This window comes from Microbacterium sp. MEC084 (genome assembly GCF_004514465.2).
GTDB lineage: Bacteria > Actinomycetota > Actinomycetes > Actinomycetales > Microbacteriaceae > Microbacterium.
In genome coordinates this window covers 56,818-230,166 of record NZ_MYFP02000004.1, presented here as the reverse complement: position 1 = coordinate 230,166, position 173,349 = coordinate 56,818, and the positions used below count along the sequence as shown (strand labels likewise).

Sequence of the window (173,349 nt, the reverse complement as noted above, 5' to 3'; positions counted from 1 at the left end):
CCGCGTCGCCGTGCTCGGCCTGGCCTTCAAGCCCGACAGCGACGACATCCGCGACTCCCCCGCCCTCGACGTCGCCGTCCGCCTCAAGGGCCTCGGCGCGGAGGTCATCTCCCACGACCCCGAGGCCATGCCCAACGCCCGCCGCCTGCACCCCCAGCTCGACTACGCCGACACCGTCGACCAGGCCCTCACCGGCGCCGAGGCCGTCGTGATCGTCACCGAGTGGAAGCAGTACCGCGCCCTCGACCCCGTCACCACCGCCGCCCAGGTCACCCGCCCCGTCGTCTTCGACGGCCGCAACATCCTCGACCCCACCGCCTGGCGCACCGCCGGCTGGACCTACACCGGCATGGGCCGCTGACCACAGCCCACCGCGACGAAGAACGCGCCCCCGGCTCAGCCGAGGGCGCGTTCTCCGTGATGCGGGCCGGTCACTCCCCCATCGCGCGGATGGCGTCGTCGACGTCGCCGTCGAAGACGAGCTCGCCCTTGCGGATCACGACCGCGCGGTTGCAGAGCTCGCGGACCATCTCCATGTCGTGGCTGACGATCACGAGGGTCTTCCCCGCGGCGATGAGCTCCTCGAACTTGGCGCGGCACTTCTCGCGGAACGGCGCGTCGCCGACCGACAGGATCTCGTCCACGAGCAGGACGTCAACGTCCACGTGGATCGCGACCGAGAACGCCAGACGCATGAACATGCCCGACGAGTAGTGCTTGACCTCCTGGTCGATGAACTGGCCGATCTCGGCGAACGCGACGATCTCGTCGTACCGCGCCTCGATCTCCTTCTGCTGCATGCCGAGGATCGCGGCGTTCAGGAACACGTTCTCGCGACCCGACAGCTCGGGGTGGAAGCCGGCGCCGACCTCGATCAGCCCGGCGACGCGGCCGCGCGTCAGGACGTGCCCGCCGTCCGGCTGCATGACGCCCGAGAGCAGCTTGAGCAGGGTCGACTTGCCCGAGCCGTTGTAGCCGAGGATCGCGATCGAGTCGCCCTCGTTCACGACGAGGTCGAGACCGTTGAGCGCGTGGAACTGCGTCGACAGCTTGCGGCCGCGGATCCAGCTGACGACCGTGTCCTTCAGCGAGTGCGCGTGATTGAGCATGAACGTCTTGCGGACGCCGTCGACGATGATGCTCGGCGTGTGCACGGGGGCGGTGGCTCTCATGATGCGTCGCTCAGAGGTCCTGAGCGAACCTCCCCTCGAGACGGCGGAACACGGCCTGGCCGATCAGGATGGTGGCCAAGGAGATGAGGGAGGCCCACAGCGTGAGCCAGCCCAGGTCGGGGTGCAGCGGGATGCCGAGCTCGGAGATCCGCCCGCGCGACACCGGCTCCCAGAACGCGTAGTGGAACAGCTCCACCGCCACGGTGATGGGGTTCAGCATGTACAGCTGCAGCAGCCAGCCGGGGAACGCGTCGCGCACCATCGTCCAGAAGTACAGGACCGGCGACGCCCACGTGACGAGCATCAGCAGCAGCTCGACGATCGGCTCGGCGTCGCGGAAGCGCACGTTCACTGCGCCGAAGAACAGCCCGGCGCCGAACGCGACCATCGCCAGGATCAGGATGCCCGCGAGGAACGCCAGCACGCTCATGACCGTGATGTTGACGATCCATCCCATGAACAGGCAGACGATCAGGAGGAGGCCCACCTGCGGGAGGAAGTGCACGAACGCGACGAAGACCGCGGAGACCGAGAACAGCTGGCGCGGCAGGTAGACCTTCCGCACGAGCGGCGCGTTGCCGACGATCGACCGCGTCGCGTTGCCGAACGCCTCGTTGAAGAAGTTGATGCCGATGATGCCGCTGAACAGGTACACCGGGTAGTTCGGGACGGTGTCGCCGAGCTTCATAAAGACGCCCATGATGAGCCAGAACACCAGGAACTGCGTGGCGGGCCGGACGTACGACCAGGTCCAGCCGAGCACCGAGTTGCGATAGCGCGTCGTGACGCCGGTGCGCACGAGGAGCTTCAGCAGGTAGTGCCACCGGAACACGTCGAGCAGCCCGCGGCTGGTGCCGGGGGTCTGGAACTCCGAGCGCGGCACGTGCGCGAACAGGTCGGGCGCGGAGACTTCGGGTTCACTCGGCACGAGCACTCATCCTAGGACAGGGCGACACGGGGAAAGCTGGATGCGTCGTCGCTTCAGAGGTCCGCGTGGACCTGCCACACGCGCTCGGCGGCCCCCGCCCAGGAGAACGCGCGCGACCTGTCCCGCCCGAGCACGCGCAGCCGGCCGGCGTCGCCCGTGAGCGAGCCGTCCGCCAGGGCGTCGACGAGCGCATCCTCGAGGCCGGCCTCGGGGACCACCAGGCCGCCGTCGAGCACGACCTCGCGATGCACGTCGGTGTCGACCGCGACGACCGGCGTGCCGAGCGCCATGGCCTCGACCACGCGCCAGGGCCACGCGGCGCGCAGTCCCGTCGCAAGGAGCACGGCCGCGGCGCCCAGGACGGCCGCCCGGTCGCCCTGATCGAGCCCGGACCGCGCGTGCACGCGGTCCGCCGCCACCCCCGACGAGGTGGCGAGCGCGGAGACGCCCTCCTCCTGCCCCTCGGGCACGTCGATCACGACGACGTCGAGTCCGGTGGGAGCCGCCGCGCGGAAGCCCGCCGCGAGCCCGTCGGAGGCGGCGGTGCCGCCCGCCATCACCAGGTACCCGGCGGGCAGCTTCAGCTCGCGGCGGCGGGCGTCCGCGTCCGTGGGCACGGCGAAGCCGTCGGGCTGGGCGCCGGCGATCACGCGGATTCGCTCGCCGAACCGCGCGTAGACCTCCAGCCTCTCGGCCATCGCGTGAGTCGGCACGATCACCGCGTCCGCGTGGCGCGCGGCGCGGCGCAGCAGGCCCCGCTCGGCCATCGCGACGGCGCGCGGCAGCTCGTCGGGCGCCTCCCAGGCGCGCAGGTCCCACAGGGTCACGACGGTCTGGTCGTGGTCGTGCACGCGGTCGTGCCGCACGAGCGGGGCCAGCAGGGTCGGCGAGTGGATCATCCCCCCGCCGACACCGGCCACCACGCCGAGCTGCCATGCGGCGGCGGTCTCGCGGCGGCCGAGCGGGAGGCGCCGGCCGGGGGCGACGCCCGCGATGGCGGGCAGCGTGCCCGCGGGAGCGATCGCCTCGACCGCGCAGCCCGACGGCGCCGTCTCGGCGAGCGCCGCCGCCAGGCCGCGCGACGCCATCGCGAGGTCGGGGTGGGTGGCGGAGACGAGCTGGTCGAGCACGACGCGAAGGGTGACCGTCATGCCTCGAACCTTAGTCAGCCCGCCCGGGAGGAAGCCTGGGCAGACCGACCTACGGCGCGGGGGTCTCGGTCTCCTCCACGGGGTGCAGCGTCGCCGCGATCAGCTCGCGGATCGCCGGGTAGTCGGGATTCTCGGGGTCGGGCACGGTCGGCGGCGCCAGCTCCACCGTGGTGACCGGCTGCTCCTTCGCCTTCAGCCCGAGGTCCACGAAGTACGACAGCATCGACTGCGGCAGGTCCGTCTCGACCAGGTTCTGGCCCGCCTGCGCGACCGCCTGGAAGCGCGTCAGCACGACCTCGGGGGTGAACTGCGCGAGGATCGCCTCCTGCAGCTGGCGCTGGCGCTTCATGCGGTCCCAGTCGCTGGTCGTGTAGCGCGAGCGGGCGTACCACTGCGCGGTGTCGCCGTCCATGCGCTGCACGCCCGGCTCGATCCAGCCGATCGCCCACTCCTCGGCCGGCTGGCCCTCGTAGGCGGGCCCGCCGCCCTTGGGCAGGCGCTGCGTGACCTCGATCTCGACGCCTCCGAGGGCGTCGACCAGATCCGCGAAGCCGTGCATGTCGATGAAGACGTAGTACGGGATCTCGATGCCGAGGATGCCCTCGGCCGCGTCCTTGGTGGCCTCGACCCCGGGCGACGAGCCATGCCCGGCCGCGTCGGGGTAGAGCTCGGCGCCGTCGCGGCAGAGCTCGACCTCGGTGCGCAGCTGGTTGATGCCCGAGCCCCAGCCGCACTCCGGGTCCGCATGCCCCTCGTGCCCGTACGGATACAGGTCCTGCATGGGACCGGGGCTGAACGGGAAGTGCGGGAGGTCGCGCGGGATGCCCGTGATGGTCGTGGCGCCGGTCTCGGCGTGGATGGAGACGACCGAGATGCTGTCGAATCGCATCGAGTCGCGGCCCTCGCCGCTGTCGGCTCCGAGCAGCAGGATGTTGTAGTACCCCTCGCTGGGCGGCACGGTGGGCCCGCCCAGGCCGAACACCGAGCCGATCGCGTCGCGCGCCGCGCCGACCGTCCCCGCCCCGTAGGCGGCCGTGCCGCCCGACACGACCATGAGCGCGACCGAGAGCAGGGCGATGCCGTACCGCGCGGGCGTGCGGGTCCGCACGAGGCGCACGAGCCGCAGCGTGTCGATGCCGAGCACGATCCAGAGCACGCCGTACGCGGCGATCAGCACCTGCGCGATCGTCAGGATGGCGCCGCTCACGTTCACGGGCCCGATGCGCCACGAGGTCAGCAGCCACACGACGCCGTCGCGCCACAGCAGCGTCCCGAGCAGGAAGAGGATGATGATCCCCCACGCCCAGAGCGTCGCGCCGAGGCCGAATCGGCCGAGTCTGCGACTGCCGGCCAGCGCCTGCGCGGACCCCGGGATCAGCCACCCGAGCACGACGAGCCACCAGCCGCGGCGGGTCATCATCCGCTCGTCCGCCGGGTCGGGGCGCCGCAGCGGGCGCTGCTCGATGAGAGCGCCCCCCATCGCGGGGCGCGCGTGATGCGCGACCCCGCGGGATCGCGTGGCGGCTGCCGTCACCGCACCGGTCCGCTCGTGGCCCGCGAGGTCACAGCGAGTCCTTCAGCCGGGCGTTCTTCTCCTCGACCTGACGCTCGAGGTCGCGTGCGAACTCCTCGATGCGGTCGGCGACGGCCGGGTCGGCGGCCCCCAGGATACGCGCAGCGAGCAGGCCCGCGTTGCGCGCGCCGTTGATCGACACGGTCGCGACGGGGATGCCCGCCGGCATCTGCACGATCGACAGCAGCGAGTCGAGGCCGTCGAGCGTCTTGAGCTGGACGGGCACGCCGATCACGGGCAGCGGCGTCATGGACGCCAGCATGCCCGGAAGGTGCGCCGCGCCGCCCGCGCCCGCGATGATCGCGCGCAGGCCGCGGCCGCGCGCCTCGCGGGCGTACCGCATCAGCTTGTCGGGCGTGCGGTGGGCCGAGACGACCTCGACCTCGTGCGGGATGCCGAACTCGGTGAGGGCGGCGGAGGCGTCGACCATCACGCGCCAATCGGAGTCGGATCCCATGACGACGCCGATCAGCGGGACGTCAGACGAATTCAGCACGCGCCCCAGGCTAGGCCGAGAGCCTGGACGTTCCCGGATGCGACCCGGGAAACGGGCGGGTTTCGGCCCGGAATGACGGCATACACGACCGTTTCGCTCGGGTCGCCGGGTGGGCGCGCCCGATCAGGCGAAGAAGTCCGCGGCGGCGCGGGCCTCGTACGCGACGTCGTCGAGGTCGTCGCCCAGCGTGTTGACGTGCCCGACCTTCCGGCCGGGACGCGGGTCCTTGCCGTACGTGTGGATCTTCGCCGTCGGGTGCTGGGACATCGCGGCCGCGAACCGGTCGGTGAGCCCGGCGTCCTTCGGGCCGCCGAGGATGTTCACCATCACCGCCCAGTCGGCGAGCGGATCCGTCGCGCCGAGCGGCAGGTCGAGGACGGCGCGCAGGTGCTGCTCGAACTGGCTCGTCACGGAGCCGTCCTGCGTCCAGTGGCCGCTGTTGTGCGGCCGCATCGCGAGCTCGTTGACGAGGATGCGCTCGTCCGGGGTCTCGAACAGCTCGACCGCGAGCATGCCGGTCACGCCGAGGCCCTCGGCGATGGTCACGCCGATGCGGGCGGCCACCTCCATCAGCTTCTCGCTCGCGCGGGGCGCGGGCGCGATGACCTCGGCGCACACGCCGTCGCGCTGCACGGTCTCGACCACGGGGTACGCGACGACCTCGCCGCCGGGGCGCCGGGCGACCTGCTGCGCGAGCTCGCGTGTGAACGGCACCAGCTCCTCGACCAGCAGCGGCCCCTCGACGGCCTCGAACCAGTCCGCGGCGGCCGCGGCGTCGGACACCACGCGCACGCCCTTGCCGTCGTAGCCGCCGCGCGGAGTCTTCACGACCGCGCGACCGCCGTGGTCGTCGAGGAACGCCTTCAGGTCCTCCTGGCTCTCGACGGCGGCCCAGTCGGGCTGGGGCGCGCCGAGCTCGGCCAGCCGACGGCGCATCACGAGCTTGTCCTGCGCGAACTGCAGCGCATCCGGACCGGGGTGCACCGCGACGCCCGCGTCGACGAGCGCGCGCAGCACGGGCTGCGGGACGTGCTCGTGGTCGAACGTGATGACGTCGACGTCCTTCGCGAACTCCAGCACGGTGTCGACGTCGCGGTAGTCGCCGACGGAGGTCGCCGCGAGCGATGCGGCCATCCCGTCGCCCTCCGCGAGGACCCGCAGCTCGACGCCCAGCTCGACCGCGGGCGCGATCATCATCCGCGCCAGCTGTCCCCCGCCGATCACGCCGACTCGCATACCCATAGATCCTCCAAGTTGGTCAGGCTCCATCTTCGCGCATCCCGCACAACCCCGTTCGTCGCCCCGTCGGCCCCGCGTCCACAGCGTTCACTTCTGAAAAGAAAGCGCCCGATCTAAAGAAGGCTGTCCCGGTGCGCGAGGATCTGGTTCATCTCGACCTGGTCGGCGAGGACCTCTCCGATGAGAACAGCGCCAGGCACGTCCTTCATGACCAGCTGCCCCTCGACGCCGTCCGACAGCGTGAGGGTGCCGGTTCCGCGCATCCGCTGCAGCACGCTCCGCCGTGTCCCGACCGTGTACCCCCGCGCGTGCGACATCTCCACGCGGGACCGCGAGAGCATGCCGTTCCGGCTGATCACCCGCCGAGTGGTGATCGTGTAGGTGCGCGACAGCCAGACCGCGAACGGCAGGACGACGCCGAGCAGCACGAGCGCGCCCGCCGCCGCCAGAAGCATCCAGTCCTCGAAGGGCGCAGGCAGGTTGCCGTACAGGAAGCCGACGGCTCCCGCGACCGCGATGAGGAGCGCGGCCGACCACGCCAGGCTGCCGGCGTGACCGCGAAGCGTGGCGATGACCAGCTCGGGCGCGGGCGCGCCGGGGGGCGGCGTCACGGGACGCGAACCCGGGGTCGGCTGGCTCACCCCTCCATTGTGCCCACGGGGACCGACACGGCCCGCCGGGCGCGCCGGGGGGGCTCAGCCGACGGCGCGGGCGTGCACGACGTCGCCCGCCGACACGGCACGGTCGCCGACCAGGAGGCGGCCCTCCGCGTCGAGCGCGCGGGCTCGGCCCCGCAGCGTCGAGCCGTCCGGCAGGGACACCGCGACCTCGCGTCCGATCGTCACGCAGCGCTCCGCGACCACGCCGTGCACGCCGGGGGCGCCCGACGCGGCGAGCGCGCCGAGCAGCCGGTCGAGCTCCGCGAGGTAGTCGGCCACGAGCGCGTCCTCGTCGCAGGACTCCCCGAGCGCGGCGAAGGACGTCGCGGTCGGCACCGGCAGGTCCTCCGCGGCCATCGCCGTGTTCACGCCGGACCCGATCACGACCGCATCCGGATCGCCGGTGCCCTCCGCGAGGATGCCGCAGATCTTGCGTCCGTCGACCAGCACGTCGTTGGGCCACTTCACCCCGACTCCGCGGCCCGGCAGCTGCGCCGCGACCGCGTGGGCCATCGCGGCGCCCGCGGCGAGCGGAATCCATCCGCGCGCGGCGGGCGGCACCTCGGGCACGCGCACCAGCACGGACACGGCGAGCGCGGAGTCCGCCGGCGCCTGCCACACGCGGTCCAGGCGGCCGCGCCCGGCGCGCTGGTCGCGCGTGAGCAGCACCGACAGGTGCGGCAGCGACGCATCGGCGGCCGCGGCCACCAGATCCGCGTTGGTCGACCCGGTCGACTCCACCTGCCGCCATGCCCCGGCGACGCCCCGCGCCCGCTCGAACTCCATGCCGGAAGCCTAAGGTCACGCCGGACAAGGACTCCTCCGCCGCACAAGGATGATCGGGCGGCCGGCTTCCTGGTCTCACGCATTCCTCCTTGTCCCGTGCGACGGCCGACCGCTCGTCCACCGTCCGCCCTCACGGGCCGCCTTCTCCCGATCGACGCGGTGGCCGCCCCGACGGCGCCTCGCCCACGCCAGGCTCGGCCCATGGACCTGGTGCGGGAGCTCGCGGCGCGCGGCGGCTGGGCGAGCCGGCGGGCGCTCATCGCCGCGGGATGGCATCCCCGGAAGCTGCGCCAGGCGGCGCTCGAGGCAGGGCTTCCCCTCGTGCGCCGGCAGTGGCTGCTCCTGCCTTCCGCACCACCTGGAGTGCGCGAGGCGGCACGTGTCGGCGGCCGCCTGACGTGCGTCGCCGAGGCGGAGCGCATCGGCCTCTGGATCCCCCGGCGGGATCCGCGACCCCACATCGCGGTCCCGCGGAACGCGGATCTCACCCCGCGCGGCATCGCCCACTGGTCGACCGGCCCCGCTCCGGCGGCGGGCCTGCTGGTGGACCCGATCGAGAACGTGCTGCATCACACCGCGTCCTGCCTCACCGAGCTCGAGACCTTCGCGATCTGGGAGTCCGCCATCCGCAAGGGGCTGATCACCGTCGACGCGATTCGACGCATCCGCTGGACGACCACCGCGGCTCGCCGTGTCGCCGCCGACGTCGGGGCCCACTCGGATGCGGGCACCGAGTCGTACCTGGTCCGGCAGTGCCGAGCGGCCGGCATCCCCTGTCGCCAGCAGGTGCACCTGTACGGCCGCGATGTGGACGCGCTGATCGGCGACCATCTCGTGATCCAGGTCGACGGCTTCGCCTTCCACTCCGACGCCGCGACGCGCGCGGCCGACCTCGCCCACGACCGTCTGCTCCGGCTGCGGGGCTACACGGTCCTGCGGTTCACCTACGCCGACGTGATGCACCACTGGCCGGACGTCGAGGCCCAGATCCGGTCCGCGATGGCCCAGGGTCTGCACCTCTGACCCCGTCACCGCACAGGGAGAAGTCCACGAGACGAGGACGGATGGCGGCAGATCATCCTGGCGTCGCGCAGTCCTCCTTGTGCCGCGCCGGAGGCGGCGCCGTCGCCCCGGATGGCGACACACCACACAGGTTCCTCCGGGTCGTTGTGCGCGGCCGCCAAGGCCGGGCCGGGGTCCGCGGATAGGGTGGAACGCGTGACCGAACCCGACCTGTCGACCACCGCCGGCAAGATCGCCGACCTGCGCGCCCGCTACCACGAGGCCGTCGTGGCGGCCGAGGAGAAGGCCCGCGAGAAGCAGCACGCCAAGGGCAAGATGACGGCGCGCGAGCGCATCGAGCTCCTCGTCGACCCCGGCAGCTTCGTCGAGCTCGACGAGTACGTGCGCCACCGCACGACGGCGTTCGGCATGGACAGGTCGCGCCCGTACGGCGACTCGGTGATCACGGGCGTGGGCACGATCCACGGCCGCACCGTCGCCGTGTACGCGCAGGACTTCACGACCTTCGGCGGCTCGCTCGGCGAGGTGGCCGGCGAGAAGATCATCAAGATCATGGAGTTCGCGCTCCGCGGTGGGATGCCCATCATCGGCATCCTCGACTCGGGCGGCGCGCGCATCCAGGAGGGCGTCGTCGCGCTCGGCAAGTACGGCGAGATCTTCCGCCTGAACACCGCCGCCTCGGGCGTCATCCCCCAGATCTCGATCATCATGGGCCCGGCCGCGGGCGGCGCCGTGTACTCCCCCGCGCTGACCGACTTCGTGATCATGGTCGACAAGACCAGCCAGATGTTCGTCACCGGCCCCGACGTGATCAAGACCGTCACGGGCGAGGACGTCGGGATGGAGGAGCTCGGCGGCGCGTACACCCACAACACGCGCTCGGGCGTCGCGCACTACCTGGCCGAGGACGAGGACGACGCGCTCGACTACGCGCGCACGCTGCTCGGATTCCTTCCCGACAACAACATGGCCGAGCTGCCGGTCTACGAGACGCCGTTCGAGTGGGAGACCACGGATCCGGACCGCACGCTGGACACGGTCATCCCCGACTCCCCGAACCAGCCCTACGACATCCACGACGTGATCGGCCACCTGGTCGACAACGGCGACTTCCTCGAGGTGCAGCCGCTGTTCGCGCCCAACATCGTGATCGGATTCGGACGCGTGGAGGGCCGGACGGTCGGCATCATCGCGAACCAGCCGAAGCAGATGGCCGGCACGCTCAACATCGAGGCCGGCGAGAAGGCCTCGCGGTTCGTGCGCTTCTGCGACGCCTTCTCGGTGCCGATCGTCACGCTGGTCGACGTGCCGGGCTACCTGCCGGGAACCGATCAGGAGTGGACCGGCGTGATCCGCCGCGGCGCGAAGCTGCTCTACGCGTACGCCGAGGCCACCGTGCCGCTCGTGACCGTGATCCTGCGCAAGGCCTACGGCGGCGCGTACATCGTGATGGGCTCCAAGCAGCTCGGCGCCGACGTCAACCTCGCGTGGCCGACCGCGGAGATCGCCGTCATGGGCGGCCAGGGCGCGGTCAACATCCTGTACCGCGGCGAGCTGAAGCGGGCTGAGGAGGCGGGCGAGGACGTCGCCGCCGTGCGCACGCGCCTGGCGAACGAGTACACCTACAACGTGGCCTCGCCGTTCCTGGCGGCCGAGCGCGGCGAGCTGGACGGCATCATCGAGCCGTCGGCGACCCGAGTGGCGATCGCGAAGGCGCTGCGCGCCCTGCGCGGCAAGCGCGCGGAGCTGCCGCCCAAGAAGCACGGGAACATCCCCCTCTGATGGACGCGACGAGCGCAGAGCCGGGCGCGCAGCACCCCGCGCCCCGCATCGAGGTCGTGCGCGGCGCGCCGACCGAGGAGGAGCTGGCGGCGCTGCTCGCCGTGGTCGGCGAGGAGTACACGCGCGAGGCCGAGGAGGCCGTCGCCGAGGAGCCGCGCGTCTCGGCCTGGGAGCGCACGCAGCGCCGCTTCCGCGAGCCCCTGCGCCGGGACATCCCGTGGGGTCGCTTCGCCCGCTGATCCCCATCGGGGACAAGGGGGACGGATGTCCCCCAAAGTACCTACATACAGGGCTCTCGCGTCCCACGGATACTGAGTGTGGAAACGCTTGAGCGTTAGCGTTAGGCCGACCGTCCGCTCCAGGGTAGGCGCACGGGAATCGGCCCCTGATGCGGACGGTTTTCGGGTAACCGATCCGCGACCCGGTGGGGGAGGCATCGCCTCCCCCACCTTTCTTTGTACTGACTCGCGGAGCTCGAGCCTGGGGGCGTCAGCGCGTGGGGCGCGGGACCTCGCGCCAGAGCAGCACGTCGTCCTCGTCGCTGAGGCCGTCGCCGCCGGCCGAGCGGCCGACGATCGTCAGCGCCACCTGCGGGTCCGGCGCCGACCGGATGATGATGCGGGCGGCGTCGGTGCCCTCGAGCGTGCGGGCCAGCTCGCCGCGCACCTCCTCGAGCTCCGCGTCGGTCAGGTCGTCGAGGCCGCCCTCGTCGAAGACGGTCACCGTCGCGCCCCGCAGCCGCGCGGCGGCGATCGCCTCGCGCACGTCGTCGTCGAGCAGCCGCGCGCCGCGCAGCTCGTCGCGCAGCCGGCCCTCGGCGAGGCGGGCCTCCGTCCGCTCGTCGTCGGTGAGATCCCCACCCGTCTCGATCACGCGCGACAGGATGGGCCCTGCCACCGCCAGGGCGTACTGCACCCGGCGTCTGCGCTCCAGGCGCCGGACGGCCTGCGTCGCCTGCCAGGCCGACGTGGCCTGCTGCAGCGCCGCGAGGCGCGCTGTGTCGCGGTACGCGCGATCCGTGAAGATCATCAGCAGCTGCGCGAGCGTGACCCAGACGATGGACCCCACGAGTCCCAGCGACATCGCGGCCGGGAGCCCGATCGCCGCCGAGGACTCGATCGTCAGGATCGCGATGCCGATCCAGGCGGAGATCGGACGATGGCGGACGCACACGATCGTCATGACGGCCCCGACGGCGCCCAGATACCAGGTCGCGTGCGACGCGGTGCGCTGCGCCTCGTCGGTGGCGGCCGTCACCAGGAGCGGGATGATGGCGGCGCCCGCGAGCGCGATCAGCGCCGCCCACCACGGCAGCGGCCGTCCGGCCCGCGGGGCGTCGTCGTCGGGGTCGACGGGCGGCTGGTGGTCGCGGTCGACGGCCAGGAGCACCAGCAGCGTGATCGCCACGTAGAGGCCGACCGCCGCGAGCGCCACCCCGAGATCGCCGCCCTCGGGGCGGACGAGGCCGCGCACGGCGAAGTACGCCGTGAAGGCGAGCGCGATGACCTCGAGCACGCGTCGGACGCTTCTCACAGCGCCTTCTCCCCGGTCCAGGTCAGCGCCACGGTGGTGCCGCGGGCGCCCGAGACGATCGTGGCGTCACCGCCGGCCGCGGCCATGCGGGCGAAGATCGACGCGCGGATGCCGAGGCGGTCTGCCGGGATCGAGGCGACATCCACGCCGGGGCCGGTGTCGGACACCTCGACCCGCACTCCCCGGCCGGCGGGCTCGACGCGCACGGCGAGGCCGACGCCGTCGGCGTGCTGGACGGCGTTGGCGACCGCCTGGGTCGCGGCCAGCACGACGGCGCGCGCCACCCGGCCGGGCACCACGGCGTCCTGGTCGTCGTCCTCGCGCTCGACCGCGAGCTGCACCCCCATGTCGGCGGCGGAGCGCTCGATGTCGGAGGCGATCGCCGAGCGTGAGACCGGCTCGTCGCTGCCCTCGGGGTCGTCGCTCTCGGCGTTCGCGAGGCGCGTCAGGGCTTCCCGCGCCATGGACACCGCGAGCTGCCGCTCGCGGTCGGTGCGGGCGCGCTCGGCCGCGATCAGCGCGGCGAGCACGCTGTCGTGCATCAGGGCCGCGACGGCGACCCGCTCCTGCTCGGCCGCGTCGGCGGAGGCCGCGCGCGCGTACGCCAGCACGGCCTGGGCGCGGGCGGCGTCGACTCCGCCCGCGAGGCTGCGCAGCACCCACGCGACGGTGACGAAGACCCCGCCCTGGATGAGCGCGACCGACACGTCGTACCCCGTGCTGACCCAGAACTCGGGCTCGGAGCCGCCGCGGATCAGCCGGATCACGGCGTACAGGAGCGACATCCCGACCGCCCAGGCGTACTGCCACGCGAGCGGGAAGGCGACGACCGCCCCGACGGTCGCAAGGTTGATGAGGAAGAACGTCCAGGGCTGCGCGCCGGGGTCGGGCGGGGTTCCCGTCGTGGCGATGGGCCAGAACACGAGGGCGATCGGGTAGACGATCGCGAACACGGCCGACGCGGTGCGCGCGCGATACCCGGCCACGCAGCACACGATCATGGCGGCGAGTGCGACGAAGACCACCATGTGGAGCACGTCGTGCGCCGGGCCGATCCCGTGCAGGTCGAGCGACACCACGAACGCCTGGCCGCCGACGCCGAGGCAGCCGACCGCGACCAGGATCTGGATGATCCGCTCCATGCGGGTCGCCGTGTAGCTTCCGGCGGAGGCGACGCTGAGGCCCGCTGCGGGCAACCGGCCCCAGGCCTCGCGGAGCAGCCCCTGGGCGGTCACGCGGTCAGTCCTCCGCGGACGCGTCGACGATGCCGTCCTCCATGGCGCGGCGCAGCAGGTCGACCTTGGTGGGCGCCGGGCGGCCGACCTCGATGTACTTCATCCGCACGCGGTTCACGTTCTCCTTGGCGGTCGAGTACGCGATCCCGAGCCGGCTGGCGACGATCTTGAGCGGCAGGCCCGCGGCGTACAGGCGCAGCACCTCGCGCTCGCGCGTGGACAGCTGCGCGTCGGCGAACTCCCGGTCGCCCTCGACCGCGCTGGCCCACTCGACGTTGTTGAGGGGTTCGCCGCGCGCGGCGGTGCGCACGGCCCCGAGCACGTCGTCCAGCGGCGATGCCTTGCTCACGACGCCCACGGCGCCCGCGGCGAGCGCCTCGCGCACGGCGGCGGGGCGATCGGCGACGGAGTGGATGATCACGGCGGACTCGCCGGCCAGCCGCGTCACGTTCTCGGTGACCGTGGTCCCGTCGCCGAGCGTGAGGTCCAGCAGCACGACGTCCGCCGGCCCCGCGCCGGTGGCGGCGCGCCACGTGCAGTACTCGTTCACGCCGGCGCCCGCGAAGACGACCTCCATGCCGTCCCGCTCGAGGGCCGCGACGAGCCCGAGGCGCACGGACTCGTGATCGTCGATGAGGGCCACGCGCGTCATGGGGAGAGCCTATCGGCGCGGACGGCGCTGTCCGCGGCGGGGCGCGGCGGGCGCGCGGCGCGGACGGGGCTCACGGACCGGTGAGCGCCGGCGCGGTCTCGCGGGGCGCGGCCGCGAGCCTCGCGACGGCCCGGTCGTAGCCGATGACCAGCGCGGCCAGCAGCGCGACCGCGACGATCATCGGCAGCAGCGAGACTGCGACCCCGAGCCAGCCGCCGATCCCGGGCTCCATGAACGGATACGGGATGCGGTCGTCCACGTGCGGGAAGACGACCGCCCGCAGGATCGTGAGCAGCCCGTACGCGAGGGGGTACAGCGGCCACCACGCCACGTCGGTCCATCGGGTGCGCCCCCTCGGCCCGAACGCGAGCCAGTCGAGCAGGAAGCCGATCGGCATGACGTAATGCGAGAACAGGATCGCCACGCCCTCGAGCGCCACGGCCGGATCCGGATCCAGCACCTGGTCGAACGGGTTCGCCCAGTGCGACAGCATGGCGTGCGCGATGATGCCGACGAACACCATCCAGGTCGTGATCGCGCCCCGCAGGCGCGGCGCGGGGAGGTCGGTCGTGCCGCGGTCCAGCATCGTCCACACGCCCACGACCAGGTAGCCGAGCAGGATCGCGTTGGTCACGGTCGTGAGGAACGCGGACCCGTGCGACCCGGTCATGAACCCGAAGACCGACAGCCCGAGGAGCAGGCACCGGTACCAGAGCTGCGGGGTCGCGAGAACGCGGGTCACGGCCCGATGATATTCCGGATCACGGGGATCCGCCCGGATCAGCGGGCGAGGATCGCCACGGCCTCGACGTGGTGCGAGTGCGGGAACAGGTCGAACGCCCGCAGCGACTGCAGCTCGTAGCCGGAGCCGCGGAAGTAGCCCACGTCGCGCGCGAGCGCCACCGGGTCGCACGCGACGTACGCCACGCGCGACGGGCCGAGGTCCGAGATCGCCTCGACGACCTCGCGTCCGGCGCCCGCACGCGGCGGGTCGAGGAGGGTCACGCCGCGCGTGAGCATCTCGCGGTCGAACAGGCTCGCCTGCCCGACCAGGCGGGCGAGGAAGCGGTCCACACGCGCCGTGACCGCCTCCGCACCGAGATCGGCCAGGTTCTGCTCGGCGTGCATCGTGGCCCGCGGCTCGGACTCGACCGTCGTGAGCCGCGCTCCCCCGGCCAGCTCGCCCAGCGCGGCGGCGAACAGGCCCACCCCGCCGTAGAGGTCGAGGTGCCAGGCGTCGCTCGTGACCTCGCCCAGCGCATCGCGCACCGCCCGGTCGAGCGTAGCCGCCGCCGCGCGGTGGACCTGCCAGAACCCGCCGGCGTCGACCTGGAACTCCCGATCGCCGACGCGCTCCGTGAGGATCTCGGGCGCCCGCGTCTCCCGCGGTGCGGCCGGGCGTCGCCCACGGCCGCGCGCCGCGCGGTCCTTCGCGGGGCGCCGGGTGGTGCGCACCCCGCCGTCGGCCGGCTGGACGAGGTCGATCCTGCCCTCGGGCGCCTTGCGCAGTGCGAGCGCCACGGCCTCGATCTCGGGCGTCGCGAGGGGGTGCGACTCGACGGGGATGACGGTGTGGCTGCGCGCCGCGTACGGACCGATGCGGCCGTCCGCGTCGACGTGCAGGCTCACGCGCGTGCGATAGCCCGTGCCGTCCACGGTGCCCGTCGCGTCCGGATGGTCGGAGCCCAGCACGGCCTCCGGGCCGACGACGTCCACGTCGACCGCGCCGCCCGCGAGGCGCTCGAACGCCTCGCGCAACACCTGCGCCTTGAGAGCCCGCTGCCGGGGCAGGGCGATGTGGCCGAAGTCGGCGCCGCCGGGCCGCGCCTCGGGGGCGACCGAGACGTCCGCCTGCGGCCAGATGTGCGGGCGGCGGTCGGGCGACGCGTCGAGCACCTCGAGCGTCTCCGCGCGCGCGAACGACTTCTTCACGTCGGTCACCCGCGCGCGCACCCGCTCGCCGGGGAGCGCGTCGGGGACGAACACCACCAGGCCCTCATGGCGCGCGACGAAGACTCCCCCGTGCGCGACTCCGGTCACCTCGAGGTCGATCGTGTCGCCGTTCTGCATCCGTCCATCCTCCCAGAGCGCACCTGCGCGGACGCCATACCCTGGTCCCCATGCAGGTGCTGCTCGCGTCGACGTCCCCCGCCCGCCTGATGCTGCTGCGGCAGGCCGGCATCGAGCCTCTGACGATGTCACCCGCGGTCGACGAGGAGGCGGTGATCGCCGAGACGGAGGCGCGGGAGGGCAGGATCCTGCCGCCGGATGAGCACGTCCTGCTGCTGGCGCGTCGCAAGGCGGCCGACGTGGCCGCGCGGGTCCCCGCGGAGCGCCCCGGGTTCGACGGGATCGTGATCGGCGGCGACTCGATGTTCGAGCTGGACGGGATCGTGCACGGCAAGCCGTACACGCCCGAGGCGGCGACGGCGCGCTGGCGGGACATGCGCGGACGCACCGGGGTGCTGCACTCCGGCCACAGCGTGTTCCGGGTCGCCCCGGGCGCCGAGCCGGTCGAGGCGCACGCGGTCGCCGAGGCCGCCGTGACGTTCGCGGCGGACGTGGACGACGCCGAGATCGCGGCCTACGTCGCCAGCGGCGAGCCGCTCCACGTGGCGGGCGCGTTCACGGTCGACAGCCTGGGCGGCGCGTTCATCGAGCGCGTCGAGGGCGATCCGTCCACCGTCGTCGGGATGTCGCTGTCGACCGTCCGCCGCCTGGTGCGCGAGCTCGGCGTGGCCTGGACGGACCTGTGGAACCTGACCGCGTAGGGCCCTCCTCGTAGACGACCCGACACGTTCTCGCCCTTTTCTTGTCGAGGGTGCTCAAAGGCGGATGCCCCGGCGTAGGTAGGCTGAAACCCATGCCTGCCATCGCCAAGGTGCTCATCGCGAACCGCGGCGAGATCGCCGTTCGCATCGTCCGCGCGGCCCGCGACTCGGGGATCTCGTCCGTTGCCGTCTACGCAGATCAGGACCGGGACGCGCTGCACGTGCGCCTGGCCGACGAGGCGTACGCGCTCGACGGACAGACCAGCGCCGACACGTACCTGCAGATCGACAAGATCCTGTCGGTCGCCCGACGCTCGGGCGCCGACGCGGTGCACCCCGGCTACGGATTCCTCGCCGAGAACGCCGACTTCGCCCGCGCGGTGCAGGCCGCCGGCCTGATCTGGATCGGCCCGTCGCCCGAGGCGATCGAGGCGCTCGGCGACAAGGTCACCGCGCGTCACGTCGCCGAGAAGGTGGGCGCTCCCCTCGCCCCCGGCACGCCGGGTCCCGTGGACACGGCCGACGAGGTCGTCGCGTTCGCGAAGGAGGTCGGCCTGCCGATCGCCATCAAGGCGGCGTACGGCGGCGGCGGCCGCGGCCTGAAGGTCGCCCGCACGCTCGAGGAGGTCCCCGAGCTGTTCGAGTCGGCCACGCGCGAGGCCATCGCGGCGTTCGGCCGCGGCGAGTGCTTCGTCGAGAAGTACCTCGACAAGCCGCGCCACGTCGAGACCCAGTGCCTCGCGGATGGCGAGGGCAACGTCGTCGTGATCTCCACGCGCGACTGCTCGCTGCAGCGCCGTCACCAGAAGCTCGTCGAGGAGGCGCCCGCGCCGTTCCTGACCGACGAGCAGAACGCCACGCTGTACGAGGCGTCCAAGGCCATCCTGCGCGAGGTCGGCTACACCGGCGCCGGCACGTGCGAGTTCCTGATCGGCGCCGACGGCACCATCTCGTTCCTCGAGGTCAACACGCGTCTGCAGGTCGAGCACCCCGTGTCCGAGGAGGTCACGGGCATCGACCTGGTGCGCGAGCAGTTCCGCATCGCCGCGGGCGGCACGATCGACTACGACGACCCGACCCCGGTCGGCCACTCGATCGAGTTCCGCATCAACGGCGAGGACCCCGGCCGCGGCTTCCTGCCGCAGCCCGGCCCCATCCACGTCTTCAAGACGTTCGGCGGCCCCGGCATCCGCCTCGACTCGGGCGTGACCGCCGGCGACTCGGTCAGCGGCGCGTTCGACTCGCTGCTCGCCAAGATCATCGTGACCGGCCGCGACCGCGCCGAGGCCCTCGAGCGCTCGCGCCGCGCGCTCGACGAGTTCGAGGTCGCCGGCCTGCCCACGGTGCTGCCGTTCCACCGCAAGGTCGTCCGCGACCCCGCCTTCACGGCCGAGAGCGGCGAGTTCGGCGTGTACACGCGCTGGATCGAGACCGAGTTCGAGAACGACATCCCCGCCTGGGACGGCGAGCTCGAGGCGCCCAAGCCCGCCGAGTCGCGCCACACCGTGGTCGTCGAGGTCGCCGGCAAGCGCCTCGAGGTCAGCCTGCCCGACCGCATCGCGCAGGCGCCCGGCACCGCCGGCCGCCCCGCGATCGTGCCGCCGTCGCGCCGCAGCCACGCGGCCGGCGCGGTGACCAGCGGAGCCTCGGGCGACGCGCTCAAGTCGCCCATGCAGGCCACGGTCGTCAAGGTCGCGGTCGAGGAGGGTCAGACGGTCGTCAAGGGCGACCTCGTGGTCGTGCTCGAGGCCATGAAGATGGAGCAGCCGCTGCAGGCCCACAAGGACGGCGTGATCGCCAAGATCGACGCCACCCCCGGCACCACGGTCCCGGCGGGCCACCAGCTCCTCCAGATCAGCTGACGCGCTTTCGGCTCGCTCCGCTCGCTCAAGCCGTTTCGTCTCCGCTTCGCTCCGCTCAACGACCGGTCCTGTGCCTCGGTCGTCGAGGCGAGGAACGAACCGGAGTCGAACGGCGCCGGATCCTCGTCGCTCAACGACCACGGGGATGAGCCCGGAGACCGGCCCCGTGCGAGCGAAGCGAGCGTGGAGCGAAGCGACCAATCGCAGCGCGAAGCGCTGCCGAACGGAGCGTCAGCGACGTTCCTCGCTCGCGAGTGTCCGGCGCGGAGCGTCGGCGCGAGCGTGCGAGACACTCCTCAAGAGAAAGCGTTCTCGAAGCCGAGGCTGCGGGCGATGATGCCGAGCTGGACCTCGGTCGAGCCCTCGCCGATCGTGAGGATGCGCGCGTCGCGGTAGTGCCGCGCGACCGGGCTCTCGTTCATGAAGCCGTAGCCGCCGAAGATCTGGGTGGCGTCGGCGGCGTTGTCCATGGCCGCCTCGGAGCCGATGAGCTTCGCGAGCGACGCCTGGGTCGTGAACGGCAGGCCGGCGTCGATCCGGCGGGCCGCGTCGTGCATGACGGCGCGGGCCGCGGCGACACGGGCCTGCATCCGGGCGATCGTGAACGCGATGTGCTGGTTGTCGCCGATCGGCTTGCCGAACACCACACGCTTCTTCGCGTACCGCACCGCCTCCTCGAGGCAGCCCTGCGCCGCGCCGACGCACAGCGCCGCGAACGCCACGCGCCCCTCGTCGAGGATGCTCAGGAAGTTCGAGAACCCGCGGCCGCGCTCGCCGAGCAGGTTCTCCTCGGGCACCCGCACGCCGTCGAACACAAGGGGATGCGTGTCGGACGTGTGCCAGCCGACCTTGTCGTACGCGGGCAGCGCCGTGAATCCCGGCGTCGGCACGGGCACGATGATCGACGAGAGCTCCGGCCGGCGCGTGCCGTCCTGGGCGCGGCGCTCCCCCGTCACGGCGGTCACCGTGACGACGCTCGTGATGGGCGTTCCGGAGTTCGTGATGAACTGCTTGGTCCCGTCGATCGTCCACCAGCCGTCCTGGAGCGTCGCCGTCGTCTGCGTCGCGCCCGCGTCCGATCCCGCCTCGGCCTCCGTGAGACCGAACGCCGCCAGGTTCTCGCCCCGCGCGAGCGGCGGCAGGTACGCCCGGCGCTGCTCCTCGGTGCCGAAGCGGTAGATCGGCATCGCCCCGAGGCCGAGACCGGCCTCGAGCGTCACCGCGATCGACTGGTCCACGCGCGCGAGCTGCTCGACCGCGATGCACAGGTGCAGGTAGGTCTTGCCTTGGCCGTCGTACTCCTCCGAGATCGGCAGGCCGAACAGGCCCATCCGCCCCATCTCGGCGATGATCTCGAGCGGCAGGCGCCGCTCGGTGTCGTACCGGTACGCCGCGGGGGCGACGACGTCATCCGCGAAGGCGCGCACGCGGTGCGCGAGCTCCTGCAGCTCGGGCTCGAGCATCTCGGTCCCGGGGACCGGCGTCCGGGTGGGCGTGACGATCGACATCGTCGTCTCCTTTCACGGGGCGGGGCTCGTGGCCCCGCGGGCTTCGCGCGCGAGGATGGCGCGCGCGTGTCTGAGGACCGGCTCGTCGACCATGCGCCCTCGGAAGCGGAAGACGCCGCGGCCCTCGGCGAGGCGGGCCTCGGCGAGCAGGTCGCGCGCCCATGCGATCTCGTCGTCCGATGGCGCGAAGGCCTCCCGGATGGGCGCGACGTGCGACGGATGGATCGCGGCCTTCGCGCCGAACCCGCTCGCCGCCGCGTCCTCGGCCTCGGCGCGGCAGCCGTCGACGTCGGCGATGTCGAGGTGGACCGCGTCGATCGCGGTCTTCCCCGCCGCTCCCGCGGCGAGGAGCACGGTCGACCGCGCGTGCAGCGCGACGGCGCGGTAGGCGCCCGCCCGGTCGCGGCTCGAGGTGCCGCCGAGCGACGCCACGAGGTCCTCGGCGCCCCACATGAGCGCGACGACGCGGGGATGCGCCGCGATCGCGGCCGCGTTCACCACGCCCGCCGCGGTCTCGCACAGCGCCACGACGTCGAGGTCACCCAGCGCGTCCACGTCGTCGGCGCCCTCGGTCTTGGCGAGCATCACGACGCGGTAGGGCGAGCGGCGCACGGCCGCAAGGTCGTCGGCGAGCAGACCCGAGCGCGCGTCGTTCACCCGCACGATCGTGCGCGCGGGGTCGAGTGCCGAGGCGACGACCGCGGCGCGCGCGGCCTGCTTCGCCTCCGGCGCGACGGCGTCCTCGAGGTCCAGCACGACCGCGTCGGCCCGTTCGGCCGCCTTCCCGAACCGGTCGGGGCGGTCCCCCGGGCAGAACAGGATGGCCGGGCCCATGTCGAAGCTCACACCGGCCTCCCCTGCATCAGCACGGCGCGCACGGCGCGGGCCACGATCACGCCGTCCTGATTGCGGCCGATGTGCTCGAGCGTGACGATCCCCTGCCCCGGGCGCGACCGGGACGCGCGGGTCTCGACCACGCGCGTCTCGCCGTAGAGCGTGTCGCCGTGGCGCATGGGCGCCGGGAACTCGACCAGCGAGAAGCCGAGGTTGGCGACGATCGTGCCGTTCGTGAGCTGCCCGGTGGACATCCCGACGATCGTCGCGAGTGTCATCATCGAGTTGACGAGCCGCTCGCCGAACTCCGTCTGCGCGGCCCAGTGCGCGTCGAGATGCAGAGCCTGCGAGTTCATCGTGAGCGTCGTGAACAGGACGTCGTCGGCCTCGGTGAGGGTGCGACCGGGGCGATGCTCGTAGACGACGCCGGTCTCGAACTCCTCGAACCACAGCCCCCGCTGGGTGATGCGGCGTTCCTCGGATCCAGACTCGCTCATGAGGCCTCCTCCCTCGCAGCGACGGTCGCGAGCTGCTGCCCGCGCGCCACCGCCTGTCCGAGCACGGCCGCGAGGCTGACGACGCCCGCGATGGGGGCCCGCAGCACGTGCTCCATCTTCATCGCCTCGACGCTCACGACCGCGGCTCCCTCCTCCACCAGCGCGCCGTCGTCGACGTGCACGGCCACGACGGTGCCCGGCATGGGCGAGGCGAGTCCCGGCGCGGTCTCGCGCCGGGCGCGGCGCCCGGGCGTCGGGCGCGCGACGCGATGATCCCCGTCCGGGCCCGTCACCCACAGGGCGCTCCCGTCAGGCTCGGCGAGGACCCGGATGCCCTCGAGCTCGGAGAGCCGCACCTCCCGTGACGTCCCCGCGCGCTCGACGGTGGCGGTGCGACCGTCGCCGGAGAGCGTCACGGTCACACGCTCGTCGCCGTCGACGTAGCGCAGCACCGCCCCGCGGGCGCCCGACACGCGCCACCCGTCGGCCCGCCACGGCCCCGTGACGGCGGGGACGTCGTGCAGGGCACACGCCGCGAACGCCGCGTCGGGCACGGGGTCGCCCGCGAGCGCCGGGGCCTCGCGGTCCACCAGCCCGGTGTCCAGATCGCCCGCCACGACCGCGGGCACCGCGAGCAGGCTGCGCAGGAACCGCACGTTCGTCACGACGCCCGGCAGGTGCGTGTCGGCCAGCGCGTCCGCGAGGGCGGCGACCGCCTGCCGGCGCGTGGCGGCGTGCGCGACGACCTTGGCGAGCATCGGGTCGTAGTGGGCGCCCACGACCGTGCCGGCCTCGACGCCCGCGTCCACGCGCACGCCGCGCGGCCACCTCACGTCGATCAGGCGCCCGCCGGTCGGCAGGAAGCCCGCCGCCGGGTCCTCGGCGTAGATCCGCGCCTCGATCGCGTGCCCGTCGGGACGGATGTCCTCCTGCGCGATCGCCAGCCGCTCCCCCGCGGCCACGCGCAGCTGCTGCTCGACGAGATCGACGCCCGTGACGAGCTCCGTGACCGGATGCTCCACCTGCAGGCGGGTGTTCATCTCCATGAAGAACGACTCGTCCGGGCGCGCACCCGACACGATGAACTCGACCGTGCCCGCGCCCGTGTACCCGACCGCGCGCGCCGTCTCGCACGCGGCCCGGCCGATCGCCTCGCGCTGGGACGCATCCAGCAGCGGGCTCGGCGCCTCCTCGATCACCTTCTGATGCCGGCGCTGCAACGAGCACTCGCGCTCCCCGAGGTGGATGACCGTGCCGTGCGCGTCGGCGAGCACCTGCACCTCGATGTGCCGCGGCTGCGCCACGAAGCGCTCGACGAACAGAGTGTCGTCCCCGAACGCGGCGGCGGCCTCGCGGCGCGCCTGCGCGAGCGCGGCGGGCAGCTCCTCGGGCCGGTCGACGCGGTGCATGCCCTTGCCGCCGCCGCCCGCCGACGGCTTGACCAGCACGGGATAGCCGACGTCCGCGGCGCCCGCGACGAGCGCGGCGTCGTCGAGGCCGGCGCGCGCGATGCCCGGCACCGTCGCGACGCCGCGGGACTCGACCGCGGCCCGCGCGCGGATCTTGTCGCCCATGGTCTCGATCGCGGACGGCGGCGGCCCGATGAACACCAGGCCCGCGTCGGCGCACGCGCGCGCGAACGCGGCGTTCTCGGAGAGGAAGCCGTACCCGGGATGCACCGCCTGGGCGCCCGCGGCGAGCGCCGCGGCGATGACGGCGTCGCCGTCGAGGTAGGAGCGGCGGGCGTCGGCGGGGCCGATCCGCAGCGCCGTGGTCGCGGCGCGCACGTGCGGCGCGTCCGCATCCGCGTCCGAGTAGACGGCGACGGACGCGATGCCCATCCGGTCGAGCGTGCGGATGATCCGGAGCGCGATCTCGCCCCGGTTGGCGATGAGGACGGTGTCGAACATCGCGGTCACATCCGGAACACGCCATAGCGGATGTCGGGCAGCGGCGCCTGTCCGACGACGTCGAGCGCGAGCCCGAGCACGCGGCGGGTGTCGGCGGGGTCGATGACGCCGTCGTCCCACAGCCGCGCCGTGGAGTAGTACGGCGATCCCTGCTCCTCATACCGGCCGCGGATGGGATCCTCGAACGCCTGCTGCTCGGCCTCGCTCCACTGCCCGCCGTCGGCCTCGATCTGCTCCCGCTTGACGGTGGACAGGACCCGCGCGGCCTGCGCGCCTCCCATCACCGACACGCGCGCGTTGGGCCACAGCCACAGGAAGCGCGGATCGTACGCGCGCCCGCACATCGAGTACGTGCCCGCCCCGAAGGATCCTCCGACCACGACCGTGAGCTTGGGGACCCGGGCGCACGAGACGGCCGTGACCATCTTGGCGCCGTGCTTCGCGATCCCCCCGCGCTCGTACTCGGCGCCGACCATGAAGCCCGCGATGTTCTGCAGGAACACGAGCGGCACGCCTCGCTGGTCGCACAGCTCGATGAAGTGCGCGCCCTTCTGCGCGCTCTCGGAGAACAGCACGCCGTTGTTGGCGACGATGCCCACCGGGTGGCCGTGGATGCGCGCGAACCCGGTGACGAGCGTGGTGCCGAAGCCGGCCTTGAACTCGTGGAACGCGCTGCCGTCGACCAGCCGGGCGATGATCTCGTGCACGTCGTACGGGGTCTGCAGGTCGACGGGGATCGCCGCGGCCAGCGTGCCGGGATCCACGAGCGGCTCCTCCGCGGGCAGCACGTCCCAGGGCGGCGCCGGGCTGGGCGGGAGCGTGGCGACGATGTCGCGCACGATGCCGAGGGCGTGCTCGTCCGACTCCGCCAGGTGGTCGGCGACGCCGGACACGGTCGCGTGCAGCTCGCCGCCGCCGAGCTCCTCGGCCGTCACGACCTCGCCGGTCGCGGCCTTCACGAGCGGCGGGCCGCCGAGGAAGATCGTGCCCTGCTCCGCGACGATGACGGTCTCGTCGCTCATGGCCGGGACGTACGCTCCGCCGGCCGTGGAGGATCCCATCACGCACGCGATCTGCGGGATCCCGTCGGCGCTCATGGTCGCCTGGTTGTAGAAGATGCGGCCGAAGTGCTCGCGATCGGGGAACACCTCGTCCTGCATCGGAAGGAACGCGCCGCCGGAGTCGACGAGGCTGATGCACGGCAGCCGGTTCTCGCGGGCGACCTGCTGCGCGCGCAGATGCTTCTTGACCGTGAGCGGATAGTAGGTGCCGCCCTTCACGGTCGCGTCGTTCGCGATGATCATGCAGCGGCGGTCCGACACGAGCCCGACGCCGGTGATGATGCCGGCGGCGGGCGCCTCGTCGCCGTACAGCCCGTTCGCCGCGAGCGGCGAGAGCTCGAGGAACGGGCTGCCGGGATCCAGCAGCAGGTCGACGCGCTCGCGCGGCAGCAGCTTGCCCCGTGCCGCGTGCCGCTCTCGCGCGCGGGCGGGTCCGCCGAGCGCGGTCGCGCGCAGCCGCTCGCGCAGCTCCTCGACGAGCCCGCGCATGGCCTCGGCACGGGCGGTCGCCTCCGCGCCGCCGGGGTCGACCTGCGTCGTCAGCCGCTCCATCGCCGCCCTCCCGTCGCCATCCGCGTTCGTCCCCCGTCAGCCCCGCGCGAGCGCGAGGGCCGGCCGCTCGAGCATCCGGCCCACGTCGCGCAGGAACACGCTCGCCTCGCGCCCGTCGATCACGCGGTGGTCGAACGACACCGTGAGGGTCATGACCTCGCGGAGCGCGATCCCGCCGTCGTGCTCCCACGGCAGCCGGCGGACGGCGCCGAGCGCCACGATCGCGGACTGTCCGGGCGTGAGGATCGGGATGCCGCCGTCGACGCCGAAGACGCCCACGTTCGAGACGGTCAGGGTCGACGAGGTGAGCGCCGCGACGCCGATCGATCCGTCGCGCGCCTCGCTCGCGCGCGCGGCGATCGCCTCGGCGAGCTCGGTCGCGTCGAGGCGGTCCGCGTCGTCCACGCTCGCCACGACCAGCCCCCGCTCGGTCGCGACCGCGATGCCGAGGTTGATCCGGCCGTGGTACTCGATCTCCTCCTCGTCGGCGTGGAACGTCGCGTTGACGCCGGGCGTTCGCTTCGCCGCCAGGAGGATCGCCCGGCACGCCAGCGAGAGGAGCGTCGGCGACGGCGCGCCGTCATCCGCCGGATCGCGGGCGAGCCGCAGGGTCTCGGTCACGTCCGCCTGGAGGAAGCACGCGGCGTGCGGCACCGCGAGCGCGGCGGTCATGGCCTTCGCCGTCTGCTTGCGCAGGCCGCTCACCCGCTCCCGCCGGGAGGCGGGTGCCGCCGGACCGGCTGCCGAGCGCTCGAGGTCCTCGCGGGTGATCAGGCCGCCCTCTCCCGTCGGGACGACCGCCGCGAGATCGATGCCGCGCTCCTTCGCGAGCCGCCGCACCGGCGGGAAGGCGCGCACACGGCGCCGCTCCTGACGCACGAACGGCGTCTGCTCGAACGTGCGCGCGGCGCGCTTCGGCCGTCGCCCGTCGGCGACCTGCACGGATCCCACGAGCATGGCCACGCGCTCCGCGGCCGGCTCGCCCTGCTCCTTCGGCGACGGGGACGACTCCGCCGGCCCGGGCTCGGCGGGCTCGGGCGATGCGGGCTCGGGCACGGCGGGCTCGGGCTCGGCGGCGGGCGCCGGTGCGCCGCCGGGCGCGAACGGGCCGCCCGCCCCCTCGACGTCGTATTCGACGAGCGGGGCGCCCACCTCCACGGTGTCGCCCTCGGCCGCATGGAGCCGGCGGATCACGCCCGCGTACGGGCTCGGCAGGTCCACGACCGCCTTGGCGGTCTCGACCTCGGCGATGACCTGGTTGAGGGCGACCTCGTCCCCCTCGGCGACCTTCCAGCTCACGATCTCGCTCTCCGTGAGCCCCTCGCCGAGGTCGGGCAGCCGGAACACGACGCTCATGGTGCGCTCCCTTCGAGCAGCTCGTGCGACGAACGCCGCCCGAGCGTCCGGTCGACCGCGTCGAGGATGCGGTCGAGGCCCGGCAGGTAGTGCGACTCGATCGCGGAGGGCGGGTACGGGGTGTCGTATCCCGTGACCCGCTCGGGCGGCGCCTCCAGCGCCGCGAAGGCGCGCTCGACCACGCTCGTGATGAGCTCGCTCGCGACGGACGCCTCGGCGGGCGCCTCGTGCGCCACCACGAGCCGCCCCGTGCGCTCGACGCTCGCGACGACCGCGTCGACGTCCAGCGGCGAGATCGAGCGCAGGTCGACCACCTCGATCTCGATCCCCTCGTCGAGCGCCGCGGTGGCGGCCTCGAGCGCCGTCTGCACGAGCGGGCCGTACACCGCCAGCGTGACGTCGCGCCCGCGGGTCAGCAGGCGCGCCGATTCCAGGTCGCGCGCGATCGCGACATCCACCTCGCCCTTGGTCCAGTACCGGGCCTTGGGCTCGAGGAACAGCACGGGGTCGTCGCTCGCGATCGCGGCCCGCAGCGTGGAGTACGCCTCCTGCGGATCGGCCGCCGTCACGACGCGCAGTCCGGGGGTGTGCGCGAAGTACGCCTCGGGAGACTCGCCGTGGTGCTCCACGGATCCGATGCCGCCGCCGTACGGGAGCCGGATGGTGAGCGGCATCCGCACCCGCCCGCGCGTGCGGAAGCGGATCCGCGCGACCTGCGCGATGAGCTGGTCGAGCGCCGGCAGCACGAAGCCGTCGAACTGGATCTCGACGACGGGCCGCGCACCGCGGTACGCCATCCCGACGGCCGCGCCGATGATGCCGGACTCCGCGAGCGGCGAGTCGATCACGCGATCCGCCCCGAATCGGGCCTGCAGGCCGTCGGTGACCCGGAAGACCCCGCCGAGTCGGCCGATGTCCTCGCCGATCAGCACCACGGCCGGGTCGGCGTCGAGCGCGTCGCTCAGCGCCCGGCCGACCGCGCGGCCGAGCGTGAGCGTCTCGGCGGTCATCGCAGCCCCTCCACGCTCGCCGTGAAGGCCCGGTGCTGCGCACGCTGACGCTCGAGGCGGCGGGTGGGCTCCACGTAGACGTGGTCGAACATCGACTCCGGGGCCGGCGCCGCGATCCGGTCGGCCGCGGCCCTCACCTGCGCCGCGATCGCGTCGCAGCGGATCGCCGCCTCCTCGCGGATGCGGTCGACCGGCGCGCCGATCCGCGCCAGGTGCCGCTCGAGGCGGTCGATCGGATCCTTGGCGTGCCACGCGGCGACCTCGGCGTCGTCCCGGTATCGGCCCGGATCGTCGGTCGTCGTGTGGGGTCCCATCCGGTAGGTCACGGCCTCGACGAACGTCGGGCCACCGCCGGTGCGCGCGCGCTCGGCGGCGATGCGCACGGCCGCGAGGACGGCGAGCACGTCGTTGCCGTCCACACGCAGCGCGGGGATGCCGAACCCGGTCGCCCGCAGCGCGAGCGGCGTCCGCGACTGCACGCCGACCGGCTCGGAGATCGCGTACTGGTTGTTCTGGCACAGGAACACGACCGGAGCGCGGAACGAGGCCGCGAACACCATCGCCTCGTTCACGTCCCCCTCGCTCGTGGCGCCGTCACCGAAGCAGGCCAGCGCGATGTCGTCGCCGCCGTCGCGGCGCGCGGCCATGGCGTAGCCGGTCGCGTGGAGCGTCTGGGCGCCGATGATGATCTGCGACGGCGCGAGGCGCTGGGCGAACGGATCCCAGCCCGACAGGGCAGCGCCCTTCCAGACCGCGAGCACGTCCGCGAGATCGGCTCCGCGCAGGACGGCCAGAGCGTGCTCGCGATACGAGGGGAAGACGAAGTCCTCGTCGCGCAGCGCGCGGAGCGCCCCGACCTGCGCCGCCTCCTGGCCGCGCAGCGGTGGCCACAGCACCAGCGCGCCCTGACGGGTCAGCGCGAAGGCCTCCTCGTCGACGCGGCGCACGACCGACATGTCGACGTACAGGTCGGTGAGGACCGACTCGTCGACGTCGCCGATGCTCTCGTCGAGGAGCGGGGACGCCCTCCGGGAGCCCTCGGGATCCAGCACGCCGAGCGGCGCGTCGAGTCCCTCGATGAGCTCGCTGCGGGGCACGGGCAGGGAGATCGACATCCGCGGAACCTCCTCGTTCGCGCGGCACCTTGTGGGCGCCATTGCCGTCCTGGTCCGGACACGGCACACGCTACGCCCGCGCCGCAGACCGAGCAATGGGATCAGTCAGAACGACGCAGATTGCTCACCAGATCGAGAGCATCCGGACGGATCGCACAGCACAACACCGCCTGGCGGCGTGATCTCGGGGCTTCCCGCACGCTGCCCGACGATCGGCGGGCGCGAATCCGATCAGGCCGAGGTGAAGCCGCTCGTGTCGACGTGGTGCATGGCGCGGGCGGCGTCCGTGATGGATCCCGTCAGCGACGGGTAGGCCGCGAACGCGCGCGCGAGCTGGTCGACCGTGAGGCGGCGCTCGACCGCGATCGACAGTGGGAAGATCAGCTCCGACGCCTTCGGCGCGACGATCACGCCGCCGATCACGGTGCCCGACCCGGTGCGCGCGAACAGCTTCACGAAGCCGTCCTTGACGCCCATCATCTTGGCGCGCGGGTTGGCGGCGAGCGGCAGCATGCACACCTCGCCGTCCGCGGTGCCGTCGTCGATCTGCCGCTCGGTCCAGCCGACCGTCGCGATCTCGGGGTTGGTGAAGATGTTGGAGGCGATCTTGCGCTCCTCGAGCGGGATCGCGGTGTCCCCCATCGCGTGGAAGACCGCCGTGCGGCCCTGCATCGACGCGACCGAGGCCAGCGGCATGAGGGTCGTGCAGTCGCCCGCGGCGTAGATGTTCGGCACGGACGTGCGGCTCACCTTGTTGACGCGGATGTGGCCCGACTCGGTCATCTGCACGCCGGCCTCCTCGAGGCCGATGCCCGCGGTGTTGGGGATCGCGCCGACCGCCATGAGGCAGTGCGATCCCTCGACCGTGCGGCCGTCCGACAGCGTCACCACGACGCCGTCGCCCGTGTTCTCGACCTTCTCGGCGCGCGACTTCGCGAGCAGCTTCATGCCGCCGCGCTTGAACACCTTCTCCAGCACCTTGGCGGCATCCGCGTCCTCGCCAGGGAGCACCTGGTCTCGGCTGGAGACCAGCGTCACCTTGGCGCCGAGGTTCATGTACGCCGAGGCGAACTCCGCACCGGTCACGCCCGAGCCGACCACCACGAGGTGCTCGGGCAGGGTGGTCAGGTTGTACAGCTGCTTCCACGTGAAGATGCGGTCGCCGTCGGGCCGCGCGGCGGGCAGCTCGCGCGGCGTCGCGCCGGTCGAGACGACGATCGTGTCGGCCTCGATGCGGTCGAAGTCGGTGCCGTCGGGACCGGTCGAGACGACGACGGCGTCCTCGCCCTCCAGGCGACCGTGGCCCGCGATGATCCGGACGCCGGCCTCCAGCAGGCGGCTGCGCATGTCCTCGGACTGCTGGCCCGCGAGCGCGAGCAGGCGCTTGTTGATCGCGAGCAGGTTGATGGCGATCTCGGGCTTGAGCGGCTTGCCTGTGTCGCCCTTCGCGTAGAACTGGACGCCGAGGTCGCCGGCCTCGGCGATCGCGAGCGCCGCGTCGGCCGTCGCGATCAGGGTCTTCGACGGCACGACGTCGCTGATGACGGCCGATCCGCCGATGCCCGCACGCTCGACGACGGTGACGTCGGCTCCGAGCTGGGCGCTGGCGAGGGCGGCCTCGTAGCCGCCCGGCCCTCCGCCGAGGATCGCGATGCGCTGCCTGCGTTCGAAGTCGAAGACCATGCCCCCATTGTTCCCCACGGGCGTCATCCGGGCGAACGACGTGCGGACGACGCGGGAGACCGCGCGCGAGCCGGAAAGCGGGAACCCCGAACTATCGTGGTGCCATGACGAACGCCCATCCGCTGGAGGCCGCGGCCTCCCCCTTCGAGGTCGCCCGGACCGCGGCCTCCGACATCGCGCGCCTGACCGGCGTGGAGCGCCACGACATCGCCGTCACGCTGGGCAGCGGATGGGGCCGGGCCGCCGAGCTGATCGGCGAGACCGTGGCCGAGATCCCCGCGACCGAGGTCACGGGCTTCTCCAAGCCTGCCCTCGAGGGCCACGTCGGCACCATCCGCTCGCTGCGCACGGCCGGCGGCCGCCACGTGCTCGTGATCGGCGCTCGCACCCACTACTACGAGGGCCACGGCGTGCGCCGGGTCGTGCACAGCGTCCGCACCGCGGCCGCGACCGGTGCGACGACGATGGTCCTCACGAACGGCGCGGGCGGCATCCGGGAAACGTGGCGGGCGGGTCAGCCGGTGCTGATCAGCGACCACATCAACCTCACGGCGGACTCGCCGCTCGAGGGCGCGACGTTCATCGACCTCACCGACCTCTACTCGGCGCGGCTGCGCGAGATCGCCCGCTCGGTGGACCCGTCGCTCGACGAGGGCGTGTACTGCCAGTTCCGCGGGCCGCACTACGAGACGCCGGCCGAGGTGCGCATGGCGCGGGCCATCGGCGGCGACATCGTCGGCATGTCGACGGCGCTCGAGGCGATCGCCGCGCGCGAGGCGGGCATGGAGGTGCTGGGCTTCTCGCTCATCACCAACCTCGCCGCCGGCATCTCGCCCGACCCGCTGAGCCACGAGGAGGTCATCGACGCGGGCCGCCAGGCCGAGCCGGTGATCTCCGGGCTCCTCGCGAAGGTCATCGAGCGCCTGTGAGCGCCGCGATGGACGGAGTGCTCGCGCAGGCGCGCGCCTGGCTCGCGCAGGACCCCGACGCCCAGACGCGCGACGAGCTGGACGGCCTGATCGAACGCGCGGAGGCCGGCGACGCCGACGCCGCGGACGAGCTCGCGGACCGCTTCGACGGCCGCCTGCAGTTCGGCACGGCGGGACTGCGCGGCGCGCTCGGCGCCGGCAGCAACCGGATGAACCGCGTGCTCGTGGCGCAGGCCGCGGCCGGATTCGCCGAGTTCCTCCGCGAGCGCGACACCGAGGGCGCCCCCACCGTGGTCATCGGCTACGACGGCCGGCGCAACTCCGACGTGTTCGCGCGCGACTCCGCCGAGATCTTCGCGGGCGCGGGGCTGCGGGCCATCCTGCTTCCGCGTCGCCTGCCCACGCCGGTCCTGGCGTTCGCGGTGCGCCACCTCGGTGCAGACGCGGGCGTCATGGTGACCGCGAGCCACAACCCGCCGAACGACAACGGCTACAAGGTGTACCTCGGCGGGCGCGACGAGGGCGCGCAGATCGTGGCGCCGTCCGACGCGTCGATCGCGGCCTGCATCCGCCGGGTCGCCGACGGCACGCCCGTCACGGAGCTGCCGCGCTCGACCGACTACGAGATCGCGGACGACGCCGTCGTCGAGGCGTACGTCGCCGCGACGGCCGCGGTCGGTCCCGCCCCCGAGGGCGCGGCCGGCACCCGCTGGGTGTACACGGCCATGCACGGGGTGGGCTGGGAGACGTTCGCGCGCGTGCTCGAGGCAGCCGGCTACCCGGCCCCGACGGTCGTGGCCGAGCAGATCGAGCCCGACGGCGCGTTCCCGACCGTGGCGTTCCCGAACCCCGAGGAGCCGGGAGCCATGGACCTGGCCTTCGCGACCGCGCGCGCGGCCGACGCGGAGTTCGTGATCGCCCACGACCCGGATGCCGACCGCCTGGCCGTGGCCATCCCCGTCCCGGCCGGCGAGGGCGAGGGCGGATGGCGCCGCCTCACCGGCAACGAGGTGGGGCTCCTCCTGGGGCGCCGCGCCGCGCGGGCGCACGCGGGCGAGCCCGGCGCATCCCTGGCGTGCTCGCTCGTCTCCTCGCCCGGGCTGGGCGCCCTGGCGGAGAAGCACGGGCTCGGCTTCCACGAGACGCTCACGGGGTTCAAGTGGATCTCGCGTGCGCCGGGCCTGGTCTTCGGCTACGAGGAGGCCCTGGGCTACCTCGTCAACCCCGGCACGGTGCGCGACAAGGACGGCATCTCGGCGTCCGTCGCGTTCCTCCAGCTCGCCGCGGAGGCGCGCGGGCAGGGGCGGACGATCGCCGATGCGCTCGACGACCTGACGGCCGAGATCGGCTTCTACGCGAGCGGGCAGGTGTCGGTGCGCGTCGACGACGTCTCGGTGATCGCGTCCATCATGGCCACGCTGCGCGCCGAGCCGCCGGCCGCGTTCGGCGAGCGCTCCGTGACCGAGGCGACGGACCTGCTGCAGGACCCCGCACGGCTGGGCGGGGACGTGCTGCGCTACGGCCTGGACGACGGCTCGCGCGTGATCGTGCGGCCGAGCGGCACCGAGCCGAAGCTCAAGGTCTACCTCGACGTGCGCGGCGAATCGGCGGCGGACTCGGCCGCGCGCCTCGCGGCCCTCGAGGCGTCCGTGCGCGAGCTTCTCGACCGCGTGTCCTGAGTCGCCGCCGGCGGCGGGGCGGCCCCCTTGGCGGCCCCGCCGCCGCGACGTACCATGCCCGCAGGAGGACCGGTCCGCGGGGCCGGCGCAGACCGAAGGGATCTGGACATGGGCATGATGATGGACATGATGCAGGCCATGCCGGAGGCGTCGACCTCGGGCATGGACATGGCGATGATGCAGGAGTGCATGGAGGCGTGTTCGGCCGTGAGCATGACCGCGACCATGTGCGCGGACGCGGACATGGGCGAGGACATGGCCACGTGCTCGGCGATGTGCGCCAACATGGCCGACGTCGCCACGGCGACCATGCGCATGATGATGCGCCCGATGGGCTACGACTCGGCCGTCATGCACGCCATGATGACCGCCTGCATGACGATGGGCGAGGCCTGCGCGGCGGAGTGCCGCATGCACGCCGAGATGCACGAGCACTGCCGCATCTGCGCCATGGCGTGCGAGGCGATGGTCGAGACCTGCCGCAAGGCGATGGCCTCGATGTCGATGGCCTGATCTCGTCAGGCCGCGCGCTCAGCGGCGGCGGGCGCGGATCAGCTCGCCGCCGACGGCCAGCACCTCGGCGACCGGGTGGAAGGCCACCGGCTCCCCCGCGCCGAGGCGCACGCGCGCGTCCAGGAGGATCCGCTCCCCCGCGAGCGTGACGAGCGCGACGCCGTCCGCATCCGCGCACATCGCGAGCGCGTCGATCCACGCGCTCGGCCATGCCGAGACCACGGCGCGCTGCATCGGCAGCACTTCCCGGATCACGTTGTCGCTCATGCCCCCACGGTAGGTTCGACGCCGCGCCGGTGTCACGCGACCCGTCACACGCCGTCACAGACTGGGGCGCCCCGCCAACCCGCGGTGCTTCGCCGAGCCCGCGGTTGATCGACCGCGGGCTCGCCGGATGAGCGCGGGTTCGGCGACATGTCGTCCACAGCCCCGCGAAAGGGCGGGTTGTGCGGGTCGGTGCGGCGCGGCCGAACGGCTCCGTGCGCGGAGGAGCAGGCTCGCGCGCATGAACGAGCCTCTCACCGTCTACACCCGCGCCGACCTCGAGGAACTCGGGATGACCGATCGCGCGATACGGAAGGCCGTGGCCGAGGGACGCGCGCATCGCATCCGACCCGGTGCGTTCGTGAAGGCCTCGGAGTGGCGAGCCGCGCACAGCGAGCAGCGGCAGCGGGCCGGCGCGCAGGCGGCACTCCAGGCCGCGCGGGGCCGTCCCGTCTTCGCGGGCGTCACGGCGGCCGCCGTCCAGGGGCTGCCGCTCTTCCGCGAGCGCGATGACCGCGTTCACGTGCTCGCCGGCGCGAGCCGGGCGGCTGCCGCGAACGCCTTCGTGGTGCGCCACGAGGCGCCGCTCGACGATCAGGATGTCGTCGACGTCGACGGCATGCTCGTCACCTCGCTCGACCGCACGGTGTTCGACCTGATCCGCGTGATGCGCCCGGAAGCGGGGGTCGCCCTCACCGACGCCGCGCTGCGGCTGGTCCCCGTCGAGCATGAGTTCCGCGATCGCCTGCGCGAACGCATCGCTCGCGCGCCGGGGGCACGGGGCATCCGACGGGCGCGGATCGTCGCGGATTTCGCGGATTCACGCGCCGACTCACCCGGAGAGAGCGCGAGCCGATGGTTCCTCCACGTGCTGGGCTTCCGCGTCATCCGGCTCCAGGTGCACTTCCTCGGCCCGGACGGCAGCGACCTGTGGGTCGACTTCGGATTCAAGAAGGGGCACGGCGAATTCGACGGCGCGAGCAAGTACACGGATCCGCACTTCCTTCGCGGGCGGACGCCCGAGCAGGCGCTGATCGACGAGAAGCGGCGCGAGGACTGGCTGCGCGGGATCACGCAGGAGCCCTTCGCCCGCTGGATGGATCGCGACATGCCGAACGCGCGCGCCCTCGGCGCCCGGCTCGCCTCGTTCGGCATCCATCCCGACGAGTGATCGCCGAACCCGCGCTGCTTCACCGAGCCCGCGGTTGATCGACCGCGGGCTCGCCGGATGAGCGCGGGTTCGGCGACGACGGGCGCGGGTAGGTTGAGGACATGGTGCAGCGGAGCGTGACGATCGGCCTGGCGCACGGGCTGCACGCGCGCCCGGCGGCCGAGCTGGCGCGGCTCGCGCAGGCCGTGGACGGCGGGCTGCGGATCCGCGTCCGGGATCGCGCGGTCGACGCAGCGAGCGTCCTGGCGGTGATGGACCTCGCACTGGGCGCGGGCGACTGGGTGGTGCTCGAGGCCGACGGATCCGGCGCCGAGGCGACGCTGGACGAGGCCGAGGCGCTGCTCTCGCCGCGCTAGCCGTCGATCACGGCGGCGAGCTCGTCGAGGAACGACGACAGATCCACACCTCGGCGTACGATGCGCTGCGCGCTGTCCGGCTCGCCGAACACCTCCACGAACTGCTCGAAGACCGTCTGGAACGCCTCTCGGTCGCCCTCGCTGAATGCGACCAGCGCGACGACGTGCACGCGCGCGTCGCCCCATGGCACGGGCTGCTCGCTGACCCCGATCGCGATGGCGGTGCGCGAAGCGGTCATCTTCAGCGCGTGCGGCACGGCGAGCGTCTCGGCGAACGCGGTGGACGACAGCCGCTCCCGCTCGATCGTGCTCTCGACGTAGTCCTCGCCGATCACGCCCTGCGCCACGAGCAGCGCGCCGAGATCCCGGATCATGCCCTCCTCGCCGCGCGAGGCGTCCAGGCCGCGGAGGAAGGCGCCCGGCGCGAAGTACCGCGCGAGCTCGGCCCGCAGCCGCCCCAGCCGGCGGGCGCGGCGGACCCGGCTCGCCGCCGCCGCGACGCGCTCCACGTCGGCGTCGGTGAGGAAGGGCTGGATGCGCACGATCCGGTCCGCCGGGGCGCGCCCCTCCGCGAGCGGCGGCTCGATCGTCGTGAGCACGAGGTCGGTGTCGATCGCATCCCAGTCGGGGTCGACGCGCGTCTCCACCCCCGTGACCTCGATCGAGCGGCCGAGCGAGCGGTCCACGCTCGAGCGCAGCAGCTCGTGCAGCTCGTAGTACCCGGGGCACACGATCGTGGCGGTGAGCGTCGTCTCGGCCCGGCGGCTGCGCTCCAGGCGGCCGCCGACGTGCATGGCGATGTACGCGATCTCGTCGTCCCGGATCGGCACGCCGAGAGCGTCCGACAGCTCGCTCGCGATCGACACGGCGACGTCGAAGATCATCGGGTACGCCGACTTGAGCGTGCGGGTCAGCGGGTTGCGCGACCACGCCTGCTCGCGTGCACGGTGCACGAGGTTCTGCACGTGGAGCGAGAGGCGCTCCACGAAGTCGTCGTGCGCGATGTCGACCAGGTAGCGGTCGGCCGCGTGCTCGACCGCCCGGCGCACGACCGCCGCGATCGCCGGGTCCGGCGCCACGGCCGGCTCGTCCCGCGAGCCCGGCACCACGATCCGGGTGAGCACCAGCGCCGCCAGGTGCAGCCGATCGCCCTCGCCGAGGTCGACGCCGAAGTGCTCGCGCGCGAGCGCGCCGATCGCGTCTGCGATGCGGACCCGCACCTCCTCCGGCTCCCCGTGGACGGCCTCGAGCGCACGGCCCTGCGCGACGCGATCGGCCGCGATCGCGACGTGCAGCACCACGTCGGCGGCCGAGAACTCGTTGACGAAGAAGCCCTGCTCCCCCAGCCGCGCCACGAGGTCGGACTTGAACGCGCCGAGCGCCTCCGACGGGATCGCCATGGTGTCGGCCGCGCGGCGCAGCGCGTCGAGGTCGAACGCGCCGGCCTCCATCTCGTCGTGCGCCAGTCTGCTCACGAAGCGGCGCTGCGCGAGCTCGGTGCCCGCGAGCCGCACGCGCGGGCCCGAGCGCTCGAGCGACAGGCCGCTCGCCTCGCCGCCGCCGAGCATCGCCCGGACGCGCCCCAGGTCGGCCTCGAGCGTCGCGGCGCTCACGTGCATCCGCTCGGCCGTCTCGTAGACGTCGATGCCGTCGCCCGCGTCGAGCAGGGCGCGCACCAGGGCGTGCAGGCGCTCGCGCGGCGTCCCGGCGTCCGGCTCCGAAGCCGCGCGCAGCGCGGCGGCCGCCGAGGCCGTGGCGCGGTACCCCGCGGGCCCCGACTCGATCGCATCCCCGCCCGGGACGCGCGCGTTCAGGGCCGTCACATACGTGCGCACGCTGCGCGGCGTGACGCCCAGCTGGTCCGCGAGCGTCGCCGCGGTCACCCAGTCGCCGCGGCGCATCAGGATGCCGAGCACCCGATCCTGCCGCCGTCTCGTCACACGGCAAGTCAATCAGACGACGTCGGGGCGGAGCCTTTCTTCCGCCCGGGCGGAAAGAACCCTCCTTGCCGCCCCCTCGGCGCCGGGCCAGGATCGATCGGAAGGGAAAGTGACAGATCGATGAGGATCCTCGTGGTGTGCGGTGCCGGTGCCTCCAGCACCTTCGTCGCCCTCCGGCTGCGCAAGGCCGCGGCCGATGCCGGGCTGCCCGTCACCGCCCTGGCGGGCGCAGAGCCCTCCCTCGCGATCGACCTGGACTCGGCCGACGTCGTGCTCGTCGGCCCGCACCTCGAGCGCTCCCTCGACGACATCCGCGCGCTGGCCGCGCCCCGGGGCGTGGCGGTCGCGCTGCTCCCCGACGACATCTTCTCCGACCTCGACGGCAGCCGCGCGCTCGCGCTGGCGCGTGCCGTCGCCGAACAGGACCCCGCGGCGCGGGGTCCCCGACACGACTCCGCATCCGCGGAGACCGCCTGACGAAGGGATCACCATGGCCACTCGCACCGTTCGCATCGGATCGTCGCACGGGCTTCACGCTCGCCCCGCGAAGCTGTTCGCGCAGGCGGCGAAGGACGCCGGGATCCCGGTCACGATCGCCAAGGGCGACGGCAAGCCGGTCAACGCCGCCAGCATCCTGGGCGTGATCGCGCTCGGCGTCGAGCAGGGCGACGAGGTCACCCTGACGGCCGAGGGCGAGGGCGACGAGGGCGTCCTGGACAGCCTGGCCGAGCTGCTCACCACCGACTACGACGCGCAGTGAGCGTCATGGCCGAGACGATCACCGGCGTCGGCATCGGGCTCGGCGTCGCGCAGGGCCCCGTGGCCCGCATGGCCGAGCGCGCCCCCGCGCCGAAGGACGCCGCGAGCGACCGCACTCCCGAGGAGGAGACCGCCCGCGTTCGCGAGGCCGTCGCCGCCGTCGCGGCCGAGCTGTCACGCCGCGCCGAGACGACGGAGGGCATCGCCCGCGACGTGCTCGAGGCGCAGGCGATGATGGCCGAGGACCCCACACTGGAGGAGGCCGTCGACGCCCGCATCGCGGCCGGCAAGACCGCGGAGTGGGCCGTGCACGACGCGTTCGCGGAGTTCCGCGCCACGCTCGAGGCGGTCGGCGGTTACCTCGGCGAGCGCGCGGCCGACCTCGACGACGTCGCGGCCCGCGCGATCGCCCACCTGCGCGGCGAGCCGGCCCCCGGCGTCCCCGCGCCCGGGCACCCGTTCGTGCTGGTGGCGCAGGACCTCGCCCCCGCCGACACCGCGCTGCTGGACCTCGACCCCGCTTCGCCGAACCGCGTGCTCGCGCTCGTGACGACCGAGGGCGGCCCCACCTCGCACACCGCGATCCTCGCGCGTGAGAAGGGCATCGTCGCGGTCGTGGGCGCCGCCGGCGCCGCGTCGCTCGCGGACGGCGACACCGTGATCGTCGACGCCGCCGCCGGCGCCGTCGTCACGTCGCCGACCGCGGAGCAGCTGGCCGACGCGCAGCGCCGGGTCGACGAGCGCGCCGCGGTGGAGGCCGCTCCGTGCACGCCCGGCGCGCTGGCCGACGGCACCGCGGTGCCGCTGCTCGCCAACCTCGGATCGCCCAAGGGCGCGGCCGAGGCGCTCGAGCTCGGCGCGGAGGGCGTGGGCCTGTTCCGCACGGAGTTCCTGTTCCTGAGCTCGAAGGAGGCGCCGAGCGTCGAGGCGCAGCGCGCCGAGTACGCCGCGCTGCTGACCGCGTTCGCGGGCAGGAAGGTCGTCGTGCGCGTTCTGGACGCCGGCGCGGACAAGCCGCTGCCGTTCCTCAACGACGCCGAGGAGGAGAACCCGGCCCTGGGCCTGCGCGGCATCCGCGCCCTGCGCGCGAACGAGCAGATCCTGCGCGATCAGCTCACCGCGCTCGCGCAGGCCGACGCCGAGACCGACGCCGACCTGTGGGTCATGGCCCCCATGGTGGGCACGGTCGAGGAGGCCGTGTACTTCACCGGGCTCGCGCGCGAGCTGGGGCTGAAGACCGCGGGTGTGATGGTCGAGGTGCCGTCGATCGCGCTCATGGCCGACCGCGCGCTCGCCCACACCGACTTCGCGTCGATCGGCACGAACGACCTGACGCAGTACACGATGGCGGCGGATCGCCTGCTCGGCTCGGTCGCGACGCTGCAGGATCCGTGGCACCCCGCGGTGCTGCGGCTCATCGCGCAGGTCGGCGAGGCCGGCGCGAAGCACGGCAAGCCGGTCGGCATCTGCGGCGAGGCCGCGGCCGATCCGCTGCTGGCGGTCGTGCTCGTGGGCCTCGGCGCCACGACGCTGTCGATGGCGCCGGCCGCCCTGGCCGACGTCCGCTACTCGCTCGGCAGGTACACGCTCGACGACGCGCGGCGCATCGCCGCGGCGGCGCTCGACGCCGACGACGCGGCCGGCGCACGCGCCGCGGCCCGTGCCGCGGCCGGCGCCTGACGTCGCCCCACCCGCATCACCCGAAACCCCCGAAGAAAGACGAGTCACCATGACCGACACAGCAGCCACGGCGGCGTCGCCGGGCGCACTCCGTGTGGGCGTGCAGAAGTTCGGCACGTTCCTCTCCGGCATGATCATGCCGAACATCGCCGCGTTCATCGCCTGGGGTCTCATCACGGCCCTGTTCATCCCGAGCGGATGGATGGGCAGCGAGGGACCCGTCGAGGCCTGGCGCTGGGCCGACTCCGCCATCCTCGGCGGCGGCACGGCGTCCGACGGCACCGAGTACCTCGGTCTCGTCGGCCCGATCATCACCTACCTGCTGCCGCTGCTGATCGCCTTCACGGGCGGCAACGTCGTGTACGGCCACCGCGGCGGCGTGGTCGGCGCCGTGGCGGCGATGGGCGTCATCATCGGGGCCCAGGGGACGATCATGTTCCTCGGCGCGATGATCGCGGGACCGCTCACGGCCGAGATCCTGAAGCAGATCGAGAAGCTGTGGGACGGCAAGATCCGGGCCGGCTTCGAGATGCTGGTCAACAACTTCTCTGCCGGCTTCGTCGGCTTCTTCGCCGCACTCGCCTCGTTCTTCTGGCTTGCGCCGGTCATGAAGTGGCTCACGGAGATCCTCGGAAACGCGGTCGGATGGCTCGTCGACACCGGGCTCATCCCCCTCGCGAGCATCATCGTCGAGCCCGCCAAGGTGCTGTTCCTCAACAACGCGATCAACCACGGTGTGTTCACTCCGATCGGCACCGAGCAGTCGCAGGAGTTCGGCCGCAGCCTGCTCTTCATGGTCGAGGCCAACCCCGGACCCGGTGCGGGCCTGCTGCTCGCGATCACGGTGTTCGGCGTGGGCGCCGCGCGCGCCACCGCGCCCGGCGCGTGGATCATCCAGTTCCTGGGCGGCATCCACGAGGTGTACTTCCCCTACGTGCTCGCCAAGCCGGTCCTGATCCTGGGCCTCATCGCGGGCGGCGCCACGGGCGTGCTGACGAACGTGCTGTTCGGCTCGGGTCTCGTCGCCCCGGCGTCCCCCGGCTCGATCTTCGCGATCCTGATCCAGACCGCGCCGGGCAGCCACCTCGGCGTCATCCTGGCCGTGGTGCTCTCGGCCGCCGTCACGTTCCTCGTGACCGCGGCGTTCCTGCTGGCCAGCCGCCGTCGCGACCTCGCGGCGGAGGCCGCGGGCGGCGACAAGTTCGCCGCGGCCGTGGCGCAGACGCAGGCCAACAAGGGCAAGTCGTCGGCCGCGCTCAGCGGGCTGGCGGGCGCCTCGACCGGTGCACTCAGCGCGCCGGCCCACGCGGTTCAGCGCGTCGTGTTCGCGTGCGACGCCGGCATGGGCTCGTCCGCCATGGGCGCCAGCGTGCTGCGCAGCAAGTTCAAGGCGGCCGGCCTGGACGACGTCACCGTCACCAACAAGGCGATCGCGGCGCTCGACGGCAACGCCGATCTCGTCGTCACGCAGGCGCAGCTGACCGACCGCGCGAAGCAGCGGGAGCCCGGCGCCGTGCACGTCTCGGTCGACAACTTCATGAACTCGCCGCGCTACGACGAGATCGTGGAGCTGCTGCTGACGCAGCGCGCCACCGCCGAGGTCAAGGCCGAGCACCCGGTGGCCGTGACCGTCCCGGCCGCGCCCGACGGGGTCGCCGGCACCGCGCCCGCCCCCGCCACGCGCGCCGAGGCCCGTGCGGCCGCGGCGGCCGCCGAGGAGGAGCCGCTCCCCGAGGACCCCGCCCGCCCCGACGAGGGCGTGCTGAGCCTCGGCAACGTGCGCATCCACGAGGGCTCCGTCTCGCGTGAGGAGGCGATCCGCGAGGCCGCCGACCTGCTGCAGCAGACGGGCGCCGTCACGAGCGCGTACCACGACGCGATGCTCGCCCGCGAGCAGACCGTGTCGACCTACATGGGCAACGAGCTCGCGATCCCGCACGGCACCAACGACGCGAAGGACGCGGTCCTGGCCTCGGCCCTGACGGTCATCCGCTACGACGGCGGCGTGGACTGGGACGGCGACGAGGTGCGCTTCGTGGTCGGCATCGCCGGCAAGGGCGACGAGCACCTGGGCCTCCTGCAGAACGTCGCGATGCTGTTCTCGGACGACGAGCAGGTCGCCCGGCTCAAGGCGGCGAAGACCCCCGAGGAGCTCTACGAGCTCTTCAAGACGGTGAACGAGGACTGATCGCATGGCGAAGGCCGTTCACTTCGGCGCGGGCAACATCGGACGCGGATTCGTGGGGCTCCTGCTCCACGAGGGCGGGTACGAGGTGGTGTTCTCGGACGTGGCGACCGCGCTGGTCGATGCGATCAACGCCGCCGACGAGTACACCGTGCACGAGGTCGGCGAGGGCGGCCGGGATCGCGTGGTCACCGGGTTCCGCGCGATCGACAGCGCCGCGGACCCCGACGGCGTGGCGGCGGAGGTGGCGACGGCGGACGTCGTCACCACCGCCGTCGGGCCGACCGTGCTGCGCTTCATCGCGCCGCACATCGTCGCTGGCCTCGCGCTGCGCGAGCCCGACGCCGCTCCCCTGCAGGTCATGGCGTGCGAGAACGCGATCGGCGCGACCGACACGCTGCGCGCGCACATGCAGGAGGCCGCGGGCGAGGCATGGGACGCGCTCGCCGGCCGCGCCGTGTTCGCGAACACGGCCGTCGACCGGATCGTCCCGGGCCAGCCCGAGGGACAGGGCATCGACGTGACCGTCGAGCCGTTCTACGAGTGGGCGATCGAGCGTCACCCGTTCGGCGACGCTCCCCCGTCCATCCCGGGCGCGCACTTCGTCGACGACCTGGCGCCCTACATCGAGCGCAAGCTGTTCACGGTCAACACGGGCCACGCGACCGCCGCCTACCTGGGAGCGCGCGCGGGGCTCGAGAAGATCTCGGACGCGCTCGCGGACGAGACCGTGGCGGCGGGCGTGGCCCGGGCGCTCGAGGAGACCTCGGGGATCCTGGTCGCCAAGCACGGCTTCGACCCCGCGGAGCTCGCCGAGTACCGCGCCACGATCCTCGACCGCTTCCGCAACCCGGCCCTGCCCGACACGGTGCGGCGTGTCGGCCGCCAGCCGCTGCGCAAGCTGTCGCGCCACGAGCGGTTCGTGGGCCCGGCGGCGGAGGCGGTCGAGCGGGGGCTCCCGGTGGACGGCCTGCTGGCCGCCATGGGCGCCGCCCTCGTCTTCGACGACCCCGAGGACGAGCAGTCGGTCGAGCTCCGCCGCCTCCTGACCGAGCTCGATCCGAACGCATTCACCGCGCACGTGACGGAGCTCGAGCCCGAGCACCCGCTGTTCGCACGGCTCGCGGCCGTGGTCGCGGAGGCGCAGTCGGCGCAGCGCTGATCAGGGGCGCAGGACCCCGCGGGACCTCGGTGGCGACACCGGATCCCGTGGGGTCCGTCCGTCTCCGCGGGTCCGAGAAAATAGTCGAATCTCCGGTTCGATAATCGAACGCGGCGGCTAGGATCGGTCGCGTGAGCGAGACATCCGAGACCGTCGCCGTCGACACAGCCCGTCCCGCTGCGCGCGCGGGCGCGCAGGCCGGCTCCCAGACCCTGAGCCGGGGCATCCGGCTGCTCGAGGTGCTCGCGGCCGCGGATCGGGCCATGTCGATCGACGAGCTCGCGGCGTCGCTCGGGGTCCATCGATCGGTCGCCTACCGGCTGCTGCGCACGCTCGAGGACCACGGCCTCGTGTCCCGCGGCGGCTCCGGGCTGGTGTCGCTGGGCGCCGGCCTCGCGGCGCTCGCCGCCAGCGTGTCGCGCGATCTGCAGCAGGCCGCGCTCCCCGAGCTCGCCGAGGCGGCCGACGACCTCGGCATGACCTGCCTGCTGGTGCTGCTCGAGTCGGACGAGGGCATCACGGTCGTGAGCACTCCCCCGCGCCGCACGGTGGCGGTGTCGTACCAGCCCGGCCACCGGCATCCGATCACGCGCGGGGCGCCAGGCAAGGCGCTGTTGATGGAGCTCGCGGACACCGCGTGGCCGCCGGACGCGCCGGCGCAGCTGCGCGCCGAGATCGAGCTCAGCCGCGAGCGCGGCTACGCCACCAGCCACGACGAGGTCGTGGCGTCGCTGTGGTCGGTCGCCGTGCCGCTCGTGCTGCCGGGCCAGCCGCTGGCGGCCGTCGCGGCGATCCACGTCTCGCTGCCCCGGCCCGAGCCGGAGATCGCCGAACGGCTGCACGCCGCCGCGGCAGGCATCGCGCGCGCCCTCGGCGCCTGAGCCCGGCGCCTCCCCTCGATGGAGCGGAGGCGCCGGGAGGCGCGATCAGACGGTCGCGCGCTGCGGCACGAACACGCCCGCGAAGAACGCCGCGAGCGCGTCGGTGGCGTCGAGGGGAAGCACGTCGGCCACGTAGTGGTCCGGGCGGACGACCACGATCGCGCCGTCGCGGCTGATGCCGCGCGCCTCGAAGATGTCGTCGGCCGGATCGGCCGCGTAGACCTTCTCGTAGTCGACGACCTGGAACGGCCCCACCTTCGGCAGGAAGATCGCGGGGACGCGGTCCATCTCGACCCGCGGGTGGTCCTGCTGGTAGATCACCTTGACGTCGAACCAGGCGTCGACGTCCGCGCCCTCCGGCGTGTAGGCGACGACGGGGGAATCCGGCGCCGAGGCCAGCCATTCCGCGAGCTCGGTCGTCTTCGAGGGCTCGCCGGCCGCGGCGGCGTCGGCGAACACGTAGATGCGCCAGCGGCCGTCCGCGCGGTGATGATGGCCGAGATGCTTGGGGTTGGCGTCGCAGACGCGCACGACAGGGTTCGACTTGAAGCGCTTGCCGACGGGGAACCCGGTCGCCAGCTCCTGGCGCGCCGCGCCGTCGATGATCATCGACGGCTCGTACTGGGTCATGAAGCCGGCCGGGAACTCGATGGTCTTCATGTAGAAGTCCTCGAGCGCCGACGGATCCTCCATCTCCTCGGGCTTGGCCGCCATGAGCGTCGACCACTTCTTGTCGAACTCGATCAGGTTCACGGCGACCTGCTGGCGCTCGGCCGAGTAGGTGTCCAGCAGCGACTCGGGCGCGCGGCCCTCGAGCACGTGCGCCAGCTTCCAGGCGATGTTCCACCCGTCCTGCATCGAGACGTTCATGCCCTGGCCGGCCTTGGCGGAGTGCGTGTGGCACGCGTCGCCGGCGATGAAGACGCGCGGCGTGCGGGCGCCGTCCTCGCCGACCGGCACGTCGTCGAACTTGTCGGTCACGCGGTGGCCGACCTCGTACACGCTGCGCCACGCGACGTTCTTCACGGTGAGCGTGTAGGGGTGCAGGATGCGGTTGGCGCGGGCCTCGACCTCCTCCTGGGAGGTCTGGCGGACCCGCCCGTTGTCGTCGTGGGGCACCTCGCCGAGGTCGACGTACATCCGGAACAGGTGGTTCCCCTCGCGCGGGATGTGCAGAATGCTGCCGCCGTCGTGCGACTGGATCGCGCACTTGGTGCGGATGTCGGGGAAGTCGGTCTCGGCGAGCACGTCCATGACGCCCCAGGCGTGGAACGCCTGGTCGCCGACCAGCTTGCGCCCGATCGACTCGCGCACGCGGCTGCGCGCGCTGTCGGCGCCGACCACGTACTTCGCACGCACCGTGCGCTCCTCGCCCTCGGCGACGCCGGCCGAAGAGCCGGCGCCCTCGGCGCGGCGGAGGGTCACCTCGACGGGGTGCTCGCCGTCCTCGTCGACGCGGAGCGCGACGAACTCCCAGCCCCAGTCCGGCTCGAGGCGCCCCGGCGCATTGCGCGCATACTCGGCGAAGTAGTCCAGGACCCGCGCCTGGTTGACGATCAGGTGCGGGAACTCGCTCATGCCGTGCGGGTCGTCGGGCGTGCGTGCCGCGCGCACGATGTTCTCCGGGTTCTCGGGATCCGGCTTCCAGAAGCACATCTCCGTGATCCGATAGGCCTCCTCCGTGATCCGGTCGGCGAAGCCGAACGCCTGGAAGGTCTCGACGCTGCGGGCCTGGATGCCGTCGGCCTGACCCACCGCGAGCCGCCCTGGACGGCGATCGATGAGGCGGGTCGAGATGCCGCCGAACTGGGCCAGCTGCGCGGCCGCGATCATGCCGGCCGGGCCGGCGCCGACGATCAGCACGTCCATCTCGTCGGGAAGCTCGGGAGCGCGATCCAGGCCGATGCCCTCGGCGGGCTGCACCCGCGGGTCTCCCGACACGTAGCCATGGTGGTGGAACTGCACGGACTCTCCTGCCTCTCGAGGCCCCGCGTCGTCGTGGAGCCGGACTCGCCGCCTTCGGCGTTCGATAATCGAACGGCGCGTTCGCTTATCGATCACGGTGATTCTACGGAGCACACGCGTGCCGCGCAACCGGTTAGGATCGTGACCGTCCGGACTGGCCGCACGCCAGGACCGGTGCTCGAAAAAGGGGCACGAAGCCGACGGCGAGACACATACGGGAATCCGCAGTCCACCCGTCTCTCTCAGACACCGTCGTCTCGAAAGGCCTTCGCCATGCCCACCGTCTCCGCACACGTCGCCGCCGCGCTCTCGCGCCACATCGATCAGGTCTTCGGCCTGATGGGCAACGGCAACGCCCACCTGCTGGACGCGCTGCTGCGCGACACCGGCGCCGCCTTCACCGCCGTGCGTCACGAGGTCGGCGCGGTCGTCGCCGCCGACGCGCACTTCCGCGTCTCGGGCCGGATCGCCGCCGCCACGACCACGTACGGCGCGGGATTCACCAACACGCTCACCGCGCTCGCCGAGTCGGCACAGGCGCGCATCCCGCTCGTGCTCGTGGTCGGAGACCAGCCGACGCACGGCCCTCGCCCGTGGGACGTCGACCAGATCGCGCTCGCGTCGGCCGTCGGCGTGCGCACGTATACCGTCGGCCGCCTCGACGCGGCCGCGACCACGGTGATCGCCATCGAGCACGCGCTGGCCAACCGCACCCCGGTCGTGATCGCCCTCCCCTACGACACCCCCACGCTCGACGCGGGCCCCATCCCGCCCCTGCCCGAGCCGCGCCTCCCCGGCCCCGTGATGCCGTCGGCGGACGCGCGCGCCGCGATCACCCGCGCCGCCGAGGCCCTCGCGGGCGCCGAGCGCCCCGTGCTGCTCGCCGGACGCGGCGCCTGGCTCGCGGGCGCCACCGACGCGCTCGGTCGGCTCGCGGCCGCCGCCGGGGCCGTGACCGCGACCACCGCCCTTGGCCGCGGCGTGTTCCCGGACGGCGAGCACGACCTCGGCGTCACCGGCGGCTTCGGCGCGCCTGGCGCGATGGATCTGATCCACGGCGCCGACGTGGTCGTGGCGATCGGGGCCAGCCTGAGCCCGTTCACGATGCGCTTCGGCGAGCTGCTCACGCCCGAGGCCCGGCTCATCCAGGTCGACATCGCGCCGACCGCGACGCACCCGCGCGTGGGCGAGTACATCCGGGGCGACGCCCGGGCCGTGGCAGAGCTCCTGGCGGACGACGTCGCCCGGCTCCGCACGGCCCGCGGATCGTGGCGCGATTCCGTCGACGCCGCTCCGCTGCGGCGCCAGGTCGTCGAGGGCGGGTTCGCACCCGACGGCCGGCTCGATCCCCGCGCGGCGGCGGCCCGCATCGGCGAGCTGCTCCCGGCCGACCGGATCGTGGTGAGCGACGGCGGTCACTTCATCGCGTGGGCGAACATGTTCTGGGACGTCGCCTCGCCGGGCCGGATGGTGATGGTCGGCACGGCGTTCCAGTCGATCGGCCTGGGCTGGCCCAGCGTGGCCGGCGCGGTGCAGGCCGACCCCGAGGCGACCGTGGTGCTCACCACGGGTGACGGCGGGGGCCTGATGGCGCTGGCCGACCTCGAGACCGCGGTGCGGGCCGCGCGCGGCCGCGGCATCGCCGTGGTCTGGAACGACGCGGCCTACAGCGCCGAGGTGAACCTCTATGGCCTGAAGGGCCTGCACGAGGGCCCGATGCGCATCCCTCAGGTCGACTTCGCGGCGCTCGGCCGCGCGGCCGGCGCCGAGGGGGTCGTGGTGGAGCGCCTCGCCGACCTCGAGCGTCTCGCGACCTGGGCCGCGGAGCCGGTCGCCACCCGCCCGTTCCTGCTGCTCGACCTGCGCATCTCGGGTGACGTGATCGCGCCGTACCAGCACGAGGTCATCCGCGTGAACTCCTGACAGCACAGAGACGGAGAGGCCGCCCCGGACGGATCCGGGGCGGCCTCTTCACGTCGACGCGGGGCTGCGTCAGCGCTTGTGCCAGACGTACATGCCGTGCGCCTGCTCGTCCTCGTGCTCGGGACCGAGCGGAAGACCGCGCCGGTCGCGCAGCAGCAGGGTCGCGGTCAGGCTCGCCGCCACCATGAGGAACAGGTACAGCGTCACGCCGTCGGTCGAGCCGGTGCCCGCCACGATCGCCTGCGCGATGGTCGGGGCGAACGCGCCGCCGATGATGGCGCCGATCGCGTACGAGATCGACACGCCCGAGAAGCGGACAGAGGCCGGGAACAGCTCTGAGTACCACGCCGACTGCGGGCCGTACGAGAAGCCGAGGCCGATCGTCAGCAGGATCAGGCCGAGCGCGAGCAGGGCCACGCTGCCCGAGTTCACGAGCGGGAACACCAGCAGCACCGCGACGCCGAGCCAGATCCAGCCCATCGTGTAGGTGACCTTGCGGCCGATCTTGTCGCTCAGCCAGCCGCCGATGAAGGTCGCGATAAGCCAGGTCACCGACGACAGCGTCACGGCGCCGAGCACCTCGCCCAGCGGCAGCCCGACGGGACCCTCGGGGTTCGACGCGTAGCGCTGGATGAAGCCGCCCGTCGTCATGTAGCCGACGGCGTTGTTCGCCGCGAACACGAACGCGCACAGGATCACCAGGGGTGCGAAGCGACGGAACAGCAGGCTGATCGGGGCGCGCGCCTGCTCCTTGCGCTCGGCGATCTCCTGGAACACCGGGCTCTCCTCGACGCGGCGACGCACGTAGTGGCCCACGAGGATCAGCACGAAGCTGAACAGGAACGGGATGCGCCAGCCCCAGTCGAAGAACGAGTCACCCGGGAAGAAGAGCGTCATCAGCTGGTTCATGCCGCTCGCGAGCAGGAGGCCGATGGGCACGCCGATCTGCGGCATCGCGCCCATCAGGCCGCGGCGGTGCTTGGGCGCGTGCTCGACGGCCATCAGGACAGCGCCGCCCCACTCGCCTCCCGCCGAGATGCCCTGCAGGATGCGGAGCAGGATGAGGATGATCGGCGCGATGACGCCCGCCATCGCATACGTCGGAAGCACGCCGATCAACGTCGTGGCGGCACCCATCAGCACGAGGGTCGCGATCAGGACCGGACGGCGTCCGAACTTGTCGCCGTAGTGCCCGGCGAGGAAGGCGCCCAGCGGGCGGAACAGGAAGCTGATGCCCACGGTGGCGAACGAGATGATCGCGGCGCTGCCGGGGAACAGCTCCTTCCACGGCGCGAAGAACAGCGTCTCGAACACGACACCGGCGGCGAACGCGTAGATGAAGAAGTCGTACCACTCGACGGTGGTGCCGACGACCGTGGCGAACGCCACGCGGCGGCGGTCGGTGGAGCTGGAGATGGTGCCGGTCGGCGTGAGCGGACCGGACGCGTCTGGGGCAGACATCAGGACCTCCTTCGGTCGAGATTCTCCGGCGCATCGTCGCGCCGGGGTCGGGGGGGGAACGCTTGTTCGGATATGGAACGCTACGTTCACATACGGAATCGGGCGATTCGGATGCGACGCTACACCACGACAGCCCTGGAGGGCCAGCATAATGTGACCGATCGATCGGTCAGTAAGTCCGCAGCGACAGCCGCCCCTTGACGCGATCCCGCGGGAGGTGCGTGAGGATCAGGACCCGAAGCCCTCGCCGATGAGCTCGATGAGCTCCTCGCGGTCCTCGACGGGTAGGAACGCGCCGGCCGCCGCGTTCAGCTGGAAGGTCTCGAGGTCGTCGAGCCCGTAGCCGAACACGGCGACGAGCTGGGCCAGCTCCCGGGTCAGCGAGGTGCGGCTCATCAGGCGGTTGTCGGTGTTGACCGTGACCGCGAACCCGAGCTGGTAGAGCAGGTCGAACGGGTGGTCCTCGAGCGTCTTGCCCCAGGCCGCGACCGCGCCCGTCTGGAGGTTCGACGAGGGCGACAGCTCGAGGGGGATCTCGCGGTCCCGCACCCACCGCGCGAGGTCGCCGAAGCGCACCCGCACCTCCTCGCCTTCGCGGCTGACGACCTCGAGATCCTCGGCCAGGCGCACGCCGTGACCGAGCCGCAACGCGCGCCCGTCGATCAGCGCGGAACGGATCGAGTCGAGCCCCGCCCCCTCGCCCGCATGGATCGTGGTGGGCAGGAACGCGTGGGCGACGATGTCGATCGCCTCGCGGTGCCCCGAGGCGGGGAACCCGTCCTCCGGTCCGGCCAGGTCGAAGCCGACCACGCCCTCGTCGCGGAAGTCCACCGCGAGCCGGGCGATGTCGGCCGAGCGGGCGTTCTGCCGCATGGCGGTGAGCAGCTGCCCGACCCGGATGCTGCGTCCGGCGTCGTCCGCGGCGTCCTCGCCCTGCTCGATCCCCTCCTGCACGGCCTCGACCGCCTCCTCGAGCGTGAGGCCGCCCGCGAGGTGCTGCTCGGGCGCCCAGCGCACCTCGCCGTAGATCACGCCGTCCGCGGCGAGGTCCTCGACGAACTCGCGGGCGACGCGCGTGAGGCCGTCGCGGGTCTGCATGACGGCCGTGGTGACCGCGAAGGTCTCGAGGTACTTCTCGAGCGACCCGGAATCGCTCTGCCGCGCGAACCACGATGCCAGGCGGGCCGGGTCGGTCTCGGGCAGGTCGACGCCGGCGGCGTCCGCGAGCTCCACGATCGTGTCGGGCCGCAGGCCGCCGTCGAGGTGGTCGTGCAGCGACACCTTGGGCAGACTGCGGATCGACACACCCTCCACGCGGGCGTCGCCGAACGGATCGATCATGGGGTGCTCCTCGAGGACGGTGATGCCGGTGGCGGACGGAGGGTCAGGACGCGGTGATGCGCTCGCGCACGAGCGGGGACCTGTCGGGCTCGGCGTCGCCGATCTCCCACGCCCCCTCGAGCACCTCGAGCGCGCGGGCGAAGCGGCTGTCGTCGGGTCCGCCGATCGTGAAGAGCGGCTGGCCCGCGGCGACGCGGTCGCCGGGCTTGGCGTGCAGGTCGATGCCCGCCTCGTGCAGCACGGGGTCCTCCGCGCGGGCGCGGCCGGCGCCGAGACGCCAGGCGGCCACGCCGAAGCCGTAGGCGTCCATGCGGGTGACATAGCCGTCGCGCGGGGCCGTGACGACGTGCGTCTCGGCCGGGACGGGAAGGGGCGCGTCCGGGTCGCCGCCCTGGGCCTCGATCATCCGGCGCCAGGCGTCCATGGCCCGGCCGTCGCGCAGCGCGGCCTCGACGTCCGCGTCGGGTTGCCCCGCGAGCGCGAGCATCTCCCGGGCGAGCGCGACCGTGAGCTCCACGACGTCCGCGGGACCGCCGCCGGCGAGCACCTCGACCGACTCGCGGACCTCGTTGGCGTTGCCGATCGCGAGGCCGAGCGGAGTGTCCATGTCCGTGAGCAGCGCGGTTGTGCGCACGCCGGAGTCCGTGCCCAGCTCGACCATCGTCCGCGCGAGCTCGCGCGCCCGGTCGAAGTCCTTCATGAAGGCGCCCGAGCCGAACTTGACGTCGAGCACGAGCGCATCCGTACCCTCGGCGATCTTCTTCGACATGATGCTCGAGGCGATGAGCGGGATGGCCTCGACCGTGCCGGTGACGTCGCGCAGCGCGTAGAGGCGCTTGTCGGCGGGCGCCAGCCCCGACCCGGCCGCGCAGATCACGGCGCCGACGTCGCGCAGCTGCGCGGTCATCTCGTCGTTCGACAGCGCCGCGCGCCAGCCGGGGATCGACTCGAGCTTGTCGAGCGTGCCGCCCGTGTGACCGAGGCCGCGTCCGGACAGCTGCGGCACCGCGACGCCGAACGCGGCGACCAGCGGTGCGAGCGGCAGCGTGATCTTGTCCCCGACGCCGCCGGTCGAGTGCTTGTCGGCCGTGGGCTTGCCGAGGCCCGCGAAGCTCATCCGCTCCCCCGACGCGATCATCGCGTCGGTCATCACGCGGATCTCGTCGCGGTCCATGCCGTTGAGCAGCACCGCCATCGCGAAGGCCGCCATCTGCGCGTCGGCGACGTAGTCGCGCGTGTAGGCGTCGATCATCCAGCGCAGCGCGTCCTCCGGGACCCGCCCGCCGTCGCGCTTCGCGCGGATGACGTCGACCGCGTCGAAGGGCTCGACGGCGCCGTTCTCGGTCGCGCTCATCGGCTCGCCTCCTCGAGGTCGCGGGGCCCGAACGCGTCGGGCAGCACCTCGTCGATCGTGCGGATGCCGGACACCGTCTCCAGAAGCATTCCGGTGACGGCATGCTCGGAGAGCAGCTGCCGGCAGCGGCCGCACGGCATGATCGTGGCGCCGTGGGCGTCCACGCACACGAACGCGATGAGCTTGCCGCCGCCGGTGCGGTGCAGGTCGGACACGAGACCGCACTCAGCGCACAGCACCACGCCGTAGGCGGCGTTCTCGACGTTGCATCCCGACACGATGCGCCCGTCCGACACGAGGGCCGCGGCCCCGACCTTGTAGCGCGAGTACGGCGCGTACGCGTGCTCCATGGCCTCGGTGGCGACGGCGCGCAGCTCGTCCCAGTCGATGTCCCCGGAGGGGAACTGATCGTCGCTCATCTCATCCCTTGATGTACGGCTTGCCCGCGGCGGCCGGCCCGCGCGACTGCCCGACGAAGCCCGCGACCGCGAGGATCGTGACGACGTAGGGCAGCATCTGCATGAACTGGCCGGGGATCGGCGATCCCAGCACGGTGAGCAGGTTCTGGAGGTTGGTCGCGAAGCCGAAGAGCAGCGCCGCGAGGGCCGCGCGGATCGGGTCCCAGCGACCGAAGATGACCGCCGCGAGCGCGATGAAGCCGAGGCCGGCCGTCATGCCCTCGCCGAACTGCGGCACCGACACGAGCGTGAAGTACGCGCCGCCCGCGCCCGCGATCACGCCCGCGAGGCACACGTTCCAGAAGCGCGTGGGGTTGACCTTGATGCCGACCGTGTCGGCGGCCTGCGGGTGCTCGCCGACCGCGCGCAGGCGCAGGCCCCAGCGGGTGCGGTAGAGACCCCAGGCGACGAGCGCGACCGTCGCGTACATCAGGTAGACGATGAACGGCTGGTTGAACAGCACGGGCCCGAGCACCGGGATCTCCACGAGGCCCGGGATCGGCAGGCGCGGGAAGGTCGCGGGGCGGTTGAGCACGAGCTCGTTGGGCACGAGGAGGATGCCGTAGAGGAAGCCCGTGAGGCCCGTGACCAGCACGTTGAGCACGACGCCGACGATCACCTGATCGACCAGGTACTTGATCGAGAACGCCGCCAGCACGAGCGCGACCAGCACGCCGCCGATCATGGCGCCGATCAGGCCGACGTACGGGCTGCCGGTGACGCTGCCCAGGATGGCCGCGGAGAACGCGCCGAGGAGCAGCTGTCCCTCGATCGCCACGTTGACCACGCCCACGCGTTCGCCGATGACGCCGCCCAGCGCGCCGAACACGATCGGCACCGAGATGGACAGCGCGCCGCCGAACAGGTTGACGACGGGCACGAGGCCGCCGGCGCCGGACCAGGTCAGGAACGCGAACAGCGCGATCAGCCCGAACGCGAGCGTGAGCCACAGGCGCGTGCGCCGGTAGGCCCAGACGTCCCACACCGCGACCGCGGTGAGGGCCGCGAGCAGCACGAGGCTCGTGAGCACGGCCGGCGCCGTGGGCACCGAGACCTCGCCGAGCGAGAGCGCCTCTCCCCCGCCCAGGCCGAAGCGCGTGACGCCGTCTCGGCCCGCCAGCAGGAACAGCGCGCCGAGCAGCACGGTCACCACCGCGAGCGTGATCGCCGGCTTGGGGTGACGCACCCGCACCGTGGGGTGGACGACCGGGGCCTCCGGGTCGAGGGTCGCCGTCGTGGTCATCAGGCCACCGCCTTCCGCGCCGCCTTGGCCCTGGCCCTGGCGCTCTTCTCGGCCTCGCTCTTGGGCAGGAAGAAGATCGTGCGCACGAGCGGCGGGGCCGCGACGAACAGCACGACGAGCGCCTGCACGACCAGCACGAAGTCGATCGGGATGCCCGCCGCCTGCATCTGGTACGCGCCGGCCTTCAGCGCGCCGAACAGCAGGCCCGCCGCGAACGTGCCCCACGCGCGGCTGCGCCCGAGCAGCGCCACCGTGATGGCGTCGAAGCCGAAGCCGGCGTCGATGTGGGAGTTGAAGCCGGTCGTGACCGCGCCCTGGATCTGGTTCATGCCGGCGAGGCCCGCGAGCGCGCCCGCGAACAGCATCGCGTAGACGTACACGCGCGGCACCGAGATGCCGGCGGTGCGGGCGGCGCTCGGATTCTCGCCCACGGCGCGCATCCGCAGCCCCAGCGCCGAGTGCTCGAGCAGCCACCAGACGAACACGGTGGCGAGCACCACGATCAGGAAGCCGAGGTCCAGGTTCGGGAAGCGCGGGCCGAGCAGGTCGGGGAAGACCGCGCCGGCCGGCGTCGCCTCGGTGATCGGCTGGGTCGTGCCGGCCTTCTGCAGGACGCCCTGCGTGCTGACCATCCACTCGACCAGGAGCACGCCGACGTAGTTGAGCATGATCGTGAGGATCACCTCGTGCGCGCCGGTGCGGGCCTTCAGCAGGCCCGCGATGCCGGCCCAGATGGCGCCTCCGATCAGGCCGCCCGCGAGCGTCACCGGCAGCTGGAGGGCGGCCGGCAGATCGAGCTGGAACGTCAGCAGCGCGGTGAAGGCGGCGCCGAAGACGATCTGGCCCTGCGCGCCGATGTTGAACAGCCCGACCCGGAACGCGACCGCGACGCCGAGGCCGGCCGCGATCAGCGGTGCGGCGGCGCCGAGCGTGTTGGTCAGGGAGCGGATGCCCGTGAGGAAGTCGTCCGCGCGCGTGTTGTAGATCGCGCCACGGAACAGCGCGTCGTAGCCGGCGACCACGGCGTTCCACGCCGCCGAGAGGGTGTCCGCCGGGCGCGCGAAGAAGTAGCCGGACGCGGCGGCCACGTCCTCGTCGGTGAACGCGATCAGCACGCCGCCGACCACGAACGCCGCGACGAGAGCGAGCACCGTGGTGACGATGCTCCCCCTCAGGATCTCGCGCAGGAGGACGCTCCCCCGCGGCGGGGGTGCCGCCGGGGCCGTGTGCGGCCGCGGCGCCTGGGGCGCGGGCGTGGTCTCGGTCATGCTGCGGTCTCCTGTGCGCCGGCCATCATGAGGCCCAGCACGTCGCGCGGGGTGTCGGCGGGGACGATGCCGACGATCCTGCCCCGGTACATCACGGCGATCCGGTCGGCGAGCGCGACGACCTCGTCGAGCTCGGTCGACACGACGATCACGGGCACGCCCGCGTCGCGCGCGGCGACGATCCGGGCGTGGATGAACTCGATCGACCCGACGTCCACGCCGCGCGTGGGCTGGGCCGCGAGCAGCAGGCTGAGCTCACGGCTCATCTCGCGCGCGACGACGACCTTCTGCTGGTTGCCGCCGGACAGGGTGCCGGCCGGCGTGAGGGGGCCCTGGGCGCGGATGTCGAACTCGTCGATCCGCTCGCGCGCGAAGCGATCCAGCGCTCCGCGCTGAAGCGTGCCGGCCTTGACGAACTCGGGAGCGCTCGACCGGTCGAGGATGAGGTTCTCGGCGATCGACATGCCGCCGACCAGGCCGTCGATCTTGCGGTCCTCGGGCACGAAGCCGACGCCCGCCTCGAGGATCGAGCGCACGCTCTGCCCCACGAGCTCGCGGCCGTCGAGCGTGATCGAGCCGGCGACCCGGTCCTGCAGCCCCACGAGCGCCTCGGTGAGCTCGGTCTGGCCGTTGCCCTGCACGCCCGCGATGGCGAGGATCTCGCCGGGCCGCACCTCGAAGTCGACGTCGTCCACGAGCACCGCGCCCGTGGGCGAGACGACGCGAAGGCCGCGGACCTCGAGCCCGCCGGTCGTGGCGGGGGCCGCCGGCTCCTTGTGCACGGTCAGCTCGACCGCGCGACCCACCATGAGCGAGGCGAGCTCGGCGTTCGTCGACTGCGGCGACGCCTCCCCCACGACCTTGCCGCGGCGGATGACGGTGATCTTGTCGGCGACCTCGCGCACCTCGCGCAGCTTGTGGGTGATGAAGACGATGCCCGTGCCCTCGTCGCGCAGCTGGCGCATCATGGCCATGAGCTCGTCGGTCTCCTGCGGCGTGAGCACGGCCGTCGGCTCGTCGAACACGAGCACCTTCGCGTCGCGCGAGAGCGCCTTGATGATCTCGACCCGCTGCTGGACGCCCACGGGCAGGTCCTCCACGAGCGCGTCCGGGTCGACGTGGAATCCGAACCGGTCGGCGACCGTGCGCACCTGCTCGCGCGCGGCGTCCAGGTCGAGGCGGCCGAGCGCGCCGGTGCGCTCGTGACCGAGCGCGACGTTCTCGGCGACGGTGAAGACCGGGACCAGCATGAAGTGCTGGTGCACCATGCCGATGCCGGCGGCCATCGCGTCGCCCGGCCCGCGGAATCGCTGCGGCACGTCGTCGAGCAGGATCTCGCCCTCGTCGGCCTGGTAGAGGCCGTAGAGCACGTTCATCAGCGTCGACTTGCCCGCGCCGTTCTCCCCGAGGAGGGCATGGATCTGGCCAGGCTCGACCGTGAGATCGATGTGGTCGTTGGCGACGAGACTGCCGAATCGTTTCGTGATCCCGCGGAGCTCGAGCTTCATGTGTGGCACCCTATCGCGCGCGTCTGTCGAGGTGGAGGAGCGGCCGCATGACGCGGGGCGACCGGACCGTCCAGGTCCGATCGCCCCGCGTGCGGCGTGCTGAGGCTTACGGCGAGTTCTCCGACTCGACCGTGATCTCGCCGGCGATGATCGCCTCCTGCAGGGCGGCGATCTCGTCGAGCGTGCCCTCGGGCAGCTCGGCCTCGAAGTCGTGGAAGCTCGACAGCGCGACGCCGCCGTTCTCCAGCGTGCCGATGTAGGGGGCCGGGTCGAACTCGCCCGCGGCGGCCGCCTTGGTGGCGTCGTACACGGCCTGGTCGATCGCCTTCATGATCGACACGAGCGTGATGTCCGCGAGGTCCGGGTCCTTGACCGCGAGGTCGCTGTCCACACCCATGAGCAGCACGTCCTGGCCGCCGTCGCGGATGGCGGCCGCGGCGCTGGTGTAGATGGGGCCGCCGACGGGCAGGATCACGTCGACGCCCTGGTCGAGGATGCCCTGCGCGGTCTGGCGCGCGACGTCGTTGGCCTCGAAGCCGCCCGTGAACGAGCCGCTCTGCGCCTCGGCGTCCCAGCCCACGACCTCGACCGCGGCGCCCTTGTCCTCGTTGTACTTCTCGACGCCGAGCTGGAAGCCGTCCATGAACACGGCGACCGACGGGATCTGCATGCCGCCGAAGGTGCCGACCTTGTTCACACCGCTCTCGGCCGACCACGCCGCCGCGGCGTAGCCGCCCAGGTACGCGGCCTCGGCCGTGTTGAAGACGAGCGGCTTGATGTTCGGCGCGTCGGTGGTGCCGTCGAAGTCGGTGTCCGCGTAGTCGTCGATGATCGCGTAGTCGACCTCGGGGTTGGCGTTCGCCGACTCCACGGTCGCGGCGGCCAGGTTGAAGCCGACGGAGATGATCAGCGAGCAGCCGTTCGAGACGAGCGTCTCGAGGTTCGGCGCGTAGTCGTTCGCGCTGGTCGACTCCATCTCCTGGGCCTCGACGCCGAGCTCCTCCGCGATGCGGTCCATGCCCTCCTTGGCCGACTGGTTGAAGGAGCGGTCGTTCCAGCCACCCTCGTCCGAGATGAGGCAGGGGATGAAGTCGTCGGCGGGCTCCGGAGCGGCCGAGCCGCCGGGGGTCTCCTCCTCGGGCGCCGCGCCGCAGCCGGCGAGCAGGATCGCCGTGCCGGCGATCGCGAGGCCGGCGAGCGCGGCCTTCCGGGTGGTCCTGATCACACTGTCCTCCATGAAGAACGTCGGCCCCGGACGTGCGGGGGCGCTATGCGGCCCCGCATGGGCGCGGGGCGATACGCTCACGCTACATAACGTCGACCGAGCATTCCGCCCAGAGCAGGGCCCCGAAACGCGATAGTTACAAAACCGCCTCGCGCGGCGCGCTCACGCCGGCGTCCGCGGGTCAGAGGACGCTGTCGCGTCCGTCCTCGTGCAGGCGGCCCACGACGCTCTTCACGCGCTGCGCGTGCTCGCTCGTCGTGACGAGGAGGGCGTCGTCCGTGTCCACCACGATCAGCCCCTCGACGCCGACGACCGCGATCACGCGGTTGGTCTGCGAGACGACCAGCCCCGTGGACTCGTCGACCAGCACCTTGTCGTTCTGACCGAGGATCGACATCGTGTCCGGCCGGCCGCCGGAGATGAGCTTCGCCAGGCTCGCGAAGTCCCCCACGTCGTCCCAGTCGAAGTGGCCGGGGATGACCGCCAGGCGACCCTTGGCCGCGGCCGGCTCGGCGACCGCGTAGTCGATCGCGATCTTCTTCAGCCCGGGCCAGACCCGGTCGCACACCTCGGCGCGGCGATCGGTGTCCCACGCCCGCGCGATCTCGAGCAGGCCGGCGTGCAGCTCGGGCTCGTTCGCGGCGAGCTCCTCCAGCAGGACGTCGGCCCGCGAGATGAACATGCCCGCGTTCCACAGGTAGTTGCGGTCCGCGTAGTAGCGGCGCGCGGTCTCGAGGTCGGGCTTCTCCACGAAGCTCTCCACGATGGCCGCCATCGGCGCGCCGTCGACGTCGATCTCGTCGCCCTTCTTGATGTAGCCGAAGCCGACCGACGCCTCGCTCGGCGCGATGCCGATCGTGCAGATGTAGCCCGCGCGCGCGGCCGCGACGGCCTGCTGCACCGAGAACTCGAACGCGCGCTGCCGCGTGATGTGGTGGTCGGCGGCGAAGGAGCCGATGATCACGCCGGGCTCGCGCTGCTCCAGGATGGCGGCGGCGAGGCCGATGGCCGCGGCCGACTCGCGCGGCGACGCCTCGATGAAGACGTTCGCCAGCGGGATCTCCGGGAGCTCCTCCTCCACGCGGGACTCGTGCGCGCTGCCCGTGACGACCGCGATGCGGTCCGGTCCGGTCAGCGGCAGCAGACGGTCCCACGTGTTCCGCAGCAGCGACACTCCCGAACCGGTGAGGTCGTGAAGGAACTTGGGCGCCTCGGCGCGGGACAGGGGCCACAGGCGCGAGCCGACTCCCCCTGCGGGGATGACGGCGTAGAAGTCCTCGATCTCAGCAGGCATGGCTTCCACGCTACCGGTTCCCATTTCTCTCGACGTCGAGAGAGTTAGGTTCGCCTTCATCGCGGAACCGCGCGCGCCGCAATAGAGTTGGGGTGCCTACGGCCCGCCCCGCGCGCCATCCGGGCGACGACCTCGCAACGATCAGGGAGGAACGACGTGTCCGCTCCTACGCGTCTGACATTGTCGGTGGCGGAGACCACCTCGAGGGTCCCCCGGGGCACCCTCTACCGCGGCCGTGAGGGCATGTGGTCCTGGGTGCTCCACCGCATCACCGGCGTGGCCATCTTCTTCTTCCTGCTCGTGCACGTGCTCGACACCGCGCTCATCCGGGTCTCCCCCGAGGCGTACGACGCGGTGATCGGCACCTACAAGCACCCGATCATGGGCCTCGGCGAGATTGCCCTCGTCGGCGCGATCGCGTTCCACGCCTTCAACGGCCTGCGCATCATCCTGGTCGACTTCTGGGCGCGCGGCGCGCAGTACCAGCGCCAGCTCTTCTGGGGCGTCATCGCCGTCTGGGTCGTCGTGATGGCCGGCTTCGTGCCCCGCCAGCTGATCAACACGTTCTCGCACATCGGAGGGGGCCACTGATGACCGCCGACACCCTGGCCGCGCCCCGCGCGCCGCACAGCGCCCCCCGCAACAAGGGCGTGAACCTCGAGAAGTGGGGCTGGATCTACATGCGCGTCTCGGGCGTGCTGCTGGTCGTGCTGATCTTCGGACACCTCTTCGTGAACCTCGTCGCCCCCGAGGGCGGCGTGCACGCGCTGAACTTCGCGTTCGTCGCCGGCAAGTTCGCCTCGCCGTTCTGGCAGTGGTGGGACGTCCTGATGCTGTGGCTGGCGTTCATCCACGGCGCGAACGGCATGCGCACGATCGTGAACGACTACGTGCACAACGCGAAGGTCCGCTCGGCGCTGGTGTGGGTCATCTGGATCGCCGCCGCCGTGATGATCGTGCTCGGCACGCTCGTGGTGTTCACGTTCGACCCGTGCCTGGGCGTCACGCCCGACAGCACGCTGTGGGACATGTGCCAGGCGCAGGCCTGACGGAAGAACGAATAAGGGATATGGCAACGCAGACCAGCGAGTCCGTCGTGCGCGACGGCGTCCACTACCACCAGTTCGACATCGTCATCGTGGGCGCCGGCGGCGCTGGCATGCGCGCGGCGATCGAGGCCGGCCCCGGCGCGAAGACCGCCGTGATCACGAAGCTCTACCCCACCCGCTCGCACACGGGCGCGGCGCAGGGCGGCATGGCCGCGGCGCTCGCGAACGTCGAGGAGGACTCGTGGGAGTGGCACACCTTCGACACGGTCAAGGGCGGCGACTACCTCGTCGACCAGGACGCCGCGGAGATCCTCGCCAAGGAGGCCATCGACGCGGTCATCGACCTCGAGAACATGGGTCTGCCGTTCAACCGGACGCCCGACGGCAAGATCGACCAGCGCCGCTTCGGCGGCCACACCGCCGAGCACGGCAAGAGCCCGGTGCGCCGCGCGTGCTACGCCGCCGACCGCACGGGGCACATGATCCTGCAGACGCTGTTCCAGAACTGCGTCAAGCTCGGCATCAACTTCTTCAACGAGTTCTACGCGCTCGACCTCATCACGGTGAAGGACGCCGACGGGAAGACGCAGATCGCGGGCGTCGTCGCGTACGAGCTGGCCACGGGCGACCTGCACGTCTTCCACTCGAAGGCCGTCATCTTCGCGACCGGCGGCTTCGGGAAGATCTTCAAGACCACGTCCAACGCGCACACCCTCACGGGCGACGGCGTCGGCATCGTGTGGCGCAAGGGCCTGCCGCTCGAGGACGTCGAGTTCTTCCAGTTCCACCCGACCGGCCTGGCGGGCCTGGGCATCCTGCTCACCGAGGGCGCCCGCGGCGAGGGCGCCATCCTGCGCAACGCCTCCGGTGAGCGCTTCATGGAGCGCTACGCCCCCACGATCAAGGACCTCGCGCCGCGCGACATCGTCGCGCGCTGCATGGTGCAGGAGGTCCGCGAGGGCCGCGGCGCAGGCCCCAACAAGGACTACGTGCTGCTCGACTGCACGCACCTGGGCGCCGAGGTGCTCGAGACCAAGCTCCCGGACATCACGGAGTTCGCGCGCACGTACCTCGGCATCGACCCGGTCGTCGAGCCGGTGCCCGTGATGCCGACCGCGCACTACGCGATGGGCGGCATCCCGACCAACAACGACGCCGAGGTGCTGGCCGACAACGAGACCGTCGTCCCCGGCCTGTACGCCGCCGGCGAGTGCGCCTGCGTGTCGGTGCACGGCGCCAACCGCCTCGGCACCAACTCGCTGCTCGACATCAACGTGTTCGGCAAGCGCGCCGGACGCAACGCAGTCGAGTACGTGAAGAGCGCCGACTTCGTGCCGCTGCCCGCGGACCCCGCCGCGGGCGTCCGCGACATGATCGAGGGCATCCGCTCCGCCAAGGGCACCGAGCGCATCTCCGACATCCGCAAGAAGCTGCAGGAGGAGATGGACGACAAGGCCCAGGTGTTCCGCACCGAGGAGAGCCTGACGGACGTCCTGGGCACGATCGCGGAGCTGCGCGACCGCTACCGCAACATCTACGTGGACGACAAGGGCAAGCGGTACAACACCGACCTGCTCGAGGCCGTGGAGCTGGGCTTCCTGCTCGACATCGCCGAGATCGTCGCCTACGCGGCCCGCAACCGCCGCGAGAGCCGCGGCGGCCACATGCGCGAGGACTACCAGGCGCGCGACGACGAGCAGTACATGAAGCACACGATGGCGTACCTCACGGGCGACCCGCACTCGTCGAACCCCGAGGACCACATCAAGCTGGACTGGAAGCCGGTCGTATTCACCAAGAACGAGAAGGGCGAGTTCGTCTACCCGCCCCTGGAGAGGAAGTACTGATGGCCGCCGCCGTCGTGACCGAGGACACCGCCGCTCCCGCGCCCGCCGAGTCGAACGACTCCGGCATCCAGTCGTATCTCGTCACGTTCATCATCCGCCGCTTCGACCCCGAGGTCGACAGCGAGCCGCGCTGGGTGGACTACGACGTCGAGATGTACTCGACCGACCGCGTGCTCGACGCCCTGCACCGCATCAAGTGGGACCAGGACGGATCGCTCGCGTTCCGCCGCTCGTGCGCCCACGGCATCTGCGGCTCGGACGCCATGCGCATCAACGGCCGCAACCGCCTCGCCTGCAAGACGCTGATCAAGGACCTCGACATCTCGAAGCCGATCTACGTCGAGGCGATCAAGGGCCTGCCGCTCGAGAAGGACCTCATCGTCGACATGGACCCGTTCTTCGCGGCCTACCGCGAGGTCCAGCCCTTCCTGCAGGCGAACTCGGTGCCCGAGAAGGGCAAGGAGCGCGTGCAGTCCGTGTCCGACCGCGCGATCTTCGACGACACCACCAAGTGCATCCTGTGCGCCGCGTGCACCTCGTCGTGCCCCGTGTTCTGGACGGACGGCCAGTACTTCGGCCCCGCAGCGATCGTCAACGCGCACCGCTTCATCTTCGACTCGCGCGACGACGCGGGCGACGTGCGCCTGGACATCCTGAACGACAAGGAGGGCGTGTGGCGCTGCCGCACGACCTTCAACTGCACCGAGGCGTGCCCGCGCGGCATCGAGATCACGAAGGCGATCGCCGACGTGAAGCAGGCGCTCGTCCGCGGCACCGACGCGCAGAAGAAGGCGCTGAAGATCCTGCACGCCTGACGCCTCCTCGCTCGTCAAGGGCCCGTGGCTGATGCCACGGGCCCTTTCGCATGCCCGGGCTGGTGTCTCTCCGGATCTCGCGGTACAGTTTCTGCAGAGCAGATTTCGTTTCTGCAGATGACCGTGAAGGATTGGCGATGACGACAAGCCCCACCATCTACGACGAGGTGCGCAACGGCATGCTGCCCGCGCACATCTACAACGATGCCGAGATCTTCGAACGCGAACGCAGGAACCTCTTCAGCCGCGCGTGGCTGTTCGTCGGCCACGAGTCGGAGATTCCCCAGCCGGGCGATTACGTCGTCCGCAAGGTGCTGGACGACTCGTTCATCGTGGTGCGAGACGAGAAGGGCGAGATCCGCGCCCACTTCAACATGTGTCTGCACCGCGGCATGCAGGTGTGCCGTGCGGAGATGGGCAACGCCTCGCACTTCCGCTGCCCTTATCACGGCTGGTCCTACCGCAACGACGGCCGGATCGTGGGACTGCCGTTCCATCAGGAGGCGTACGGCGGCGAAGAGGGCTTCAGCCGCAAGGGGGCCCGCCTCCTTCCGGCGCCGAACCTCGACACGTACAACGGGTTGATCTTCATCAGCATGGATCCGGACGCACCGAGTCTCCCCGACTACCTCGGCGACTTCGCGTTCTTCCTCGACTTCTACACGAAGCAGTCCGCCGCGGGCATCGAGCTGCGGGGCCCGCAACGCTGGCGCGTGAACGCCAACTGGAAGATCGGCGCCGAGAACTTCGCGGGCGACATGTACCACACGCCCCAGACGCACACGTCCGTCGTGGAGATCGGCCTGTTCCGCGAGCCGAAGGCCGAGAAGCGCAAGGACGGCAACACGTACTGGGCCGGAAACGGCGGCGGCACCACCTACAAACTGCCGCCGGGGACGCTCGAGGAGCGGCTGCGCTACGTCGGATATCCCGACGACATGATCGAGCGGATGAAGCAGACCTGGTCGCAGGAGCAGCTCGATGTGATCGGCGACAACGGATTCATGATCTCGGCCGCATCCGTCTTCCCGAACATGAGCCTGGTGCACAACTGGCCCAAGGTGGAGGACGGCGACGATGTGCTCCCCTTCATCTCGCTGCGCACCTGGGTGCCGATCAGCGAGTGCGAGACCGAGGTCTACTCGTGGTTCGCGGTCGCGGCCGATGCGCCCGAGGAGTTCAAGGAGCTCAGCTACAAGGCGTACCTCATGTGCTTCGGCTCGACCGGCATGTTCGAGCAGGACGACGTCGAGAACTGGGTGTCGCTGACGAACACCGCCAAGGGCGCGATGGCGAGGCGCCTGCTGCTGAACAGCCGCATGGGCATGCTGAAGGACGGCAGCCCCGTCGTGGAGCCGCTCGGCGACGACGAGTGGGCGGGGCCCGGCGTCGCGCACGTCGGATACGGCGAGTACAACCAGCGTCACCTGCTCGAGCGCTGGGCCGACTACGTGGAGGCGGATGCGCCGGAGCCGCAGCGGCCGATCGGACTGGGCGGGGTGCGACTGACGCCCTCGGCGGCGGCCGCCGCCGCGGCGGGCGACTGCGCGACCGGTGATTCCTGCGACGCGGGCACCGCGGCCGGCGACGGCTCGGTGGACACGGAAGGAGTGACGGCATGACGTTCGTCGGAGCGGAGCTGTCCGCGGAGTCCGTGCTGAATCGGGGCGCGACGCAGGCCCGCAAGGTCGGACCGTCGCTGTCCTTCGGGGACGCGCGGCACCTCGAGCTGTCGCGCTGGCTGGTCGAGGAGGCGTACACGCTCGACGACCAGCGGTACGAGGACTGGCTCGCCACCATCGCGGACGATGTGCACTACCTCATGCCCGTGCGGGTCACGACCGCCCTCGGCGCGGGCTACACGACCTCTCCGGGCATGGCGCACTGGGACGAGAACAAGTACTCCCTGAGTCGCCGCGTAGCGCGGTTTCTCACCGAGCACGCGTGGACCGAGGATCCCCCGTCCCGCCTGCGGCACTACGTCACCAACGTGCGCACGTTCGAGACCGACGTGGAGGGCGAGCTCATCGTCGACTCCGCCGTGCTGCTGTTCCGCAGCCGCAGCGACACGAATCCCGCGTCGATCCTGTCCGCGCAGCGCGAGGACGTCCTGCGGTGCACGGAGGACGGCTACGTGCTGGCGCGACGTGTGATCATGATCGACGAGTCGGTGCTGCGCACCCAGAACCTGGCGATCTTCCTATGACTCTCGAATGGGAAGGCGAGGACATCGATCGCGCCGCCGCGCACCGCGCGTACGAGGCGCATCAGCGGCTCGTCGAGCGCACGATCGGCGTGCCGCTGACGATCGCAAACGAATTCAGCGAGATCCGTGTATCGCACGTGGAGACCCGAAACGGTGCGCGCCTGCTGATCGAGTCGCCGAAGTCGGGCCAGTGGATCGCCCTCGACCCGCTCGAGCTCGAAGCGCTCACGTGGCAGACGACGCAGACCTTCTCGGCGATGATCGCGTCGCCGTACGAGCCCATGTTCCCGGAGCCGGCACAGTCGCCGGCGGAGTGAGAGGTGATGAGATGACCGCCATTGTGAAGGCCGACCTCGGCGCCTGCCAGGGCTACGCGAACTGCGTGGTCGGCGCCTCGGACTACTTCGACATCGACGACGACGGCGTGGTCGTGCTGCTGCAGACGGACGTCCCGGACGCGGAGCTGACGCGCGTCGAGGAGGCGGCCCGCAGCTGCCCGGTGTCGGCGCTGAAGGTGATCCGGGGATGACCAGGATCGTCATCGTCGGCGCCTCGGTCGGCGGTGTGAAGACGGCGCAGGGTCTGCGCTCCGGAGGATTCGACGGCGAGATCGTCGTGGTCGAGAAGGAGGACGTCGCGCACCCGTACGACAAGCCGCCCCTGTCGAAGGCCTACCTCACATCGCCGGACGACCTCGGCGCGATCCGGCTGATCGATCAGGAAGACCTCGCCGCGATCGACGCGTCCTGGCGCTTCGGCGTCGCCGCGACGGGGCTCGACCCTGCGGCGAAGGAGCTGCTGCTCGAGGACGGCGAGCGGCTGGCGTACGACGCACTGGTGATCGCAACCGGATCCCGCGCGCGCACGTCACCGTGGGGCGAGGGGCCGGGCATCCATGTGCTGCGCACGACCGCCGACGCACACGCGCTGCGTTCCGCGCTGCAGCCGGGCCGTCGTCTCGTGATCGTGGGCGGCGGGTTCATCGGCGCGGAGGTCGCGGCGACCGCACGCAAGGCCGGCGTCGACGTGACGATCGTCGATCCGCTGCCCGCGCCGATGTCCCGCGTGCTCAACGAGGACGTCGGGCGGATCTTCCTCGACAAGCACGCCGCCGAGGGGGTCCGGACGCGTTTTGGGACGGGCGTCGACGGTGTCGAGCGCGTCGGCCGGGAGCTCGAGGTCCGCCTCTCAGATGGCGAGCGGATCACCGCTGACGCGCTGCTCGTGGGCATCGGCGCCGTCGTCAACACCGAGTGGCTCGAGGGATCCGGGCTCGTTGTCGACAACGGCATCGTCACGGACGGCCGGCTCCGCGCGATCGGCGCCGCGGACGTGTTCGTCGTCGGCGATGTCTGCCGCTGGCAGCATGAGGACGGGTCGGGCTCGACCCGCCTGGAGCACTGGACGAGCGCCGCGGATCAGGCGCGTCTCGTCGCGCACAACCTGCTCTCCCCGGCGGAGGCGCGCGCGTATGTGCCGGTCGAGTACGTCTGGAGCGACCAGTACGACTGGAAGATTCAGGTGGTTGGCCGCACGGGCTCCGCCGAATCGCAGCTGATCGGCGACCCCGCGCACGATCGCTTCGCCGTCGTGTACTCCGACGGCGCGCGCGTGTCGGGCGCCGTCATCGTGAACTGGCCGCGCGCGCTCATCGCCGCCCGCCGCGCGGTGGCCGATCGAGGCGACGCGGATGCGCTCGTGACGATGCTGACGGAGATCACCGCCGGGGCGCCGGCGCCCGTCGTCTCCTGAACGGATCGGCTGCGCGTCGCGCACTCCTCAGAGCGCCGTGATGGCGCTCTCGTCGATCGCCGACGCGAGCCGCTCGCCGAGGCGGGCGCGCGTGGTGTCGTCCATGCGGCTTGCGGGGACGGAGACGTTGATCGCGAGCCGCATCGGCAGGGCACCGGCGGGGAACGCGGCCGCGACCGAGCACACGCCGTGCTCGCTCTCCTCGTCACCCACGGCGTACCCGCGGCGGCGGACCTCTTCCAAGGCGCGCTCCAGCTCGGGGAGCCGTCGGATCGACTTCTCCGTCAGCGTCTCGAGCTCCTCACCGGGGAACGTCCTGTGCAGCTCGTCGGCCGACAGCGACGCGAGCATCGACTTCCCGGACGACGTGCAGTTGGCGGGCATGGTCCGCCCGAGGCGCGACGCCACCCGCACGGCCTGGGGGCTCTCGATGGCGTCGATGAAACGCACCTGCGCGCCGTCGAGCGTCGCGAGGTGCACCGTCTCGCGGAACTCCTCGTTCAGCCGACGCAGCAGCGGGCGCACGGCCTCGCGCACGTCGAACCGCTGCAGGATCGCGAACGACACGCTCGAGAGCGCCCCGCCGGCCCGATAGGTCTTCGACGCCGCATCCTGGCGCACGAACCCGCGATACTGCAGCATCGCGAGCAGCCGGTGCGCGGTCGACGATGCGACACCGAGTGCCTCCGCCACCTCGGTCAGCCGCAGCTCGGGCCGCGCGCCGAGGAGATGGATGATCTTGAGTGCGTTGTCGACCGACTCGATCGGGTACTGCGGCGCGGGGCCGCTCGCCGGGAGGTCGACCGTACCGCTCTTCTTCATGACAGAAATCCTATGCGCGGCGCGGAGAGTCGCGGCCGGGCGTTCCGGACACTCGGCGCGGCGCGGTGGCTCATTCCGTGCGGACGACGCCCCGCAGCCGGGCGAGCTCATGCCGCCAGGCCGTGGCCGTGTTGAAACCGGTGCCGAGGTCCGGCAGCTCGGCCATGTCCGTCTCGGGAAGATCGACGATCTCTCCTCCCGCCGACGCGACAACGAGCGACAGACCCGCCAGGATGTCGACGCTGATCGCCTGCAGCACCGCCTGCTCGACGCCGGCGGCCGCGCTGGTGATGCCGTGCCCGCGCAGCACCACCAGCGGGCGCTCGCCCATCGCGTCCGCCATCTCGGCCGCCAACGTCCGGTTGCGGACGAGGACGCCGCGCGCGTACACGGGCACGCCGCCGGCCGCGAGCCGCGTGCCGGGGATGTCGAACGCGCCGATGAGAGGACGGATCCGGATCCCGGCGAGATCGGCCGCCACGACGCGAGGCGGGTGAGCGTGCACCACTGCCGCCACGGCCGGCCGGCGGCGCAGCACCTCCGCGTGCAGAGGCAGTTCGTTGGGGACCGACCAGCCGTCGAGCTCACCTGGTGCCGCGGCCTCGCCTTCGAAGTCCACGAGCCGGATGTCGTCGGGCGTGGTGTACCCGAGGCCGCGCTCGTGCGGGCCGCGGCACCGCACGAGCATGATGTGCTCGCCCACGCGCAGGCTGATGTGCCCCAGGATGCCATCTGCGAGACCGCGCCCCGCCAGCACACGGCAGGCGTCCGCGATGAGCCGCCGTTCCGCCGCGAAGTCCGCCCGCATCATGCCTTGATCCCCATTCCCCCGTCGGTGTGGATGACATCCCCCGTGATCCCCCGCGCACGGTCGGACGCGAGGAACACGTAGCTCCACGCGTGATCCGCGCCGGACAGCGCGACCTTCAGCGGGACTCGCGCGGCGATGTCGTCCGCGCGGTTCGGGACGTCGCCGAGACTGCGCGCGCCGAGGCCGAGGCTGCCGACGCCGCGCAGATCCGTGCCCACCGTGCCCCCGGGCGCGATGCCGTTCACCCGGATGTCCGGCGCCAGCTCGTGCCCGAGGGCCGTCACGAGCCCGCGCACCGCGAACTTGCTCGGCACGTACAGCACGCCGCCGCGCCCCGGGTAGTACGCGGATGTCGACTCCGTCAGCAGGATCGATCCGCGCGCCTCGCGCAGCGCCGACAGCGCGGCCTTGACGGCGTGGAGTTGGCTCTTCACGTTCACGCGGAACATCTCGTCGAACGAGGCGTCGATCTGATCCGCGTCGATGTCCGAGATCCCGCGATAGAAGTCGAAGATGCCGACGCAGCTGACGAGGACGTCCAGCCCGCCGTACGCGGCCACGGTCGCGGCGACCGCCGCCTCGTTCGCCTCGCGAGTCGTCGCATCCCCCTGCACGGCGGGCACCTCCGGCAGCTCGCTCCGGAGCGCGGCGACCTTCGCCGGGTCCCGCTCCAGGACCGCGACCCGCGCCCCCTCCGCGCGGTACGCGTCGACGACGGCCCTGCCGATCCCCGACCCTGCTCCGACGATCAGCGCGCGCTTCCCCTGGAGCCACCCGACCTCAGACAATGACGCGCTCCAGCGTCTCGGGGGCGAACAGGTCCTCGGCGCGATAGCGCTCGGGCGCGAGCCCCTGCTCATGTGAGTACCGCAGGAAGGTGTCCAGCACGTGGCGATTCGCCTCCAGCCCGTACGGCCACCAGTCGTCGCCGAGTGCCTCGCGCGTGCGCTCCACCTCCGCCCACAGCCAGGGCAGGGCGAACCTCAGCGCCGCGGTCTCGTCGATCCCCGCGAGCCCCACCCGCTTGGAGAGCTCCGCGGCTTTCATCAGCTCCCGCGGCAGCCACCGGTGCTGTTCATAGACGTCGCGGCGCACCACCAGGACGTGCATGATCGGGAAGATCCCGGTGCGCGCGAAGTAGTCCCGCTCCACCGCCTCGGTGTCCGGGAACAGTCGCCGTATGCCGCCATGGCCGGGTGCGTTGTACGGGCCAGGATTGCGCGCGCTGTGGATCGCGTCGATTTCGCCGTCGAGCAGCATCTGCGACAGCGTCCGGCCTTCGGAGATCGGGGTCACGGAGACATCGTCGGGCAGGTCGAGAGCGATCTTCTCGTAACGGCCCGGCTCGTCCAGGCCCCCTGTGCGGTACGACACGGACGAGACAGGCAGCCCGTGGTGCTCCGCGAGGATGCCCCGGATCCAGACGGCGGCCGTGATCTGGTACTCGGGGACTCCGACCGCGCGGCCTGCGAGCTGCGCGGCGTCGGTGATCTCGGAGTCCTCGCGCACGTAGATCGCGCTGTGCCGGAACGCACGCGAAGGGAACACGGGGATCGCGACGAACGGCGCTCCGCGGCTCAGACTCAGCGTGTAGGACGACAGCGACATCTCGGCGATGTCGAACTCGCGGAACCGCGCCATGCTGAAGAACGTCTCCTCCACCGGGAGATCGAGGAAGTTGACCTCCGCGTCCCCGAGCCGAACAGCGCCTCGGCGCAGCAGATCCATGCGGTCGTATGCCTGACAGGCCATCGTGAAGGTCAGGCTCATCCGCGCGCTCCTTCTCCCGGCAGCCGTCGCACGAGGTAGTCCCACACGCTCGCGAGCGCGGCCTCGTGATAGATGTGCCCGCGCTTGGCGAGCGACTCCTCGGCCGCGGACCAGCTGGGCCATCCACCGGCGGCGTGCGTGAGGATCTGCTGCTCGCACGCCCGCTCGAGCAGCACGGCCGTCACGGTGGCCTCTCGGATGTCCCGGCCGACAGCGACGATGCCGTGGTTCACGAGGAACAGCGCCTTCGCCTCGCCCAGCGCCGCCGCCACCGCCGCGCCGAGTTCGCGCGTCAGGATGAGGTCGGCCGTCTGCGTGAAGCGCGGCACGGCGGGCGGAACGAACATGTTCGCGGCGTGGCTCACCGGCCGCAGCTCCTGTCCCGTCGCGGCGAGCGCGACCGCGTGGGGCGGATGCGTGTGCACGACGGCCCCCACGTCCGGACGCGCCGCCATCACCTCGGAGTGGATCGCGCACTCGCTGTGCGGCTGCCCCTCGCCCTCGACGAGGCGGCCGTCGTCGTCCACGAGATGCACGCGCGACGGCGTGATCTCGTCCAGTCCCCACCCCGCGGCCTTGATCCAGATGCCGCGGCCCTCGGGATCCCGCGCCGACGCGTGCCCCCAGACGAGATCCCCGTGCCCGGCTGCGGCGAGCACACGGGAGGACAGCGAGACCTGCTCACGCACTTCGCCCATGGAGTCGTTCCCTCTCTTCGCGATCGTCATGTCGGTGGTCATGCCAGCGACGCCGGGAGGATGAAGGCGAGCCAGGTGAAGACCGGCGCCGTGACGATCATGATCCCGCCCCACAGGAGCATGAATCGGAACAGCTTCGGGCGCTCCTCCTCCGGCGCGGTCGACAGCGTCAGAGCGCCGACCGAGGAGAACGGCATCGCGTCCACCACCGTCGCGGAGATGACGAGCGCGACCAGCACCCACGTGGCATCGATCCCGCCCATGGCGATGAACGGCACCGCGAGAGGCACCAGTACGCCGATCAGCCCGGCACTCGAGCCGAACGCCGATGTCACGGCCCCGATGAGGCACAGCAGGAACGCCGTGAGCAGCGGCGCGCCGATGTCGGCGAGTCCGCCCCCGATCCACTCGACGGTGCCGAAGCGCTGCATGGCTCCCACGAGGGTGGTGATGCCGCAGATCAGGAGGACGACGGACCAGACGATCTTCTTGTCCGCGCCGTCGAAGTAGTTCGCGAAGATCGAGTGCAGCAGGGCCGCTGCCACCAGCGTGACGAAGCCCAGATCGAAGTCGAACACGAGCGCGGCGATCGCGACGCCGATGATGACGATCAGCGTGACCACCTGATCGAGGCGGATCGGGGTCTTCGGGTGCCCGAGCAGCTCCGTGAACCCGCCCTTGGCCGGGCCACCCGCGGACGTCCCACCGGTGACCGCCGCGCCCGTCGCGCCGATCGTCGCGCCGTCCGCAGCGACGAGCACGCGCTCGCTCACCGCGACGAGCACGCGCTCGCTCACCGCGACGCGGTGGGCACGCGCATCGCGCATCAGGGTGCGCCCGCCGAAGACGAAGTAGATGACGACCGCGAGAGCCACGTTGTACCCGAGGTTGCCCAGGAACAGCGCGGTCCCCGACACGTGCAGGCCGTTGTTCTCCGCCGCCTGCTGTGCGATGATCGCGAGCCCGTTGATCGGCGAGAAGTTGCCCGCGCAGGATCCGTGCATGGTCATGAGCGCGGACATCCGCCGGCTGAGCCCGTAGCGCTCGCCGAGCCGAAGGCACAGCGGCGCGAGCATCGCGACCCCGGCCGGGCCCAGGGCGCCCGCCATGGTGGGCAGCGACGAGAAGATGAAGATCAGCCACGGGACAAGTGTCGGACGATCTCCGAACGCACGGGCAGCGCGTTCGACGATCCACTCCAGCGTCCCATTGGTCGAGGCGAGGCCGAACAGGTATGTCACGCCGACGAGCAGCACGAAGATGTCCGCGGGGAAGCCGGCCAGCACCTCCTTCGGATCCTCGCCTGCCATCGTGACGCCGATCGCGAATGTCGCGATCAGAGCGAAGATGCCGATGTTCACGGGGCGCACGGTGCCGAGTACGAACACCAGGACCAGCGCGACGACTCCGACGACGTGAATGCTCACGTTACGTCCTCTCCGCGCACGCCACTGTGCGCGTCTGTGAAGGGAGCGACAACGCCGCCGTCATCGCTTTCTGTCTTGCAGAACATGATTCTGATTGAACGAGACCGTGTCAACCCCCGCCGCTATGCCCCGTCCGCGCTCGGCGGTGCTCACCGGCCGCGGCGCGGACGGATCAGGGCGGCGAGCACTCCCGGCGCGGCCGCGGCGATCCCGCCCGCAGCCATGGCAATGGCCATCGGCGCGACGAGCGTGACCGCCGTCACGAGAAGCGGCATGGCCAGGAGCGCGCCCGCACGGAAGACGCCCGCGAACACGACGGCACTACCGCGTTGAGAATCGGGGACGGCCGCCCCCACGACCGTCGGCCCGAGCGTCAGGACCACACCCGACGCGATCCCCGCCCCGACGACGCCGGCGATCGACAGGACGGGTGCCGCGTCCGCCGCCGCGAGCGCGACGACACCCAACCCGATGGCCGCGGTCATCGCCGTGAGTGCAGGCGTGTGGCGACGGCGTGGCAGCCACCCACCGAGCAGCGCGCCGACCACGAGCCCACCGTTCGCCGTGCCGACCAGCAGCCCCACATCCGCCTCCGACCATCCGACATCGTCGAACAGCACCGGGACGAACGTGACGAGGATCGCATTGAAGCCCCCTGCCGCGAGGCTTCCCAGGGATCCGACCCTCACGTCGCGGTACCGCCAGATGCGGTTGTCGGCGCTCTTCGGCACGCGCTCGAAGAGCGGCAGCGGCGCCAACAGCGCACACAGCCCCGCGCCCAGCACAGCGACGACAGCGATCGGGACGGCTGCGGATCGCGGGCCACCGTCCGCCAGCGCGCCCGCGAGCATCGGGCCGAGCGCGCCGAGCCCGTTGGCGATGAACTGGTTGCGAGCCATTCGCGGAGCGGGTCGGGCCGCGATCCGGATCACATGCACCTGCGAGCCACTCCAGAAGCACGCTCTCGAGACACCCTGCAGGACCTGGGCGAGCACGAGCCCTGTGACCCCAGGCGCCGCCAGCACAAGGACCATCGAAGCCGCAAGCATCCCGAGGGCGCCCGCCATGATCACACGATCGGTCGCCACGCGGTACAGCGCCCCGACCGCGACGCGCGAGACGAACTGCGCCGCCGCGGAAGTCGCCCCGAGAGCAGCGATGACCGCGAGGGAGAGCCCATCCGCAATGGCGACGAACGTGAGCATGACTCCCGACGCGGCGAGCGCGAGCGCGTAGAGCCCCGTCACGACATCGATCGCGACGGAGCCCGCCTTGCCACCCTGCCCTCGAAGACCGCGCACCCTGCGCATGCTATTCCACTGTGCAGAGACGGATTCCGCGGCAGGACGTGATGTCGGGGGTCCTTGTTACGTTTAGGGCATGCCTCGTTCGGTCCGCATCGCCTCTGTCAACGTCAACGGGATCCGGGCCGCCGCCCGCAACGGGATGGGCGCGTGGGTCGAGGCCGCGCAGCCCGACATCATCACGCTGCAGGAGGTGCGCGCCGAGCTCGAGCACCTCGAGGCGGCGCTGCCGGGGTGGCGTATCGTGGCCGACGCGTCGCTGCAGAAGGGCCGCGCGGGCGTCGCGATCGCGAGCCGCGAGGAGTGCTCGATCTCGCGCGTCGAGCTCGGCGACGACGCGCTCGAGTCCAACGGCCGCTGGATCGAGGCCGACTTCGAGTTCGGGGACGAGACACTGACCGTCGTCAGCGCATACGTGCCCACGGGTGAGGCAGAGACCCCGGCGAAGCAGGATCCCAAGTGGGCGTTCCTCGACGCGATGGAGCGCCGGCTGCCGGAGCTGTCCGCCGACGGCGGTCTCGCCCTCGTGACCGGCGACCTGAACGTCGGGCACCGGCCGTTCGACATCCGCAACTGGAAGGGCAACGTCACCAAGGCCGGCTTCCTGCCGCGCGAGCGGGCGTACTTCGACCGCTTCCTGACCGCCGCGGGCGAGCCCGTGACCGGCCAGGAGGGCATCGGGCGTGGTCTCGGCTACGAGCGCAGCGACACCCGTGCCTTCAGCGCGGGCGCCACGGGTCTCGGCTGGGTCGACGTGGGCCGGGCGGCCGCGGGCGAGGTCGACGGCCCGTACTCGTGGTGGTCCATGCGCGGCAAGGCGTTCGACAACGACTCGGGCTGGCGCATCGACTACCACCTGGCCTCCCCCGCGCTGGCGCCGCGCGCCTCGGGCTATCGGGTCGACCGCGCCCCGTCCTACGACACCCGCTGGAGCGACCATTCCCCCGTGGTGGCGGACTACACCGTCGGCTGACACACCGAGAACGCCTGCTCCGGATCCCGACGCTGCTGTTCCGACCACGTGCGAGCGAAGCGAGCGTGCCGCGAAGCGGCCCACCAGCGCGCCCCGGACGGAGCGGAGCGACGTGTCATCGATCGCGAGTCCCGGCGCGGAGCGTCGGGCGAGCGATCGATCAGCGCGCGGCGCGAGCGAAGCGAGCAAATAGACTCAACGGGTGACCAAGCAGCGCCTCTACTCCGGAATGCAGCCCTCGGCCGATTCGCTCCAGATCGGCAACTACATCGGGGCTCTCCTGCAGTGGCGCGGCATGCAGGAGGAGTACGACGCGTTCTTCTCGGTCGTCGACCTGCACGCCATCACGGTGGCGCAGGACCCGGAGCACCTGCGGGAGAAGACCCGTCGCACGGCGGCGCAGTACATCGCGGCGGGGATCGAGCCGTCGCGCTCGACCCTGTACGTGCAGTCGCACGTGCGCGCGCACGCCGAGCTGGCGTGGATCCTGTCGACCATCACGGGCTTCGGCGAGGCCGGCCGGATGACGCAGTTCAAGGACAAGTCGCAGAAGCAGGGCGCGGACGCGACCAGCGTGGGCCTGTTCACGTACCCCATCCTGATGGCGGCGGACATCCTGCTGTACCAGACGGATGTGGTGCCCGTCGGCGACGACCAGAAGCAGCACGTCGAGCTGACGCGCGACCTGGCCGAGCGCTTCAACTCGCGCTTCGGCGACACGTTCGTGGTGCCGAAGCCGGTGATCCAGGCCGAGACCGCGCGCATCTACGACCTGCAGGATCCGACGTCGAAGATGTCGAAGTCGGCCGAGTCGCACGCCGGCGTGCTGTGGCTGCTGGACGAGCCGAGCGTGACCGCGAAGAAGATCATGCGCGCGGTCACCGACAGCGAGGGGTCGGTGCGCTACGACCGCGCCGAGAAGCCCGGCGTCTCGAACCTGCTGACGATCTACTCGGCGCTCTCGGGACGTCCGATCGCCGAGATCGAGGACGAGTACGCGGGTCGCGGCTACGGCGACTTCAAGAAGGGCCTGCGGGACGTGGTGGTGTCCGAGTTCGAGCCCGTGCGCGCCCGCGCGCTCGAGCTGCTCGACGACCCTGCGGAGCTCGACCGCCTGCTCGCCGTGAACGCCGACCGCGCCGCGGAGATCGCCGATGCGACGCTCGCGACCGTGTACGAGCGCGTCGGCCTGCTGCGTCGTGGGTGAGCCGGTCGAGCTGCGCACCGGCCGCCTGAGGCTGTCCGCCCCCGTCGAGGCCGACGTCGACGCGATCCACCGCATCTGCCAGGACGAGCTGATCCAGCGCTACACGACCGTGCCGTCGCCGTACCGACGCGAGGACGCCGAATCGTTCGTGCGCCTCGTGGCGGAGTGGTGGGAGGCCGGGTCGGAGTGCGTCTGGGCGCTGCGCGACGCCGAGGGGCTCGTGGGCATGGTGGGCCTGCACCGCATCAAGGACGGCGCGGCCGAGCTGGGCTACTGGCTGGCGCCCGAGGCGCGCGGCCGCGGCTACATGGCCGAGGCGACCCGCGCGGTGGTCGATTTCGCGTTCGGGCCGATGCGCCTCGAGCGCCTCGAGTGGCACGCGGTGGTCGGCAACACGGGATCGGCGCGCGTGGCGCAGTCCCTGGGCTTCCAGCTCGAGGGCGTCCGCCGCAACGGCCTGGCGGGGCACGGCGCCCGCACGGACGGCTGGATCGCCGGCCTCCTCGCCACCGATCCCCGCATCCCGCAGGCCTGGTCCGTCTGACCGGCGTCCATCCGCCCCGGTCGCGGCCCGTCGCCGACACAACGCAGGACCTCCGCACGCGCGTCGGCGTGTCGGGGCGCGAAACCGACGGGACACGCCCGGGATCCCGCTGGGCTCCTGCGTTGTGTCGGGCAGCGGCCCAGTGCGGCGGGCGGGCGGCTCACGCCACGGGGCGGGTGGCGAGCAGGCCGCGGATGGCCTCGCGAAGCACGTGCGGTTCCGTGAACAGCTGGTGCGCCGTGACGCGGATCCGGGCGTAGCCCCGCGCGGCGAGTGCCATGTCGCGGCGATGGTCCTCCTGCTGCGCCTCCCACGTGCTGTGGAACTCACGACTGTCGCACTCGATGACCAGCCATCCGTCCACCACGAGGTCGACCCGACCGACGCCGTCGATCCGCTTCTGGAGCTCGATCGGCAGACCGAACTCGCGGGCGATCAGCCGAGCGTACGTCTCCGGGCCGGACTCGGCACGGCCGTCGATGAGACCGCGGATGACTCGATACCGCTCCGGCGCCAGCTGGAACAGCAGATCCAGATCGCGCTCAGACACCTTTCCCGTGTGCAGGGCGCTGTCGATCGATGCGATCGTCGCCCGCACCCCCTGACATCCGAACGCCTGCGCAAGCGCCTCCACCAAGGGAGTCACCGTGTCATCCGGCGCGGCACCGGTGCACCTCCAGTGCACGCGTCCACGGTGGGTGGAGGGTGCTCGGACGAGGGGCGTCCGCCGATCCGCTGAGCTCCGCAGGCGCGATGCGTTCGGCGCCACCTGAACATGGAGCTCGGTCTCGTCCAGGACGAAGATCCCGAGCTCGGCGAGCCGCGAGATGCAGTCGACCCGGCCGCCGATCCGTGCCGCGGAACGCTGCCGCGGCGTGGCACCGCGCCAGAGATACACGTCGCGGCGGGCGTGAAACAGGTGCCCGCTGTCGATGGCCGCCTTGAGCGTCTTCCTGCTGTAGCCCATCGCACGGAGCTGCTGATAGCCGACCGCCGCGGTGGGCGTCGGTGCGGCGAAGGCTGCCGATGACCTGAGCATGAACCTGATCCTCCGCAGGCGCACCGCAGCCGGCAGCCGGACTCCCTGCCGATGGGGACAGATGCCGCCAGGCACGGCTTGTGGACGAGGTGCGCATGCAGCCGCCCCGACACAACGCAGGACCTCCTGGCCACCATCGGCGTGTCGGGCACCCGCCCGGCGTGGACACGCCCGGGATCCCGCTGGAGTCCTGCGTTGTGTCGGGCGGCGGGGCCGGGGCAGGATGGGCGCATGCCGGAGATGCCCGAGGTCGAGGGACTGGTCGAGTTCCTGCGGGGCAGGGTGACCGGGCTGGCGGTGAGCTCGGCGCGGCTGACGCAGATCGCCGCGCTGAAGACGTTCGACCCGCGGCTGGACGAGCTCGTCGGGCGCGAGGTCACCGAGGTGGGCCGGCTCGGCAAGTTCGTGCGGATCGCCGCCGGCGACCTCCACCTCGTGTTCCACCTGGCGAAGGCCGGATGGCTGCGCTGGCACGAGACGCTGCCGACCACCGTGATCAAGCCGGGGCGCTCCCCCATCGCGCTGCGCGTCGGCTTCGGCGACGGCTCCGGCTTCGACCTGACCGAGGCGGGCACCAAGAAGTCGCTGGCGGTCTACGTCGTGCGGAATCCCCCGGAGGTGCCCGGCATCGCGAAGCTGGGGCCGGATCCGCTGGACGACGGCTTCACACGCGACACTCTCGCCGGGCTGCTGGCGGGGCGTCGCACGCAGATCAAGGGCGTCCTGCGCGACCAGCAGATCGTCGCCGGCATCGGCAACGCGTATTCCGACGAGATCCTGCACGCGGCCCGGATGTCTCCGTACGCGCTGGCGGCGAATCTGGGCGACGAGGACGTCGACCGGCTCTACACCGCGCTGCGCGAGACGCTCGCCGCGGCGGTCGATGCCGCCCGAGGCCGCCCGCCAGCCGAGCTCAAGGACGCGAAGCGCCGCGGCATGAGCGTCCACGCGCGCGGGGGCCAGCCGTGCCCCGTGTGCGGCGACACCGTGCGCAGCGTATTCCTGGCGGACCGCAGCTTCGAGTACTGCCCCACCTGCCAGACGGGCGGCAAGGTGCTCGCGGACCGGCGCCTGTCCCGACTGCTCAAGTGAGCTGACGCATCACCTCGTCATCCCGCGTCACGGGAATGAAACCCGCGCACAGGCGTTCGGCTAATCTGAGTGCAGCACACGTGCTCCGGGGTCGGTGGGAATCCGAACCGGCGGTGACAGTCCGCGAGCCGAAGCGCCAGACGCGCCAGGCTGATCCGGTGGAATTCCGGGACCGACGGTGATGTGCGACGAGAGTCGCACGAGTCCGGATGGGAGGCAGCACGACGCGCATCGCGGTGAGCCGCGGCGCCGTTCGCGACCCCGGTGTTCTGAAGGAGGGTCGCATGGCGCACAGCCCCGACGAGCCCCGCTCTGCCCTCGAGTCCCCGACCGCGCCGGTCTCGGACGCCGAGCAGAGCGCGATGGCCCGGGCGCTCGAGCTCGCCCTGCGCGGACCCCGCAGCCGCAACCCGCAGGTCGGCGCGGTCATCCTCTCGCCCACGGGCGAGGTGCTCGCCGAGGGCTGGCACCGCGGCGCCGGCACCCCGCACGCCGAGGTCGACGCCCTCTCGCGGCTGCCCGAGGGCGGCGCGCGCGGCGCGACCGCCGTGGTCACTCTGGAGCCCTGCAATCACACGGGCCGCACCGGCCCGTGCGCCGAGGCACTTCTGCGCGCCGGCGTCGCCCGCGTCGTCTACGCGCTGGACGACCCCGGCGAGGTCTCGGGCGGAGGCGCGGAGCGGCTGCGGGCCGCCGGCGTGGACGTGCAGGCCGGCGTACTGGCCGACGCGGCGCGCGCACTCATCGAGCCGTGGCTGACCGCGACCCGCCTGGGCCGCCCGCACGTCACCGTGAAGTGGGCGCAGAGCCTGGACGGCCGCGCCGCGGCCGCCGACGGGTCCAGCCAGTGGATCACCGGTCCCGAGGCTCGCGCCGACGTGCACGTGCGCCGGGCGCAGGCGGACGCGATCGTGGTCGGCACCGGCACCGTGCTGGCCGACGACCCCGCGCTGACCGCGCGCGACGGCGACCTGCTGCGTCCCGAGCAGCCCGTGCCGGTCGTGATCGGCGCCCGCGAGACTCCCCCGGACGCCGCGCTGCGGCGCCATCCGCACGAGCCGCTGTTCTACGACACCCACGACCTTGCCTTCGTGCTGGACGACCTGTGGGACCGGGGCCTGCACCGCGTGTTCATCGAGGGCGGCCCCACCCTGGCGAGCGCCTTCGTGGCGGCCGGGTTCGCGGACCGGGTGCTGGCGTACGTCGCGCCCGTGCTGCTGGGCGGGCCGCGCGTCGCGCTGACCGACGTCGGGGTGCCGTCGATCGACCGCGCCCACCGTCTGCGGGTGATCGAGCGGATCCCGCTGGGCCCCGACACGCTGTTCGTCGCCGAGGGCGAAGACCTCGCGGATCCGGATGACCCGGCCGCGACATCCGAAGGAGAGAGCTGATGTTCACCGGGATCGTCGAGGAGATCGGCCGGATCACGGCCGTCGAGCCGTCGGGCGACGGCGTGCGCCTCACGGTGCACGCGCCGGGCGCCGTGGTCGATGTGGCGCACGGCGACTCGATCGCCGTGAGCGGCGTGTGCCTGACCGTGGTCAGCTGGACCGAGGACGGCTTCACGGCCGACGTGATGCGGCAGACGCTCGACATGTCGACGCTCGACGCCGCCATCCCCGGCACGCCGGTCAACATCGAGCGCGCGACGGCGGCCGGCGGCCGCCTCGGCGGCCACATCGTGCAGGGCCACATCGACGGCACCGGCATCGTGCGCCAGGTGCGCGACGGCGCGCAGTGGCGCGTCGTGCGGATCGCGCTGCCCGGCCACCTGGCCCCGCTGGTCGTCGACAAGGGCTCGATCGCGGTCGACGGCGTCTCGCTCACCGTCAGCGCGGTGAGCGCGGCCGGCGTCGCCGACGCGTGGTTCGAGGTGTCGCTCATCCCCGAGACGCTCGCGGCCACCACCCTCGGCGACCGCGTCGCCGGCGAGCGCGTGAACCTCGAGACCGACATCCTGGCGCGCCACGTGCAGCGTCTGCTCGCATTCGGCGCCGCGGCCCCGACCCCCGAGCGGGCGCCCTGGTCCTTCGCGACCACCGAGGTGCCCGCCGCCGACTACTCCGTGCTCGACCCGTCCCTCGCCCCGGTTCCCGCCGCGGGCACCCGCCGTGAAGGAGGCGCCCAGTGACCGCCGAGACCGCCGAGGGCCTGGCGCCCGGAAGCCTCGCCACGATCGAGGAAGCGCTCGACGCGCTCCGCGCAGGCCGCCCCGTGATCGTGGCCGACGACGAGGACCGCGAGAACGAGGGCGACGTCGTCCTCTCCGCGCAGCTGGCCACGCCCGAGTGGATCGCGTGGGCCGTGCGCTGGTCGTCGGGCTTCCTGTGCGCGCCCATGCCGCACGAGGTCGCCGACCGCCTCGACCTGCCGCCCATGGTGGAGACGAACGAGGATGCGCGCGGCACCGCGTACACCGTGAGCGTGGACGCCGCCGAGGGCGTGACGACCGGCATCAGCGCCGCCGACCGCGCGCACACCCTGAACGTGCTCGCGGACCCGGCCTCGACCGCGCAGAGCCTGATCCGGCCCGGTCACATCCTGCCGCTGCGCGCGGTCCCCGGCGGCGTGCGCGACCGTGCCGGCCACACGGAGGCCTCTGTCGAGCTGATGCGCCTGGCCGGCCTGGAGCCGGTCGCCGTGATCGGCGAGCTGGTCGCGGAGGACGGCAGCATGATGCGGATGCCGGGGCTCATCGAGCTCGGCCGCAACGAGGGCATCCCGGTCATCACGATCGAGCAGCTGATCGCCCACCTCGACGATATCGACCCGCGCGGCGCCGAGCGCCCCGCGACCCGGCGCCAGGTGAGCCTGCGCGCCGATGCCACGGTGCCCACCGCGCACGGCACCTTCCGCTTCCTCGCCTACAAGGACCGCCAGACCGGCACCGACCACATCGCGGTCGTGTCGGGCGATCTCTCGGCCGATGCGCCGCTCGTGCGCGTGCACTCCGAGTGCCTGACGGGCGAGGCGTTCGGCTCGCTCAAGTGCGAGTGCGGTCCGCAGCTGGAGGCCGCGCTCGACGCGATCGAGCAGGACGGCGGCGTGGTGATCTACATGCGCGGCCATGAGGGCCGCGGCATCGGCCTCATCAACAAGCTGCGCGCCTACGCGCTGCAGGAGCGGGGCCTCGACACGGTCGACGCGAACACGGCGCTCGGCCTCCCCGCCGACGCGCGCGACTACGCGGCGGCCGCCGGCATCCTCGCGGACCTCGGCATCGAGAGGATCCGTCTGCTCACGAACAACACCGACAAGGTCGCCCAGCTGCGCGGCTTCGGGCTCGACGTCGTCGAGCAGGTGCCGCTGATCGTGGGCGTCGGCCCGAACAACCACCAGTACCTCGAGACCAAGCGGGACCGCATGGGTCATATCATCGGCGAGGACGAGCTGGCCGACGCGATCGCGCGCATGCACGAAGGGGGAGCACGATGAGCGGCAAGGGAGCACCGGAGCGCACCGGACTCGACGGATCCGGTCTGGAGGTCGTGATCGTCGCCGGCACGTGGCACGAGACCATCACGGAGGCGCTCATCGCGGGGGCGCAGCGCACGCTCGAGGCCGCGGGCGCCACGCACCGGCTGATCCGCGTGGCGGGGTCGTTCGAGCTCCCGGTCGTCGCCAAGGCGGCGCTCGAGGCCGGCGCCGACGCGGTGGTCGCGCTGGGCGTGATCATCCGAGGCGGCACGCCGCACTTCGAGTTCGTCTCCTCGGCCGCGACCGACGGGCTCACGCGCGTCGCGCTCGACACGGGCAAGCCGGTCGGCTTCGGCGTGCTCACGCTCGACGACGAGGAGCAGGGGATCGAGCGCTCGGGCCTGCCCGGCTCCAAGGAGGACAAGGGCGCGGAGGCGGCGGACGCGGCCCTGCGCACGGCGCTCACGCTGCGCGAGCTCCGCGCCTGACACCTCGAGACGCAAGTGAGGCCCTGCAGATCGCACAGATCTGCGGGGCCTTCACTCATCGTTGTGCGAAGTGCTCAGTGCGAGCGGATGACGATCCGCTGAACCGAGCGAAAGTGACATCCCTACGCGCATAGACTTTGGGTTTGCATTGCGGCCGAGAGGGCCGTGCGATACCCGTCCGTTCCGTCACCTCAGACAGGCATGTCCATGACCACCGCTGTTCAGACCCCCTCGGGTCCCGCCTCCCAGCCGGTGAACTCGCGCTCGCGCGTGATCACCGCGAGCCTGGTCGGCACCACGATCGAGTTCTACGACTTCTACGCGTACGCCACGGCCGCCGTGCTCGTGTTCCCCGCGCTCTTCTTCCCCACCGGGAACCCCACGACCGCGCTGCTCGCCTCGTTCGCGACGTTCGGCGCCGCCATGGTCGCCCGCCCGATCGGCGCGATCGTGTTCGGTCACTTCGGCGACCGCTTCGGCCGCAAGGCGACGCTCGTCGCGTCGCTGCTGACCATGGGGATCGCGACGTTCCTGATCGGCCTGCTGCCGACCTTCCAGACCATCGGCTGGTTCGCCGCGTTCCTGCTGCTGATCATGCGCCTCGCGCAGGGCTTCGCGCTCGGCGGCGAGTGGTCGGGCGCCGCGCTCGTCGCGACCGAGAACGCCCCGGCGGGCAAGCGCGCGCTGTACGGCACGTTCCCGCAGCTGGGCGCGCCCATCGGCTTCATCATCGCCAACGGCCTGTTCCTGATCATCAACTTCTCGATGCCCGGCGAGAACGGCGCCCCCTCGGAGGCGTTCCTCGCGTGGGGCTGGCGCATCCCGTTCCTGTTCTCGGCCGTCATGGTCATCGTGGGCCTCTGGGTCCGCCTGAAGCTCGTCGAGTCGGCCAGCTTCGAGAAGGCGCAGAAGCAGGGCGCGATCAAGCGCTTCCCGCTCGGCGAGACGTTCCGCCGCTACTGGAAGCAGCTCATCCTCGGCACGTTCATCATGCTGGCGACCTACGTGCTGTTCTACCTGCTGACGAGCTTCATGCTGTCGTACGGCACCAAGGCGCAGGCCGCCCCCGAGGGCTACGACGCCGCCGCGAGCGGCCCGTGGGTGCCCGGTCTCGGCTTCACCTACGTTGAGTTCGTCCTGATGCAGATCGTCGGCGTCGTGTTCTTCGGCATCTTCACGATCGTGGCCGGCCCGCTCGCCGACCGCCTCGGTCGCCGCAAGGTGCTCATCGCGGTCACGATCGGGATCATCGTGTTCGGTGCCCTCTTCCCGGTGTTCCTGCTGCCGCAGGGCGCCGCGACCGGCCCGCTGGTGATCTTCTTCCTGATCCTCGGCTTCGCGCTGATGGGCTCGACGTTCGGCCCCATGGGCGCGCTGCTGCCCGAGCTGTTCCCGACCCATGTCCGCTACACCGGCTCGGCCGTCGCGTACAACGTGTCCTCGATCCTGGGTGCCGCCCTGGCGCCGATGGTCGCGGTCGTGCTGTGGGCGGCCGGCGGCGGCAACCCGTGGCTCGTGGGCCTGTACCTCTCGGGCGCGGGCGTCCTCACGCTCGTGGCGCTGATCCTGTCGCGCGAGACCAAGGACGTCGACTACGACGCCGTCGAGATCCTTCCCTGATCTCCCGCGCATCGGCGAGGCCCCTCGGATCATCCGTGGGGCCTCGCCTCTTCTCCGGCGTCAGAGGCCGTAGCCCTCGAGCAGCCGCAGCCAGAACTCGCTGAGCGTGGGGTACGCCGGCACCGCGTGCCACAGCCGCGAGAGCGGCACCTCGCCCGCGATCGCGATCGTCGCGGCGTGGATGAGCTCCCCCACGCCCGGCCCCACGAGCGTGACGCCGACGAGCACGCCGCGATCCTCGTCGACCACCGCGCGCGCCCGGCCCGCGTAGTCGTCGGCGATCAGCCCCGCGCCCGCCACGTCGCCGAGCTCGTAGTCGACCACCCGGATGCGCAGGCCCCGTTCCTCGGCCTGGGCCGCGGTCAGACCGGCCGAGGCGACCTCCGGGTCGGTGAAGACCACCTGCGGCACGGCCGCGTGGTCGGCCGTCGCGACGTGCCGGCCCCACGGCGCGTCGTCGACCCGCTCGCCGCGGGCGCGGGCCGCGATCGCGTCCCCAGCCGCGCGCGCCTCGTACTTGCCCTGGTGGGTGAGGAGGACCCGCCCGGCCGCGTCGCCCACGGCGTAGAGCCAGTCGGATCCGCGCACCCGCATCGTGTCGTCGACGCCGAGGCGACCGCGGTCGTCGAGCAGCTCGTCGAGGCCGATGCCGTCCAGGCGCGGTCGCCGGCCGGTCGCGGCGACGACCTCGTCGGCGAGCAGGTCGCCGTCCTCGAGCCGGATGCGCACGGCGCCGTCGTCCGTGCGGGCGATCTCCGCCGGCTGTGCGTCCTCCCGCACCTGGACGCCGCGCTCGCGCAGGGCGTCGCGCACGGCCTCCCCCGCGAACGGCTCGAGCTCGTGGAGCAGGGGGCTGCGCGAGAGGAGCGTCACCTCGCTGCCGAGATCCGCGAACACGGTGGCCACCTCGACCGCGACGACCCCGCCGCCGATCACCGCCAGGCGCGCGGGCACGGCCCGGGCCGACGTCGCCTCGCGGCTGCCCCACGGGCGCGCGTCGCGCAGCCCCGGGATGTCGGGGATGTGCGGCTCGCTCCCGGTCGCGACCACGACGGCATGCCGCGCGACCAGCTCGACGTCGCCGCCGTCGCCCTCGACCACGACCCGCCGCTCCCCCGCGACGCGGCCCCGCCCGCGGATCAAGTCGATGCCTGCGCCCGTGAGCCAGCGCACCTGACCCGAGTCGTCCCACTCGGCCGCGAACGCGTCGCGCCGTCGCAGCACCTCGGCCGGGTCGAGCTCCCCGCCGCTGAGGCCCCGCACCGCTCGCGCCGCCCGCAGGGCTGCGCCAGGGCGCAGCAGCGCCTTGGAGGGCATGCACGCCCAGTACGAGCACTCGCCGCCGACCAGCTCCCGTTCGACGATCACCGCCTCGAGCCCGCCTCGCACGGCCCGGTCGGCCACGTTCTCGCCGACCGGCCCGGCCCCGATCACCACCACATCCGTCTCGCGCACCGTCATGCTCCGACGCTACGCCCGGGCGGGGGCGGATGGGCCGGTGACCGACCACGACGACCGCGATAGCGTGAGGGCATGGACTTCCTCGAGACTCTGCGCGACATCGTCGTTCTGGTGCACCTGGCCGGCTTCGCGATCCTGTTCGGGTCGTGGGCCGTGGAGGCCGCGGCGAAGCGGTACCAGGCGACGCCCCTCATGAACGCGGGCCTCGGCCTCGCATTCCTGGCCGGCCTCGTGCTGTCGGCGCCGTGGGGCCTGGGCGACGGCGAGCTGAACTACATGAAGATCGGCATCAAGCTGGTCGTTCTCGTGATCATCGGCGCGCTGATCGGCATCAGCACCAGCCGGGCCAAGAAGGGCAGCCCGGTGCCGCCGGCGTTCTTCTGGCTGATCGGCGCCCTCACGCTGCTGAACGCGGGGCTCGCCGTCATCTGGTGACGCTTCGTCGTCGGGCTTCGACTCGCTCCGCTCGCTCAGCCCGTTTCGACTCCGGCGCCGGCGCGCCTCCGCTCAACGACCAACGGAACCGGAGCGTCGGCTTCGACTCGCTCCGCTCGCTCAGCCCGTTTCGACTCCGGCGCTGGCGCGCCTCCGCTCAACGACCAATACACACCCTGCTCACTTACCGCCGTGCGAGCGAAGCGAGCGTGGAGCGAAGCGACCAATCGCAGCGCGAAGCGCTGCCGAACGGAGCGAAGCGACGTTCCTTGCTCGCGAAGGGCCCCCGAAGGGGCGCCCGCACGCGTGCGACCGCTTCTAAACAAGAGGCGTGCCGTGGGTGTGGAAGGTCTCGATGGTCTTCATGCCCCAGGCCTGGCCCTTGCGGCGCTCGGCCTCCGACCATTCCACGACCGGCTGGTCGGGGTCCAACAGCAGGCGCGCACCGGCGTTGGCGAACTCGATCCGGTTGCCGCCCGGCTCCCACACGTACAGGAAGAACGTCTGGTTGATGGCGTGCTTGTGCGGGCCCGACTCGATGTGGATGCCGTTCTCGAGGAAGATGTCGGCCGCCTTCAGGATGTCCTCGCGCGTGTCGGGCGCGAACGCGATGTGGTGCAGGCGGTTGCCGTGCTTGGTCCAGTCGTCGCTGTAGACGACGTCGTACGACTTGAGCGAGAAGTGGAACCACCACGCCGCGAAGCGGCCGTTGTCGAGCCGGATGCGCTCGGACTCCCGCATCCCGAGCGCCTTCGCGAGGAACTCGCCGTTGGCCTCGACGTCCTTGGCGAGGTAGTTGATGTGGTCGATGCGGCGGGCGTTGACGCCGCGCCCGGGGAACCGCGAGGCCTGGTTCTTGAGCGCGGGGCGGTCCTCGTCGCCTGCGACGTAGCGCTCGGTCTCGTAGTAGATCGCCATCTCGTGGCCGTCGGGGTCGTGGAACCGGTAGGTCGGGCCGGTACCCACCTCGCCGTCGACCCAACCGTCTCCGAGCCCCATCTCCTCGATCGCCGCGACGCGTCGCACGAGCGCCTCCTGGCTGATGGCGCGGAACGACGTGCGCCCGACCCCGGCCTGCTCCCGCGCGGTGAGCTTGATCGTGTAGAGCTCGTAGTCGTCCCACGTGCGCAGGTACACGGAGTCGCCGTGCTCGGCGACGACGCGCATCGCGAGCAGCTCCTCGAAGAACCATCGGCTCTTCTCGAACTCGGGCGTGAACAGCTCGACGTTGGCGAGGTGCGCGACGTCGAAGACGGTGGAGTCTGTCATGTGGTGTCCTCTCTGACAGCCGGGGCTCAGGTGCGGGGCCGGGGGTACACGGTTCCGTCGAAGATGCGGCGGGCCGTGCGCAGCGCCGCCGAGCGCATCACGTGGGCGGCGCCGTCGGGGCCGCGGGTCAGCGCCACGTCGACGTCGAAGTGCCCCGTGGGATGCTCCACGACGAAGGGGCGACCGGGGTCGGGGATCCGGCCGAGCGCATGGCCGATGGATCCCTCCGCCAGCACACCCGCCGCGACGGTGAGCGCGCCCAGCACGCCGATCGATGTGTGCACGCGGTGGGGCAGGAAGCTCCGCGTCGCGATCGCGCCGCCGCGGCGCGGTTCGCTCAGGAGCACCAGCTTCGGCACGGTCGCCTCAGACACGTCGCCGAGCCCCATCCGCTCGGCGGCCGCGCGACGCAGCCGCTCCAGCCGCTCCTTGAGCGCCGTGTCAGCCTCCAGGACCGCGGGAGCCTCCGTGCCGACGAGCCCCAGGTCGGCAGCGCGGATCAGCACCGTCGGCATCCCGTTGTCCACGCAGGTCACGGTGAGCGGGGAGTCGTCGAGGACGCCGTCGACATCGTCGGCGACGGCGCCGGTCGGGAAGAGCGCGCCCGTGGATGAGCCCTCGGTCCCCTCGAAGTCGAGGGTGATGGCGCCGGCCGTGCCGGGCACCCCGTCGATGGTCAGGTCGCCGTCGTAGTCGACGACCCCTCCCGGGGTGGCGAACGTCGCGGTCGCGACCCCGCCGGTGTTGACCATCCGGATGCGCACGCTCGTCCGCTCGCCGCCCGCCGGCACGAGTCCGCGCTCGACGGCGAACGGGCCGACGCCGGCCAGGATGTTGCCGCAGTTCTGCCGGTCGGTCACGAAGGCATCGTCGACCCCGACCTGGAGGAAGAGGTAGTCGACGTGGGCGTCCGGGCTCTCCGACGGCGAGACCACGGCGACCTTCGAGGTGAGCGGATGCGCGCCGCCCAGCCCGTCGATCTGCCGCGGGTCGGGCGTGCCCATGATCCGCATCAGCAGGTCGTCGCGCCCGGCGACGTCGGCCGGCAGATCGGACGCCAGGAAGTACGCGCCCTTCGAAGTGCCGCCGCGCATCAGCAGGCAGCGGATGCCGGGTTCAGCGGCCATCCGAGCCCTCGTACTCGGCCTGCGAGACGTACGTGACCCCGAGGTCGGCGAGCAGCGGCCGCAGCCCCTTGCGGTCGAGGCTGAGCTCGGCGCCGCTGCCGTAGGCCGCACGGTCCGCGTCCTCCTTCGCGACGCGGGCGTCGGCCGCGGCGAGCGCCGTCTCCGCGCCGGCACGCGGCACGCATACGACGCCGTCGTCGTCCGCGATCACCACGTCGCCAGGATGGACCAGCATCCCGTCGATCACGACGGGCACGTTCACCGACCCGGCCGTGGCCTTGACGGTCCCCTGGGAGTGCACGCCGTTCGACCACGCGGGGAAGCCCATGTCGCGCAGCTCCTGCGTGTCCCGCACCCCGGTCGCGGTGACGAGGCCTCGCACGCCGCGGGCCTTGAGCGCGGTGGCGAACAGGTCGCCGAACGCGCCATCGGTGGACGGCGAGGTGGTCGCGACGACGAGGAGGTCGCCGGCCCGGCACTGCTCGATCGCGGCGTGGATCATGAGGTTGTCCCCCGGCCAGCTGAGCACGGTCACGGCCGTGCCCGCCACCCGCGCCCCCTGCTGGATGGGCCGGATCGACGGGCCCGCCAGTCCCACGCGGCCGATCGCCTCGTGCACGGTCGCGACGCCGTGCGCGGCGAGCGCGTCGACGACCGCCGCGTCGGCGCGTGCGATGTCGGTGACGACCACTCCGAGGGCGCTCATGCGGATCCTCAGTCGAGGACCGAGGTGACCTGCGGGTAGTACCGCATGTACGCCTCGCCCATGGTGTCGTGGGGCAGACCCAGGTTCGGCCCGGCGTTGCGCCTGACCTGCACGCCGCGGCGCACGGCGAGCGCGGTGTAGTACTCCCACATGTGCTTCTGGGCGGGCAGGCACTCCATGGCCGCCTTCTTCCGGGGGAAGGCCTCGGTGATGTCGAGGAGCACGTTCGGCTTGAAGTCGGACTGCTCGGGCTGGTGCGGCTCGAAGAAGAAGACCGGCGGCGCCCCGATGATCTCGTCCTTCGCGGGGTACGTCCCGTCGGAGTTCGCCACGCCGATCGCCTGCGCCAGCACGCGGGCCTGCAGGGCCATCCGCGCGGCGGCGGGATGGTCGCCGTTGTACGGGTCCGACAGCGGGTGCGTGAGGACGACGGTGGGCTGCACGCGGCGCATGACGTCCACCAGCCGCTGCACGGCCTCGGGGCTCTCGATCAGCGGGTAGTCGCCCAGGTCGAGGAACTCGATGTCGGCGCCCAGCGCCGCGGCGGCCGCCTCGGCCTCCTCGCGGCGGACCGCCTTGATCTCGTCGAGGGCCCTGCCCGCGAGCCACTGGCTGGCGGACTCGCCGCGCTCGCCGTAGGACAGGCAGACGACCGTGGCGCGCTCGCCCCGCAGCGCGGCCGCGGCGATCGCCCCGCCCGCACGCCAGACGAAGTCTCCGGCGTGCGCACTCACGACGAGAAGCGACGGCTCTGTCTCTGCCATGCGGTGATCCGTTTCATCTCGGGGCCCGGGATTATGCATTCCGCGTGCCCAGTGAACCATCCCCTGGTGCGGTGGTCAAGATAATGTCTACAATCCTGGTGACATCAGACGCGACGGCGAAGGAGCCTCATGGCGCAGAACCTGCAGGAGCTGCTCGACGAGCACGGCGACACGGTCGAGATGCTGCGGAACTCCCGGCTCGGCACCTACATCTACCCGGTGGTGCCCAGCGAGTTCAGCAACTGGCGGCGCGAGCAGAAGGCCTGGCGCACGACCGCGGTCCTCTACGACCAGACGCACCACATGGTGAACTTCTTCCTGTCGGGCCCCGACGCTCTGAGGCTGCTCAGCGACACCGGCATCAACAGCTTCGCGAACTTCCCGGTCGACACGGCCAAGCAGTTCGTGCCGGTCGCCTCGAACGGCGGCGTCATCGGCGACGGCATCCTGTTCCACGAGGCCGAGCTGGACTACGTGTACGTCGGCCGCGCACCGGTCGCGAACTGGCTGCAGTTCCACGCCGAGACGGGCGGGTACGACGTCGAGTTCCGCTACGACGACCGCTCCCCCTCGCGCCCGTACGGCCAGGCCGTCCACCGGGAGTGCTACCGCTTCCAGATCCAGGGCCCGCGCGCGTGGGACATCATCGAGAAGCTGAACGGCGGCGCGCTCGAGCAGGTGAAGTTCTTCCACATGGGCCACCTCCCGATCGCGGGCAGCCAGGTCCGCACCCTGCGCCACGGCATGGCGGGCGCGCCCGGGCTCGAGCTGTGGGGCCCGTACGAGGACCACATGCTGATCCGCGACGCGATCCTCGAGGCGGGCGCCGAGTTCGGGATCGAGCCGTGCGGATCGCGCGCCTACTCGTCGAACACGCTCGAGTCCGGATGGATCCCCTCCCCGCTGCCGGCGATCTACTCGAGCGAGGCCGAGCGCCGCTACCGCGAGTGGCTGCCCGTCACGAGCTACGAGGCGATCAACGCGGTCGCCGGATCCTTCGTCTCGGACGACATCGAGGACTACTACCTCAATCCCTGGGAGCTGGGCTACGGCTCGTTCGTCAAGTTCGACCACGACTTCATCGGCCGCGACGCCCTCGAGAAGATCGAGCCCGAACGGCAGCGACGCAAGGTCACGCTCGCGTGGAACGACGAGGACCTCGCCAAGATCCTCACGACGGTCCTCGACCGGGACGGCGACGGCTACCAGTTCTTCGACCTGCCGAACGCCAACTACGGCTCCAGCAACTTCGACTCCGTGATCGACGCGGACGGCAAGGTCGTCGGGCTCTCCCTGTTCACCGGCGTCACGGCGAACGAGAAGCGGGGCCTGTCACTCGCCACCGTGGACCGCGACGTGCCGGAGGGCGCCGAGGTCCGCGTGATCTGGGGCGAGCCGGACGGCGGCTCCGGCAAGACCACGGTCGAGCCGCACCACCAGATCGAGGTGCGCGCGGTCGTCAGCCCGGTGCCCTACGCGGAGACCGCCCGCACGGAGTACCACGGCGGCTGGCGCTCGACCGGCGCACTCTGAGGCGGGTCAGGCGCGCTCGGCGAGGATGCGCTGGAGCCAGGCATGCGTCGAGCGCGTCATGTCCGCCGGCACGCCGGCCTCGTCGAGCAGCGCCAGGGCGTCGCGCATCTCGTGCTCGCGTCGCTCGGCGTGCGTGTAGGTGCCGGCGACCAGCCTGTCCACGACCGCGTCGCCGTCGGGCCCCAGCTCGGCGGCGATCTGCGCGCGCAGCCAGCCCTCGGCGCCGGCGGCCCTCGCGGCGCCGAGGCTCTCGAGCACGAGCGCGGCCAGCCCCTTCATGAAGGTCGCCCGCAGCAGCTTCAGGCGGGCGGCGGCGCCGATGCCGCCCGGCACGACGTCGACCGGCACGCCGAACGGGCGCATCCGCTCCGCGAACTCCTCCGCGGCGCCACCGCTGGCGAGCAGCGGCGTCCGGTGGTCCGCGCGCGGCACAGGCGCCAGCACGGCGACGTCGGTCACGCGCATGCCGGCCGCGGCGGCCACCTCGGCCACGGCGCGCTTGGTCTCGAGCGCCGCCGTGTTGAGATCGGCGAGCAGGGTCCCGGGCGCCATCCACGCGACCGCGTCGCGCGCGGCCTCGACGGAGGCCCGCGCTCCGACCAGGCTGAGCACGATCTCGGCGCCGTCGACGCACTCCGCCAGCCGATCGCGCTGCCCCACCCCCGGCACGACGACGTGGGGGTCGTACCCCGCGACCTCGGCGCCGGCGGCCGCGAGGCCCCGCGCGTATCGGCTTCCCGCCTCGCCCAGCCCCATCACCGCGATGCGCGTCATGGCGTCAATGTACGACCCGGTAACGATTCGCGCCACGATTGTTGACACCAGGTACCTATGTCCATAGCCTTCCGATACCGGAGCACCGACGCTCCCACCCGACGCGGCACAACCGCGGGATCGCTCCGGACGACCGACCCGACGCACAGGAGACAGGAGCGATGGCCGCTCGACTCACCCTGCAGGACGTGAACCTCCGCTTCGGCGGCGTGACGGTGCTGCACGACGTGGGCTTCACGGTCGAGCCCGGCGAGATCCTCGGTCTCGTGGGCCCGAACGGCGCCGGCAAGACCTCGCTGTTCAACTGCATCAGCGGTCACTACCGCCCCTCATCCGGGTCGATCGCGATCGACGGCGCCGAGGTCAGCGGATCGCACCCGTCACGCCTGGCCGGCCACGGCCTCGCGCGCACGTTCCAGCACCCGGCGCTGCAGCTGCACGCCACCGTGCTCGAGAACGTCCTGCTCGGCGGCCACACCCGCCTGCCGGCCGGCCCGCTGGCCTGGTCCCTGCGCGTGCCTCCGACCGGTCGGCGTGAGCGGGAGCTGCGCGAGGAGGCACTCGCGCTCCTCGAGAAGCACCGCCTCGGCTGGGCCGCGCATCTCACCGCGGACGAGCTCTCGCACGGCCTGCACAAGGGCGTCGAGCTGTGCCGGGCGCTGCTGATGCGGCCGAGTCTCCTGCTGCTGGACGAGCCGGCCGCCGGCCTGTCGCACGGCGAGGTGCAGCGCTTCATCGAGACGGTCCGGGACCTGCGCGCGAACGAGGACATCACGATCGTGATCGTCGAGCACCACATGGGCCTGATCTCCGCGCTCACCGACCGCGTGGTCGTGCTCGACCACGGCCGCAAGCTCATGGAGGGCACGGCGGCCGAGGCGCAGGCCGATCCCCGCGTGATCGAGGCCTACATCGGCAAGGAGGCGGCGGATGACGCTGCTTGAGCTGACCGACGTGACCGCCTCGTACGGGCCCGTGCAGGTGCTCGAGGGGGTGTCGCTGAGCGTGCCGGACGGCGGGGCCGTGGGCATCCTGGGCGCGAACGGCGCCGGGAAGACCACGACCCTGCGAGCGATCAGCGGCGTGGTGCGCACGGGCGGAGGCATCGTGTTCGACGGACAGAGCATCCGCGGCCTGCGCCCCGACCAGGTCGCCGCCCGGGGAATCGCGCACGTGCCCGAGGGCCGCGGCACGCTGCCCAACCTGACGGTCCGCGAGAACCTCCTGGTCGGCGCATACCTGCGCAAGGACCGCCGTGCGATCGCGGGCGACATCGACTACCTGCTCGACCTGTTCCCCAATCTTCACGAGCGCATCGGGTCGAACGCGTCGGCGCTGTCGGGCGGCGAGCAGCAGATGCTCGCGGTGGGCCGCGCCTTCATGGCGAGGCCGCGCCTGCTGCTGCTCGACGAGCCGTCGCTCGGACTGGCGCCCAGCACCGCCAAGAACGTGTACGACGCGATCCGGCGCCTGCGCCTCGAGTCGGGCATCGCGATGCTCGTGGTCGAGCAGAACGCGAACCTCGCCTTCGGGATCGTCGACACCGCCACGGTGCTCGAGACCGGCCGCAGTGTGCTCACCGGCACGTCGGCCGAGCTGAGGGGCCGTGACGAGATCCGCCGGGCGTACCTGGGAGGCTGACGTGGGCACCTTCATCCAACTCGTCGTCGACGGCCTCGCCATGGGGTCGATCTACGCGGCGCTGGCGCTCGCGATCGTCATCGTCAACCAGTCCACGGGCATGATCAACTTCGCGCAGGGCGGGATGGCCGTGCTGTCGGGCTACCTCGCGTACGCCTTCCTCGGCCTGGGCCTCCCCCTGCCACTGGCGATCCTCGCGGCGGTCGCGATCTCGTTCGCCCTCGGCGCCGTCGTCGAGCGCTTCCTGATCCGGCGGTTCGAGGGCGGCGACCCCGACACCGCCGTCGTGGCGACGATCGGCCTGCTCACCCTCATCACGGGCGTGTGCGGCTGGATCTGGTCGTACAACAACCTGCAGTTCCCGTCGCTGTTCCCGCCGGACTCGTTCCCGCTGCTGGGCGCTGCGATCAGCTGGCGCTCGCTGGGGACGTTCCTCACCATCGCCGCGATCATGGTGCTGCTCCAGCTGCTGTTCCAGCGCACCAAGGTCGGGCTGGCGCTGCGCGCGGTGGCGGACAACCCCCGGTCCTCGTCCTTCTCGGGCCTCCCGGTAGGGCGGCTTCTCATGGTCGGATGGGGCCTGGCGGCCGCGCTCGGCGCCGTGGCGGGCGCGCTCGTGGCGCCCCGCCTGTCCCTCACACCGGGCATGCTCGACGGCGCGCTCGTCTACGCGCTCGCGGCGGTGATCCTCGGCGGGGCCTCGAGCCCGATCGGCGTCGTGGTGGCGGCATGGCTGATCGGCGTGCTGGAGAACCTCGCCGCCGTGTACGTGCCCTTCATCGGCCACGATCTCAAGATCGCCGTGCCGTTCATCCTGCTCTTCGTCGTGCTGCTGATCAGGCCGCAGGGCCTGTTCGGGCGCAAGACCGTGGTGCGTGTCTGATGGGGGGCCTCAAGATGCTGTGGAGCAGGGGCTGGGTGCGGATCGCGGTCGGCGCGCTGATCGCGCTCGCGCTGATCCTCGCGCCGCTCAACTTCGACGTCGCCACCAACCAGGCCCTCGCACGGGTCGGGGTCTTCGCCGTCGCCGTCCTCGGCCTGAACGTCATCATGGGCTACACCGGCCAGGTGTCCCTGGGCCAGATCTTCTTCCTGGGCCTCGGCGCCTACGTCACCGCGTACGGCGTCAACCAGGACTGGAACATCCTCCTCGTGTTCGCGCTCGCGGTCCTCCTCCCCGGCCTCTCCGGCTACGTCGTCGCGCTGGCGGCGGCGCGGCTGGGCGGACTCGCGATCGCGATGGTCACGATCGCCCTGCCGATCATCGGCGTCCCGCTCGCCAAGCGCCTGGCCGAGTGGACCGGCGGATCGCAGGGCACGTCGGCGCGGTTCTCCTCCGCGCCCGACTGGTCGGGCCTCGCCAACGACCAGTGGCAGTACTACCTCGTGCTGCTCATCACGGCCGTCGTGTTCCTCCTGATCCGCAATCTCGTGCGCGGCAAGTTCGGGCGGGCGCTCGCGATCGTCAAGGAGAACGAGGCGGTCGCGTCGTCGATGGGCATCTCGCCGTACCGCTACAAGGTGATGGCGTTCACGATCGCCGCCATGATCGGCGGGGTCAGCGGATTCCTCTACATGGTGGTCGTGCAGTACACGTCCCCCGAGACGCTCGCGTTCCACCACTCGATCAGCCTGCTCGCGTCGATGGTGATCGGCGGCGCGGCCAGCATCGTCGGCTCGCTCATCGGCGGCGCCTACTACGTGCTCGTGCCCAACGTCACGAACGAGATCGACGCGACCCTCACCTCGCTGCTGCAGGGCGCGATCCTGCTGGTCGTGCTGTTCGTCCTGCCCGGGGGCGTGGTGAGCCTGCCCCGCGTGATCCGTCGGCTGCTGCGCCGGCGCGGCGGCGAGCACGGCGCGCATGCACCGGAGGAACCCGGCTCCCCCACGTAATCCCCACCCCCCACAAGAGAGAAGGTCAGCATGGACATGCGCAGCAGAGCCCTCGGCATCGTCGCCGGCGGAGCCATCCTCGCGCTCGCCCTCGGCGGCTGTGCGCGAGGCGCCGACGGCGGCGGCACCGGAGGCGGGGACGGCGGCTCGGCCGCCAGCCCCGGCATCACGGACGACACCATCACGCTGGGCGTCACGACGCCGCTCAGCGGCGCGACGGCCGGGCCGGGCAACTGCACGGTCGCGGGTCTCGTCGCCTACTTCGGCGAGACCGGGCCGGTCGAGTTCGGCGACGGCAAGACGCGCGAGGTCGTCATCGAGGCGTTCGACGACGCGTACGACCCCCAGAAGGCGCTGTCGAACTTCCAGCAGAACCAGGCGGACGTGTTCGCGTTCACGTCGGGCCTCGGCACTCCCACCAACCGCGCCTACCGCGAGGCCGCGATCGAGGAGGAGGTGCCGCAGGTGCTCGTCATGACGGGCGACCCGCTCTTCAGCGACCGCACCGAGAGCCCGTGGCAGCTCGGCTTCGTGCCGATCTACCAGAACGAGGGCGAGGCGTTCGGCGAGCTCCTGGCCTCGTCGGGAGAGGACCTCACGGTCGCCATCCTGTCGCAGAACGACGACTACGGCGCCGGCTACGTCGAGGGCTTCAAGACCGCCGTCGAAGGCGCCGACAACATCGAGATCGTGAAGGAGCTCACGTACGAGGCGACCGACACCTCGGTCGACGCGCAGCTGACCGAGCTGGCCGCGACCGACGCGGACGTGTTCTTCAACGCCATGTCGATCACCCCGCTGGTGATCTCGTCGATCGAGAAGGCGCGCGAGCTCGACTGGGAGCCGAGCTGGTTCCTGCCGTCGAACACGTCGAGCCCCGTGGCGATCCTCGGGCCGGCGGGTGCCGACCCCGAGCACGGCTACTACTCGGTGTCGTTCGCCAAGGCGCCCCAGAGCCCCGCGTTCGCCGAGGACGAGGACGTCAAGACGTTCCTCGCGGCGCTCGAGGAGCACTCGGGCGACTACACCACGACGCCCGACTTCCCGCACTGCATGTGGAGCTGGATGGTCGGCGCGACGCTGCAGGAGGCGTTCGCCGCGATGGAGGAGCCCACGCGCGAGAGCTTCATGGAGGCGCTGCAGGGCATCTCGGGCTTCACTGCGCCGCTGATGCTCGAGGGCACGTCGATCGACACGACGCAGGATGGGCAGCCGGCCGTGTCGACCGTGGTGGTCCAGCGCTACAACGGCCAGGGCTACGCGGAGGCCGAGACGTTCGAGGACTGATCGGATGACGAAGGGCGCCCGGCGGGAACCCCCCACCGGGCGCCCGGCGGGAATCAGCGCATGTCGGACAGCAGCGCGATGATGCCCTCGAGGTGCCGGCGGGTGGCCTCCGCCGCGGCGTCCGGATCGCGAGCCAGCACGGCGTCGATGATCGCGATGTGCTCCGGCGCGGACTGGTTGATCCGGCCGGGGTGATAGGCCAGCCGGAACTGGTGACGCGCGGACTGCGCGAGGAGCCGCTCGAGCAGCCGCGTCGCGGTGGCATGACCGCTGATCTCGCGGATGCGCCGGTCCATCTCCTGGTTCAGCGACGCGTAGCCGACCAGATCGCCCGCCGCGACGGCGGCCTGGATGCGCCCCCGCAGGTCGACGAGGCCCGACGCGTCCTCCTCGGTGAGGTTCTCGGCGGCCTTCCGCGCGCACAGCACCTCCAGCCCGATGCGCACCTCGACGATCTCGATGGCCTCATCGACCGTGATCGCGCGCACGCGGGCTCCGCGGTTGGGCAGCCGTTCGACCAGCCCCTCCCCCGCGAGGTTCATCAGGGCGGTCCGCACGGACGCGCGGCTGGCCTCGAAGCGGTCGCTGAGGTCGGCCTCGATCAGGCGCTGATGCGGCGCGAAGTCGCCGCTCAGCAGGGCCTCGCGGATGCGGTCGGTCAGTTCGGCGGCGGCGGGGCGGGCGGCGCCCTCGACGCCCGCGGTCTGCGGCTCGGTGGTGGTCGGCACGCTTCCTCCTCGCGCGGTCTCCGGGGCGCGACCATGCCCCTCCCGCTCATTCTCGCCGCAACCGCCAGGATCGTCCCACATATTGGCGACAACCCTTGTCGTACCGCGCGACCCCGATGAGACTGGGCGATACACGCCGCGGCGCTCGACGGCCGGCGTGACCCCCCCAGCGCGATCCCACAGAGAGGTGAGTGATCCCATGACGGACACCGAGAACGCCGTGGTCAGCACGGACGCGGCATCCGGCCCGGCGAACGACACGGACGTCGGCACGGCGACCGAGTCGGCCGTACGGACCGGGCTCTACATCGGCGGCGAGGAGCGGTTCACGGGAGAGACGCTCAAGATCGCCGACCCCGGCAAGCCGGGCGCGGTGGTCGGCGAGGCCGCGGCCGCGTCGCCGCAGGACGTCGCCGACGCGGTGGCGGCCGCGAAGGCCGCGTTCCCCGCGTGGTCCGCGCTCTCCGCGCAGGAGCGCGCCAAGGCCATGGCCGACGCGATCGCCGGCATCGCGGACGACCGCGACGAGGACGCCGCCATCCTGTCGCAGGAGAACGGCAAGATCCGCATGGAGGCGTGGATCGACGCGCTCGTATTCGAGATCCGCTGGAACCTCGCGCTGGCCCTGGCGGACGAGGTCGACCAGGGCAAGGTGCTCGAGCCTGCACCAGGCATCCCCGTGACGACGCAGGTCGGCTACCAGCCGCTGGGCGTGACGACGATCATCGTGCCGTTCAACTGGCCGATCGCGATCCTCGGCGCCTCGCTGCCGCACGCCCTCCTGGCGGGCAACACCGCGATCGTGAAGCCGCCGCCCTCCGCCCCGCTCGCCACGGCGCGCGTCGTGCAGCGCGTGGCCGAGAAGCTGCCGCCGGGCGTGCTCAACATCGTGACCGGCAAGGACGAGAACATGGCGGGGCTCATCCAGAACCCGGATGTCGCGAAGCTGTGCTTCACCGGCAGCGTCAACGGCGGCAAGCGGATGATGGAGATGGCGTCCAAGACGCTGACCCGCGTGACGCTCGAGCTGGGCGGCAACGACGCGGCGGTCGTGGCCGAGGACGCCATCCTGGACGACACGCACCTCGACCGGCTGTTCGCGGCCATCTACGACACGACCGGCCAGATCTGCATGAACGCCAAGCGCGTCTACGTGCACCGCTCGCGGCTGGACGAGCTCGTCGCCGGCCTCGAGGCGCGGCTGCAGAAGGTGCAGCTCGGCTACGGGCTCGACGAGGGCACCACGATGGGCCCGCTGCACCAGCCGGCGCAGAAGGCGTTCGTGGAGGAGATCATCCAGGAGGCGAAGGACGCGGGGGCCGAGGTGCGCGAGTACGGCGAGCTGCCCGGCGGCGAACTCGCGGGCGGCAACTTCCTGCGACCGGCGCTCGTGATCGATCCGGATCCGTCGCTGCGTGTGGTCACCATGGAGCAGTTCGGCCCCGTGATCCCTCTCATCCCGTTCGACACCGAGGACGAGGCGATCGCCGCCGCCAACGACACCTGGGGCGGCCTGTGCGGCTCGGTGTGGACGGCCGATCCGGGGACCGCGCAGCGGATCGGCGCGCAGCTGCAGTGCGGCTACGTCTGGGTCAACGACCACGGCGCCACCCGCCTGGACCTGCGCGCGCCGTTCGGAGGCATGAAGCAGTCGGGCTTCGGCCGCGAGCAGGGCATCGAGGGTGTCCGCGCCTTCCAGGACACCCGCTCGATCGCCGTGCTCGACGAGGAGGCGCTGAAGGCCATGGCGCACTGAGAGGCGGAACGGAGCGGGCTGCGGTCGCGAGAGAATAGGACACGATGTCCGATTCACCGCGCCGCAGCCCGTTCGCCCGTCCCGCGAGGGACGACGGCCCCCGCGCCACCGTGCGCCAGCTGCTGCCGTTCGTGTTCGAGCACAAGCGCGTGCTGGTGTGGGTGTCGATCCTGAGCGTGATCGCGGCGCTGACGACCCTCATCCAGCCGCTCCTCATCGGCGAGGTGATCGCGCGAGTGCAGGACAGCGAGCCCCTCGGGCTGCTGATCGTGGCGCTGATCGCCTTCGTGATCGTCTCGTCGGCGGTCAGCGCGTACCAGCACTACCTGCTGCAGCGCACCGGCACCGCGGTCGTCCTGTCGAGCCGGCGCCGATTGATCGCGCGCCTGCTCCACCTGCCGATCGGCGAGTTCGACGCGCGCCGCACGGGCGACCTGGTCTCGCGCGTCGGCACCGACACCACGATGCTCTACGCGGTGCTCACGCAGGGCCTCGCCGACAGCGTCGGCAGCATCCTGCTGTTCGCCGGCGCGCTCATCGCGATGCTCGTGATCGACCCGATCCTGCTGCTCAGCATCGTGGGCGTGCTCGCGCTGAGCGTGCTCGCGGTCGTGTCGCTGAGCGGCCGGATGCGGCGCGCGACGGCCGCGCAGCAGGCGCGCGTCGGCGAGCTCACCAGCGGCGTCGAGCGGGCGATCGGCGCCGTGCGGACGATCCGCGCGGCGGGCGCCTCCGACCGCGAAGAGCGCGCCGTCGCGGCCAAGGCGACGGAGGCGTTCGAGGCGGGCGTCGAGGTCGCGCGCGCGTCGGCGCTCGTGGTGCCGATCGCCGGGATCGCGCTGCAGGCGTCGATGCTCGTCGTGCTGGGCGTGGGCGGCATGCGCGTGGCGTCCGGTGCCGTGTCGGTGTCCAGCCTCGTGACGTTCGTGATGTTCCTGTTCCTGCTCGTGATGCCGCTCGCCTCCGCGTTCGGCGCGATCACGAGCGTGGGCCAGGCCCTCGGCGCTCTGGGCCGCATCCAGGAGATCCTCGACCTGCCCGACGAGACCGCGGCCGATCCCGAGCCGCGTCCGGCCGCACCGGTCGAGGGCGCGCCGGCGCTGGCGTTCCGCGACGTGCGCTTCCGCTACCCGGAGGCCGCTGTCGCGGCGCGTGAGCGCGCCGCGAAGGAGGCCCTCGAGGCGCACCTGCCGCTCGACGAGAGCGCGGTCGACGAGGCGGAGGCGGGCGCCGAGGCCGCGCACGGCGACGTGCTCCGGGGCGTGACCTTCGAGGTGCCGCGCGGGGCGCGCGTCGCGCTTGTCGGCCCGAGCGGCGCAGGCAAGTCCACGATCCTCGCCCTGATCGAGCGGTTCTACGACCCGATCTCGGGCCGCATCGAGCTGGACGGCCAGGACGTGCGCGAGCTGTCGCGCACCGAGCTGCGCTCCCGGTTCGGCTACGTCGAGCAGGACGCCCCGACGCTGGCCGGCACGCTCGCCGACAACCTGCGCCTCGCTTCCCCCGACGCGAGCGACGCGGACTGCGAGCGCGTGCTGCGGGCCGTGAACCTCGGCTCGGTGATCGACCGCGGCCCGCTGGGGATCGACACCCCCGTCGGCGAGGACGGCGTCATGCTGTCGGGCGGCGAGCGCCAGCGCCTCGCGATCGCGCGGGCTCTGCTCGCCGCCCCGCCCGTCCTGCTGCTCGACGAGTCGACCTCGTCGCTCGACGGCCTCAACGAGCAGCTCATGCGCGACGCGATCGACGCGGTGGCCGAGGGCCGCACGCTGCTCGTGATCGCCCACCGCCTGTCGACGGTCGTCGACAGCGACCGGATCATCGTGCTCGACCACGGCCGCGTGATCGGCCAGGGCACCCACAGCGAGCTGGTGGCGAGCGTGCCGCTGTATCGCGACCTCGCCCGCCACCAGCTGCTGGTCTGAGCCAGCCGTTCGCCGAACCCGCACTCCCTCACCGACCCCACGCGCGATCTGACGCGGACTCGGCGAACGGGTGCGGGTTCGCCGGACCGCTCAGCGCGCGAGCGACCACCCCGTGTAGGCCTCCGCGAGGTAGGCGCGGCCGTGCTCCGACTCGACCACGGAGCGCAGCTCCCCCACCTGCCGGCGGCGGTCGAAGTCGCTGGCATCCGGCGCCACGTGGAGCATGCTCGTCATCCACCAGGAGAAGTGCTGGGCCTTCCAGATGCGCTCGAGGGCGCGCTCGGGGAACGCCTCGAGCGGCCGGTCGTCGCCCTCGAGGAGGAGCGCTCGGAGCGCATCCGCGAGCAGGACGACGTCCGCGACGGCGAGGTTCATCCCCTTGGCCCCGGTGGGCGGCACCGTGTGGGCGGCGTCGCCGACCAGCACGACCCGTCCGCGCAGCAGGCGGTGCGCGACGAAGCTGCGGAAACGCAGCACGTCGCGCTGGAAGATCGGCCCCTCGTGCAGCGTCGTGCCGGGAACGCGCTCCTGCAGCATGTCCCACAGCTCGCGCTCCGAGAACCGCTCCGGATCCTCGTCCGGGTCGCACTGGAAGTACATCCGCTGCACGGTGGCGCTGCGCTGGCTGATGAGCGCGAAGCCCGCGGGTGAGTTGCTGTAGATCAGCTCGTCGGCCGAGGGCGGCGCCTCGCACAGGATGCCGAACCACGCGAACGGGTACTCGCGGAAGTAGCCGCCATGGGCGCCGGTGACCGCCTGCCGCGTCACGCCGCGCGACCCGTCGGCGCCCACGACCACGTCCGCCTCGATCTCGATCCGCTCGCCGTCCGGGCCCGTCGCGAGCACGCGCGGCCGGTCGGTCTCGACATCGTCGACGGCATCGGCGGTCACCCCGAAGCGGATGTCCTGGACGGCCGCGAGCCGCGCGGCGACGAGGTCCTTGAGCACCTCGTGCTGCGGATAGAGCCACACCGCGCGCCCCACGGTCGCGGCGAAGTCGATGCGGTGGCCCTCGCCCTCGAATCGCAGCTCGATGCCCTCGTGGCGATGACCGACGGACCGAACGCGGTCGGAGGCGCCGCTCTCGGACAGGACCTCGACGGTCCCCTGCTCGAGGATGCCGGCCCGGATGGTCGTCTCGATCTCCTCGCGCGTGCGGGCGTCGATCACGATGGACGCGATGCCCGCCCGATCCAGCAGGTGCGAGAGCAGCAGGCCCGCGGGCCCGGCCCCGACGATGGCAACCTGGGTGCGCTCGGTCATGGTGTGCCCTTCCTCCTCGAAGCGGCCGGCGTCCTCACTGGGTCCGTCTTCCGAGTGTCGGATGCCGCCGCACTCCGGCGCGATCACGTGCCCGTTCAACGGGAATCAGGCGGGCGGCTCCTCCAGCGCACGCGTGATGCCGGCGGACGCGCGTCGCAGCTCGTCCGCTGCACCGGCGGTCGGAGCGTCCCGCGGCAGCACGGCCGACAGGGCCGCGACCACTCGGCCGCGCTCTCGCACGGGCACGGCGACCGCGGTCGACACCGGCTCTACATACCCGTGCGCCACGACCACACCCTCGCGCCGCACCCGCGCGAGGATCGCCCGGAGGGCCTCAGGATCGGTGACAGTCTCGGGCGAGACCGCGGGCAGAGGCCCGGACAGCACCCGCCGTCTGAGTTCCTCATCCGCGAAGGCGAGCAACACCAGTCCGGCCGACGACGCATGCAAGGGCAGGCGCCCGGCCACCCGAGCGATGTTCGACACGGCATCCGGATGGGACAGCCGCTCGAGGAACAGGGTCTCACCCTGCTCGAGGACCGCGAGCTGCGTGTGCTCACGCAGGCGGGACTGCACCCGCTCCATGAACGGCAGCGCGGCCTGCCGCAGGCGGAGGGCCCGCGAGCCGCGCTGGGCCAGCTCCCACAGGTGCATCCCCAGCCGGACCTGGCCGCCCTCGTCTCGATCGAGGATGCCGTTGTCGACGAGCTCCGCGATCAGTCGGTGCGCCGTCGAGGAGGGCAGTCCGGCGCGCCGCCCGATCTGCGTGGGTGTCTGCGCCGTGCGGTCGACGTCGAACGTCTCGAGCACGCGCACGATCCGTTGCGCGACGGACTCCCCGGACCGCGAATTCGCCACGCACTCACTCTGTCAGACGCATGAACGGCCCGCCCCCGGATCGGAAGAGGGGCGGGCCGTTCCACGTCGCGGGCTCCGGTGTGTGCGGCACCGGGCGAGCCCGCGGCGAAGGACCGAGTGCGGTCAGTCCTTCGCAGCCTTGAGGCGGGTGCGGAGCGCGTCGAGCTGCGCACGCAGGGCCGCCGGGGTCTTGTCGCCGAAGAGCGAGTAGAACTCCTCGGTGAGGTCGGCCTCCTCGAGCCAGGCATCGGGGTCGATGGAGAACAGCTCGTCCAGGTCCTCCTGCGGCACCTCGATGCCGTCGAGGTTCAGTGAACCCGGAGCGGGGATGAGGCCGATCGGGGTCACGACCGCCTCCGCCTCGCCCTGCAGGCGGCGGATGACCCAGTCGATCACGCGCGAGTTGTCGCCGAATCCGGGCCACAGGAACCGGCCGTCCGCACCGCGGCGGAACCAGTTGACCTGGTAGATCCTCGGGAGCTTCTCGGCCTTGCCGCCCATCTCGAGCCAGTGCGCCATGTAGTCGCCCATGTTGTAGCCGCAGAACGGCATCATGGCGAACGGGTCGCGGCGCAGCTCGCCGACCTTGCCCTCGGCCGCTGCGGTGCGCTCCGACGAGATGGTCGATCCGAGGAACACACCGTGCTCCCAGTTGAACGACTCGACGACGAGCGGCACGTTGGTGGCGCGACGTCCGCCGAACAGGATGACATCGAGCGGCACCGCCTCCTCCCAGTCGTCCGCGATCGAGGGCGCCTGAGCGGCCGAGACCGTGAAGCGGGAGTTCGGGTGCGCGGCCGGGCGGCCCGAGTCGGGCGTCCAGTCGTCGCCGCGCCAGTCGATCAGGTGGTCGGGCGCCTCGTCGGTCAGGCCCTCCCACCAGACGTCGCCGTCGTCGGTGAGCGCGACGTTCGTGAAGAGGACGTTGCCCCACAGCGTCTCGACCGCGGTGACGTTGGTCGACTCGCCCGTGCCGGGCGCGACGCCGAAGAACCCGGCCTCGGGGTTGATCGCGTACAGGCGGCCGTCCTCACCCGGGCGGATCCAGGTGATGTCGTCGCCGAGCGTCTCGACCTTCCATCCCGGGATGGTCGGACGCAGCATCGCGAGGTTGGTCTTGCCGCAGGCCGACGGGAACGCGGCGGCCACGTGGTAGGCGCGGCCCTGCGGGTCGAGCACGCGGATGAGGAGCATGTGCTCGGCCATCCAGCCCTGGTCGCGGCCGAGCACCGAGGCGATGCGCAGCGCGTAGCACTTCTTGGCCAGGATCGCGTTGCCGCCGTAGCCCGAGCCGAACGACCACACCTCGAGCGTGTCCGGGAAGTGCACGATGTACTTCTCGTCGTTGCTGGGCCAGGCGACGTCCTCCTCGCCGTCGCGCAGCGGGGCGCCGACCGAGTGCACGGTGCGCACCCACGGCTTGCCCTCGGCGATCAGCTCCGTGACGGCGTCGCCCACGCGGGTCATGATCTCGATCGAGACGACCGCGTAGGGGCTGTCGGTCAGCTGCACGCCGAGCTGCGAGATCGGGCCGCCGATCTTGCCCATCGAGAACGGCACGACGAACATCGTGCGGCCCCGCATGGAGCCCTCGAACAGGGGGCGCAGCGTGGCGCGCATCTCGGCGGGCGCGACCCAGTTGTTGGTCGGGCCGGCGTCCTCCTCGCGCTCCGACGAGATGAAGGTGCGCGACTCGAGGCGGGCGACGTCGCCCTCGTCCGAGCGCGCCAGGTACGAGCCCGGGCGCTTCTCGTCGTTCAGCTTGATCAGCGTGCCGTCCGCCACCATCTGCTCGAGCAGCGCGGCGTTCTCCTCGGCCGAGCCGTCGACCCAGTGGATGCGGTCCGGCTGCGTGAGCGCGGCGACCTCGTCGACCCACGCAACGAGGGCGGCCATGCCCGGTCCGTCGATGTCGGGCTGGGCGCCGAACGATGCGAACTCCGTCGTCGCACGGGCGGTGGGGCTCTCGATGATGGCCATCCGTAGTTCCTAACCAAGAGGGTTGCGGGGGACTTCTCCAGGATGACCCCGCTCGGGCGCTCCTTTCCGACCAATCGGAGCAAAAGAATCCGAAATCTTTAGATATGATCAAGGAATGACCCCTCGTGACGATCACAAGAGCGGGATCGAGCTGAAGACGCTCGGCCACCGGATCCGGCACTACCGGCTGCAGCAGGGATTCACGCTCGACGAGCTCGGCGCCGCGGTCGGCGTGGCGGGCAGCCAGCTCAGCCTGATCGAGAACGGCAAGCGCGAGCCGAAGCTGTCGCTGCTGCAGGCGATCGCGGCCGCGACGCACACGGCGGTGACCGACCTGATCTCGGGCGAGCCGCCGAACCGCCGCGCGGCCCTGGAGATCGAACTCGAGAAGGCGCAGTCGAGCTCGGTGTTCCGCAGCCTCGGCATCCCCCCGGTGAAGGTCACCAAGACGCTGCCCGACGAGACGATCGAATCGATCCTCGGCCTGCACCGCGAGCTGCAGCGCCGCGAGAGCGAGGCGATCGCGACGCCCGAGGAGGCCCGGCGCGCCAACACCGAGCTGCGCCTGCGCATGCGCTCGCTCGACAACCACCTGCCCGAGCTGGAGCAGCTCGCCGAGCGCCAGCTCAAGGCCGCGGGCCATGTGCAGGGCGCCCTGACGCACCGCACGGTGAGCATCATGGCCGAGCAGCTGGGCTTCGAGCTCATCTACGCGAACGACCTGCCGCCGTCGACCCGGTCGATCACCGACCTCGAGAACGGCCGCATCTATCTGCCGCCCGCCTCCATCCCCGGCGGGCACGGCCTGCGTTCGATGGCACTGCAGGCCATGGCGCACCGGCTGCTCGGCCACAAGCCGCCCACGTCGTACGCCGACTTCCTGCAGCAGCGGCTCGAGATCAACTACTACGCCGCGTGCTGCCTGATGCCGGAGGGCAACTCGGTGGCGTTCCTGCAGCAGGCCAAGAAGGACCGCAACCTCGCCGTCGAGGACTTCCGCGACGCGTTCGGCGTCACGCACGAGGCGGCGGCGATGCGGATGACCAACCTGCTCACGACGCACCTGGACATGCCGCTGCACTTCCTGCGCGTGGGTGAGGCCGGGCAGATCGAGCGCGTCTACGAGAATGACGGCCTGCCCGTGCCCGAGGACGTCACGGGCTCGGTCGAGGGTCAGATCGTGTGCCGCAAGTTCGCCGCGCGCGACGCGTTCGACCAGCAGAACCGCACGACCGAGCACTACCAGTACACCGACACCCCGGGCGGCACCTTCTGGTGCTCGACGCAGACCGGCACGAGCGACCACGGCGGGTTCTCGATCACGGTCGGCGTGCGCTTCGACGACGCGAAGTGGTGGCGCGGCCGCGAGACCCAGAACCGCGAGGTCTCGACGTGCCCCGACGAGAGCTGCTGCCGCCGGGCCCCCGCGGAGCAGGCCGCCCGCTGGCGCGACCGCGCCTGGCCGAGCGCCCGCGTGCACACGCACATCTTCGCGCCGCTCCCCCGCGGCCGCTTCCCCGGCGTCGACGAGACCGCGGTGTTCGAGTTCCTGGACCGCCACCAGGAGGCCTGATCCGCCCCACACGCAAGCGCCCCGGGACCGAGGTCCCGGGGCGCTTGTGCGGTCTGCTCAGGCGATCGAGCGCTCGGCCGCCTCCACGACGTTGGTCATCAGGAGCGCGACCGTCATCGGGCCCACGCCGCCCGGGTTGGGCGACAGGAATCCGGCGACCTCGGCCACATCCGGGTGCACGTCGCCGAACACCTTCTGCTTGCCGGTCTCGGGGTCCTGCTCGCGGGTCACGCCCACGTCCAGCACGGCGGCGCCGGGCTTGACGTCCTCGGCCTTCACGAGGTGCTTCACGCCCGCGCCGGCGACGATCACGTCCGCCTGGCGCAGGTACGGGCCCATGTCGGGCGTTCCGGTGTGCACCTGGGTCACGGTCGCGTTCACGTCGCGGCGCGTGAGCAGCAGGCCCATCGGCCGGCCGATCGTGACGCCGCGGCCGACCACCACGACGTGCTTGCCCTTCAGGTCGTACCCGTTGCGGGTGAGCAGCTCGATCACGCCGCGCGGCGTGCACGGCAGCGGCGTCGTGATCGGCGAGTTGACGTTCAGCACGAGGCGCCCGAGGTTCGTCGGGTGCAGGCCGTCCGCGTCCTTGGCCGGGTCGATCCGCTCCAGGATCGCGTCGGTGTCCAGGTGCTTCGGCAGCGGCAGCTGCACGATGTACCCGTGGCACGACGGATCGGCGTTGAGCTCGTCGATCAGCGCCTCCACCTGCTCCTGCGACGCATCCGCCGGCAGCTCCCGCTGGATCGAGTTCATCCCGATCGCCTCGGACTGCTTGTGCTTCATCCCGACGTACAGCTGCGACGCCGGATCGGCGCCGACGAGCACGGTCGCGATACCGGGCGTGACGCCGCGCTCCTTGAGCACGGCGACCCGCTGGGCCAGCTCCTCCTTGATCGCCTTCGCGGTGGCGACACCGTCGAGCCTCTGCGCGACCACGCTTACTCGCCGAGACCGGGGTAGAGCGGGAAAGCGTCGGCGAGGCGCGCGACGCGCTCGCGCAGCGCGGGCAGGTCGGCGCCGGGCAGAAGCGCGAGGGCGATGACGTCGGCCACCTCGGTGAACTCGGCGTCGCCGAAGCCGCGGGTCGCGAGCGCGGGCGTGCCGATGCGCAGACCCGAGGTGGTCATCGGCGGGCGCGGGTCGTTCGGCACCGAGTTGCGGTTCACGGTGATGCGGATCTCGTGCAGCAGGTCCTCGGCCTGCTTGCCGTCGATCGCGGCGTTGCGCAGGTCGACGAGCACCAGGTGCACGTCTGTGCCGCCCGAGCGGATCGTGATGCCGGCGTCCGCGACGTCCTGCTGCGACAGGCGCTCGGCGAGGATCTTCGCGCCGCGCAGCGTGCGCTCCTGGCGGTCCTTGAACGCGTCCGTCGCCGCGAGCTTGAACGCGGTCGCCTTCGCGGCGATCACGTGCATGAGCGGGCCGCCCTGCTGGCCCGGGAAGACGGCGGAGTTGATCTTCTTCGCGATCTCGGGGTCGTTCGACAGGATGAAGCCCGAACGGGGGCCGCCGATGGTCTTGTGCACGGTCGACGAGACGACGTGCGCGTGCGGCACGGGGCTCGGGTGCAGACCCGCGGCGACGAGACCCGCGAAGTGGGCCATGTCGACCCACAGGAGGGCGCCGACCTCGTCGGCGACCGCGCGGAACGCGGCGAAGTCGAGCTGACGCGGGTACGCCGACCAGCCGGCGATGATCACCTTCGGCTTGTGCTCGACGGCGAGGCGACGGACCTCGTCCATGTCGATCATCGACGTCTCGGGGTCCACGCCGTACGCCACGATGTCGTACAGGCGGCCCGAGAAGTTGATCTTCATGCCGTGCGTGAGGTGACCGCCGTGGTCGAGAGACAGGCCCAGGATGGTGTCGCCGGGGCGGGCGATGGCGTGCAGCACGGCCGCGTTCGCGGAGGCGCCCGAGTGCGGCTGGACGTTGGCGAACTCGGCGCCGAACAGGTCCTTCGCGCGCTGGATGGCCAGCTCCTCGGCGACGTCGACCTCCTCGCAGCCGCCGTAGTAGCGGCGGCCGGGGTAGCCCTCGGCGTATTTGTTGGTGAGCACCGAGCCCTGCGACTCGAGCACCGAGACGGGCACGAAGTTCTCGGATGCGATCATCTCGAGGAATCCGCGCTGCCGGTCGAGCTCGCGCTGCAGCACCTGCGCGATCTCGGGGTCGACCTCGGCGAGGGGGGCGTTGAACAGCGGATCGGTCATGGCGATCTCCAGACGACGTGCGGGTAGGGATGCTCGCATCGGCCCAGGCGTGCGGTCGAATGCCGTCTCGGTCGCTTCCCGGTGGTGCACCACCTCAACGCCAGTCGCGACACGCCCAGTGTAGCGGCTGCGGGGCGGCCGGCCGCGACGACCTGATCCCGCCAGGGGACGGTCGGAAGAGTCGGGGCCCGGAGCTCCTCCCCCGAGCAGTCCGGGCCCCGCACGGCAGCCGAACCCGAATCGCTGCTGTGCAGCCGGACGCGAACCCCCCTCTCGCCCGCGTCCGGCGACGTCTTCATAGGAGAGACGCACGGATCCCGGATCGGTCACGCGGTTTCCCCACGAGATCTTCCGAGGGTGCCCGCGCGCTACCTGGGCACCGTTGGGCGAGGCCGGTCGACGCGCGACAATCGAGGGGTCCGTGCACCCCGGCGGCGCCGCCGCCGGGACTCCCCGAAGCAGGTCCGCCGTGCAACCCAGCCCCGCCGATCCGTCGCTCCCCGACGCGGAGCTCGTGCGCCGCTCGCGCGCGGGCGACGCCCACGCGTTCGCCGCCCTCTGGGACCGGCATCATCGTGCGGCGCTCGCGGTGGCTCGGTCGACGGGCGCGGCCGCCGACGCGGACGACCTTGTGCAGGAGTCGTTCGCCCGGGTGTTCGGGATCCTGCGCCGCGGCGGCGGCCCCACGGGACCGTTCCGCGCCTACCTGTTCACGGCCATCCGGAACACGGCCGTCTCGTGGGCGCGCGCGCGGCGCGAGACCTCCGCGATCGAGGAGCTCGAGGCCGTGCCGGATCCGACGACCACCGAGGACGCCCTGCTGGCCGCCGACGACCACTGGCGGGTCCTCCACGCGTTCCGCACCCTGCCGAGCCGCTGGCAGGAGGTGCTCTGGTACTGCGAGGTCGAGGGGCTGGGCCCCGGTGAGGCCGCGCCGCTGCTCGGGATGACGCCGGGTGCCGTGAAGCAGCTCGCCTTCCGTGCACGCGAGGGCCTGCGTGAGGCCTGGATCCAGGCCCACGTGGCCACGATGGGCGACGGCGAGGACTGCGCCGGACCATCGAGCGCCTGGGCGCCCACGCGCGCGGCACCCTCACGGCCTCGAGACGTGCGCGGGTCGACGCGCATCTGCAGGCGTGCCCACCGTGTGCAGAGGTGGCCGCGGAGGCTCGCCACGTGGGGACCCGCCTCGCACCCGCGCTTCTTCCTGCGCTGATCGGCTCCGCCGCCGCGGCAGCCTACCTGGCGCCGGCGGGGCGCGCGATGGCGGCCGCCTCCGCCCTCACGCCCCTTCCCGCCGCGCTGGCGCCCACGGGAGCGCTCACGATCGCCGCGTCGGGCACCCTCGCCGTCGGCACGCTCGTGTCGACCGGGTTCGCGACCCTGGCGCTGGCCGGCGCCCTGGTCGGCGGGGCCGTGGCCGCGGCTCCCGTGTCGCCCGCGCCGGTCTCGGACCTCGCGACGACGCAGGCGCCGATGCCCGGAACCGCCACCCCACCGGTGGCCGAGACGCGATCGGCCGCTCCCGAGACGACGCCGGCACCGGCGGTCACGGCCCCTTCGGCGCCCGTCGTGGTGCCCCCGGCTCCCGAGCCGTCGCTCCCCGTGCCGATCGCACCGGCACCCACGCCGCCCGGCGAGGTCACCGTCGCCGCGGAGGTCGCGGGGGTCGTCGATCTCGACGTGGCGGCCGGCGGCGACGGCGTCTCCGCCGGGGTGGACGCACTGGACTCGGTCCGGGGCGAGATCGCGATCACGGAGGACTCGGCGACGATCGACGGCTCGGCCGGGCTGACCGTGCCGGTCCCGGTCGACGCCGCAGTCGACGCCGCAGTCGACGCCGCAGTCGACGCCTCGATCGACGCCTCGATCGACGCCTCGATCGGCGCCGGCGTCTCGGCGGACCCGAGCCCGGAGGCGGCGCTCGGTGCGTCGGTCGACGGCGAATCGCCCGGCGCGGCGGTCGATGCGTCGCTGGGCGCGCGCGTGGAGATCGCGGACGGCGCGGCGACGGCCGGCGTGGACCTCGAGGTCGCGGACCCGATCGGCTGACCGTAGGCCGCCTCGGCTCGTGTTCCGGGGCGGGGCGCGGAGGTTCCTCCCCAGGTCCTCCGCGCCCGCACCGCCCCGGCCGGTGGGCGGCACCTCGGTCGTGCCGCACCGGCCCCATCGTGAGAAACGGGGCCGAGAGCCCTCCCCCGAGAACCTCTCGAGCCCCGTTGCGCTGGGAATGGGCATCCCCGGGCGCCTGCCGTCCGCGAGCCCCCCGGCAACGCGGAGCGGACATCGGTGCTCTCACCCCAAGAGATGCGGCGACGGGGGATCTATTACGCGGGTTCCGGAAGTTTTTTCAGAGCTCTCAGACAAGGGCCTCCGGAGCCCGGAATCGCCCGATAATCCGGCTCTCCGCTGGCGCGGACACCCGTGTCCGGGACACAATGGGAGCCGTGTGCGCGTGCCCGACGCGCCCGTGGCGGATGACCCGCCCTTCGCCTCGCCTGAGCAGGATCATGACCACGAACGAGACTCCCGACGCCCCGGAGACCGCGCCCGACGCGGATCTCGTGCTGCGTTCGCGCTCGGGCGACGGCGAGGCGTTCGGCGAGCTGTGGCGCCGCCACTACCGCTCCGGCATCGTCGTGGCTCGGTCGGTCACGTCCTCGATCGACCCCGACGACCTGGTGCAGGAGGCCTACGCCCGCATCTTCCAGGCCATCCAGCGCGGCGGCGGCCCGACGGGCTCGTTCCGCGCCTACCTGTTCACGTCGATCCGCAACACCGCCGCGGGGTGGGGACGCACGCAGAGCGAGCAGACGATCGACGAGCTCGAGACGCTGGAGGGTCCCGAGTCGACCGACGAGGCGACCCTCGCCGCGCTCGACCGCAGCCTGACCCACACGGCGTTCCGCAGCCTGCCCACGCGCTGGCAGGAGGTGCTCTGGTACACCGAGATCGAGCAGCTCAAGCCGGCCGAGATCGCTCCCCTGCTCGGGATGAAGCCGGTCGCGGTCGCGCAGCTCGCGTTCCGCGCCCGCGAGGGCCTGCGCGAGGCGTGGATCCAGGCCCATCTGGCCACGGTCGCCGACGGCTCGGAGTGCCGGTGGGCGATCGAGCGCCTCGGCGCGCACACGCTGGGCAACCTCACCGCGCAGCAGCGCGAGCGCCTCGACAGCCACCTCGGCTCGTGCGCCCGGTGCGCGATCGTGGCGAGCGAGGCCAAGGAGGTCGGCAGCCGGCTCGCGCTGGTGCTCCTGCCGCTCACGATCGGTGTGTCCGCCACGGCCACCTATCTCGCGTCGCTGCAGCGCGACGACGCCGCGATCGTCGCGCTGGCGGCGATGCCGTCGAGCGTCGTCGAGGGCGCGGTGGTCGCCGGCGGCGGCCTGCTCGCCGGCGTCGGCGGCGCGGGCTCCTCGAGCTCGTCCGGGTCGTCGGGATCGTCGGGCACGGCCTGGACCGTCGGCGGACTGGTCGCGGCAGCCGCGGCCGCCGTCGCCGTCGCGGGCGCGGTCGTCGCGTCGGTCCTCAACCCGGGCGGCCCGTCGCCGACCACGGCGCCGTCCGCCGCCGACGAGGCCGCGCCTCCCGCAGCGGCTGTCGAGGCCGACCCCGCGCTGATCGACGCCCTCGCGAACGCCATGGACGACGCCGCCGAGCCCGCGCCCCCGCGAGCCACGCCCGCGCCGACGCCCACGCTCGAACCCGTGCCCCCGCGCAGCACCGCGCCCGTTGTGCGCTCGGCGCCTCCTGCGGTGGAGAGCGCGCTGCCCGCTCCTGCAGAGGTGGTGGATGAGGTCGTCGACGAGGTCGAGGCTCTCGATCTGGTGCTCGACGGCGCGCGGGTGCGCGACGACGGCACGGTCGAGCTCGACGTTCGCGGCGACGCCGATCGCGAGGTCGCCGTGTACGCGCTGTCGGACGCGACCACGGCGGGCGGCGGGCTGTCGGTCGGGGTCCCGCTCGCGGTGGCGATGGCCGGCACCGAGCCCGCGGTCGTCGGCACGCTCGGCCCGGAAGGCGCGGCCACGCTCGTGTTCTCGCTCACGCACGAGCAGGCGCTCGCCGACGTGACCCTCGAGGTCGCGTACACGAGCGGCGAGGGTGCTCCCGCGTCGCTCTCGCTGAACGGCCTGGGGATCCGGGATGCGCTGCTCGCTGCGCTCGCGCCGGAGGAGCGCGAGACGCCCCCGACGACTGATGAGCCGGTCCCCCCGACGGAGCTCGCGCCGATCGACGTCGTGGGCGTCGAAGCCTCGAAGGAGTCCGGCGAGGTGAGGATCGCCCTGCGCGGAGCGGTCGACGCGGACGCCGCCGTGACCGCCGGCGGCGCGCCTGTCGCCGAGGTGCGCTTCGATCCCGCGGGACTCGCCGCTGTGACGCTCGCGCCCGAAGTCCACGGCTACGCGCTCGACCTGGCGGTCGCCGTGACGTACCGGGAGACGGGTGCCGTCACCCGCAGCCTCGGCGACCTGCTGGCGGGGCAGGACATCCTGATCGACTCGGCGCTCGCGTTCGGGCAGGCGAACCGGGGCGCGCAGCCGGGCCAGATCGTGGTTCCACTCAGCGGCGAGCCGGATGTCTCGGCGCAGCTCGTCTTCGACGGCGCCGCCCAGACCGTGCGCTTCGACTCCGCCGGCCTCGCGTCCGCCGCACTGACGCCCTCTCCGCAGCAGTGGGACGCCGACGCGACGTTGAGCATCCGGTACACGTCCCCCGTGGCACAGCAAGGCGAGGCCCGCACGACGCTGTCAGCGGTCGCCGGGCACCTGGCCGCCGCGCCGCCGGCGCCGAGCCTGTGCGATGACGTGCCGCCGGGCCGGCAGCACTTCGTCACGAGCCTCGGCGACGTCGCCGGAGCGACGCTCGTGATCCAGCGCAAGGGCGGCGAGATCGAGACGCGACCCCTCGAGCTCGGGCTGTGCGTCGACGCCCGCGACACATTCGCTGTGGTCGCGGCCGACGGCGCCGAACTGCTCGGCGACGACCTCGTTCGGCTGCTTCTGCTCAGCCGCTGACCTGCACCTCAGCGGCGCCGGCCGGTGCCGAAGATGCCGCGGATCACGCTGTTGATCAGCGTCTGCGTCGTCCGCGAGCCGAGCACCTTCTCTATCGTCGACCTCTCGGCGCGCGACGACGTGCGCCGCGAGCCGCCCGAGGTCTTCTTGAGCAGGCGCTCGTACTCCTGCTGCGCCTTCCGCTCGGCGGCGGCGTTCGCCTTCGCGAGCTCGGCCTGCTGCTTCGCCAGCTCGGCGTCGACCTCGGCCTGCCGAGCCGCGGCGTCGGCCGCGTTCATCTTGGCCGTCAGGATCTCGTACGCCGACTCGCGGTCGACCCGCTCCCCGTACTTGGGCGTGAGCGGCGACGCGGCCACGGCCGCGTCGATCTGCGCCTCGGGCGTCGGCTCCATGAGGCCCTGCGGCGCGCGCACGCGCGTCCACGCGACCGGTGTCGGCGCGCCCTTCTCGCTCATCACGGTCACGATCGCCTCGCCGGTGCCGAGTTCCTGGAGCACGCGCTCGAGGTCGTATCCCGACTTCGGGTACGTCCCCACGGTCGCCCGCAACGCCTTGGCATCGTCCGGTGTGAACGCCCGCAGCTGGTGCTGCACGCGCGACCCCAGCTGCGCGAGCACATCCGGATGCACGTCCTTGGGCGTCTGCGTCACGAAGAACACCCCGACGCCCTTCGAGCGGATCAGGCGCACGGTCTGGGTGATGGCCGCGAGGAAGTCCTTGGACGCGTCCTTGAAGAGCAGGTGCGCCTCGTCGAAGAAGAACACGAGCTTCGGCTTCTCGGGGTCGCCGACCTCGGGGAGGATCTCGAACAGCTCGGCCAGCAGATACATCAGGAAGGTCGAGAACAGTTCAGGCCGGTCCGCGACGCCCGGCACCTCGAGCAGCGACACGAATCCCCGCCCGTCGGGCGCCATCCGCAGGAAGTCGGCGACGTCGAACTCCGGCTCGCCGAAGAACACGTCGGCGCCGCCCTCGGCGAACGTGATGAGCTCGCGCAGAATGACGCCCGCGGTCGCGCTCGAGAGCCCGCCGAGCTCCTTCAGCTCGGTCTTGCCCTCGTCGCTGGTCAGGTACGTCAGCACCGACCGAAGGTCCTCGAGGTCGACGAGCGGCAGCCCCTTCTTGTCGGCGTAGTGGAAGACGAGCCCCAGGCTCGACTCCTGCGTGTCGTTGAGCCCGAGGACCTTCGACAGCAGCAGCGGGCCGAAGCCGGTCACGGTCGCGCGCACCGGCACGCCCTTGCCGATGCCGCCCAGCGCGAAGTACTCGACCGCGGCCGCCTCGGGCTTCCAGTCCTGCCCGATGCCCTTCGTGCGGGCCAGGAGCTTCTCGCTCGGCTGGCCCGGCGTGGCCATGCCCGACAGATCGCCCTTGATGTCGGCGGCGAACACCGGCACGCCCTTGGCCGCCAGCTGCTCGGCGAGCCCCTGGAGGGTCCGGGTCTTGCCCGTGCCGGTGGCGCCCGCCACCAGCCCGTGGCGGTTCAGCATGCCGAGCGGGATCCGGATCTGGGCCTCGGGCAGCGGCTCCCCGTTGACGAGCGCGCCGATGTCGAGCGTCGTGGTCTCGAACGTGTACCCGTCGACGATCGCCCGCACGGCGTCCGCATCGAGCGGGCCCTCGGTCTTCGCAGCGCGTTCCGCCGGCTCGGACGAGGCCGTGTCCGCCGGAGCCTGCTCCACGGCTTCGGGAGCGTCCCCCGCGGCGGTCTCCGCCCCGGGCACGGGATCGGCCGGAGCGGTCTCCGGATCCGCGGCCTCCCCTGCCTCCCCCTGCGCAGCGGCGGCCTGGGCGGCGGCGAGCCTAGCTTTCGCCTCGGCGGCGCGCAGGGCGGCTTCAGCGGCCTCGGCTTCGGCCTGCAGGCGGGCGAGCTCGGCCTCGGCGGCGAGGACGGCGGGATCCTTCTCGGCGGTCATGCCGCCAGCCTAGCGACGGCCGGCCGCGCGGTGAGAGGGCGCGTCAGCCCCGTCCGCGGCGAGCGCGCCGCTCCACGACCAGGCCCCGCGAGAACGCGACGGCGACCAGCAGCGCGGCTCCGGCGCCGATCAGCGCGCCGCCGACCGTGTCGGTGAGCCAGTGCGCCGACAGGTACGTGCGCGAGAACGCCATGACGGCTATCCAGACGCCCGCGATCGCCGCCATCCACGGCCGGGGCAGGATGACCCACAGCGCGATACCCAGCGTGGCGGCGTTGGCGACGTGGCCAGACGGGAACGACCCGACATCCACGGTCACCAGGATGTCCTCGGGCCGGGCGCGCCCCAGCACGTGCTTGAGCACCTGCACGAGCCCGGCGCTCACGAGGAGCGCGACGGCGAAGTACCCCGCGGCCCAGGGCCGCTTCAGCGCGAGCAGCAGTGCGAGGATCGCCAGCGGCACCCACAGGATGGCGTAGCGCCCGCCTCCCACGGTGTCCATGAGGAGCGAGAGCCGGAGCGCGGGTCCGTCCGGGGTGGCCGACAGGACGGCGTCCCACCAGATGTCGACCGGCGTCGGGTCCATGCCGGGGATCTGCAGGACGGCGCCGACCGCCAGACCGCCCGCGAGCAGACCCAGGCCCCACCACATCCACGTGCGTCGGGTGCGCGCTTGGCCGCCGCTCATGGCGCCCTCCTCCTCGATCGCGTCAGGGTTCAGGTCAGGGGTTCAGCATCTCGACCGTACGCGGCCGCACGACTGCCCAGAGCGTGATCACGGCGACGAGCGCGCATCCGATCATGACGACGGCCATGGACGTGCCCGTGATGCCCTCGGGCCCGGCGACCGCGCCGACGATCGGCGAGATGAGCCCCGCGACGCCCGCGTTGCTCGCGCCGAGCAGCGAGGCCGCCGTGCCCGCGGCCTTGCCGTGGCGGTCCAGCGCCAGCACCTGCACGCACGGGAACGTGAACCCGCACGCGGTCATGAAGAACCACAGCGGGATCGCGGTGCCCCACAGCCCCAGTCCCAGCTGGTCGAAGACCACGATCAGCGTCGCCGAGACGACGAGCACGACGGTCGAGAACGCCAGCACCCACTGCGGCCCGAAGCGCGCCGCGAGGCGGGCGGCGACCTGGTTGCCGACCACGAGGCCCAGGGAGTTGCTCGCGAACAGCAGCCCGTACTGCACCTCGTCGAAGCCGTAGCTCTCCTGGAACAGGAACGGCGAGGCCGACAGGTACGAGAACAGCCCCGCGAAGGTCAGGCCTCCGATGATCAGCAGGCCGACGTACACGCGGTCCGTCAGCACCGAGCGATAGCGCTGCCACACGGTGCTCGCGCCGCGCTCGTGCCGTCGCTCGCGCGGCAGGGTCTCCGGGATCACGAACAGGGCCGCGAGGAGCATGAGCGCGCCGTAGGCGGCCAGCACCCAGAAGATGCCCTCCCAGGGCATCACCCCGAGCAGCATCGAGCCGATGAGCGGGGCGACCACGGGCGCGACGCCGGTCACGAGCGCGAGCCGCGACAGCATGACGACCAGGCGCTTGCCGCCGAACAGGTCGCGCACGATCGCCATGGCCGCGACCGCGCCCGCGGCCGCGCCGAAGCCCATCGCGACTCGCGACGCCCCGAGCAGCGCCAGGTTCGGCGCGACCGCCGCGGTCATGCTCGCCACGACATGGAGCGCGGTGGCGAGCAGCAGCGGCAGCCGCCGCCCGACCGTGTCGCTGAGCGGCCCGACCAGCAGCTGCCCGAAGGCGAAGCCGATCATCGTGCCGGTCAGGGTGAGCTGGATGGCCGCCTCGTCCGTCGCGAACGCGTCCTGCAGCAGGGGGAACGCCGGCAGGTACAGGTCCACCGTGAAGGGCCCGAGGGCGGTCAGGGCGCCGAGCAGCAGCACGTACAGGAGACGGCGCGACGCCGGGATCGCATCGCCCGGGTGCAGGACGATCGGCGCGGTCGCCGGATCGGGTCCGAGCGTGCGGATCGCGCCGGTGGCGGACGGGATCGGGATGGGGCCGGTGAAGGGGAGGGAGATCGAATCGGTGCGCGGGTTCGAGGCGTCAGGCACGGCAGGCTTTCGTCGGCGGCGGAAACATACATGCTACGCCCGCGGGGGCGCCCCGGGGACCGGTCCCACTGAGCGGATCCCAAGCGGCACCGCATACGATTCTGTTATGCCCTCCACCCCGCGTTCCGGCAATCCGGCCAAGCAGGCTCAGCTCCAGCAGACCGCCAAGCAGCAGCGTGAGGCGAAGCGTCAGGAGAAGCTGGCCGAGTACCAGCGTCAGCTGAAGAAGCGCCAGCGCGGCAAGCTCGTGTGGTGGATCGTCGGCGGCGCCGCGATCCTCGCCGTGGCCGCGATCGTCGTGGCCTCTCTCGTGACCGCACCGCGCAGCTACACGGCCGGCAGCGAGGGCGTCGAGATCGAGGGCGTCGAGACCTTCGAGCTCGAGTCCGACCACGTCGACGGCGTCGTCGAGTACGAGCAGAACCCGCCCGCGGGCGGCCCGCACAACAGCGCGTGGCTGAGCTGCGGCGTGTACACGGAGCCGCAGCCGAACGAGAACGCGGTGCACTCGCTCGAGCACGGCGCGGTGTGGATCACCTACGACCCCGCGGTCGTGCAGGGCGCCGACCTCGACGCGCTGCGGGCCCTGGCGCCGCGCACCTACGCGATCGTCTCGCCCTACGAGGGGCTCGACACCCCCATCGCCGTCAGCGCCTGGGAGCACCAGCTCAAGGTCGACTCGGTCGACGACCCGCGCATCGCCCAGTTCATCGAGGAGTACTGGCAGGGCGGCACGGCCCCCGAGCTGGGCGCCTCGTGCACGGGCATCGAGGGCCCCGGCAAGATCTGACCCATGTCGGATGAGGAGACCGCGCCGTACCGGCCGCGTCCCTGGGCGCTGATCGCGCTCGGCATCCTGCTCGTCGGCGGCACCGCCTTCGCGATCGGCCGGTTCTCGACCTTCGGCGGCGCCGAGCCGGGCCCGAACGCGGCCGACGTCGGCTTCGCGCGCGACATGCAGGTGCACCACGCCCAGGCGGTCGAGATGGCGATGATCGAGTACCGCGCCACCTCGGACGAGGAGCTGCGCCTCATCTCGTACGACATCGCGACCGCGCAGGCGCAGCAGTCCGGCCAGATGTTCGGCTGGATCGTCAACTGGGGTCTCCCCCAGCGCGGCTCGGATCCGCTCATGGCGTGGATGGCCGAGGACGGCGGCCACGACCACGGCGGATCGACGGGCGAGCCGGCGAGCGAGGACGAGCTGCGAGCCGAGATGGGCATGGCGAGCGACGCCGAGCTCGACGAGCTGCGGGCCGCGACCGGCGCCGAGCAGGACTGCCTCTTCACGGAGCTGATGATCCGGCACCACACCGGCGCGATCGAGATGGTGGACGCCATCCAGCGCCTCGGCGGCGACCCGATCGTGCTGCGCACCGCCGAGGGCATGGCCGAGTCGCAGGAGCGCGAGATCCAGGCACTGGAGTCGGTCCGCGCCCGCCTCGCCTGCGACTGACGCGCTCCGGCGCATCCGGCGCATGAAGAAGGCCCCCGGGACCCGTGCGCTCCGCGCGGATCCCGGGGGCCTTCCGTCTCGTCAGCCCTTCGCGCTCACCCCTTGGCGGAGCCGGCCAGCAGGCCGCGCACGAAGTAGCGCTGCAGGAACAGGAACACCAGCAGCGGCACGATGATCGCGATGAACGCGCCGGCCGTGAGCAGGTGCCAGTCCTCGCCGCGCTGACCCACCATCTGCGCCAGCAGCTTCGTGATCGGCGCCACGTTGCCGTCGGCGAAGATCAAGGCCACCAGCAGGTCGTTCCAGACCCACAGGAACTGGAAGATCGCGAACGAGGCGATGGCCGGCATGCTCAGCGGGAGCACGATGCGGAAGAAGATCTGCCCGTGCCCGGCGCCGTCCACGCGGGCCGCCTCGATCACCTCCCCCGGGATCTGGGCGATGAAGTTGTGCAGCAGGAAGATCGCCAGCGGAAGGCCGAAGATCGTGTGCGCGATCCAGACCTGCGCGTAGCCGGCCTGCTCCGAGAACGCCTGGATGATCGGGAAGCCGAACAGCTCGCCCTGCGAGAACAGCTGCAGCAGCGGGATGAACGCCATCTGGATCGGGACGATCTGGAGGGCGAACACCAGCACGAACAGCAGGTTCTTGCCGCGGAACTCCATCCACGCGAAGCCGTACGCGGCCAACGTCGCCAGGATCAGCGGGATGATCGCCGACGGCAGCGTGATCGCGAACGAGTTCACGAACGCGCCCAGCAGGCTGAGCCCGCCCGTCGAGGTGTTGAGCGCCTCGACGTAGTTCTCCGTCGTCCAGCCCCAGTTCTGCAGGGCCGTCCACCATCCGGTGGTCTGGATCTCCACCCGCGGGCGGAACGAGGAGACCAGGATTCCGAAGGTCGGGATCGTCCAGATCGCCGCGATGATGATCGCCGCGAGCGTCGCCCACGGCGACGTCAGCCGCCGCTTGGCTTCCCCGAAGGCGGGCGCCTTCGCCTTGCGGCCGGTCGTGATCAGCTCGGTCGCGGTCATCAGCGCACCTCCCTCTGGGCCTTGAGCTGCCTGGCGTTGTAGATGACCAGCGGCAGCACGAGGATGAACAGGATCACGGCGTACGCCGCCGACCTGCCCGGCTCGAAGCTGCGGAACTGCTGGTACATCTCGTTCGCCAGCACGGACGTGTTGTTCGCGCCTGCGGTCATCGTTCGGACGATGTCGAAGATCTTCATCGACGCGATCGCGATGGTCGTCAGCACGACGATCAGCGACGGCCGGATCCCCGGCACCACGACGTTCATGAACCGCTCGTAGCCGTTGGCGCCATCGAGCTCGGCGGCCTCCAGCTGCTCCGTGGGCACGCCCTTGATCGCCGCCGAGAGCACCACCATGGCGAACCCGGTGTAGATCCAGACGAACACGACGATGAGCGCGAGCGTGTTCCAGGGCTGCACCTGCAGGAACGGCACCGGACTGCCTCCGAGCCAGACGATGATCTGATTCACGAAGCCGATCTGCTCCGCATCCACCGGACGCGCCGTGTACATGAAGCGCCAGATGATCGACGCGCCCACGAACGAGATCGCCATCGGCAGGAACACGAGGATCTTGTAGACCTTCTCACCCCGTGTCTTGTCGATGAAGTACGCGTACACGAGCCCGATCACGGTCGAGACCACGGGCGCGATCAGCACCCACACGATCGTGTTCACGATCGTCCGGATGCCCTGCGGCTGCGTGAGGATCCACACGAAGTTGTCGAGCCCCACGAACGCGGTTCCCCGGGAGTTCATGGTCGAGGCGACGAGGGTCTGGATCACCGGCAGGACGAGGCCTACCAGCAGCAGGGCGAGCGCAGGGGCGAGGAAGCCGAACAGCTGGAACAGCGAGCCGACGCCCCCGCGGGAGCGCTGGTCGAGCCAGAAGAACAGCAGACCCAGCACTCCCGCGGCGGCGATCGCCCACCACCACGACTGCAGCGCCCACATGATCCCGAGCGGGATCAGGACGCAGGCGGCGAGCCGGGCGATGGTGTACGCCCGGCCCGCGCGCGGCGCGATCTCGATGAAGAAGAGCAGCACACCCACCGCGAACACGAACACCCCGATGATGATCGGGATCTCGAGCCACGGCGAGAGCGTGCTCAGCCATCCGAAGAAGTCGGCCATGTCGGGCTATTCAGCCGGCCAGCCCGACTCGATCTGCTCGAGCACCTGATCCGTGGGCGTGCCGTTCACCCAGTCGCGCATGCCCTGCCAGAACGAGCCCGCACCCACGGCCGAAGGCATCAGGTCGGAGCCGTCGAAGCGGAACGTGGTCTCCTCGTTCTGCAGGATCTCGATCGCCGCCTGCAGGATGGCGCTCTGCGCGTTGGCGGGGTCGAGGCCCTTGTTGGCGCTGATCACGCCGCCGAGCGAGACGCGCGAGTTGGCCCACTCGGGGCTCGACAGGTACTCCTGCACCTTGACGGTCGCCTCGTCGTCGCTGAACGCGCCGACGATCTCGCCGCCACCGGTGACGACCTCGCCCTCGGCACCCGACTCGAACGGCGGCAGCATGAAGGCCCAGACGTCGCCGTCCTCGCCCACCTCGCCGCCGGCGTCCACGATGAAGCCGTCGAGGAACGACGCCTGGTGCGTCAGCTTGCAGTCACCCGACACGAGCGCGTTCGCCACGTCGCCGAACGGCGTGGAGCCGATCGAGGAGACGTCGCCGAAGCCCGCGTTGACGTACTCCGGGTTGAGCAGGATCTTCGCCGTCTCGTCGAACGCGGCCTGGATCTGCGGGTCGGTGAAGGGCACCTCGTGCGCGACCCACTGGTCGTACACGTCCGGTCCGGCCTGGCGCAGGACGAGGTCCTCGATCCAGTCGGTGCCGGGCCATCCGGTCGCGGCGTCCGAGCCGAAGCCGGCGCACCACGGCGGCTGACCGTGGTCGTCGACCATCTGCTGGGTCAGGTCGAGAAGACCCTGCCAGTCGGTCGGGACCTCGTAGCCGTTCTCCTCGAAGAACGCCGGCTGGTACCAGATCCAGCCCTTCACGTTGGCCATCAGCGGCGCGCCGTAGACCGTGCCGTCGAAGGACGCGTAGCCCTCCCAGTCCTCGGCCCAGTGCTCGCGGAGGTTGGAGACGACGCCCTCGGGCGCCTCGAGCAGGTAGCCGCGGCTGGCCATGTCGGCCAGGAGGCCCGGCTGCGGGAAGATCGCGAGGTCCGGCGGGTTGCCGCCCTGCGCGCGCACGGCGATCTGCGCCTCGAACTCCTGCGAGCCCTCGTAGACGATGTCGATGCCGTTCTCCTCCTCCCAGTCCGCCCAGGACTGCTCGAGGAGCTCCGCCTCGGCATCGACGATCGTGCCGTAGACGGTCACCTCGGCGCTCTCGCCGTCGCCCCCGCCACCGCCGCCGCCGTTGGAGACGCCCGGGCCGCTCGTGCAGGCGGCCAGCGTGAGCGCGGTGAACCCGATCCCCGCGGTGGAGAGGATCGCCCTCTTTCGAACTGCAGTCAACATCGTCTGCTCCCGTCGTGTTTGTCACGATCAAAACGGACCGTAGACCCCAAAACTAGGAGCACCGTCCGGGGAGCACAACGTCCGACGCGCGAACCGATACATAACCGTGGCGTATATACCGAAAGCGCCGTCACACCGGTGCCGGGGAACGACGAAGGCCCCGGGATGTCCCGGGGCCTTCGAAGAAGTGGATCCGAATCGGATTACTTGAGGGTGACCGTCGCGCCGGCCTCCTCGAGGGCGGCCTTCGCCTTCTCGGCGGTCTCCTTGTTCGCGCCCTCGATGACAGCCTTGGGGGCGCCGTCGACGACGGCCTTCGCCTCGCCGAGGCCGAGCGAGGTGAGCTCGCGGACGACCTTGATGACCTGGATCTTCTTGTCACCGGCGGCCTCGAGGACGACGTCGAACGAGTCCTTCTCCTCGGCCTCCTCGGCGGGGGCGCCACCGGCGGGGCCCGCGGCGGCAACCGCGACGGGCGCGGCGGCGGTGACGTCGAAGGTCTCCTCGAAGGCCTTCACGAACTCGCTGAGCTCGATGAGCGTGAGCTCCTTGAACGCGTCGAGCAGCTCCTCGGTGCTGAGCTTCGCCATGATGTATCTCCTAGTTATTCGGGGTTTCGGGGGTGCTTATCGCACGGCCTGTCAGGCCGCGGTCTCCTGCTTCTCACGCAGCGCCTCGACCGTGCGCACGGTCTTCGAGAGCGGTGCCTGGAAGAGGGCGGCAGCCTTCGCCATCGAGGCCTTGAGGAGGCCCGCCGTCTTGGCGAGCAGAACCTCACGGCTCTCGAGGTCGGCGAGCTTGCCGACCTCCTCGGCGGTCAGGGGCTTGCCATCGAAGTAGCCGCCCTTGATCACCAGAAGAGGGTGTGCCTTGGCGAAGGCGCGCAGACCCTTGGCGACGGCGACAGGGTCGCCGTGCACGAAGGCGATGGCGGACGGGCCCTTGAGCTCGTCGTCCAGCGCCGAGATCCCCACGTTGTTCGCGGCGATCTTGGTCAGCGTGTTCTTCACCACGGCGAACTCCGCGTCCTGACGGATGCTGTTGCGCAGCTCCTTGAGCTGGGCAACCGTCAGACCGCGGTACTCGGTCAGCAGGACGGCGCTCGAGTTCTCGAAAGACTTCGTGAGCTCGGCGACCGATGCTTCCTTCTGCGCCATGGCCACTCCTTGATGTGAACGAGGTGCCCCACGGTGGTGGGGAACCGACCGAGCCCGCCCCGAAACGCAGAAACGCTCCGGCGCAAGCGCACGGAGCGGGGATCCGGAATCCGGATGTATCGTTCGTGACACCTGCGCGGGCCCCTGCATAGCAGTGCTTCGATCGCTCCGCGCTTGCGCGCATCACGATGACCGGCGGTCTTCGGCTTCCCCAAGGCTACCACACCGCACGCACCGCTCCCGACGCCACCCGGCGCCTGCCACACTCGGGTCAGTCGGAGAGGGCGAGGGCGCGGAACATGTCGCGCTCGCGGAGCGCCTCGCGGTTCGACGGCGGCGCGGCCGGGCCGTCGAGCGGCGCCGGCGTGACCCGGCGTCCCGTGGTGCGCTGGTAGAGCTCGTCGATCAGGCGCGTGGCGAGGCGCACGAGCTGCGCGATCTCGCGGTCGTCACGGTCGATCCAGGTGCAGCGCGGCTCGTCGTGCAGCGGCTGGAAGTCGCGGTGCTCCTCCCAGACGAAGAGGGTCCGCTCCGCGCCCAGCACGTGCTGCTGCCACCAGACCTGGCGCAGATAGCTGCGCGGGATGGAGCGCCACGACTTGTTCGTGGTCTTGATCTCGGCGAGCGAGACGCGACCCTGCCCGTCGACGCCGATGCCGTCCGGGGTCGCCAGGTGCCGCTTCTCGACCACCGCATGGAACAGCGCGCTCGAGGGCTGGATGCCGTGGGTGGCCGCGATCCACGCGGCGATCTCGGGCTCGCGGCGCCGCCCGTGGTCGGTGTACGCATTGCCCGAGAAGCGCGAACCCATCAGCTTCTGGTCCGCCGCGCGCTTGATGGAGACCTCGCTCGCCGTGAGCATCGCGACATCCGTCGCCGTGATGCCACGCGAACGCGCGCGCAGCCACCCCACCCGGTCGCGGGAGTCCGCGAGGATCCGGGCCTGCAGTTCGGGTGTCACCCGACGACCCTAACCCCGCCCAGCGACACCCCTCGACCGCAACGCCGAGCGACCTGGAGCCCGCAGACCGAATGGTTGCGAAAAGTCAACGAACACGCCTATAGTTGACCTCTCGCAACTTTCTGCGCGCCGACGTCGCCGCGCCTCTCCGTTGGAATCGCAGGAAAGGGTCGCATGACCGACGCATCCACCCGCATGTCCCATCGCCAGGTCCTCGAGGCCATCTCCGGCCTCCTGCTGGCAATGTTCGCGTCGATGATGGCCAACACCATCGTCGGCACCTCGCTGCCGATCATCGTCCCCGACCTGGGCGGGACGCAGACCGACTACACGTGGGTGGTCACCGCATCGCTGCTCACGACCGCGATCTCGACGCCCATCTGGGGCAAGCTCGCGGATCTCACGAACCGCAAGGTCCTCGTCCTCGTCGCGCTCACACTGTTCCTCGCGGCGAGCGCCGTGGCGGGCTTCGCCCAGAGCCCCGGGATGCTCATCGCAGCGCGCGCCTTCCAGGGCGTCGGCGCCGGCGGCGTCGCCGCGCTGAGCCAGGTCATCATGGCCGACATCATCAGCCCGCGCGAGCGCGGCAAGTACATGGGACTGTTCGGCGTCGTGATGGGCGTCTCCACGGTCGGCGGCCCGATCATCGGCGGCGTGCTCACCGACACGGTCGGCTGGCACTGGAACTTCTTCGTCGGCATCCCGCTGGGCCTCATCGCCTTCGCGGTGATCGTGAAGACGCTCACGCTGGCGCCGCGCGCCAACCGCCGCGTCCGCATCGACTACCTCGGCATCGTGCTGCTCTCGGTCGCCTCCAGCCTGCTGCTCATCTGGGTGACGAACGTCAAGGACTACGGCTGGCTGAGCACCGAGACGTACGTCATGGTGGGCGGCGCGATCGTCGCGACGGCGCTGTTCATCTGGGTGGAGACCCGTGCCGCGGAGCCTCTCGTGCCCCTGAGCCTCTTCCGCAACCGCACGTTCACGCTGGCGGTGCTGGCATCCATCTCGATCGGCGTCGCGATGTTCGGCACGGCGGTGTACCTGGGCCAGTACTTCCAGATGGCGCGCGGCTTCGACCCGACCGGCGCGGGGCTGATGACCATCCCGATGGCCGCCGGCATGCTGATCTGCTCGACGGTCGTGGGCCAGCTCGTGACCCGCTTCGGCGCGTGGAAGCGCTACCTCGTGATCGGCGCCGTCGTCATGACGATCGGCAACGGCCTGCTGGCCACCCTGACGGCCGACACCCATCTGGCACTGGTCGGCCTCTACATGTTCCTGCTCGGCGCCGGGATGGGCATGACCATGCAGAACCTCGTGCTGGTCGTCCAGAACACCGCCCGCTCCCAGGAGATGGGCGTCGCGAGCTCGGGGGTCAACTTCTTCCGCACGATCGGCGGCACCGCCGGCGTCGCGGTGATCGGGTCGGTCCTGGCATCCACCATGACCGACCTGCTGGCCCAGCGCCGGGATGAGCTGATGACCGCGATCGCGGGGCTCGGCGCACGGGGCGCCGAGGTCGCCGAGCAGTTCCGGTCGGGCACCATGCCGGTCGCGCGCGACCTCCCCGAGCCGGTGCGCGTCATCGTCGAGCAGGTCGCGGCCACGTCGATCGCCCATGCGTTCCTGGTCGGCGTCCCCCTCGGCGTGCTCAGCATCCTCTGCATCGTGTTCCTGCCCAACATCCCGCTCGGTCGCAAGAACAACGCGGAGCGGATGCGCGAGCAGGCCGCAGCGGGGATCGGCGAGGAGATCGTCGACGATGCGCTCGCCCAGGCGGGAGTCCCGCTGGCGACCGGCGCCATCCCGGTGACGGATGATCAGAGCCGGGCCACTCAGGACGCGGACGCTCCCCGCGGCGGGCGGCGGTCATGAACGCCGGGAGGCACGACCGCGCGACGGAGGACCCGTCGGAGCGCGCGAGCGCGGTGCGCTCCGTCGAGCTCGAGTTCTCGGAGCTCATGGCCCACGTCCGGCGGCTGATCTCACGCCGCGCCGAGCGCGTGAGCCCGGGAATGCTCCCGGGTGCCTACAAGGTGTTCACGGCCATCGCCGACACCGGCCCCGTCACGGCGTCGGCCATCGCCGAGCGCCTGATGATCGACAAGGGTCAGCTCAGCCGAACGGTGCGCGAGCTGGAGGACCTCGGGCTCGTGGCGCGCACGCCGGATCCGGCTGACCGCCGCGCGCACCTGCTCGAGGCGACCGATCTCGGTCGCGGCCGTCTCGAGCAGGCGCGCGCGCCCGAGGAGCCCGGGCTGTCCCGTGCGCTCGAGCACTGGGACCTCGCCGACGTGCGGCGGCTCGCCGCCCTGCTGCACGCGCTGAGCCACGACGAGGTGCCGGACCGAGACGGAGCCGCAGACGCCTGACGGACCCCGTCGCATCCCGTAGCACCCAGGAAACACCGGCGTGACGAAGGCCGGATTGACTGTGGGCACGGGATCCGCGACGGCGCGCGATCCCCCCGACGCTCGGAAGAGGGGAAACGATGAGATTCCGGCCGCCGCGCTCCGCCGCACGCACCACCACCGCCCGCGCGCCGCGCGGCGCACTCGCCGAGACGGTAGAGGCGCCGCCCGAGCACATGCGCGCGGTCCTGTTCGACGGGCCCGGCGATGCCTCCGCGCTGCGGGTCGACACGATCCCCGTCCCCTCCCCCGTCATGGACGAGGTGCTCGTCCGCGTCGTCGCCGCCGGCGTGAACCCGATCGACGCGAAGACGCGCGCGGGCGGCGGGGTCACCCCCGGGATCGCCTCATACCCCGTCGTTCCCGGCTTCGACCTATCCGGCGTCGTCGTGGCGTCCCCGTTCGAGGCGCACCCGCTCCCGCCCGGCACACCCGTGTTCGGGATGGCCGCCGTGCCGCGCACCGCGGGAGCCTACGCGGAGTACGCGGTGGTGCCCTCGACCTCCCTCGCCCGCAAGCCCTCGTCCCTCTCGCACGTCGAGGCCGCCGGCGTGCCGCTGGCGGCGCTCACCGCCTGGCAGCTCATCGTCGAGACGGCGCACGCGCACGAGGGCCAGCGCATCCTGATCCACGCGGGCGCCGGCGGGGTCGGCCACTTCGCGGTGCAGTTCGCGTCGTACTTCGGCGCTCATGTGACCGCGACGGCGTCCGCGGCCAACGCCTCGTGGCTCCGCGAGCTCGGCGCTCACGTCGTGATCGACCACACCACGACCCGGTTCGAGGAGGTCGCCACCGACGTCGACGTGGTGATCGCGCTGCTGGGCGACGAGAGCACCGTGACGCGCTCGCTCCAGGTGCTCCGCCCGGGCGGCCTGCTCGTGGTCGTGCCGTCGAGCGGATGGCCCGGCTACGCGGAGGCGGCCGCGGACGCGGGCGTGCGCGCGACGCGGTTCAAGGTCGTGCCGGACGGGGTCGCGCTCAGCACGATCGGCCGGCTCCTCGACTCCGGCGCCATCCAGGTGTACATCGAGGACGTGTTCGACCTCGAGGACGCCGCCGACGCGCACCGCCACCTCGAGACGGGGCGCACGCGAGGCAAGCTCGTGCTGCAGGTCTCGGACGGCTGATCGCCGAGCTCAGGCGGGCGCGAGCGCGGCCCGCGCGCCGACGACCACCGCGTCCCGGATGTCCGACAGCAGCGGCGAGCGCAGGTTCCACTGCTGCCAGTACAGGGGCACGGTGATCGTCGGACCGTCGAGGCGCACGAGCCGGCCGTCCTCCAGCGCGGTCTGCGCCTGCAGCGGCGGCAGCAGCCCCCATCCGAACCCGAGCTTGATCGCCGTGGCGTAGTCGTCCGACGCGGGCACGTAGTGCCGCGGCGGACGCGACGGGTCGACCCCGCGCTCCTGCAGCCACCGTCGCTGCAGGTCGTCGCCGCGATCGAACTCGACCACGGGCGCGGACGCCAGGGCGTCGAGCGTCGAGCCCGCGGGCAGCCACCGCTCCACGTACGCGGGCGAGGCGACCGGGTCGTAGGTCATGACCCCGAGCGGCGTCACGACGCATCCGCCGATAGGCGCCCGCTGGGAGGTGACGGCGGCGGTCACGGTGCCGGCCTCGAGCAGCGCGGCCGTCCGGTCCTGATCGTCGCGATGCAGTTCGAAGCCGACCTCGTGCGTCCTCAGGACGCCCTGAAGGGCCGGGAGGAACCAGGTCGCCAGGGAGTCGGCGTTGACCGCGATCGGCACCCGCATCCGCCCGGGTCCCTCGAGCCCCAGCTCGACGCCGGCGTCGTGGCCGAGCAGGGCGTACTGCCGCGCCAGACGGACCACGACCGCGCCCGCCTCCGTGACCCGCGCGGGCTTCGACCGCACCACGAGGACGCGACCGAGCTGTCCTTCGAGCGTCCGCAGCCGCTGGCTCACGGCCGACGGCGTGATGCGCAGGGCGCGGGCGGCGCCCTCGAGGCTGCCCTCGTCGACGACGGCCGCGACCGTCTCGGCGAGATCCGGGGCGATCCACATGAAGCATTCCTTAGGTTGGTGCAGAATCGTGAACGTCGCTTTTGATTATGCCCGCGCGCTCCCTAGCGTGGAGGCGTGCTCGCCGCTTCGTCCTCCTCCGTGCTCGCCGCGCTCGCGGCCGGCCTGGGCCTCTGTCTGTCGCTCATCATCGCCCCGGGCGCGCAGAACGTGTTCCTGCTGCGCATGGGCGTGCAGCGGCGACACGCCGTGGCGCTGGCGATCACGTGCCTCGTCAGCGACGCCGTCCTCTTCACGGCCGGCGTGGCCGGGTTCGGCGTCGTCGTCGAGCACCTGCCCTGGCTGTTCGAGCTGGTCCGCTGGGCCGGCGTGGTGTTCCTCGCCGTCTACGGCCTGTCGGCGGCCTGGCGCGCGCTGCGCCCCAAGCACGCGTCCATCCGGATCGAGGAGGACGCCCCGGATGCGCCCTCCCCCACCGCGGATGACGCCGCGGACGCTCCGAGCGGCTCGGGCGGGACGGCGACGCTCACGCGTCCCGCGCGCACCACGCGCACGGGGACGGGCACGCTGCTCCCGGCGATCCTGTCGTGCCTGGCGATCACGTGGCTGAACCCGCACGCCTACCTGGACACGGTGTTCCTCGTCGGGTCGGTGTCCGCCAGCTACGGCGCCCTGCGCTGGGCGTTCGGGCTCGGCGCGATCCTCGGCAGCGCCATCTGGTTCTCGTTCCTCACGGTCGCCGCCCGCTTCGCCGCCCGCCGGCTCCGCTCGCCGCGCGCGTGGCGCATCCTGGACGGCCTCATCGCGGTGGCGATGCTCGCTCTCGCTGCCGGCCTGGCGTTCTCCTGACCCGCGCGCACGGCGCGAAGCAAGGGCCCTTCCGCGCGCGATCCGGTCGCGCCACCATGGATCCATGAGGCATGTGCACGTGATCGTCCATGGCCGGGTGCAGGGCATCGGCTACCGCTACGGATTGCGCGAGCAGGCCCAGCGGCTCGGACTCGCGGGGTGGGTGCGCAACCGCCACGGCGACGCCGTCGAGGCGGTGCTGGCGGGCGACGCCGGCGCCGTCGAGGCGGCGCTGGCGTGGATGGAGCACGGTCCCGAGGGCGCCGAGGTGCAGTCGCTCGAGACCTCCGGCGGGGCGGCCTTCGCGGTGCCGGAGGACGGCGGCTTCGAGATCCGCCGCAGCGCCTGACGCGGCCCCGGAAAGCGGAACGACCCCGCCCTTCCGGACGGGGTCGCTCAGCTAACTGACGCTCTGCGTCACGCGATGGCGTTGACGTCCAGCGGGATGCCGGGGCCGAACGTGGTCGACACGGCGCCCTTCTGGATGTAGCGGCCCTTCGAGCTCGACGGCTTCAGGCGCACGATCTCGTCGAGCGCGGCCTGCAGGTTCGCGTCCAGCTGCTCGGCCGAGAACGAGGCCTTGCCGACGATGAAGTGCACGTTGGCGTGCTTGTCGACGCGGAACTCGATCTTGCCGCCCTTGATCTCCTCGACCGCCTTGGCCGGGTTCGGGGTGACGGTGCCGGTCTTGGGGTTCGGCATCAGGCCGCGGGGGCCGAGGACCTTACCCAGACGACCGACCTGGCCCATGAGCTCCGGCACGGCGACGGCCGCGTCGAAGTCGGTCCAGCCGCCGGCGACCTTCTCGATGAGCTCGGCGCCGCCGACCTCATCCGCACCGGCCGCGATGGCGGCCTCGGCCGCGGGGCCGTTGGCGAAGACGATGACGCGGGCGGTCTTGCCCGTGCCGTGCGGGAGCATGACGGTGCCGCGCACCATCTGGTCCGCCTTGCGCGGGTCGACCGAGAGCTTCAGCGCGACCTCGACGGTCGAGTCGAAATTCTTCGAGCCCGTCTCCTTCGCGAGCGCGACGGCCTCGGTGGGCGTGTAGTACTTGCCGGCCTCGATCTTCTCGGCGGCGGCGGCGTAAGCCTTGGACTTGGTAGCCATTATCGTGATCCCCCTCAGTCCTCGACCGTGATGCCCATGGAGCGGGCGGTGCCGGCGATGATCTTCGAGGCGGCCTCGAGGTCGTTCGCGTTCAGGTCGGGCTGCTTCGTCTTGGCGATCTCGGTGACCTGCTCCTTGGTGAGCTTGCCGACCTTGACCGTGTGCGGCGTCGCCGAGCCCTTCTGCAGGCCGGCGGCCTTCTTGATGAGCTCCGCGGCCGGCGGGGTCTTCAGGACGAACGTGAAGCTGCGGTCCTCGTAGACGGTGATCTCCACGGGGATGACGTTGCCGCGCTGCGACTCGGTCGCGGCGTTGTACGCCTTGCAGAACTCCATGATGTTGACGCCGTGCTGACCCAGGGCCGGGCCGATCGGCGGCGCCGGGTTGGCTGCACCGGCGTTGATCTGAAGCTTGATCAGGCCGGTCACCTTCTTCTTCGGTGCCATTTCCTCTTCCTTTCATCGAGCGGATGCCGGTTGCGATCCGCTCTCCCGCACACAGCGCGATCCCGGAGGATCCTGCGAGCGGTGGGATGCCTGCGCAGACAGGGCGCAAACCAGTAGATCCTACCAGAAACAGAAGAGCCGGCCCCGTGAGGGACCGGCTCTTCAGAAACTCATCTCACACCATCTTGGTGACCTGGTCGAACGACAGCTCGACCGGGGTCTCGCGCTCGAAGAGCGACACCAGCACGGTGAGCTTGCCGCTCTCCGGCTTGATCTCGCTGATCGTGCCGGGAAGACCCGCGAACGAGCCCTCCTTGATCGTGATCGTCTCGCCGGCCTCGAAGTCGACCTCGGCGGGAAGCACGCGGGCCTGCGCGGCCTGACCCTTGGGCGCGCCGCTCTTGGCCTGAGCCTGCGCCTCCTTGATCTCGACGAGGGGCTTCAGCATGTTGAAGGCCTCCTCGAAGCGCAGCGGGGTCGGGTTGTGGGCGTTGCCCACGAAGCCGGTGACGCCCGGGGTGTGGCGCACGACCGACCAGGTGTCCTCGTTGAGCTCCATGCGCACCAGCACGTAGCCGGGGATGCGCACGCGCGTGACCATCTTGCGCTGGCCGTTCTTGATCTCGACGACGTCCTCCATCGGGACCTCGACCTGGTAGATGTCGTCCTCGACCTCGAGCGTCGACTTGCGCTGCTCGATGTTGGCCTTGACCTTGCGCTCGAAGCCCGCGTACGAGTGGATGACGTACCACTTGCCCTCCTGGGCACGCAGCTCCTGACGGAAGGCCTCATACGGGTCGTCCGACTCGGCAGTCTCGCCGTCCTCGTCCTCGTCGCCGTTCACGTCGGGGCCGTCGTAGGGGGTCACCTCGTCGGCGGCCAGCGCAGCGGCCTCCTGGGCCTCCTCCGCGGCGGAGTCGGAGAGAACCTCGGCCGCGGCCTCGACCTCGCTGGTCTCGTCGATGTTCAGTGCGTCGTTCACGATCGCGTCGGCCTCCGGGTCGTCGATGTCGATGTCTTCGTCGCTCGCGTCGTCCTCGTCCGCGGCTCCGTCGTCGATGTGCATGGCGAGATGCTCGGCGGCCTCGCTGGCGTGCGCCTCGGCGTAGAGCACGTTGCCCTCCTGGGCCTCGTCCTCTTCGCTCGACTGCTCGGCTGCCGGGGCCCAGTCGGCGTCATCGACATGCTTTTCAGACACTGACAGTCCTATCCATAACCAGAGTCTCTTCCATTACGCGGCGGATGTGCAGAGGGCACGTCCACCCGGCCCGACGGGCCGTGCGTCAGTCGATCAGGCCGGGACTCCGAAGACGACCGTCGCGACCCACGAGAAGAGGTAGTCGAGCCCGTAGACGAACCCCATCATGACGACCACGAAGCCGAGCACGACGGCCGTGAACTTCAGCAGCTCCGAGCGGGTCGGCGTGACGACCTTGCGGAGCTCGGCGATGACCTGGCGGAAGAAGATCACGATCCGCGCGAAGAAGCCGGGCTTCTTCTCGCCGTTCGCGCCTGCCGCGACGATCTCGCCGTTCGCTGCGTCCTGGACCATTCGCTGCCTTTCGTGAGTCAGCTGACGCTGACGCGCAGGGCGGACAGGAATCGAACCTGCAACCTGCGGTTTTGGAGACCGCTGCTCTGCCAATTGAGCTACCGCCCTAGAGGTCCGAAGACCCCGGGATCATCCGATCCTCCAGCCGCTTCCGGAACCCGGGCACAGCGAAAGAATGCAGACGACAACTGCGTACCAAGCATACGGCATGCCCGAATGGGCCGCGAACCGGGGCGGGATCCCGCGCGTGGCGCGGGGTGCCCGATGCCCGGCCACGAGCGGACCTCCGGGGCCGGATCAGCGGGCCGGCCCGGGAAGGGCGACGCCGTGCAGCGCCTCGACGAGCGGGGCCAGCTCGGGACGCCCCTCCGCCTCGCCCAGGGCGCGCTCGAGCGTCTCGTCGTGCACCGGCCGGGCGCTGAGGTACAGCTCGCGGCCGCGGGGCGTCAGCTCGGTGTAGATGCCTCGCCGGTCGTCCGCACACAGCACACGAGAGAGCAGCCCCCGATCCTCGAGACGGGTGACCAGCCGGGTGGTGGCGCTGGGGCTCAGCGCGGCCGCTCGCGCGAGCTGCTGCATGCGCATGTGCCAGCCGTCCTGCCTGTCGAGGGCGTCCAGCACCGTGTACTCCACCACCGACAGACCGGCGGCGGCCTGCAGCGACCGCTCCAGCTCCGCCTCGATCAGGGAGTGCAGTGCGGCCAGCGTGCGCCACCCCTCCATGCCCATCGGATTGATCGCCCTGGCCGTCGGCGCCTTCGGCATCGGCCTCACCGAGTTCGTGATCATGGGCCTGCTGCCCGAGGTCGCGCGCGACTTCGCCGTCGCGGAGGCGACCGCCGGCTGGCTCATCTCCGGATACGCGCTCGCGGTGGTCGTCGGGGCGCTCGTCCTGACGGCGGCCACCACCCACCTTCCCCGTAAGCGCGTGCTGCTCGGCCTGCTGATCCTGTTCGTCGCCGGGAACGTCCTGACGGCGCTCGCCGACGCGTACGCCCTCGCCATGATCGGAAGGATCCTGGCGGCGCTCAGCCACGGCGCGTTCTTCGGGATCGGATCCGTGGTCGCCGCCGGACTGGTGGCACCGGAGCGGAAGGGCGGCGCGATCGCCCTCATGTTCACCGGCCTGACCGCCGCGAACGTCCTCGGCGTGCCGTTCGGCACGTTCCTCGGCCAGCAGCTGGACTGGCGCGCCACGTTCTGGGCCATCTCCGCGATCGGCGTCATCGCCTTCGCGGGCATCGCCGCCCTGGTGCCGGCCGACCGCTCCGTGACCGAGCGCGTGAGCCTCCGCGGCGAGCTCTCGGCGTTCCGCTCCACGCAGGTGTGGCTGTCCCTCCTGGTCACCGTGCTCGCCTACGGCGGGATGTTCGGCGCCGTCACGTACATCGCCTACACGCTCACCGAGGTGAGCGGCTTCGCGACGGGCGACGTCCCGTGGCTGCTCGTGCTCTTCGGCGCCGGCCTCGTCGTCGGCAACTGGCTCGGCGGACGTCTCGCCGACCGGTCGATCGACGCCACGCTCATCGGATTCATCGCCGCGCTCGCCGTCATCCTGGCGCTGTTCGCCCTGCTCGCCGGATCGGGAGCCGCCACGATCGTCGCGCTGTTCCTGATGGGCGGCTTCGGGTTCGGCACGGTGCCCGGGCTGCAGAGCCGGATCATGGGCTACGCCGGGCAGGCGCCGACCCTGGCGTCGGGCGCCAACATCGGGGCGTTCAACATGGGCAACGCCCTGGGCGCCTGGGCCGGCGGCGTCGGGATCTCGGCCGGGCTCGGCTACACCTCCCCCATCTGGATCGGCGCCGCGATCACGGCGATCGCGCTGGTCGTGATGATCGCGGCCGCCGCGAGTGCGGCGCGCCGGATCCCCGCTGCGTCCGAGACCCCTGTGAGCGGAGCGACCGGCACGATCGCGGTCGCGCGCTGATCCCGGATCGGCGAGAGGGGGATCCGCGCACGCGGATCCCCCTCTCGCGTCTCCCGCGCGGGGCCTCAGGCGTTCGGCAGCAGCGTGTACTTCGTCGAGAGGTACTCGTGGATGCCCTCGAAGCCGCCCTCGCGGCCCACGCCGGACTGCTTGACGCCGCCGAACGGAGCGGCGGCGTTGGACACGACGCCCGCGTTGAGGCCCATCATGCCGGTCTCGAGGCGCTCGATCATCCGGTGCCCGCGCTGCAGGTCCTCCGTGTAGACGTACGAGACGAGGCCGTACTCGGTGTCGTTCGCCATGGCGACGGCCTCGTCCTCGGTCGAGAACGTGGCGATCGCGAGCACCGGACCGAAGATCTCCTCGCGCAGGATCGCGCTGCCCGCCTGCACGCCGGTGACAACGGTCGGCTGGTAGAACGTGCCGGGCCCGTCGAGCTTCTCGCCGCCGGTCAGGATGGTCGCACCGCGCCCGGTCGCGTCGGCGACCAGCTCGGCGGCCTTGTCGACCGCGTCCTCGTCGATCAGCGGGCCGATCTCGACGCCCTCCTCGGTGCCGCGGCCGATCTTCATCTCCGACACCCGCTCGGTGATCCGCCGGCCGAACTCCTCGGCGACCGACTCGTGCACGATGAAGCGGTTCGCGGCCGTGCATGCCTGCCCGATGTTGCGGAACTTGGCCTGCAGCGCACCGGTGACGGCCTTGTCGAGGTCGGCGTCCTCGAACACGACGAACGGGGCGTTGCCGCCGAGCTCCATCGAGACACGGAGCACGCCCTCCGCGGCCTGCGCGATGAGCTTGCGGCCCACCTCGGTCGACCCCGTGAAGGAGAGCTTGCGCAGGCGGGGGTCGGCGATGATCGGGGCCGACACGCGGCCGGACGACGCCGACGTGACGACGTTCACGACGCCCTTCGGCAGGCCGGCCTCGACGAGCAGGCTCACGAAGAACAGCGTGGTGAGCGGCGTCAGCTGCGGCGGCTTGATCACCACGGTGCAGCCCGCGGCGAGCGCGGGAGCGATCTTGCGGGTCGCCATCGCGAACGGGAAGTTCCACGGCGTGATGAAGAACGACGGGCCCACCGGGCGCTGCGACACGATCATCCGGCCCGTGCCCTCGGGGTTCGAGCCGTAGCGGCCCGTGATGCGCACGGCCTCCTCGCTGAACCAGCGGTTGAACTCGTTGCCGTACGCCACCTCGCCCTTGGCCTCGGCGAGCGGCTTGCCCATCTCGATCGTCATGAGCAGCGCGAGGTCGTCGGCGCGCTCGCGCACCAGCTCGAACGCGCGACGCAGGATGTCGCTGCGGGTTCGGGGCGGGGTGGCCGCCCACTCGTCCTGCACGGCGGCCGCGGCGTCGAGCGCCTTGACGCCGTCCTCGGCGGTGGCGTCGGCGACCGAGGCGACGACCTCGTTCGTGGCCGGGTCGCGCACGTCGAAGGTCTTCGCCGACGACGAGTCGACCCACTCGCCGCCGATGAACAGCTGGGTGGGGACGGACGCGAGCAGCGCCCTCTCACGATCGTTCATGGTTCTCCTGGAGTCTCGGGGGTCGTGGGGTGGGGGTGGTCTGTGCCGCCGGGCTCACGCCTCGGCGAGCGCCTGCGCGATGACGTCGAGCCCCTCGTGGAGCAGCTCGTCGCCGATGGCCAGCGGGGGCAGGAAGCGGATGACGTTGCCGTACGTGCCGCAGGTGAGCGTCACGACGCCCGCCGCGATCGCGGCGCGCGCGACCGCGCCGGCCAGCGCCGCGTCCGGCTCGCTCGTGGCGGGGTCGACGAACTCGACCGCCATCATCGCGCCCAGGCCGCGCACGTCGCCGACGCGGGCGTCGGAGACCTGCAGCGCGGTCAGTCGCTCGCGCAGGATCGCGCCGATCTCGTTCGCGCGCTCGATCAGGCCGTCGTTCTCGTACGCGTGGATCGCGGCCAGGGCCGCCGCGCAGGCCACGGGGTTGCCGCCGTAGGTGCCGCCGAGGCCGCCGGCGTGCGCGGCGTCCATGATCTCGGCGCGGCCCGTGACGGCCGCGAGCGGCATGCCGCCGGCGATCCCCTTCGCGGTGGTGATCAGGTCGGGGACGACGCCGAAGTGCTCGCTGGCGAACATCGCGCCGGTGCGGGCGAAGCCGGTCTGCACCTCGTCCGCGATGAACACCACGCCGTTGGCGCGGGCCCACTCGACGAGGGCCGGCAGGAAGCCGTCGGCCGGGACGATGAACCCGCCCTCGCCCTGGATCGGCTCGATGATGATCGCCGCCAGGTTGTCCGCGCCGATCTGCTTCTCGATCAGGGTGATGGCGCGCTTGGCGGCCTCGGGGCCCGAGAGCCCGTCGCGGAACGGGTAGGACAGCGGCGCGCGGTACACCTCGGGGGCGAACGGGCCGAACCCGCTCTTGTAGGGCATGCTCTTGGCGGTCAGCGCCATGGTCAGGTTGGTGCGGCCGTGGTAACCGTGCTCGAACGCGACGACGGCCTGGCGGCCCGTGTGCTTGCGCGCGATCTTGACGGCGTTCTCGACGGCCTCGGCGCCGGTGTTGAACAGGGCGCTGCGCTTCTCGTGGTCGCCCGGGGTGAGGCGGTTGAGCGCCTCGGCGACCGCGACGTACTCCTCGTACGGCGAGACCATGAAGCAGGTGTGGGTGAAGCGCGCGGTCTGCTCGGCGACCGCGGCGACGACCGCCGGGTGGGCGTTGCCCACGGTGGTCACGGCGATGCCCGAGCCGAGGTCGATGAGGGAGTTGCCGTCGATGTCGACGATGACTCCCCCGCCGGCCGCGACCGTGGCGATCGGCACGCTGTGCGCGACGCCGGGCGCCACCGCGGCGGCCTTGCGGGCGAGGATCTCGGCCGAGCGGGGCCCGGGGATGGACGTGACGAGGCGTCGTTCCTGCGGCAGCGAGGGGCCGCCGGTGATCGCGGGGGTGGTGAGCGTGGCGTCGGTCATGCCGCGAGCGTACGACCGCGCCATCCGCCGGTCACTGTCCCGCCCGTACAATACGAAAGGCGGGATTCGCCCGCGCGTACACCGGAGGCGCCCATGGCCGCGATCACCCCGCCTACGCTCGGCGCGCTCCTCGACCGCCCCGACCTCGCCCTGAGGCTCGTCACGCCGCTCGCGGACGGGGGTCGCCCCGTGCGCTGGGTGCACAGCTCCGACCTCGAGGATCCGACCCCGTTCCTCGCCGAGGACGTCGTCCTGCTGACGACGGGCACCCAGTTCCGCGGCGAGGACGCCGCACAGTACGGCGCGTACGTGGAGCGCCTCGCGCGCCGGGGAGTGACGGCCGTCGGGTTCGGCACCGAGGTCGTCCGCGCGGGCGTTCCGGCCGGACTGATCGCGGCGTGCGAGTCGGCGGGTCTGCCGCTGTTCGAGGTGCCCTTCCGGATCCCGTTCATCGCGATCGCTCGCGCGAACGCGGAGGCGATCGCCGCGGAGTCGTATGCGCGGCGCAGCTGGGCGCTCGCGGCCCAGCGGGCGATCTCGCTCGCCGCGCTGCGTCCGGACGCCCTGGATGCGGCGCTCGCGGAGCTCGCCCGCCAGCTGGGCAGCTGGGCCGGCCTGTACGACGCCGCGGGCACCCTGCTGCATGCCCGCCCCGCTCGGCTTCCGAACGAGGTCGGCGACGCTCTCCGCGCCGAGGCCGAGGCCCTGCTCGCCAAGGGCGTCCGTGCGGCCGACACTGCGCGGATCTCGGGGCGCACGTTCGCGCTCCAGACGCTCGGCCGCGGCGGAGAGCTGCGCGGCGTGCTCGCGGTCGAGGCGGAGGGACTCGACCAGGACGCCCGGGGCGTCGTGACCAGCGTCGTCGCGATGGCGGGGTTTGCGCTCGAGCAGAACCAGGCGCTCATCCGCGCCCGCGGCGCCCTGCGCGCCGGAGTGGTGCGCGCGCTGCTGGCGGGAGACGCCGCGCTCGCGCACGACGTCGCGGCCTCATCCTGGGGCGGCCTGCCGGACGAGCCCGCCGTCGCGGCCGTGACATCGGCCGCCCCCGAGCAGCTCGCCGCCTTCCTGGAGCTGCGCGCCGCGCAGCTCCGCGGCCGGTTCTTCTTCGGGGCGCTCCCGGATGGCGACGGCCTCCTGCTGCTCGCGGCGCGCGACGCGGACGCGCCGTTCGCCGAGGCCGCCGCACGCGGCGGCGGCGCGGTGGGGGTCTCGCGCCCCACGACGTACGCGCGCCTCGCGGCGGCGATCGAGGAGGCCCAGGTCGCGCTGGCGCGTTCGGCGGAGGGCGTCACCGGCATCGACGACGTGCCGGACGCGCTGCTGAGCTCGCTGGGCGAGGGCGCGCGCACGGCGGCGCGTGCCCTGCTCGCCCCGCTGGTCCGCTACGACGAGACGCACGGGACCGCGCTGCTCGGCTCGCTGCGGACGTGGCTGGAGCACGACGCCCGGTTCGAGGACACCGCGCGCGCCCTCGGCGTGCACCGCCACACGGTGCGCTCGCGCATCGGGCTCGCCGAGCAGCTCCTGGGCCGCGACCTGTCGTCCTTCGCGTCGCGCGCGGAGGTCTGGCTCGCGCTGGTCTCGGTGTCCTGATCCGGACGTCGTCATCCGGTGCGCGGGGCGTGTCATCGACCTCTCGGACCGCGGATCCGGCGGCTACGCTGATCGGTGTGACCGACCGCGCCCCGCTCTCCCGCAAGCTCTCCGCCATCGCCGAATCCGCCACCCTGAAGGTCGACGCCAAGGCCAAGGCCCTCAAGGCCGAGGGCAAGCCCGTCATCTCGTACGCCGCCGGCGAGCCCGACTTCTCGACGCCGCAGTTCGTCGTCGACGCCGCCGCCGAGGCCCTCCGCGACCCCGCGAACTTCCGTTACACGCCCGCCGCCGGTCTTCCCGTGCTGCGCGAGGCGGTCGCGGCGAAGACCCTTCGCGACTCGGGCCTCGAGGTGCCCGCCTCGCGCGTGGTCGTGACCAACGGCGGCAAGCAGGCCGTGTACCAGGCGTTCCAGGCCGTCGTGAACCCGGGCGACGAGGTGCTGCTGCCGGCGCCGTACTGGACCACCTACCCCGAGGCCATCCGCCTCGCCGACGGCGTGCCCGTCGAGGTGTTCGCCGGCGCCGACCAGGACTACAAGGTGACGGTCGAGCAGCTCGAGGCTGCCCGCACCGACCGCACCACCGTGCTCGTGTTCGTCTCGCCGTCCAACCCGACCGGATCCGTGTACACGCCCGAGGAGACGAAGGCGATCGGCGAGTGGGCGCTCGCGCACGGCATCTGGGTCATCAGCGACGAGATCTACCAGAACCTCGTCTACGAGGGTGCCCGCGCGGTGTCGATCGTCGAGGCCGTGCCCGAGCTCGCCGAGCAGACCATCCTGCTCAACGGCGTCGCCAAGACGTACGCCATGACCGGATGGCGCGTGGGCTGGATGGTCGGCCCCGCCGACGCGATCAAGCTGGCGGCCAACCTGCAGTCGCACCTGTCGAGCAACGTCAACAACGTCGCGCAGATCGCCGCCGCCGCGGCGCTGAACGGACCGCAGGATGAGGCGCTGAAGATGCGCGAGGCATTCGACCGCCGCCGCCGTCTGATCGTCGAGGAGCTGTCGAAGATCGACGGCGTCGAGGTCCCCAACCCGCTCGGCGCGTTCTACGCGTACCCCGACGTGCGCGGCCTGCTGGGCCGCGAGTGGGCCGGTCGCACGCCGACCACGTCGCTCGAGCTGGCAGATCTCATCCTGGACCTGGCCGAGGTCGCGGTCGTGCCGGGCGAGGCCTTCGGCCCCAGCGGCTACCTGCGCCTGTCGTACGCGCTCGGTGACGACGCGCTGCTCGAGGGCATCCAGCGTCTGCAGAAGCTGTTCTCCTGACGCGAGGCGCATCGAGCGCGAGACCTCATCGACGACACGAGACCGCAGCGATCCGCTGCGGTCTCGTGCGTGTGATGAGGTCTCGTGCTTCTCCGCGGCGGCTCAGCCGACGGGGACGGTGGGGCTCACTTCCTGAGTTCGGGTGCGACGACGCGGATCACGGCGGAGTCGTCGAGGGCCCCCAGGCCCTGCGCCTCGCCGAGCAGGAACAGCTGCTCCGCGGCAGCTGCCACGGGGGTGGACAGGTGCGCCTTGCGCGCGGCCTGCCCCACGATCCCGAGGTCTTTCACGAAGATGTCGAGGCGGCTGAGCACCTCGGCGCCACCCTCGTCGTACGCCTGCAGCGCGCGGGGGCCGCGGTTGCCGAGCATGAACGAGTCGGCCGCACCGGCCGTGAGCGCCTCGAGCGTTCGGGCGCGGTCGAGGCCGAGCGCGTCGGCGAGCGCGAGCGCCTCGGCGGCGGCGGCGATGTGGACGCCGCACAGCAGCTGGTTGACGGTCTTGAGCGCCTGGCCGTCGCCGGGCTTGTCGCCCACCACCGTCAGCGTGGACGCGAGCTGCTCGAGCACCGGGCGCGCCGTCTCGAGGGCCGCGGGCTCCGCGCCGACGACGATCAGCAGGTCGCCCTCGCCGGCGCGCACGGGTCCGCCCGAGAGCGGCGCGTCGACGAGGCCGGCGCCGCGCTCGGCGAGCCGTGCCGCGATGTCGGCGATGCCCTCGGTGCCGACCGTGCTGGTCAGGATGACGACGCTCCCCTCGCCGAGGTGGGCCGAGAGCCCCGCCTCGCCGAACAGGAGGTCGTTCAGCTGCTCGCCCGTGCGCACGGCGACGAGCACGGCATCCGCGCCCGTCACCGCGGCCGCGGCCGAGTCCGCGGGCGCGACGCCCTGGTCGGCGGCGAGGGCGAGGCGCTCGGCGGCGAGGTCGTAGCCGCGCACCTCGAAGCGCTGTGCGAGACGGGCGGCCATGGGAAGGCCCATGGCCCCCAGGCCGATGACGGCGACGGTGCTGGTCATGCGATGTCCTTTCGACGGGGAGGTCGGTGCTCGTCCGCGAGCGTCGCGACGACGCGGGAGAGCGAGTCGGGGCCGCCGACGTTTCCGGCGAAGACGACGTACGGGATGCCCACGGCGGGGCCGCTCTCGGGCCGCCACAGCGACACGATGCCGGGCAGCATGGGGCCCACCACCGTCGCGCGACGGATCTCGAGCGCCTCGCTCGCGACGTCGCTCGAGGTGATGCCGCCCTTGGCGATCACGAAGCGGGGCGGCGCGATGCGCAGCACGCGGCGCACGAGCTCGACCACGCCGCTGGACACCTGCCGGGCGATCTCGAGGCTCTGGTCGGGCGATCCGCCCGTCACGAGGTCGCGCGTGGTGTGGACGATCACGGTGCCGTGCGCGAGGGCCTCGGAGACTCGCGCGGCGCTCTCGTCGAGGTGGGCCTCGCGGCGCTCGTCGATCAGGCGGCGCACGTCCAGCTCGACCGTGGCGGTGTCCGGGCGCTCCGCGCGCAGGTGCTCCAGCTGCGCGGTGGTGAGGGGGACGTGGCTGCCCACGACGACGAGCCCGCCGCGCCCCTCGGCGAGGTCCAGCTGCGACGCCTGCACGGGCTCGGCGATCTCCTGGCCGATGTGCGCGCGCAGGTACGGCGGGCCCACGCGCAGCAGCACGTCGCGCTGCAGGCGGTGGAGCGCCAGGGCGACCGCGCGCATGTCTGCCTCGTCGACCACGTCGACCGCCACGACCGTGCCGTCGGGAAGGGCCGCCAGGAACTCCCCCACCGCGTCGGGGCCACGGCGGATCACGTCGATCGTGAGCGCCGCGACCGCCTCGGCGGGCACGCGCCCGTCCGTCTTCTCTTCTACCCAGTCGCGCAGGTCCGATGATGCGAAGCCGAAGGTGGCGTCCTGCGCGAAGGGCGTCCGCCCGACGGGCGTCGCGACATCGTCCACGACCCAGTAGTGCACCGAGCGCACCGTGAGGCGACCGGCATCGGGGAACGCGGGGACCAGCAGAGTCAGCGCGGGGGCGGTCTCGCCGTGCGCGGCGACCTCGGCCGCGAGGACGTCGGTCTCGAGCGGGAAGTGCCCGCGCAGCGTCGAGTCGCTGCGCGACACGAACGTGACGCGGCGGCCGGCGGCGCGCGCGGCGGCGAGCGATACGGCGACGATCTCGCGGTTGCGCTCCGCCGCCGTGTCCTCGTCGAGCGAGCGCGTGTTCGTGAGCACGTAGACCGCCGGCGCGCCGGTAGCGAGCGCGGCATCCAGGTCCTCGCGCTCCCAGCGCGTGAGCACCGGAAGATCCGCGACCGACTGTGTGCCGGTGGGGTCGTCGTCCAGCACGATGAAGACCGAGGCCGGGTCGAGCGCGGCGCGCACGTGGTCCGCGCGGATGTCGAGCGGGGCGGGCAGGTCCGCGAGCAGGGTCGCGACGGGCAGGCTGCCGGCGGGCAGGTTCTCGGGGGGCACGAGAACTCCTTCGTTCACGGATGGAATCCGCGCGGCGGTGCGGCGGAAACCGAGGTATCAGATATCAGATACCGACTGTACGCCCAGACCGCGCTCTCCGCCACACGAGCGACCGGCCGAGCGGCCCGGGCCGTGTCAGTGCTGGTGCACGAAACGCAGCAGATCGTCGCGCGTCTGGCGCATGTGGCTCGCCATCGCATCCCGGGCGGCCAGCGGGTCGCCGGTCTCGAGCGCGTCGAGCACGGCGGCGTGCTCGGCGATCGCGTGCTCGCGGATGTCGAGCACGGCGCTGGTCTCAGCGCGCGTGGCCTCGAGCATCGAGGTGAGCGGGCGCATGGTGGCCAGCAGGATGCGGTTGTCGGCGGCGCGCAGGATGACGTCGTGGAAGTCGAGATCAGCCGCCACGAACGGGTCGACGTCCCCGTCCGCGTGGGCCCGCCGCATCCGCTCGAGGTCGGCGCGCAGCGCCTCGAGATCGTCCGCCGAACGGCGCTCCGCGGCGAGCTGCGCCGCGCCCGTCTCGATCATGACGCGCACCTCGAGCAGCTCGAGCGAGGAGCGCTCGCGCGCGCCCTCCGTGCGGGCGTGCCGCACGACGGCCTCCAGTCCGGTCCACTCCGACGCCGGAGCGATCCGGTGCCTGCTGCCCGGCACCTGAACGATCACGCCCTGCGCCTGCAGCAGGCGCACGGCCTCCCGCACGGTGAGCCGCGACACCCCGAGCTGCGCCGCGATGTCGCCCTCCGGCGGCAGCTGCTCGCTGGCCCGCAGCTCGCCCGCGATGATCGCGTCGAGCAGCCGGTCGACCACCTCGCGCGTGCGGGACACCTTCGCCATGGCCGTCAGAGCTCGACGCCGACGAGCACCGGCTCCGGCTGCAGAACGATGCCGTACTCCGCTGCCACCCGGCTCTGCACGAAGCGCGCCAGCTCCGCTATCTCGCCGGCGGTCGCGCCGCCCCGGTTGGTGAGCGCGAGCGTGTGCTTGGTCGAGAGCGAGGCGCGCGAGCGCGGCAGGTGGAAGCCCTTGCCGAGCCCCGAGTGCTCGATCAGCCAGGCGGCGCTGACCTTGACGAGCGTCTCCTGCGGCGGACGAGGCGGCACGAAGCCCTCGTACGCGGACAGCGGGATGACCGCGACCGTGTCGAGCTGCGGCGTCATGGGCCACCGCGGGCACTCCGCGGGGAGCGTGCGCGCGACGTGCTCGTCCACGATCGGGTTGTTGAAGAACGACCCGGCGCTGTGCGTGTCGGGATCCGGGTCGTCGAGCACCATGCCCTTGCCGCGGCGGGTCGTGATCACGGTGTCGCGGATCCACTGCACGGACACCGCGTCGTCGGTCGACAGACCGAGCGCCGAGCGCAGGCGCGCGTCCTCGATCGGGCGCGGCCCGTGACCGACGTGCACCAGGTCGAGCGTGAGCGACAGGACGACGGCGGAGCGCTCGGCGGTGGAGCCGTAGTGCTGCTTCAGCACCGAGGTCCGCGGGCCGAGGCCCAGCTCGGACGCCGGCACGGTGGAGACCTCGCCGGTCTCCTCGTCGATCAGCTCCACCTCGACGAGCGTCTGGACGATCTCCTGGCCGTACGCGCCCACGTTCTGGATGGGCGCCGCGCCGGCCGTGCCGGGGATCCCCGACATCGCCTCGATGCCCGACAGCCCCTGCGCGACGGTCCAGGCGACGAGCTCGTCCCAGTTCTGGCCGGCCTGCACGCGCAGGCGCACGGAGCCGGCCGGTGCGCCGGGGACGACCTCGAAGCCCGAGGTGAGGATCCGGATCACCGTGCCGGGGAACGCCTCGTCGCCCGGCAGGAGGTTGGATCCGCCGCCGAGCACGAACCACGGGCCGCCGTCGGCCCACACGTCGCGGAGGGCCGCGACGAGCTCGTCCTGCGTGCGGGCGTCGATCATGCGCGCGGGCGTAGCGCCGACGCGCAGGGTGGTGAGGCTGCGCAGCGGGATCGGCTCGATCTCGGGCATCGACGTCACGCGGTGCGGACCCGCACCTGCGCCTTGCCGAGCACGGAGGTGCCGGCGTGGGTCACGGTGAGGTCGATGCGCGCGGTGCCCTCGGCGACCTCGCCGACCTTCGCCGTGACGGCGACGTCGGCGCCGTCCTCCGGGTCGACCACGACCGGGCGCGTGAAGCGCACGCCGTACTCGACGATCCGGCCGGCGTCGCCGAGCCACGGGACGATCGTCTCGACCGCGAGGCCCATGGTGAGCATGCCGTGCGCGAGCACGCCGGGCAGGCCCACGCGCTCGGCCACGTCGTCGCGGTAGTGGATCGGGTTGAAGTCGCCGGAAGCGCCCGCGTACCGCACGAGCGACTCGCGCGTGAGGTGCACCGTGCGCTCGGCGACGACGTCGCCGACCTGGATGGCGTCGAGCGCGCTCATTCCTCTCCCCCGATCAGCAGCACCGAGGTCGCGGTGACGACGTGCGCGCCGTCCGCGTCGGTGATCTCGGCCTCGCTCGTGACCATGGCGCCCTGCCCCATGGCCCGCAGGCCCGTGACGGTCAGCTGCCCCGTGAGCTCGTCGCCGGCGACGATCGGCCGCGTGTAGCGGAAGCTCTGCTGCGCGTGGATCGTGCGCTCCAGCGCGATGCCCGAGTCGGGCTCGGCGAGCAGCTGCTGCAGGGTCATGTCCTGGATCACCATCGCGAACGTCGGCGGGGCGACGACGTCGCCGTAGCCGAGCGCGCGGGCGGCCTCGGGGTCGTGGTGCTGGGCGTCCTCGGCGAACACGGCGCGCGCGAACTCGCGCACCTTCTCGCGTCCGACGAGGTACGGCGCGGTCGGCGGGAATGCGCGACCGAGCAGTTCGGGATTCACTGGCACCGGCTCATCCTATCGACCGCCCCTGACCGGGCCGTCGACCGGCCGGGCTCACTCCTTCGGCTTGCGGGACGCGCGGATCGCGCGCTGGGTCATCTGAGCCGTGATCACGACGAGGAAGATCACGAACAGGATGTTCGCGACCTGCGGGTCGATCACGTTGGCGACCAGGGTGCCGAGGGGCGCGGTGACGCATGCCGTGACGCCGATGCAGAGCCCGGCGACCAGATCGACGTTCTTGTGGCGGATGTTGCCGATGGTGCCCGACATGGTGGTCGGGATCATCATGAGCAGCGACGTGCCCTTGGCTACCAGGTCGCTGGCGCCGAACAGCAGGATCAGCACCGGCACCACGACGATGCCGCCGCCGACGCCGATCAGGCCCGACAGGACGCCCGTGACCAGGCCCGTCAGCACGAGCGCGGCACCGGCCCAGAACGTGAGAACCAGCTCGGCGTCGCGCGACGGGATGATGACGAACAGGCTGATCATCACGACGATCAGGAATCCGACGAAGAACCACCGCAGCACGGGCTCCGACAGGCGGTGGAGCAGCCGCGTGCCCACCTGCGCCCCCACGACGGCGCCCGCCGCGAGCAGCAGGGCGGCGATCCAGTCGACGTCCCCATTGGCGGCGTACGCGATGACGCCCACCGCCGCGGTCGGGATGATGGCCGCCGACGACGTCCCCGACGCAAGCTTCTGCCCGAACGCGGCCAGCATGACCAGCAGCGGGACGATCACCGTGCCGCCCCCGACGCCGAAGAGCCCCGAGAGGAATCCGGAGAGGAGGCCGATCGCCACGAACACGACGATGACCCGGGGACCACGGGCGCTCAGCGCGCCGATCATGCCTCGATCACTGTTCCACGGTATCGCGCGTCGCGGCCCCTCCCGTGTCCCGCAGGGGAACGGATGCCCGGACGTGTGGCACATCCCGGCCGCGAAGGCAAGCACTTGAGCCGTCCGGAACCGCGATGTGACCCTGGCGCGACACGCGATCCGCAGAGAGGAGCCCCCATGAAGGCGATGGTCTATCGCGGCCCGTACAAGGTCAGGGTCGAGGAGAAGGACATCCCGGCGGTCGAGCACCCGAACGACGCGATCGTGCGGGTCACGCGGGCGGCCATCTGCGGCTCGGACCTGCACCTCTACCACGGCATGATGCCCGACACCCGCGTCGGGACGACGTTCGGTCACGAGTTCATCGGGGTGGTCCACGAGGTCGGCCCGTCGGTCGAGAGCCTGAAGGCCGGCGACCGCGTGATGGTGCCGTTCAACGTGTACTGCGGCTCGTGCTGGTTCTGCTCGCGGGGCCTGTACTCGAACTGCCACAACGTCAATCCGAACGCCACCGCGATCGGCGGGATCTACGGCTACTCGCACACGTGCGGAGGCTACGACGGCGGGCAGGCCGAGTTCGTGCGCGTGCCCTTCGCGGATGTCGGGCCCAGCACGATCCCGGACTGGCTGGACGATGACGACGCGCTCCTGATGACGGATGCTCTCGCGACGGGGTACTTCGGAGCGCAGCTGGGCGAGATCGCGGAGGGCGACACGGTCGTGGTGTTCGGGGCGGGGCCGGTGGGCCTGTTCGCGGCGAGGTCGTCGTGGCTGATGGGCGCCGGTCGCGTGATCGTGGTCGACCACCTCGACTACCGCCTGGAGAAGGCGCGGGAGTTCGCGTTCGCCGAGACGCTGGACTTCGCCGAGCACGACGACGTGGTCGTGGCGCTGAAGAAGGCGACCGACCACCTCGGGGCCGACGTGGCCATCGACGCGGTCGGGGCCGAGGCCGACGGCTCCCTCGCGCAGCACATCACGGCCGCGAAGCTCAAGCTGCAGGGCGGATCGCCCGTCGCGCTGAACTGGGCCATCGACTCCGTCCGCAAGGGCGGCAACGTGTCCGTCATGGGCGCCTACGGTCCGATGTTCTCGGCGGTCAAGTTCGGCGACGCGTTCAACAAGGGGCTGACGCTGCGGATGAACCAGTGCCCCGTGAAGCGGCAGTGGCCGCGGCTGCTCGAGCACATCCGGCACGGCTACCTCAAGCCGAGCGAGATCATCACGCACCGCATCCCCCTCGACGACATCGCCGAGGCCTACCACCTGTTCTCGGCCAAGCTCGACGGCTGCATCAAGCCCGTCATCATCCCGAACGCGGCCTAGAGAGGAGCACCGCATGCCGTACACCGCGAAGGATCCGACGCACACGCGGTCGCCGGAGGAGCTGCGCGACCGCATCCCCGGATGGGGAGCCGACCTCGATCCGGCCGACCGCCCGGCGCACCCGAAGCTCCGATACGACCCGAACGCGACGGGCGCGCACTGGGAGGAGCCCGAGCAGCAGCCGGAGCTGGTCCCGCGCGAGCGCTCGATCGAGCACGCGCGCCTGACCCCGGTGTTCGGCACCGCGGCGCCCCTGCATGGGCTGTCGGGCGCCGTGCGACGATACGCCTATCGCTTCAGCGAGGCCCGGGCCGCGCACTGGCTGCTGCTCCTGCTCGGCGACCGGATCGACGCGGTCGAGAGCCACCTCGTCTCCCTCGTCAGGGGACGGCCCGACGACCCCGTGACAGAGTCGGGGATCGAGGCCGAGCGCACGCGGCACGGGCTCGCATCACGCCTCGGGCGAGGTCGCGTCGACGTGAAGCACCACTGGATGGACCCGCTCATCGTCGCCGGGCCCTGGGTGCTCGCCGCGTGGGGGGTCGTCTCGCTGGTCCGCCGGGTCGCCTCCCGACGCTGACCGCCGCGGTCAGCGCGGGCGGACGGTGAGGGTCTGCGCGAGCGTCCCGAAGGGGCCGCGGTCGTCGTGCAGGACGCTGTGGGTCAGGCCCGCGCCCCGCGGGCCGAACGACGCGGTGGTGTCGCACGCGACCCACTCCCCCTCGGGTTCCCGCAGCAGGTGCGCCGCGAAGTCCAGGCTGGGGAAGATCGCCACGTCGGGGCCCACCCGCGCCATGAGCCCGTTCGCCACGTCGATCATGGCCATGATCCGCGCGGTGGGGCTCACCTCCCGACCGTCGATCACGCCCACGACCGGACGCAGCCAGGTGACGCCGCGCCCCTGCCCCTCCTGCGCGCGCCGCGCCTCGAGGGAGCGGACGAAGCCGCCGGGCCACACCGCGCCGGGGTCCCACGCCGAGAGGGCGTCCCGCGCCGGCACGGGCGGGAACGCCGTGCCCGAGATCGCCGCCGTGTCGAAGACCGCCGCCAGCCAGGCCCGAGCGATGAGGGCGGGGCGCCCGTCCTGGGCGAGCCTCGCCTCGACGAGCTCGATCGTGCGTCCCGTGCGCAGCACGGTGACGGCGATCTCGACCGGCTCGAGCCGGAGGACCCCCAGGACGTCGACCGCGAGCCGGGTGATCCGGAGGTCGTCGGCGCGGCGCGCGTCGCGGTCCCGCTCGATCGCGTGGGTCAGCAGTCCGATGGCCGGCGCGACGTGCTGCTCGTCGGGGTTCCAAGCGCCGCTCACATGCGCCGTGGGCACGAAGCGCGTGTCGCTCTCGGGGATCCAGTATGCGGAGGTCTCGGCCATGACGCCGCTCAGTTCTCGGGTGCCGGCTTGCGTCCGCCGAACGCGGCCGTGAGCGCGTCTGCCGCGTTCACCACGGAGTCGACCATCTGCTTGCACACCTCGATCGGCATGCGCAGGGTCGGCCCCATGACGGTCAGTGCGCCGACGAGCGCCGAGTGCTGATCGAATACCGGAGCGGCGAGGCCGGACGCCGCCTCGAGGCGCTCCCCGACCGTGATGGCGTACCCGGCCGCACGGGTCTGGGCGACGGCGCGGCGCAGCTCGTGGGGGTCCGTGATGGTCGCGTCCGTCAGCGCGGGCAGCGGCGCCGACGTGATCTGGTCGAGCAGCCCCTCGGTCCACGCCAGCAGCACGCGTCCCGAGCTGCCGACGTGCAGGGGCTGGATGCGCCCCACATACATCTCCTGTTTCAGCCCGTGCCGTGTCTCGGCGAGGCCGATGCACACACGAGAGCCCTGCTCTGCCCGGAAGAAGCATGCCGTCTCGCCCGTCTCGTCGCGCAGCGCGCGCAGCTGGGGGGTGAGCAGCTCGACGAAGTCGCGGCTGCGCGCCGCCGGCCCGGCCCAATACGCCATGCGCACGCCGATCCGGTACTGCTCCCCAACCCTCTCGAGGAAGCCGTGGTCGACGAGATTTGCCAGCAGACGATGCGTGGTCGATGCCGGCAGCCCGGTGGCTGCGCGGATCTCGCCGGCCGTTCGCAGCGGCTGAGAGAGCGTGAAGGCGTCCAGGATCGCGGTGATCTTGGCGAGCACGAGGAGCGGCTGTTCGGCCATGCGCCGATCCTATGTCCGTTCGACGGGTTGCCCACATCGTGGGTTACGTCCTACAGTGTGGAATCACATGACCACCTCAGCTTCAAAGGAGAGGCTCGCCGTGAACGAGTGGTACACATTGGGAGTCGTCGGGCTCGTCATCGTCGCGGTCGTGTTCGCGATCGTGCGGTTCCGCATCAATCCGGTCATCGCCCTGGCCCTGGGCGCCGCCGCCATCGGCCTGCTCACCGGGCTCGGGCCGGCCGACACCGTCGCCACGATGACGCGCGGCTTCGGCGACGTGATGATGGAGGCGGGCCTGCTTATCGCGTGGGGCGTGCTGATCGGAGCGATGCTGAACGAGATGGGCGCCATCACCCGGCTCGTCGACGGACTCCTGCGGACATTCGGGAGGCGCGGCGTCCCGTATGCACTGGGCCTTTCGTTCGCGACCTACCTGCAGACGATCTTCATCGACGTGATGATCGTGATCGCCGCTCCCCTGGCCCGCCGCATCGCGCCCCGCCTGGGCCGCTATGGCACGGGGATCATGGGCGTCGCATTCGCGGTCGGCCTTGAGGCCGGGATCGTCCTGATGGTGCCCGGCTTCGCCGCCGTCGCACTCGCGGGTCTCCTGGGCGTGCCGCTCGGCGTCATGCTGATCGGCGGGTTCGCGGTCGTCGTGCCCACCGTGGCGCTCACCATCCTGCTCATGACGATCGGGTTCCGCCTCGGGTTCTGGACACCCGAGCGCGACGAGAAGGCCGTCGTCGAGGACGCAGTCCCGGACGCCTCGGCCGAACCCGCGCACGTGAAGGTCGACACCGCGTCCGCGCCACGCATCGACACGACCCCCACGGGCACGGTGCGGACCGCGATCGGCGGCGTGCCGCACGGCCACACGCTCACAGCCGAGCGCACCCAGCGCGAGCGCCCCCTCATCCTGCTGTTCGCCCCCATGCTCGCCGCGCTGCTGCTCATCGCCGTCCAGGCCGTCCTGACGGTCATGGAAGTCGAGCTGGCGGCCATGCAGTTCCTCGGCAACCCCGTGATCGCGCTGCTGCTCGCCGTGATCGCCACGGGCGTGATCGGCCGGTCGGCGATCGGCACCAAGCGCATCGAGAAGTCGCTCGTCAAGGGCTTCCAGGACGGCGGCCAGATCTTCGTCCTCACGGGTGTGGGCGGGTCACTCGCGGCGGTGATCGCCGAAGGCGACCTGGGCAGCATCCTGCAGGGCTACTTCCAGGCCACCACGTTCGCCCCCATCCTCGTCGTCTGGGTCATGGCCGCGCTGCTGCACATCGCCGTCGGCTCGGTGACGCTCTCTGCCATCACCGCGGCGGGAGTCATCGCACCGGTCGCCTCGACGCTGGGGCTCAACCCGCTGCTCATCGCGCTCGCGGCCGGCGCCGGCGCACTGTTCTGCATCCACGTCACGTCGAACACGTTCTGGTTGCTGCAGTCGTTCCTGGGCCAGTCCGTGCGAGGCGCGCTCAAGACGGTGACCGTGGGTGTCTCGCTCGCCTCGGTGATCGCGCTTGCGATGACCCTTCTGCTGGCGGTGTTCATCTGATGCGACCGTTCCGACCGCTCCAGGGCGTCCGAGTGCTCGAACTGGGCAACTACATCGCGGCCCCCACGGCCGGACGGCTGCTCGCCGACTTCGGCGCCGACGTGATCAAGGTCGAGCGCCCTCGTACGGGCGACGAGTTGCGCCGGTGGCGGTTGCAGAGCGGTGACACGTCGATGCTCTACCGGACGATCAACCGCGGCAAGAGGTCCGTCGTGCTCGATCTGCGCGATGACGAGGGCCGCTCGATCGCACTGGACCTGATCCGGAACTCCGATGTGCTGCTCGAGAACTTCCGCCCCGGGACACTCGACCGCTGGGGCCTGTCCAGCGAGGTGTTGGAGCAGACGAACCCGGACTTGGTCGTGGCGCGCATCTCTGCGTTCGGACAGACCGGACCGCTGTCCAACCGCCCGGGCTTCGCGGCAGTCGCTGAGGCGTACGGCGGCTTCCGCGAGCTGGTCGGCGAGCCGGGACGCCCGCCGAGCCGTACGGGCGTCTCGATCGGGGACACGATCGCCGGCATCTACGCGGCATTCGGCGTGGTGATGTCGCTGTACGCGCGACTCCGGGATGCCGGACAGCTCGCCGAGACGCCGTTCGACGAGCGCGTGGTCGACGTCGCGCTCAACGAGGCGATGCTCTCGGTGACCGAGTCGCTCGTGCCCGAGTGGGAGGCGTACGGTATCCGCCGCGAACGCACCGGGGGCCGGATGCAGGGCATCGCCCCGTCGAACGCATACCTCTGCGCGGACGGGAAGAGCATCGTCGTGGCAGGCAACGGCGACTCGATCTATCAGCGCTACATGACGGCGATCGGCCGCGACGATCTCGCGAAGGATCCGGCGCTGCAGTCGAACGAGGGGCGCTGGGAGGCTCGCGATCTGCTCGACGACGCGATCGGCGGGTGGGCCGCGACGCTGCCCAGCGCGGAGGCGCTGCGCATCCTGGATGCGGCGGGCGTGCCGTCGGGCCCGATCTACACGGCCGAGGACGTCTGCACGGACGAGCAGTACGCGGCGCGCGACATGATCCAGCGGTTCGACGTCGACGACGGCGCTGGCGTGCGACCGGCCGTCGGGTTCCCGGGCATCGTGCCGGTCTTCGGCGGCCGCTCGCTGCCGATCTCGCACGTCGGCCCCGACCTGGGCCAGCACACGCGTGAGATCCTTGCCGAGCTCGGCTGGGACGACGCCAGGATCGACGCCTACGAGGAGGCACTCCGATGACGCTGCAGTACCGCGACGTGACGCTCCGCGACGGCTTGCAGCTGGCAGGCAAGCCTCTCCCCACGGAGCGCAAGGTCCGGCTCGTGCGCGAGCTGTTCGCGCTGGGCCTGGAGCACATCGAGGTCGGCTCCATGGCGCGGCCAGATCTCGTGCCGACGCTCGCCGACACCCTGGACGTCATCGCGGCGCTCACGCCGGAGGAGCGCGACCGCGTGTGGGTGTGGGTCGCGACACCGCGTCACGTCGAGAAGGCCGCGGCCGCCGGCGCGCGGCGCTTCCAGTACTGCTTCTCGGCGTCGGACAGCCACAACCAGGCGAACATCGGCCGCGACACCGAGACGTCGCTCGCCGCCATGCCCGACGCCATCGCGGCCGCGGCCGAGGTCGGCGGCAGCGTGCAGCTGTGCATCGCGACGTCGTTCACGTGCCCGTTCGAAGGCGAGGTGCCGATCGAGCGGTTCGCGGGCGTCCTGAACGACCCGCGCACCGCGGGGGCCGTGGACGTGGTGGTGTGCGACACGCTCGGTCAGGCCCACCCCGCGGAGGTGCGCGAGCGCGTCGCTCTGGCGGCACGCGAGCGCGCCGGGCTCGGGATCGTGTACCACGGGCACGACACGTGGGGCCTCGGCGTCGCGAACGCCGCCGCGGCCGCCGACGGCGGCGCGACGGTCGTGGACGGCGCCCTGGGCGGGCTGGGCGGGTGCCCGTTCGCCCCCGGCGCATCCGGCAACACGGCCACCGAGGATCTCGTGTTCGCGTTCCGTCCCGACTGGCTGACGACCGAGTCCTTCGGGACGCTCGTGCACCTGGGCGAGGAGATCACCGGACAACTGGACGAGCCCAACCGGTCGCGCTCGCGCTCGGGCGCGCGAAGCAGGGCGAAGGCGTTCCCCTGGGTGGTCGCCTGACGCCGCTCAGTCCGTGACCGGCGACGGCGGCGTACCAGCGGCGGGGCGCCTCAGCCCTCGATGGCCTCCTCGGCCTTGATGGCCGAGATCTCGAACTCGAGCGTGATCTTCTCGGAGACAAGCACGCCGCCCGTGTCGAGCGCGGCGTTCCACTCGAGGCCGAAGTCGCGGCGGTCCAGGCGGCGCGTGCCCTCGAAGCCCGCGCGGAGGTTGCCGAACGGGTCGCGCTCGATCCCCGTGAACGACAGCGGGATCGTGACCTGGCGCGTGATGTCGCGGATCGTGAGGTCGCCGATCACGTTGAGGGCGTTCTCATCGACCTCGTCGACGGCGGTGCTGCGGAACACGATCTCGGGGTACGTCTCGGCGTCGAAGAAGTCGGCGCTGCGCAGGTGCTCGTCCCGCTGGGCGCTGCGGGTGTCGATGCTCGCGACCTTGACGCGCACCTCGACCCACGAGTTCTCGGGGTGGTCCACGTCGACGTGGATGCGCCCCTCGACGTCGTTGAACGCGCCGCGGACCTTGGTGACCATCGCATGCCGGGCCGAGAAGCCGACGCGGGTGTGGTCGGGATCGAACAGCCAGTCGCCGTTCATGGAGGCATCGACAGCAGTCATGGTTCTCCTCGGGTGAGAGTCCGTGCGGATCGTCAGCACGTCGCCCCAACGCCGCGAGGCCTCCCCGAGCGAGAACCCGCTCAAAACGAAAGAAGCGCCCCGCAGGGCGCTTCTTCTTCGCTGTAGCGGAGGCGGGACTCGAACCCGCGACCTCACGATTATGAGTCGTGCGCTCTCACCAACTGAGCTACTCCGCCGCGCAGACATCCGGCGGATGTCGAGAGCCCCGAGTCAGGATTGAACTGACGACCCCTTCCTTACCATGGAAGTGCTCTGCCACTGAGCTATCGGGGCGTGCTGCCCGCATCGGGGCAACCAGAAGAGGATATCACCCTCCGGGCCCGTCCTCGAAACCGAGTGCGCGCCCGCGCGAGTCTCACTCGCCGGCGACCCCCTCGACCGCATTCTCGGCGGCGTCCGCGGCCTCGCCGACGGTCTCCTCGACCTGGCCCTTCGGGTAGTGCGTGCCGGCGTGCTCCTTGAGCCACGGCATCGGGTCGATGGCCTGACCGCCCGGCAGACGCAGCTCGAAGTGCAGGTGCGCGCCGAACGAGCGGCCCGTGTTTCCGACGACGCCGAGGACGTCGCCGACCTCGACCTGCTGGCCGGGGACCACGTTGAGCGAGCCGTACTGCATGTGCGCGTAGTGGCTCGAGATGACCTGGCCGTCGATGACGTGGTCGATGTACACGTGCACGCCGTACGCGCCGCCCGCCTCGGTCGCGACGCGCACCGTGCCGTCGGCGATCGCCTGGATCGGCGCACCGTTGCCGGGCGTGAAGTCGATGCCCTCGTGCAGGCGGCCCCAGCGCTGGCCGAACGCCGACGACATGCTCGTGCCGAGCACGATGGGCCACTGGATGTCGGCGGTCGGGTCGTTGACGTACACCGCGTTGGCGGTGTTGATGCCCGTCACGGCCGCGAGCTCGGCGAAGGTCGCGGTCTCGTAGCCGCTGGCGCGCTCGATCTGCGCGTTCTGCACCTCGGCGGGCGCGACGAAGGCCTGGATCTCCTCCTCCGCCGCATCCTCGGCGCCCTCGGCGCTGATCGCGGTGGTGGCGGCGGAGAGGTCCACGTCGGAGGCGAGGGCCGTGATCGGGGTCGTCATGCCGACCGCGAGCAGGCCGACCACGCCGAACGCGCTGATCGACGCCGCGACCGTCACGACGCGACGGAAGGCGGAGGGGCGGCGGCGGGCGACGTGGTGGGCGCCCGTCTGCGGCTCGGCCTCGAGGGCCGGGCTCGGCTCGACCGAGGCGACCGGCGCCTCACCCGTGAAGTTCAGGGCGCGCGCGGCCTCGATGAACAGGTCGACCGGGTCCTCGGGCAGCGGCTTCTCGTCGGCGGGGGCCTCGGCCGCAGGCTCCTCGGCCCGGGTCACCGTCTCGGCGATCGTCACGGGCTCGGCCTGCGGCGCGGCGGCCGCGGGCTCGGCATCCGCCTCGAAACGGATGTGCCGCACCGGCGCCTCGGGCGCGGGCACGGCAGGCAGGTCGGACTCGGGAGTGCGGTGGGCGCCGTCGGCGCCGAGTGCGCGCAGCTGGCGGCGCGTCAGCGGCGCCTGGGATACGGGGCGCGTATCTGCGACGCGGCGAGAGCGGCGCGTGGGCGCGGGCTCAGCCGAGGGGACGTCGAAGGGCACAGAGGATCTTTCGGTAGGCGCCGCGAACGGGGAGGACGGCGCGCCTGCACGGGAGGGAGACCGCTGCCCTGTCTCGGGCGACAGAGTAACGATTGGATAAACACTATCGGGTTCCGGCTGAAAACGCCATGTGGCGGGATCCCGGCCTGCGGGCCTGTGGAGAACGGCCCGCGCGGATCAGCCCAGGATGCGGCTGCGGAGCTGCTCGTAGAGCTCCGGTCCGGCGACGATCGTCAGCGCCCGTCCGTGCTCGTCGGGCTCGAACCACCCGGTGCGTCCCCCGGCCTCGTCGACGAGCAGCCGGCCGGCGGCCAGGTCCCACGGCTGGAGCCCGCGCTCGAAGTACCCGTCAAGCCGACCGGCGGCCACGAAGGCGAGGTCGAGCGAGGCGGCGCCGATCCGACGGATGTCGCGCGCGAGCGGCATGACCCGCGATAGCACCTCGAGGTCGCCGGCGTGCGTGCTCTGGTCGTAGCCCAGGCCGGTCGCGATCAGCGCGCCCGCCGGGGTGTGCTCGGTCACGGCCAGGCGCTCCTCTCCCAGCCAGGCGCCCTCGCCCGCCGCCGCGCGGAAGGTCTCGCCGAGCGCGGGCGCGTGGACCACTCCGGCGAGGGCGCGCCACTCCCCCGGATGCACCGACCCCTCGACCGCCGCGATGCTCACGGCGTACGACGGCATGCCGAAGGCGTAGTTGACCGTGCCGTCGATCGGATCCACGATCCAGGTCACTCCGCTGGTCCCGCCCGCGTCGCCGGACTCCTCACCGAGGAACCCGTCCTCCGGGCGCGCCTGCGCGAGGCGGTCGCGGATGAGCGCCTCGACCTCGCGGTCCGCCTCGGTGACGATGTCGGCGATGGTCGACTTGCTCGCGGCGATCGACACCCCCTCGCCGCGCCGGCGCCGGGCGAGCTCGCCCGCCTCCGTCGCGATCTCGAGGGCGATGTCGTGCAGCTCGAGGGGCGTCGTCATGCCCCCACGCTATCGCCGCCGGTCAGCGCGGCGGCTGAACGGTCGGAGGCTGTTCGGGGTATCGGGGCGCCTGCGGCGGGAGCGGCGGCGCCGGCGGGGCCGCGTGCGAGCCGGGACCCGGCGCGGGCTGTCCCTGCGGGGCGGGAGCCGCCTGCGGCGGCGCGGCGTGCGGCGCCATGGGCGCCTGCGGCACCGACGGCACGCCCGTGTAGTACGCGTTCCAGTCCGGCGAGCCGTCGGGCAGCACGGGCAGCGGGGTGCGGCCGTCGGCGTAGGTCGGCCACTGAAGGACGGGCGCGGCCGGCGGGACGAATCCGGCGCCCGCGACGCCGTGCGGAGCGACGGGCCGGGGTCGCGGGGCGAACAGCGCATTCAGCAGCGGGATGAGCGTCGTTCCGACCGCGACCAGGATCGCCAGGGCGACGACGAACCGCCAGTACAGCTCCGGGTAGTCGAACGCATCGGGGAACGCCAGGTAGAACACGAGCAGCAGCACGAGGATCCCGAGCAGCGCCGAGGTCACGAGGGCGATCGCGCGCGTGAACGTGGTGACGTAGCGCGCGTGGGCGCGCCAGAACAGCCGCTGGTGCAGCAGCGCGAGCTGCAGGACGCCGATCGTGAGGATGAGGTGCCAGACCCGCTCGACCGGCTCGTACGAGGCGTACCCGTACTCGTCGACATGCTCGGGCGACCAGATCTTGACCGCGCCGACCAGCAGGGCGATCACCCACGTCGCCATGCTGGCGATCACGAGCCAGCTGGGGCGGCGTGCCGCGAGGTTGGCGTCCAGCAGCGCGACGCCGGCGAACGCGGCCAGCAGCAGGATCGTCAGGAACGCTTTGCCGATCAGCCCGTTCTGGTCGCCGATCAGGACCCACACGACGCAGACCAGGGCGGCCGCGATGAGCGCGCCGATCGCGACCCAGATGGCGCCGCGGAGCATCAGCGGCATCTTCTCCTGAGCCGGCGCCGTTCCCTCCGGCGCCGTTCCCGGCGTCGGCTGCGGTGCCGGCCGGTCCTGCGGTGCGCCCGCGTGCGGAGTCGACATGGAGATCCCCCTTCTCGCGCGCCCCCACGGCCCGCGCAGTCATCCTGGCACGCGGACCCTCTCCCGCACACCGGGCCTTTCGGAGGACACGTCGCGCGCGACCGCGGAAGCAGGCTCTCCCGGGAACGACGAAGGCCGACCCGTGCGGGTCGGCCTTCGTCCATCCGGTGGCAAGTGAGGGATTCGAACCCCCGAAGCATTACGCGGCTGATTTACAGTCAGCTCCCTTTGGCCGCTCGGGCAACTTGCCATGCGCACCCGACCGACTTTTCCAGACAACCGGAGGCGCAAACGTCCATATTACCCGCACACGGCGCAGGGTCGAAATCGTGCCGTGCGACCGGGCGCGGCGGCCACCGGGGCGCCGGTCAGGCCGCCGTCTCGAGCACGCGGGCCACGAACTCGCGCGTGCGGCGCTTCGTGCCGTCGATCTTCATGTCGACGCTGCCCCGGTACTCGTTCGGCGCGAGAGGCATGGCGAGGCGGACGTTCTCGTGGCACGACAGATCGGCGCACATGTAGGTGCCGACGCTGTCGCCGTGCGCGCCCGCCGTGCCGGCCTTGCGGGCCGTGAACAGCGAGACCTGGTTGCCGGGCTGCATCGTGCGGCAGATGTTGCAGAAAGCCGATCGGGCGCGCGACGATCCCTCGGCCGCGCGCAGCAGCACGCCGGTCGGGGCACCGTCGACCTCGGCGACGATGTAGCCGCGCCCGCGCGAGCGGGGATCGCGCCAGGCGAGGAAGTCGAGGTGATCCCATTCGGTCAGCACGAAGTCGTGCGGCAGGGTCATGAGGGCGACGTCCGCCGGATCGGCGTTGACGAACGAGCCGCGCAGCTCGGATTCGGTGAGCGGGCGCATACGACCTCCCGGATGTCGGATGGCTTTCGCCCAGCAGTCTACGAAGCGCGCGCAGTAGGCTGGCCCGCATGGCCGACAGCAGCTTCGACATCGTCAGCAAGGTTGACAAGCAGGAGGCGGACAACGCCCTCAACCAGGCCCGCAAGGAGGTCGAGCAGCGCTACGACTTCAAGGGGACCGGAGCCTCGATCGCGTGGAGCGGCGAGCAGATCCTGATCACCGCCAACAGCGAGGAGCGGGCCAAGGCCGTGCTCGACGTGTTCCAGTCCAAGCTCATCAAGCGGGGCATCTCGCTCAAGAGCCTCGACTCAGGCGAGCCGACCGCCAGCGGCAAGGAGTTCAAGCTCGTCTCCAGCCTCAAGGACGGCATCTCGCAGGAGAACGCCAAGAAGATCGGCAAGATCATCCGCGACGAGGGGCCCAAGGGCGTCAAGTCGCAGATCCAGGGCGACGAGCTGCGCGTCTCGAGCAAGAGCCGCGACGACCTGCAGGAGGTCATCCGCCTGCTGAAGGCGGCCGACCTCGACATCGACCTCCAGTTCATCAACTACCGCTGAGGATTCGGATGGACGGGTTCGCACCGATCGACTCGGGCAAGCGTCTGCTGGCGGACGCCGTCTTCCAGCATCTGAGCCGCGCGATCATCGAGGGCCAGCTCGACCCCGGCGAGCGCATCCGCGACGCCGAGCTCGCCGAGCAGCTGCAGGTCTCGCGCATGCCCGTGCGGGAGGCGCTGCAGCGCCTCGAGCGCATCGGGCTCGTCGAGATGATGCCGAGCCGCTACACGCGGGTGACCGAGGTGACCGAGGAGGTCATCCGCCACTCGATGGCGTACGCGGCCTACAAGCTCGGCAACGACATCCACATCGCCGCGACGCGGCTCACGGACGACGAGCGCACCCGTGCACTCGAGCTGCTCGACGGCATGGCCGACGCGCTCGGCGACACCGAGACGTCGATCGCGGCGCGGATCGCCTTCTCGCGGTACATCGCGTCGACCCTGCCGCAGAGCGTCTACAGCCAGCATCTCGACGACCTCGACGTGGCGCTCGAGCGCAACCTCAACCACATCGGGCCCGTGCTGGGCGACGACGAGCTGCGCGAGAACTACGCGGAGCTGCGCGAGGCGCTCGTCTCGCGCGACGCGGGCGCCGCCGAGCGCCTGGTGCGCGCCCAGTTCGGCCGCTGAGCCCGGACGGACTCAGGAGCCGGCGGTCGCCGCCGCGAACGCTCGGACCCAGCAGTCCAGGCGCGCGTACGCGTCGCGGCGCACCTCGGGCCGCGACAGGAACACGTCGTGCAGCGCGCCGTCGAGGCGCTCGACCGTGACGGACGACCCGAGCCGCAGCGCGGCGCGCGCGACGTCCTCGACGTAGAGCACGGTGTCGGAGCGGGTCAGGTCGTCGCTCCAGCGGACCGGCAGCGTGCTGCGCGCAGACAGCAGCACGCAGACGGGCGCGCGGACGCCGAGCCCGCGGGCCACCGCGTTATGGCCGCCGAGGATCGCGTCCATCCACCCGGCGTAGACCGGGAACCCGCCTGCGGGACGCCAGTCGGGGTCGATCGTGACCGGATCGTCAGGGTCCGCCGCCTCCTCCTGCGCGCGCGAGTAGAAGCCGTGATCCGTGATCCGGATCCTGTCGAGCGGGCGCAGTCGGGCACGCAGCTCGACCACCGGCGAGAGGGCGGTGCGCGCCACGGCGCTCAGCTGGAACTCCAGCCACGGGCTGTTGAGGATGAGCGCCGCCGCCGCGTCGGGATGGCGCCCGGCCCACAGGCTCAGCACGAGCCCGCCGGTCGAGTGGCCGAGCAGGATGAGCCGCCTGCCGACGCTGTCGCCGCGCGCGTCGAGCGCGGCCCGGATGTCCTCGTCGTACGTCGCGAGGTCCGTCACGTATCCGGGGGTCTGCCATTCGCGCAGGCTCCGCCCGTACTTGCGCAGATCGAGCGCGAAGAAGCGGGCGCCGCGGTCGGTCCAGAAGCGCGCGAGCCGACGCTGGAAGAAGTAGTCCGACCAGCCGTGCACGTACAGCACATCCACGTCCTCGAGCAGGCGCGGCCGGCTCCAGGGCCGGCGCCGCGCGGGCAGGTGCCGGACCAGGGTGGCGACGACCTCGCCCTCCTCGTCCGCGCCCAGCGGGAGGGTCCGCTGCTCGAACCCCTCGCCGAGGACGTCGGCGACCCACACATCGGACACGGGGTTCAGCCTACGAGCCCGCCGTCGTCACCAGCCCAGCCGGCGGGCGACGGCGTCGGCGGCCGCGCGGGGGAAACCGGGCCCGCCGTCGTCGAGCGCCTCGCGCGCGATTGCGAACAGCTCCCGCGCCGCGTCCTCAGCGGGAAGCGCGAGAGCGTCCGCGATGCGCGCCGCCCAGTCCGGGAAGTCCAGCTCGAACCGGCGCAGCGCGTCGATGCGGTCGCGCGCGTCGCTCGAGCGCTGCGGGAAACGCCCGCGGAGCGCGCGGGCCAGCGACTGCACCGCCCAGCCGCGGATGAACTGCCCGCCCACGAGCACCTCGCCCCGCCGCACGCGACCCACCCCGATCAACAGCTTCACGAGCACGAGGCGCGCCTCGTTGCCGACGTCGATGCGGTCGCCGGCCGCGGCATTCGCCCGGCCGCGCTCCACGAGCGCAGCCGTGGTGCCGTCCTCGTCGTCCACCGCGACGGTCGCCTCGTTCACGAGGGCGCCGGCGAGCTCATCCGGCTCGGCGACCGCGAACTCCATGACGTGCCCGTCGTCGTACACCGCGACGAAGCCGATCTCGCCCTCGCGCGCGGTCAGGACGAGCGCGTCCTGGTCGGGCAGCCACGACAGGTCGGGCCGCACGGAGCGTCCCGCGTCCGGCCGCACGAGCGCGAAGAAGTCGTGATCCGACCACTCGTCGCGGCGCGCGACCGCCTCGTCGGAGGCCGAGCCGAGCAGCACCAGCCCGATGAGGTCGGGATGCGCGCGCACCGCCTCGGCGAGATCCGCGCTGCGGCGCTCGTAGCGTTCGGGTGCCGCGCTCACGAGGCACCGCCTTCCGGGACCGCGACGCCCGGGAGCGCCCAGGCCGCGAACGCCGGCCCGCCGGCGCGCACGACGCCGCCCTCGAGCTCGAGGTCGCCGTACAGCCGCTCGGCGCGCGCGAGCCCGGGCACGAGGGCCTCGTCCAGGGCGGCCTCGAACGATCCCGACGCAGCCACGACGAGGACGGTCTCCTCGGCCGACTCGCGTACGAACGCGAAGCCCTCGTCGCCGACGGCCAGGATGCGCAGGCCGCCCGTCCCGAGAACCGGGTGCGCGCGGCGCAGCGCGATGAGGTCGCGGTACAGCGCCAGTCGCTCGGCGGTGCCGGGGGCATCCTCGGTGCCCCACGGGATCGGGGTGCGCGCGATCTCGCCGTCCTCCCCCACCAGGCCGAACTCGTCGCCGGCGAACAGCACAGGGACACCCGGCAGCGTCATCGACAGGCCCACCGCGACCGGCACGACGTCGTCCGGCGCGTTCGTCGCGAACCGCGCGGTGTCGTGCGTGTCGAGCGCCTGCATGTTGCCAAGCCGGACGCGCCACGGGATGCCGGCCGTGAACCGCGTCATGGCGTCGACGAAGTCGCGAGCGCTGTAGCGCGGGATGCCGCCGATCGGCTGGCCGAAGAACCACGGCTCGGTGCGCTCGACGCCCTGCGCGTCGAGGTACGGCGCCCCGGTCGGCCGGCACAGCCAGCCCCACAGCGGGCGGGTGAACGCCGGGTACGTCATCGCCCCGTGCCATCCGTCGCCCTGCAGGTCGCTCGCGGCGTCGTTCGTGGACTCGCCCAGGAGCACCGCGTCGGGGTTGATCTCGAGCATGGTCTCGCGCAGCAGCTGCCGCACCTCGGCGTTCAGGTCGACGTCGCCGAGGCGGCCGGTCATGTTGGCCACGTCGATGCGCCATCCGTCGATCCCGAACGGCGGCTTGAGCCAGCGCGCGACGACCGAGTCGCCGTCCGTGATGAAGCGCTGGCGCAGCTCGATCGACGACCAGTCGAACTTCGGCAGGGTCGGCGTGCCGAGCCACGACTCGTACTCGGTGTTGCCCTCGTCGCGGAAGTAGTAGAACCGCTCGGAGTGGGCGCCCGGGTTGCCCAGCGCGTCCTGGAACCACTCGTGCCGATCGCCCGAGTGATTGCTCGTGAGGTCGCCGATCACCCGCATGCCGCGCGCGTGCGCGGCCTCGATCAGGCGGACGTACGCCTCGTCCCCGCCGAGCAGCGGGTCGACGCGCTCGAAGCTCGCGGCGTCGTAGCGGTGGTTCGACGCGGCCGGGAAGACCGGGGTGAGGTAGATCAGATCGACGCCCAGCCGCTCGAGGTGGTCGAGGTGCTCGACGATGCCGTCGAGGTCGCCGCCGTAGAACTGCTGGCTGCGGCCCGGCATCACGGGGTCGACGGGCTCGTCCCACGCCGCCGCGATCGCCCACTCGGGCGTCTCGCGCTCGTCGGCCGCGGCCGAGCGGGCGAACCGGTCCGGGAAGATCTGGTACATCACGGCGTCGTTGAGCCACGCCGGCGGGGCGGGGTACGCGACCAGCGCGAAGTCCTCGGCGTCGAGCGTCTCGATCCGGTGCAGACCGGTCTGGTTCAGCCACTCGACCGTGCCGTCCTCGTGCACGAGCAGCCAGCGATACCCGTGACGGCGGTTGCCCACCGTGACGGGCGCCTCCCACCACGTCCACCCGTCGGCCTCGCCGATCACCTCGGCGTCGGTCCACTCGGGCTCGTGGTCGGGGTTCGAGCGCGTGCGCACCGCGCGCAGCGGCCCGTAGCCCTCGGGCACGCGCAGACGGACGCGCACCACCTCGCCCAGCTCCGGGGCGGAGTTCGACACGTAGAGCGGCGAGCCGTCGTGGTGCGGCAGGAGGAGCGACATGCGGGGCCTTTCCGGGCGCGCGGGACGCGCCGAAGTGAAGCGGGCGGAGTCTCGGGAGGGTCGGGCGGGCGCGGCGGTCACTTCACCGAGCCGGCCGTGAGGCCGCCCACGATGAAGCGCTGCAGCGCCAGGAACAGCGCCACGGGGATGATGGCCGCGAGCACGGCACCGGCGGCGAACACGCTCCAGTTCCGCGAGGTCTCCTGCGAGATGAACTGATACAGGCCCACCGCGAGCGTCTGCTTCTCGGGGTCGACGAGGATGACCGACGCGATCACGAACTCGCTCATGGTGCCGAGGAACGACAGCAGGCCGACGACCGCCAGGATCGGCGCGACCAGTCGCAGGATGATCGTGAAGAAGATGCGCGCGTGGCCGGCGCCGTCCAGCTTCGCGGCCTCGTCGATCGACGCCGGCACGGTGTTGAAGAAGCCGTACATGAGGTAGGTGTTCACGCCGAGCGCGCCGCCCAGGTAGATCATGATCAGACCGATCTGGCTGTTCAGGCCGAAGCCCGGGAAGATCTCGTCGATCGCCGACATGAGCAGGAAGATCGCGACCATCGCCAGCAGCTGCGGGAACATCTGCACCAGCAGCAGGGTGATCAGGCCGAACCGGCGCCCGGTGAAGCGCATGCGCGAGAACGCATACGCGGCGAGCGCGCCCAGGAGCACGGTGCCCGCGGCCGACACCAGCCCGATCACCAGCGTGTTGAGGAACCACGCGGCGTACGGCTGCTGCGGTCGGTTGAACAGCTCGACGTAGCTGCCGAGGCTGACATTCGAGAACAGCGAGTTCGCGGTGACGAGCGTGCCGCCCGGGTTGAGCGACGCCGACAGCACGTACAGCAGCGGGAACGCCGCGAACACGAGCATCGCGAGACCGATGATGTGGCGCCATCCGGTCTGCCTGAACCACACCTTGAAGGGGCGCTTGGGGTGCGGCGCGCCGCCCTCGTCGACCGTGGTCAGCAGGCGGGTGGCGTCGCCGCCGGCGGGAGCGCTCTGCGCGAGGTCGCGCGTGATCGAGATGTCGGCCATGTCAGTTCAGCTCCTCGAGCGTCTTGGTGCGGCGGAACGCGATGACCGAGATGGTCGCGACCAGGACGAAGATGATGATCGAGAACGCGCTCGCGAGCCCGTAGTCGCGGTTGGCGCCCACGAACGCGACCTTGTAGACCATCGAGATCAGGATGTCCGTGCTGCCCACGTTGATGCCGGCGGCCACGTCGCGCGGCCCGCCGCCAGTGAGCATGTAGATCAGGTTGAAGTTGTTGAAGTTGAACGCGAACGACGAGATCAGCAGCGGCGCGACCGAGACGAGCAGCAGCGGCAGCTTGATCATCCGGAACGCCTGGAACGGCGTCGCGCCGTCCATCTGCGCGGCCTCCGTCAGCTCGTCCGGGATCGACTGAAGCGCGCCGGTCGTCACGAGGAACATGTAGGGGAAGCCGAGCCACAGGTTCACGATGATGATGCTGAGCTTGGCCAGCCACTCGTTGGTGAGCCACGGCACGTCGGCGCCGCCGAGCAGCACCGTGTTCACGAAGCCGAACTCCTGGTTCAGCATGCCCGCCCACACCAGCGCGGACAGGAAGCCCGGGAAGGCGTACGGCAGGATCATGATCACGCGGTAGTACTTCTTGCTCTTCATGCGCGGATCGTTGAACACGATCGCCAGGAACAGGCCGAGCAGGAAGGTCGTCGCGACCGAGAGGAACGCGAAGACGAAGGTCCACACCGTCACGCCGAGGAACGGGCCGCGGATCGATTCGTCGCTGAACGCGCGCACGAAGTTGTCGACGCCGACGTTGATGCGCCATCCCGGCAGCAGCTCCGTGCCGTCCTCCGCCACGAACGCGCCCGTGCCGCGGTCGCTGTACACGGCCCCGGTCTGCGAGTCGGTCATGGTCTCGGCGGCGTCGTCGTAGACGTAGCGCGAGACGTAGGAGAACGCGGTCAGGCCGTCCTGCGTGCGCAGCGTGCCGTCGTTGGGGTCGTCGCTGAGCGGCACCGCGAGCGACGTGATGTCTCCCTGGCGGGCCAGCAGGCCCTGGAAGTCGAGGGACGTGTGCCCGGGGGCCGCGACGGCCTTGCCGCCGTCGAACTCGGCGTCGGGCACCTCCTCCAGCGGCCGCTCGGCGCCGCCGAGCATCGCCTCGCCGTCCGGCGTCGTGACGAGGAAGGACAGCTCGCCCGCGAAGCCCTCGACGACCGTGAGCGGGTAGGAGGGCGAGTCGGGCACCCGATCCTGGTTCTGCAGCAGGATCGCCTCGACCGCGTCCTCCTTGGTGCTGTTGTGCCCCGTGCCGTAGTTCGTGAAGGCGACGTAGCCCGAGTAGAGCACCACGAAGATCTGGAAGACCAGCAGGAAGATCAGGCCCGGGATGAGGTACTTCGCCGGAAGGCTGCCGCGCCGGAAGTAGACGACGTTGATGAGGATCGTCGCCAGCACGACGATCGTGCCGACCACGACGTCGCCGCTCGCGAACAGCACGAGGGCCGCGTACACGGCGATCGCGTCGATGATGCCGAGCGCGATGATCTTGAACAGCACGAGCTTCCAGCCGCCGCTCGCCGCTTCGGCGATGCGGGCGGCGCGGCGGGAATCGCGCTCGCGGGTGGCGAGAGGGGCCGAGGTCATGCGGGTCTCCTGAGCCGAGGGATGGGGTGTGGCGGACGGATGGCGGGGCCCGTGGAGGCCCCGCCATCCGGTCGATGCGCGCTGCGGCGGATCAGCCCGCGACGGCTGCGGCGATGTCGTCGGACATCTTCTTCCACAGCTCGGCCGGGTCGCCCTCGCCCTTGATGATGGCCGTCTCGGTGACGCCCCAGAACTCCCACACGGCACCCATCTCGGGGATGCTCGGCATGGGCACGGCCGCCGCACCCACCTGGCCGAAGCCGGCCACGATCGGGTCGTCGGCCACGGCGGCCTCGAACGCCGCCGTCAGCGCCGGAGCGCGTCCGCCGACCTCGTAGAGGGCCGTCTGGACCTCCTCGGAGCCCACGTAGTTCGTGAGGAAGTTGGTCGCGGCGACGACGTTCTCGCTCTTCGCGCTCAGGAAGAAGCCCTGCACGCCCACGAAGGGCTGCGCCGGGTCCGGGCCCGGAGCCGGGATCGGGTCGACCGCGACATCGATGCCGGCCTCCTGCGCCGACGGGACGTTCCACGGGCCCGTGACGTAGAACGGGGCCTTGCCCGCGTTGAACGCCTCGCGGGCCAGGTCGCCGTCGAGGTTCGGGTTGAACACGCCGGCGGCGCCCTGCTCGGCGAGCCACTGGGCGAACTGCGTGCCGCCCTCGTTGCCGATCTGCAGGTCGTCGGCGTTGTAGGTGCCATCGGCGTTGGTGCCGAAGACGGGGGCGCCGAACGAGGTCTGGAACGGGTACATGTGGTACGGGTCGCCCGCGGCCGGGTCGAGGCCCACGAGCACCTTGTACTCGGTGCCGGCGGCCTCGGCCATCTGCACCATCTCGTCGAACGAGCCGGGCGCCTCGGGCGCGAGCTCGGTGTTGCGGATCAGGGCGATGTTCTCGATCGAGTACGGCACGCCGTAGACCTTGCCGTCGTACGTCCACGCGTCGGTGGCGACCTTCTCGAACTCCTCGGCCTTGTCGCCGAGCTCGATCGGGGCGACCACGCCGTTGGTGACGAGCGTGCCGAGCCAGTCGTGCGCGCCCACGGCGATGTCCGGGCCCTTGCCGGTGGGGACCTGCGACACGAACTGGTCGCGGATCTCGCCGAAGTCCTTCTGCACGAGCTCGACCTTGACGCCGGTCTCGGCCTCGAAGTCGGCCGCGGGGTCCGCGAGGACGCCGGCGCGGTCGGCGTCGACCCAGACGGTCAGCGTCGAGGTGGCTCCCCCGCCGTCCGCGGGAGCCGAGGTCTCGCCGCCCTGCGGCGCCGCCGACGAGCAGCCGGCGAGACCGAGCGTCGTCGCGACCGCGAAAGCCGCGATGGCGCGGCCCCTGCTGTTCACCTTCATTGGTGTGTGCCCTTCCTTTTCGCCCCGGCAGCCCTGCCAGGTTTCTGCAAGCGGTTACAGGGTTGCATGCCGTGGGGCGATCCGCAAACCACCGGATCTGCGCAATCGGCCGTTCGATACGGATTCGTGATGCACACCTGGGCGAACCTGAACTGCAAGCGTTTCCATACACCGGGAGTTTCCCGTAGAGTCCGATTCCATGACTTCCGTGGAACTCAGCGTCGAGTCGGCGCCGGCCGCCCAGGCCTCCCCCCGCGAGTGGTGGCGCACCGCCGCGATCTACCAGATCTATCCCCGCTCCTTCGCCGACGCGAACGGCGACGGGATCGGCGACCTGCCGGGCATCACGTCGCGCCTGGACGCGCTGCGCGACCTCGGCGTCGACGCCATCTGGCTCTCGCCCTTCATGACCTCGCCGCAGAAGGACGCCGGCTACGACGTCGCCGACTACTGCGACGTCGACCCGCTGTTCGGCACGCTCGCCGACTTCGACGCGATGCTCGCAGCGGCGCACGAGCGCGGCATCCGTGTGATCGTGGACCTCGTCCCGAACCACTCGTCCGACCAGCACGCGTGGTTCCAGGCCGCGCTGGCGGCGGCGCCCGGCAGCCCCGAGCGCGCGCGGTACATGTTCCGCGACGGCCAGGGCGAGGACGGCGAGCTGCCCCCGAACAACTGGCAGTCCGTGTTCGGCGGGCCCGCGTGGACCCGCATCACGGAGGCCGACGGCCGGCCCGGGCAGTGGTACCTCCACCTGTTCGACTCGTCGCAGCCCGACTTCGACTGGGCGAACCCCGAGGTCCAGGAGGAGTTCCGTCGCATCCTGCGCTTCTGGCTCGACCGCGGCGTCGACGGGTTCCGCGTCGACGTGGCCCACGGCCTCGTCAAGCACGACGAGCTGCCCGACTACATGCCGCCGGAGGACTCGGACTCCATGGGCGGTCAGGAGCCCGTGCCCTACTGGGGCCAGGAGGGCGTGCACGAGATCTACCGCGACTGGCACCGCCTGCTCGAGGAGTACCCGGGCGACCGGGCGCTGTGCGCCGAGGCGTGGATGCCGACGGCCGAGGAGACGGCCCTCTGGGTCCGCCCCGACGAGATGCACCAGGCGTTCAACTTCCCCTACCTGATGGCGGAGTGGGACGCCGAGCAGCTGCACGAGGTGATCGACGTGTCGTTCGAGGCGTTCGGCGGCGTCGGCGCCCCCACCACCTGGGTGCTCTCGAACCACGACGTGATCCGCCACGCGTCGCGCCTCGCGCTCGGCGCCGAGCACCCGCAGGGCCACGGCATCGGCCCGCTCTCGAAGGGCAAGCCGGACCCCGTGGTGGGTCTGCGCCGCGCCCGCGCCGCGACCACGCTCATGCTGGCGCTGCCCGGATCCGCGTACCTGTACCAGGGCGAGGAGCTGGGCCTGCCCGAGGTCATCGACCTCCCCGACGACGCGCGCCAGGATCCGACCTGGTTCCGCACCGAGGGCGAGCGCTACGGGCGCGACGGCTGCCGCGTGCCGATCCCGTGGGAGGCTGACGCCCCCGCGTACGGCTTCAACGCGACGGGCGCGTCGTGGCTGCCGCAGCCGGCCGAGTGGCACGGCCTCGCGCGCGACGCCCAGGACGCGGACCCGGCGTCGACCCTCAACCTGTACCGCTCGCTGCTGCGCCTGCGCCGCGAGCACGGCGTCGCGGCGGCGGAGTTCTCCTGGATCGAGGACGCCCCGGCCGACACCGTCGCGTTCCGCAGCGGGCCCGTCACGGTGATCGCGAACCTCGGCGCCGAGCCGGTCGCCCTGCCCGCGGGAGCCCGCGTGCTGGTGTCGAGCGCGCCGCTCGAGGGCGAGGCCGTGCCGACGGACACCGCCGTCTGGCTCGCGAACGACTGATCAGGACGAGAGGGCGCAGGACATGAGCATCGCCGAGGTGGCACGGCTGGCCGGGGTCTCCACGGCGACCGTGTCCCGCGCCCTCTCGGGCCGCGGGCACGTGTCGGCCGCGGCGCGCGAGCGCGTCGTCGCGGCCGCGCGGGAGCTCGGGTACGTCGTGTCGCAGGCCGCCTCGAGCCTGGCCAGCGGCCGGACGCGCAACGTCGGGATCGTGCTGCCGTTCCTCAACCGCTGGTACTTCACGACCGTGCTCGAGGGCGCCCAGCAGCGCCTCATGCGCTCAGGCTACGACGTCACGCTCTACAACCTCGCGGGCGACGGCGACGAGCGGCGCACGGTGTTCGAGCACTTCCTGCTGCGCCAGCGGGTCGACGCCGTGATCGCGGTGTCGCTCGAGCTCACCGAGCCCGAGGTGACGCGCCTGCACACGCTGGGCAAGCCCCTCGTCGGCGTCGGCGGGCCCATCCCGGGCGTGCGCACGCTCGCGATCGACGACGTCGCCGTGGCGCGGCTCGCGACCGAGCACCTGATCGGCCTGGATCACCGCCGCATCGGGCTGATCGGCGGCGACCGCGCGTCCGATGCCGACTTCCACCTGCCCACCAAGCGCCGCCAGGGCTGGGAGTCCGCACTGCACGAGGCCGGGCTCGACGCCTCCCCGCGCCTGATCGCGAACGCGGACTTCACCGTGCAGGGCGGCTACCGTGCCGCCAAGCAGCTCCTGGGGGCTCCGCTCCGCGACCGTCCCACCGCGATCTTCGCGGCGTCGGACGAGATGGCGTTCGGAGCGATGCTCGCCGCGCGCGACCTGGGGCTCAGCGTGCCTCACGACGTGTCGATCGTCGGGGTCGACGACCACGACCAGTCCGAGTTCTTCGGCCTCACGACCATCGCGCAGTTCCCGCGGGAGCAGGGCGCGCTGGCGGTCGACATCCTGATGGCGCAGCTCGAGCCGGGCGAGGACGAGGCGGTCGCCTCGGACCTGCCCCTCCCCTTCGAGCTCCGCGTGCGCGACTCGACGGCCCGCCCGCGCGACTGACCGGGCGGCACGTCAGAGGCGAGGGGCTCAGCGCTCCACCGGCAGCCACTGCATCGGGTCGACGATCTGACCGTCCACGCGCACCTCGATGTGGAGGTGGTTCGCCGTGGAGTTTCCGGTCGAGCCCATGTAGCCGATGATCTGGCCCGCCACCACGCGCTGCCCGGCGAGCACCGGGGGCGTGTTGATCATGTGCGCCGAGCGTGTCTCGACGGGCTTGCCGTCGACGACGTGCCGGACGGTGACGAGGTTGCCGTAGCCGCCGGACCATCCGGTGAAGGACACCACCCCGTCCGCCACCGCGTGGATCGGCGACCACGCGGGCTGAAGCAGGTCGGCGCCGTTGTGCGTCTCGGTGATGGTGCGGCTGAGCCGGTACTCCCCCGCCAGGGGGAACACGACCGACGACTTGGGCACGGAGGTGGGCTGCGGGAGCGAGGAGGGGGCCGGCGGGGGCGCGGGCAGCGCGAGCCGCCACGTGCCGACGCCCACGTCCACGATCGACGGCCCGGCGGCGAGGGTGCCGGATCCGGATGCGGCGCGCACCCCCGTCACGACCGTGCGGCGCTCGTCCGGGTACAGCGGCGCGAGGGACCCGGCCGCCGGGCGCCGCGACACGTACTGGAGGACCTGCAGCGATCCGTCGGCCGAGTGCGTCGCGGTCAGCGCTCCGCCCGCGCCGCCGTAGAGCGCGAGCTCGCTGCCGTCGCCGGCGCTCTCGAGCGCTTCGAGAGAGCTCACCGGGTGGAGCGTGACGACCCACGCGCCGGTCGACGAGATCCGGATGGAGCGCGCGTCGCCCCCGGCCGGGTCGCCCCACAGCGCCGTGCGGGCTCCGGCCACGCCCCCGACGATCCGCTGGGCGGTGCCGTCGGCCGCCACGACGCCGACCGTCAGGCGCGTGTCCGCCGACGCGATCGTGACGAGTCCTCGGCGCGCCGACGACGGCAGCGCGATCGTGCGGTTCCCGGATCCGATCGTGGTGGTGGCGCCGAACGCGCCGTACGTGCCGTCGGCCCACGACACCACGTTGGCCGCGGGGCGCGATCCGCGCCGCACGCCGAGCGTGTCGGCGCCGTCGCCGTTCCAGTCGCCCACGAGCGTGGCGTCGCCCGGGCGGCCGTACGTGAGCACGCGGTCCGCCTCGCCGCCAGTGAAGTCGTCCTTCACGAAGTACCGCGCCTCGCGGCGCACCGCCAGGGTGTCGACGCGGTCGCCGTTCCAGTCGCCGACGTAGACGACGTCCTCGGCCTTGCCGTACGGCACGCGGATGTCGGCCTCGCCGCCCGCGAGAACGTTGCGCAGGTAGAACACGTTGCCGCGCCGCACGCCGAGCGTGTCCCGCCCGTCGCCGTCCCAGTCGCCGACCAGCACCTGGTCGTCGGCCCGGCCGTAGCGGATCACCGCGCTCGCGTCGCCGCCCGTCAGCTCGTCGTTGAAGTAGTAGGTGTTGCCGCGCCGGACCGCGAGCGTGTCACGGCCGTCGCCGTTCCAGTCGCCGACCAGCGTCACGTCCGCGGGGCGCCCGTAGATGAAGCTGTGCGCGGGGGCCTCCACGCCGTGGCGGTCGGCGAGCAGGTAGAAGCTGCCGCGCCGCACGCCGATCGTGTCGACCCGGTCCCCGTTCCAGTCGCCGACGACGGCGCCGTCGCCGGGCAGTCCGTAGTCGTAGACCTGGTTGGCGGTGCCGCTCCAGCCGTCGTTGAGGAAGTAGTCGTCGCCATAGCCGCCGATCTCGGGGCCGGCTGCGGAGGCCGGGGCGGGGGCGAGGAGGGCGGCGACGACCGCGATCGCGGCGGCCGTCGTCGGGAGCAGGACGCGCATGGTCGACAGCCTAGGGGTGCGGAGGGGCGCGGCCGGGACCGGCTGCTCACAGGGCGCCCGCATCCCCGCGTGCTAG

159 protein-coding genes, 4 tRNA genes and 2 pseudogenes are annotated in these 173,349 nt (G+C 71.9%); 69 read left to right on the top strand and 96 right to left on the bottom strand.

Features of this window, described 5'->3' with window-relative positions; genetic code table 11:
* The coding region (locus tag B5M43_RS06700) for a UDP binding domain-containing protein (protein ID WP_308068016.1) at positions 1–361 on the top strand (361 nt) is incomplete at its 5' end.
* Between the two features lie 70 nt (positions 362–431).
* On the opposite strand, the gene B5M43_RS06695 is transcribed toward B5M43_RS06700, so the two are convergent.
* The 8 genes from B5M43_RS06695 to B5M43_RS06660 all read right to left on the bottom strand — a co-directional run bounded on the left by B5M43_RS06695 (position 432) and on the right by B5M43_RS06660 (position 8,004).
* The gene (locus B5M43_RS06695) at positions 432–1,172 is read right to left on the bottom strand and encodes an ABC transporter ATP-binding protein (RefSeq protein ID WP_055990309.1); all 741 of its coding nucleotides are present in this window, start codon (positions 1,170–1,172) and stop codon (positions 432–434) included.
* Between the two features lie 10 nt (positions 1,173–1,182).
* Entirely contained in the window at positions 1,183–2,100 is a 918-nt protein-coding gene (locus tag B5M43_RS06690; RefSeq protein WP_230667732.1) for an ABC transporter permease, read from the bottom strand.
* A 53-nt stretch (positions 2,101–2,153) separates the two neighbouring features.
* On the bottom strand, positions 2,154–3,251 hold the full coding sequence (locus B5M43_RS06685) for a glycosyltransferase (RefSeq protein ID WP_134746744.1): 1,098 nt from the start codon (positions 3,249–3,251) through the stop codon (positions 2,154–2,156).
* A gap of 49 nt (positions 3,252–3,300) precedes the next feature.
* On the bottom strand, positions 3,301–4,731 hold the full coding sequence (locus B5M43_RS06680; protein ID WP_055990315.1) for an LCP family protein: 1,431 nt from the start codon (positions 4,729–4,731) through the stop codon (positions 3,301–3,303).
* Between the two features lie 82 nt (positions 4,732–4,813).
* The gene (purE, locus tag B5M43_RS06675) at positions 4,814–5,281 is read right to left on the bottom strand and encodes a 5-(carboxyamino)imidazole ribonucleotide mutase (protein WP_055990667.1); all 468 of its coding nucleotides are present in this window, start codon (positions 5,279–5,281) and stop codon (positions 4,814–4,816) included.
* Between the two features lie 162 nt (positions 5,282–5,443).
* On the bottom strand, positions 5,444–6,562 hold the full coding sequence (locus B5M43_RS06670; RefSeq protein WP_055990318.1) for a 5-(carboxyamino)imidazole ribonucleotide synthase: 1,119 nt from the start codon (positions 6,560–6,562) through the stop codon (positions 5,444–5,446).
* A gap of 110 nt (positions 6,563–6,672) precedes the next feature.
* Complete coding sequence (locus tag B5M43_RS06665) at positions 6,673–7,200, bottom strand: PH domain-containing protein (RefSeq protein WP_055990321.1); 528 nt, start codon at positions 7,198–7,200, stop codon at positions 6,673–6,675.
* A gap of 54 nt (positions 7,201–7,254) precedes the next feature.
* Complete coding sequence (locus B5M43_RS06660; RefSeq protein WP_055990324.1) at positions 7,255–8,004, bottom strand: biotin--[acetyl-CoA-carboxylase] ligase; 750 nt, start codon at positions 8,002–8,004, stop codon at positions 7,255–7,257.
* A gap of 201 nt (positions 8,005–8,205) precedes the next feature.
* On the opposite strand from B5M43_RS06660, the gene B5M43_RS06655 reads away from it, so the two are divergent.
* The 3 genes from B5M43_RS06655 (at position 8,206) to B5M43_RS06645 (ending at position 11,048) form a co-directional block, all read left to right on the top strand.
* Positions 8,206–9,027 carry an endonuclease domain-containing protein gene (locus B5M43_RS06655; protein WP_055990327.1) on the top strand — a complete coding sequence of 274 codons (822 nt, stop codon included), beginning with the start codon at positions 8,206–8,208 and terminating at the stop codon, positions 9,025–9,027.
* 186 nt (positions 9,028–9,213) lie between these two features.
* The gene (locus tag B5M43_RS06650) at positions 9,214–10,809 is read left to right on the top strand and encodes an acyl-CoA carboxylase subunit beta (RefSeq protein ID WP_055990330.1); all 1,596 of its coding nucleotides are present in this window, start codon (positions 9,214–9,216) and stop codon (positions 10,807–10,809) included.
* Complete coding sequence (locus B5M43_RS06645) at positions 10,809–11,048, top strand: acyl-CoA carboxylase subunit epsilon (RefSeq protein ID WP_134746742.1); 240 nt, start codon at positions 10,809–10,811, stop codon at positions 11,046–11,048. Before B5M43_RS06650 ends, B5M43_RS06645 begins: the two co-directional genes overlap by 1 nt.
* A 250-nt stretch (positions 11,049–11,298) precedes the next feature.
* On the opposite strand, the gene B5M43_RS06640 is transcribed toward B5M43_RS06645, so the two are convergent.
* The 5 genes from B5M43_RS06640 to B5M43_RS06620 form a co-directional block, all read right to left on the bottom strand.
* A complete protein-coding gene (locus tag B5M43_RS06640; protein WP_134746740.1) occupies positions 11,299–12,342 on the bottom strand; it encodes a hypothetical protein in 1,044 nt (347 codons plus the stop codon).
* Positions 12,339–13,577 carry a sensor histidine kinase gene (locus B5M43_RS06635; RefSeq protein ID WP_167626812.1) on the bottom strand — a complete coding sequence of 413 codons (1,239 nt, stop codon included), beginning with the start codon at positions 13,575–13,577 and terminating at the stop codon, positions 12,339–12,341. Before B5M43_RS06635 ends, B5M43_RS06640 begins: the two co-directional genes overlap by 4 nt.
* A gap of 4 nt (positions 13,578–13,581) precedes the next feature.
* Complete coding sequence (locus B5M43_RS06630; RefSeq protein WP_134746737.1) at positions 13,582–14,229, bottom strand: response regulator transcription factor; 648 nt, start codon at positions 14,227–14,229, stop codon at positions 13,582–13,584.
* 70 nt (positions 14,230–14,299) lie between these two features.
* A complete protein-coding gene (locus tag B5M43_RS06625; protein ID WP_055990338.1) occupies positions 14,300–14,971 on the bottom strand; it encodes a Pr6Pr family membrane protein in 672 nt (223 codons plus the stop codon).
* Between the two features lie 38 nt (positions 14,972–15,009).
* Complete coding sequence (locus tag B5M43_RS06620) at positions 15,010–16,299, bottom strand: class I SAM-dependent RNA methyltransferase (protein ID WP_134746735.1); 1,290 nt, start codon at positions 16,297–16,299, stop codon at positions 15,010–15,012.
* 50 nt (positions 16,300–16,349) lie between these two features.
* Between B5M43_RS06620 and B5M43_RS06615 the strand changes: the two genes are divergently transcribed.
* Positions 16,350–17,000, top strand: a complete 651-nt coding sequence (locus tag B5M43_RS06615; RefSeq protein WP_134746733.1) for a nucleoside triphosphate pyrophosphatase — start codon at positions 16,350–16,352, stop codon at positions 16,998–17,000.
* Between the two features lie 92 nt (positions 17,001–17,092).
* Complete coding sequence (locus tag B5M43_RS06610; RefSeq protein WP_134746731.1) at positions 17,093–18,862, top strand: biotin carboxylase N-terminal domain-containing protein; 1,770 nt, start codon at positions 17,093–17,095, stop codon at positions 18,860–18,862.
* Positions 18,863–19,158: 296 nt separating this feature from the next.
* Here B5M43_RS06610 and B5M43_RS06605 read toward each other — a convergent pair whose 3' ends face one another.
* The 9 genes from B5M43_RS06605 to B5M43_RS06565 all read right to left on the bottom strand — a co-directional run bounded on the left by B5M43_RS06605 (position 19,159) and on the right by B5M43_RS06565 (position 30,388).
* Positions 19,159–20,370, bottom strand: a complete 1,212-nt coding sequence (locus tag B5M43_RS06605) for an acyl-CoA dehydrogenase family protein (RefSeq protein WP_055990350.1) — start codon at positions 20,368–20,370, stop codon at positions 19,159–19,161.
* A gap of 12 nt (positions 20,371–20,382) precedes the next feature.
* Complete coding sequence (locus B5M43_RS06600) at positions 20,383–21,216, bottom strand: CoA ester lyase (protein ID WP_308068008.1); 834 nt, start codon at positions 21,214–21,216, stop codon at positions 20,383–20,385.
* Positions 21,213–21,701: a MaoC family dehydratase gene (locus tag B5M43_RS06595; RefSeq protein WP_134745411.1), complete on the bottom strand. Its 489-nt coding sequence runs from the start codon at positions 21,699–21,701 to the stop codon at positions 21,213–21,215. The genes B5M43_RS06600 and B5M43_RS06595 overlap by 4 nt, the downstream gene beginning before the upstream one ends.
* A complete protein-coding gene (locus tag B5M43_RS06590; RefSeq protein WP_134745412.1) occupies positions 21,698–23,611 on the bottom strand; it encodes a biotin carboxylase N-terminal domain-containing protein in 1,914 nt (637 codons plus the stop codon). The genes B5M43_RS06595 and B5M43_RS06590 overlap by 4 nt, the downstream gene beginning before the upstream one ends.
* Before the next feature lie 5 nt (positions 23,612–23,616).
* Positions 23,617–25,224: a carboxyl transferase domain-containing protein gene (locus tag B5M43_RS06585; RefSeq protein WP_134745413.1), complete on the bottom strand. Its 1,608-nt coding sequence runs from the start codon at positions 25,222–25,224 to the stop codon at positions 23,617–23,619.
* A 36-nt stretch (positions 25,225–25,260) separates the two neighbouring features.
* Positions 25,261–26,580: a dihydrolipoamide acetyltransferase family protein gene (locus B5M43_RS06580; RefSeq protein WP_134745414.1), complete on the bottom strand. Its 1,320-nt coding sequence runs from the start codon at positions 26,578–26,580 to the stop codon at positions 25,261–25,263.
* Positions 26,577–27,590, bottom strand: coding sequence for an alpha-ketoacid dehydrogenase subunit beta (locus B5M43_RS06575; RefSeq protein WP_134745415.1), 1,014 nt, complete (start codon positions 27,588–27,590; stop codon positions 26,577–26,579). Before B5M43_RS06575 ends, B5M43_RS06580 begins: the two co-directional genes overlap by 4 nt.
* The gene (locus B5M43_RS06570; RefSeq protein WP_134745416.1) at positions 27,587–28,705 is read right to left on the bottom strand and encodes a thiamine pyrophosphate-dependent enzyme; all 1,119 of its coding nucleotides are present in this window, start codon (positions 28,703–28,705) and stop codon (positions 27,587–27,589) included. Before B5M43_RS06570 ends, B5M43_RS06575 begins: the two co-directional genes overlap by 4 nt.
* A 231-nt stretch (positions 28,706–28,936) precedes the next feature.
* Positions 28,937–30,388 carry an NAD(P)H-quinone dehydrogenase gene (locus B5M43_RS06565; RefSeq protein WP_055990370.1) on the bottom strand — a complete coding sequence of 484 codons (1,452 nt, stop codon included), beginning with the start codon at positions 30,386–30,388 and terminating at the stop codon, positions 28,937–28,939.
* A gap of 104 nt (positions 30,389–30,492) precedes the next feature.
* Between B5M43_RS06565 and B5M43_RS06560 the strand changes: the two genes are divergently transcribed.
* The 3 genes from B5M43_RS06560 to B5M43_RS06550 all read left to right on the top strand — a co-directional run bounded on the left by B5M43_RS06560 (position 30,493) and on the right by B5M43_RS06550 (position 33,509).
* Positions 30,493–31,317, top strand: coding sequence for a purine-nucleoside phosphorylase (locus B5M43_RS06560; RefSeq protein WP_055990373.1), 825 nt, complete (start codon positions 30,493–30,495; stop codon positions 31,315–31,317).
* A gap of 8 nt (positions 31,318–31,325) precedes the next feature.
* Complete coding sequence (locus B5M43_RS06555; RefSeq protein ID WP_055990376.1) at positions 31,326–32,996, top strand: phospho-sugar mutase; 1,671 nt, start codon at positions 31,326–31,328, stop codon at positions 32,994–32,996.
* A gap of 108 nt (positions 32,997–33,104) precedes the next feature.
* Positions 33,105–33,509, top strand: coding sequence for an aldehyde dehydrogenase (locus B5M43_RS06550; RefSeq protein WP_268777925.1), 405 nt, complete (start codon positions 33,105–33,107; stop codon positions 33,507–33,509).
* An 18-nt stretch (positions 33,510–33,527) separates the two neighbouring features.
* Here the strand turns inward: B5M43_RS06550 and B5M43_RS06545 are convergent, their stop codons facing one another.
* A complete protein-coding gene (locus B5M43_RS06545) occupies positions 33,528–33,776 on the bottom strand; it encodes a hypothetical protein (RefSeq protein WP_055990379.1) in 249 nt (82 codons plus the stop codon).
* Positions 33,777–34,014: 238 nt separating this feature from the next.
* Between B5M43_RS06545 and B5M43_RS06540 the strand changes: the two genes are divergently transcribed.
* Positions 34,015–34,944: a type IV toxin-antitoxin system AbiEi family antitoxin domain-containing protein gene (locus B5M43_RS06540; RefSeq protein ID WP_134745417.1), complete on the top strand. Its 930-nt coding sequence runs from the start codon at positions 34,015–34,017 to the stop codon at positions 34,942–34,944.
* Positions 34,945–35,045: 101 nt separating this feature from the next.
* Positions 35,046–35,300: an HPr family phosphocarrier protein gene (locus tag B5M43_RS06535; protein WP_134745418.1), complete on the top strand. Its 255-nt coding sequence runs from the start codon at positions 35,046–35,048 to the stop codon at positions 35,298–35,300.
* On the opposite strand, the gene B5M43_RS06530 is transcribed toward B5M43_RS06535, so the two are convergent.
* A complete protein-coding gene (locus B5M43_RS06530) occupies positions 35,297–37,201 on the bottom strand; it encodes a PRD domain-containing protein (protein ID WP_230667738.1) in 1,905 nt (634 codons plus the stop codon). The two genes, B5M43_RS06535 and B5M43_RS06530, sit on opposite strands and share 4 nt — an antisense overlap.
* A gap of 159 nt (positions 37,202–37,360) precedes the next feature.
* Here B5M43_RS06530 and B5M43_RS06525 point away from each other — a divergent pair, with 159 nt between their 5' ends.
* The 6 genes from B5M43_RS06525 (at position 37,361) to B5M43_RS06500 (ending at position 43,907) form a co-directional block, all read left to right on the top strand.
* Positions 37,361–37,717 (top strand): PTS sugar transporter subunit IIB, encoded by a 357-nt coding sequence (locus B5M43_RS06525; RefSeq protein ID WP_055990388.1) that lies wholly within the window; start codon positions 37,361–37,363, stop codon positions 37,715–37,717.
* A gap of 13 nt (positions 37,718–37,730) precedes the next feature.
* Positions 37,731–38,000 carry an HPr family phosphocarrier protein gene (locus B5M43_RS06520; protein WP_134745420.1) on the top strand — a complete coding sequence of 90 codons (270 nt, stop codon included), beginning with the start codon at positions 37,731–37,733 and terminating at the stop codon, positions 37,998–38,000.
* Between the two features lie 68 nt (positions 38,001–38,068).
* Positions 38,069–39,679 carry a phosphoenolpyruvate--protein phosphotransferase gene (gene ptsP, locus B5M43_RS06515; protein ID WP_374198157.1) on the top strand — a complete coding sequence of 537 codons (1,611 nt, stop codon included), beginning with the start codon at positions 38,069–38,071 and terminating at the stop codon, positions 39,677–39,679.
* A 49-nt stretch (positions 39,680–39,728) separates the two neighbouring features.
* Positions 39,729–41,867 (top strand): PTS sugar transporter subunit IIA, encoded by a 2,139-nt coding sequence (locus B5M43_RS06510; RefSeq protein ID WP_167626758.1) that lies wholly within the window; start codon positions 39,729–39,731, stop codon positions 41,865–41,867.
* 4 nt (positions 41,868–41,871) lie between these two features.
* On the top strand, positions 41,872–43,026 hold the full coding sequence (locus B5M43_RS06505; RefSeq protein ID WP_134745422.1) for a mannitol-1-phosphate 5-dehydrogenase: 1,155 nt from the start codon (positions 41,872–41,874) through the stop codon (positions 43,024–43,026).
* 131 nt (positions 43,027–43,157) lie between these two features.
* Positions 43,158–43,907 carry an IclR family transcriptional regulator gene (locus tag B5M43_RS06500; protein ID WP_134745423.1) on the top strand — a complete coding sequence of 250 codons (750 nt, stop codon included), beginning with the start codon at positions 43,158–43,160 and terminating at the stop codon, positions 43,905–43,907.
* A gap of 45 nt (positions 43,908–43,952) precedes the next feature.
* Here B5M43_RS06500 and B5M43_RS06495 read toward each other — a convergent pair whose 3' ends face one another.
* Positions 43,953–45,872 (bottom strand): FAD-binding monooxygenase, encoded by a 1,920-nt coding sequence (locus B5M43_RS06495; protein WP_134745424.1) that lies wholly within the window; start codon positions 45,870–45,872, stop codon positions 43,953–43,955.
* A 273-nt stretch (positions 45,873–46,145) separates the two neighbouring features.
* Between B5M43_RS06495 and B5M43_RS06490 the strand changes: the two genes are divergently transcribed.
* Positions 46,146–47,795 (top strand): thiamine pyrophosphate-binding protein, encoded by a 1,650-nt coding sequence (locus tag B5M43_RS06490; RefSeq protein WP_134745425.1) that lies wholly within the window; start codon positions 46,146–46,148, stop codon positions 47,793–47,795.
* Between the two features lie 69 nt (positions 47,796–47,864).
* Here B5M43_RS06490 and B5M43_RS06485 read toward each other — a convergent pair whose 3' ends face one another.
* From B5M43_RS06485 to B5M43_RS06445, 9 genes are all read right to left on the bottom strand, one after another.
* Complete coding sequence (locus B5M43_RS06485; RefSeq protein WP_055990407.1) at positions 47,865–49,256, bottom strand: MFS transporter; 1,392 nt, start codon at positions 49,254–49,256, stop codon at positions 47,865–47,867.
* A 228-nt stretch (positions 49,257–49,484) separates the two neighbouring features.
* A complete protein-coding gene (locus B5M43_RS06480) occupies positions 49,485–50,597 on the bottom strand; it encodes an adenosine deaminase (RefSeq protein ID WP_134745426.1) in 1,113 nt (370 codons plus the stop codon).
* 43 nt (positions 50,598–50,640) lie between these two features.
* The gene (locus tag B5M43_RS06475) at positions 50,641–51,951 is read right to left on the bottom strand and encodes a thymidine phosphorylase (protein WP_055990413.1); all 1,311 of its coding nucleotides are present in this window, start codon (positions 51,949–51,951) and stop codon (positions 50,641–50,643) included.
* On the bottom strand, positions 51,948–52,370 hold the full coding sequence (locus B5M43_RS06470) for a cytidine deaminase (protein WP_134745427.1): 423 nt from the start codon (positions 52,368–52,370) through the stop codon (positions 51,948–51,950). The genes B5M43_RS06475 and B5M43_RS06470 overlap by 4 nt, the downstream gene beginning before the upstream one ends.
* A gap of 1 nt (position 52,371) precedes the next feature.
* A complete protein-coding gene (locus B5M43_RS06465; protein WP_055990419.1) occupies positions 52,372–53,652 on the bottom strand; it encodes an ABC transporter permease in 1,281 nt (426 codons plus the stop codon).
* Entirely contained in the window at positions 53,652–54,920 is a 1,269-nt protein-coding gene (locus tag B5M43_RS06460; protein ID WP_134745428.1) for an ABC transporter permease, read from the bottom strand. The genes B5M43_RS06465 and B5M43_RS06460 overlap by 1 nt, the downstream gene beginning before the upstream one ends.
* Positions 54,917–56,428 (bottom strand): ABC transporter ATP-binding protein, encoded by a 1,512-nt coding sequence (locus B5M43_RS06455; RefSeq protein ID WP_055990422.1) that lies wholly within the window; start codon positions 56,426–56,428, stop codon positions 54,917–54,919. The genes B5M43_RS06460 and B5M43_RS06455 overlap by 4 nt, the downstream gene beginning before the upstream one ends.
* A 106-nt stretch (positions 56,429–56,534) precedes the next feature.
* Entirely contained in the window at positions 56,535–57,650 is a 1,116-nt protein-coding gene (locus B5M43_RS06450) for a BMP family protein (protein WP_374198156.1), read from the bottom strand.
* Positions 57,651–57,834: 184 nt separating this feature from the next.
* Positions 57,835–58,947 (bottom strand): mannose-1-phosphate guanylyltransferase, encoded by a 1,113-nt coding sequence (locus B5M43_RS06445; RefSeq protein ID WP_134745430.1) that lies wholly within the window; start codon positions 58,945–58,947, stop codon positions 57,835–57,837.
* 156 nt (positions 58,948–59,103) lie between these two features.
* On the opposite strand from B5M43_RS06445, the gene sdhC reads away from it, so the two are divergent.
* The 9 genes from sdhC to B5M43_RS06400 all read left to right on the top strand — a co-directional run bounded on the left by sdhC (position 59,104) and on the right by B5M43_RS06400 (position 66,616).
* Positions 59,104–59,538, top strand: a complete 435-nt coding sequence (gene sdhC, locus B5M43_RS06440; RefSeq protein WP_082543041.1) for a succinate dehydrogenase, cytochrome b556 subunit — start codon at positions 59,104–59,106, stop codon at positions 59,536–59,538.
* Positions 59,538–59,996 carry a succinate dehydrogenase, hydrophobic membrane anchor protein gene (gene sdhD / locus B5M43_RS06435; RefSeq protein WP_055990428.1) on the top strand — a complete coding sequence of 153 codons (459 nt, stop codon included), beginning with the start codon at positions 59,538–59,540 and terminating at the stop codon, positions 59,994–59,996. The genes sdhC and sdhD overlap by 1 nt, the downstream gene beginning before the upstream one ends.
* 20 nt (positions 59,997–60,016) lie before the next feature.
* Complete coding sequence (gene sdhA, locus B5M43_RS06430; protein WP_055990431.1) at positions 60,017–61,843, top strand: succinate dehydrogenase flavoprotein subunit; 1,827 nt, start codon at positions 60,017–60,019, stop codon at positions 61,841–61,843.
* Positions 61,843–62,658 (top strand): succinate dehydrogenase iron-sulfur subunit, encoded by an 816-nt coding sequence (locus B5M43_RS06425; RefSeq protein ID WP_134745431.1) that lies wholly within the window; start codon positions 61,843–61,845, stop codon positions 62,656–62,658. Before sdhA ends, B5M43_RS06425 begins: the two co-directional genes overlap by 1 nt.
* A 137-nt stretch (positions 62,659–62,795) precedes the next feature.
* Positions 62,796–64,280, top strand: coding sequence for a Rieske 2Fe-2S domain-containing protein (locus B5M43_RS06420; protein WP_134745432.1), 1,485 nt, complete (start codon positions 62,796–62,798; stop codon positions 64,278–64,280).
* Positions 64,277–64,864 carry a 3-phenylpropionate/cinnamic acid dioxygenase subunit beta gene (locus B5M43_RS06415; protein WP_055990437.1) on the top strand — a complete coding sequence of 196 codons (588 nt, stop codon included), beginning with the start codon at positions 64,277–64,279 and terminating at the stop codon, positions 64,862–64,864. The genes B5M43_RS06420 and B5M43_RS06415 overlap by 4 nt, the downstream gene beginning before the upstream one ends.
* Positions 64,861–65,181 carry a hypothetical protein gene (locus B5M43_RS06410; RefSeq protein WP_055990440.1) on the top strand — a complete coding sequence of 107 codons (321 nt, stop codon included), beginning with the start codon at positions 64,861–64,863 and terminating at the stop codon, positions 65,179–65,181. Before B5M43_RS06415 ends, B5M43_RS06410 begins: the two co-directional genes overlap by 4 nt.
* Positions 65,182–65,192: 11 nt before the next feature.
* Complete coding sequence (locus tag B5M43_RS06405) at positions 65,193–65,393, top strand: ferredoxin (RefSeq protein ID WP_055990443.1); 201 nt, start codon at positions 65,193–65,195, stop codon at positions 65,391–65,393.
* Complete coding sequence (locus B5M43_RS06400; protein ID WP_134745433.1) at positions 65,390–66,616, top strand: NAD(P)/FAD-dependent oxidoreductase; 1,227 nt, start codon at positions 65,390–65,392, stop codon at positions 66,614–66,616. The genes B5M43_RS06405 and B5M43_RS06400 overlap by 4 nt, the downstream gene beginning before the upstream one ends.
* Positions 66,617–66,643: 27 nt before the next feature.
* Here B5M43_RS06400 and B5M43_RS06395 read toward each other — a convergent pair whose 3' ends face one another.
* From B5M43_RS06395 to B5M43_RS06365, 7 genes are all read right to left on the bottom strand, one after another.
* Positions 66,644–67,438, bottom strand: a complete 795-nt coding sequence (locus B5M43_RS06395; protein ID WP_055990449.1) for an IclR family transcriptional regulator — start codon at positions 67,436–67,438, stop codon at positions 66,644–66,646.
* Between the two features lie 70 nt (positions 67,439–67,508).
* Entirely contained in the window at positions 67,509–68,249 is a 741-nt protein-coding gene (locus B5M43_RS06390) for a class II aldolase/adducin family protein (protein WP_230667726.1), read from the bottom strand.
* Positions 68,246–69,037 carry a 3-(cis-5,6-dihydroxycyclohexa-1,3-dien-1-yl)propanoate dehydrogenase gene (gene hcaB, locus B5M43_RS06385; protein WP_055990451.1) on the bottom strand — a complete coding sequence of 264 codons (792 nt, stop codon included), beginning with the start codon at positions 69,035–69,037 and terminating at the stop codon, positions 68,246–68,248. The genes B5M43_RS06390 and hcaB overlap by 4 nt, the downstream gene beginning before the upstream one ends.
* Positions 69,030–70,019 carry an ABC transporter substrate-binding protein gene (locus tag B5M43_RS06380; RefSeq protein WP_134745434.1) on the bottom strand — a complete coding sequence of 330 codons (990 nt, stop codon included), beginning with the start codon at positions 70,017–70,019 and terminating at the stop codon, positions 69,030–69,032. The genes hcaB and B5M43_RS06380 overlap by 8 nt, the downstream gene beginning before the upstream one ends.
* Entirely contained in the window at positions 70,016–70,717 is a 702-nt protein-coding gene (locus B5M43_RS06375) for a class II aldolase/adducin family protein (RefSeq protein WP_055990697.1), read from the bottom strand. Before B5M43_RS06375 ends, B5M43_RS06380 begins: the two co-directional genes overlap by 4 nt.
* Before the next feature lie 38 nt (positions 70,718–70,755).
* Complete coding sequence (locus B5M43_RS06370; protein WP_134745435.1) at positions 70,756–72,144, bottom strand: SLC13 family permease; 1,389 nt, start codon at positions 72,142–72,144, stop codon at positions 70,756–70,758.
* Positions 72,145–72,293: 149 nt separating this feature from the next.
* The gene (locus B5M43_RS06365) at positions 72,294–73,454 is read right to left on the bottom strand and encodes an MFS transporter (RefSeq protein WP_134745436.1); all 1,161 of its coding nucleotides are present in this window, start codon (positions 73,452–73,454) and stop codon (positions 72,294–72,296) included.
* A gap of 70 nt (positions 73,455–73,524) precedes the next feature.
* Here B5M43_RS06365 and B5M43_RS06360 point away from each other — a divergent pair, with 70 nt between their 5' ends.
* The 3 genes from B5M43_RS06360 (at position 73,525) to B5M43_RS06350 (ending at position 76,172) form a co-directional block, all read left to right on the top strand.
* Entirely contained in the window at positions 73,525–74,421 is an 897-nt protein-coding gene (locus B5M43_RS06360) for an exodeoxyribonuclease III (protein WP_055990462.1), read from the top strand.
* A gap of 202 nt (positions 74,422–74,623) precedes the next feature.
* Entirely contained in the window at positions 74,624–75,628 is a 1,005-nt protein-coding gene (gene trpS / locus B5M43_RS06355; RefSeq protein ID WP_134745437.1) for a tryptophan--tRNA ligase, read from the top strand.
* Positions 75,621–76,172: a GNAT family N-acetyltransferase gene (locus tag B5M43_RS06350; RefSeq protein WP_374198155.1), complete on the top strand. Its 552-nt coding sequence runs from the start codon at positions 75,621–75,623 to the stop codon at positions 76,170–76,172. The genes trpS and B5M43_RS06350 overlap by 8 nt, the downstream gene beginning before the upstream one ends.
* Before the next feature lie 160 nt (positions 76,173–76,332).
* Here the strand turns inward: B5M43_RS06350 and B5M43_RS06345 are convergent, their stop codons facing one another.
* Entirely contained in the window at positions 76,333–77,211 is an 879-nt protein-coding gene (locus B5M43_RS06345; protein WP_134745439.1) for an endonuclease domain-containing protein, read from the bottom strand.
* A gap of 231 nt (positions 77,212–77,442) precedes the next feature.
* Between B5M43_RS06345 and B5M43_RS06340 the strand changes: the two genes are divergently transcribed.
* The 6 genes from B5M43_RS06340 (at position 77,443) to B5M43_RS06315 (ending at position 83,828) form a co-directional block, all read left to right on the top strand.
* A complete protein-coding gene (locus tag B5M43_RS06340; protein WP_134745440.1) occupies positions 77,443–78,303 on the top strand; it encodes an Fpg/Nei family DNA glycosylase in 861 nt (286 codons plus the stop codon).
* 284 nt (positions 78,304–78,587) lie between these two features.
* Entirely contained in the window at positions 78,588–79,694 is a 1,107-nt protein-coding gene (gene ribD / locus B5M43_RS06335; protein ID WP_055990703.1) for a bifunctional diaminohydroxyphosphoribosylaminopyrimidine deaminase/5-amino-6-(5-phosphoribosylamino)uracil reductase RibD, read from the top strand.
* Entirely contained in the window at positions 79,694–80,434 is a 741-nt protein-coding gene (locus B5M43_RS06330; RefSeq protein WP_134745441.1) for a riboflavin synthase, read from the top strand. The genes ribD and B5M43_RS06330 overlap by 1 nt, the downstream gene beginning before the upstream one ends.
* Positions 80,431–81,738, top strand: a complete 1,308-nt coding sequence (gene ribA, locus B5M43_RS06325) for a GTP cyclohydrolase II (RefSeq protein ID WP_230667724.1) — start codon at positions 80,431–80,433, stop codon at positions 81,736–81,738. Before B5M43_RS06330 ends, ribA begins: the two co-directional genes overlap by 4 nt.
* Positions 81,735–82,208: a 6,7-dimethyl-8-ribityllumazine synthase gene (ribH, locus tag B5M43_RS06320; protein WP_055990474.1), complete on the top strand. Its 474-nt coding sequence runs from the start codon at positions 81,735–81,737 to the stop codon at positions 82,206–82,208. Before ribA ends, ribH begins: the two co-directional genes overlap by 4 nt.
* A 207-nt stretch (positions 82,209–82,415) precedes the next feature.
* A complete protein-coding gene (locus tag B5M43_RS06315; RefSeq protein ID WP_055990477.1) occupies positions 82,416–83,828 on the top strand; it encodes an MFS transporter in 1,413 nt (470 codons plus the stop codon).
* 60 nt (positions 83,829–83,888) lie between these two features.
* Here the strand turns inward: B5M43_RS06315 and B5M43_RS06310 are convergent, their stop codons facing one another.
* Positions 83,889–85,289, bottom strand: a complete 1,401-nt coding sequence (locus B5M43_RS06310) for an NAD(P)/FAD-dependent oxidoreductase (RefSeq protein WP_134745442.1) — start codon at positions 85,287–85,289, stop codon at positions 83,889–83,891.
* A 72-nt stretch (positions 85,290–85,361) separates the two neighbouring features.
* Between B5M43_RS06310 and B5M43_RS06305 the strand changes: the two genes are divergently transcribed.
* Positions 85,362–85,724 carry a hypothetical protein gene (locus tag B5M43_RS06305; protein WP_055990483.1) on the top strand — a complete coding sequence of 121 codons (363 nt, stop codon included), beginning with the start codon at positions 85,362–85,364 and terminating at the stop codon, positions 85,722–85,724.
* A gap of 318 nt (positions 85,725–86,042) precedes the next feature.
* Here B5M43_RS06305 and B5M43_RS06300 read toward each other — a convergent pair whose 3' ends face one another.
* From B5M43_RS06300 to B5M43_RS06285, 4 genes are read right to left on the bottom strand one after another with little or no spacing between them, the layout of a single operon-like run.
* Positions 86,043–86,993, bottom strand: a complete 951-nt coding sequence (locus tag B5M43_RS06300) for a VOC family protein (RefSeq protein WP_055990485.1) — start codon at positions 86,991–86,993, stop codon at positions 86,043–86,045.
* A 26-nt stretch (positions 86,994–87,019) separates the two neighbouring features.
* Positions 87,020–88,120: a 4-oxalomesaconate tautomerase gene (locus tag B5M43_RS06295; RefSeq protein ID WP_055990488.1), complete on the bottom strand. Its 1,101-nt coding sequence runs from the start codon at positions 88,118–88,120 to the stop codon at positions 87,020–87,022.
* Positions 88,110–88,826, bottom strand: a complete 717-nt coding sequence (locus tag B5M43_RS06290; RefSeq protein ID WP_055990491.1) for a 4-carboxy-4-hydroxy-2-oxoadipate aldolase/oxaloacetate decarboxylase — start codon at positions 88,824–88,826, stop codon at positions 88,110–88,112. Before B5M43_RS06290 ends, B5M43_RS06295 begins: the two co-directional genes overlap by 11 nt.
* Before the next feature lie 8 nt (positions 88,827–88,834).
* Complete coding sequence (locus tag B5M43_RS06285; RefSeq protein ID WP_055990493.1) at positions 88,835–89,590, bottom strand: PIG-L deacetylase family protein; 756 nt, start codon at positions 89,588–89,590, stop codon at positions 88,835–88,837.
* A 129-nt stretch (positions 89,591–89,719) separates the two neighbouring features.
* Here B5M43_RS06285 and B5M43_RS06280 point away from each other — a divergent pair, with 129 nt between their 5' ends.
* Positions 89,720–91,123, top strand: coding sequence for an aminomethyl transferase family protein (locus B5M43_RS06280; protein ID WP_134745443.1), 1,404 nt, complete (start codon positions 89,720–89,722; stop codon positions 91,121–91,123).
* A gap of 6 nt (positions 91,124–91,129) precedes the next feature.
* On the opposite strand, the gene B5M43_RS06275 is transcribed toward B5M43_RS06280, so the two are convergent.
* Positions 91,130–91,897: a DUF1932 domain-containing protein gene (locus B5M43_RS06275; protein ID WP_055990497.1), complete on the bottom strand. Its 768-nt coding sequence runs from the start codon at positions 91,895–91,897 to the stop codon at positions 91,130–91,132.
* A gap of 161 nt (positions 91,898–92,058) precedes the next feature.
* Here B5M43_RS06275 and B5M43_RS06270 point away from each other — a divergent pair, with 161 nt between their 5' ends.
* From B5M43_RS06270 to B5M43_RS06250, 5 genes are read left to right on the top strand one after another with little or no spacing between them, the layout of a single operon-like run.
* Positions 92,059–92,841 (top strand): ABC transporter ATP-binding protein, encoded by a 783-nt coding sequence (locus tag B5M43_RS06270; protein WP_055990499.1) that lies wholly within the window; start codon positions 92,059–92,061, stop codon positions 92,839–92,841.
* Entirely contained in the window at positions 92,828–93,538 is a 711-nt protein-coding gene (locus tag B5M43_RS06265; RefSeq protein ID WP_134745444.1) for an ABC transporter ATP-binding protein, read from the top strand. Before B5M43_RS06270 ends, B5M43_RS06265 begins: the two co-directional genes overlap by 14 nt.
* A 1-nt stretch (position 93,539) precedes the next feature.
* Positions 93,540–94,421, top strand: a complete 882-nt coding sequence (locus B5M43_RS06260; protein ID WP_156377135.1) for a branched-chain amino acid ABC transporter permease — start codon at positions 93,540–93,542, stop codon at positions 94,419–94,421.
* A 14-nt stretch (positions 94,422–94,435) separates the two neighbouring features.
* Complete coding sequence (locus B5M43_RS06255) at positions 94,436–95,434, top strand: branched-chain amino acid ABC transporter permease (protein ID WP_167626827.1); 999 nt, start codon at positions 94,436–94,438, stop codon at positions 95,432–95,434.
* Between the two features lie 30 nt (positions 95,435–95,464).
* Positions 95,465–96,721, top strand: coding sequence for an ABC transporter substrate-binding protein (locus B5M43_RS06250; RefSeq protein WP_055990505.1), 1,257 nt, complete (start codon positions 95,465–95,467; stop codon positions 96,719–96,721).
* A 53-nt stretch (positions 96,722–96,774) separates the two neighbouring features.
* On the opposite strand, the gene B5M43_RS06245 is transcribed toward B5M43_RS06250, so the two are convergent.
* Positions 96,775–97,449, bottom strand: coding sequence for a GntR family transcriptional regulator (locus B5M43_RS06245; protein ID WP_230667722.1), 675 nt, complete (start codon positions 97,447–97,449; stop codon positions 96,775–96,777).
* Between the two features lie 199 nt (positions 97,450–97,648).
* Between B5M43_RS06245 and B5M43_RS06240 the strand changes: the two genes are divergently transcribed.
* On the top strand, positions 97,649–99,205 hold the full coding sequence (locus B5M43_RS06240; RefSeq protein WP_082543048.1) for an aldehyde dehydrogenase family protein: 1,557 nt from the start codon (positions 97,649–97,651) through the stop codon (positions 99,203–99,205).
* Positions 99,206–99,249: 44 nt separating this feature from the next.
* Positions 99,250–101,130 (top strand): ABC transporter ATP-binding protein, encoded by a 1,881-nt coding sequence (locus B5M43_RS06235; RefSeq protein WP_134746954.1) that lies wholly within the window; start codon positions 99,250–99,252, stop codon positions 101,128–101,130.
* A gap of 90 nt (positions 101,131–101,220) precedes the next feature.
* Here the strand turns inward: B5M43_RS06235 and B5M43_RS06230 are convergent, their stop codons facing one another.
* The 3 genes from B5M43_RS06230 to B5M43_RS06220 all read right to left on the bottom strand — a co-directional run bounded on the left by B5M43_RS06230 (position 101,221) and on the right by B5M43_RS06220 (position 105,231).
* Positions 101,221–102,393, bottom strand: coding sequence for a 4-hydroxybenzoate 3-monooxygenase (locus B5M43_RS06230; RefSeq protein ID WP_134746952.1), 1,173 nt, complete (start codon positions 102,391–102,393; stop codon positions 101,221–101,223).
* A gap of 105 nt (positions 102,394–102,498) precedes the next feature.
* Positions 102,499–103,251: an IclR family transcriptional regulator gene (locus B5M43_RS15300; protein ID WP_134746950.1), complete on the bottom strand. Its 753-nt coding sequence runs from the start codon at positions 103,249–103,251 to the stop codon at positions 102,499–102,501.
* Positions 103,252–103,374: 123 nt separating this feature from the next.
* Positions 103,375–105,231: a phosphoenolpyruvate carboxykinase (GTP) gene (locus tag B5M43_RS06220; protein ID WP_134746948.1), complete on the bottom strand. Its 1,857-nt coding sequence runs from the start codon at positions 105,229–105,231 to the stop codon at positions 103,375–103,377.
* Between the two features lie 115 nt (positions 105,232–105,346).
* Here B5M43_RS06220 and B5M43_RS06215 point away from each other — a divergent pair, with 115 nt between their 5' ends.
* Entirely contained in the window at positions 105,347–106,804 is a 1,458-nt protein-coding gene (locus tag B5M43_RS06215; RefSeq protein ID WP_055992800.1) for an XRE family transcriptional regulator, read from the top strand.
* 57 nt (positions 106,805–106,861) lie between these two features.
* Here B5M43_RS06215 and B5M43_RS06210 read toward each other — a convergent pair whose 3' ends face one another.
* Together B5M43_RS06210 and glyA are read right to left on the bottom strand one after the other, a co-directional pair.
* On the bottom strand, positions 106,862–107,743 hold the full coding sequence (locus tag B5M43_RS06210) for a bifunctional methylenetetrahydrofolate dehydrogenase/methenyltetrahydrofolate cyclohydrolase (protein WP_055992797.1): 882 nt from the start codon (positions 107,741–107,743) through the stop codon (positions 106,862–106,864).
* Between the two features lie 2 nt (positions 107,744–107,745).
* Positions 107,746–109,020: a serine hydroxymethyltransferase gene (gene glyA / locus B5M43_RS06205; protein WP_134746946.1), complete on the bottom strand. Its 1,275-nt coding sequence runs from the start codon at positions 109,018–109,020 to the stop codon at positions 107,746–107,748.
* Between the two features lie 421 nt (positions 109,021–109,441).
* Here glyA and B5M43_RS06200 point away from each other — a divergent pair.
* The 4 genes and pseudogenes from B5M43_RS06200 to B5M43_RS06190 all read left to right on the top strand — a co-directional run.
* Positions 109,442–110,014 (top strand): annotated as a pseudogene (locus tag B5M43_RS06200) (RNA polymerase sigma factor); the annotation flags it as partial.
* Positions 110,015–110,025: 11 nt separating this feature from the next.
* Positions 110,026–110,127, top strand: a pseudogene (locus B5M43_RS15430) (hypothetical protein); the annotation flags it as partial.
* 69 nt (positions 110,128–110,196) lie between these two features.
* Positions 110,197–111,072 carry a hypothetical protein gene (locus B5M43_RS06195; protein ID WP_167626809.1) on the top strand — a complete coding sequence of 292 codons (876 nt, stop codon included), beginning with the start codon at positions 110,197–110,199 and terminating at the stop codon, positions 111,070–111,072.
* A 458-nt stretch (positions 111,073–111,530) separates the two neighbouring features.
* Positions 111,531–114,035: a sigma-70 family RNA polymerase sigma factor gene (locus B5M43_RS06190; protein ID WP_167626810.1), complete on the top strand. Its 2,505-nt coding sequence runs from the start codon at positions 111,531–111,533 to the stop codon at positions 114,033–114,035.
* Between the two features lie 8 nt (positions 114,036–114,043).
* Here B5M43_RS06190 and B5M43_RS06185 read toward each other — a convergent pair whose 3' ends face one another.
* Genes B5M43_RS06185 through B5M43_RS06175 form a run of 3 tightly spaced genes read right to left on the bottom strand, consistent with a single transcriptional unit; the run spans position 114,044 to position 118,026 of the window.
* Entirely contained in the window at positions 114,044–115,951 is a 1,908-nt protein-coding gene (locus B5M43_RS06185; protein WP_134746711.1) for a helicase HerA-like domain-containing protein, read from the bottom strand.
* 43 nt (positions 115,952–115,994) lie between these two features.
* Positions 115,995–116,639, bottom strand: coding sequence for a phosphatase PAP2 family protein (locus B5M43_RS06180; RefSeq protein ID WP_230667718.1), 645 nt, complete (start codon positions 116,637–116,639; stop codon positions 115,995–115,997).
* 34 nt (positions 116,640–116,673) lie between these two features.
* The gene (locus B5M43_RS06175; RefSeq protein ID WP_134746713.1) at positions 116,674–118,026 is read right to left on the bottom strand and encodes a multidrug effflux MFS transporter; all 1,353 of its coding nucleotides are present in this window, start codon (positions 118,024–118,026) and stop codon (positions 116,674–116,676) included.
* Between the two features lie 106 nt (positions 118,027–118,132).
* Between B5M43_RS06175 and B5M43_RS06170 the strand changes: the two genes are divergently transcribed.
* Together B5M43_RS06170 and B5M43_RS06165 are read left to right on the top strand one after the other, a co-directional pair.
* The gene (locus B5M43_RS06170; RefSeq protein ID WP_134746715.1) at positions 118,133–118,816 is read left to right on the top strand and encodes a DUF3105 domain-containing protein; all 684 of its coding nucleotides are present in this window, start codon (positions 118,133–118,135) and stop codon (positions 118,814–118,816) included.
* 3 nt (positions 118,817–118,819) lie between these two features.
* Positions 118,820–119,482 carry a DUF305 domain-containing protein gene (locus tag B5M43_RS06165; RefSeq protein WP_134746717.1) on the top strand — a complete coding sequence of 221 codons (663 nt, stop codon included), beginning with the start codon at positions 118,820–118,822 and terminating at the stop codon, positions 119,480–119,482.
* A gap of 95 nt (positions 119,483–119,577) precedes the next feature.
* On the opposite strand, the gene B5M43_RS06160 is transcribed toward B5M43_RS06165, so the two are convergent.
* From B5M43_RS06160 to B5M43_RS06135, 6 genes are all read right to left on the bottom strand, one after another.
* Positions 119,578–120,513: a carbohydrate ABC transporter permease gene (locus tag B5M43_RS06160; RefSeq protein ID WP_134746719.1), complete on the bottom strand. Its 936-nt coding sequence runs from the start codon at positions 120,511–120,513 to the stop codon at positions 119,578–119,580.
* Positions 120,513–121,646: a carbohydrate ABC transporter permease gene (locus B5M43_RS06155; protein WP_055992769.1), complete on the bottom strand. Its 1,134-nt coding sequence runs from the start codon at positions 121,644–121,646 to the stop codon at positions 120,513–120,515. The genes B5M43_RS06160 and B5M43_RS06155 overlap by 1 nt, the downstream gene beginning before the upstream one ends.
* A 6-nt stretch (positions 121,647–121,652) precedes the next feature.
* Entirely contained in the window at positions 121,653–122,987 is a 1,335-nt protein-coding gene (locus B5M43_RS06150; protein ID WP_134746721.1) for an ABC transporter substrate-binding protein, read from the bottom strand.
* Positions 122,988–123,190: 203 nt separating this feature from the next.
* Positions 123,191–123,577: a 50S ribosomal protein L7/L12 gene (rplL, locus tag B5M43_RS06145; RefSeq protein WP_055992763.1), complete on the bottom strand. Its 387-nt coding sequence runs from the start codon at positions 123,575–123,577 to the stop codon at positions 123,191–123,193.
* Positions 123,578–123,628: 51 nt separating this feature from the next.
* Complete coding sequence (gene rplJ / locus B5M43_RS06140; protein WP_055992760.1) at positions 123,629–124,144, bottom strand: 50S ribosomal protein L10; 516 nt, start codon at positions 124,142–124,144, stop codon at positions 123,629–123,631.
* Positions 124,145–124,415: 271 nt separating this feature from the next.
* Positions 124,416–125,105 carry a YqaJ viral recombinase family protein gene (locus B5M43_RS06135; protein WP_055992757.1) on the bottom strand — a complete coding sequence of 230 codons (690 nt, stop codon included), beginning with the start codon at positions 125,103–125,105 and terminating at the stop codon, positions 124,416–124,418.
* Positions 125,106–125,279: 174 nt separating this feature from the next.
* Between B5M43_RS06135 and B5M43_RS06130 the strand changes: the two genes are divergently transcribed.
* The 3 genes from B5M43_RS06130 to B5M43_RS06120 all read left to right on the top strand — a co-directional run bounded on the left by B5M43_RS06130 (position 125,280) and on the right by B5M43_RS06120 (position 128,646).
* Complete coding sequence (locus B5M43_RS06130; protein WP_055992753.1) at positions 125,280–126,983, top strand: MDR family MFS transporter; 1,704 nt, start codon at positions 125,280–125,282, stop codon at positions 126,981–126,983.
* Positions 126,980–127,480 (top strand): MarR family winged helix-turn-helix transcriptional regulator, encoded by a 501-nt coding sequence (locus tag B5M43_RS06125; protein ID WP_134746723.1) that lies wholly within the window; start codon positions 126,980–126,982, stop codon positions 127,478–127,480. Before B5M43_RS06130 ends, B5M43_RS06125 begins: the two co-directional genes overlap by 4 nt.
* Before the next feature lie 119 nt (positions 127,481–127,599).
* Complete coding sequence (locus B5M43_RS06120; protein ID WP_134746725.1) at positions 127,600–128,646, top strand: NADP-dependent oxidoreductase; 1,047 nt, start codon at positions 127,600–127,602, stop codon at positions 128,644–128,646.
* 9 nt (positions 128,647–128,655) lie between these two features.
* Here the strand turns inward: B5M43_RS06120 and B5M43_RS06115 are convergent, their stop codons facing one another.
* Complete coding sequence (locus B5M43_RS06115) at positions 128,656–129,543, bottom strand: LysR family transcriptional regulator ArgP (RefSeq protein ID WP_055992744.1); 888 nt, start codon at positions 129,541–129,543, stop codon at positions 128,656–128,658.
* A gap of 75 nt (positions 129,544–129,618) precedes the next feature.
* Between B5M43_RS06115 and B5M43_RS06110 the strand changes: the two genes are divergently transcribed.
* The gene (locus B5M43_RS06110) at positions 129,619–130,350 is read left to right on the top strand and encodes a LysE family transporter (protein WP_230667716.1); all 732 of its coding nucleotides are present in this window, start codon (positions 129,619–129,621) and stop codon (positions 130,348–130,350) included.
* Between the two features lie 64 nt (positions 130,351–130,414).
* Positions 130,415–130,699 (top strand): acylphosphatase, encoded by a 285-nt coding sequence (locus B5M43_RS06105; RefSeq protein WP_055992738.1) that lies wholly within the window; start codon positions 130,415–130,417, stop codon positions 130,697–130,699.
* A gap of 68 nt (positions 130,700–130,767) precedes the next feature.
* On the opposite strand, the gene rplA is transcribed toward B5M43_RS06105, so the two are convergent.
* From rplA to B5M43_RS06075, 6 genes are all read right to left on the bottom strand, one after another.
* On the bottom strand, positions 130,768–131,460 hold the full coding sequence (gene rplA / locus B5M43_RS06100) for a 50S ribosomal protein L1 (protein ID WP_134745564.1): 693 nt from the start codon (positions 131,458–131,460) through the stop codon (positions 130,768–130,770).
* Between the two features lie 14 nt (positions 131,461–131,474).
* Complete coding sequence (gene rplK, locus B5M43_RS06095; protein ID WP_055992732.1) at positions 131,475–131,906, bottom strand: 50S ribosomal protein L11; 432 nt, start codon at positions 131,904–131,906, stop codon at positions 131,475–131,477.
* A 175-nt stretch (positions 131,907–132,081) separates the two neighbouring features.
* On the bottom strand, positions 132,082–133,104 hold the full coding sequence (gene nusG, locus B5M43_RS06090) for a transcription termination/antitermination protein NusG (protein ID WP_055992731.1): 1,023 nt from the start codon (positions 133,102–133,104) through the stop codon (positions 132,082–132,084).
* A 93-nt stretch (positions 133,105–133,197) separates the two neighbouring features.
* The gene (secE, locus tag B5M43_RS06085; RefSeq protein WP_134745565.1) at positions 133,198–133,458 is read right to left on the bottom strand and encodes a preprotein translocase subunit SecE; all 261 of its coding nucleotides are present in this window, start codon (positions 133,456–133,458) and stop codon (positions 133,198–133,200) included.
* A 35-nt stretch (positions 133,459–133,493) separates the two neighbouring features.
* Positions 133,494–133,566 (bottom strand) — tRNA-Trp (locus B5M43_RS06080).
* 189 nt (positions 133,567–133,755) lie between these two features.
* Positions 133,756–134,187: a MarR family winged helix-turn-helix transcriptional regulator gene (locus B5M43_RS06075; RefSeq protein WP_134745566.1), complete on the bottom strand. Its 432-nt coding sequence runs from the start codon at positions 134,185–134,187 to the stop codon at positions 133,756–133,758.
* Between B5M43_RS06075 and B5M43_RS06070 the strand changes: the two genes are divergently transcribed.
* Positions 134,180–135,388, top strand: coding sequence for an MFS transporter (locus B5M43_RS06070; protein ID WP_134745567.1), 1,209 nt, complete (start codon positions 134,180–134,182; stop codon positions 135,386–135,388). The two genes, B5M43_RS06075 and B5M43_RS06070, sit on opposite strands and share 8 nt — an antisense overlap.
* A 65-nt stretch (positions 135,389–135,453) precedes the next feature.
* On the opposite strand, the gene B5M43_RS06065 is transcribed toward B5M43_RS06070, so the two are convergent.
* Positions 135,454–136,917 carry an NAD-dependent succinate-semialdehyde dehydrogenase gene (locus B5M43_RS06065; RefSeq protein WP_055992719.1) on the bottom strand — a complete coding sequence of 488 codons (1,464 nt, stop codon included), beginning with the start codon at positions 136,915–136,917 and terminating at the stop codon, positions 135,454–135,456.
* Between the two features lie 54 nt (positions 136,918–136,971).
* Positions 136,972–138,330, bottom strand: a complete 1,359-nt coding sequence (gene gabT / locus B5M43_RS06060) for a 4-aminobutyrate--2-oxoglutarate transaminase (RefSeq protein ID WP_134745568.1) — start codon at positions 138,328–138,330, stop codon at positions 136,972–136,974.
* A 93-nt stretch (positions 138,331–138,423) separates the two neighbouring features.
* Between gabT and B5M43_RS06055 the strand changes: the two genes are divergently transcribed.
* Together B5M43_RS06055 and B5M43_RS06050 are read left to right on the top strand one after the other, a co-directional pair.
* Entirely contained in the window at positions 138,424–139,923 is a 1,500-nt protein-coding gene (locus B5M43_RS06055) for a PucR family transcriptional regulator (protein WP_134745569.1), read from the top strand.
* A gap of 77 nt (positions 139,924–140,000) precedes the next feature.
* Positions 140,001–141,200 carry a pyridoxal phosphate-dependent aminotransferase gene (locus tag B5M43_RS06050; protein ID WP_134745570.1) on the top strand — a complete coding sequence of 400 codons (1,200 nt, stop codon included), beginning with the start codon at positions 140,001–140,003 and terminating at the stop codon, positions 141,198–141,200.
* Positions 141,201–141,325: 125 nt separating this feature from the next.
* Here the strand turns inward: B5M43_RS06050 and B5M43_RS06045 are convergent, their stop codons facing one another.
* From B5M43_RS06045 to B5M43_RS06015, 7 genes are all read right to left on the bottom strand, one after another.
* Positions 141,326–142,216, bottom strand: coding sequence for an NAD(P)-dependent oxidoreductase (locus B5M43_RS06045; protein WP_055992707.1), 891 nt, complete (start codon positions 142,214–142,216; stop codon positions 141,326–141,328).
* On the bottom strand, positions 142,213–143,670 hold the full coding sequence (locus B5M43_RS06040) for a four-carbon acid sugar kinase family protein (protein WP_230667714.1): 1,458 nt from the start codon (positions 143,668–143,670) through the stop codon (positions 142,213–142,215). Before B5M43_RS06040 ends, B5M43_RS06045 begins: the two co-directional genes overlap by 4 nt.
* Before the next feature lie 135 nt (positions 143,671–143,805).
* Entirely contained in the window at positions 143,806–144,507 is a 702-nt protein-coding gene (locus tag B5M43_RS06035) for a FadR/GntR family transcriptional regulator (RefSeq protein WP_134745571.1), read from the bottom strand.
* A gap of 5 nt (positions 144,508–144,512) precedes the next feature.
* Entirely contained in the window at positions 144,513–145,649 is a 1,137-nt protein-coding gene (locus B5M43_RS06030; protein WP_134745572.1) for a UDP-N-acetylmuramate dehydrogenase, read from the bottom strand.
* A gap of 5 nt (positions 145,650–145,654) precedes the next feature.
* Entirely contained in the window at positions 145,655–146,068 is a 414-nt protein-coding gene (locus B5M43_RS06025; RefSeq protein ID WP_055992701.1) for a MaoC/PaaZ C-terminal domain-containing protein, read from the bottom strand.
* Complete coding sequence (locus tag B5M43_RS06020; RefSeq protein WP_134745573.1) at positions 146,065–146,511, bottom strand: MaoC family dehydratase N-terminal domain-containing protein; 447 nt, start codon at positions 146,509–146,511, stop codon at positions 146,065–146,067. The genes B5M43_RS06025 and B5M43_RS06020 overlap by 4 nt, the downstream gene beginning before the upstream one ends.
* 48 nt (positions 146,512–146,559) lie before the next feature.
* Positions 146,560–147,360 (bottom strand): sulfite exporter TauE/SafE family protein, encoded by an 801-nt coding sequence (locus B5M43_RS06015; protein ID WP_134745574.1) that lies wholly within the window; start codon positions 147,358–147,360, stop codon positions 146,560–146,562.
* A 168-nt stretch (positions 147,361–147,528) separates the two neighbouring features.
* Here B5M43_RS06015 and B5M43_RS06010 point away from each other — a divergent pair, with 168 nt between their 5' ends.
* Both B5M43_RS06010 and B5M43_RS06005 read left to right on the top strand, forming a co-directional pair.
* Complete coding sequence (locus B5M43_RS06010) at positions 147,529–148,677, top strand: zinc-dependent alcohol dehydrogenase (RefSeq protein ID WP_134745575.1); 1,149 nt, start codon at positions 147,529–147,531, stop codon at positions 148,675–148,677.
* A gap of 13 nt (positions 148,678–148,690) precedes the next feature.
* On the top strand, positions 148,691–149,257 hold the full coding sequence (locus B5M43_RS06005) for a hypothetical protein (protein ID WP_055992690.1): 567 nt from the start codon (positions 148,691–148,693) through the stop codon (positions 149,255–149,257).
* A 9-nt stretch (positions 149,258–149,266) separates the two neighbouring features.
* On the opposite strand, the gene B5M43_RS06000 is transcribed toward B5M43_RS06005, so the two are convergent.
* A complete protein-coding gene (locus B5M43_RS06000; RefSeq protein ID WP_134745576.1) occupies positions 149,267–150,049 on the bottom strand; it encodes a thioesterase family protein in 783 nt (260 codons plus the stop codon).
* Positions 150,050–150,057: 8 nt separating this feature from the next.
* Entirely contained in the window at positions 150,058–150,825 is a 768-nt protein-coding gene (locus B5M43_RS05995; RefSeq protein WP_055992684.1) for an IclR family transcriptional regulator, read from the bottom strand.
* Between the two features lie 67 nt (positions 150,826–150,892).
* On the opposite strand from B5M43_RS05995, the gene B5M43_RS05990 reads away from it, so the two are divergent.
* Genes B5M43_RS05990 through B5M43_RS05980 form a run of 3 tightly spaced genes read left to right on the top strand, consistent with a single transcriptional unit; the run spans position 150,893 to position 154,511 of the window.
* Complete coding sequence (locus B5M43_RS05990; RefSeq protein ID WP_134745577.1) at positions 150,893–152,377, top strand: GntP family permease; 1,485 nt, start codon at positions 150,893–150,895, stop codon at positions 152,375–152,377.
* Positions 152,377–153,603, top strand: coding sequence for a CaiB/BaiF CoA-transferase family protein (locus tag B5M43_RS05985; RefSeq protein ID WP_055992678.1), 1,227 nt, complete (start codon positions 152,377–152,379; stop codon positions 153,601–153,603). Before B5M43_RS05990 ends, B5M43_RS05985 begins: the two co-directional genes overlap by 1 nt.
* Complete coding sequence (locus tag B5M43_RS05980; protein ID WP_055992675.1) at positions 153,600–154,511, top strand: hydroxymethylglutaryl-CoA lyase; 912 nt, start codon at positions 153,600–153,602, stop codon at positions 154,509–154,511. Before B5M43_RS05985 ends, B5M43_RS05980 begins: the two co-directional genes overlap by 4 nt.
* A gap of 50 nt (positions 154,512–154,561) precedes the next feature.
* Here B5M43_RS05980 and B5M43_RS05975 read toward each other — a convergent pair whose 3' ends face one another.
* The 8 genes from B5M43_RS05975 to B5M43_RS05940 form a co-directional block, all read right to left on the bottom strand.
* Positions 154,562–155,128 carry a YceI family protein gene (locus tag B5M43_RS05975; RefSeq protein ID WP_134745578.1) on the bottom strand — a complete coding sequence of 189 codons (567 nt, stop codon included), beginning with the start codon at positions 155,126–155,128 and terminating at the stop codon, positions 154,562–154,564.
* Between the two features lie 123 nt (positions 155,129–155,251).
* Positions 155,252–155,325 (bottom strand) — tRNA-Met (locus tag B5M43_RS05970).
* 25 nt (positions 155,326–155,350) lie between these two features.
* Positions 155,351–155,422, bottom strand: a tRNA-Thr gene (locus tag B5M43_RS05965).
* 82 nt (positions 155,423–155,504) lie between these two features.
* On the bottom strand, positions 155,505–156,770 hold the full coding sequence (locus tag B5M43_RS15295; RefSeq protein ID WP_134745579.1) for a M23 family metallopeptidase: 1,266 nt from the start codon (positions 156,768–156,770) through the stop codon (positions 155,505–155,507).
* Between the two features lie 177 nt (positions 156,771–156,947).
* A complete protein-coding gene (locus B5M43_RS05955) occupies positions 156,948–157,739 on the bottom strand; it encodes an inositol monophosphatase family protein (RefSeq protein WP_134745580.1) in 792 nt (263 codons plus the stop codon).
* 22 nt (positions 157,740–157,761) lie between these two features.
* Positions 157,762–158,787 (bottom strand): hypothetical protein, encoded by a 1,026-nt coding sequence (locus tag B5M43_RS05950; protein WP_134745581.1) that lies wholly within the window; start codon positions 158,785–158,787, stop codon positions 157,762–157,764.
* A gap of 168 nt (positions 158,788–158,955) precedes the next feature.
* Positions 158,956–159,037: transfer RNA gene (locus B5M43_RS05945), tRNA-Tyr, on the bottom strand.
* A gap of 118 nt (positions 159,038–159,155) precedes the next feature.
* Positions 159,156–159,647, bottom strand: a complete 492-nt coding sequence (locus B5M43_RS05940) for an FBP domain-containing protein (RefSeq protein WP_134745582.1) — start codon at positions 159,645–159,647, stop codon at positions 159,156–159,158.
* 68 nt (positions 159,648–159,715) lie between these two features.
* On the opposite strand from B5M43_RS05940, the gene B5M43_RS05935 reads away from it, so the two are divergent.
* A complete protein-coding gene (locus tag B5M43_RS05935; protein ID WP_055992660.1) occupies positions 159,716–160,204 on the top strand; it encodes a YajQ family cyclic di-GMP-binding protein in 489 nt (162 codons plus the stop codon).
* Between the two features lie 8 nt (positions 160,205–160,212).
* Entirely contained in the window at positions 160,213–160,836 is a 624-nt protein-coding gene (locus tag B5M43_RS05930; RefSeq protein WP_134745583.1) for a GntR family transcriptional regulator, read from the top strand.
* A 12-nt stretch (positions 160,837–160,848) separates the two neighbouring features.
* On the opposite strand, the gene B5M43_RS05925 is transcribed toward B5M43_RS05930, so the two are convergent.
* The 6 genes from B5M43_RS05925 to B5M43_RS05900 form a co-directional block, all read right to left on the bottom strand.
* Positions 160,849–161,844, bottom strand: a complete 996-nt coding sequence (locus B5M43_RS05925; RefSeq protein ID WP_134745584.1) for an alpha/beta hydrolase — start codon at positions 161,842–161,844, stop codon at positions 160,849–160,851.
* Between the two features lie 27 nt (positions 161,845–161,871).
* Complete coding sequence (locus B5M43_RS05920; RefSeq protein ID WP_134745585.1) at positions 161,872–162,660, bottom strand: hypothetical protein; 789 nt, start codon at positions 162,658–162,660, stop codon at positions 161,872–161,874.
* Positions 162,657–164,540, bottom strand: a complete 1,884-nt coding sequence (locus B5M43_RS05915) for a glycoside hydrolase family 13 protein (RefSeq protein WP_134745586.1) — start codon at positions 164,538–164,540, stop codon at positions 162,657–162,659. Before B5M43_RS05915 ends, B5M43_RS05920 begins: the two co-directional genes overlap by 4 nt.
* A 77-nt stretch (positions 164,541–164,617) precedes the next feature.
* Positions 164,618–165,580, bottom strand: coding sequence for a sugar ABC transporter permease (locus tag B5M43_RS05910; RefSeq protein ID WP_134745587.1), 963 nt, complete (start codon positions 165,578–165,580; stop codon positions 164,618–164,620).
* Between the two features lies 1 nt (position 165,581).
* Positions 165,582–167,183: an ABC transporter permease subunit gene (locus B5M43_RS05905; protein ID WP_134745588.1), complete on the bottom strand. Its 1,602-nt coding sequence runs from the start codon at positions 167,181–167,183 to the stop codon at positions 165,582–165,584.
* 91 nt (positions 167,184–167,274) lie between these two features.
* Positions 167,275–168,528: a maltose ABC transporter substrate-binding protein gene (locus B5M43_RS05900; RefSeq protein WP_134745589.1), complete on the bottom strand. Its 1,254-nt coding sequence runs from the start codon at positions 168,526–168,528 to the stop codon at positions 167,275–167,277.
* Between the two features lie 199 nt (positions 168,529–168,727).
* On the opposite strand from B5M43_RS05900, the gene B5M43_RS05895 reads away from it, so the two are divergent.
* Together B5M43_RS05895 and B5M43_RS05890 are read left to right on the top strand one after the other, a co-directional pair.
* Positions 168,728–170,410, top strand: coding sequence for a glycoside hydrolase family 13 protein (locus tag B5M43_RS05895; protein ID WP_134745590.1), 1,683 nt, complete (start codon positions 168,728–168,730; stop codon positions 170,408–170,410).
* 22 nt (positions 170,411–170,432) lie between these two features.
* On the top strand, positions 170,433–171,449 hold the full coding sequence (locus tag B5M43_RS05890) for a LacI family DNA-binding transcriptional regulator (protein ID WP_134745591.1): 1,017 nt from the start codon (positions 170,433–170,435) through the stop codon (positions 171,447–171,449).
* Positions 171,450–171,476: 27 nt separating this feature from the next.
* Here B5M43_RS05890 and B5M43_RS05885 read toward each other — a convergent pair whose 3' ends face one another.
* Complete coding sequence (locus B5M43_RS05885) at positions 171,477–173,273, bottom strand: M23 family metallopeptidase (protein ID WP_134745592.1); 1,797 nt, start codon at positions 173,271–173,273, stop codon at positions 171,477–171,479.
* Between the last annotated feature and the right edge of the window lie 76 nt (positions 173,274–173,349).

Coding starts and splice junctions, on each gene's coding strand:
- B5M43_RS05900 (WP_134745589.1), bottom strand. CDS start 168,528: ATGAAGGTGAACAGCAGGGGCCGCGCCATCGCGGCTTTCGCGGTCGCG.
- B5M43_RS06235 (WP_134746954.1), top strand. CDS start 99,250: ATGTCCGATTCACCGCGCCGCAGCCCGTTCGCCCGTCCCGCGAGGGAC.
- B5M43_RS06405 (WP_055990443.1), top strand. CDS start 65,193: ATGACCGCCATTGTGAAGGCCGACCTCGGCGCCTGCCAGGGCTACGCG.
- B5M43_RS05975 (WP_134745578.1), bottom strand. CDS start 155,128: ATGACTGCTGTCGATGCCTCCATGAACGGCGACTGGCTGTTCGATCCC.
- B5M43_RS06460 (WP_134745428.1), bottom strand. CDS start 54,920: ATGACCGAGACCACGCCCGCGCCCCAGGCGCCGCGGCCGCACACGGCC.
- B5M43_RS06365 (WP_134745436.1), bottom strand. CDS start 73,454: ATGCGCAGGGTGCGCGGTCTTCGAGGGCAGGGTGGCAAGGCGGGCTCC.
- B5M43_RS05935 (WP_055992660.1), top strand. CDS start 159,716: ATGGCCGACAGCAGCTTCGACATCGTCAGCAAGGTTGACAAGCAGGAG.
- B5M43_RS06470 (WP_134745427.1), bottom strand. CDS start 52,370: ATGAGCGACGATCAGTTCCCCTCCGGGGACATCGACTGGGACGAGCTG.
- B5M43_RS06585 (WP_134745413.1), bottom strand. CDS start 25,224: ATGGAGCGGCTGACGACGCAGGTCGACCCCGGCGGCGCGGAGGCGACC.
- B5M43_RS06005 (WP_055992690.1), top strand. CDS start 148,691: ATGCCGTACACCGCGAAGGATCCGACGCACACGCGGTCGCCGGAGGAG.
- B5M43_RS06670 (WP_055990318.1), bottom strand. CDS start 6,562: ATGGGTATGCGAGTCGGCGTGATCGGCGGGGGACAGCTGGCGCGGATG.
- B5M43_RS05890 (WP_134745591.1), top strand. CDS start 170,433: ATGAGCATCGCCGAGGTGGCACGGCTGGCCGGGGTCTCCACGGCGACC.
- B5M43_RS06180 (WP_230667718.1), bottom strand. CDS start 116,639: ATGAGCGGCGGCCAAGCGCGCACCCGACGCACGTGGATGTGGTGGGGC.
- ptsP (WP_374198157.1), top strand. CDS start 38,069: ATGGCCGAGCGCGCCCCCGCGCCGAAGGACGCCGCGAGCGACCGCACT.
- B5M43_RS06330 (WP_134745441.1), top strand. CDS start 79,694: ATGTTCACCGGGATCGTCGAGGAGATCGGCCGGATCACGGCCGTCGAG.
- B5M43_RS05895 (WP_134745590.1), top strand. CDS start 168,728: ATGACTTCCGTGGAACTCAGCGTCGAGTCGGCGCCGGCCGCCCAGGCC.
- B5M43_RS05915 (WP_134745586.1), bottom strand. CDS start 164,540: ATGTCGCTCCTCCTGCCGCACCACGACGGCTCGCCGCTCTACGTGTCG.
- B5M43_RS06415 (WP_055990437.1), top strand. CDS start 64,277: ATGACGTTCGTCGGAGCGGAGCTGTCCGCGGAGTCCGTGCTGAATCGG.
- rplJ (WP_055992760.1), bottom strand. CDS start 124,144: ATGGCGCAGAAGGAAGCATCGGTCGCCGAGCTCACGAAGTCTTTCGAG.
- B5M43_RS05955 (WP_134745580.1), bottom strand. CDS start 157,739: ATGACGACGCCCCTCGAGCTGCACGACATCGCCCTCGAGATCGCGACG.
- B5M43_RS06280 (WP_134745443.1), top strand. CDS start 89,720: ATGGCGCAGAACCTGCAGGAGCTGCTCGACGAGCACGGCGACACGGTC.
- B5M43_RS06340 (WP_134745440.1), top strand. CDS start 77,443: ATGCCGGAGATGCCCGAGGTCGAGGGACTGGTCGAGTTCCTGCGGGGC.
- B5M43_RS06565 (WP_055990370.1), bottom strand. CDS start 30,388: ATGGTCTTCGACTTCGAACGCAGGCAGCGCATCGCGATCCTCGGCGGA.
- B5M43_RS06165 (WP_134746717.1), top strand. CDS start 118,820: ATGTCGGATGAGGAGACCGCGCCGTACCGGCCGCGTCCCTGGGCGCTG.
- B5M43_RS06290 (WP_055990491.1), bottom strand. CDS start 88,826: ATGAGCGCCCTCGGAGTGGTCGTCACCGACATCGCACGCGCCGACGCG.
- gabT (WP_134745568.1), bottom strand. CDS start 138,330: ATGACCGACGCCACGCTCACCACCCCCGCGATCACCGGCGGCCCCTCG.
- B5M43_RS06410 (WP_055990440.1), top strand. CDS start 64,861: ATGACTCTCGAATGGGAAGGCGAGGACATCGATCGCGCCGCCGCGCAC.
- B5M43_RS06400 (WP_134745433.1), top strand. CDS start 65,390: ATGACCAGGATCGTCATCGTCGGCGCCTCGGTCGGCGGTGTGAAGACG.
- B5M43_RS06390 (WP_230667726.1), bottom strand. CDS start 68,249: ATGATGCGGGCGGACTTCGCGGCGGAACGGCGGCTCATCGCGGACGCC.
- B5M43_RS06655 (WP_055990327.1), top strand. CDS start 8,206: ATGGACCTGGTGCGGGAGCTCGCGGCGCGCGGCGGCTGGGCGAGCCGG.
- B5M43_RS06445 (WP_134745430.1), bottom strand. CDS start 58,947: ATGCCTGCTGAGATCGAGGACTTCTACGCCGTCATCCCCGCAGGGGGA.
- B5M43_RS05995 (WP_055992684.1), bottom strand. CDS start 150,825: ATGGCCGAACAGCCGCTCCTCGTGCTCGCCAAGATCACCGCGATCCTG.
- B5M43_RS06150 (WP_134746721.1), bottom strand. CDS start 122,987: ATGTTGACTGCAGTTCGAAAGAGGGCGATCCTCTCCACCGCGGGGATC.
- B5M43_RS05885 (WP_134745592.1), bottom strand. CDS start 173,273: ATGCGCGTCCTGCTCCCGACGACGGCCGCCGCGATCGCGGTCGTCGCC.
- B5M43_RS06075 (WP_134745566.1), bottom strand. CDS start 134,187: ATGGGCATGGAGGGGTGGCGCACGCTGGCCGCACTGCACTCCCTGATC.
- B5M43_RS06375 (WP_055990697.1), bottom strand. CDS start 70,717: ATGGGCGAAGTGCGTGAGCAGGTCTCGCTGTCCTCCCGTGTGCTCGCC.
- B5M43_RS06215 (WP_055992800.1), top strand. CDS start 105,347: ATGACCCCTCGTGACGATCACAAGAGCGGGATCGAGCTGAAGACGCTC.
- B5M43_RS06490 (WP_134745425.1), top strand. CDS start 46,146: ATGCCCACCGTCTCCGCACACGTCGCCGCCGCGCTCTCGCGCCACATC.
- B5M43_RS06620 (WP_134746735.1), bottom strand. CDS start 16,299: ATGCAGAACGGCGACACGATCGACCTCGAGGTGACCGGAGTCGCGCAC.
- B5M43_RS06300 (WP_055990485.1), bottom strand. CDS start 86,993: ATGACAGACTCCACCGTCTTCGACGTCGCGCACCTCGCCAACGTCGAG.
- B5M43_RS06540 (WP_134745417.1), top strand. CDS start 34,015: ATGAACGAGCCTCTCACCGTCTACACCCGCGCCGACCTCGAGGAACTC.
- B5M43_RS06015 (WP_134745574.1), bottom strand. CDS start 147,360: ATGATCGGCGCGCTGAGCGCCCGTGGTCCCCGGGTCATCGTCGTGTTC.
- B5M43_RS06605 (WP_055990350.1), bottom strand. CDS start 20,370: ATGTCGATCGTCACGCCCACCCGGACGCCGGTCCCCGGGACCGAGATG.
- B5M43_RS06125 (WP_134746723.1), top strand. CDS start 126,980: ATGAACGCCGGGAGGCACGACCGCGCGACGGAGGACCCGTCGGAGCGC.
- B5M43_RS06455 (WP_055990422.1), bottom strand. CDS start 56,428: ATGAAGCTCGAGCTCCGCGGGATCACGAAACGATTCGGCAGTCTCGTC.
- B5M43_RS06240 (WP_082543048.1), top strand. CDS start 97,649: ATGACGGACACCGAGAACGCCGTGGTCAGCACGGACGCGGCATCCGGC.
- B5M43_RS06345 (WP_134745439.1), bottom strand. CDS start 77,211: ATGCTCAGGTCATCGGCAGCCTTCGCCGCACCGACGCCCACCGCGGCG.
- B5M43_RS06685 (WP_134746744.1), bottom strand. CDS start 3,251: ATGACGGTCACCCTTCGCGTCGTGCTCGACCAGCTCGTCTCCGCCACC.
- B5M43_RS06395 (WP_055990449.1), bottom strand. CDS start 67,438: ATGAAGAAGAGCGGTACGGTCGACCTCCCGGCGAGCGGCCCCGCGCCG.
- B5M43_RS06230 (WP_134746952.1), bottom strand. CDS start 102,393: ATGACCGAGCGCACCCAGGTTGCCATCGTCGGGGCCGGGCCCGCGGGC.
- B5M43_RS06265 (WP_134745444.1), top strand. CDS start 92,828: ATGACGCTGCTTGAGCTGACCGACGTGACCGCCTCGTACGGGCCCGTG.
- rplL (WP_055992763.1), bottom strand. CDS start 123,577: ATGGCGAAGCTCAGCACCGAGGAGCTGCTCGACGCGTTCAAGGAGCTC.
- B5M43_RS06360 (WP_055990462.1), top strand. CDS start 73,525: ATGCCTCGTTCGGTCCGCATCGCCTCTGTCAACGTCAACGGGATCCGG.
- B5M43_RS06190 (WP_167626810.1), top strand. CDS start 111,531: ATGACCACGAACGAGACTCCCGACGCCCCGGAGACCGCGCCCGACGCG.
- B5M43_RS06270 (WP_055990499.1), top strand. CDS start 92,059: ATGGCCGCTCGACTCACCCTGCAGGACGTGAACCTCCGCTTCGGCGGC.
- B5M43_RS06255 (WP_167626827.1), top strand. CDS start 94,436: ATGCTGTGGAGCAGGGGCTGGGTGCGGATCGCGGTCGGCGCGCTGATC.
- B5M43_RS06475 (WP_055990413.1), bottom strand. CDS start 51,951: ATGAGCGCGACCGAGAACGGCGCCGTCGAGCCCTTCGACGCGGTCGAC.
- B5M43_RS06595 (WP_134745411.1), bottom strand. CDS start 21,701: ATGAGCGAGTCTGGATCCGAGGAACGCCGCATCACCCAGCGGGGGCTG.
- B5M43_RS06275 (WP_055990497.1), bottom strand. CDS start 91,897: ATGACGCGCATCGCGGTGATGGGGCTGGGCGAGGCGGGAAGCCGATAC.
- B5M43_RS05930 (WP_134745583.1), top strand. CDS start 160,213: ATGGACGGGTTCGCACCGATCGACTCGGGCAAGCGTCTGCTGGCGGAC.
- B5M43_RS06185 (WP_134746711.1), bottom strand. CDS start 115,951: ATGACCGCCGAGAAGGATCCCGCCGTCCTCGCCGCCGAGGCCGAGCTC.
- B5M43_RS06485 (WP_055990407.1), bottom strand. CDS start 49,256: ATGTCTGCCCCAGACGCGTCCGGTCCGCTCACGCCGACCGGCACCATC.
- B5M43_RS05950 (WP_134745581.1), bottom strand. CDS start 158,787: ATGTCGACTCCGCACGCGGGCGCACCGCAGGACCGGCCGGCACCGCAG.
- B5M43_RS06315 (WP_055990477.1), top strand. CDS start 82,416: ATGACCACCGCTGTTCAGACCCCCTCGGGTCCCGCCTCCCAGCCGGTG.
- B5M43_RS06065 (WP_055992719.1), bottom strand. CDS start 136,917: ATGAACGATCGTGAGAGGGCGCTGCTCGCGTCCGTCCCCACCCAGCTG.
- B5M43_RS06465 (WP_055990419.1), bottom strand. CDS start 53,652: ATGACCACGACGGCGACCCTCGACCCGGAGGCCCCGGTCGTCCACCCC.
- B5M43_RS06025 (WP_055992701.1), bottom strand. CDS start 146,068: ATGAGCGCGCTCGACGCCATCCAGGTCGGCGACGTCGTCGCCGAGCGC.
- B5M43_RS06310 (WP_134745442.1), bottom strand. CDS start 85,289: ATGACGGTGCGCGAGACGGATGTGGTGGTGATCGGGGCCGGGCCGGTC.
- ribH (WP_055990474.1), top strand. CDS start 81,735: ATGAGCGGCAAGGGAGCACCGGAGCGCACCGGACTCGACGGATCCGGT.
- B5M43_RS06570 (WP_134745416.1), bottom strand. CDS start 28,705: ATGTCGATCTCCCTGCCCGTGCCCCGCAGCGAGCTCATCGAGGGACTC.
- B5M43_RS06295 (WP_055990488.1), bottom strand. CDS start 88,120: ATGGCCGCTGAACCCGGCATCCGCTGCCTGCTGATGCGCGGCGGCACT.
- rplK (WP_055992732.1), bottom strand. CDS start 131,906: ATGGCACCGAAGAAGAAGGTGACCGGCCTGATCAAGCTTCAGATCAAC.
- B5M43_RS05990 (WP_134745577.1), top strand. CDS start 150,893: ATGACCACCTCAGCTTCAAAGGAGAGGCTCGCCGTGAACGAGTGGTAC.
- B5M43_RS06070 (WP_134745567.1), top strand. CDS start 134,180: ATGCCCATCGGATTGATCGCCCTGGCCGTCGGCGCCTTCGGCATCGGC.
- B5M43_RS06250 (WP_055990505.1), top strand. CDS start 95,465: ATGGACATGCGCAGCAGAGCCCTCGGCATCGTCGCCGGCGGAGCCATC.
- B5M43_RS06660 (WP_055990324.1), bottom strand. CDS start 8,004: ATGGAGTTCGAGCGGGCGCGGGGCGTCGCCGGGGCATGGCGGCAGGTG.
- B5M43_RS06170 (WP_134746715.1), top strand. CDS start 118,133: ATGCCCTCCACCCCGCGTTCCGGCAATCCGGCCAAGCAGGCTCAGCTC.
- B5M43_RS06590 (WP_134745412.1), bottom strand. CDS start 23,611: ATGTTCGACACCGTCCTCATCGCCAACCGGGGCGAGATCGCGCTCCGG.
- purE (WP_055990667.1), bottom strand. CDS start 5,281: ATGGGATCCGACTCCGATTGGCGCGTGATGGTCGACGCCTCCGCCGCC.
- B5M43_RS06045 (WP_055992707.1), bottom strand. CDS start 142,216: ATGACCAGCACCGTCGCCGTCATCGGCCTGGGGGCCATGGGCCTTCCC.
- B5M43_RS06610 (WP_134746731.1), top strand. CDS start 17,093: ATGCCTGCCATCGCCAAGGTGCTCATCGCGAACCGCGGCGAGATCGCC.
- B5M43_RS06010 (WP_134745575.1), top strand. CDS start 147,529: ATGAAGGCGATGGTCTATCGCGGCCCGTACAAGGTCAGGGTCGAGGAG.
- B5M43_RS06000 (WP_134745576.1), bottom strand. CDS start 150,049: ATGGCCGAGACCTCCGCATACTGGATCCCCGAGAGCGACACGCGCTTC.
- B5M43_RS06505 (WP_134745422.1), top strand. CDS start 41,872: ATGGCGAAGGCCGTTCACTTCGGCGCGGGCAACATCGGACGCGGATTC.
- B5M43_RS06480 (WP_134745426.1), bottom strand. CDS start 50,597: ATGATCGATCCGTTCGGCGACGCCCGCGTGGAGGGTGTGTCGATCCGC.
- B5M43_RS05905 (WP_134745588.1), bottom strand. CDS start 167,183: ATGACCTCGGCCCCTCTCGCCACCCGCGAGCGCGATTCCCGCCGCGCC.
- B5M43_RS06555 (WP_055990376.1), top strand. CDS start 31,326: ATGGACGGAGTGCTCGCGCAGGCGCGCGCCTGGCTCGCGCAGGACCCC.
- B5M43_RS05940 (WP_134745582.1), bottom strand. CDS start 159,647: ATGCGCCCGCTCACCGAATCCGAGCTGCGCGGCTCGTTCGTCAACGCC.
- B5M43_RS05980 (WP_055992675.1), top strand. CDS start 153,600: ATGACGCTGCAGTACCGCGACGTGACGCTCCGCGACGGCTTGCAGCTG.
- B5M43_RS06615 (WP_134746733.1), top strand. CDS start 16,350: ATGCAGGTGCTGCTCGCGTCGACGTCCCCCGCCCGCCTGATGCTGCTG.
- B5M43_RS06550 (WP_268777925.1), top strand. CDS start 33,105: ATGGGCATGATGATGGACATGATGCAGGCCATGCCGGAGGCGTCGACC.
- B5M43_RS06130 (WP_055992753.1), top strand. CDS start 125,280: ATGACCGACGCATCCACCCGCATGTCCCATCGCCAGGTCCTCGAGGCC.
- B5M43_RS06155 (WP_055992769.1), bottom strand. CDS start 121,646: ATGGCCGACTTCTTCGGATGGCTGAGCACGCTCTCGCCGTGGCTCGAG.
- B5M43_RS05985 (WP_055992678.1), top strand. CDS start 152,377: ATGCGACCGTTCCGACCGCTCCAGGGCGTCCGAGTGCTCGAACTGGGC.
- B5M43_RS06285 (WP_055990493.1), bottom strand. CDS start 89,590: ATGGCAGAGACAGAGCCGTCGCTTCTCGTCGTGAGTGCGCACGCCGGA.
- B5M43_RS06305 (WP_055990483.1), top strand. CDS start 85,362: ATGGACTTCCTCGAGACTCTGCGCGACATCGTCGTTCTGGTGCACCTG.
- rplA (WP_134745564.1), bottom strand. CDS start 131,460: ATGGCTACCAAGTCCAAGGCTTACGCCGCCGCCGCCGAGAAGATCGAG.
- B5M43_RS06645 (WP_134746742.1), top strand. CDS start 10,809: ATGGACGCGACGAGCGCAGAGCCGGGCGCGCAGCACCCCGCGCCCCGC.
- B5M43_RS06680 (WP_055990315.1), bottom strand. CDS start 4,731: ATGGGGGGCGCTCTCATCGAGCAGCGCCCGCTGCGGCGCCCCGACCCG.
- B5M43_RS06535 (WP_134745418.1), top strand. CDS start 35,046: ATGGTGCAGCGGAGCGTGACGATCGGCCTGGCGCACGGGCTGCACGCG.
- B5M43_RS06105 (WP_055992738.1), top strand. CDS start 130,415: ATGAGGCATGTGCACGTGATCGTCCATGGCCGGGTGCAGGGCATCGGC.
- B5M43_RS06420 (WP_134745432.1), top strand. CDS start 62,796: ATGACGACAAGCCCCACCATCTACGACGAGGTGCGCAACGGCATGCTG.
- B5M43_RS06530 (WP_230667738.1), bottom strand. CDS start 37,201: ATGCGCCGCGGCGACTGGGTGACCGCGGCGACGCTCGCGGACCAGCTG.
- B5M43_RS05910 (WP_134745587.1), bottom strand. CDS start 165,580: ATGGCCGACATCTCGATCACGCGCGACCTCGCGCAGAGCGCTCCCGCC.
- B5M43_RS06545 (WP_055990379.1), bottom strand. CDS start 33,776: ATGAGCGACAACGTGATCCGGGAAGTGCTGCCGATGCAGCGCGCCGTG.
- sdhD (WP_055990428.1), top strand. CDS start 59,538: ATGACCGCCGACACCCTGGCCGCGCCCCGCGCGCCGCACAGCGCCCCC.
- B5M43_RS06380 (WP_134745434.1), bottom strand. CDS start 70,019: ATGAGCCTGACCTTCACGATGGCCTGTCAGGCATACGACCGCATGGAT.
- B5M43_RS06115 (WP_055992744.1), bottom strand. CDS start 129,543: ATGTGGATCGCCCCGGATCTCGCCGAGACGGTCGCGGCCGTCGTCGAC.
- B5M43_RS06560 (WP_055990373.1), top strand. CDS start 30,493: ATGACGAACGCCCATCCGCTGGAGGCCGCGGCCTCCCCCTTCGAGGTC.
- B5M43_RS06525 (WP_055990388.1), top strand. CDS start 37,361: ATGAGGATCCTCGTGGTGTGCGGTGCCGGTGCCTCCAGCACCTTCGTC.
- B5M43_RS06035 (WP_134745571.1), bottom strand. CDS start 144,507: ATGGCGAAGGTGTCCCGCACGCGCGAGGTGGTCGACCGGCTGCTCGAC.
- B5M43_RS06510 (WP_167626758.1), top strand. CDS start 39,729: ATGACCGACACAGCAGCCACGGCGGCGTCGCCGGGCGCACTCCGTGTG.
- B5M43_RS06580 (WP_134745414.1), bottom strand. CDS start 26,580: ATGAGCGTCGTGTTCCGGCTGCCCGACCTCGGCGAGGGGCTCACGGAG.
- B5M43_RS06120 (WP_134746725.1), top strand. CDS start 127,600: ATGAGATTCCGGCCGCCGCGCTCCGCCGCACGCACCACCACCGCCCGC.
- ribD (WP_055990703.1), top strand. CDS start 78,588: ATGGCGCACAGCCCCGACGAGCCCCGCTCTGCCCTCGAGTCCCCGACC.
- B5M43_RS06425 (WP_134745431.1), top strand. CDS start 61,843: ATGGCCGCCGCCGTCGTGACCGAGGACACCGCCGCTCCCGCGCCCGCC.
- B5M43_RS06575 (WP_134745415.1), bottom strand. CDS start 27,590: ATGACCGCCGAGACGCTCACGCTCGGCCGCGCGGTCGGCCGGGCGCTG.
- B5M43_RS06520 (WP_134745420.1), top strand. CDS start 37,731: ATGGCCACTCGCACCGTTCGCATCGGATCGTCGCACGGGCTTCACGCT.
- glyA (WP_134746946.1), bottom strand. CDS start 109,020: ATGACCGATCCGCTGTTCAACGCCCCCCTCGCCGAGGTCGACCCCGAG.
- secE (WP_134745565.1), bottom strand. CDS start 133,458: ATGGTCCAGGACGCAGCGAACGGCGAGATCGTCGCGGCAGGCGCGAAC.
- B5M43_RS06630 (WP_134746737.1), bottom strand. CDS start 14,229: ATGACGCGCGTGGCCCTCATCGACGATCACGAGTCCGTGCGCCTCGGG.
- sdhA (WP_055990431.1), top strand. CDS start 60,017: ATGGCAACGCAGACCAGCGAGTCCGTCGTGCGCGACGGCGTCCACTAC.
- B5M43_RS06055 (WP_134745569.1), top strand. CDS start 138,424: ATGGCCGCGATCACCCCGCCTACGCTCGGCGCGCTCCTCGACCGCCCC.
- B5M43_RS06695 (WP_055990309.1), bottom strand. CDS start 1,172: ATGAGAGCCACCGCCCCCGTGCACACGCCGAGCATCATCGTCGACGGC.
- B5M43_RS06220 (WP_134746948.1), bottom strand. CDS start 105,231: ATGGCCATCATCGAGAGCCCCACCGCCCGTGCGACGACGGAGTTCGCA.
- B5M43_RS06160 (WP_134746719.1), bottom strand. CDS start 120,513: ATGACCGCGACCGAGCTGATCACGACCGGCCGCAAGGCGAAGGCGCCC.
- B5M43_RS06030 (WP_134745572.1), bottom strand. CDS start 145,649: ATGCCCGAGATCGAGCCGATCCCGCTGCGCAGCCTCACCACCCTGCGC.